Origin of the sequence: Acinetobacter sp. ANC 3832 (genome assembly GCF_002135415.1) — a bacterium.
Classification (GTDB): domain Bacteria; phylum Pseudomonadota; class Gammaproteobacteria; order Pseudomonadales; family Moraxellaceae; genus Acinetobacter.
The window spans coordinates 1-230,686 of the sequence record NZ_NEGJ01000004.1 but is presented as its reverse complement, the minus strand read 5'-3'; the positions used below and the strand labels follow the sequence as shown (position 1 = coordinate 230,686).

At 37.6% G+C, this 230,686-nt stretch carries 228 protein-coding genes and 3 pseudogenes (1 of these 231 cut by a window edge); 131 read left to right on the top strand and 100 right to left on the bottom strand.

The window, feature by feature from the left end; translation table 11 throughout:
* The 3 genes in view from tatC to tatA are tightly spaced (at most 18 nt apart) and all read right to left on the bottom strand, a layout consistent with a single transcriptional unit that may run on beyond the window.
* A protein-coding gene (gene tatC / locus B9T35_RS07730) for a twin-arginine translocase subunit TatC (RefSeq protein WP_086190543.1) crosses the window boundary here: on the bottom strand, positions 1-763 show its 5' portion. The gene continues 20 nt to the left of window position 1, outside the view; 763 of the gene's 783 nt are visible here — the first part of the coding sequence; it begins with the start codon at positions 761-763; its stop codon lies off the left edge, out of view.
* Positions 760-1,224 carry a Sec-independent protein translocase protein TatB gene (gene tatB, locus B9T35_RS07725; protein WP_086190542.1) on the bottom strand — a complete coding sequence of 155 codons (465 nt, stop codon included), beginning with the start codon at positions 1,222-1,224 and terminating at the stop codon, positions 760-762. The genes tatC and tatB overlap by 4 nt, the downstream gene beginning before the upstream one ends.
* Before the next feature lie 18 nt (positions 1,225-1,242).
* Positions 1,243-1,470, bottom strand: coding sequence for a Sec-independent protein translocase subunit TatA (gene tatA, locus B9T35_RS07720; protein WP_086190541.1), 228 nt, complete (start codon positions 1,468-1,470; stop codon positions 1,243-1,245).
* Between the two features lie 161 nt (positions 1,471-1,631).
* Between tatA and B9T35_RS07715 the strand changes: the two genes are divergently transcribed.
* Entirely contained in the window at positions 1,632-2,513 is an 882-nt protein-coding gene (locus B9T35_RS07715) for a permease (protein ID WP_086190540.1), read from the top strand.
* Between the two features lie 75 nt (positions 2,514-2,588).
* On the opposite strand, the gene rdgB is transcribed toward B9T35_RS07715, so the two are convergent.
* The 9 genes from rdgB to B9T35_RS07670 form a co-directional block, all read right to left on the bottom strand.
* Positions 2,589-3,215 (bottom strand): RdgB/HAM1 family non-canonical purine NTP pyrophosphatase, encoded by a 627-nt coding sequence (rdgB, locus tag B9T35_RS07710; protein ID WP_086190539.1) that lies wholly within the window; start codon positions 3,213-3,215, stop codon positions 2,589-2,591.
* A gap of 118 nt (positions 3,216-3,333) precedes the next feature.
* Positions 3,334-3,927: a tetratricopeptide repeat protein gene (locus B9T35_RS07705; protein WP_086190538.1), complete on the bottom strand. Its 594-nt coding sequence runs from the start codon at positions 3,925-3,927 to the stop codon at positions 3,334-3,336.
* Positions 3,924-4,517 (bottom strand): methionine biosynthesis protein MetW, encoded by a 594-nt coding sequence (gene metW, locus B9T35_RS07700; RefSeq protein ID WP_086190537.1) that lies wholly within the window; start codon positions 4,515-4,517, stop codon positions 3,924-3,926. Before metW ends, B9T35_RS07705 begins: the two co-directional genes overlap by 4 nt.
* The gene (gene metX / locus B9T35_RS07695; RefSeq protein WP_086190536.1) at positions 4,517-5,677 is read right to left on the bottom strand and encodes a homoserine O-succinyltransferase MetX; all 1,161 of its coding nucleotides are present in this window, start codon (positions 5,675-5,677) and stop codon (positions 4,517-4,519) included. Before metX ends, metW begins: the two co-directional genes overlap by 1 nt.
* Before the next feature lie 104 nt (positions 5,678-5,781).
* A complete protein-coding gene (leuA, locus tag B9T35_RS07690) occupies positions 5,782-7,479 on the bottom strand; it encodes a 2-isopropylmalate synthase (protein WP_086190535.1) in 1,698 nt (565 codons plus the stop codon).
* A 319-nt stretch (positions 7,480-7,798) separates the two neighbouring features.
* Positions 7,799-8,902, bottom strand: coding sequence for an alpha-hydroxy acid oxidase (locus B9T35_RS07685; protein ID WP_086190534.1), 1,104 nt, complete (start codon positions 8,900-8,902; stop codon positions 7,799-7,801).
* Between the two features lie 86 nt (positions 8,903-8,988).
* Positions 8,989-9,672: a Fe2+-dependent dioxygenase gene (locus B9T35_RS07680; protein ID WP_086190533.1), complete on the bottom strand. Its 684-nt coding sequence runs from the start codon at positions 9,670-9,672 to the stop codon at positions 8,989-8,991.
* A gap of 116 nt (positions 9,673-9,788) precedes the next feature.
* A complete protein-coding gene (locus tag B9T35_RS07675) occupies positions 9,789-12,029 on the bottom strand; it encodes a TonB-dependent receptor (protein ID WP_086190532.1) in 2,241 nt (746 codons plus the stop codon).
* A 214-nt stretch (positions 12,030-12,243) separates the two neighbouring features.
* Positions 12,244-14,415, bottom strand: a complete 2,172-nt coding sequence (locus B9T35_RS07670) for a TonB-dependent receptor domain-containing protein (RefSeq protein ID WP_086190531.1) — start codon at positions 14,413-14,415, stop codon at positions 12,244-12,246.
* A gap of 278 nt (positions 14,416-14,693) precedes the next feature.
* Between B9T35_RS07670 and tig the strand changes: the two genes are divergently transcribed.
* From tig to B9T35_RS07650, 4 genes are all read left to right on the top strand, one after another.
* On the top strand, positions 14,694-16,028 hold the full coding sequence (gene tig / locus B9T35_RS07665) for a trigger factor (RefSeq protein ID WP_086190530.1): 1,335 nt from the start codon (positions 14,694-14,696) through the stop codon (positions 16,026-16,028).
* A 193-nt stretch (positions 16,029-16,221) separates the two neighbouring features.
* Positions 16,222-16,833 carry an ATP-dependent Clp endopeptidase proteolytic subunit ClpP gene (clpP, locus tag B9T35_RS07660; protein WP_086190529.1) on the top strand — a complete coding sequence of 204 codons (612 nt, stop codon included), beginning with the start codon at positions 16,222-16,224 and terminating at the stop codon, positions 16,831-16,833.
* Between the two features lie 48 nt (positions 16,834-16,881).
* Complete coding sequence (gene clpX, locus B9T35_RS07655) at positions 16,882-18,192, top strand: ATP-dependent protease ATP-binding subunit ClpX (protein WP_086190528.1); 1,311 nt, start codon at positions 16,882-16,884, stop codon at positions 18,190-18,192.
* A gap of 153 nt (positions 18,193-18,345) precedes the next feature.
* The gene (locus B9T35_RS07650; protein WP_086190527.1) at positions 18,346-19,095 is read left to right on the top strand and encodes a DUF2846 domain-containing protein; all 750 of its coding nucleotides are present in this window, start codon (positions 18,346-18,348) and stop codon (positions 19,093-19,095) included.
* Between the two features lie 63 nt (positions 19,096-19,158).
* Here the strand turns inward: B9T35_RS07650 and B9T35_RS07645 are convergent, their stop codons facing one another.
* Positions 19,159-19,701 carry a DUF2059 domain-containing protein gene (locus B9T35_RS07645; protein WP_086190526.1) on the bottom strand — a complete coding sequence of 181 codons (543 nt, stop codon included), beginning with the start codon at positions 19,699-19,701 and terminating at the stop codon, positions 19,159-19,161.
* 107 nt (positions 19,702-19,808) lie between these two features.
* Positions 19,809-21,335, bottom strand: coding sequence for a fumarate hydratase (locus B9T35_RS07640; RefSeq protein WP_086190525.1), 1,527 nt, complete (start codon positions 21,333-21,335; stop codon positions 19,809-19,811).
* A gap of 548 nt (positions 21,336-21,883) precedes the next feature.
* Between B9T35_RS07640 and B9T35_RS07635 the strand changes: the two genes are divergently transcribed.
* Positions 21,884-22,513: a class I SAM-dependent DNA methyltransferase gene (locus B9T35_RS07635; RefSeq protein WP_086190524.1), complete on the top strand. Its 630-nt coding sequence runs from the start codon at positions 21,884-21,886 to the stop codon at positions 22,511-22,513.
* Between the two features lie 126 nt (positions 22,514-22,639).
* Here the strand turns inward: B9T35_RS07635 and B9T35_RS07630 are convergent, their stop codons facing one another.
* Positions 22,640-23,248, bottom strand: coding sequence for a LysE family translocator (locus B9T35_RS07630; protein ID WP_086190523.1), 609 nt, complete (start codon positions 23,246-23,248; stop codon positions 22,640-22,642).
* Between the two features lie 207 nt (positions 23,249-23,455).
* Between B9T35_RS07630 and B9T35_RS07625 the strand changes: the two genes are divergently transcribed.
* From B9T35_RS07625 to B9T35_RS07620, 3 genes are all read left to right on the top strand, one after another.
* Entirely contained in the window at positions 23,456-24,334 is an 879-nt protein-coding gene (locus B9T35_RS07625) for a LysR family transcriptional regulator (RefSeq protein WP_086190522.1), read from the top strand.
* Positions 24,335-24,678: 344 nt separating this feature from the next.
* Positions 24,679-24,804, top strand: coding sequence for a hypothetical protein (locus tag B9T35_RS18765; RefSeq protein ID WP_265733437.1), 126 nt, complete (start codon positions 24,679-24,681; stop codon positions 24,802-24,804).
* Positions 24,805-24,810: 6 nt separating this feature from the next.
* Entirely contained in the window at positions 24,811-25,284 is a 474-nt protein-coding gene (locus B9T35_RS07620) for an SDR family oxidoreductase (protein WP_213033360.1), read from the top strand.
* Between the two features lie 112 nt (positions 25,285-25,396).
* Here the strand turns inward: B9T35_RS07620 and pta are convergent, their stop codons facing one another.
* The 3 genes from pta to B9T35_RS07605 all read right to left on the bottom strand — a co-directional run bounded on the left by pta (position 25,397) and on the right by B9T35_RS07605 (position 30,704).
* On the bottom strand, positions 25,397-27,547 hold the full coding sequence (gene pta / locus B9T35_RS07615; RefSeq protein WP_086190521.1) for a phosphate acetyltransferase: 2,151 nt from the start codon (positions 27,545-27,547) through the stop codon (positions 25,397-25,399).
* Between the two features lie 172 nt (positions 27,548-27,719).
* Positions 27,720-28,937 (bottom strand): acetate/propionate family kinase, encoded by a 1,218-nt coding sequence (locus B9T35_RS07610; protein WP_086190520.1) that lies wholly within the window; start codon positions 28,935-28,937, stop codon positions 27,720-27,722.
* Between the two features lie 501 nt (positions 28,938-29,438).
* Entirely contained in the window at positions 29,439-30,704 is a 1,266-nt protein-coding gene (locus B9T35_RS07605) for a glutamate-5-semialdehyde dehydrogenase (RefSeq protein WP_086190519.1), read from the bottom strand.
* A 307-nt stretch (positions 30,705-31,011) separates the two neighbouring features.
* On the opposite strand from B9T35_RS07605, the gene B9T35_RS07600 reads away from it, so the two are divergent.
* On the top strand, positions 31,012-32,349 hold the full coding sequence (locus tag B9T35_RS07600) for an alpha/beta fold hydrolase (protein ID WP_086190518.1): 1,338 nt from the start codon (positions 31,012-31,014) through the stop codon (positions 32,347-32,349).
* Positions 32,350-32,446: 97 nt separating this feature from the next.
* On the opposite strand, the gene B9T35_RS07595 is transcribed toward B9T35_RS07600, so the two are convergent.
* A complete protein-coding gene (locus B9T35_RS07595) occupies positions 32,447-33,301 on the bottom strand; it encodes a class I SAM-dependent methyltransferase (RefSeq protein ID WP_086190517.1) in 855 nt (284 codons plus the stop codon).
* Positions 33,302-33,419: 118 nt separating this feature from the next.
* Positions 33,420-34,439 (bottom strand): beta-N-acetylhexosaminidase, encoded by a 1,020-nt coding sequence (nagZ, locus tag B9T35_RS07590; RefSeq protein WP_086190516.1) that lies wholly within the window; start codon positions 34,437-34,439, stop codon positions 33,420-33,422.
* 193 nt (positions 34,440-34,632) lie between these two features.
* Between nagZ and B9T35_RS07585 the strand changes: the two genes are divergently transcribed.
* The 10 genes from B9T35_RS07585 (at position 34,633) to B9T35_RS07540 (ending at position 48,966) form a co-directional block, all read left to right on the top strand.
* A complete protein-coding gene (locus B9T35_RS07585; protein ID WP_086190515.1) occupies positions 34,633-36,819 on the top strand; it encodes a carboxy terminal-processing peptidase in 2,187 nt (728 codons plus the stop codon).
* 206 nt (positions 36,820-37,025) lie between these two features.
* Positions 37,026-39,092: an EAL domain-containing protein gene (locus B9T35_RS07580; RefSeq protein WP_086190514.1), complete on the top strand. Its 2,067-nt coding sequence runs from the start codon at positions 37,026-37,028 to the stop codon at positions 39,090-39,092.
* A gap of 196 nt (positions 39,093-39,288) precedes the next feature.
* Positions 39,289-40,881 (top strand): peptide chain release factor 3, encoded by a 1,593-nt coding sequence (locus B9T35_RS07575; RefSeq protein WP_086190513.1) that lies wholly within the window; start codon positions 39,289-39,291, stop codon positions 40,879-40,881.
* A 147-nt stretch (positions 40,882-41,028) separates the two neighbouring features.
* Positions 41,029-41,826, top strand: a complete 798-nt coding sequence (locus B9T35_RS07570) for a hypothetical protein (protein WP_086190621.1) — start codon at positions 41,029-41,031, stop codon at positions 41,824-41,826.
* A 91-nt stretch (positions 41,827-41,917) separates the two neighbouring features.
* Positions 41,918-42,922, top strand: coding sequence for an RsiV family protein (locus B9T35_RS07565; RefSeq protein WP_086190512.1), 1,005 nt, complete (start codon positions 41,918-41,920; stop codon positions 42,920-42,922).
* Positions 42,922-43,743 (top strand): TatD family hydrolase, encoded by an 822-nt coding sequence (locus B9T35_RS07560; protein ID WP_086190511.1) that lies wholly within the window; start codon positions 42,922-42,924, stop codon positions 43,741-43,743. Before B9T35_RS07565 ends, B9T35_RS07560 begins: the two co-directional genes overlap by 1 nt.
* A gap of 123 nt (positions 43,744-43,866) precedes the next feature.
* Positions 43,867-46,623, top strand: a complete 2,757-nt coding sequence (gene acnA / locus B9T35_RS07555) for an aconitate hydratase AcnA (RefSeq protein WP_086190510.1) — start codon at positions 43,867-43,869, stop codon at positions 46,621-46,623.
* Positions 46,624-46,726: 103 nt separating this feature from the next.
* Positions 46,727-47,494 carry a hypothetical protein gene (locus B9T35_RS07550; protein WP_086190509.1) on the top strand — a complete coding sequence of 256 codons (768 nt, stop codon included), beginning with the start codon at positions 46,727-46,729 and terminating at the stop codon, positions 47,492-47,494.
* Positions 47,495-47,566: 72 nt separating this feature from the next.
* On the top strand, positions 47,567-48,331 hold the full coding sequence (locus B9T35_RS07545) for a ThiF family adenylyltransferase (RefSeq protein WP_086190508.1): 765 nt from the start codon (positions 47,567-47,569) through the stop codon (positions 48,329-48,331).
* A gap of 125 nt (positions 48,332-48,456) precedes the next feature.
* Entirely contained in the window at positions 48,457-48,966 is a 510-nt protein-coding gene (locus B9T35_RS07540; protein ID WP_086190507.1) for a hypothetical protein, read from the top strand.
* An 80-nt stretch (positions 48,967-49,046) separates the two neighbouring features.
* Here the strand turns inward: B9T35_RS07540 and dusA are convergent, their stop codons facing one another.
* A complete protein-coding gene (gene dusA / locus B9T35_RS07535) occupies positions 49,047-50,072 on the bottom strand; it encodes a tRNA dihydrouridine(20/20a) synthase DusA (RefSeq protein ID WP_086190506.1) in 1,026 nt (341 codons plus the stop codon).
* A gap of 117 nt (positions 50,073-50,189) precedes the next feature.
* Here dusA and B9T35_RS07530 point away from each other — a divergent pair, with 117 nt between their 5' ends.
* Entirely contained in the window at positions 50,190-51,368 is a 1,179-nt protein-coding gene (locus tag B9T35_RS07530; RefSeq protein ID WP_086190505.1) for a tyrosine-type recombinase/integrase, read from the top strand.
* A gap of 12 nt (positions 51,369-51,380) precedes the next feature.
* On the opposite strand, the gene B9T35_RS07525 is transcribed toward B9T35_RS07530, so the two are convergent.
* The 7 genes from B9T35_RS07525 to B9T35_RS18240 form a co-directional block, all read right to left on the bottom strand.
* Positions 51,381-51,662 (bottom strand): pyocin activator PrtN family protein, encoded by a 282-nt coding sequence (locus B9T35_RS07525; RefSeq protein ID WP_086190504.1) that lies wholly within the window; start codon positions 51,660-51,662, stop codon positions 51,381-51,383.
* Positions 51,663-51,664: 2 nt separating this feature from the next.
* The gene (locus B9T35_RS07520; RefSeq protein ID WP_086190503.1) at positions 51,665-51,952 is read right to left on the bottom strand and encodes a hypothetical protein; all 288 of its coding nucleotides are present in this window, start codon (positions 51,950-51,952) and stop codon (positions 51,665-51,667) included.
* 2 nt (positions 51,953-51,954) lie between these two features.
* A complete protein-coding gene (locus B9T35_RS07515) occupies positions 51,955-52,209 on the bottom strand; it encodes a hypothetical protein (protein ID WP_086190502.1) in 255 nt (84 codons plus the stop codon).
* Between the two features lie 69 nt (positions 52,210-52,278).
* Entirely contained in the window at positions 52,279-55,002 is a 2,724-nt protein-coding gene (locus B9T35_RS07510) for a toprim domain-containing protein (protein WP_086190501.1), read from the bottom strand.
* Positions 55,003-55,010: 8 nt separating this feature from the next.
* Positions 55,011-55,406, bottom strand: coding sequence for an ogr/Delta-like zinc finger family protein (locus tag B9T35_RS07505; protein ID WP_086190500.1), 396 nt, complete (start codon positions 55,404-55,406; stop codon positions 55,011-55,013).
* 67 nt (positions 55,407-55,473) lie between these two features.
* On the bottom strand, positions 55,474-56,052 hold the full coding sequence (locus B9T35_RS07500) for a phage antirepressor N-terminal domain-containing protein (protein WP_086190499.1): 579 nt from the start codon (positions 56,050-56,052) through the stop codon (positions 55,474-55,476).
* A 92-nt stretch (positions 56,053-56,144) separates the two neighbouring features.
* On the bottom strand, positions 56,145-56,315 hold the full coding sequence (locus B9T35_RS18240) for a toxin-antitoxin system HicB family antitoxin (RefSeq protein ID WP_139842011.1): 171 nt from the start codon (positions 56,313-56,315) through the stop codon (positions 56,145-56,147).
* 119 nt (positions 56,316-56,434) lie between these two features.
* Between B9T35_RS18240 and B9T35_RS07495 the strand changes: the two genes are divergently transcribed.
* Positions 56,435-56,776, top strand: a complete 342-nt coding sequence (locus tag B9T35_RS07495) for a helix-turn-helix domain-containing protein (RefSeq protein ID WP_086190498.1) — start codon at positions 56,435-56,437, stop codon at positions 56,774-56,776.
* A 477-nt stretch (positions 56,777-57,253) separates the two neighbouring features.
* Complete coding sequence (locus B9T35_RS07490; protein ID WP_086190497.1) at positions 57,254-57,937, top strand: hypothetical protein; 684 nt, start codon at positions 57,254-57,256, stop codon at positions 57,935-57,937.
* Positions 57,938-57,950: 13 nt separating this feature from the next.
* Here B9T35_RS07490 and B9T35_RS18400 read toward each other — a convergent pair whose 3' ends face one another.
* On the bottom strand, positions 57,951-58,112 hold the full coding sequence (locus B9T35_RS18400; protein WP_171264237.1) for a hypothetical protein: 162 nt from the start codon (positions 58,110-58,112) through the stop codon (positions 57,951-57,953).
* A gap of 5 nt (positions 58,113-58,117) precedes the next feature.
* A complete protein-coding gene (locus tag B9T35_RS07485; protein ID WP_086190496.1) occupies positions 58,118-58,435 on the bottom strand; it encodes a hypothetical protein in 318 nt (105 codons plus the stop codon).
* A 734-nt stretch (positions 58,436-59,169) separates the two neighbouring features.
* On the opposite strand from B9T35_RS07485, the gene B9T35_RS07475 reads away from it, so the two are divergent.
* The 3 genes from B9T35_RS07475 to B9T35_RS07465 are packed head-to-tail and all read left to right on the top strand — an operon-like array spanning position 59,170 to position 61,355.
* Positions 59,170-60,249, top strand: a complete 1,080-nt coding sequence (locus B9T35_RS07475; protein WP_086190494.1) for a hypothetical protein — start codon at positions 59,170-59,172, stop codon at positions 60,247-60,249.
* A gap of 4 nt (positions 60,250-60,253) precedes the next feature.
* The gene (locus B9T35_RS07470) at positions 60,254-60,712 is read left to right on the top strand and encodes a hypothetical protein (RefSeq protein ID WP_086190493.1); all 459 of its coding nucleotides are present in this window, start codon (positions 60,254-60,256) and stop codon (positions 60,710-60,712) included.
* A complete protein-coding gene (locus tag B9T35_RS07465; protein WP_086190492.1) occupies positions 60,705-61,355 on the top strand; it encodes a hypothetical protein in 651 nt (216 codons plus the stop codon). Before B9T35_RS07470 ends, B9T35_RS07465 begins: the two co-directional genes overlap by 8 nt.
* A gap of 42 nt (positions 61,356-61,397) precedes the next feature.
* Here the strand turns inward: B9T35_RS07465 and B9T35_RS07460 are convergent, their stop codons facing one another.
* Together B9T35_RS07460 and B9T35_RS07455 are read right to left on the bottom strand one after the other, a co-directional pair.
* Positions 61,398-61,838, bottom strand: a complete 441-nt coding sequence (locus B9T35_RS07460; RefSeq protein WP_086190491.1) for a hypothetical protein — start codon at positions 61,836-61,838, stop codon at positions 61,398-61,400.
* 13 nt (positions 61,839-61,851) lie between these two features.
* Complete coding sequence (locus tag B9T35_RS07455; RefSeq protein ID WP_086190490.1) at positions 61,852-63,216, bottom strand: MvaI/BcnI family restriction endonuclease; 1,365 nt, start codon at positions 63,214-63,216, stop codon at positions 61,852-61,854.
* Positions 63,217-63,497: 281 nt separating this feature from the next.
* Between B9T35_RS07455 and B9T35_RS07450 the strand changes: the two genes are divergently transcribed.
* Positions 63,498-65,081 carry a DNA cytosine methyltransferase gene (locus B9T35_RS07450; protein WP_228147102.1) on the top strand — a complete coding sequence of 528 codons (1,584 nt, stop codon included), beginning with the start codon at positions 63,498-63,500 and terminating at the stop codon, positions 65,079-65,081.
* Here B9T35_RS07450 and B9T35_RS07445 read toward each other — a convergent pair.
* The 14 genes from B9T35_RS07445 to B9T35_RS07380 all read right to left on the bottom strand — a co-directional run bounded on the left by B9T35_RS07445 (position 65,071) and on the right by B9T35_RS07380 (position 76,029).
* Positions 65,071-66,057: a contractile injection system protein, VgrG/Pvc8 family gene (locus B9T35_RS07445; protein WP_086190489.1), complete on the bottom strand. Its 987-nt coding sequence runs from the start codon at positions 66,055-66,057 to the stop codon at positions 65,071-65,073. The two genes, B9T35_RS07450 and B9T35_RS07445, sit on opposite strands and share 11 nt — an antisense overlap.
* A complete protein-coding gene (locus B9T35_RS07440) occupies positions 66,054-66,482 on the bottom strand; it encodes a phage tail protein (RefSeq protein ID WP_086190488.1) in 429 nt (142 codons plus the stop codon). Before B9T35_RS07440 ends, B9T35_RS07445 begins: the two co-directional genes overlap by 4 nt.
* A gap of 12 nt (positions 66,483-66,494) precedes the next feature.
* On the bottom strand, positions 66,495-69,011 hold the full coding sequence (locus B9T35_RS07435; RefSeq protein WP_086190487.1) for a phage tail tape measure protein: 2,517 nt from the start codon (positions 69,009-69,011) through the stop codon (positions 66,495-66,497).
* 12 nt (positions 69,012-69,023) lie between these two features.
* Positions 69,024-69,125, bottom strand: coding sequence for a GpE family phage tail protein (locus B9T35_RS07430; protein ID WP_228147101.1), 102 nt, complete (start codon positions 69,123-69,125; stop codon positions 69,024-69,026).
* A gap of 11 nt (positions 69,126-69,136) precedes the next feature.
* On the bottom strand, positions 69,137-69,463 hold the full coding sequence (locus B9T35_RS07425; RefSeq protein WP_086190485.1) for a phage tail assembly protein: 327 nt from the start codon (positions 69,461-69,463) through the stop codon (positions 69,137-69,139).
* 36 nt (positions 69,464-69,499) lie between these two features.
* Positions 69,500-70,006, bottom strand: coding sequence for a phage major tail tube protein (locus tag B9T35_RS07420; protein ID WP_086190484.1), 507 nt, complete (start codon positions 70,004-70,006; stop codon positions 69,500-69,502).
* A gap of 2 nt (positions 70,007-70,008) precedes the next feature.
* Positions 70,009-70,635, bottom strand: a complete 627-nt coding sequence (locus tag B9T35_RS07415; RefSeq protein ID WP_086190483.1) for a phage tail sheath subtilisin-like domain-containing protein — start codon at positions 70,633-70,635, stop codon at positions 70,009-70,011.
* Positions 70,636-70,644: 9 nt separating this feature from the next.
* Positions 70,645-71,610, bottom strand: a complete 966-nt coding sequence (locus tag B9T35_RS18560) for a hypothetical protein (protein WP_213033359.1) — start codon at positions 71,608-71,610, stop codon at positions 70,645-70,647.
* Positions 71,611-71,742: 132 nt separating this feature from the next.
* A complete protein-coding gene (locus B9T35_RS07405) occupies positions 71,743-73,389 on the bottom strand; it encodes a phage tail protein (RefSeq protein WP_086190482.1) in 1,647 nt (548 codons plus the stop codon).
* Between the two features lie 6 nt (positions 73,390-73,395).
* Entirely contained in the window at positions 73,396-73,923 is a 528-nt protein-coding gene (locus tag B9T35_RS07400) for a phage tail protein I (protein WP_086190481.1), read from the bottom strand.
* Entirely contained in the window at positions 73,916-74,812 is an 897-nt protein-coding gene (locus B9T35_RS07395) for a baseplate assembly protein (protein ID WP_086190480.1), read from the bottom strand. The genes B9T35_RS07400 and B9T35_RS07395 overlap by 8 nt, the downstream gene beginning before the upstream one ends.
* The gene (locus B9T35_RS07390; RefSeq protein WP_416202427.1) at positions 74,809-75,168 is read right to left on the bottom strand and encodes a GPW/gp25 family protein; all 360 of its coding nucleotides are present in this window, start codon (positions 75,166-75,168) and stop codon (positions 74,809-74,811) included. The genes B9T35_RS07395 and B9T35_RS07390 overlap by 4 nt, the downstream gene beginning before the upstream one ends.
* Before the next feature lie 5 nt (positions 75,169-75,173).
* Positions 75,174-75,728 (bottom strand): phage baseplate assembly protein V, encoded by a 555-nt coding sequence (locus B9T35_RS07385; protein ID WP_228147100.1) that lies wholly within the window; start codon positions 75,726-75,728, stop codon positions 75,174-75,176.
* A gap of 97 nt (positions 75,729-75,825) precedes the next feature.
* Positions 75,826-76,029, bottom strand: a complete 204-nt coding sequence (locus B9T35_RS07380) for a hypothetical protein (protein WP_086190477.1) — start codon at positions 76,027-76,029, stop codon at positions 75,826-75,828.
* A gap of 510 nt (positions 76,030-76,539) precedes the next feature.
* Here B9T35_RS07380 and B9T35_RS07375 point away from each other — a divergent pair.
* Positions 76,540-76,803: a hypothetical protein gene (locus B9T35_RS07375; RefSeq protein ID WP_086190476.1), complete on the top strand. Its 264-nt coding sequence runs from the start codon at positions 76,540-76,542 to the stop codon at positions 76,801-76,803.
* A gap of 58 nt (positions 76,804-76,861) precedes the next feature.
* On the opposite strand, the gene B9T35_RS07370 is transcribed toward B9T35_RS07375, so the two are convergent.
* From B9T35_RS07370 to B9T35_RS07325, 10 genes are all read right to left on the bottom strand, one after another.
* Positions 76,862-77,884, bottom strand: coding sequence for a DUF4917 family protein (locus B9T35_RS07370; RefSeq protein WP_086190475.1), 1,023 nt, complete (start codon positions 77,882-77,884; stop codon positions 76,862-76,864).
* A gap of 150 nt (positions 77,885-78,034) precedes the next feature.
* Positions 78,035-78,475 carry a phage virion morphogenesis protein gene (locus B9T35_RS07365; RefSeq protein ID WP_086190474.1) on the bottom strand — a complete coding sequence of 147 codons (441 nt, stop codon included), beginning with the start codon at positions 78,473-78,475 and terminating at the stop codon, positions 78,035-78,037.
* Positions 78,475-78,870, bottom strand: coding sequence for a phage tail protein (locus B9T35_RS07360; RefSeq protein WP_086190473.1), 396 nt, complete (start codon positions 78,868-78,870; stop codon positions 78,475-78,477). Before B9T35_RS07360 ends, B9T35_RS07365 begins: the two co-directional genes overlap by 1 nt.
* A gap of 3 nt (positions 78,871-78,873) precedes the next feature.
* A complete protein-coding gene (locus B9T35_RS07355) occupies positions 78,874-79,395 on the bottom strand; it encodes a glycoside hydrolase family 108 protein (RefSeq protein ID WP_086190472.1) in 522 nt (173 codons plus the stop codon).
* Between the two features lie 11 nt (positions 79,396-79,406).
* Positions 79,407-79,781, bottom strand: a complete 375-nt coding sequence (locus B9T35_RS07350) for a hypothetical protein (RefSeq protein WP_086190471.1) — start codon at positions 79,779-79,781, stop codon at positions 79,407-79,409.
* A gap of 39 nt (positions 79,782-79,820) precedes the next feature.
* Positions 79,821-80,024 carry a tail protein X gene (locus B9T35_RS07345; RefSeq protein WP_086190470.1) on the bottom strand — a complete coding sequence of 68 codons (204 nt, stop codon included), beginning with the start codon at positions 80,022-80,024 and terminating at the stop codon, positions 79,821-79,823.
* Complete coding sequence (locus tag B9T35_RS07340) at positions 80,021-80,428, bottom strand: head completion/stabilization protein (protein WP_086190469.1); 408 nt, start codon at positions 80,426-80,428, stop codon at positions 80,021-80,023. Before B9T35_RS07340 ends, B9T35_RS07345 begins: the two co-directional genes overlap by 4 nt.
* A 3-nt stretch (positions 80,429-80,431) precedes the next feature.
* Positions 80,432-81,301, bottom strand: coding sequence for a phage terminase small subunit (gene gpM, locus B9T35_RS07335; protein WP_086190468.1), 870 nt, complete (start codon positions 81,299-81,301; stop codon positions 80,432-80,434).
* Positions 81,301-82,329: a phage major capsid protein, P2 family gene (locus tag B9T35_RS07330; protein WP_086190467.1), complete on the bottom strand. Its 1,029-nt coding sequence runs from the start codon at positions 82,327-82,329 to the stop codon at positions 81,301-81,303. The genes gpM and B9T35_RS07330 overlap by 1 nt, the downstream gene beginning before the upstream one ends.
* 18 nt (positions 82,330-82,347) lie before the next feature.
* Positions 82,348-83,232 (bottom strand): GPO family capsid scaffolding protein, encoded by an 885-nt coding sequence (locus B9T35_RS07325; protein ID WP_086190466.1) that lies wholly within the window; start codon positions 83,230-83,232, stop codon positions 82,348-82,350.
* Positions 83,233-83,370: 138 nt separating this feature from the next.
* Here B9T35_RS07325 and B9T35_RS07320 point away from each other — a divergent pair, with 138 nt between their 5' ends.
* Together B9T35_RS07320 and B9T35_RS07315 are read left to right on the top strand one after the other, a co-directional pair.
* Complete coding sequence (locus B9T35_RS07320) at positions 83,371-85,152, top strand: terminase large subunit domain-containing protein (protein WP_086190465.1); 1,782 nt, start codon at positions 83,371-83,373, stop codon at positions 85,150-85,152.
* Complete coding sequence (locus tag B9T35_RS07315) at positions 85,149-86,204, top strand: phage portal protein (RefSeq protein ID WP_086190464.1); 1,056 nt, start codon at positions 85,149-85,151, stop codon at positions 86,202-86,204. Before B9T35_RS07320 ends, B9T35_RS07315 begins: the two co-directional genes overlap by 4 nt.
* Before the next feature lie 218 nt (positions 86,205-86,422).
* Here the strand turns inward: B9T35_RS07315 and arsC are convergent, their stop codons facing one another.
* On the bottom strand, positions 86,423-86,851 hold the full coding sequence (gene arsC, locus B9T35_RS07310) for an arsenate reductase (glutaredoxin) (RefSeq protein WP_086190463.1): 429 nt from the start codon (positions 86,849-86,851) through the stop codon (positions 86,423-86,425).
* An 82-nt stretch (positions 86,852-86,933) separates the two neighbouring features.
* Here arsC and B9T35_RS07305 point away from each other — a divergent pair, with 82 nt between their 5' ends.
* The 3 genes from B9T35_RS07305 to arsH are packed head-to-tail and all read left to right on the top strand — an operon-like array spanning position 86,934 to position 89,013.
* Positions 86,934-87,257 carry an ArsR/SmtB family transcription factor gene (locus B9T35_RS07305; protein WP_086190462.1) on the top strand — a complete coding sequence of 108 codons (324 nt, stop codon included), beginning with the start codon at positions 86,934-86,936 and terminating at the stop codon, positions 87,255-87,257.
* Positions 87,258-87,261: 4 nt separating this feature from the next.
* A complete protein-coding gene (gene arsB / locus B9T35_RS07300; protein WP_086190461.1) occupies positions 87,262-88,302 on the top strand; it encodes an ACR3 family arsenite efflux transporter in 1,041 nt (346 codons plus the stop codon).
* A gap of 6 nt (positions 88,303-88,308) precedes the next feature.
* Positions 88,309-89,013, top strand: a complete 705-nt coding sequence (gene arsH, locus B9T35_RS07295; RefSeq protein ID WP_086190460.1) for an arsenical resistance protein ArsH — start codon at positions 88,309-88,311, stop codon at positions 89,011-89,013.
* Between the two features lie 101 nt (positions 89,014-89,114).
* On the opposite strand, the gene B9T35_RS07290 is transcribed toward arsH, so the two are convergent.
* The 3 genes from B9T35_RS07290 to B9T35_RS07280 all read right to left on the bottom strand — a co-directional run bounded on the left by B9T35_RS07290 (position 89,115) and on the right by B9T35_RS07280 (position 90,714).
* Positions 89,115-89,747 carry a glutathione S-transferase family protein gene (locus tag B9T35_RS07290; RefSeq protein ID WP_086190459.1) on the bottom strand — a complete coding sequence of 211 codons (633 nt, stop codon included), beginning with the start codon at positions 89,745-89,747 and terminating at the stop codon, positions 89,115-89,117.
* Positions 89,748-89,846: 99 nt separating this feature from the next.
* On the bottom strand, positions 89,847-90,278 hold the full coding sequence (locus B9T35_RS07285) for a MarR family winged helix-turn-helix transcriptional regulator (RefSeq protein WP_086190458.1): 432 nt from the start codon (positions 90,276-90,278) through the stop codon (positions 89,847-89,849).
* Positions 90,279-90,288: 10 nt separating this feature from the next.
* Positions 90,289-90,714, bottom strand: a complete 426-nt coding sequence (locus B9T35_RS07280) for an organic hydroperoxide resistance protein (protein ID WP_086190457.1) — start codon at positions 90,712-90,714, stop codon at positions 90,289-90,291.
* A gap of 1,364 nt (positions 90,715-92,078) precedes the next feature.
* Between B9T35_RS07280 and B9T35_RS07275 the strand changes: the two genes are divergently transcribed.
* Positions 92,079-92,723 carry a HEPN domain-containing protein gene (locus B9T35_RS07275; protein ID WP_086190456.1) on the top strand — a complete coding sequence of 215 codons (645 nt, stop codon included), beginning with the start codon at positions 92,079-92,081 and terminating at the stop codon, positions 92,721-92,723.
* A 65-nt stretch (positions 92,724-92,788) separates the two neighbouring features.
* On the opposite strand, the gene B9T35_RS07270 is transcribed toward B9T35_RS07275, so the two are convergent.
* Positions 92,789-93,979: an MFS transporter gene (locus B9T35_RS07270; RefSeq protein WP_086190455.1), complete on the bottom strand. Its 1,191-nt coding sequence runs from the start codon at positions 93,977-93,979 to the stop codon at positions 92,789-92,791.
* Between the two features lie 21 nt (positions 93,980-94,000).
* Complete coding sequence (locus B9T35_RS07265) at positions 94,001-94,429, bottom strand: RidA family protein (RefSeq protein ID WP_086190619.1); 429 nt, start codon at positions 94,427-94,429, stop codon at positions 94,001-94,003.
* A gap of 71 nt (positions 94,430-94,500) precedes the next feature.
* Between B9T35_RS07265 and soxR the strand changes: the two genes are divergently transcribed.
* The gene (soxR, locus tag B9T35_RS07260) at positions 94,501-95,022 is read left to right on the top strand and encodes a redox-sensitive transcriptional activator SoxR (protein WP_086190454.1); all 522 of its coding nucleotides are present in this window, start codon (positions 94,501-94,503) and stop codon (positions 95,020-95,022) included.
* On the opposite strand, the gene B9T35_RS07255 is transcribed toward soxR, so the two are convergent.
* The gene (locus tag B9T35_RS07255; RefSeq protein WP_086190453.1) at positions 95,005-95,877 is read right to left on the bottom strand and encodes an LD-carboxypeptidase; all 873 of its coding nucleotides are present in this window, start codon (positions 95,875-95,877) and stop codon (positions 95,005-95,007) included. The genes soxR and B9T35_RS07255 overlap by 18 nt on opposite strands.
* A 12-nt stretch (positions 95,878-95,889) precedes the next feature.
* Positions 95,890-96,816, bottom strand: a complete 927-nt coding sequence (locus tag B9T35_RS07250) for a DMT family transporter (protein WP_086190618.1) — start codon at positions 96,814-96,816, stop codon at positions 95,890-95,892.
* A gap of 953 nt (positions 96,817-97,769) precedes the next feature.
* Here B9T35_RS07250 and B9T35_RS07235 point away from each other — a divergent pair.
* The 4 genes from B9T35_RS07235 to B9T35_RS07220 all read left to right on the top strand — a co-directional run bounded on the left by B9T35_RS07235 (position 97,770) and on the right by B9T35_RS07220 (position 101,493).
* On the top strand, positions 97,770-98,897 hold the full coding sequence (locus B9T35_RS07235) for a Re/Si-specific NAD(P)(+) transhydrogenase subunit alpha (RefSeq protein WP_086190451.1): 1,128 nt from the start codon (positions 97,770-97,772) through the stop codon (positions 98,895-98,897).
* An 11-nt stretch (positions 98,898-98,908) separates the two neighbouring features.
* Entirely contained in the window at positions 98,909-99,223 is a 315-nt protein-coding gene (locus B9T35_RS07230; RefSeq protein ID WP_086190450.1) for a proton-translocating transhydrogenase family protein, read from the top strand.
* An 11-nt stretch (positions 99,224-99,234) separates the two neighbouring features.
* Positions 99,235-100,689, top strand: coding sequence for an NAD(P)(+) transhydrogenase (Re/Si-specific) subunit beta (locus tag B9T35_RS07225; RefSeq protein WP_086190449.1), 1,455 nt, complete (start codon positions 99,235-99,237; stop codon positions 100,687-100,689).
* Positions 100,690-100,875: 186 nt separating this feature from the next.
* Positions 100,876-101,493: an XAC2610-related protein gene (locus B9T35_RS07220; protein ID WP_228147105.1), complete on the top strand. Its 618-nt coding sequence runs from the start codon at positions 100,876-100,878 to the stop codon at positions 101,491-101,493.
* A gap of 156 nt (positions 101,494-101,649) precedes the next feature.
* On the opposite strand, the gene B9T35_RS07215 is transcribed toward B9T35_RS07220, so the two are convergent.
* On the bottom strand, positions 101,650-102,267 hold the full coding sequence (locus tag B9T35_RS07215) for a hypothetical protein (protein WP_086190448.1): 618 nt from the start codon (positions 102,265-102,267) through the stop codon (positions 101,650-101,652).
* Positions 102,268-102,533: 266 nt separating this feature from the next.
* On the opposite strand from B9T35_RS07215, the gene B9T35_RS07210 reads away from it, so the two are divergent.
* Positions 102,534-103,778: an ammonium transporter gene (locus tag B9T35_RS07210; RefSeq protein WP_228147099.1), complete on the top strand. Its 1,245-nt coding sequence runs from the start codon at positions 102,534-102,536 to the stop codon at positions 103,776-103,778.
* 71 nt (positions 103,779-103,849) lie between these two features.
* Here B9T35_RS07210 and rsfS read toward each other — a convergent pair whose 3' ends face one another.
* The 5 genes from rsfS to B9T35_RS07185 all read right to left on the bottom strand — a co-directional run bounded on the left by rsfS (position 103,850) and on the right by B9T35_RS07185 (position 109,928).
* Positions 103,850-104,251: a ribosome silencing factor gene (rsfS, locus tag B9T35_RS07205; protein WP_086190447.1), complete on the bottom strand. Its 402-nt coding sequence runs from the start codon at positions 104,249-104,251 to the stop codon at positions 103,850-103,852.
* A gap of 87 nt (positions 104,252-104,338) precedes the next feature.
* Positions 104,339-105,136: a hydroxypyruvate isomerase family protein gene (locus B9T35_RS07200; protein ID WP_086190446.1), complete on the bottom strand. Its 798-nt coding sequence runs from the start codon at positions 105,134-105,136 to the stop codon at positions 104,339-104,341.
* Positions 105,137-105,169: 33 nt separating this feature from the next.
* Complete coding sequence (locus B9T35_RS07195) at positions 105,170-106,039, bottom strand: NAD(P)-dependent oxidoreductase (protein ID WP_086190445.1); 870 nt, start codon at positions 106,037-106,039, stop codon at positions 105,170-105,172.
* Positions 106,040-106,081: 42 nt separating this feature from the next.
* Positions 106,082-106,870 (bottom strand): crotonase/enoyl-CoA hydratase family protein, encoded by a 789-nt coding sequence (locus tag B9T35_RS07190; protein WP_086190444.1) that lies wholly within the window; start codon positions 106,868-106,870, stop codon positions 106,082-106,084.
* A 241-nt stretch (positions 106,871-107,111) separates the two neighbouring features.
* On the bottom strand, positions 107,112-109,928 hold the full coding sequence (locus tag B9T35_RS07185; protein ID WP_086190443.1) for an ATP-binding protein: 2,817 nt from the start codon (positions 109,926-109,928) through the stop codon (positions 107,112-107,114).
* Between the two features lie 220 nt (positions 109,929-110,148).
* Between B9T35_RS07185 and cysM the strand changes: the two genes are divergently transcribed.
* Genes cysM through B9T35_RS07165 form a run of 4 tightly spaced genes read left to right on the top strand, consistent with a single transcriptional unit; the run spans position 110,149 to position 115,668 of the window.
* On the top strand, positions 110,149-111,078 hold the full coding sequence (gene cysM / locus B9T35_RS07180; RefSeq protein ID WP_086190442.1) for a cysteine synthase CysM: 930 nt from the start codon (positions 110,149-110,151) through the stop codon (positions 111,076-111,078).
* Between the two features lie 30 nt (positions 111,079-111,108).
* Positions 111,109-111,930: a 3'-5' exonuclease gene (locus B9T35_RS07175; RefSeq protein WP_086190441.1), complete on the top strand. Its 822-nt coding sequence runs from the start codon at positions 111,109-111,111 to the stop codon at positions 111,928-111,930.
* Between the two features lie 9 nt (positions 111,931-111,939).
* A complete protein-coding gene (gene rlmD / locus B9T35_RS07170) occupies positions 111,940-113,331 on the top strand; it encodes a 23S rRNA (uracil(1939)-C(5))-methyltransferase RlmD (RefSeq protein ID WP_086190440.1) in 1,392 nt (463 codons plus the stop codon).
* A gap of 30 nt (positions 113,332-113,361) precedes the next feature.
* Positions 113,362-115,668: a RelA/SpoT family protein gene (locus tag B9T35_RS07165; protein ID WP_086190439.1), complete on the top strand. Its 2,307-nt coding sequence runs from the start codon at positions 113,362-113,364 to the stop codon at positions 115,666-115,668.
* A 49-nt stretch (positions 115,669-115,717) separates the two neighbouring features.
* On the opposite strand, the gene B9T35_RS07160 is transcribed toward B9T35_RS07165, so the two are convergent.
* Positions 115,718-116,494 carry an SDR family oxidoreductase gene (locus tag B9T35_RS07160; protein WP_086190438.1) on the bottom strand — a complete coding sequence of 259 codons (777 nt, stop codon included), beginning with the start codon at positions 116,492-116,494 and terminating at the stop codon, positions 115,718-115,720.
* A gap of 118 nt (positions 116,495-116,612) precedes the next feature.
* Between B9T35_RS07160 and mazG the strand changes: the two genes are divergently transcribed.
* The 10 genes from mazG to B9T35_RS07110 all read left to right on the top strand — a co-directional run bounded on the left by mazG (position 116,613) and on the right by B9T35_RS07110 (position 124,059).
* Entirely contained in the window at positions 116,613-117,425 is an 813-nt protein-coding gene (gene mazG, locus B9T35_RS07155; RefSeq protein ID WP_086190437.1) for a nucleoside triphosphate pyrophosphohydrolase, read from the top strand.
* Positions 117,403-117,834 carry a ComEA family DNA-binding protein gene (locus tag B9T35_RS07150; protein WP_086190436.1) on the top strand — a complete coding sequence of 144 codons (432 nt, stop codon included), beginning with the start codon at positions 117,403-117,405 and terminating at the stop codon, positions 117,832-117,834. The genes mazG and B9T35_RS07150 overlap by 23 nt, the downstream gene beginning before the upstream one ends.
* 152 nt (positions 117,835-117,986) lie before the next feature.
* Positions 117,987-119,462 carry a polynucleotide adenylyltransferase PcnB gene (gene pcnB, locus B9T35_RS07145; protein WP_086190435.1) on the top strand — a complete coding sequence of 492 codons (1,476 nt, stop codon included), beginning with the start codon at positions 117,987-117,989 and terminating at the stop codon, positions 119,460-119,462.
* On the top strand, positions 119,459-119,950 hold the full coding sequence (gene folK / locus B9T35_RS07140; RefSeq protein WP_086190434.1) for a 2-amino-4-hydroxy-6-hydroxymethyldihydropteridine diphosphokinase: 492 nt from the start codon (positions 119,459-119,461) through the stop codon (positions 119,948-119,950). The genes pcnB and folK overlap by 4 nt, the downstream gene beginning before the upstream one ends.
* A 38-nt stretch (positions 119,951-119,988) precedes the next feature.
* The gene (gene panB, locus B9T35_RS07135) at positions 119,989-120,798 is read left to right on the top strand and encodes a 3-methyl-2-oxobutanoate hydroxymethyltransferase (RefSeq protein ID WP_086190433.1); all 810 of its coding nucleotides are present in this window, start codon (positions 119,989-119,991) and stop codon (positions 120,796-120,798) included.
* A gap of 2 nt (positions 120,799-120,800) precedes the next feature.
* Entirely contained in the window at positions 120,801-121,649 is an 849-nt protein-coding gene (gene panC, locus B9T35_RS07130; RefSeq protein WP_086190432.1) for a pantoate--beta-alanine ligase, read from the top strand.
* A 27-nt stretch (positions 121,650-121,676) separates the two neighbouring features.
* Complete coding sequence (gene rapZ / locus B9T35_RS07125) at positions 121,677-122,528, top strand: RNase adapter RapZ (RefSeq protein WP_086190431.1); 852 nt, start codon at positions 121,677-121,679, stop codon at positions 122,526-122,528.
* A complete protein-coding gene (locus tag B9T35_RS07120) occupies positions 122,525-122,794 on the top strand; it encodes an HPr family phosphocarrier protein (RefSeq protein ID WP_086190430.1) in 270 nt (89 codons plus the stop codon). The genes rapZ and B9T35_RS07120 overlap by 4 nt, the downstream gene beginning before the upstream one ends.
* 2 nt (positions 122,795-122,796) lie before the next feature.
* A complete protein-coding gene (gene yjgA / locus B9T35_RS07115) occupies positions 122,797-123,333 on the top strand; it encodes a ribosome biogenesis factor YjgA (protein WP_086190429.1) in 537 nt (178 codons plus the stop codon).
* 261 nt (positions 123,334-123,594) lie between these two features.
* Positions 123,595-124,059, top strand: coding sequence for an OmpA family protein (locus B9T35_RS07110; protein WP_228147098.1), 465 nt, complete (start codon positions 123,595-123,597; stop codon positions 124,057-124,059).
* A gap of 271 nt (positions 124,060-124,330) precedes the next feature.
* Here the strand turns inward: B9T35_RS07110 and B9T35_RS07105 are convergent, their stop codons facing one another.
* The 4 genes from B9T35_RS07105 to B9T35_RS07090 form a co-directional block, all read right to left on the bottom strand.
* Positions 124,331-125,536, bottom strand: a complete 1,206-nt coding sequence (locus B9T35_RS07105) for an RtcB family protein (RefSeq protein ID WP_086190428.1) — start codon at positions 125,534-125,536, stop codon at positions 124,331-124,333.
* Between the two features lie 360 nt (positions 125,537-125,896).
* On the bottom strand, positions 125,897-127,366 hold the full coding sequence (locus tag B9T35_RS07100) for an amino acid permease (protein WP_086190427.1): 1,470 nt from the start codon (positions 127,364-127,366) through the stop codon (positions 125,897-125,899).
* A gap of 2 nt (positions 127,367-127,368) precedes the next feature.
* Complete coding sequence (locus B9T35_RS07095; RefSeq protein WP_086190426.1) at positions 127,369-128,400, bottom strand: methyltransferase; 1,032 nt, start codon at positions 128,398-128,400, stop codon at positions 127,369-127,371.
* A 72-nt stretch (positions 128,401-128,472) separates the two neighbouring features.
* Positions 128,473-129,843: a uracil-xanthine permease family protein gene (locus B9T35_RS07090; RefSeq protein WP_086190425.1), complete on the bottom strand. Its 1,371-nt coding sequence runs from the start codon at positions 129,841-129,843 to the stop codon at positions 128,473-128,475.
* A gap of 173 nt (positions 129,844-130,016) precedes the next feature.
* On the opposite strand from B9T35_RS07090, the gene typA reads away from it, so the two are divergent.
* The 3 genes from typA to B9T35_RS07075 all read left to right on the top strand — a co-directional run bounded on the left by typA (position 130,017) and on the right by B9T35_RS07075 (position 133,206).
* Positions 130,017-131,852, top strand: a complete 1,836-nt coding sequence (typA, locus tag B9T35_RS07085) for a translational GTPase TypA (protein WP_086190424.1) — start codon at positions 130,017-130,019, stop codon at positions 131,850-131,852.
* Positions 131,853-132,059: 207 nt separating this feature from the next.
* Positions 132,060-132,488 carry a large conductance mechanosensitive channel protein MscL gene (gene mscL / locus B9T35_RS07080; RefSeq protein ID WP_086190423.1) on the top strand — a complete coding sequence of 143 codons (429 nt, stop codon included), beginning with the start codon at positions 132,060-132,062 and terminating at the stop codon, positions 132,486-132,488.
* A gap of 103 nt (positions 132,489-132,591) precedes the next feature.
* A complete protein-coding gene (locus B9T35_RS07075; RefSeq protein ID WP_086190422.1) occupies positions 132,592-133,206 on the top strand; it encodes a hypothetical protein in 615 nt (204 codons plus the stop codon).
* Between the two features lie 12 nt (positions 133,207-133,218).
* Here B9T35_RS07075 and B9T35_RS07070 read toward each other — a convergent pair whose 3' ends face one another.
* Positions 133,219-133,503 (bottom strand): peptidylprolyl isomerase, encoded by a 285-nt coding sequence (locus B9T35_RS07070; protein WP_086190421.1) that lies wholly within the window; start codon positions 133,501-133,503, stop codon positions 133,219-133,221.
* Entirely contained in the window at positions 133,500-134,360 is an 861-nt protein-coding gene (mutM, locus tag B9T35_RS07065; RefSeq protein WP_086190420.1) for a bifunctional DNA-formamidopyrimidine glycosylase/DNA-(apurinic or apyrimidinic site) lyase, read from the bottom strand. Before mutM ends, B9T35_RS07070 begins: the two co-directional genes overlap by 4 nt.
* Before the next feature lie 473 nt (positions 134,361-134,833).
* Here mutM and B9T35_RS07060 point away from each other — a divergent pair, with 473 nt between their 5' ends.
* The 4 genes from B9T35_RS07060 to B9T35_RS07045 all read left to right on the top strand — a co-directional run bounded on the left by B9T35_RS07060 (position 134,834) and on the right by B9T35_RS07045 (position 140,465).
* Positions 134,834-136,105, top strand: a complete 1,272-nt coding sequence (locus B9T35_RS07060; RefSeq protein ID WP_086190419.1) for a carbohydrate porin — start codon at positions 134,834-134,836, stop codon at positions 136,103-136,105.
* Positions 136,106-136,162: 57 nt separating this feature from the next.
* Positions 136,163-138,322: a TonB-dependent receptor gene (locus B9T35_RS07055; RefSeq protein ID WP_086190418.1), complete on the top strand. Its 2,160-nt coding sequence runs from the start codon at positions 136,163-136,165 to the stop codon at positions 138,320-138,322.
* 13 nt (positions 138,323-138,335) lie between these two features.
* On the top strand, positions 138,336-139,448 hold the full coding sequence (locus B9T35_RS07050; RefSeq protein ID WP_086190417.1) for an NADH:flavin oxidoreductase/NADH oxidase: 1,113 nt from the start codon (positions 138,336-138,338) through the stop codon (positions 139,446-139,448).
* A gap of 93 nt (positions 139,449-139,541) precedes the next feature.
* Positions 139,542-140,465 (top strand): AEC family transporter, encoded by a 924-nt coding sequence (locus B9T35_RS07045; protein ID WP_086190416.1) that lies wholly within the window; start codon positions 139,542-139,544, stop codon positions 140,463-140,465.
* Positions 140,466-140,505: 40 nt separating this feature from the next.
* Here the strand turns inward: B9T35_RS07045 and B9T35_RS07040 are convergent, their stop codons facing one another.
* Together B9T35_RS07040 and B9T35_RS07035 are read right to left on the bottom strand one after the other, a co-directional pair.
* The gene (locus B9T35_RS07040) at positions 140,506-141,303 is read right to left on the bottom strand and encodes a tetratricopeptide repeat protein (protein ID WP_086190415.1); all 798 of its coding nucleotides are present in this window, start codon (positions 141,301-141,303) and stop codon (positions 140,506-140,508) included.
* Positions 141,304-141,621: 318 nt separating this feature from the next.
* Positions 141,622-142,329 (bottom strand): DsbC family protein, encoded by a 708-nt coding sequence (locus B9T35_RS07035; protein ID WP_086190414.1) that lies wholly within the window; start codon positions 142,327-142,329, stop codon positions 141,622-141,624.
* Positions 142,330-142,714: 385 nt separating this feature from the next.
* Between B9T35_RS07035 and B9T35_RS07030 the strand changes: the two genes are divergently transcribed.
* A complete protein-coding gene (locus B9T35_RS07030) occupies positions 142,715-142,960 on the top strand; it encodes a hypothetical protein (RefSeq protein ID WP_086190413.1) in 246 nt (81 codons plus the stop codon).
* A 58-nt stretch (positions 142,961-143,018) separates the two neighbouring features.
* Here B9T35_RS07030 and B9T35_RS07025 read toward each other — a convergent pair.
* Positions 143,019-143,355, bottom strand: a pseudogene (locus tag B9T35_RS07025) (low molecular weight protein tyrosine phosphatase family protein).
* 164 nt (positions 143,356-143,519) lie between these two features.
* Here B9T35_RS07025 and B9T35_RS07020 point away from each other — a divergent pair.
* On the top strand, positions 143,520-144,704 hold the full coding sequence (locus B9T35_RS07020) for a PQQ-dependent sugar dehydrogenase (RefSeq protein ID WP_086190412.1): 1,185 nt from the start codon (positions 143,520-143,522) through the stop codon (positions 144,702-144,704).
* Positions 144,705-144,912: 208 nt separating this feature from the next.
* Here B9T35_RS07020 and B9T35_RS07015 read toward each other — a convergent pair whose 3' ends face one another.
* Complete coding sequence (locus B9T35_RS07015) at positions 144,913-145,635, bottom strand: DsbC family protein (RefSeq protein ID WP_086190411.1); 723 nt, start codon at positions 145,633-145,635, stop codon at positions 144,913-144,915.
* A 131-nt stretch (positions 145,636-145,766) separates the two neighbouring features.
* On the bottom strand, positions 145,767-146,489 hold the full coding sequence (locus B9T35_RS07010) for a YgfZ/GcvT domain-containing protein (protein WP_086190410.1): 723 nt from the start codon (positions 146,487-146,489) through the stop codon (positions 145,767-145,769).
* A gap of 238 nt (positions 146,490-146,727) precedes the next feature.
* Here B9T35_RS07010 and acnD point away from each other — a divergent pair, with 238 nt between their 5' ends.
* The 27 genes and pseudogenes from acnD to B9T35_RS06880 all read left to right on the top strand — a co-directional run bounded on the left by acnD (position 146,728) and on the right by B9T35_RS06880 (position 169,084).
* A complete protein-coding gene (gene acnD / locus B9T35_RS07005; RefSeq protein WP_086190409.1) occupies positions 146,728-149,334 on the top strand; it encodes a Fe/S-dependent 2-methylisocitrate dehydratase AcnD in 2,607 nt (868 codons plus the stop codon).
* 80 nt (positions 149,335-149,414) lie between these two features.
* Positions 149,415-149,930, top strand: coding sequence for a hypothetical protein (locus B9T35_RS07000; RefSeq protein WP_086190408.1), 516 nt, complete (start codon positions 149,415-149,417; stop codon positions 149,928-149,930).
* Between the two features lie 59 nt (positions 149,931-149,989).
* On the top strand, positions 149,990-150,472 hold the full coding sequence (locus tag B9T35_RS06995; RefSeq protein WP_086190407.1) for a hypothetical protein: 483 nt from the start codon (positions 149,990-149,992) through the stop codon (positions 150,470-150,472).
* Positions 150,473-150,540: 68 nt separating this feature from the next.
* Positions 150,541-150,702 carry a hypothetical protein gene (locus B9T35_RS18395; RefSeq protein ID WP_171264234.1) on the top strand — a complete coding sequence of 54 codons (162 nt, stop codon included), beginning with the start codon at positions 150,541-150,543 and terminating at the stop codon, positions 150,700-150,702.
* 33 nt (positions 150,703-150,735) lie between these two features.
* Positions 150,736-151,095, top strand: a complete 360-nt coding sequence (locus tag B9T35_RS06990) for a hypothetical protein (protein WP_086190406.1) — start codon at positions 150,736-150,738, stop codon at positions 151,093-151,095.
* Positions 151,096-151,163: 68 nt separating this feature from the next.
* A complete protein-coding gene (locus B9T35_RS06985) occupies positions 151,164-151,301 on the top strand; it encodes an antitoxin (protein ID WP_228147097.1) in 138 nt (45 codons plus the stop codon).
* A gap of 193 nt (positions 151,302-151,494) precedes the next feature.
* A complete protein-coding gene (locus B9T35_RS06980; RefSeq protein WP_086190405.1) occupies positions 151,495-152,685 on the top strand; it encodes an MFS transporter in 1,191 nt (396 codons plus the stop codon).
* A 160-nt stretch (positions 152,686-152,845) separates the two neighbouring features.
* Positions 152,846-152,980 carry a zinc ribbon-containing protein gene (locus B9T35_RS18555; protein WP_086190404.1) on the top strand — a complete coding sequence of 45 codons (135 nt, stop codon included), beginning with the start codon at positions 152,846-152,848 and terminating at the stop codon, positions 152,978-152,980.
* A 129-nt stretch (positions 152,981-153,109) separates the two neighbouring features.
* On the top strand, positions 153,110-153,688 hold the full coding sequence (locus B9T35_RS06970; protein ID WP_086190403.1) for a DUF4126 domain-containing protein: 579 nt from the start codon (positions 153,110-153,112) through the stop codon (positions 153,686-153,688).
* Between the two features lie 385 nt (positions 153,689-154,073).
* Positions 154,074-154,535: a hypothetical protein gene (locus B9T35_RS06965; protein ID WP_086190402.1), complete on the top strand. Its 462-nt coding sequence runs from the start codon at positions 154,074-154,076 to the stop codon at positions 154,533-154,535.
* Positions 154,536-155,279: 744 nt separating this feature from the next.
* A complete protein-coding gene (locus tag B9T35_RS06960; protein ID WP_086190401.1) occupies positions 155,280-155,981 on the top strand; it encodes a DUF1003 domain-containing protein in 702 nt (233 codons plus the stop codon).
* Between the two features lie 863 nt (positions 155,982-156,844).
* Positions 156,845-157,168 (top strand): hypothetical protein, encoded by a 324-nt coding sequence (locus B9T35_RS06955; RefSeq protein ID WP_086190400.1) that lies wholly within the window; start codon positions 156,845-156,847, stop codon positions 157,166-157,168.
* A 284-nt stretch (positions 157,169-157,452) separates the two neighbouring features.
* Positions 157,453-158,118, top strand: coding sequence for a pseudouridine synthase (locus B9T35_RS06950; RefSeq protein WP_086190399.1), 666 nt, complete (start codon positions 157,453-157,455; stop codon positions 158,116-158,118).
* 72 nt (positions 158,119-158,190) lie between these two features.
* The gene (locus B9T35_RS06945; RefSeq protein ID WP_086190398.1) at positions 158,191-158,475 is read left to right on the top strand and encodes a hypothetical protein; all 285 of its coding nucleotides are present in this window, start codon (positions 158,191-158,193) and stop codon (positions 158,473-158,475) included.
* Positions 158,476-158,655: 180 nt separating this feature from the next.
* Positions 158,656-159,033 (top strand): ribonuclease E inhibitor RraB, encoded by a 378-nt coding sequence (locus B9T35_RS06940; RefSeq protein WP_086190397.1) that lies wholly within the window; start codon positions 158,656-158,658, stop codon positions 159,031-159,033.
* Positions 159,034-159,212: 179 nt separating this feature from the next.
* Entirely contained in the window at positions 159,213-159,659 is a 447-nt protein-coding gene (locus tag B9T35_RS06935) for an SRPBCC family protein (protein WP_086190396.1), read from the top strand.
* A 9-nt stretch (positions 159,660-159,668) separates the two neighbouring features.
* Positions 159,669-160,018 (top strand): annotated as a pseudogene (locus B9T35_RS06930) (DUF488 domain-containing protein).
* 118 nt (positions 160,019-160,136) lie between these two features.
* Positions 160,137-160,478 carry a zinc ribbon domain-containing protein YjdM gene (locus B9T35_RS06925; RefSeq protein ID WP_086190395.1) on the top strand — a complete coding sequence of 114 codons (342 nt, stop codon included), beginning with the start codon at positions 160,137-160,139 and terminating at the stop codon, positions 160,476-160,478.
* Between the two features lie 413 nt (positions 160,479-160,891).
* Positions 160,892-161,347 carry a hypothetical protein gene (locus B9T35_RS06920; protein WP_086190394.1) on the top strand — a complete coding sequence of 152 codons (456 nt, stop codon included), beginning with the start codon at positions 160,892-160,894 and terminating at the stop codon, positions 161,345-161,347.
* A 203-nt stretch (positions 161,348-161,550) separates the two neighbouring features.
* On the top strand, positions 161,551-161,892 hold the full coding sequence (locus B9T35_RS06915; protein ID WP_086190393.1) for a YegP family protein: 342 nt from the start codon (positions 161,551-161,553) through the stop codon (positions 161,890-161,892).
* A gap of 176 nt (positions 161,893-162,068) precedes the next feature.
* Entirely contained in the window at positions 162,069-162,656 is a 588-nt protein-coding gene (locus tag B9T35_RS06910) for a class I SAM-dependent methyltransferase (protein ID WP_086190392.1), read from the top strand.
* A gap of 122 nt (positions 162,657-162,778) precedes the next feature.
* Positions 162,779-163,417 (top strand): DUF2939 domain-containing protein, encoded by a 639-nt coding sequence (locus tag B9T35_RS06905; RefSeq protein ID WP_086190391.1) that lies wholly within the window; start codon positions 162,779-162,781, stop codon positions 163,415-163,417.
* A gap of 165 nt (positions 163,418-163,582) precedes the next feature.
* The gene (locus B9T35_RS06900) at positions 163,583-164,047 is read left to right on the top strand and encodes a YybH family protein (RefSeq protein WP_086190390.1); all 465 of its coding nucleotides are present in this window, start codon (positions 163,583-163,585) and stop codon (positions 164,045-164,047) included.
* 183 nt (positions 164,048-164,230) lie between these two features.
* A complete protein-coding gene (locus B9T35_RS06895; RefSeq protein WP_228147096.1) occupies positions 164,231-166,729 on the top strand; it encodes an AI-2E family transporter in 2,499 nt (832 codons plus the stop codon).
* Between the two features lie 184 nt (positions 166,730-166,913).
* A complete protein-coding gene (locus B9T35_RS06890) occupies positions 166,914-168,083 on the top strand; it encodes a low temperature requirement protein A (RefSeq protein WP_086190389.1) in 1,170 nt (389 codons plus the stop codon).
* Between the two features lie 116 nt (positions 168,084-168,199).
* Entirely contained in the window at positions 168,200-168,604 is a 405-nt protein-coding gene (locus tag B9T35_RS06885) for an NUDIX hydrolase (protein ID WP_086190388.1), read from the top strand.
* Positions 168,605-168,730: 126 nt separating this feature from the next.
* Positions 168,731-169,084, top strand: a complete 354-nt coding sequence (locus B9T35_RS06880; RefSeq protein WP_086190387.1) for an SseB family protein — start codon at positions 168,731-168,733, stop codon at positions 169,082-169,084.
* Between the two features lie 132 nt (positions 169,085-169,216).
* Here the strand turns inward: B9T35_RS06880 and B9T35_RS06875 are convergent, their stop codons facing one another.
* The 3 genes from B9T35_RS06875 to B9T35_RS06865 form a co-directional block, all read right to left on the bottom strand.
* Positions 169,217-170,158 (bottom strand): tRNA dihydrouridine synthase, encoded by a 942-nt coding sequence (locus B9T35_RS06875; RefSeq protein WP_213033358.1) that lies wholly within the window; start codon positions 170,156-170,158, stop codon positions 169,217-169,219.
* Positions 170,159-170,217: 59 nt separating this feature from the next.
* Positions 170,218-171,804: an ATP-binding cassette domain-containing protein gene (locus B9T35_RS06870; protein ID WP_086190385.1), complete on the bottom strand. Its 1,587-nt coding sequence runs from the start codon at positions 171,802-171,804 to the stop codon at positions 170,218-170,220.
* Between the two features lie 253 nt (positions 171,805-172,057).
* Entirely contained in the window at positions 172,058-172,867 is an 810-nt protein-coding gene (locus B9T35_RS06865) for a cytochrome C assembly family protein (protein WP_086190384.1), read from the bottom strand.
* Between the two features lie 143 nt (positions 172,868-173,010).
* Here B9T35_RS06865 and ffh point away from each other — a divergent pair, with 143 nt between their 5' ends.
* Positions 173,011-174,423 carry a signal recognition particle protein gene (gene ffh / locus B9T35_RS06860; protein WP_086190383.1) on the top strand — a complete coding sequence of 471 codons (1,413 nt, stop codon included), beginning with the start codon at positions 173,011-173,013 and terminating at the stop codon, positions 174,421-174,423.
* Between the two features lie 146 nt (positions 174,424-174,569).
* Positions 174,570-175,148, top strand: a complete 579-nt coding sequence (locus B9T35_RS06855) for an RBBP9/YdeN family alpha/beta hydrolase (RefSeq protein WP_086190382.1) — start codon at positions 174,570-174,572, stop codon at positions 175,146-175,148.
* Positions 175,149-175,284: 136 nt separating this feature from the next.
* Here B9T35_RS06855 and B9T35_RS06850 read toward each other — a convergent pair whose 3' ends face one another.
* The 3 genes from B9T35_RS06850 to B9T35_RS06840 form a co-directional block, all read right to left on the bottom strand.
* Positions 175,285-175,977: a toxin-antitoxin system YwqK family antitoxin gene (locus tag B9T35_RS06850; protein ID WP_086190381.1), complete on the bottom strand. Its 693-nt coding sequence runs from the start codon at positions 175,975-175,977 to the stop codon at positions 175,285-175,287.
* Between the two features lie 177 nt (positions 175,978-176,154).
* Complete coding sequence (locus B9T35_RS06845; RefSeq protein WP_086190380.1) at positions 176,155-176,886, bottom strand: type III pantothenate kinase; 732 nt, start codon at positions 176,884-176,886, stop codon at positions 176,155-176,157.
* Positions 176,887-176,922: 36 nt separating this feature from the next.
* Positions 176,923-177,675 (bottom strand): biotin--[acetyl-CoA-carboxylase] ligase, encoded by a 753-nt coding sequence (locus tag B9T35_RS06840; RefSeq protein WP_086190379.1) that lies wholly within the window; start codon positions 177,673-177,675, stop codon positions 176,923-176,925.
* A gap of 30 nt (positions 177,676-177,705) precedes the next feature.
* Between B9T35_RS06840 and B9T35_RS06835 the strand changes: the two genes are divergently transcribed.
* From B9T35_RS06835 to ligA, 5 genes are all read left to right on the top strand, one after another.
* Positions 177,706-178,509: a sulfite exporter TauE/SafE family protein gene (locus tag B9T35_RS06835; RefSeq protein ID WP_086190378.1), complete on the top strand. Its 804-nt coding sequence runs from the start codon at positions 177,706-177,708 to the stop codon at positions 178,507-178,509.
* Between the two features lie 154 nt (positions 178,510-178,663).
* Positions 178,664-179,362 (top strand): GntR family transcriptional regulator, encoded by a 699-nt coding sequence (locus B9T35_RS06830; protein ID WP_086190377.1) that lies wholly within the window; start codon positions 178,664-178,666, stop codon positions 179,360-179,362.
* 10 nt (positions 179,363-179,372) lie between these two features.
* On the top strand, positions 179,373-182,825 hold the full coding sequence (smc, locus tag B9T35_RS06825) for a chromosome segregation protein SMC (protein ID WP_086190376.1): 3,453 nt from the start codon (positions 179,373-179,375) through the stop codon (positions 182,823-182,825).
* A gap of 1 nt (position 182,826) precedes the next feature.
* A complete protein-coding gene (locus B9T35_RS06820) occupies positions 182,827-183,855 on the top strand; it encodes a cell division protein ZipA C-terminal FtsZ-binding domain-containing protein (protein ID WP_086190375.1) in 1,029 nt (342 codons plus the stop codon).
* Between the two features lie 93 nt (positions 183,856-183,948).
* A complete protein-coding gene (gene ligA, locus B9T35_RS06815; protein ID WP_086190374.1) occupies positions 183,949-185,979 on the top strand; it encodes an NAD-dependent DNA ligase LigA in 2,031 nt (676 codons plus the stop codon).
* Positions 185,980-186,038: 59 nt separating this feature from the next.
* On the opposite strand, the gene B9T35_RS06810 is transcribed toward ligA, so the two are convergent.
* Positions 186,039-187,106 carry an SDR family oxidoreductase gene (locus B9T35_RS06810; RefSeq protein ID WP_086190373.1) on the bottom strand — a complete coding sequence of 356 codons (1,068 nt, stop codon included), beginning with the start codon at positions 187,104-187,106 and terminating at the stop codon, positions 186,039-186,041.
* A 383-nt stretch (positions 187,107-187,489) separates the two neighbouring features.
* Here B9T35_RS06810 and ftn point away from each other — a divergent pair, with 383 nt between their 5' ends.
* Positions 187,490-187,954, top strand: a complete 465-nt coding sequence (ftn, locus tag B9T35_RS06805) for a heteropolymeric bacterioferritin subunit Ftn (RefSeq protein WP_086190372.1) — start codon at positions 187,490-187,492, stop codon at positions 187,952-187,954.
* 124 nt (positions 187,955-188,078) lie between these two features.
* On the opposite strand, the gene B9T35_RS06800 is transcribed toward ftn, so the two are convergent.
* Positions 188,079-188,651 carry a peroxiredoxin gene (locus tag B9T35_RS06800; RefSeq protein WP_086190371.1) on the bottom strand — a complete coding sequence of 191 codons (573 nt, stop codon included), beginning with the start codon at positions 188,649-188,651 and terminating at the stop codon, positions 188,079-188,081.
* A gap of 136 nt (positions 188,652-188,787) precedes the next feature.
* On the opposite strand from B9T35_RS06800, the gene B9T35_RS06795 reads away from it, so the two are divergent.
* From B9T35_RS06795 to B9T35_RS06760, 8 genes are all read left to right on the top strand, one after another.
* The gene (locus B9T35_RS06795) at positions 188,788-189,123 is read left to right on the top strand and encodes a DUF6176 family protein (RefSeq protein WP_086190370.1); all 336 of its coding nucleotides are present in this window, start codon (positions 188,788-188,790) and stop codon (positions 189,121-189,123) included.
* 68 nt (positions 189,124-189,191) lie between these two features.
* On the top strand, positions 189,192-189,914 hold the full coding sequence (locus B9T35_RS06790; protein WP_086190369.1) for a hydrolase: 723 nt from the start codon (positions 189,192-189,194) through the stop codon (positions 189,912-189,914).
* Between the two features lie 150 nt (positions 189,915-190,064).
* Entirely contained in the window at positions 190,065-191,357 is a 1,293-nt protein-coding gene (gene bioA, locus B9T35_RS06785; RefSeq protein WP_086190368.1) for an adenosylmethionine--8-amino-7-oxononanoate transaminase, read from the top strand.
* A complete protein-coding gene (locus tag B9T35_RS06780) occupies positions 191,354-192,601 on the top strand; it encodes an 8-amino-7-oxononanoate synthase (RefSeq protein ID WP_086190367.1) in 1,248 nt (415 codons plus the stop codon). Before bioA ends, B9T35_RS06780 begins: the two co-directional genes overlap by 4 nt.
* Before the next feature lie 72 nt (positions 192,602-192,673).
* Entirely contained in the window at positions 192,674-193,501 is an 828-nt protein-coding gene (gene bioC, locus B9T35_RS06775; RefSeq protein ID WP_086190366.1) for a malonyl-ACP O-methyltransferase BioC, read from the top strand.
* Positions 193,498-194,142: a dethiobiotin synthase gene (gene bioD, locus B9T35_RS06770; RefSeq protein ID WP_086190365.1), complete on the top strand. Its 645-nt coding sequence runs from the start codon at positions 193,498-193,500 to the stop codon at positions 194,140-194,142. Before bioC ends, bioD begins: the two co-directional genes overlap by 4 nt.
* A gap of 215 nt (positions 194,143-194,357) precedes the next feature.
* Positions 194,358-194,597, top strand: coding sequence for a hypothetical protein (locus tag B9T35_RS06765; RefSeq protein ID WP_086190364.1), 240 nt, complete (start codon positions 194,358-194,360; stop codon positions 194,595-194,597).
* A 144-nt stretch (positions 194,598-194,741) separates the two neighbouring features.
* A complete protein-coding gene (locus B9T35_RS06760) occupies positions 194,742-195,149 on the top strand; it encodes a hypothetical protein (RefSeq protein ID WP_213033357.1) in 408 nt (135 codons plus the stop codon).
* 30 nt (positions 195,150-195,179) lie between these two features.
* On the opposite strand, the gene B9T35_RS06755 is transcribed toward B9T35_RS06760, so the two are convergent.
* The 4 genes from B9T35_RS06755 to B9T35_RS06740 form a co-directional block, all read right to left on the bottom strand.
* A complete protein-coding gene (locus tag B9T35_RS06755) occupies positions 195,180-195,590 on the bottom strand; it encodes a hypothetical protein (protein ID WP_213033356.1) in 411 nt (136 codons plus the stop codon).
* A 112-nt stretch (positions 195,591-195,702) separates the two neighbouring features.
* On the bottom strand, positions 195,703-196,878 hold the full coding sequence (gene rluB, locus B9T35_RS06750; protein ID WP_086190361.1) for a 23S rRNA pseudouridine(2605) synthase RluB: 1,176 nt from the start codon (positions 196,876-196,878) through the stop codon (positions 195,703-195,705).
* A gap of 41 nt (positions 196,879-196,919) precedes the next feature.
* Complete coding sequence (gene scpB / locus B9T35_RS06745) at positions 196,920-197,510, bottom strand: SMC-Scp complex subunit ScpB (protein ID WP_086190360.1); 591 nt, start codon at positions 197,508-197,510, stop codon at positions 196,920-196,922.
* Positions 197,507-198,298: a segregation and condensation protein A gene (locus B9T35_RS06740; RefSeq protein ID WP_086190359.1), complete on the bottom strand. Its 792-nt coding sequence runs from the start codon at positions 198,296-198,298 to the stop codon at positions 197,507-197,509. Before B9T35_RS06740 ends, scpB begins: the two co-directional genes overlap by 4 nt.
* A gap of 304 nt (positions 198,299-198,602) precedes the next feature.
* Between B9T35_RS06740 and B9T35_RS06735 the strand changes: the two genes are divergently transcribed.
* Entirely contained in the window at positions 198,603-199,382 is a 780-nt protein-coding gene (locus tag B9T35_RS06735; RefSeq protein ID WP_086190358.1) for a GNAT family N-acetyltransferase, read from the top strand.
* Between the two features lie 53 nt (positions 199,383-199,435).
* On the opposite strand, the gene B9T35_RS06730 is transcribed toward B9T35_RS06735, so the two are convergent.
* On the bottom strand, positions 199,436-200,053 hold the full coding sequence (locus tag B9T35_RS06730; protein WP_086190357.1) for an L-threonylcarbamoyladenylate synthase: 618 nt from the start codon (positions 200,051-200,053) through the stop codon (positions 199,436-199,438).
* An 84-nt stretch (positions 200,054-200,137) separates the two neighbouring features.
* Positions 200,138-200,800 carry an elongation factor P hydroxylase gene (locus B9T35_RS06725; RefSeq protein WP_086190356.1) on the bottom strand — a complete coding sequence of 221 codons (663 nt, stop codon included), beginning with the start codon at positions 200,798-200,800 and terminating at the stop codon, positions 200,138-200,140.
* Between the two features lie 96 nt (positions 200,801-200,896).
* Here B9T35_RS06725 and B9T35_RS06720 point away from each other — a divergent pair, with 96 nt between their 5' ends.
* From B9T35_RS06720 to lysM, 6 genes are all read left to right on the top strand, one after another.
* Positions 200,897-201,454 (top strand): YceD family protein, encoded by a 558-nt coding sequence (locus tag B9T35_RS06720; protein ID WP_086190355.1) that lies wholly within the window; start codon positions 200,897-200,899, stop codon positions 201,452-201,454.
* A gap of 77 nt (positions 201,455-201,531) precedes the next feature.
* Entirely contained in the window at positions 201,532-201,717 is a 186-nt protein-coding gene (gene rpmF / locus B9T35_RS06715; RefSeq protein WP_000290730.1) for a 50S ribosomal protein L32, read from the top strand.
* 158 nt (positions 201,718-201,875) lie between these two features.
* Positions 201,876-202,862, top strand: a complete 987-nt coding sequence (gene fabD / locus B9T35_RS06710; protein WP_086190354.1) for an ACP S-malonyltransferase — start codon at positions 201,876-201,878, stop codon at positions 202,860-202,862.
* Positions 202,859-203,593 (top strand): 3-oxoacyl-ACP reductase FabG, encoded by a 735-nt coding sequence (gene fabG, locus B9T35_RS06705; protein WP_086190353.1) that lies wholly within the window; start codon positions 202,859-202,861, stop codon positions 203,591-203,593. Before fabD ends, fabG begins: the two co-directional genes overlap by 4 nt.
* A gap of 84 nt (positions 203,594-203,677) precedes the next feature.
* Positions 203,678-203,914 (top strand): acyl carrier protein, encoded by a 237-nt coding sequence (gene acpP, locus B9T35_RS06700; RefSeq protein WP_086190352.1) that lies wholly within the window; start codon positions 203,678-203,680, stop codon positions 203,912-203,914.
* 228 nt (positions 203,915-204,142) lie between these two features.
* Complete coding sequence (lysM, locus tag B9T35_RS06695) at positions 204,143-204,616, top strand: peptidoglycan-binding protein LysM (protein ID WP_086190351.1); 474 nt, start codon at positions 204,143-204,145, stop codon at positions 204,614-204,616.
* 178 nt (positions 204,617-204,794) lie between these two features.
* Here lysM and B9T35_RS06690 read toward each other — a convergent pair whose 3' ends face one another.
* The 3 genes from B9T35_RS06690 to B9T35_RS06680 form a co-directional block, all read right to left on the bottom strand.
* A complete protein-coding gene (locus tag B9T35_RS06690; RefSeq protein WP_086190350.1) occupies positions 204,795-206,078 on the bottom strand; it encodes a ribonucleotide-diphosphate reductase subunit beta in 1,284 nt (427 codons plus the stop codon).
* 139 nt (positions 206,079-206,217) lie between these two features.
* The gene (locus tag B9T35_RS18630) at positions 206,218-206,349 is read right to left on the bottom strand and encodes a preprotein translocase subunit YajC (protein ID WP_086190614.1); all 132 of its coding nucleotides are present in this window, start codon (positions 206,347-206,349) and stop codon (positions 206,218-206,220) included.
* A 124-nt stretch (positions 206,350-206,473) separates the two neighbouring features.
* Complete coding sequence (locus tag B9T35_RS06680) at positions 206,474-209,353, bottom strand: ribonucleoside-diphosphate reductase subunit alpha (protein ID WP_265733438.1); 2,880 nt, start codon at positions 209,351-209,353, stop codon at positions 206,474-206,476.
* Between the two features lie 535 nt (positions 209,354-209,888).
* Here B9T35_RS06680 and bfmR point away from each other — a divergent pair.
* Positions 209,889-210,605, top strand: coding sequence for a response regulator transcription factor BfmR (bfmR, locus tag B9T35_RS06675; RefSeq protein WP_086190348.1), 717 nt, complete (start codon positions 209,889-209,891; stop codon positions 210,603-210,605).
* 124 nt (positions 210,606-210,729) lie between these two features.
* Positions 210,730-212,367, top strand: a complete 1,638-nt coding sequence (bfmS, locus tag B9T35_RS06670) for a sensor histidine kinase BfmS (protein ID WP_086190347.1) — start codon at positions 210,730-210,732, stop codon at positions 212,365-212,367.
* 196 nt (positions 212,368-212,563) lie between these two features.
* Here bfmS and B9T35_RS06665 read toward each other — a convergent pair whose 3' ends face one another.
* Positions 212,564-212,920 (bottom strand): hypothetical protein, encoded by a 357-nt coding sequence (locus tag B9T35_RS06665; protein ID WP_086190346.1) that lies wholly within the window; start codon positions 212,918-212,920, stop codon positions 212,564-212,566.
* A gap of 800 nt (positions 212,921-213,720) precedes the next feature.
* Between B9T35_RS06665 and ndhC the strand changes: the two genes are divergently transcribed.
* The 16 genes and pseudogenes from ndhC to B9T35_RS18390 all read left to right on the top strand — a co-directional run.
* Entirely contained in the window at positions 213,721-214,269 is a 549-nt protein-coding gene (gene ndhC / locus B9T35_RS06660; protein WP_086190345.1) for an NADH-quinone oxidoreductase subunit A, read from the top strand.
* A 7-nt stretch (positions 214,270-214,276) separates the two neighbouring features.
* Complete coding sequence (locus B9T35_RS06655; protein WP_086190344.1) at positions 214,277-214,954, top strand: NuoB/complex I 20 kDa subunit family protein; 678 nt, start codon at positions 214,277-214,279, stop codon at positions 214,952-214,954.
* Positions 214,955-215,041: 87 nt separating this feature from the next.
* Positions 215,042-216,829 carry an NADH-quinone oxidoreductase subunit C/D gene (gene nuoC, locus B9T35_RS06650; RefSeq protein WP_086190343.1) on the top strand — a complete coding sequence of 596 codons (1,788 nt, stop codon included), beginning with the start codon at positions 215,042-215,044 and terminating at the stop codon, positions 216,827-216,829.
* Positions 216,830-216,841: 12 nt separating this feature from the next.
* Complete coding sequence (gene nuoE, locus B9T35_RS06645; RefSeq protein ID WP_086190342.1) at positions 216,842-217,351, top strand: NADH-quinone oxidoreductase subunit NuoE; 510 nt, start codon at positions 216,842-216,844, stop codon at positions 217,349-217,351.
* The gene (gene nuoF / locus B9T35_RS06640) at positions 217,348-218,679 is read left to right on the top strand and encodes an NADH-quinone oxidoreductase subunit NuoF (protein WP_086190341.1); all 1,332 of its coding nucleotides are present in this window, start codon (positions 217,348-217,350) and stop codon (positions 218,677-218,679) included. The genes nuoE and nuoF overlap by 4 nt, the downstream gene beginning before the upstream one ends.
* An 11-nt stretch (positions 218,680-218,690) precedes the next feature.
* A complete protein-coding gene (gene nuoG, locus B9T35_RS06635) occupies positions 218,691-221,375 on the top strand; it encodes an NADH-quinone oxidoreductase subunit NuoG (protein ID WP_086190340.1) in 2,685 nt (894 codons plus the stop codon).
* A 2-nt stretch (positions 221,376-221,377) separates the two neighbouring features.
* Positions 221,378-222,394, top strand: a complete 1,017-nt coding sequence (gene nuoH / locus B9T35_RS06630; protein WP_086190339.1) for an NADH-quinone oxidoreductase subunit NuoH — start codon at positions 221,378-221,380, stop codon at positions 222,392-222,394.
* 18 nt (positions 222,395-222,412) lie between these two features.
* Positions 222,413-222,955 (top strand): NADH-quinone oxidoreductase subunit NuoI, encoded by a 543-nt coding sequence (nuoI, locus tag B9T35_RS06625; protein WP_086190338.1) that lies wholly within the window; start codon positions 222,413-222,415, stop codon positions 222,953-222,955.
* Positions 222,955-223,473 (top strand): NADH-quinone oxidoreductase subunit J, encoded by a 519-nt coding sequence (gene nuoJ, locus B9T35_RS06620; protein ID WP_171264238.1) that lies wholly within the window; start codon positions 222,955-222,957, stop codon positions 223,471-223,473. The genes nuoI and nuoJ overlap by 1 nt, the downstream gene beginning before the upstream one ends.
* Entirely contained in the window at positions 223,473-223,781 is a 309-nt protein-coding gene (gene nuoK, locus B9T35_RS06615) for an NADH-quinone oxidoreductase subunit NuoK (RefSeq protein WP_086190336.1), read from the top strand. Before nuoJ ends, nuoK begins: the two co-directional genes overlap by 1 nt.
* Entirely contained in the window at positions 223,778-225,667 is a 1,890-nt protein-coding gene (gene nuoL / locus B9T35_RS06610) for an NADH-quinone oxidoreductase subunit L (protein WP_086190335.1), read from the top strand. The genes nuoK and nuoL overlap by 4 nt, the downstream gene beginning before the upstream one ends.
* A 1-nt stretch (position 225,668) precedes the next feature.
* Complete coding sequence (gene nuoM / locus B9T35_RS06605) at positions 225,669-227,285, top strand: NADH-quinone oxidoreductase subunit M (protein ID WP_086190334.1); 1,617 nt, start codon at positions 225,669-225,671, stop codon at positions 227,283-227,285.
* Between the two features lie 2 nt (positions 227,286-227,287).
* Positions 227,288-228,784: an NADH-quinone oxidoreductase subunit NuoN gene (gene nuoN / locus B9T35_RS06600; RefSeq protein WP_086190333.1), complete on the top strand. Its 1,497-nt coding sequence runs from the start codon at positions 227,288-227,290 to the stop codon at positions 228,782-228,784.
* Between the two features lie 121 nt (positions 228,785-228,905).
* Positions 228,906-229,541 (top strand): uracil phosphoribosyltransferase, encoded by a 636-nt coding sequence (upp, locus tag B9T35_RS06595; protein ID WP_086190332.1) that lies wholly within the window; start codon positions 228,906-228,908, stop codon positions 229,539-229,541.
* An 87-nt stretch (positions 229,542-229,628) separates the two neighbouring features.
* Positions 229,629-229,925 carry a cold shock domain-containing protein gene (locus B9T35_RS06590; protein ID WP_086190331.1) on the top strand — a complete coding sequence of 99 codons (297 nt, stop codon included), beginning with the start codon at positions 229,629-229,631 and terminating at the stop codon, positions 229,923-229,925.
* A gap of 212 nt (positions 229,926-230,137) precedes the next feature.
* Positions 230,138-230,686, top strand: a pseudogene (locus tag B9T35_RS18390) (hypothetical protein); the annotation flags it as partial.

The following is a 230,686-nucleotide window of genomic DNA, read 5'->3' as shown; positions in this document are numbered from 1 at the left end:
TTTTCTCAATGATTTTGCCAAATAACAAACCAATTTCAAAAAGCATCCACATTGGGACAGCCAACATGATCATAGAAATAGCATCAGGTGGTGTCATAAACATGGCAACGAAAAAACATCCGACAATAATAAAGCGTCTTTTTTCTGCGAGGGTTTTAGTGGTCACTAAGCCGACTAAAATCAAAACCAAGGTAATAATCGGAATTTCAAAGGTTACCCCAAACACTAAAAACAGTTTTAAACAAAAAGCCAAGTAACTGTTGATATCCGTCATAGGCGCAACAGTGTCAGGTGAAACGCTAATGAAGAAATGCAAAATAGACGGCAAAGCTACAAAATAAGCGAAGGCAATGCCTGAGTAAAAGAGAAAGATACTGCCAAATAATAATGGGAAGGCTAGATTTTTTTCTTTTTCATAAAGTGCAGGGCGAATAAATGTCCAGACTTGATAAATAATAAAAGGCATAGCCAGCATCAGAGCAATAAAAAAATTCAACTTAAATGGTGCCATAAATGTTGCAGTAACATCCGTTGCAATCATGGTGGAATTTACAGGCAGTTGAGCACGTAAAGGTTCAGACAGTGTTGAATAGGTTTTATTAGCAAAGGGCAATAAGCAAAAAAATATGGTAATGATGATCGCAACAATTTTAAATAAATGCTTTCTTAAAACCACTAAATGCTGAGTAATCGGCATCTCTGGCAATGCTGTTTTTGTTTCACTACTTTCTGAGTGAATTTGAGGTGTGAGCGATGTTGTCATACAGCAACCTTTAATTCAGGCATGATTCTGGATTCAGATGGAACAATATGCAGTTGCTCATAAGAGCAATTATGCTTTTTCATCCAAATCTTAGAAAAGTATAAAGAGGGAACCGTGCTATGCATAAAATTATAAATGACAGGAGAATTTTTATTTTGCGATGATGCTGTATGTTGTTCTTTTTCTACAGCCAGTAATGATTGTTGTTGTAATGCTTGCATTTGGCTCTGCATTTTTTGTTCAAGTTCTTGAATGCGGAGCATCTCTTGTTGCATTTCTTCACGGAATTCTGACAGACGTAATTCACGATCGATATCATTTTGAACACTGCTAATAGCACGCTTGAATTTGCTATACCATTTTGCAGCAAAGCGAGCAGCTTCGGGTAACTTCTCTGGTCCTAACACCAGTAAAGCAATAATCCCAAAAACCAATAACTCTGAAAATCCGATATCTAACATGACTGATGGTCTCCCAGCTTAGTGTTTTACTGTAGAGTTCACATCAGTATTGGTGGTTTGATGCTCTAAAGTACGTGCTTCACCTAATGATGCAGCTGCAGCCGCTTCTTCATCTTTTATCGATTTTTTGAAATCTTTAACAGCACCACCGACATCTTTACCTAAGTTTTTAAGCTTAGACGTGCCGAACAATAAAATCACGACAATTGCAAAAATAAGAACATGCCAAATTGATAAGCCAGCCATAGTTTTAACTCCAATTATTTAACAGCTATCTCAACAGTTATGTATGACAAATGAGTGACATCGAGATTTCAATTTAAAGACAATCGACTTAGACTTTTTTAAAGAAAAGCTTAGCGAGGCGTGATAGCATTCAAAATCAATACCATTTTGGACGTGAGCTTGTGGCTTTGCTATTACCACTGTTGTCTTTTATCTGTGGGCTAATACTTGCTTCTACATCATTCTCAAATCAGCTAAAAACCTTGTTTTCCGCTTTGCTCGCGCGCTTATTTATTCCAGTCGTTATTATCTACAACATGGTGTTTTACCGCGAAGGTAGCTTGAGCTTGATGCTATTTAGCTTTTGCTCTGCATTCATTTTGTTCTTTATTTATTTAACGATGTTTAAAGATCGCTTGAGATCATTGTGTTTTAGTTATACCAATATGGCATGGTTAGGCTTTCCGATTGCTATTGCTTTATTCGGCTCAGAGATTAGTTCCGCGATTATTGCTTTATATATTGGTGGTTCAATTTTTGGCAACAGTTGGGCAGTAACATCCGTCAGTTCAGAACCACAATCACTGCTTGATATTTGCAAGAAAATGCTTCAATCCCCACCTATTATTGCACTGTTCTTCTCTGTTATTTTTCGATATTTTGATCTACAAAATCTTGAAAACCATCATTGGATTGATCAGATTTATGACGCTGCAAAATGGGGCATGAGCTTTACAGGCATGTGCGTATTGGGAATGTGGCTACGTAAAACTCGGGTACATTGGGATGATCTCATTGAAAGTACTCAAGTTGCATTATTAAAAATAATCTGTGGCATCGTATTGTGTGGTGTGGCTTATCAATTTTTACCTATTCCACATATCCATGAATATATTGGAGTGATGTTTTTATTATTTTGTTTACCGCCCGCAGCCAATATTGTGGCATTGGAAACGTATTATCAAGGAACTGGAATTTCAGCTAAATATATCGCATCAGGTACGATTGTGAGTTGCGTGATATGTATCATATATGGGCTAATCATTAAGCTGATTATCTTTTAATTTTTTAAGTCAATCATTTGAAAGTTTTCTAGATGTGCATTACCTCTCTTTGTTAGAAGAGGTAATGCTTGATGATTATTTTTCTAAGCTTTGTTTAAAAAGTTTCATCGCTTGTCCACGATGGCTGATTTTATTTTTGTCTTCTTTTGATATTTCTGCACTCGATATATTCAGTTCAGGTAACCAAAAGAGCGGATCATAGCCAAAGCCATTTTCACCACGTGCTTGCTCTAAGACTTCACCCTTCCAAATGCCTTGAAAAATTTGTGGAAGTGGGTCTTCTGCATGTTGAACCAATGCTAAGACACATACAAACATGCCTTCGATCGTTTCACCATTTTTGCGTAATGGTTTTAAGTTTTCTAAAAGTTTTGCATTATTTGCTGAGTCATCACCATGCTCACCTGCATAGCGTGCAGAATAGATACCAGGTGTACCTCCTAATATTGGGACACAAATCCCTGAATCATCTGCAATTGCAGGCTTACCAGATATTTTTGAAGCATGGCGAGCTTTGATAATCGCATTCTCTATAAAGCTTAAACCATCTTCAATCGCATCTTCGATATTCAATTGACCTTGAGGAACGACTTCTACAGGTAAATTCAGTTCAGCGAACATTTTTTCAAATTCTGCAATTTTACCTTTGTTGTTACTTGCGAGAACAAGAGTTCCTTGAGATAACCAATCTTGTGCAGACATTGTAAAAGCCTTGACCTTGAATAATAGTCGGTATTTTAGCTGATTTCATGACAGAAATGACGTTAATAAAAAAGCACCCGAAGGTGCTTTTAGAATTTATTTAAGATGATGCTCAAGCTTATTGTGCTTGAATCCATTTGTCAGCACGATCACGTGCAGTGCGAATTTGTTCAGGGGTTAAGTTGGCAGCCAAAGCTGTTTTCTTGGTTTCAGACATATTAATGACTTTATTGTCTAACATGCCATCACGGGTAGAAAGTTCATACCATTGGTATGCACCCATATAATTTTTCTTTTGTTCTTCCATCACAGCTAAGTTAAAGCTAGCACGATTATCACCATGGCTGGCTGCTTTTTCAAAGTATTGACGTGCAGAGCTTTCATTTTTCGATATGCCAATACCATCAGCATACATGCGTCCAACATTGAGTTGAGCAGATGAAATACCTTGATCAGCAGCCGCTTTAAACCAAGTAAAAGCTTGTTTCATATCTTTAGACACATCTGTACCAGATTGATAACGAGTCGCAAGATAGAATTGAGCCGCAGCTTGACCTGATTTAGCCGCTTTTTGCAAATCTGCAACATTCATATGTGCATATTGTGCTGCTAAAGCTGATGTCGATTGTTGCTGTTGCGGAATATAATCCGCGTGGGCTTGAAAACTAAACAGCCCAAAAAATAATGTACTGCCTAATAGTATTTTTCTCATAGAGCACTCACTCGATAAATAGCGACTTCGCCGAACAAATTTGGGATGGTCTTACTCAGTAAGCTCCCTTGTTGGTTCCCATTTACAGCAAGTCGATTAATAATTTGAATATGATTTTCTGCACACAATGCTTCGAAATCACGAAAGGTGCATAAGTGGATGTTTGGCGTATTGTACCACATATACGGTAAAGCATCTGAAACAGGCATTCTCCCTTTAAGTGCAAGAAAAGAACGAGTCTTCCAATGCGCAAAATTTGGGAAGGTAATAATTGCCTGTTTCCCCACACGCACCATATCGCGCAAAAGCACGTCAGGCGCATCTACAGCTTGCAAAGCTTGTGCCATAACCACATAGTCAAAAGACTGGTCAGCAAAGCGTCCCAAACCGAGATTTAAGTCTTGTTGGATAATATTTAACCCTCGACTGACCGCAATTGCAATCTTTTCTTGATCAATTTCTAAACCATATGCACGAATTTGCTGTTTTTTGCTCATTTGTGACAATAATTCACCATCGCCACAGCCTAAATCCAGCACGCTTGCACCCGCTGTAATCCACTTTTCAGCGAGTTGTTGATCGATTCGCATTACACTGCCTCCTTAGGTGTTGCTTCTAGGTGTTCACGACCACCTAAAAATGCACGTAATGTTTTTACATATAGCGGAATAGGGAACAAAAATGAGTCATGTCCTTGTTCTGCATCAATATCGATATAGCTTACAGGCTTGTGACTGGTAATTAGTGAATCTACAATTTCTTGCGAACGAGCAGGGGTAAATCGCCAGTCTGTAGTAAAAGACACCACTAAGAAGCGACATTTTGTATTCGACATAGCTTTGGTTAATGACAAATCATATTCACGAGAAGGATCAAAATAGTCCAAAGCTTTGGTCATAATTAAATAGGTATTGGCATCAAAGTTACGACTGAATTGTTCACCTTGATAGCGCAAATAACTTTCAACTTGGAATTCCACATCAAAACCATACATAAATTTGCCTGATTTTAAATCCCGACCAAATTTTTGCTTCATCGCTTCTTCAGACAGATAGGTGATATGACCGACCATGCGTGCCAAAATCAGTCCTCGTTTAGGGTAGCTGTCCTGTTCTAAATAGCGACCATTGTGGAAGTCTGGATCGGAAAGAATCGATTGACGAGCAACCTCATTAAAGGCGATATTTTGCGCTGAAAGTTTTGGTGCGCTGGCAATAATCACGCAGTTTTTTAAACGATCAGGATAATCGACAGACCATTGTAAAGCCTGCATTCCACCAAGCGAACCACCAATCACTGAATACCAAATATCAATACCCAAACGATCAGATAACATTGCTTGGGTTTTTACCCAGTCACGAACAGTCACTAAAGGGAAGTCTGGACCATAAGGGCGATTTTCATTTTCTGGATTCGGTGATGTAGGACCCGTAGAACCACTACAGCCACCAATGTTATTGATTGCAACGACAAAGAATTTAGACGTATCAATGGCTTTTCCAGGACCAATACAAGCATCCCACCAACCTGGTTTTTTATCATCTTCATGATGATAACCTGCTGCATGGTGATGCCCTGAAAGCGCATGACAAATCAAAATAGCATTGGATTGATCTGCATTGAGTTCACCATAAGTTTCCATCATGATTTCGAATCGTGGTAATACGCGACCACATTCAAGCTCTAAAGGTTCTTCAAATTGAAGCTTTTGTGGGGTAACGACACCCACTGAGTCAGCTGGAAAAGACACAGGAATAATTCGCCTTAAAATCTTTTGGAACAATGAATAAAAGGATACCACCGAGGGTATCCTTTCTAAAGTCTTTTTACTGCTAAAGTCTGTAGAATCAGCCTTTAAACAGCAGCAGCAACCACTTGCTCAGTGCTTAAAACACCTTGCTCAATCAAGCGATTTGTACATGCAATAATGGCTTCAATTGAAGAGGTGACGATATTGTCATGAATCCCTGCGCCGTACGCAGATTTCCCTGTACCTTTCACTTGAAGTTCAACCAATGCCAATGCTTTGGCACTTGCGCCTGAACTGATACTACGTTCTTCATAGTTCAAGACATCAATTGGCAATTGAAGTGCATTCAAAATGGCAGAAATTGGACCATTTCCTTCACCACGTAAGTGCTGAGTTTCACCATTTACCACAATATCAAGCTCAATGACTTGGTTGCCATTTTCATCTGATAATTTGTAATTTTTGGTTGAGTAGTGTGCATCTTTAACTGCAACATAAGTATCTTGGAATAAATTCCAGATTTGTTTTGCAGTGACTTCTACACCCTCATCATCAGCGACTTGCTGTACCACTTGCGAGAATTCAACTTGTAAACGACGTGGCAATACGACGTTATAATTTGACTCAAGAAGATAAGAAATACCACCTTTACCAGACTGTGAATTAACACGAATCACAGCATCATAATCACGACCTAAATCTTTAGGATCGATTGGTAAATAAGGCATATCCCAAATTTCTTCGTTCTTTTGGAACTCAAAACCTTTCTTAATCGCATCCTGATGTGAACCTGAGAATGCTGTGAAGACCAAATCACCTGCATAAGGATGACGTGGATGAACAGGCAAACCTGTGCATTCTTCGACGGTTGCAATAATTTCATTGATATTTGAAAAGTCTAATTCAGGTGCAACACCTTGGGTATACATATTCAAAGCAATTGCAGCAACGTCTACGTTACCTGTACGTTCACCATTACCAAATACACAACCTTCAACACGGTCAGCACCCGCCATGATCGCTAATTCAGAGGCTGCGATACCACAACCACGGTCATTGTGGCAATGTACTGAAATAATCACACCATCACGACGTTGTAAGTTGCGATGCATCCATTCAATTTGGTCTGCATAGACATGTGGACCAGAAACTTCAACCGTTGCAGGTAAGTTCAAAATCACTTTATTGGTTGGCGATGCTTCCCAGATTTCAGTCACAGCATCACAGACATCTTTAGCCACGTCTAATTCTGTTGCAGTAAAACATTCAGGGCTGTATTGGAAGATAAAGTCAGTTTCAGGATATTGCGCTGCATATTCTTTCACTTTTTCAGCCGCATTCATGGCTAATTTTTTTGCACCAGCAGCATCAACATTCAAAACTTTTTTACGGAAAGTCGGAGAGTTTGAATTATAGATATGTACGATGGCACGTTTCGCGCCTTGTAAAGATTCAAAAGTACGTTGAATTAAATGATCACGTGCCTGAACCAATACTTCAATATAAACATCTTCAGGAATATGACCTTCTTCGATGAGTTTACGAGTAAAGTCGAAGTCAATTTGTGATGCTGACGGGAAGCCAATTTCAATATGTTTAAAACCAATTTTGACCAACATTTGGAACATTTTAAATTTTTGTTCAATGTTCATTGGCTCGAAGATTGCCTGATTACCATCACGTAGGTCGGTACTCATCCAGATTGGCGCTTTATTGATTTCGTTATTTGGCCATTGACGGTCTGGTAAGTCCACACGTTGGTACATGCGACGATATTTTTTACTTGGATCTGCCAACATCATGTGAAACTCCTTGTGTAGTGTCGGTCGCTCTGGTCTTGGGTAAAGGCAACTTACTACAAATATAGATTGTGTCTATTCTAGCTGTTTACAAGTATTTTGAACCATATTGTCTAAAATATCAGCCTAAAGTCGCAGAAGGTGATTGTTGATCATCACGGATGTTTCAGCTCATGCAACTTCTACCAACGCTTGATTTAGACGGTTCATTCAACCTGTAAATGGTTTATCTTAAGGATAATTTTAAAACAATGATGACGGGAATATTTTCCTTAATTTGCATCATATAGAATGTTTGAGAGAAAAATTTTCTTAGAAAGTCTTAATCTTGGGAAATATATTCTGAATTAATTTCTTTTAACGTAGATGTTCCCATTAACGCCATCGTAATCTCAAATTCTTCTTTTAAAATTTTAGTCACATGCGCAACGCCTAAAGCACCTGCGACAGCTAGTCCATAAATATAAGGGCGGCCAATCAGCACAGCAGAAGCACCTAAAGCCAAGGCTTTAAATACATCCGTTCCTCGGCGAATTCCACCATCAAGTAACAGTGGGAAATCTTTAGGCACAACCTGCTTAATTTTTTGCAAAGCTTTTAACGGTGAAATTGCTGTATCTAAAACTCGCCCGCCATGATTGGAAATAATCAAAGCCTGAACACCAAGTTGCACAGCTTTTTCAGCATCTTTAGGATGCAATACACCTTTTAAAATCACGGGTAAATGTGTGTTGGCAATGATCCATTCGATGTCTGCCCATTTCGGCGCAATTTGCATTAAACCGTTAAACACAGGATGTTGATCCGCCGTGATTTCAGGTAAGGGGATATGTGTAGGAGTATGCGGATGTTGCATGCCTTCAGGGAGTTGGAAAAACACCCGACGCTCGCGATCACGAATACCTGTATGTGGTGAATCGACCGTAATCACAATTGCTTTAAAGTTTTGCTGTTCTGCGAGTTTGACTAAAGCTAACGATTTTTCACGATCACCTTGCCAATATAGTTGAAACCATTTGTATGGGCTTTCTTTTTTAATGCTTCTTAAATCTGTATTGGTAAACGTGCTGATCACAATATTACTGCCGAGCACTTCTGCAGCCAATGCAGATGCAGCCTCACCATTTTCATGGAAAAGTTGTTGATGACCAATCGGAGCTAAAAAAATAGGATGCGGAAAAGTTTGCCCTAAAATTTCACATTCAGTATGACCTTGGGTTAAGTCATTCAGCAGTCTTGGTATGAGTTGAATTTTTTGAAATTGATCTAAATTTTTCTGGACACTGATTTCATCCATGGCACCACCTTGTAAGTAGTGCCATGTATTTTCAGCTAAATGCTTTTGAGCCTGTTGTTCATAGTCTGCAATGGTTTGTAGATATGGGGGAATTTGTATAAGAGGTGGAAGTACAGTGTGTGAGTTCATACATTTCCCCAAAATTGAAATAAAATGTTGGTACTAAAATAACGGAATAAGGTATTTGTCGATATAAGGATAGAATCAAATCTGAATTAAAGCTCAGCCCATTTACGAATGAGGTTGTGGTACATACTGGTTAATTTAACGACTTCAGCATGTGTATCACCTAATTGAGTACGTAAATTTTGAATGGTCTGATCGAGGTTAAACAACATATGACGATTGGCATCATCACGAATCATACTTTGTACCCAAAAGAAGGATGCAATACGACAACCTTGGGTCACAGCAGTCACTTCATGCACACTTGTTGAAGGGTAGAGAATAAGATCGCCAGCAGGTAATTTTACTTCGTGATAACCATAAGTATCTTCAACGACAAGATCCCCACCTTCGTACTCTTCAGGTTCACTGAGGAAAACAGTACAGGATAAATCTGTTCTTAAGCGTTGCTGAGTTCCACGAATATTCCGAATTGAATTATCCACATGAAAACCAAAGGACTCATTGTTTTCGTAGCGATTGAAAAAGGGAGGAAGAATATCCAAAGGTAAAGCAGCAGACAAAAATAAAGGATGCTGTCCTAATGCTTCTAAAATAATGTTGCCTAAATGTTGGGTAAGGGGATGCGCTTCAGCGAGTTGTTGATTTTGTTTTACGGTTGCTGACAGTGTTCCTGTAGTTACTTTGCCATTGACCCATTCCACTTTACTCATTTCTTCGCGAAAATATTGAACTTGGGCTTTGCTCAGTACATTTGGAATATGATGAATCATGGCAACCTCAATTAAAATATTTAACTCATTATCTATAAAAATAGCCTCTATCTCAGAGGCTATTTTACATTAAATCCATAAGTTAATTATGGATTTTAAAGTTTGTTTGGAACGATTTAGTATTTAAAGTTTACCGACAATACAGCACTACGACCTTCAGCTTCTGTTGCATAGTGAGATGCATAAGCTTTAGTGAAATAACGTTTATCAGAAAGGTTGTTTACGTTCAATTGTAAATCAACATTTTTGTTTACGTTATAACGCGCCATTGCATCGTAACGTACATAGCCTGGAACAAACTTAGTATTTGCAGCATCACCATAGACTTTGTCCATTGCAATTGCACCTACACCTAAGTTGAGCTGTGGAAGTACTTGATACGTTGTCCAAAGTGTTGCACTGTTTTTTGGTACATTAGGTAGTTGTTTACCCTTTGCTGGATTATCAGCAGTACACACACCTGCACGTGAGCATGATGGACCAGGATCAGTTTGTTCACTATCTAAATAAGTATAACCTGCTGATACAGCCCATTTATTAGTAATGTTCCCGTTTAAGCCCAGTTCAAGTCCATCAACTTTACTTTCACCACCATTGGTATAAGTCGTTGAATCAAGTTGAATACGAGTATTCTGTTTTTCAGTACGGAAAATTGCTGCAGTAAGATTTAAACGGTCTTGAAGAAGATCCCATTTTGTACCAATTTCATAAGTACGCGCTTTTTCAGGATCAAGATCTTTAATGTTCGCATTTAAGGCTGTTTCTGAACCATCACCTGCATCTATCCCTACAGGGTTAGCAGAGGTTGAAAAACTTACATAAATTGAGCCATTTTCAACAGGTTTAAATGTTAAGCCTGCTTGATATGAGAAAAAGTCTGTGTTGTTCTCAATAGTAGCACCAGTTGCATTGGTCTTAAGCTCAGTATCGAACTTGTCCCACCGAGCACCAAGATCTAATAACCATTTAGGTGTAAATTCAATACTATCTAATAGATAAATTGATGTGGTTTCAGCCGTTGTTGTTGTGACAGCTTTATTTGCAGCGTAACTACCTAACCAAGGATCTTTTGAGTTTGGATTGTAAGCTGAAGTACACCAGTAATCAGATGCAGCCCCAATACCTAAAGAACATGCACCTGTTGTAGGTGAACCAGTAATGACTTTTCCTGAATTTGAAGTAACAGTATATGATCCTTTATCAGATTCTAATTTACTGTATTCAGCACCTACATTGAAACTGTGCTTAATTGCACCAGTATTAAATTTACCAGTTAACGAAAGTTGATCATTAAAACCAGTTGTATCTGTGATACGAGAATTCACACGACGCCAAACTTCGCCATTCGCGATATTTTTTTGGCTATCATCTGGTTGAGTCCAAATATAATCATTGGTCGATTTGGTATAAGAAGCAACATTACTGATGGTTAGATTTTCATTAATGTCATGTTCTAATTTAAATGTACCAATTTGATTTTCTTGTTTTTGGAAATCACGATCTAACCAACCATAGTAAATACCTTGTTTCGCATCTAAAGGTTTGCCTGTTGCAGTTTTGTCTGATGGATTCCAATAAGGAACGCCTGAATCTGGAGTGTCATCAGATTTTAAGTAGTAATAACTTAAAGTTGCACGAGTGGGGGTATCTAAACCAAAAGTAATACTAGGTGCAATCCCTGCGCGTTTGTATTCAGCACCGTCAGATTGACCTGCTTTGTCATTATGGTGTCCCATAACAGCAACACGCGCAGCAATCCCATTACCAAAATCTTTATTACCATCTAAAGTAATACGTTGGTAATCATCTGTACCACCTGCAACTGAACCTTCTAAAAAGTCACCTTTTTTAGCAACTTTAGAGATCATGTTGATGCTACCACCAACAGAACCTGCACCACCCATAGCAGAAGCAGAACCTTTAGTCACTTCAACTTGTTCAATGGCAAACATTTCACGATTTTGTGAGGTTGCACTACGGATACCATCTACATACATTGAGCTTTCAGAGTTATAACCACGAATAAATGGACGATCTCCATTTGGGTTACCACCTTCACCAGCACCTAATGTAATACCAGGTACAGTGCGTAAAGCATCACTTAACGTCGTAACTTGAGTATCTTGTATTAATTGTTTAGAAATAACGGAAACAGATTTTGGAGTATCTAGAAGGGGAGCAACAAATTTAGTGTTTGCAGATTTATCTACTTTTAAACTTTGTTCTGCACTTGCCAGTGCATGAATTGTTGGAAGCTGAGTTGCGTCATCTTGAGCAATCGCTGTAGTTGCAATTACAGATAAAGAAGATGCAATTGCAGTTGAGATAATCTTTTTACGTGTTTTGATGAATGACATTAAAAAACTCACTAAGAGTAGTGCAAATTTGTATGCGAATAATAATGATTCTTATTTTATATAACCATTATGTAACATTGGATTTCTCGATTCTCATTAGATGATAAAGAGGCATATTGAATGCAATAATGTAACATTTAATGTTTAAGTAGTTGATTTTATATATGTATAGAAAAACCCTGCATTTGCAGGGTTTTTTATTGTTATTCTAGATTTAGAAATCGTAAGATAGTGATAACCATAAATTACGCCCTGGAAGATAAGTACCAGACATTCCTGAGCCAATCACCATATAATCGTAATAATTTGCAGGATCACCATTTGCATCAATATAGCGGCCATTTTCAGTAAAGTCTTTATCTAACAAATTGTTGATTGCACCATTGATACGAATATTATCATTCACGATATAACTCGCACCTAAATTAAAGAGGTTATAACCTTTTAATTTGTTGCCTGTAGCAGCATAGATAATACCCGCATCACCTGTTGTTTGTTCTGTACTATAACGTTTGCGATCAGATTTATATTCGTGTTGTAACCAAAGATCAAATGCACCATTAATATGCCATGTTGAGGTCATATTGAAGGCATTTTTAGGTACATTACTTAAATATGAACCTTTATTTTCACCTTTAGTGATTTCAGATTCCATATAGGTGTATGCCGCTTTAATATCCCATTCAGGAATAATTTGATACTTTAAGCTGAGTTCAATACCTTTGGTTTCAGCTTCATCCGCATTAATGCTTTGTGAGAATGTATCTTGGGTAATATGAGAACCATAGTTCACACAACCTGGTCTATTTGGATTTGCTGTAAATGCGCAGTTTAAGAGTTCTGGTCCATCTGTAATAAGGTTGTCAATTTTATTGAAGAAGGCCGTGGTGGTGAGGTCTAAATTACCGTTGTTATAATTAAAACCCAGTTCATAGTTCAATGACTCTTCAGGTTTTAAGTCTGGTGAACCAATTTGGAAATTTGCACCCTGACCACTGACACCAATCACACCATTATGCAAGGCTTTTGGCGATGGTGCTTTATAACCCGTGCTAACACCACCTTTAAATGTCCATGCATCAGAAGCATTCCAAACCAAGTAACCGCGTGGGCTAAATTGACCACCAAAGCCTGAATGGTCTTCATAACGACCACCAAAAGTGAATGCTAAATTATCATGTAAACGCCATTCATCTTCTGCATAAAAAGAGTAAGAGTCTTTATCAAATTTAGCACCAATGCCTGCTAAATCATCAGCAACTTCCGCTTTTTTATATTCAGCACCTACAGTTAATACATGGTTGGCAATAGGAGCAATAATATGAGTGTCGGCAACAAGATCAGTATTTTTTAAATTACGATCAGTACCTGCATGAGCATTTTGTGCAAATGTACCTGTTGGAATCGTTCGGCCTTTGGTTTCTGTTTCTGTTTGACTCACATAAGTTGACCATTTACCAAAACTATAATCACCATCATGGCCTAAAGCGTATTGTTCACGATTAAATTCTAACTCATCTTTATAACCACGTGCGCGACTTGAGGTATCTTGAGTTCCTAGGCGATCATCATCGTTGCTATAGGTTTGACTTGATTGAAAAGCATCAACCCAAAAGTTATTTTGGTCATTGAGTTTAAAGCTTAACTTTCCACCTAGATCATAGTTATCTGCTTCAGAAGGGCGAGGATCACGACCTGATGTACCGGGAATACGTTCAGATTTTTGACGGTCTAAATAGCTACCTCGAATTTGTACACCTAAGCGGTCATTAATAATTGGTCCATTGAGTAAAAAACTGGTTTTCCATGAATCTGCTTCTGCATTATTTTCCATGATATTGCCACTTACCGTGACATTTCCATTCCATTCATTGGATATTTTTTTCGTAATGATGTTAATCACCCCGCCCATAGCCTCAGAGCCATAACGAGTGGCCATTGGACCACGAATCACTTCAATTCGCTCAATTGCTGCTAAAGGTGGAATAAAACCATTTGCTGATTCACCAAAACCATTGGGTGTCACATCTGCTGAAGTAGTTTGACGACGACCATCAATCAGAATGAGGCTATATTCGTTGCCTAGACCACGCATTTTAATATTTAGACCTGATGTTTTACCAATACCGTCACGGATATCGATGCCTGGTATATCTGAAAGAAGATCGGCAATGCTAGTCGCATTTTTTTTCTCAATATCTTCTTTACTAATAACACTAATGCTTGCAGGCGCATTTTTAATCGATTGCTCGAAACCAGATGCAGAAACGACCATTGTTGAAAGTTGTTGAATTGCGGCAGATTCCGAATTGGTATTGGCAAATGCGGAAGTTGTTGTAATCCCAAAAATTGCGATTGAAAGAGGGCGAAGGTTAAACATACTCATAAAAGAATTCCGAAGTGGACGAGATAAATATATGAAAATAAATCAAATAATAAAAAGCAAAGTAATGCTAACGATAAAACTTATCATTTACAAATAAAAACATGCAAAAATTAGTGTATTTATACTAAAAATGAATAGAAATAATAAAAACATTGATTTTATGGAAGATGTACAAAAAAATTCATGGTTAATCCATTGTGTTTTGTATATCTTTAAATGTTGTCATATAATGTGGCACTTTTAAAAAACTGTAATTACTAAATTCTATCGAGGAAGCCATGCAAGTAACTTCTGAAGCGGTTTCGGGCGTTGCCCGTCGTTTAAATGTATCTGTACCGACGAGCCGTGTGAACGAGCAATTTGAAGCTCGTTTGAAACGTACTGCCAAAACTGTAAAGATCAACGGCTTCCGTCCAGGTAAAGTGCCATTGGACGTTGTTCGTCGTGAATATGGCGCGGGTATCTATCAAGAAGTTGTTAACGATGTAATTCGTGACACCGTTTTTGAAGCAATTCAACAAGAAAAAATCAATGCTGTTGGCATGCCAAACATTGATAAAGTTGAAAACAAAGATGATGCTTTAGTGTATCAAGCTACTGTTGAAGTTTACCCAGAAGTTGACGTTAAGTTTGAAGGCTTAGACGTTGAACGTAAAGTAACGGACATCAATGATAAAGATGTTGATGCAATGCTTGAAAACCTACAAAAGCAACGTGCTGAATGGGTTGAAACTAAAGGTATGTCTAAAAAAGACATGCAAGTAACTTTCGATTTTGAAGGTTCTATTGATGGTGAAAAATTCGAAGGCGGTTCTGCTGAAGATTTTAAACTTGTTTTAGGATCTGGTCGTATGATCCCTGGCTTCGAAGATGGCATCATCGGAATGAAGAAAGGCGAAGAGAAAGTAATTGATGTTACTTTCCCAGAAGACTATCAAGCTGAAAACCTTGCAGGTAAACAAGCTCAATTTAAAATCACAGTTAAACTTGTTGAAAAACAAAAACTTCCTGAAATTGATGCTGAATTCCTTAAAATCTTCGGTTTGACTGAAGAAGAAGGCGTTGAAAAACTTAAAGCTGACGTTCGTAAAAACATGGAACGTGAAGTGAAAAATGGTCTTCGCAACCAAGTTAAGAGCGCAACTTTTGATGCGCTTGTTGTTGCGAATGAAGTTGAAGTTCCTGAGTCTATGTTGACTCAAGAAATTGAACGTCAACGTCAACAAATGATTCAACAGTTCACTCAGCAGTTTGGTGCTCAAGGTGCGAAAGCATTTGACAGCAGCATGCTTCCAGATGATTTGTTTAAAGAACAAGCTGAAAAGTCTGTTAAGTTAGGTATTTTAGTGAGCAAAGTATTGGCTGATGCTAAACTTGAAGTTGATCCAGCTCGTGTTGAAGCTTACATCAATGATATGGCTTCTTCTTATGAAGATCCAACTGAAGTCATCGAATACTTCAAAAATGATCCACAGCAACGTGCTCAAATTGAAGGCGTAGTATTGGAAGATCAAGTAGTTGATCACATCCTTGCTTCTGCTAAAGTGACAGACAAAGCAGTAAGTTATGAAGAATTGTTGAAAGAGCAACAAGCTGCTCGTCAACAAGGCTAATAGCTTTAAAGTTGTAAAAAAGGCGCTTCAAGCGCCTTTTTTTATGATGTAGCGATTTTGTAATCTGTCCTTTATTCACAATGCTTATTCAAAAAATATCTGATATTTAGTTGGGAATATTTTGCATTTTCAACAATTATCCCTCATATTGTAAATATGGGTTGAGTAACAAAAATTCAGGAATAATTAACGTATGTATGTTCCAATGATTGATAACGCTTTAGTACCAATGGTAGTAGAACAATCTTCACGTGGTGAGCGTTCTTTTGATATTTTTTCACGTCTTTTACGTGAACGTGTGATTTTTTTAACAGGTGAAGTTGAAGACAACATGGCAAACTTAATTGTTGCGCAAATGTTGTTTTTAGAAGCTGAAAATCCAGAAAAAGATATTCACCTTTATATTAACTCACCTGGCGGTTCTGTGACTGCGGGTATGGCAATTTACGATACTATGCAATTTATTAAGCCAGATGTGGTGACATATTGTATGGGGCAAGCAGCATCAATGGGTGCATTCTTATTGAATGCGGGTGCTAAAGGTAAACGTTATTGCTTAGAAAATGCACGTGTGATGATTCACCAACCACTCGGTGGTTTCCGTGGTCAGGCATCTGATATTGAAATTCATGCGCGTGAAATTTTATTTATTAAAGAACGTTTAAATCGTTTGATGGCTGAACACAGCGGTCAAGATTATGAGCGTTTAGCACAAGATACTGATCGTGATAACTTTATGACAGCTCAAGCTGCTAAAGAATATGGTCTTGTGGATGAAGTACTTTCAAAACGTCCACAAAACTAAGCGGTTATCAGTGTCATAACAAACAAAGATTCAAAATTTGGAGTGAAAATGTCCGAACATCCTCAAGGACAAAAGCATTGTTCATTTTGTGGTAAAACACAGTCTGAAGTGGGTAAACTCATTGCAGGCGAGGACGCTTACATTTGTAATGAATGCGTGGACGTGTGCTTAGATTTAGTTCAAACCAGTCAGCAAGTTGAAACAGGTGATTGGGCAACACGACCTTTACCAAAACCACATGAAATTCGTGCGGCTTTAGATCAGTACGTGATTGGGCAAGATACTGCGAAAAAAACCTTATCGGTTGCAGTATATAACCATTACAAACGCCTAAAAGTAACTTTGGCTGAGCGTAAATCTGATGATGTGGTTGAGCTTGCGAAAAGTAATATTCTACTGATTGGACCTACAGGTTCAGGTAAGACTTTACTTGCACAAACTTTAGCACGTCTTTTAGATGTTCCTTTTGCGATGGCTGACGCAACAACCTTAACCGAAGCTGGTTATGTTGGTGAAGATGTTGAAAACATTGTACAAAAGCTTTTGCAAAAAGCGGATTACGATGTAGAAAAAGCACAAAAAGGGATTATCTATATCGATGAAATCGACAAGATTACTCGTAAGTCTGAAAACCCGTCTATCACGCGTGATGTGTCTGGTGAAGGTGTCCAACAAGCATTGTTAAAAATGATTGAAGGTACTGTTGCTTCAATTCCACCACAAGGTGGTCGTAAGCATCCACAACAAGAATTCATTCAGATTGATACTTCAAATATTTTGTTTATTTGTGGTGGTGCATTCTCTGGATTGGAGCGTGTTGTACAGCAACGTCAAGAAAAAGGCGGTATTGGTTTTACTGCTGATGTGAAAAGCAAAGATGATACGAAAAAAATCTCTGAACTTTTCCGCCAAGTTGAAGCTGCCGATTTAGTGAAATTTGGTTTAATTCCAGAGTTTATTGGTCGTTTGCCAGTAATTGCAACGCTTGAAGAGCTTGATGAAGAAGCATTAATGCAAATTTTGACAGAGCCAAAAAATGCATTGATTCGTCAATATCAATATCTTTTTGAAATGGAAGATGTGGATCTTGTATTTGAAGATACCGCTTTACGTGCGATTGCGAAGAAAGCATTAGAGCGTAATACAGGTGCACGTGGTCTGCGTTCAATTCTAGAAAATGTATTGCTTGAAACGATGTACGATTTACCAAGTCGTTCTGATGTAGGTACGGTTGTCATTAATGACGCGGTTATTAATGATAAAGCTGAACCTGCTTATCAAAAAGAACGTCAACCTAAAGTAAATAAAGACGTTGAAGAAAAAGTGGATTTGAAGGTACTTGATAGTAAGTCTGCTTAATAGATTTTCTACTTTTACATTGCAATTCATCTGAAACGTGTAAGAAGCTTGGCTTTTTACACGTTTTTTATGTTTAAAATGACATTGAAATGTTAAGCTCAATATGCAAAATAGTCATAACGAAAAATAAAAAATACGCGGTGAGGGATGATCATGCGTTACTTAGGTTTAGTTCTTTTAGCCAGTTGTGGATTAGCCGCTTGTCAAAGTCATCAGACTGTTGCGCAAAAGCAAGCTAATCAGGCAGTTTCAACGTTAACTTCTGTTGATTTTGATAAAGAGAATTCATTAGTTCATGAAAAGTTAGATCAATATAAAGTTGGCAAGTTTTCTGTGGGGTCTTGGGTCAATCAAGAACCAGGTCAATATTTTAAATTGGTAAAACCACAAAATCCACATGCTTCGATTGTTTACTTTTATCGTCCAGATAGTAAGTGGAATCGCCAAGAGATTGTGGCTCAAAGCTTTTACTTAAATGGTAAACGAATTCCAAGTTTAATCAGTAATCATTATTATTGGGTTGAACTTGCGGAAGGTGATTATAAGCTGAGTTTAAGTCGTCCATTGGCAGTGATGCATTTTCAGAAACCCAAAGTTGCTTATTTTAGCGTTAAAGCAGGTGAGCAATACTTTGTGAAGTATGAAGAAGAAAAATTCCGTGGTGGTCCAAATGGTGGTGGTGACTTATTAAAAGTAGGTCCACTCGTGCAAATGCCAACGGGACAAGCTTTAAAAGAAATTGGCATGACACAACTGAAGTCACCGGGTCTAAACTTTGTCGGAGAAGTGACTGCTGATGGTCGTGTGATTAAACCAAAAGAAAAAATTAGCAGTACTTATCAAGCGAGTGATGATGTACATACCACTCAGCCTTTCAAAATTTGGAATCCTTTGACTTGGTAATCTAATATTCTGAAAAAAAGAGGATAAATCCCTCTTTTTTTATTTATGATGATGTGAATACTGTTATTTAGCTGAAGCCTCTTGAGCCGCTTTTTGAAGTTGCTCGAGTTGAGTATTAATCTCCTTAAAATCACTTTCAGTTGCTTGTATGCTACTGGCTAGGCTTGCATTCATAATCTTCATTGATTCCTGTGCAACCAATGGTGCTTTTTTTAGAATGGACTGACCCACTGGGCTTGAATAGAAATCAATCTGTGCTTGGACTTCATCTGCGCTATAAACATCTTTATAAATTTTTTGATAACTTGGCTGTAATTTTTCCCAAGACACGGTTTTTTTACTTTGCTCAAACATTTTATCAGAGAGCTGGTTCGCAACAATTTGTTCTTGTGGGCTTAATTGTTCATGTTTTACCGTATTTTGCACAATGGCATAAGCTTGTTGATCTAACTGTGGGCGAATCTGCAATATAGTTTGTTGCAGAAGTTGATCAATGTTCATAATTTTCATTAATTTTTGTACTTGTTGATCTGTTGGTTGTGCTGCAAAAGATCCAAATGAAACAAGGCCCATACTGCAAGCAAACATCCACTGTTTAAATTTCATTATTCATCTCATAAAGTAAAAAAGCACCCTAATCATAGAGTGCTTTTTCATCAGCTTTCAAGTTTTAATCATTAATCTAGGACTAATCATTACACCTGATGGCTAAATTAGTTTGCAGCAGCATCAACCACTGGAATTTTACCAATCTTCGCTTGCCAAATTTTAGGTGCAATTGCGTGGATTGAAGTACCATTCACATCAACGGCTACAGAAACAGGCATATCTTCAACCACAAATTTGTAGATTGCTTCCATACCTAAATCAGCAAAAGCAACCACTTCAGCTTGACGAACTGCTTTAGACACTAAATAAGCAGCGCCACCAACAGCCATTAAATAAGTTGCTTTATGGTCTTTGATTGCGGCAATTGCAGTTGGACCACGGTCAGCCTTACCAATCATGCCGAATAGACCTGTATGTTCTAAAACTTGACGTGTGAACTTGTCCATACGTGTTGCAGTCGTTGGACCAGCAGGACCAACAACTTCATCACCAACAGGGTCTACAGGGCCAACGTAGTAAATGAATTTACCTTTAAGATCTACAGGTAGTTCTTCACCTTTATCGATCATTTCACACATACGTTTATGTGCAGCATCACGACCTGTATAGATTGTACCGTTCAGAAGTAAAGTGTCGCCTGGTTGCCAAGCGTCCATTTCTTCTTGCGTGATATTGTCTAAATCTACACGTTTAGATTTTGAAGAATCCCAAGTCACTTCAGGATAATCAGAAAGTTTAGGTGCTTGAATATGCGCAATACCTGAACCATCTAATTGGAAATGTGCATGACGTGTTGCAGCACAGTTTGGAATCATACCGACTGGTTTACCTGCAGCATGGCAAGGATAGTCTTTGATTTTAATATCAAGAACTGTAGTTAAACCACCTAGACCTTGTGCACCAATACCTAAAGCATTTACTTTTTCGAAGATTTCCATACGGAGTTCTTCAATTTTATTTTCAGGTCCACGACGAAGTAATTCGTCCATGTTGATTTCTTCCATGAGCGATTCTTTCGCAAGCATCATGGCTTTTTCAGCAGTACCACCAATCCCGATACCGAGCATACCTGGAGGACACCAACCTGCACCCATTGTTGGAACAGTTTTAAGTACCCAATCCACAATTGAATCAGATGGATTCAACATAGCCAATTTAGATTTATTCTCTGAACCGCCACCCTTAGCAGCCACAGTGATATCTACTTTATTACCCGGAACGAGTTTGTAGTGAATAACAGCAGGCGTATTATCTTTGGTATTTTTACGACCAAAAGCAGGATCAGCTAAAACAGATGCACGAAGTACATTTGAATTTTCTAAGTAACCTTGGCGTACACCTTCATTGATTGCGTCATCTAAGCTTAAGGTTAAATCAAATTTAACATCTAAGCCCACATCAACAAATACGTTAACAATACCAGTATCTTGACAGATTGGACGATGACCTTCTGCACACATACGAGAGTTAATTAGAATTTGTGCGATTGCATCTTTTGCGGCTTGGTTTTCTTCGCGGTCATAGGCACGACTCATTGCTTGAATGAAGTCTTGCGGATGGTAATACGAAATAAACTGAAGTGCGTCCTTGACCGATGTGATCAAGTCATCTTGTTTGATAATAGTTGTCATACCAAAAATCTCTTGAGCGGGCTGTTAGCTAGCGGGCTAAATTATACGGTATAAAGCAAGTTTTGTGGGTGATTCGATTAAGTTTTGGGCTAAAGTTTAATAAATTAAATTGTGTATTTAATTGGCATTCAACGAAGATATGAATATGATTTTTTTGCTATGATACAAATATGTTTGACCATATTTTAAAAAATATTTTCATATAAGTGTTTGATTTTTAGTTTTAATATAATGAGTGGCATCGATTGTTTTGCAATATGACGGTTTTGTCATAAAGTTGTCATAAAACTTTTACATAATGCTGTCATCAAAGAGTAGGACATGAAATATGACGATTACAAGTGTATTGATGGTGGTTGGATTTAGTCTTTATATTGCAGCAACTTGGTTATATGGTCAGAAAGAAGGTTAAGCTCAACGCTTTATCTTCTTTTTTTGAATTTGGCTTTCTTATAATTTTTTAAAATTTATCGATTACAACAATACTTCTTCTTCTCTTCTAAACTTTGCTACTATTTTAAAATCATTCTAAAAACCAATAAGCTTGCATGTCAGAGCCACAGCCTAAAGCAGAGCAATCTTTTCTTGCTGACAATATTATTGAAATTTATAAAAAACATGCACGTGCATGGACAGAATTACGTGGTCATTTTCTTTACGAAAAAGTATGGCTAGATCGTTTCCTTTCTTTTATTCCCAAACACTCTCACCTGCTTGATTTAGGGTGTGGTTCAGGTAAGCCGATTGCGCAGTATTTTATTGAACAAGGATATTCCGTGACAGGTGTGGATAGCTCTGATGTCATGATTGAAATGGCACAACAGAATTTTCCTGAGCAAAGGTGGTTACAAGCAGATATGCGTCAGCTTCATTTAGCGCAAAAGTTTCAGGGGGTTTTAGCTTGGGACAGTTTTTTCCACTTAACTCAAGATGATCAACGCAAGATGTTTGCATGCTTTGCTCAGCATGCAATGCTAGGAACAGTCCTAATGTTTAGCAGTGGTCCTGCGGATGGTGAAGCGGTTGGAGATCTGTTTGGCGATGCTTTGTATCATGCGAGTTTAGCGCCTGAAGAATATAAAGCTTTATTACATGAGTATGGTTTTGAGCTAATAAAAATGGTTGCTGAAGATGTGGAATGTGTAGGGCATACAGTGTGGTTAGCGAAAAAGATTTAAAGATTATTTTGAGTTCATATAATACATTTCTGATGGAAAATTGTAATATCCAGTTTTTACTCGATCTGAATGGTAGTTAATACAATATCATTAGCATAAGAGCCAAATAAAAAGCCATTTATAGATTTAGCTAAATTTTGCAAAAAGTAATATTAGCCCTAATAAACCGAGTATTAAACCAATGATTCGGTTAATGAATACCTGCTTGGCTAACATTTTCTTTCTCAGAATCGTAGAGGAAAAAAGGATAGCAACAATAGCGAACCATATAAAATGAGCGAAGGACATAAAGAAACCATAACTTATAAGAATTATATTTGGGGTCTTTATATTCACGATTTGAGTATAAGTGCTGATCACAAATAAAGTTGTTTTAGGATTTAAAGCATTGGTAAAAAAACCATATTTAAAAGCTTGAAAGTGATTTATTGATATTGTTGTTGCTATATCAATAACGGGTTTTTGTGTAAAAGTTTTATAACCCATATAAATTAAATAAATTGCTCCCGCATATTTCACAATGGTTAAAATATAAGGTGTATAGACTATCACAAAAGCGATTGCAATTAAGGTATAAGCGACATGAACGAATACGCCAAGTGCAATGCCAAATGCTGTGAAAATTCCAGTTTTACGCCCATATAAGTAACTGTTTTTAGTGACGATAGCAAAATCAGCACCAGGACTGATCACAGCAAGTATAGTAATAAGCATGACAGCAATAATTTCTTCCATTAGGCTTCAGCCTTATTGAGCGGATATAAGCCTTTGAAACCGATATGAAGCTGTAGATCTGAATGGTATTTTTTAGATATCTGTGAAAAAATTATAATTTTTTCCATGGCTTAAATACAGTTGTGTAGTTTGGAGTGATTTTTATTTTGCATATAAAGTTAAAAAGTATAAATTGATTTATTCTCCATGCTTATATGAGTTTTTGGAATGATCGAAAGAGTCTCGTTGAATTCACTTAAATTTTTTTATTATGTTGCTACCTTTGAGAGTGTCACAATTGCGTCGCAAAAACTCTTTGTGACGCAAAGTGCGGTGAGTAAGCAACTTAAAAACTTGGAAGAAAATATTGATGTTGAACTTTTTGATCGAACAAATAAGACACTGAAACTGACCGAAAATGGGAAAGTCCTGTTTCAATGCTGTCAAAAAATATTTAATCAACTTGATTCGTGTCTTGTTGGAATAAAGCAAAAAGATATAGAAAAGAAGCAACTCACTTTATCTTGTGAGCCTACATTTGCGATGAAATGGCTTATTCCTCGTTTGTCAAAATTTAAAGAATTGAATCATGGCTTTGATATTGTCTTGCTAACTGGCGGTGGTGTGGTCAATTTCAAGGAAAATCCAATTGATCTGGCATTAAGACGAGATGATTTTCTGTGGGAAGAAAATATCTTTAGTGAAAAAATTGCGAAAGAATATGTTGTGATGGTGCAAAAATTTGAAATGCCTTTAAATAAAATACTTTTAATATCATCATCACGTCCAAATTTATTGAATCATTTACGTAAAAATAGTCAAATAAAGCAAATGATTAAAGATTACAGTATCAGTGAATTTGAACATTTTTATCTTTGTTTGGAAGCTTGTCTTGCTGGTTTAGGTTCAACAATTATTTCTGCTTATATGATTGAAAAAGAAATTGAATATCAGTTATTAGATACAGTTATTCCAGCATTTTCTGATCACTCAGCTTATTATCTTTTATCGAGTACTTCTTTTGAGGAAGATCATCGGAAAATGATTTTTATGGAATGGTTAAAACAAGAAATGCAAGGTAGTCAGCGTAAATTTTTCTCATATTAATGAATTGCAACATCAAACTTTTAGGCTTTTAAGCAGATTACTTATATTATTTTAATGCTCAAAGAGTTGCGCTCATTGGTCATATTTATTATGAAATTTAATATATATAAATATTAGTAACTTTTTTCATTATTTCTTCGAATATGGGTTGAAAGGTGTTCTATTCAGAAGCTTGATCAATATTGAAAAAATAAGTTCGTTTTAGTAAGAAAAAATTAATAAAATTTAGAATGATAGGAAATAATCAATGCAAATAGAACCTATACAAAAAAGTTACTTCTCATTGGTGCATCACGTGGTCTTGGTTATGCAATTGCTGAGGAGTTTCTAAAAAAGGATGGAATGTGGTGGGGACTGTTCGTAAAAGCTCACCTAGAACATTACTACATGACTTGGCTGATGAATATCAAGGGCGAGTTGAAATCGAGATTTTAGACATTTGTGATATCGATCAGATTCAAGTTCTATGACATAAGTTGTCAGATCAAAGATTCGATATTTTATTTGTAAATGCTGGAACAACCAACTCCGATCCCACGCAAACTATTGGTGAGGTCTCTACGGATGATTTTACACAAGTTATGATTACCAATGCTTTAAGTCCAATGCGCGTGATTGAAAGTATGGAGTCTCTCATCGCAAAGAATGGAGTAATTGGTGTGATGTCATCTGGGCAAGGGAGTATCGCCAATAATGAGAGAGGGCAACGAGAGGTTTATCGTGGTAGTAAAGCTGCCTTAAATATGTTTATGCGTAGTTTTGCTGCACGTCATGTTGATCATGCAATGTTGGTTATGGCACCAGGTTGGATCCGTACAGAATTAGGTGACCCAGAAGCACCACTTAGTATTGAGGAAACAATTCCTAAATTGGTGAATGTCGTTTTAGCGAAGCAAGGAAAAATAGGATTAGAATATCTTGATTATCAAGGTCAAATAGTACCTTGGTAAAATGATGAATCAATAATTATTATTTAATTGATATTTAAGCCACTATGAGATAATGATTCTATAAAACAAGCCACACAAATTTTTAATTGGGTGGCTTCCTTTTTATTCAATATTAAGCTTTTACTTTTGCCGCATCTTGCTCTGCTTGAATCGCAGTCAGGGCAATCGTAAACACAATATCATCCACCAAAGCACCACGAGATAAGTCATTCACAGGTTTATTCAAACCTTGCAACATCGGTCCAACACTCACTACATTTGCAGAGCGTTGTACTGCTTTATAAGTGGTATTACCTGTGTTCAAGTCTGGAAAAATAAAGACATTGGCACGACCTGCAACAGGTGAGTCAGGTGCTTTAGATTTACCGACACTTTCAACAGATGCTGCATCATATTGCAATGGACCATCAATCAGTAAATCTGGACGGCGTTGCTTGGCAATTTCAGTTGCTTTCGCCACTTTTTCAACTTCTGCACCAGCACCTGAAGTACCTGTAGAGTAGGAAATCATCGCAATACGTGGGTCAATACCAAAAGCTTTTGCAGAGTCAGCAGATTGAATCGCAATTTCTGCCAACTGTTCAGCATCAGGATCTGGATTAATCGCACAGTCACCATACACATAGACTTCATCAGGTAATAACATAAAGAAGACCGATGAAACCAATGAATAATCAGGTGCGGTTTTGATTAATTGAAACGCAGGTCGAACAGTATTTGCGGTGGTATGTACTGCACCAGAAACCAAACCATCAACTTGCTCAAGCGCCAACATCATCGTGCCAAGTACAACTGTATCTTGAAGCTGTTCACGCGCTTGTAATTCGTTGATTTTACCTTTACGAAGTTCAACCATTTTCGTAACATAGTTTTCACGAATCAGATCAGGATCAATAATTTCTAAATCAAAAGGTAATTCGATATTACGCGCCCTAGCAACCTCTAAAACAGCTTCAGGTTTTGCAAGTAAAATACATTGTGCAATACCACGAGACTGACAGATTGCAGCCGCTTGAATCGTACGTGGTTCATCACCTTCAGGTAGAACAATACGTTTTTTTGCCACAATTGATTTTTGCACCAATTCATGGCGGAAAGCAGAGGGTGAAAGGCGAGGTGTATAACTGCCATTCATGATCTGTTTTAACCAATCAGGATCGATATGGCTAGAGACAAAACGAGTCACTTGATCCGCACGCTCAGTATCATCCACTGGAATTTCATTGCTTAAATTCAAAAGCTGTTGTGCTGTTTCAAAAGTGCTCAGTGAGGTGTGTAAAATAGGTAAGCCATTTTTAATTGCAGTTTGGCAAAACTCAAGAACACGCGTATTGGGTTCATGATGTTCAGTTAAGACTAAACCTGCAAGTGGAATACCATTACTGCTCGCCAAGCTACTTGCCAAAAGTACATCAATACGATCAGACGCACTGATGATCAACTCACCTGCCACAAATTTATGTAATTCATGCTCAATATTTGAAGCAATTAAACTGCTGTGTAAGACACGACGATGTTGTGCTTTACCTTCATTGATCCAGACGGCTTGAATTTGTGCAGCAAGGTCTGAAATACGTGGCACACTTAACGTATCACTGAACGGAACCATGCCAATCACAGGAAATTGTTCAGTACCAATATGCGCATAGGTTTGTTGAATATCAGTTGTGAATTTTTTGATATCACTGATTAAACGTAAATCCGTATCCATGGTGACAGGAATTTGTGCAGAATCGGCAGGTAAGCCACGAGTACGCATGAACAGTACACCTGCTGTACGTGTACTACTTGCACCACCAAAGTTGCGCAATTGAGCTTCAACTTTTTCAGCTGTTTGCGCAGGTCTGTGAATATCTGCATTGCTGACAAAAATAACTTTTGCATCTAAAGCTTGTGCAAGTAAGGCATTAATTTCTGTTGCAAAGGTATCTCGTGCTGTTGGTACTAAACCTTCAACAATAATGAAATCATGATTTTTCGCCACTTGACGCTGTAGACTGACGGCTTCTTCAAGTAACTCATCTGTTTCACCAATATTCAACTGATGGGTAAGTTGTGTATACGGAATAGGCTCTACAGAATCTAGTTTAGAAATATGACGGTAAAGGGCAGTGGTACGATCTGGTTCAGCTTTTAATTCTTGTGAAAAGGGTTTGAAAAAGCCTGCTTTAATACCTTGGCATTCCAAAGCATAGACTAAACCCAGACACGCCGATGTTAAGCCGACGCCTTCCCCTGTAGGTACTAATAAAATTGTTTTCATATTCAGGACTTAATCAATAGTTTTAAAATAATTTATAATCGATGACTTACATCAAGCTTTTTATATTTCACGCTTATTGAAGAGAAATATAAAAAGCTGAGCGCTATAAAACGAAATGTAAATGATAGCTATCTATGCAAGATATTGAAAAAAGAAGCATAACAACAACGGTTTAAGCTGTTGTCATCTCAGATTCAGACTTTTTTATAGCCTGTTGTACCTCAGTTTCCACAACGTGTTCAGTTTCTAGTGCAATACGACCTTCTTCATCAGTTGGAATAACCCAAATTTGCGGTCCTGTACCTGCATCAATACGACCTTCAGTACCACGTTTTAAACCATCATTTTGTTCTTTGCTGAGGTTGAAACCAAAGTGTGGTAAATAAGCGACTGTTTTTTCACGGATATAAGCAGAGTTTTCACCAATACCACCAGTAAAGAACAAACCATCAATTCGTGGTAAGCCACAGCTTAAAGCAGCTAATGATTTTGCTAAACGGTAGCAGAAGACTTCAATTGCAAGTGTTGCATCATCATTGCCTTGCTCAGACGCTTCAATCAATGTACGCATATCATTGGAAAGGTCAGATAAACCCAATAAACCACTTTGGCTATTGAGCATTTTATCAATTTTATAAATGTCCCAACCTAAGTTGCTAGCAAGGAAGCTATGAATACTTGGATCAACATCACCACTACGTGTACCCATCACTACACCTTCAAGCGGTGTTAAGCCCATAGAGGTATCTACACTTTGACCATTCCAAATTGCACAAGTCGAGCTACCATTACCTAAGTGGGCCGTTAACCAACCGCCTTTTTTGTAGCTACCTGCTAATTCAGAACCACGTTCTGATACATAAGCATGGCTTGTACCGTGGAAACCATAACGGCGCACATTATGTTCAGTATATAAAAATTTTGGTAAGGCATAGCGATATGCATGTGCAGGCATCGTTTGATGAAATGCAGTATCAAACACAGCCACTTGGGGTAATTCTGGGAATAGGCGCATCGTTGCACCAATACCCACTAAGTGAGCAGGATTGTGCAAGGGTGCAAGCGGTGTTGCTTCACGAATGCGTTCTACAATTTCAGGTGTTAATAGTTCAGCTTTAGTGAGCGTACCACCATGAACGACACGGTGACCAATTGCTTTCGGTTTGTACTGAGATAAACGGCCTAAAATTGTTTCCAATGCTTTTTCATGGTCAGCATGTGGAATTGACAGTTCAAGTGGTTGCCCACCTGCGGTAATACCTTTAATACGCGCATCAGCAGAACCTAAGTTTTCTGCTAAACCAAAAATTCGATCTTCACGGTGCTCTGAAACAAGCGCATATTTAATGGATGAAGATCCGCAGTTAATCACTAATACTGATGTAGACACGTTTTATTACCCGCATTGTAATTTGAAGTAGTCGTTCTATTTGATCTAATCGTGCTTTTTTATGGATGCAATTTAGATCAGTGTGTATGTTGTACCATGTGTTGTTTTTCTGTCCTAGATAGACTTTAGGTGATTAGACTTAAGCACTATCGACCAACAATTGATTAATATTTAATATTTATCAGTTGATTGCTTTAACTTATCATAGCTGATTCATCACAAACGTATTCTATTTGCTGAAAAAAGCAGAATTTTGTAAGTTTATTCAGCCGCTTTTTACTGTGGCTATTTTCAATTTTTTATTTATAAAATCTAAGAACAATTACTTCCAAAAATATTTTTATTTAAATTCAATGTTTCATTATTCTTGAAAATTTCACTTTATATTTTTATTTAAAGCATGCTCAGTTTTATTGAACCTTTTACATAAAAAATTTAACGTGTAAATAATCATGTAAGTAAGCCATTCAAACTGAACATGCTGTTTAAAATTAAATGAAATTATTGGCGAATTTGACCATCACCTAACACAATCCATTTTTGTGAGGTTAAACCCTCTAAGCCCACTGGGCCACGTGCATGAATTTTATCGGTTGAAATACCAATTTCAGCACCTAAGCCATATTCAAAACCATCGGCAAAACGTGTTGATGCATTGACCATCACTGAACTTGAATCAACACGTGTTAGGAATTGGCGTGCCAGACTAAAGTTTTCAGTAATGATTGCATCGGTATGATGAGAACCATATTTGTTAATGTGTTGAATGGCTTCTTCAATACCAGTCACAACTTTCACCGCAAGAATTGGACCTAAGTATTCTTCATACCAATCTTCTTCACTTGCAGGTTTAACTGAGCTTCCTAAAATACGTTGCGTTGCTAAACATCCACGAAGTTCAACCTGTTTTTCAGCATAAAGTTCAGCAACACGTGGTAAAAATTCTTCCGCGACTTTTTCATCAACCAGTAAGGTTTCCATTGCATTACATACGCCATAACGATGTGTTTTTGCATTCAATGCAATTGGCAAAGCTTTATGTAAGTCTGCTTGCGCTTCAACAAATACATGGCAGTTGCCATCTAAGTGTTTAATCACTGGAATCGTTGCTTCATTGGTGATGCGTTCAATGAGTCCTTTACCACCACGCGGTACAATCACATCAACATATTCAGACATGGTAATTAATTGACCAACCGCAGCACGATCTGTGGTGTTAATCACTTGCACGCAATGTTCGGGTAAGCCAGAAGCTTTTAAACCATGTTGAATCGCCTCAGCAATTGCTTGGTTGGAATTTAAGGCTTCAGAACCACCACGTAAAATAATGGCATTTCCTGATTTTAGCGCAAGAGAAGCCGCTTCAAGTGTGACGTTCGGGCGTGATTCGTAGATCATGCCAACGACACCTAAAGGCACACGCATTTTGCCAATTTGGATGCCAGATGGGCGATATGCCAAGTCCGTAATTTCTCCAATCGGATCAATTAGACTAATCACATCTTTTAAGCCATGTAGCATTGCTTTAAAACGTAGGGGGTTGAGTTCTAAACGATCAAGTAGCGCACTATCTAAATTATTGTTACGACCTTGAGTCATATCAACAAGATTGGCAGCTAAAATTTGGGGTTCACTATTTTCTAACGCCGTATAAATTGCAGATAAGGCATTATTTTTAACAAGAGTAGATGCAGCAGCCAAAGTACTTGATGCTAGGCGTGCTTGTTGTCCTACAGTTTGCATATACTGTTCAATTGAATCTTGCATAGTGTTCTATTTGATCGCTAAAAAACTCTCTTTGATAGTAGCAGTCAGTATTGGAACAATCTATGTCTATCTCTAGAAAAATTGAGCTTATGTTAAAGCTTGTAACTATTTTTTGGCATTTTTAGCACTTTAAACTGGATAAGTGGTCAAATAAGCGATTGCGTATAAATCCCACATCTGTATAGAATGAAAGCATAAGGACATTGAATTGATACAAATGTTTATTTTTGTATCATGATTTGAGCAAATAATGCGAGTAAGAAATATCTTGCAAAATAAAAGAATAAAGCAAGGATGGAGGAAGGAAATGAATTCCATTATCCAAATGGACTCAGAACTAAACCAAACCAACTCAGGTTTTGGTTTTTTTGACATTTACACAAAAAATAGCTTTAAACAACCTGCACGTATGACGTGGATTGATGGTTGGAAAATTGAATATATGGCTATCGCCGATCCAAGAACAATGCATAACACGCCAATTGTGATTGTAGGTGGAGCTTTTCAAAATTTTAATTCATATAAATACTGTGTAGAACAATTCTTTGAAAGTGGTCCAGTGATTCTCATCGATTTACCATCCATGGGCTCAAACCAACAAATTTCAAATGTCGATACTGGGCTTTCAGCAGGCAGTTTAGAGTTACCAGATTTGTCCCTTATGTTAGGACAATGGTTGGATATCGTTGGTATTCAAAAGGTTGATGTTGTTGGTATTTCACTCGGTTCAGTGATTGCTTCATTTTTTGCAGAGCAACGTCCTGAATTGGCTGAAAAAATGATTCTGATGGGAGTAATGCAAAAAACCCGCAAAAGCTGGCGCATGCTTCTTGAAGAATCTTTAATGCTGATGAAAGAACAGCGTATGGATGAGTTTGGTCAGGCGGTTATTTTATATTTGGTGAATCATGCCAAGTTAAAAGAAACACGAATGTCACCGACAGCGAAACGTTTATTCTTTAAACAGATGGCTGAGTTTTCAAATACCGAACAAGAGCGTTATGAAATCAATTGTAATCGTCTTTTAAGGCTGTCAAATGTGCCTGTGCCACAGGTCAATACACTAGTTGCATGTGGTCAATTTGATAGTTTCACCTTGCCTCATGAAAATGCTAATTTTGCTTTGCAATGTCCAAATATGCAGTTTGCAATGATTGCCAATGCAGATCATGTACCGCAATTGCAACGCCGTAAAGAAACCATGCATTTATTCACGACTTATTTAAAAGGTGAGTCGATTCAAGGTTTAGATGGCATTATTAATTTAAACCGTGGGCAAATGAAAAATATTGAACGTCGTGGTGAAGAGCGTATTCAAGTTTTAGAACCTGAGCGTAAATTGACCCATCGTCATTCAGATCAAATTGCCAATGTACGTATAGTAGATTTGAATTATTTCGGTTTGTGGATGATTTTAGAACAGGTTTCAGATTTAGATTTTGTCGCTGCACATCCGCGTGATCTTGCTTTGAATCTTTGTGATGATGAAGGTGCGTTTGCGATTGAGTGTCTAATTTTTGAAACATCGGAACAGGGTATTCGTGCTCTATTTAAGCATGGCAGTTTTGAAAATGCAGATCGCTTACTTCGTTTTATTACACGTCAAACTCAAGATCAGAATGTGGTTGAAACAGCAGAAGTTTAATGTATCAAATTTATATATTCTGTCTTTAAGTTAAATAGTATTCAAAAAACCAGTCAAATTTGACTGGTTTTTTGTGCTTAAATTTAAACTATCAATATTATTTTAGTGTTGCTTGAATCATCCAGACCAAGTCACCTAAATGCTCTTCAGGGTTAAGTCTAGGCGTATCTGTTGTTTCATTAAAGTAGATTTTAGGTTGAATCACTTCAACGTGATTAAATCCTGAATTTTGAAAAAATTCACGTACTTCAGCAGGGCTGGTAAAGTGAAAACTGAAGGCACTGCGTGACATGACTTTCAATAGTTTACTGCTGTTCCAAATAACTTTAGCGAGTTTATTTTTCACTGGTTCAGGATATAAATCAGTCAAATAGTGTAAGGCTTTAAATTCTTTGCCGTAGAGTGCAATAGATTGGATCAATTGCTGTAGCAAGGCTTTATCAAAATAATTAATTAAACCTTCGCTGATGATCACCAATGGTAGATTTGGGTCAAATTCATCAAATGCTTTTTTAAAATCCTCTGTAAATAAATCGACTGAAAGGACATTAGGGCTATTGGGATCAATTTTTTTTAAGGCATCTTGTTTGGTTTGTGCCATATCAGGTAAATCTAGTTCGCGATAATCAATATCAGGATATTGCTGTCTAAACCACCATCCACGTGGTGATAAACCTGCCGCAATTTCCAAGACTTGTAAATTGGGATATTGTTCAATCAGTTGTTTAAGATGATCATCCAACATGGTATGCCGTGCTTTTAACGTAGTACGCATACTGCCACCCACATATTTTTCAGCCCAGCTTTCGATAGGGTGAGCAATATAAGCTAAGGACTTACCCTTAGCCGTAGCCAGTAAAGGGTGTGAAATCCCCATCTGATACCAAATATAGCCTGTGTAATGCGCTGTAAATGAAATATGGCGATGTTTTGACAGCTGTTGCTCAGTCATGGTTATCCTTAACTTTTGTTTTTCTATAATGTTTATTGAATTTGATACGATTTTACAATGGCTTTCAATATTTGATTCAAAAATCAAAAAAGGAACATCTCAGATGTTCCTTCATGTTTTAACGAGTATTTTTAAACTCTTCAATGGCTTTTTTGACAGATTGCCATTCTTTTCCTAAATCCAGTTGTTCAGCAATGTGAATATTTGGAATTTTGCCACGCATACGCTCCAAACGTTCTTGATTAGGAAGGGCGAAGTTTTTGATCCCTTCCAATGCTGTGCATGCAGACTCACGGTGGTTGCACACAAGCCCCATATCACAACCTGCATCTAGTGCTGCACGAATACGCGCATCTGCGCCACCTGCAACGCATGCCGCTTGCATAGTTAAATCATCGGAGAAGAGTACGCCATCATATTTTAATTGCTGACGGAGTACATTTTGAATCCAAAAAGGTGAGAATCCAGCAGGATTTGGGTCAACATTTTCATAAATCACATGTGCAGGCATCAGTGCATCGAGTTGAGGCTGAAGTTTGATAAAACTTTGCATATCATTGTTATAAATTTCTTCATAACTTCTTAGGTCAATCGCTGCTGCAACATGGGAATCTACTTTTACTGAGCCATGACCGGGGAAGTGTTTACCTGTGGTTGCCATACCTGCACGTTGCATGCCTTTCATAAATGCACTTGCGAGTGGAACAATATCAGCAACATTTTGAGCAAAGGCACGGTCACCAATCACGTCACTGACATCATTAATGTCTAAAACAGGTGCAAAGCTAAAATCAATCCCGACAGCAAGAACTTCTGTTGCCATCAACCAACCAGATTGTTCTGCTAAGTCGAGTGCTTTTTCAGGTTGGGTTAAGTAAAGTTCACCAAAATGTCCCATAGCAGGTAGTAAGGTAAACCCTTTTTTAAGGCGTTGAACCCGACCACCCTCTTGATCGACCGCAATGAGAATATCAGGACGGATTTGACGCATATGATCGGTTAAAGCACGAACTTGAGCAGGAGATTCGATATTTCGTGCAAATAAAATCATGCCACCGACTTGCGGAGCTTGTAATAGTTCAATATCTTCTTGAGTAAGTTCTGTACTTGCGATGTCTAGCATCAATGCGCCGATCATAAAAAATCCGTGGTTGTATTTTTAAAAAAGAAACAATACTCGAATTTTGCAATGATTTGCTACATTTTGTCAGTACAGATTATGATAAAACTACACGACATAAACAGATAAAGTTGTTTAAGATTTTGAATCTGTTGACTTCATATTGAAAAACAACGTAGAAATTGGAAATCCAAGGAAGTACAAAGAATTTATGAAACTTCAAACACTCGCTTGCGCCGTTGCTATTGCGACTGGTGGTTTATTTTTTACCCATACCATCAATCAAGCTATGGCCGAAACTAATCCAACTGCTGTTTCTCAATCGATTCAACCGACTCAAGAACAAGCCCTTGTCACTCGTCAGTTAGCGACTTTAGTTGATCGTCAGCATTATTTGAATATGCGTTTAGATGCCAATACCTCTAATCGTATTTTAGATATGTACATCGATAGTTTAGATCCAGAGCATTCATTATTTTTAGCTTCAGAAGTTGAACAATATAAAAAACAATATGGTGCAACGTTAGGCGCTTCGTTGAAGGCAGGTAATTTATCGGGTCCTTATGCCATTCATGCCCAGTATCGTGAGCGTTTAAAAAACTTCTATGAGTTCATGTTGGCAGAGTTGAAAAAACCGCAAAATTTGAATCAACCGAATGAGTTTATTGACACAGATCGAGAGAAAGCACCATTTTTTAGCTCTAAAACTGAGTTAGATAATTATTGGCGCAAGATGTTGGTCTCTCAACTCATCAACTTAAATATTTCTAAACAAGAAGAACAAGCGAAGCAAAAAGCTTTAAAAGATGATCCATCACTTGCCAATGGGCAGGACTTAACGGCTTCAGAAGATTTAACACCTGTGCAAACCTTAACAAAGCGTTATACACGTCAGTTAGAGCGTATTGGTCGTGTTAAGAGTGATGATGTCTTAGAGAAAATTTTAAACTCGATGACATTGACTTACGACCCACACAGTAACTATTTCCCACCATTAGATGCAATGGAGTTAAATCGTCAAACGACGTTGCAACTTGAAGGGATTGGTGTTTCGATTCGTCCAGATCGTGGTAATGAAGATTATACCAAGATCGAAACCATTGTTGATGGTGGTCCTGCAAGTAAATCAGGGCAAGTAAAATCGGGTGATCGCATCATTGGTGTGGCGCAAGATGGCGACAAAATGGTGGATGTGATTGGTTGGCCAAGTTCTGAAATTGTCGGGTTGATTCGTGGTAAGCGCGGTACGAAGGTTGCTGTAAAATTATTAGGTGCAGGTGCATCTATGAATCAAGCACGTGTGGTGACGTTGACACGTGATGTAATTCAAGAAGAAGATGCAGGTGTAAAAAGCCGTACAGTAGAAGTAACACGTGATGGTCAAAAGCATAAATTTGGTGTACTTGAAATTCCTTCATTCTATTTGAACTACCGTGCACGCCGTGCAGGTGCAGATTATCGTTCAGTGGCTGAAGATACCAATAAAGCATTGAAGTCGTTGTCTGATCAAAAAGTTGAAGGGATTATTATTGATTTACGTAATAACCCTGGTGGTTCACTTGAAGAAGTGGCGAAGATGATTGGACAGGTGATTAAAGAAGGTCCAGTGGTTCAAATTCGTGATGGTAATGGTAATGTCAGCGTATTTGAAGACACAGATGGTGGCGCACAGACGTATGCAGGTCCGTTGGCTGTATTGATTAATTTGGCTTCTGCTTCTGCAAGTGAAATTTATTCTGCCGCAATTCAAGATTATGACCGTGGTGTCATCATTGGAAGTACCACGACAGGTAAGGGAACAGCGCAAGTTCAGTTGGATAGTTTGGCTTATGGTCAAGCAACCTTAACGCAGCGTAAATTTTACCGTGTAACGGGTGGAAGTACGCAAAATAAAGGCGTTATTCCAGATGTAAAACTGGTTGATATTTACGATGAAGAGTTTGGTGAGCGTAAAGCGAAGAATGCGTTGAAATGGGATACCATTCCAACTGCTCCATTCAAGCGTGATGGCGAAATTCAAAAATATGTACCGCAATTGGATGGCTTATCGCAAAAACGTGTTGCTCAAGATCCTCAATTTGAATATTTACAAACACGTAAAGCCATTGCACAACAGACCAAAGATCAGAAAAAAATCGTTCTGGATATTGATCAACGTAAAGCTGAATTGAATGCTTTGGAATTAAAAACACTGCAAGCTGAAAATAAACGTCGTGCTGAAACAGGTCAAAAACCTTATTCAAATTGGGAAAGCTATCAGGCTTCTTTAGATGCTTTGGCTGAATCTAGAGCGAAGATGAAAGCTAATCAGCGACTTCCTTTACCAGAAGAGGAGACTTTTGTGACTGAAGCCTCAAATGTTTTATTGGATTTAGCAAAGCTAAAAAACAATAATTAATTTCACTGTTTAGTTATATTAAAAAGAGCATATCAAGATATGCTCTTTTTTTATTCAGATCATTAGAAATAACTTGACCTTCAATGAGATAGTGATATTTTAAGATGATTTAGAGTTCTTTGAAAAAGTGAACTTTATCGCAGTTATGCGTTATATTTTTGGGGTTTCGAATAACAATAACGGATTCCATTTGGAAGTGTTTTTTTATGATTCATATGAGTTATGACAGTAATCTAGTAATAGGCTCTGCTTTTGTTGCAGTGATCATCTGTTACTTGGCTATTTCGTTAGAGCAACTCATTTTTAAGCAAAATAATGCAAAGCTTCAAAAAGTTATACTCTGTGCTTGTGGTATGGTCTTTGGTTTTGCAATTTGGGCGATGCATTTTGTTGGTATGCTTGCTTGCCATTTACCTGAAGGTTATTCCTTTGATCCTGGGTTAACGTTTTTTTCTTATGTGATCGCTGCAGTCGCTTCTACTTTCGCTATTTGGTTAACCACACGAGATACTTTACCTATACTCCGTTTACTTTTAGGTGCTTTGCTTTTAGGGCTAGGTATTTCTGGCATGCATTATGTTGGAATGATGGGTCTCAGACTTCCAATGCATGAAATTTACTATGATCCATTTTTGGTTGTTTTCTCTATTTTAATCGGGATTAGTGGTTCAGGGCTTTCATTCTGGTTAACCTTTAAGTATAAAAAAGCTGTACAACATAAACAGTTTTTAAAAATTGCTGTGTCATTCATGATTGCACTCAGTATTGTCGGTATGCATTACACAGGAATGGCCGCAGCATCTTTCTACCCGATCCATGAGAGTGAGCATTTACTCAATCATTTCCATGAGGGGCAGGGTTTAATTTTATTTGCGATGATTTTTATCAGCAGTTTAATTTTGGTTGCTGCATTTGCTGTTGCTATTTTAGAGTTACGCTTAGAAGAACGAAATTTACAGTTACTTTCTGCAAATAAAGAATTAGAAAATTTGGCTTTACAAGATAATTTAACCAAATTACCAAATCGATTATTTTTACTTGATTATACAAACTCACTTTTTACCACCTATAGAGATGGTGAAAGTAAAATCACTTTTATTTATATCGATTTAGATCGCTTTAAGTCAGTGAATGATGCATTTGGACATCATATTGGTGATGAGTTATTGGTTAAATTAGCACAGAGACTGCATGTCTTATTAAATGATCATCAAAAGCTGATTCGTTTGGGTGGGGATGAATTTCTATTAATTTTGGAACAGTCAACCCAACAACAAGCTGAAGAAATTGCCAATTTACTGTTGCAAAACATTCAAGAAAGTTTCCATGTTTCAGGTCGAGAAATTAATATTTCCGCCAGTATTGGTATCGTATTTTATCCTGAGCATGGACATAATTTACAAGATTTGTTGATTAATGCTGATACAGCAATGATGCTCTCGAAAGAGCAAGGGCGGAATACTTATAGTATTTTTAACCATTCACTTGCGCAACAACAAACCAGTCGTAGCCAGTCAAAATTGATTAATGACTTGTATAAAGCGGTTGAGGAACAACAATTTATTTTGTTCTATCAACCAAAATTTACAGCTGATTATAAAATTTGTGGTGTTGAAGCTTTAATTCGTTGGAAACACCCAAGCCTAGGTTTATTAGCCCCGAGTATGTTTATCGAAGGTGCTGAGCAAACAGGTTTAATCATTCGTATGGGCTATTGGGCTTTAGAACAAGCGGGAATGCAGATTCAGTCGTGGAAAAAGAAAGGTTATGAGCTAGGTCCGATTGCAGTCAACTTATCAGCTGTACAGTTTGAACATAAGCATTTGATTGAGACTTTAAAAAATTTGATTCAAAAGTATCAGTTAAGCTCAGGTAGTTTGATTATTGAAATCACTGAATCTACAGCAATGCATCATATTGACACCAGCATTTCAACATTTGAAAAACTGCGTGATTTAGGTATTAAATTAGCCATTGATGACTTTGGTACAGGGCATTCTAGCTTTTTGTATTTAAAAGATCTTCCTGTCGATGAACTTAAAATTGATCGTGAATTCATTCGGGATTTAACTTCAGGTTCAAAAGAAGAAATTATTTTAGAAAGTATTATTCAACTTGCGATTCGTCTTGGTTTAGTGGTTACTGCTGAAGGCGTTGAAACAGAACAGCAGGCAGAAATTTTAAAACGCTTGGGTTGTCAGCAATTACAAGGCTATCTTTTGGGAATGCCGTTACCTGTAGATCGCTTAGAAGAAAACTATAAAAATTTGTAGTCGATATCAATAACGTGCATTAGCTATCTAAATTCAATATTTCTCTCATATCGCATTTTAAATGCGCATGAAAGAACTCCTTTCTATTGCACATCGCATTTCATCCACATTGCTGGATGATCTGCTACAATATCGCCAATTTTTAATATTGATCAACTTTGATCTTAGTGCTGCAAATGTGCAGTAGGTATTTTCCATGAGCTTTAAAGATGAACTAGCGACTCAAGTCGCTCAACGCCGCACTTTTGCGATTATTTCGCATCCCGATGCTGGTAAAACCACTATGACAGAAAAACTACTGTTATGGGGTAAGGCGATTCAGGTTGCAGGTATGGTGAAAAGCCGTAAGTCTGATCGTGCTGCGACATCTGACTGGATGGAAATGGAAAAAGAACGTGGTATTTCAATCACGACCTCTGTAATGCAATTTCCTTTTAAAAAGCATGTAATTAATCTTCTTGATACACCTGGACATGAAGACTTTTCGGAAGATACATACCGTACATTAACAGCTGTTGACTCAGCATTGATGGTAATTGATGGTGCAAAAGGTGTCGAAGAACGTACCATTAAATTGATGGAAGTGTGTCGTATGCGTGATACACCGATTATTTCATTCGTCAACAAAATGGACCGTGAAATTCGTGAGCCATTAGAATTATTAAATGAAATTGAAAATGTACTTAAAATCAGTTGTGTCCCATTAACATGGCCAATGGGTACAGGGCGTGATTTTGCAGGCGTGTATAACCTGTTAGAAGAAAAATTTTATCTGTATAAAGCTGGTTTTGGTTCAACCATTACAGAAATTGAAATTCGTGATGGTTATGATTATCCAGATTTACGTGAAAAAGTAGGTGAGCTAGCGTTCGCTGCATTTGAAGAATCACTTGAATTGGTGCAAATGGCAAATGATCCACTTGATCATGCAGAGTTCTTAGCAGGGCGTCAGACCCCTGTATTGTTTGGTACAGCATTGGGTAACTTTGCTGTGGATCATGTTTTGGATGCCTTCATTAAATGGGCGCCTGAACCAAAAGCACATCCGACACAAGAACGTACTGTTGAAGCAGTTGAAGAAGGTTTTTCAGGCTTTGTATTTAAAATTCAAGCCAATATGGATCCGAAACATCGTGACCGTATTGCATTCATGCGGATCTGTTCAGGTAAGTATGAGAAAGGTTTGAAAATGAATCATGTTCGTCTCGGTAAAGATATCCGTATTAGTGATGCCTTAACGTTCCTAGCCGGTGAGCGTGAACAGCTTGAAGAAGCATGGCCGGGTGATATTATTGGTTTACATAACCACGGTACGATTCAAATTGGTGATACTTTTACTTCGGGTGAAAATCTACATTTCACAGGTATTCCACACTTTGCACCTGAAATGTTCCGTCGTGTTCGTTTAAAAGATCCTTTGAAATCTAAACAACTACAAAAGGGTTTAAAAGAGCTTTCAGAAGAAGGTGCAACACAGGTCTTCATGCCACAAATCAGCAATGATCTGATTGTCGGTGCTGTCGGTGTACTTCAGTTTGATGTTGTAGCGTATCGTTTGAAAGAAGAATACAAAGTTGATTGTATGTATGAGCCCGTCAACATTAATACAGTGCGTTGGGTTTCTTGTGCTGATGAAAAGAAATTCAATGAATTTAAGAAAAAGGCACATGACCAATTGTCTGTAGATGGTGGTGGTCACTTGACGTATCTTGCACCAAGTCGTGTAAATTTACAGATTATGCAAGAGCGTTATCCTGATATTGAATTCCGTGCGACACGTGAGCATTGATGCCTTATTGTTTGAATTAGCAAATTAAAATGTAAAAGCAGCTTCCTAGAGAAGCTGTTTTTGTATCAAAATAACCTATCTAAAAGATGAAGGGAATCTGGTATGTTCAAGGCTCAAGTACAAAACACGGCACAGCACAATACTAAAATGAAGATATTGCTACTTTGTTTCAGTGCTTTGGTTTTGAGTGCATGCGATTCTAAAAAAGAAAAAACTGAGCCAGATACAACTCAGGCAAAACTACAAGAAAAGGCTGAAGTATTACCTTACTTGAATATGCAAGAAGCGAAAGCGGTTTATGCTTTACCATTTTGTGAAAAGAAAAATTGTATTGAAGTCAATATTCAGACCATCAAAACACAAGACTCATGGTTGAACCAATGGATTGCCAATAACCAATCTACGGTCATTCAAAATCAAATTGGCTCAAAGCAAAGCATGACCTTACAACAGGCGATTAATGCTTATGTGAAGAAGTCTGATGTTTGGCAACAAGAATTTAATAAAAATAAAGCTTATGAATTGCATATGACAACGCGTATTGCTTCACAGCGTAATCAATTCGTTTTACTACAGCTTTCTGTAGATACCAAGCAAGAAGATATTTCAGTCAAAGAACGTCAGTATTTTTTTGTTGCTGATCGTAAGTTAAAGAAAAATTTAAGTGTACTTGATGTCATTCAAGCCAATAAACAAAATAAAATGAATGAATTAGTACAAGAAAAATATCAAGAATGGTTGAATCAACAAGATAAGGTTGTGAAAAAAGCAGCACCTAAAAAATTATATTGGGGGCAAGCCGATTGGTTCTTTGATGGTGAAGGGATCGGTTTACATTACCGTGCCAGTGAAATTGTGGCAGATGGTAAGCAACTGGATATTTATTTTTCAAAAGAACACACTCAAAATATTTTAAAGCCTGAAGTCTTTCATAAAATGTTTTAATTTTAGATACAAAACTGAATTGAGCATTTAAGTTTTAAGCGCTAGGCTGTTGAACAGTAATTGATTTTAAATCTTGTGTAAGGTTTGTGAAATGTTTAAAAATAAAAGTACTTTGGTTGGGGCTGTACTTATTTCAGCGTTGGCATTGTCTGCATGTCAGCCCAAGCTGGAGCAAAAAAAACAGGATCAAGAGGTTGATCAAACCAGTGCCTCAGAAACACAAGACCTAAAATTAAGCTTGGAAGGTAATACTGAAAAATTGGTTTTAGAGATGCCAGATTGTGATGGCAATCGTTGCCCTGATTTTTCTGTAGATCGCTTGCATACCAATCAGTTTGTTGTTGATAATATTATTGATCAAGCTATTTTGAAAAATTTGGATCATATTTTAGATATCAGTAATCAAAGTAAGAAGATTCAAGCTGAAAAAGAAAAAAATAAATCAGATCAGAAAGATCCTGATCAAGTCGCAAGTAGTACGGCGGCGATGGCCAATAAAATCGCCAATACGCCTGCACAAGAACTCAGTTTAAAAGTACAACCGTATCTCACGGCATTTTTAGCTTTAGATAAAGAGCTTAAAACTTTAGGTGCAAGTGGTAAAATTAATGTGATGGTCAGTCCTAAAATTTTAAATTCAGAAGGTCCTTTGGCGACCGTTGTATTGAACAGCAGTAGCTATTTGGGTGGTGCACATGGTTCATCATCCCAAACTTATTTTAACTTTGATTTAAAACACCAAAAGCAAGTGGAGTTAGATGGTATTCTTCAGCCGAATCAAAAAGCCAATCTGAACAAAATTGCGTATGAAGCATTTAAAGTTTGGGTGATGGAATCTAAGCTGGCAGACAATATGGCTGAGTATGAGCAAGTTTGGAAATTTAAACTGTCAGATAACTTTTATTTGGGTAAACAAGGTTTGATTTTACAATATGGCGAATATGAAATTGGCCCTTATGTGGTTGGTTTACCCCGTTTGGTCATTCCTTATGATCAACTCAAAACCATTATAAAAACAGAATATTTACCTGCTGATGTTCAAGTTGATCAGCCAACTTCTTCAGTTATCGCTACTGAGGCAAAGGCTAAATCATAATGCCTGATTATGCTTTGTTTGATACGCATACACATTTTGATGTACCTGATTTTGATCAAGATCGGGAGCAATTGGCGTATCAAGCAAAAGCAGTAGGTGTGGAAAAACTGATTTTGATTGGGTTTTTACAAGAACGGTTTCATGATTTAATTGATATTCATCACGAGTTGAATCACTTGGATCAAGCCCCGAAAAGTTATTTAGCACCTGGTTTACATCCTTTTTATATTGAACAACATCAAACTCAACATTTAGTCGATTTGGAAAATATTTTAAAAATGGAGGATTGTGTTGCGATTGGTGAAATTGGTTTAGATACTTTTTTTGCTCAACATAAGCAAATAAAAATTTTCCAAAAGCAAAAATATTTTTTCTCAGCACAGATTGAGCTTGCTCAACAATTTGATAAACCGATTCTTTTACATATCCGTAAATCTCATGCGGATGTTTTATCTATTCTCAAACAGCATCATTTTAAAAATGGTGGTATTGCACATGCCTTTAGTGGTGGTGTGGAAGAGGCGAAAGCATTGATCAAATTGGGTTTTAAAATGGGTGTGACAGGGCAAATTACCAATCCCAATGCAAAAAAATTACATGCTGTAGTTCAAGCCGTTGGTCTTGAACATTTGGTTTTGGAAACTGATTGTCCAGATATGACACCGCTTTGTTGTCAAACCTCACATGAGCTTCGAACACGGAATACCCCAGTAAATTTGCCTTATGTTTTAGAAGGTTTAGCTGAGAGTTTGGCGGTATCAAAAGAAAAGTTAGCGCAACAATTATGGCTTAATTCACATATCGCACTTGGTTTAAGCTAAGTTCAGCTTTCATTCTCAAATCTTAACCAATCAATAACATTCAAACTTTAAATTAAGCATAAATTAGAACAAGTACTTAACAACAGCTTAATAAAAATTTCATGCCAAGCCGGAGGATTACCTATGGCAAAGTACAGTCATATCAATGGCTTTAAAGCCTTAAAACAGTTAACTGTTGGATCAAAAAACTATCAAATATTCAGTTTGAAAGCAGCGCAACAACAGCTTGCTGAATTTTCTCAATTACCGAAGTCTTTGAAAGTCTTGCTCGAAAATCTACTCAGATTTGAAGATGATCTCACGGTCAAAAAAGAAGATATTCAAGCCATTGTTGATTGGCAGAAATCCAAAAAGTCAGATCAGGAAATTCAATATCGCCCAGCACGTGTATTGATGCAGGACTTTACAGGTGTGCCTGCAGTTGTAGATTTGGCTGCAATGCGTGCTGCGGTAGAAAAGGCAGGTGCTGATCCTGAAAAAATTAATCCACTTTCACCTGTAGATTTGGTCATCGACCATTCTGTGATGGTCGATTATTTTGGAACAGATCAGGCTTTTGAAGAAAATGTTGAGATTGAAATGCAACGTAATGGTGAGCGTTATCAATTTCTACGTTGGGGACAATCAGCATTTGATAACTTTAGTGTCGTACCACCGGGAACAGGTATTTGTCACCAAGTAAATCTGGAATATTTGGCGCAAGCAGTATGGTTGGGTGAAAGCGATGGAAAGACCTATGCTTTTCCAGATACGTTGGTTGGAACAGATTCACATACGACCATGATTAATGGCTTGGGTGTTTTAGGATGGGGCGTTGGTGGTATTGAAGCCGAAGCAGCCATGTTGGGACAACCAATTTCCATGCTGATTCCTGAAGTGATTGGTTTTAAGCTGATAGGAAAATTAAAAGAAGGAATTACCGCAACAGATTTGGTTTTAACGATTACTCAGATGTTACGTAAAAAAGGTGTTGTTGGAAAATTTGTTGAATTCTATGGTGATGGTCTTGCTGATTTACCCCTTGCGGACAGAGCAACCATTGCCAATATGGCACCTGAATATGGTGCAACCTGTGGATTCTTCCCTGTGGATGATGTTACCTTAGGATATATGCGTTTAACTGGACGTAAGGATGATCGAATTGCCTTGGTTGAAGCCTATAGCAAAGAACAAGGTTTATGGCGTTATGCAGGGGATGAACCTCTATTTACTGATACGTTAACACTAGATATGGCAACTGTGGTTGCGAGCGTTGCAGGGCCAAAACGTCCGCAAGATCGTGTGATTTTACAAGATATTCCAAGTACTTTTGATGCGGTGATGGAGTTGGATTTAAAACCTGCCAAAGTTGAGAAAGAACGTCTAGTCAATGAAGGTGGTGCAGGTGCAGCGATTGATGCAAAACAATCGTCTATACAAAATGAAGATCCGCATTGCGTGATTGATGGAAAACGGTATCCATTGGTGCATGGTGATGTGGTGATTTCAGCGATTACGTCATGTACCAATACCTCTAATCCAAGTGTGATGCTTGCCGCAGGGTTGTTGGCGAAGAAAGCGGTAGAGAAAGGATTACAACGGAAACCGTGGGTGAAAAGCTCACTGGCTCCCGGTTCTAAAGTGGTGACGGATTATTTAGAAGCCTCAGGTTTAATGTCTTATCTTGATCAGTTGGGCTATAACCTTGTCGGTTATGGTTGTACAACTTGTATTGGTAATTCGGGTCCTTTACCAAAACCAATTGAAGATGCAATTCAATGTTATGACTTAAATGTGGCTTCCGTACTTTCAGGGAATCGTAATTTTGAAGGTCGTGTACATCCATTGGTAAAAACCAATTGGTTAGCGTCACCGCCTTTGGTGGTTGCTTTTGGTTTGCTAGGTACGATTCGTAAAGATATTACAACAGAAGCTTTGGGTGAAGATCAGAATGGAAAAGCGATTTATCTGAAAGATATTTGGCCAAGTCAGGCTGAAATTGATCAGGTCTTACAAAAAGTAAATACAGAGATGTTCCATAAAGAATATGCCGCTGTATTTGATGGCGATGCGCAATGGCAATCTATACAGATTCCACAAAGCCAGACCTATGAATGGGCAGAGGATTCAACTTATATTCGTCATCCACCATTCTTTGATGGCATAGATAAACCTGCAAAACCGATTAAAAATATTGAGAATGCTCGAATCCTTGCTGTATTAGGCGATTCAGTGACCACCGACCATATTTCTCCTGCAGGTAATATTAAGCAAGACAGTCCAGCAGGTCGCTATTTACAAGAGCAAGGTGTCGCACCGAAAGATTTTAATTCCTATGGTTCACGCCGTGGTAATCATGAAGTGATGATGCGTGGTACATTCGCGAATATTCGAATTAAAAATGAAATGCTTGGCGGTGAAGAGGGTGGTAATACGCTTTATGTACCCACTGAAGAGAAAATGGCGATTTATGATGCTGCAATGAAATATCAGCAAGATGGAACGCCATTAGTCATCATTGCAGGTAAAGAATATGGCACAGGTTCATCCCGAGATTGGGCAGCAAAAGGAACCAATCTTCTTGGCGTAAAAGCGGTGATTGCAGAAAGTTTTGAGCGGATCCATCGTTCAAATTTAGTCGGTATGGGGGTTTTACCACTGCAGTTTGTTGATGGTCAAACTAGATTCTCATTAAACTTAACAGGGCAGGAGCAAATCTCGATTCATGGCTTGTCGAATTATATTCAGCCTCATCAAAGCTTGGAAGTGGAGATTAAACGTGCAGACGGTTCAATAGATCGTTTCAAAGTGTTATGTCGTATTGATACTTTGAACGAAGTGGAATACTTTAAGGCAGGTGGCATCTTACATTATGTATTACGTAATTTGATTGCTTCTTAAAAGATTGAATATGTGGTTCTCCAAGCCCTGCGTATAATGCAGGGCTTTTTTTATGAGGGAAATTACGTCATATTGAATTAATGTATTTAATGACTGAATTCGTATGATCAGAAATCAAAGTATCATTTTAATCGTATCGATATTACCTAGTTTGAGTTTTGCTCAGATTGAAACTCTAAATTTTCAAAAACAACAAATAACAAATCAGTTGAGCCAACAACTGTGTCAGCAACTACCTAAAGAATGTGGGAATAAAAATGATTGGAAATTTTATAAGGTTAAGCAAAAAACCAATCAAAACTATCTCATTTCAAATTTAAAACTGTTCCAAATTGAACAGAATAAGCAAATGTTTACAGTGCTCAATCAATGGGATTTTTCTAATTATCAACCTAAAACACAGCGTCCACGTTGGGCATCATACGATGAAGGTGATGAGATTAATCATGTATCTATTTTTCCAAAATTATTTAAAATCACTGATAAAGCATATGCTGTAGGTATTGTGCAAGAGTGGAATGAGGGATATTCAGGTGGTGGAATGAATGAAGAAGTCGCTGATTTTTTACAGCTCAAAGCAAATGGGCAATATCAACAGGTTTTCCAAAATGTTCCTTTGTCGATGTATCGAATGATTAGGGCTTGTTTTTCTGAGGAAGATTATAAAAAAGCAGGGGAGCAGTGCCATGATGAGTATACATTGAATACCCAAATAGAATATTCCACGCCTTATGAGTGGAAAGTGAAATATGAATATCAAAATTTTATTTCTAAAGTATCTGACTCAGAAATAAAATTGATTCATCAACGTAAAACCTATACGCTAAATTCAAATAAAGCCAATGCGATCCAATTTCCAAAAGCATGGTGATTTTAAGTGTTCTTCAATTATGTCGAATTTGCTAAAATATATTCGACTGTTTTTGCTTTTGATAGATAGAGAATGAACGAACTTCCCCAAGATGATGAATATGACCGCCGTTTTGCAGGTGTTGCCAAAATTTATGGTGATGATACATTTGCACATTATGAAAAAAGTCATGTCATGATTATTGGTATCGGTGGTGTCGGTTCTTGGGCTGTAGAGGCTTTAGCAAGAACAGGCATTGCTGAATTGACTTTAGTTGATATGGATTCAATTGCAGCATCGAATATTAATCGTCAATTGCCTGCAATTACTTCAACTTTAGGGTATGAAAAAATTGAAGTAATGGCAGAGCGCTGTCGTCAAATTAATTCTCGAATTAAAATCAATTTGATCGATGATTATTTGACACCTGAAAATGTTAAAGACATTTTGGCGAATATGCCAGATGTCGTTTTAGATTGCATTGATGATGTCAAAGCGAAATTAGCGCTGATGTTGCATTGCCGTTTTAACAAAATTCCGTTGATTGTATCGGGTGGAGCTGGTGGAAAATTAGATCCTCTAAAAATCCGAGTTGCTGATTTATCTAAAACTGAGCAAGATCCGATGTTGGCAAAACTGCGTACACAATTGCGTGGTCTAGGTATCTGTAAAAAAGCAAAAGAAAAATTTGGCATTACCTGTGTGTATTCAATTGATAATCCTTTTTCCAGTGCTGATGTCTGTGCAAATGCAGGATTACGCTGTGGTGGATATGGTTCAGCTGTTGTAGTGACTTCTAGTTTTGCGATGATTGCTGTGGCTGAAGTATTGAAAAAGTTAGATAAAATTAAATCTTAAAAATCGAATAGACATCTTGCATAAGATTTTTATTTTTCTGAATAGGGGAAATAAAAAAGCTTTATGTAAGAAGTCTAATCTCCTGAATTGGCTTTGAAACTCTAAAGATAAATACAAGGCTAAAAATGATAACAATAAATCCAGATGATCGACATAAAGTAGATTTTACAAGAATTGCTGTGATGATTTTGCTTGCTATAGGTATTGGTTATTATATTTATTCAACTGCTCAGTACTTTAAAGCAATGAAACAAGTTAATGAAGCGAATGATATGATTCATAATACTCATTCTTTATTTGGCTGGGCGATGTATCAGTATAAAAAGGATGTCTTAAAAGCATGTAATTTTGATAATATTCAACGTGTTCCTGAATCTGAAGATTTTCAGAATATGAATCGTGTTTTAGAACTCAATACAGACTTAAAAGTTGATGGAAAGTACGTCGAAAGAATACTCCTAACGCCTGATCAACAAGGATGTACAGTCACTGCATATTTTAAAAACAATCAAAGTATGAGTAAGGACGTTGCAGGTAAATATATATCCAGTCGTTATGATGTCAAAACAGAAAAAAGGCATTGCACAACAAATATTCAAAAACGTAGACTGGTGAAAGGTTGCCATCAGATATAAAAGCGAGCTAAATTGCTCGCTTTTTGGGTTCAAGTGTTTAGAAAAAAGATACTAAGAATGAATATATTTCATTTAACAGACTATTCAACTATCGACTTTTCGAGTAAGTAATCTTCTGTACGTTTAATCGCTTCTTTGATACCCATGATGGCATTTTCAACATCAGCAAAAGTTTTAGCATTACCACCGCTTAAAGCCTGACGCCATTTACGTGCGCCCGGTAAGTTTTGGAATAAACCCAGAATATGACGCGTAATAATGGAAAGCGGAGCGCCTTCTTCCATGCGTTTAGCAATATATGGCAGCATTTGATCCATAATGTCGAAACGATCAGGTGCTGCTAAACTCCATAATTGCCCAAGCTCAGCCAATAAATATGGATTGTGATACGCCTCACGACCAATCATTACACCATCAACATGTTTTAAATGTTCTTGAGTTTCAGCGAAGGTTTTAATTCCGCCATTAATCTCAATCAGTAAAATTGGACGATCTTTTTTTAAACGGTAGACATCTTCATAGCGTAAAGGTGGAACATCACGATTTTCTTTTGGTGATAAACCTTGAAGCAGGGCAATGCGTGCATGCACGATAAAATTATCACAGCCTGTTTTTGCAACTGTATCGACAAAATGCAACATCTCTTCATAAGACTGCATATTATCAATCCCAATACGGTGCTTTACCGTGACTGGAATATCAACCGCATTACGCATTTCAGCAATGCATTCAGCTACTAAGTCTGGCTCAGCCATTAAACATGCGCCAATTTTATTGTTTTGCACACGGTCACTTGGGCAACCGACATTCAGGTTAACTTCGTCATAGCCCCAATCTTGTGCCATCTTTGTACATACTGCTAGATCTTTCGGATTTGACCCACCAAGCTGTAACACAATAGGATGCTCTTCATTATTGTAATCTAAATGACGGTTTGCTCCGCCAAAGAGGATTGCACCTGTCGTCACCATTTCAGTGTACATAATCACGTTTGGATTAAACAAACGAGCAAAAAAACGATAGTCTTTGGTCGTCCAATCCATCATAGGCGCAACCGAAATACGTGGAAGCTTTGGTACATCTACGTTTTGTTGTAAATCAGTCATTTAGGCACCTATTGATTACTGCAATTTTCATGCGTATTTACAAACTTTCCAGTATTTTATGTATGTAATTGCAACTATACTGCTACTAAATTATTTCATTTAAAAAATAGTAGCAAAATGGGTTATATCACAGAGCTAAAGTCGAAGACTAAAGGTACCCGCTATAAAGCAGTAATAAAAATTCGGAAGAAAGAAATTGAGTTTTTCGAGACTGAAACTTTCAGCACTCGTACGCTTGCGAAAAGCTGGATTAGAAAAATTGAAGACAAATTAGAAAAGAATCCTGAGCTTTTGTCAAATAATAAACCATCTTTGTCGATGTCTTTGGCGAATGCGATTTCTAAATATATGTCTGAAGTCACTGATTATGGCAGAACAAAGAAGTTTACGCTTTTGCAAATCCAAAAATTTGATATTGCAGATTTACAACTGGATAGCTTGAAACGTTCAAATTTTGGTGAGCATGCTCAACGTCGGGCTCAGGGCTACAGTAATCATAGTTTCGAGTTAGCACCTGTAGTGGGTGCAACAATCAATTTTGAATTTCAATGTATTAAATCAGTTTTGGATCATGCTGATTTAGTTTGGGGAGTTGAAATTGATATTTTGGAATATGAAAAAGCAGTAAAGGGTTTACGCAAAGCTCGAATTATTGGTGATTCGGAAGAGCGAAATAGGCTGCCTACTACAAATGAACTTCAAGAGCTGACGACCACCAGTTTTTATGAGTTTAATTATGGTAGTCATTATGTCGGTGCACCTATGTATTTGCTTATTTGGTTGTGCATTTACACTGGGCGTCGGTTAAATGAATTAGTCCGTTTAAAAATCAAAGATTACGATAGAGATCATCAAAAATGGTTTATAGAAGGAATAAAACATCCGAATGGTTCTAAAGGCAATGATAAGTGGTTTGTCGTATCTGAATCTGCGGAATTAATTATTAAAGAGTTGCTTAAACCCAAAGTTAGAAAGCGAATGCTTCAGCGTGGTGGAGATGGTCAGTATTTAGTGCCATTTAGAACAGAAGCAATTGATAAAAATTGGCGAAGGTTGCGTAATGCCCTTGGTATTGATGGTTTACATTTTCATGATCTTCGGCATGAAGCTGCTACACGTTTAGCAGAGCAAGGGAAAACTATTCCTCAGATTCAACAATACACTTTGCATGATGATTGGAATAGCTTAAAGCGTTATGTGAATTTAGATATTATTAGAAGGGAAGTATTGGATTACCCTGAAGCAATAGAAAATGCAGCAAATACACCCATTAGAAAAATTAAAGCCTCTAAATAGAGGCTTATGAATTTAATTGTTATGCATCGCTTTATGATCTTGTTGTGCAATAGCGGTTTGTTTATCGATATACACGGCTAAATCTGAAAGATTAACGACCCAACTGGCTTTACCTTTTTCACCAAGACGAGCAACAGGAAAGGGTAATTCTTGTCTGCTGCCTAGTCGTTTTGCATGTTCAATGGACATATGCACTAGGTAGTCTTTTACTACTGTTTCCAGTGAAATAACAGGAGACATATAGCGAATGAATAGCATTTGATATGTATTCATTGTTGGTGCAAATTTAGCCATTGTTATGCGACTCCTTGATATGTTTTTTCAATTTGGAAATTTGTTTCAATTAATGCACCCGATATATTAGACCGATTTAAAAATTTATCTTCAATTGTAATGCCTTTTCTTTTTCCTTCTTGGCGTTGCATGACTGCAATTTTTGCATGCACTCCCATTCTTTCACGATTTAGCACTTCTGCAATAAATTTCACTGGATAATGATCTTGTAACATTGAAATCAGCACTTGTTCTTCACATGGCCACCAACCGCCACGAGTTTGTCTAAAAGGTTTAATTTTCTTTGACATTCTTATGCTCCCAATACGGCATTGCTTGGATTTGTTGCTAATGTCAAAAGCTGACGAGCAATCCATTTTTGGCGCTGTTCAATTTCTCTTTTAGAGAGTGGTAAGGCATCTTCGAATTTTGGTTGAATAATAGGATTGACTCTTTGGCGGTATTTTACAACTTTAAAAAAGTTTGGATGAATTTGATGGGGTGTAAGCACAGCATTTGAAACAGAAGTTTCAGGTTGTATTCTTTTTACGTTAGAATCATTTTGCATTGTTTAGTCCTCAGACTTAGTGATGTAGCACATGCAGAAGTGACCGCTTCTGTATGTGCGCTTTAAAAATTATTTGGATGTAGTATTGGGTTGATAATAAGGATTGGTAAATAGCCAACATTTCACAACACGTTCACGGATATCAGACGTGGCATTTTTAACTTCATCTGCAGGGAAGTTTTTGGACTTCACTGGTTTATTCATTTCTAAAAATTTATAGCGTCGACTTGAGCGTAGTAAGGTTCTCATTTCATTGATGTCGGGCAGTGATTGATAGTTTCGAGCTGCAACTTTGTAGACTTCATTGAGATTGATTGCGATGCATTGGGCATCATGATCATGATGGTTTAAATTAAATGATGCGCTACGGCTGACATTCATATATTCAAAGGCATCCCAGAACTGTTGTACCATCGGATGATCACTCCCCAGTTGTTCTACACGTTCCCGTGCCATTGTTTCTAGTATTCGTTTTGCGTCGCAGATTTCTTCTAGATTTATCACATCTTTTAAAACGTGTTGCTCAAGTGCATCGAGCATTGCTGATACTTGTGCGTGACACAAAGCGATACGGGTATGGGTAATGCCTTTTTGATGAAACTCTTCTTCGAGTGCCTGGATATTTTCTGTATATGTTTGCATAATTTTGGCTTCACTTTTTAAGCAATGCGTCATGTAGGTACATGCGTCTTCTAGTGAAATTCGGGATAGACGATCGGCAATTCGTTTCTTTTCTAAATTATGTCCTTTGGTGGTCACTGTAATGTGCAAGGTACGGGAAAGTATTGCTTCAGAGGCCTGAATGGGCGTGTTTTGGCTAATCATGATTGCACCACGGAATGGTGGCTCATACGTTTCATTACCTGCGGTTTTTAAGCCTTTAGAACGGATTGCTCGACCGTTAAATGCATCTTTGAGTTCATCCCAACTAAACTTGGCTTTTTGGGCATTACCATTTTGATCGTTGCGATCTCCTTCAATGAGAACTATGGGCATATTGGATGCTTGAGCGAAGTTTCGATAGATTGCGACACTGGTGGATTTATTTGGGTCAAAACCTTCATAGGCTTCACGCCCACTGAATTTCCAAAGTAATTCGAGTAGGGTTGATTTACCTGCACCGGCTTGACCGACAAACTCAAAGAATGGGTATGAGGAGTTGAGTGCTCGAATTTGTTCGGCAAAATATGTGCCTGTCCACCATGCAAGAATGACTAAACCATTTGCGCCATTTAATGAGTAGAAGTCTTTCCACCATGTGGCTTGAAATTCTTTCTTTGGATTGAGGTGAATGACAGGGGAATTGGCTAAGGATTTAAGCTCTTTTTTTCCTGTTTTATAAAAATCATGTTCATTTTTGTGGATAACTTGCCCTTTATGCACAGCGTATTGATCAAAGATGTAGGCTTGATAATCTTTGCTATAACCAATGAAGTCGATGGTTTTTACTTCACGTAATTTTTCAGTTTTACGTTTAATAAATGTTTCGAGTTGTTGGTCACTACCTGTCCACATTGCACCTGAAAGCACTGACATGACACGGGGTTTAAATTTGCTTCGTGATGCCATGTGTTCTGCTGTAAAGGTCGTTTTAGTTTCGCCCCACGGGCTTTGTAGGTGGAAGTAGTACCATGATTCATCTGTGATTTCATTGCGTTGGAAATATAGTGGTTCTAGTTGTGCATTGCAGATCTCTTTGGCTGATGAACAGGTTTTTAATGCCTTAATACGAATTTCTTCTTCTGAGAGCATTTGTTCTTGTTGGCTTTCTTCCACGTATTGAATGGCTTTGTTGTATTTTTCATAATCGAGTTCCCACCAGTAGGTGCGGAAGCGATGATTAAAAAAGAATTTACTGAGGTTACTTCCATAAAAATTGTAGATGAGTAGTCCTGCTTCCTCAGGTGTTTCTACAATTTGAAGCTTGCCGTAATGGAGGTATTTATCCTGGTCTTTTTCGTTTAGTTGTTCTCGTTGGAAAAGGTCATTCCAATCTAATGATTTGCCATTGATCGGTACAGGAGGGAGCGCAGCTGTTGAGATCCAACCTGTATCTATTGCTTGTTTGTGGTGTTTGGTGAGGAACTTTTTACCTGCATGATCATTGTCTAAAGCCCAAACTAAACGAGGTTTATCTTTATTGAGTTCATGACAGCGTTTATTAATGGCATCCAACATTTGCGTTGGATAATTTCCACTGTTCATATTACTGATGCTAATGATTTCAGACTGTGACAGGGCAATGCTGTTGAAGATGCCTTCTGTGATCCAGATACTACCTGCATGGCAGAGTTGGTCCAACTCATGGATTGTCCATGCTAAGCCTGTCCATTTGCCAATGAAATTGGCTTTCTGACGACCAAAACGATCTGGTCTGTCTATGATGCGTTCCCAATAAATACCTTCAGCTAGTTGGAAGCGTACTGTGGCACTGACCAGACTTTTATTTTTTGGAGATTGGTATAGTTCTTGGCTGTAACGTCCTTTTAGGTTTTTAAGGTCGAAGCCACGTCCATCTTTTAAATATGCATCTGCTGCAGCATTTGGATTTTCTGCAGTTCTTGGATGGTACTCTGACCAATCTTTAAAAAACTCTTCGCAGATGTCTTTAACGTATTCTTCATAGCCACATTTGTTGATGCGTCCACACTTCACCATGCGTGGTGTTTCTGCATGGGTGTAGAGTTCTTTTTCATTACAGTTTGGACACCGACCTTGGCGATACCATTCACCGACTCTTTTAAAGTTAAAAAGTTGGTTGAGTCTGTCATCGATACGACGTTGAAGATCCATTTAAAAACCTATAAGAGTTTAATTTGTTGAAGGCGGTTGCGATATGTCGATGCTCTGGTCAAGTCAATTGTTGATGAGTGAAATAGGGCAGAGATAAAGCCTTCAACATAATTTTTTTGATGTTCATCAATTTCGGTTTGTATTTCTAAACTTTTTAAATGATGTTCGAGTTCGTGTTCCCATTGGCGTTTGTGCTGAGGGAGTCCTGTTTCTATTTCAGGATTTGGATTGATGCTGTTTTGTATTGGTCGCACCATTTCTAGACTTGCTGCAAAACTTGCAAGGCATTGGTCATTGCGACAAGACACAATGAGTTCGTGTAGAAGTGGTGATGGTCTTTTACGACTTGATACATGCATACGAATGCCACAGTGGGGGCAATAAAAGCCAATTGATTTACTCATGGAGTACCTCTAGACATTCAATAAAGAAATTGTTGCTCCCGACGACAATCATCTTTTTGAAGCTTTTTTATTGATTTAATAAATCTTGCTGTTGATTTGAAATGGGTAAACCGAGTTCTGTCATTTTTTGATGAAGCAGGTGAGTAAACGCAATTTTTTCAGTTGGATTTGCCATTTGACGAAGTTTCATGAGGTTCATGAGTTCGGCAGTATCTGTTTTATTTTTATCTTTGATAGCTACACCTTTAGTTTCGTAGTCGTGTAGTACTTGTGCCCATTCAATTTGAAGATTTAAAAGTTTTTCTGCTGCTGTCGCTTTACCCATTGCTTTCATAATTTTGGTGTTGATACGTGCAAGATAAAAATATGCACGATTAAGTTGAATATGAATTACATCGTTTGGGGTGGTAGGGCTACCTGATTGAGCAGCAATAACAGGGCTTTTGAACAGTTTTACTGCATATAAAAGTATATTTTCTTCATCTAAAAGACTCCTTTTTGCTGTACGCCAGTCAAGTCCTGCTAGATCTACAAGGTTTCTTGCTGTTACGTATTTTATGCCTTCATAAGTAATGACCTGTAATGTCATACCATGAAAATAAATAATGTCTGTAATACGTGCGGTGTTTTGTACTGAAGTTTGCATAGCGTTCTCTTTTAATTCATGCAATTTATTTTGTGTACTTTTGTTTCTAAACTCTGCATTACTGTGAATGGGTAAAATACTGAGCTTTATGATTATTCTGAATTTTGAGAAGAAGCCTTGGAAAGATTTTTTTCAACAAGGTGCTTAATCCATTCGTTTAAAGTTTTGTCTTCTTTCGCTGCCTCTATACGTGCAAGTCGTTTGATATCTGGAGTGGTACGAAAGCTAACTTGGATTTCTTTTTGAGATTCTTGAGTCGCCATGTTTTTTTCCTTGTTAAAGACAGTTTTAAACTGTGGTTGAGGGGGAACTTTGTTAAAATGGTGTGTGTTCAACAAGATTGTATATCAAATGGTATACTTTCTAAATAGGTGTATATCAAATGGTATATGAAAATGCCGATCAAAAAGGGGATCGCATTCGTATTGAGCGATCAAGACTGGGATTGTCGCAAAGTGAATTTGCATCCTTGATAAACAAACAAAAAATGGCAGTGTTTCGTTATGAAAAAGGCGAGCGTGTCATGGGGCAAGATGATCTAGAGGCTTTAAATAAAGCAGGCGTAGATGTTTGGTATTTATTGACAGGTGAACGTAGCCGACCTGATTTACTTTCTGATGAGGCAAAGGAGTTGCTTAAACTTTGGGATACGGTAGAGCCTAGTCAGAGAGAAGTTCTTATGACTTTAGTAAGAAATTTTGCTGAGAGTTTTTCTAAAAAGTGAATAAATGAGTAAATGGGTAAAATCTCATTTACTCTAAGCTGTTATAAGAAAAAGAAAAATGCTATAAATTGAGCAATTTTAAATTGTTAAGTTTATAAGAGTTTTATATGTATATTAATGAAGTCGTTAGTTATTTAGGGGCTTGGGAAACTTTTAAAAATAATCATCCAGATTTATTAGACGAATTATAGCAATTTTTTGAAACTGTCTCACATCAGCTCTACAAAAAGTATAAAGAAGAGAATTCAGATTTCAGATTTTTTGCATCGATTAGAGACTCTTTGATCCATGAATTAGAAGTTCTAAATTGGGATGATAACGGTTATTTCAACATCGCTATAGGATCATTAGTTAATCAGAGTTAAGGGTGGCAAAGCTCTGGTTCTAATTAAAAGTTTAGGAAGACGATATAACAGTATAGCTGAGTGGTGTGGGATGCCTGTTATTCCGAGTTTATTTGTGAAGGAATAATGTTAGATGGAAATCGATTGGAAAATTGTTGCACCAATAGTTGGTGCCTTTGTAGCAATTCTTACTTTATTTTTTAAACGACATGAAGTGACGAGTTTGAAACATAAGAAAATTTCAGACAGGCTTGCTTCAAGTATTCAATATTTTGAAAAGTACTATGAGAAGGGTCAGACCAATCAGCTGGTATTAGACAGAGCTGCTCAAGATCTTGCTAAAAGCCCAAACGTGGATCATAATTTAGTTAATCAACTTATTGAATTTCATCAAAATTATTTAGTCGATTTTGACCAAATGATTTTATTATTTGATGAAGGGAGTCGTTATATATCATATCAAAAAGGACAAACATTAAATATTTCCAAAGATCTTTCAATTAAGCCATTTATATTTCTTAAACTGAATTGGAGACGCTATATATTTATAACTGGATATTTTATTTTTGCATTTTTGGGTTTATTACTTTTTGTAGTACTAGTTAACATAAAAGAAGTTCAAATAATTGTACTTTTGGTATTGATTATTTGGTCTGTAGTTTTTATTGCATTTGCACTTTTATTTTTGATGTTAGAAGATAGTCTTAAACAAGCAGAAAATTTTATCAAACAATTAGATATAGCAAATAAAAAATACACGACTATTGAAAAGCCTAAAACTATCATACTTTTAGACAGAAATGGTAAGCCCTCTTAAAGAGGGCTTTTTATTACTCTATATTTACTGCCTTTTGAATTTGGCGAACCTGTTCTTGAATAATAAATAAAGTTGCAGCAACAGATTCACCAGTAAGTGAGTTACAGCTTTCAGTCGATTCAATTAGTAAAGCTAAATGCTGATCTAATAATGACAATCTAGTTTGAATGTCCATAATCTTTACCCTTTCTCATTTATGGTTGAAAAACCAATGTTTATAAGATCGGATAACTCATTAAAAAGTGACCAACTTTTTTCCGTATTCTCAAGTATTAGAATGGCTTGAACTGCGCTTATGCTTAAGTTGTAGCAGTCAAATGATTGATTATAATGATAATCAATTTCTACTCTTAATTTTGACCAGATAATATTGGTTTCAATAAAGGTTTTATAAGAGACATCTGGGTTGATGAGATTATAAAGTTTTTTTGAAGAAACAAAGAACTGACGTTTATTGGTCTGTGGGTTTTTGACCCTGAATATAATTTTTTTGATCATATGTCATACCCCGTACGATAGGACTGCATATAACACGCTTTGCAACGAGCAGCCCACTTTTGAAGACCGTTTTTCATGCCATTTTTAAAATAAAATTCTTCGTCAAAAGGGAAGTAGTCGTTACACATAGGGCAACATTTTTCAGTGCCTAATTCGGTTTGTATATAAATTTTAGGCATGACTTAACCTCGTTTGTGTGAACGAAGAAAATTTAAAAATTGGATACTAAGTTTTTGAGGTTGGGCAAAGTCAGACGCATGTAAGCGTTGAATGCAGAGAGTGTCTAGGTTTAGACATACAGGTGCTGAAGGCACACTTTTGTTTTGAGTGTTCATAGTCAAGTCGCTTTTGGATAAGTTTTTATACCTACCAACATCCTTCCTACGGGATGGTGGCAGACTAAACAGGGTGTAGGAATACCGTTCCAAAAGCATACGGCCAGCACAAGGCTGCCCTGTCTAGCCTGCCATAACGACTGCTAAACAGTAGACAAAAAAAATGCCGCATAAGCGACTTTGATTTTGCGCTTTTGGATTATAAAACAGGTTCCTACGCCCGTTCACAGTTTCGCTGTGATATTTGCAATATAACGATGATTTTTTTTTAATGCAAGTGTTTTGTTGATTCCTTATAAGGTCTACTTATGTCGTAGTAAGTGAACAATGTTATTTAAATAACATTGTTAAGATGATATTATTTTTTTAAAGAATTTATTTGTATTATATAGGAAAACAATGGGCGACTCTTCACAACCGTTAGATGATTTACCGAATTCTATTGTAAAAAAATCAACAGAGTTAATGCGCAGAAAAGCAATTACCTATACGAAACTTGAAGAAATTTATGTTAAACATGGATTCTCTGAGTCAAATGGCGCTCAAAACTTAATTAATAAAGTTAAAAAAAATGATGGGTTGGTTTCTGTTGATTTAAAGGGACTTGATAAAGACTTAACTAATATATTACTAACACATTTAAAGTTTAATGATAAAATTTTTAACATTTATCATATTAAAGATGTTAATTATTTAAATGAAATTTACGATAAATTAAGAGAAAATAGTCTTGATGAGTCTGAATTTGATTTGGAGATGGGAGATGAAAATACAACTTATCATGGCCCTTTAATTGAGATTGATGATTTTTCTATTTTCTACTTTCAAACATCTCGATACTACTATCATAAAGATGAGATAAAAACTGCTGATCAAAATAAAAAAACCTATGATGATAATTTTCATGGTGAATTAGTTGACTTATATGGGAAGTGGAAAATTAGATTAAACTGTTATGACTTTATTGCCTTAGATTTCAAGAATAATTATTTAGTAATTGGCTTTGATCTAGGTTCTTTATTTAAAAAACCTGAAATTGCTTTAACAAAGGAAAAGTTAGAAAAAATAATAGGTAAAAAAAATAATTTGTCTATCATGACCGAAGTTAATTTTTATCCTTGTTTGAAAAAGATGCATGATGAAGTTGATAGTGCAGGAAATCTAATTGGATCTATTTTAGGTCATAGAATGTTAACTTTTGAAGGAGAAAATGTAAGTGCATTTTCTCCTTCAACTAAAACCGATTTAAGATTGGGAGGCTATCATGCTGCTGGTAGTAAAGCTGTTAGAAGTTTAGATTTTCACGTTATTCAAAAGATGTATTCTCTTGGTTCCTCAGACCCTGTAATAATGATAAAGGAAGATCTAAGGGTGTTAAGAAAATTATCAACTAAAGCTATTTATTATGCATTGGTAACTGATTTAAAAAATATTCAAGATCTAAGGTTTTGTTTTAATAAACTATTAGAATTAAGTTAAGGTTATGAGAGATATAAATGTTATTGAGTTGTACATAAAGAGGTTGCAAAAATCTGATCATTTAAAAAATAAGTTAAATGATCAGATTCTGTATGGCTATAAAAATATAATTGATTATCTAAAAGAATTTGTCTTTTTAAAAGATTATTACACTTATGAAAATTTAATGGAGGCTTCAAAATTAGAATTATCAAAAAGAGAGTTATTGTTGGAGATAGTATATATATTAACAGTGAAAGAAATCGATGTACTGAAATATAAGTTTGAAGTTTATGATGAAGAAAATGACAGAATGATTGATGTTAATGCTGAGCGTGTTTTTCGAGCATATCTTAAGAATGAGTTCTTTCATCCGCTTAATGGTAAAACTATATCTATTCAAGAATTTAACCATGAAATTATTCCATTTTTTAGTACTACTAATAGTTTTAAAATGAAAGTGAAGCAGGATAGTAATGTTTAATTTTAGTGATCCTAAGGCTCTATATAATTTTATGCTTAATGGTGTAGTCGAGTACGGCACATATGAGGATTTTGTAAAAATCTTATATACTCAAATTGATGAAATAGTTTCTGACATGATTTCTACTTCTGAAGACTTTGTTGATGCAAGTGAAGATTATATTTCTAATAAAATTTGTTCATCATTAGTCGATAGAAAATTTAATGCGGTACGTGAGGCAAATGAAAATGGGAATGCAGATATAAGAATAAAATTGGGATCATATAAGTGGATTGCTGAAGCAAAAAGAGCGACTGCAGTTACTAACGTTAGAGAAGGTTTACTTCAACTTTTAACACGTTATGCAAAAGGTGAGGGTAATGCTACTTCAGGAGGGCTGTTTATATATATACAGGGTGATGATGAGAGAGAAGGAGTTTTTATGAAAAAATGGATAGATACTGAATTACCTAAAATAAAGGAGAGTAAAGTTATTGAAATAATTTCTACTTCCCCTTGCGATTTAAAGCCTACCTGTTATATATCAAAGCTGATACATCCAGATTCTAAAAATGGCTATAGTTTAAGACATATCCCAATAGGTTTTTTTCATAATCCTAAAGATAAAAGTGCTCGAAATTCAAAAAAACATACGACGAATTAAAATAAGTACACAACCTTTTGATATTATTTAATGAGGTTGTGTTCATCTCCTATATTTTAAAAGCTTTTCAGAAAAATCTCTTTTTATTAGATATAAAAATTCAAATATATAAACGGGTAATCCCCCTATTATTGCTAGAATATTATAAGTAAATTGATCTTGTACTATATAACGTCTAAAATCTTCAGAAAGAATAGTTAAGCTCAAGATAAACCAAAAATAAATCATGATACTTAGCCAAAAAATACTCTGGTATGCATGACATTTTATGATCTCTCTATTAATTAGAATATCATCTTTACGGATAGCTTTAATTTTTCGTAACTCTTTAATTCCAGAATTACGAATAAACTTACCTATAATTCCTTTTTTACTTAGATGATGTTTAATATTGACTAAGAATTTTAAAATATGTGGTATAGCTAAAACAATTAGTCCAGTTGAAATACCAACGACCCAATTATTATCAAGAAAATTGCTCATTTTTTTTTATCTCTTATAAATGATATTCTTTTTGTTCTGGGAAAAGACGTTTTAAATCATTTGGATGGATTTTAAAGAGTGGTCCTCTTTCTTTTAATTTTCCATCAGAATATCTATGGCTAGCATGATCCATAGTAATAATTCCATCAAAAAGTAACTGCATGAATTGGTTTATTAATGGATTTTTGGTATGAATAATTGATTTAAGAATAAAGTGTTCTATACCGTTGATAAAAATGGGTTCTGCATTAATCCAAAATGTTTCCTTATGTTTTTCTGATAATCGGCTTCTTAATTTATGCCCAGTCCAGTAAAGAATATCACCATTAACATTATGGATTTCGGCTAATAAATCTTCATTTAATCGACATTCAAATCGTAAACCTTGTGAATTAAAGGTTTTAGTACTTACTGTACAATTTAATTTGGAATCACTTCCACGACTGTAACCGTATGCATTTATAACATCTGCACTACTTTTTAACGGGCTAATAGCCCAATCAGCTACTTGTGTAAAAAGAGTATAACGGGTTCTGCCTGGTTTCTCTCGTTTACGAGCAGATTTTAATTCAATGCCTTTATAATCAGGATTTTTAGATGAATTTGCTGAAATACCAAGCGCATGTTCAATAGTCATGCCAATGCCAGTATCGCCAGACTTGATCGATTTTAAAGGACCGAGTTTTGCTATTGCTCTTAACTTATCTAATAACTCAATAGCGATCGCATCTGACTGAGCAGAGAACTTTTGTAGTAAAGCAAGTTGTTGACTTAAATCGATTTGAGAAATATTAAAAACATAAAGCAAGCCATTAACCAGAATCAAAGCAAGAGTGTCATTTGCTTGTACATGCGGCTTAAGTTTATAAACCCAAATGCGTGGGTCACCTTGTTTTGTTTTTGGTCTATACAAACTGACTTGCGTATCGATAACTTCACTGGCGGTTACTAGCTTTGCAGGATTTTTCTCAATGTCACCTTGAGTTTGAGTTGCATAATCGTGATAGTGATTGAACTTGAAAAAATCTCGTAGAGGAGCAACAGCATCCATAATAGATTTATCAATACCAGTTGCGGTAATAATTAACTCACTGTGATCTAAACCAAGTTTTGCTAATAGCTCACGGTTATGACGAATTAAATCTTCATTGATCAGTGGGTAAGTGACAATAGGTGGAGATACTAAAATAGGAATAGGATTTAAAGATTCTTGATCTTTAGATGCATTGTTGAGAGCAATCCAACTTTTATAACCATACTGTTGAGCAATTTTATTTAATGCCAAAGTATGAGAAATTTTTAATGCATCTTTTAATTTTTTGGCATCATTTTTTAAACGCTCAATTTGGCGTTTTGGAAATAGTGGTATTTGTTCCATTGAAATCACCTTTTAGTTCATACTTGGAAATGCTCGACCCGTAACAAAGCTTTCCTGTACAAACAAAAAGACAGAAGTGTTTTCAATGAGATAACCAAAAGGGGTTTTTACAGTTACGGGCTGTAGGCTTACTCAGGGAGGCCTAAGCTAATATTTCCACAACTTAACAAAAATAGCAACTTAACAATGCTATAAAGCGACATTTTGCGTCGTTTGAGCCTGGTTTTTTATTTGATTTATTATTAAAATGCACTGGTTGTTAAATTATCTTGTTTTAAGGAATGTCTCATTTGAACCATATTGAATTATTTGCAGGCTGTGGCGGTTTGTCGCTTGGGCTAGAGTCTGTTGGTTTTGAATTAGTCATGGCAAATGAACTTTCTCCTATGGCAGCCGAGACGTTCGCTTATAATTTTTTTAATGAAGAATTGGACAAGCAGACTCAAGAAAGCCAAGTTGTTTGGCTCAGTAGTAAATTTAGCAAAGATAGAATAAAAGAACGTCTAAGAGAGGATCCGAGAACTTATCCAGAGTTAGGGGAAGGGAGTACAGATCTGGGCGAAAATACGACACTGAATAAAAAATTAGTGGTTGGTAATATCGTTCAACTGAATCAATGGTTAGAGCAAAATCCAAGCCATGCAAGCGAATTAAAAAATGCTTATGGTGAAAAGGGTGGATTAGATTTAGTTTCAGGAGGCCCACCTTGCCAAAGTTTTAGCATGGCAGGCTTAAGACAGTTTGATAATAAACGTAATGTTCTACCGTGGGAATTTGCTAAATTTGTGCAAATGACTCAGCCTAAAGTTGCTTTACTAGAAAATGTGACAGGAATTTTAAGAGCTTTTGATGTAGAGGATAAGAAATTCTATGCTTGGTTTGAGGTAGCTAAAGCCTTTGCATTAATAAACTATATTCCGTTATGTCTACACATCAATGCAAAATATGCAGGTGTTGCTCAAAACCGTCCACGCTTTATTTTTCTTGGAATTCGTCATGATATATTTGAAAATATTTATCCTAAACTTAGTGGAAATGAACAAAAATTATTTAAAAAGTCTTTGAGCTTTGTTGAGCAGCTTAAACAAAGTGGAAGCGTTGAGTATGGTGCTCTAAATTATTTTGATGTCAGCCATGATGACCAAGTTAGTACATTCAATGATACATTTTTACATCCACTGATTAAATATAAAAATAATGTGTTTTCAGTTCAAGATGCAATTGATGACTTACGTACCCAAGGCTCACAGAAATCTAAATATATTGATTTGATAAATAGCACTTTGATGCCGAATCTTGAACCGCTAGAGAAACTCAAAAATCATGACCTAAGAAATAATGGTATTCATGTACAACGTCGTTTTAGGATTTATCAAATTCTTCAAACACTGGATACCTCGATAAAGAAAGAAGCATTAGATCTATTGAAGGGCAAGATTAGTCTTGTTTCAGAAAAAACAGCTCAGACATTACTTAGTTATGATTATTTAGTAAATTTAAATCAGTACGCTAAATTTTCTGGTATTGATGAACTGATCCAATACTTTAATGAACATCAAACCAAAAAGCAGACTCAAAAGGCTTTAATTGCGAATCAGCCTGCACCTGCTGCTTTATCTATTCCAGATGATGCATGCCATTATCATCATGATGAATTAAGAACTTTAACGGTTCGTGAAATGGCTCGAATACAGTCTTTTCCTGATCATTTTGAGTTTAGATCTAAAGTAACTACGGGAGGGCAAATGCGTCAGTTTGAAGTCCCACAATACACTCAGGTTGGTAATGCGGTACCACCGTTATTGGGTCAGGCTCTAGGGAATGTTGTTAAGTCTTTGTTAGATCTTCATGATGTTAAAGACTAGCTTCCAACTCTAATTGACTAGTTAGACCGCCATTTTTGGCAAAGCTATGTGTCGCTTTTTCCACAATCCAGTTCAGTTGATCAATTTTATTTTTAAAGCCATCTAGTTTGACAGGAGACTCTGTACTGATTTGAGGCATACCCAAAGCAAGGTTGATACTAAACTTTGCCATTTGCCTTTTAATTTCTGCCATTTTTGCATGAGCTGCACGTTCAGCTTCGGCTTGATTGGCAAAGGTGCCTTTGATTCTTTTAATTTTTCCTTTCTCGCCTGAATGGGCGATTTCACGTTTTGCCTTTCCTGTATTTTGATAACCTGCAGTGACACCTGTGTAATCAGATTCACGATCTTGTTCGCTATATCTGAACTGGTCACCATCGTTCCTGGTCAATGTGATTGTAGGTAGATCTTTACCTGAAGCAGATTTGGCTGAGCCTGCTTTGAAGATGAGCAAGCGATCTTTTTTCACTGCCATTTCTGCACCATTAAGCTTTGCCAAACGAGCCAATAGATTGAGATCCGACTCATTGGTTTGGTCAATATGATGAAGATCGATAGTTTTTAATTGGTTGGTCATGATCAATTGCAAAGTATGCTTTTGAGCAATTTCAGTGGCTACTTCACCAAAGGTTTTACGATGATATGACTTAGATTGAGCGACTTTAATCTTGCTTTTAAAATTAGCACTGGATGCTTTGACAATGATTTTATCTGGGGTGCCTGACCATTCCGATTCATCGACAATAAAGTCACCTTTATCATGCAAATTTTCACCGCTAAACCCCATTTTACAGTTGAGTTTGACACCACGTTTAGGGAGTTCAAGTGCACCATCACTGTCATCTAATTCGATGCTGAGTTCATCTGCTTCGTTGGCTCGATTGTCGGTCACAGTAACATTAATAATTCGACTGAGAATTAAGGCATTGAATGGTTTGTTATCTGCTGTTAAAAGGCAAATAGGGGTCTTAATCATGCGGTTACCTGTTTTACATCAGGTGCAGTTTGCTCCTCGATCCTTTCATCATCGGTACGAGAAAGTTTTAAGGTGTAATCCACTTTACGTGGTACGCCATTGTCTAGAAGAATGGATTTGGTTTCGTCAATATTGTCGATGACATAGACACCATATAAATAGCCACTGCCATCCATGAGTACGAAACCTTGTCCTGTACTAGCCATTGCAGCCAGTTCATCAATAGCAAAGCGATTGCCAAAACCGTACTCCTGATAAATAAGACCGGGTAAAGTTATGGTGTCTGTGCCCACACCCGTAAATTGCTTTTTTGCTCTGCCTGAAGCCACTGCATTTTCAGCATAAGTCCACGTTCGTTGGCGTTGAATTTCATGGAAACTGAGCGTGTCAGTTTGAAATATAAATTGTCCTAGACTCATTAACATTGAGGGCTGTCCTTAATCTATATCGTTGTAACTGCGGTTTTGTGCTGCAACGACAGATTGTTGCCATTTATTCATTTTCTGTTCCATCAATGCGCCCACGGCATGTGTATCTGATACACCCGAAATATGGATTTGAGCAGGGGCAAAGTGATTGACTGAGGTTTTCGCTTGCGGTAGTCGTAACGGTACAATCGGTTGGGTTTGAATGGTTTTCGTGGGGACAGGGATTCCAGTCGCTGCTGTATTACTAAACTGTGGAATTTGAGGAATCTTTGGAATATTTACAAAAGGGATTTTATTCAATCCAGAAATGAGCATATTGACAGCACCAATCACCAATTGAATCGGTGAAAGTAAATGATCAAGAATATTGGCTCCAACGGTCATCACACTATTTTTAAAGTTTTCCCAAGCGACCATAGCATCACCGACAAAGATCACAATTTTAGCAGCGGTTTCACCAAGCCATCGACCAATGGTCATAAACGCTTCAGCAAATATTCCGACCAAAACTCCAATGAATTGACCTAAGACTTGACCATAACTGGTAGCGTTTTGAAGTTCTTGATTGGTGGCTTGCATAGGAGTCAGTATTTCACCTAATACACCTTTGAAAATAGTCCATGCACTCACCAGTGTGTCCCATACAGGTTGTAAGGGTGCTAGGGTAGCTTTAAGGTTGTTAAAGGCCGAACGAAGGCTGTCCATGACTGGAGCAAGTCCAATTTTTAGACCGTCCCAAAAGCCTTTAAAAAAAGCTTTTATTGGTTGCCAGTAGCGATAAATTGCGAGTGCAACCAGTCCAATAAGAGCAATGATCCACGTGAGTGGGTTGGTGAGTAGGGCAATGCTGAGTGTGCGAATGCCTGCTAAAACCAATGGAATTGCCCGACTGGCAAGAAAGGTGAATGCACGACTTAGCAGTAGAATAGATTTTGTAATTAAGTTGAACCGACTGGGTAAACCAATGCCCAATTTGCCTGCGATTGTTCTAATTATAAACATCACTATTGCAAGTTTGGTCACCCCTGCAATTAACCCAACGATTGCACCAAAGAATAGATTGGTGGTGTATTTGACCCCAAGCATTGCAACTTTAAACAGAATTAATTGCATGGCAATTTTGGCTAATGTACGGACAAGTTCTGGATTTTCATCGACCCATGTTTTAATGCGATCTATGATTTCAGTTATTTGTTGAATAAATTTACGTAGATCATTGCCGAGCACTTTTTGTATTGAAATACTAAAATCCTGCCAAGCACCCCCCATGTTTTCGATATCGCCTGCAAGGTTATCTTTTAAGATGGCAGCTGCCCGTGCAGCAGCTCCTTCTGAGTTTTCCAGTTCACTGGTGAGTTGTTTGATCTTATTGACAGTTTTACCTGTATTTTCATCTAGTACAGATGTTTGGTCGACTAGAACTGCCATTGCAGAAGCTGCTTCAACACCTGAAATATCTGAAATAAGCTCTAGGCGTTTTTGTGAACCCATTCCTGCGGTTGATTTGCGAATATCATCTAAAATATCTGCCATATCTCGTAGATTGCCTTTGGCATCAACGGTAGTGACATTGAGTGATTGAAGTGCTGCTTTGGCTGCCTTGGGAGGTGAGGCTAAACGCAACATAATGCCACGGAGTGAAGTGCCTGCTTGGGTATCTAAAATATTGTTATTCCCCAATAAGCCTGCCATTGCGGTGGTTTCTTCAATACTTGCACCATATTGCTTAGCAACAGGTGCAACATATTTCATGGTCTCACCTAAGCCTTGTACACTGGTTGCTGTGGCATTGGTGGACTGCAAGAAAATATCATTGACGCGATTAATATCTTTAGCAGCCAAGCCGAATCCATTGAGTGTACCAATTGCAATTTGGGCTGCTTCAGCCAGTTCAACTTTGCCTGCTTCTGCTAACTGTAATGTTCCACCTAAAGCTTCATGAATCTGACTTGGATTAAAGCCTCCTGAGCCTAAATTGAACTGTGCCTCGGCTGCTTCTTTAGGACTAAATGATGATGCTGCACCCCATTTTCGAGCATCTGCTTCAAGCATTTTCATCGCATCACTATGCTTTTTTAGGTCTAGAACAGCCTGTACGCCACTCATTTGTTTTTCAAACTCTATAGCAGGTTGAAAAAATTGATAGAGTCCTGCACCTGCGACGACACCACCCATTGCCATTGCTTTAAATTCTTGATGCATGGATGCGCGACTTTGCTTTAGTTTTTCATTCCATTGGTCAGTTTTATGCAAAAGAGCGGTGAGAGCATGATCAACATGACCATACTCAGTCACCATCATTCGTGTTGCTGAACGAACAGCATGAGAGGTTTTTTCAGTTTGTTTTAATGATTGGTTATAGCGTTGTGCATCTGAACCGCCTAAGGTTCTGTTTAGTTGCTCGATAGTTCGAGTGAGATCCTCAATTGCATTTTCAGTATGATCGGAATGTTGACGAATCAATTTAAGCGGTCGAGTAGCTTCATCTACGATGGTTAAAATTGCACTTAGACTTAGACTACTCATATATTGACCTGTTTATTGATTCACTTCTGATCGTGCTCGAGCACGTTCGTTCCACTGCATGAGTTCTTCAATTTCCCAATGTTCACATTCTTTGGGTGTCCAATGGAAAATCACAGCGAGATTGGCTATGACGTCATCAACGCTGCTTGGGATTTCGCTTTCGCACTGACTAAAAAACTCGTCAGTTCCACAGTTAGAGTGGTGTAATCTGATACGTCCATGGCATTTAATTCGGCAACATTAAGCGCAGGTTGCGTGACTCGAGTCAGTACCGTATTGACTGCGTTAATGTCCCATTTGAGAACGTCTTGTAAACTTAAATTGCGTAGGGTGCCAACGTTCGGTTTGCGGATTTGAACTTCAAGAATTGAAAGTTCACCACGGATGATTGGGTTTTCCAAAGTGGCTGTTTTTACATTTGTATCTGTGATGATATCTGTGCTTTTGCTCATGTTGTATGCTCTTTAAAAAGAAAGGACTTGGTCGAATTAGAGACCAAGTAATTGTTTAATATCTGCGACTAGATCACTGCTACCAAAGCGTTCTACACCATTGATAAAGTCAAGCTCGAACTCGACTACACCATCGACTTCCATTCGGAAATAGGTGTAGTTATAAGTCATTTTAATTTCAGTTTTATCGCCATTTTTTGATGTACCAGGATCTAATTCGAGGGCTTGGCCACGCATATAAATTTCGACAGTTTGTTTTTTGCAAGTGTCTTGGTTTTCATAGATACCGACATAGCGTACAGGTAGGTCAGATGTGCCACATACACTGAGTTGACGATATTGTTTTACGTCAAAACCTGCATAGGTGACTTCACCTTCAAGCTTTTCATAACCCATTGCCAAAGCAATATCACCAATCATGCCTGCACCACGAAAGTCTTCTGTTTTCTTGGAAATTTTGGGAATGTTGAAGCTTTCTGCAACACCTGCCCAAGAATGCATATTGACGAAGACATTAAAGTTTTTAAGTGTTCTAGGTAGCATGATTAGACCCCTTCAGTGGTTGAGTTAGCACCATTGATCATCTGTGCAAAGTCCATAAGATAGCGACCTGTAATTCGCTGATTCAGTCCGAGATTTTCGAGGGGTGGAACAGGTGTGTAGTCATAGTCGATCCACATTTGTCCTTGCTGTAAGTTGGTGACTGAGTTTTCATTTGCGTCATACCAAACTGAAGCACCAAGTAAGCGTTTTGCAGTGACATGCTCTTGTAACTCAAAGTTGATTGAGTCAATGATGTCTTTGGCTAGAAAAGGGGTGAGGGGCTCATCTACAAAAGGAAAACAGCCATTGATAATGGTGTCGAGAAGAAAATGGGCAGTACGTGTTGCCACTTCAAAGGCAAAGTCAGGATCTGCAGAGCAGGTACGATTGCCCCAAAAGCGGAAACCTTGATGTTGAATCATTGTGGTGATGTCTTGGCTATTTAAATAACCTGCATCGGTATCTGGATCTTCTAAATCCCATGTGATAGGTCGGCTGATTCCTGTTGGACCCGTCACTGGAATATTTGAAAGTGATTTATGCCAACCAACTTTTTTGTCAGTTTCAGCACGAAGTGCAGCTGCTGCTACCACGGCAGATAGGATGCCTGGTCCGTAGAGTAGAGTCATTTTTATTTCCTATGGATTATTTGAAAACTCGATAACCATTTGATTGGACAGTACGGTAAAGAATTGCATCAATGTTGTAATTCCCGTCATATCGACCCAATAATTTGGATTTTCATCTGTATTAAAAACAATGGTGACTCCACCATTGGAAGATGGGTAATTCACATCCTCAAATGAAAGTGCTCTTGACCATGTAGTTACACCATTAAAAGTTTCGGTTGTATCAAATAGGTTGGCTAGATTGACCACCTTTTCGCCATTTGTACCTACCGACTCAGGGTTATAGGTATGTAACAGTGGCGATTTAGAAATATTTTTTGTAAGTCGAATTCTAAAACCACTGCCTGCAATGTCAGAAGGTAAGGATGGAGACTTTCCCAAGAATATATTTCCACTGGTAAATTCAGGCCAAATGAGCATGATTTCACGATGAGAAAGTGTGTCTCGATAGGCTGTCACTTCTTGCATGGTCTCAAGCATGACGCCATTTACATCACGAGGGGTCACATAAGAAAATGCCCGTAATTTCTTATTGATAGCTGCAAGTTCTTGAACTACATCAGGGGTTTCAACATCAGGTGCAATCGTGATTTTAGGTGTAATTCCTAAAATAGATTTTGCTGTAAGTAGGGCTTGAATACCTGTACGTTGACCGTTATCGAGTGTTGTACCAATCACTAGACTTTGATTTAAAACTTCACCTTTAAACGGATCGGCGATACGCACAACCACTAAAGTGGGTGAAGTAATTGCAGACATTGCTTCTAATGTTGTACGAAGATTACCTTCAGTACCTGAAGCTGCAAGTGCTCGATTGATGGATGTCACTAAAGTCGGTGTATCAAGTGCAAAAAAATCTTCATCTGCATCATCTGAAAAGGCGATGAGTCCGATGACATTAGTGTCTGCATCTCGCATTGGGATGATGCCTGACGTGGGTTCTTTTTTAGATATCCCATGATGGAACTCAGCCATGATTACTCCAAATATGTTGTTTTGACAGATTTGAAATCATCATGCTGTGTCAGCTTTTTTTATTCTATAAACTGAATCCTGTTTAAGTCTTAAACAGGATTCTGCAGTTTTTAAATGTGATCTAATATAATTTTAAGTTGTAGTGACCAGAGCAAAGCCGATACCTGAATCATCACCATAATTACCACTGTTTTTCCAACCGAGCCCACGTCCACCAATCACAAGATTTAAATCAATTGCTTCTTCACTGCTATTGGTAAATTGAACTTTGAGACGTGCTCCTGAACCGCCACCTCCGCCATACGACCATTTTTCATCCCCAATACCCCAAGCACCTGCACCGCCATTGTTCAACATTCCGATACTGGAAGGTAGTGCGACTGCGCCTTCTTGGCGATTCCATCTTGAGCCAATTACAGCAGTGTTCCCTGCAGTATTTTCTAAAATAATAAAGCTCTCATCGGCATTGAGTGTATTGACTCCTCCAATACCTGCTTTACCATTTGTATAGGATGAGCCATTGCCCCAAACGCCACCTGTTCCTGCTTTACCACCCCCTGTAATGAGTGTATTGGTTAAATAACTGAGAATAATATTTGCACCATTGGTTCCATGATCTTCATGAGTACCACCAGAATAAACAGAACCACCTCCGCCACCGCCTGCTGCAAACATATCAATACTCATGGTTTGATTCGCTGCAACGGAAAGGGTATGTGTACCTTCATAATAAGTTTGCTGACCTTCAGGGTATTTACTGGTGTCCATAATCATTACAGAAACTTGTTGCCCTTGAATAAAAGTCAGTGCAAAGGCAAGGGTCTGATTACCTTCCGTTTTATTGTCGGCAATAATATTGAACGTTTGGAAGGCTTTGCCTGTTGCATCAATAATGAATTGCCCATTCATTATTGATGGAGAAATATCGTCTGATTGAATACCTGTAATTGACCAATCTACGGGTGTTCCTGTGGCTAGACCTGTCGTTTGTAAGGTAAATGTGATTTGACCACCTTCATCAACCACTGTTTTATTGGTGCTTAATTGATAGGTTGGACCTGTTGCTCCATCCTCTAAGCGTTGCCAAATTCGAGTGGATGCTGCTTGAAATGAAGCTCCTGTATTGATTCCTGAAATCGCACCAATTGCATCTCCCATTGAAGCAACACCTTTGGGAACATAAGGCCACAGTACCCATGTGGTTTCATAACCAAAAAATAATTTTAAGGCGGTGGCAGGGTGATAATTATAGTTGTTAGAACCATGCCAAGAACCCACATGATAAATATGCAAAAATGCTTGTTTTATTGATTCAGTCAAAGTGGCCAATACCCAATCTTTATTTGCAGTGACGTTATTGGGTGAAACGGTGATGAGTACATTACTGCCTGCTTCAGCTTGGATATCAATCACGAGTGCAAGTTCACCACCTGCACCATCACTTAAAACAGGTTTATAGCCACCATGATAGTTTCCGATATAAACCAATTGCCCCGTGGCGTCAGTTAATCCCAATTCATGCACATTAAAGCCACCAATATGACTTTCAATGGTTGCGGTAATTCGTGCAATATTGCCAATAATTTCGATGGATTGAATTGGAACTGAAGCACGTTTATTGACTAAATTGGTTCGGTTTTTTTTACTGATTGGACTATAGGGTAGTCCATTGGCATCACCCAAATGTAAGTCTATGAGTTGAATGGTTTGTATGTTATGTGCATTGGCGATCAGGCTTGAACCGTAATCTGTGAGCGTAAAATAATAAGTGGCTGACATAATTGATTAGATCCTGGTTGTCATATTAATTTTTTCACCAAAGTAAGCCACACCACTGAGATTGAAATGACATTCTGTTCGTACTTTGGCGTGAATTGCATAGAGATCTCGCTGTGACTTAGTTGCATCAACAGCGGTATGCATTTGTTGGAGTTGTTCGATGCTGATCATGATGTGATCTGGCACGATGACGTAAAATGTAAACGGAGATAGGGGCGGTTCAAAGCTATGCCATGCCTTGAGTTGATATTCTGTAATGACCGTATTTAATAAACTTTGTAGCGATGAACGAGTCCCTCTTTGGGCATTAAAGTCTTTACTTTCTGTAATGGCGTGACGTTTTTCTTGTTCTAACCAATCAGGACGCCAATATTCAACTCGGTATTCCCAAGCAAGCCACGGTAGATGAGCAATAGGACAATAATCAATGCGGTGTAAATGAATAAAAGGGATGGGGAGCTCCGTCATTTTTTCACCCAGTTGTTCTATGTTTTTTTCTAATTTTGTGGCATTGGGAGGGAGGAGTTTAGACATCTCTGAACTCCGTCACCAAGATTGATGTTGCTGTACATTGTGCATAACGATTTTTTGCTAGGACAATATCTGAAGCAGGCTCATTGATAATGACGTTCTGTACACCACCTTGATGTAAAGCTCTGAAAATTCCGCTACGTGTAACGTCATAGCCAAGGGCATTGACCAAAATAATATATTCATTGAGGGCTTCTATAGCTGAAGTTTTTACAACTTCAGAGTCTGGGCCAGGGAATAAAACCAATACTGCATTAAGTGACCAATTTTGAGGTGTTGCTGCGCGAACAGTAACTTTGTCTGTAAAGGGACGACGTGTGTCAGGATTTAAAGCTTGATCTACAGTATTGAGTAAGTCTTGAGTTGCAATTGGATTGACATGGCTCTGTACCCAAATATCGACCTCACCTTGTCGTGGTGTTTCAACTGCAATGTCTTTGACATGACCATGTGCACCTAAGCCCCAAAATTGATAGGCACCTGTTGAGCCTGCTGCCTTACTTTCAGGTTCTAATTGTACTCGTCGACGTAGGTCTTCATTCGACTCCATGACCGCTTCGGTAGGAGGGTTTGTATTTGGATTTTCAGCAATAATGGTTTTTCGGAATACATTGCGATTGGCAGCCAAATGATCTAAGTCCGCACCTTTGGCGTAGGCGAGCATTAATGCTTTAGCTTTGGCATTAATTTCAGAGCTTTTGAGCAATAAACGATATGCAAAAGTTTGAAGTAGTTTGAGTAAAGGTTCACTTTCAAATTCTAATGCTGATGCAAGCTCTGGATCACGAGCAATTAAATCTTGTTTGCACTCGAGTAGTTCAGCTTCAAAATCTAACTGTTTAAGTACATCTGGAAAGGGGAGCGATGATAGGTCAATGCGGTTGCTACTCATGCTGCTGCTCCAATAAGGTGTTCTTGTCTAAAGGATTGTTCACCACTTAAGGTATTTTGATTACCTAAAATGGTAATGAGCCAATAGCCTGGTCGAATTGAAGTTTGGTTGACTAAAACTTGATTGACCTTAATACGTGGTTCAAAACGAATAAGTGAAGTTGCTGAGGCATTCATAATTTTTAGTTTGGTGATTTCATTACAAGGCTGATCAATTAAATGTGGAATGAGTGATCCATAATTACGACGGCATAAACGAGTACCGATTAAGGTAGTTAAAATGTCATGGATGGATTGATAAAGGTGTTCAAATAATTCGGCATCATCTGTGATGCTCATTCCCGTTGTACGGTTCATACCTTTCATGGTGTTGGAACTCCTGAAGTATCTGAGCCACCTTTGACACCTAATGTTTTATGTTTGGTTAAACTAATGCCTTTAGCGATGATATCTGTGTCCGAGGTGATCTCTTGCTTGGCATGAATGCCTTGGGTTACAGCCAAGTTTTGGAGAACATTGACCTGTCCTGTAAATTCAGTTTCAGGAACATCAAAGGTGCATTTATTGAGTTTAAAAATAGCCTCACCTGAAGTGATATTGACCATAAAAAAATGTTCACCTAACTGGATATAGACCTCGTTAGGATTGGTGCTTGGGGGAGGGAATTCTTCTGAAAATAGACTGATCTGTGGGACGGCATTTGTAAGTTCACCGCCTTGTGCAGATACAGAAAATTGTTCTCCTAACGATGGGCATCGCCAAATTTTGACGACCCCTGCAGCCATTGTTGGAATGGGTAACCAATCCGTTTCATTTTCATCAATCTTTAAGCGAATTTTCCACGCTGAAGCATCGACTGCGATGACAGTACCGATACTCGATAGGTTTTGAAATTGGCGTAAAAGTTGATTGCTCATGATGATTTAAACGTAAAAAATGCCCATGCTTGAAAGCATGGGCATTTTGTTTTTAAAGTGCGAGAAGTTGAATCCTGTTTAGGGCTTAATCAGGATTCTAAATTAGCGTCGTTTCATTCAACACTTGTTTGAGTCGTTGTTCTGCTTGTACAAGTACATTGACTAAGTCGTCTTTTGAAAGGTCGTTACAACTGTCATTGGTATCTGAAAGTCCCATACTTGCCATCATGTTGAGTGTGGCACGGACTTCGTTAATAACACGATAGTTGTCTTCGCTAAGTTTAAAGCTGATGTCTCTCATTTCGCACCTCCAAAGCTTTTAAGAAGGGCAATGAGTTTGATTTTTAGAGTTGGGTAAGCAAAGTCAGGGGATTGGATTCGTTGATAGCAAATTTTGTCGAGAGGGTTTTGTGAGGTTAAATTTTTATTCATGATGATGTACCTGTTTTTAAATCAGTTTAATCGCCACCCCACGCCAATGAGGTGGCAGACCGAACGAAGTTGGCGTACCGTAAAAAACAGAAAACGGTGGACACGAATGTCCCATCGTCCGATCTACCATAAAGCGGGCACACCGAACTTTCAGACATAAAAATACCGCTTAAGCAGCGGTTTGTCTGCTGATTTTTGAACGAGACGCCAATCTCGACCACTATATGTGGGTGGTCTTATCAAGTTAACTTTGTTGAGTTGGTTTGTCAATTATTTTGTTAAATTGCTATCGAGAGCGACAAGGTGTGTCTCTAATGTGAGGATTTTTTAATTATTAAGTGTTAAATTTTAATGATTAATTTTTATTAGAGATATTTTTATGAGCTTTAATGTATTACTCACAGTTGATTTAAATTCAGTTAATACTAAACAAAGACAGAGATTTTATCAGGAAATGGAAGAAAGAAAGTTTTTAAAAATTTCATTAACTACTACTTGGAAAGCGCAGTTTAATGAAGATGTATCTTATGAGAATGCTGTCTTGATATGTAAAAATGATTTAAAAAATTGTGCTAGATTAGCTAACGTTGTAGACTATGAATTCGCAATGCTGATTTCAAAAAATAAAGTAATTACTAGTTAGATATTCTTAAACTTGTAAAACATGAGCAAGAATTTTCCATGTTTTACATTTAGATTTTTTAGATGCACTTATTCCAGCATCCTGAACTTGCAGCATCAAAGAAAATAACTGTCGGTCTCTTATCTTGTGCAATTAGTCTATTAATTTTCCCTATAAACTCTATACATCTTTCTTGGTTGTGATTATTAATTGATATTGCTAGTTTTGTGTCTGCTTGACAATATTTGAAGACTTGTTTAAGAATATGCGCATCGTTATCATCTAGTGACCAACCATAAATAACAATATTTCCACTTCCTGTATCAATTAAGCTAGGAAGAACCTCATTATAAACTGTACTCAAATAGGGATTTGATTGAATTGTTCTAAGCTTTTCACTCGAGTCCCCTTCACTTACAAAAAGTGGATTTTTATAACCTCTAGCCCAAGTACTTGTAATTGAACTTATTAAACTTTGACCTTCTCCACCCGATATTTTGTATGTTTCATTATTAATATTTGTGACTAATGATAAGTTTCCATGTGGGAAAAAACATAGGCTCACTTCTCTTTGATTATAGATGGGAGCTCTGTATGATTCCCAATCATCTACAAAAGTTGTGTTATTAAAACAATCCTTAAAAGCATGCGTATTTCGCAAGGAGTTACCATACATCATAATCCAATAAAGAATCAGGTCATAATTCAAAGTAATAATTGTATGGAATTGTTTGATAAAATTATAACTTTTTAAAGGGATGCTTTCTTCGTACTGTGGATGTAGATCCTTGACTGCATTTATCAAAGCATTTTGCAAGTCTTCATAAACAGTTTTTGTGAGCGTATCTTCAATGCCTAATTTATTATTAACAAAATTGCTATGCCAAAGTAATTTTAAAACGAACTCAAAATCGGTTGTTTTGAATTTTTTAAATACTTCTACTAAATTTTCAGTTATATAATCTTTTTCAACACAATAATCATATAAATTAGAATATTTGAAGTCGCTATCAATAGCGATGCTTGCACCATTTCCCAATATTAGTGAGCTATCGCTAAAATCTGTTTTTATTTCTTCCCAAGTAAAAATCTGATAATTCATTTTACCCTCTGTTATAAATAAGTTTTTGAAAAATATTTATTATATATGAAGTATTAAATTGTAAAAGTTAAAAATTTAACAAAGTTTGATTGGGTGTTATTTTAAAAAACTTGTATAGGGGGAATAAGCATAATAATTTGATAAATATAGTTATTTATATTTTAGAAAATCTTTTGTTGTTTTTGTAATCCATTTTTCATCATCTTGACTAAAACCCACCAATTCTCGAATAGGGTATTTGGTGGGTTTTGCATTTTGGCTTGGTCGGATTGTTTTACCTTCTTGATGTACTTTTGCAATTTGTGCTGAACGTCCACCAAAACCTACTGAAGCTTTATCGGCTGAATATTCTATTTTTAATTGTTGGCCAATCTTTTTGAACATGGCATCTTTACGTTTAATACTTCCAATTTGATCCCTTTTTCTTGGCGTAAAACGATTACCGTTTGGATCTCTTTGCTGACTAATTCTGTCTTTAGATCGTATTCTTAATCCTTGTCCCAAACGTCGCATAAGCTCTCGACGTTGAGATGGTTCAAGATGCTGAAGGAATTGATCAAACCAACGATCTAAAGCAGCAAAGGAATTCATTATTCGGACCCTTTAGGAATGAAGCCACCTTTTGAATCGCTCCATACTAATTCTGGGCAAATATGATAGCTGTCCTCATCCATAACGATTTTATCTCGTTGTGGAAAATCAACTTCAAGATCAAAAGTATCGGTATCAATAATTTCAGAACTAAATGAAATTTGTAGATCATTGCCCGTGGTATCTAAGTGCAAATGTTGAGATTTAAGCCAACTCCGAATGAGCATGATGACTTCAATTGGATCTGAGCGATAATCCAGAAATAAAAGCCGAACGGTATAATCCATATAACCTTTTGCTTGAGTGCCATTCACAATGAATAAATGGCATTTGTCTGCAGTCATATTAGGCAGTTTATCTTGCAAAAATGTTTTTAAACCGATCAAGGCGATCATGATTTAATTATCCACAGCAGCATAATTGAGTTGACCTGCGACACGTAAAGTCCAACCTTTACCGTAGCGTGGCCAAGTGCTTAAACTGGTGTAGTATTTCAATCGTTCGGCATTAAATTTCAATAAAATATCATTCAAATCAGCTTTGTTGATGGCTTGGATGGTGAGGTTACCGATGATGCCATCATCCAATACACCGACAGCCAATTGTAGTTTTCGTTTAGCCGTTCCCATGCCTGCATTAATGGCAAAATCCCATACCTGAAAAACAAGCGCAGGATTGATTTGATCGGCATTGATCTTGTCCCACCAATCACGTTTATAGATCTGTTTGGCTTGAGCAAGGCTTAAGTTTTTAATATCTAAATCAGGGTAAGTCATGGCAGAAATACCATACTTTGTGCCTTTGAGTTCCCCTTTTCCAATGACACCCGTCGTCCAGTTACCACGGTCTTGTCGATCGTTGGTAAATTTACCTTCATGGCCGATAAGACGTTCAAATGCTTGATCAAATGTAAGTGACATGATGAAGCCTCTTATTTATTAAACATTGCAGCAAAAGCAGCTTTCACTTCAATAATAATTTCACTGAAAGTTTTACCTTTAAGTAACTGCATAGACTGGTACCAAATACCAATGAGTAACATGCCAAATACAGCAAATAGCAGCATTACAAAACCTTGTGTCATGTGTGAATATTGCTGTAATTGATAGTATTCAATACATGCAGCACCGCCATATAAGGAAATGCTGACACTAATTGCAAATTTTAAAATCACGCCAATAGTGATTTTGATACGACCTTGAGTATCAATATCGCCACTTAAAATTAGGGCTAAAATTGCGCCCATGATTGCTGCAATAATTTTTAAAATCCAAGGTAATCCCTTTATCGAAAGCGGATCATTCATCGGTTTCCCCTTTTGGGGTGTTATGCGCTTTAACATAACTTAGTCCCATAATTTAAGTGTTTGAGTACGTTGGGCCTGAGTAAGCTCAGGTAAATTTATGATTTGATGTTCTTGTAAAATCACATTTTGACGTAGTGAGTTTTCCTCAAGTAAGGCAGCTAACATCACGATAGATTGTTGACCGTAGTAGCGATAAGCAATTGAATCGAAAGTATCATTTTGTAAAGCTTTGACAGTATTCATATCAGCTTCACTCGATTACGTTTAGGGCTGCCTTTACTGATTAATTTACCGATACTGTAATTAACAGTACGACGTAAGGCTTGGGTTTTAACTTGTTGATTTTCACCACGGCTTTGACCTGTTGTTGTGGTATCAAAATCTAAATTATCTTCACAGATAAGTGCAGCAGCTTCATAGCACACTGCACGTTTGTAGTATCGAATTTGAGTTTCAGTTTCGATATTTAGGCCAATGGTTTGATCATTGATGTTATCCATTGCAAGGATAATTTTTTCAGTGAGAAAAAGTTCACCCTTGGATTGATCTAAACGTACCTGCGCCAATAAATCTGTAATGCTGATATTGGGTCGTTCATTATCAGGATTCTGTACTTCGCTATCGGTTACAGGAGCATTTAGTAACATGGCTTATTCCGTAGACACTGTGCTGTCAATTGCTGTAGTAGATTGATCTGCAATGACATTAGAGTCGGTGGACGCAGGAACTGAAGCATCAACAGTTTGTGCTGTAGATGTGTCAGCCTGCGAGCCGACAGTGGCGTCGGGAGACGACTCGGTTGTTTGCTTCATCAATAGTTTTTCAAGGGCTATGAGATCTTTTTTACAGCCAACTTTACTATCAAGTCGCAAGGCATTTTTATACGCATTTTGTGCTTCTATCGGCTGAGCATCTTTTAATGCATCACCCAAGGCTCTGAAAATTTTTGCACGGGCTTGGTCTACCATTTGCTCACCGACACCCAGCTCAATAATTTTTTTAATCAGTTCAGCATGAGCCGTTGCAAGGTCAGTATCATCACAAAAATCAATAGCGCATTGTTCTGTGACAAATTCAGCAATACCACGGGCATGTCCTTCAGGCATGACCATGTCATTGAGAATGGCGTATTCAGCAATACGAACTGCAAGTTCATATTCACCTGCATCAACAGCCCAAACCATTAAGGTGACAAGCGTTGTATTTTGAGCAGAAGGGGAAACTGCTAAACAGCCATCGATATAACCTAGATATTCAGGAAGCCATTCTTTTTTCTTGGCAATTTTTTCCTGAGTTGACTTAGTTTCTTTCAATTGGTTCATGTGATTGAACAAGCGTAGTTCAATATTTGCAGTTGGTGAAGATAGGGTGCTTGCAATAGTTTGATCACCCTCTAGTGCACCAGGATCAATACCCATAATTACTGCTTTTTTTCGTAAGCGTGGATCTGGGCTTTGTGCTTGCTTTTGTGCTTTGATTGCGAGCATTTTTTCACGATGCTCACGCATTGAATTTGCCATTAGCCTTGTACCTCAATATTTTCGATGAGCACACACTTGGTATAGTCTTCAACGACAAAGTCTTCATTTACAGACTGAAAGTCGACTGCACGATCCCACTCTGGCTGTTCCGCAATAGAACGGACTAAAGTGCCTGATTGAAGGTATATTGAAAGGTTTTTGGGATGAGTAATTAGAATCGTTTTTGCAGGGAAATTGGGTACATGTAGAGCACGTAAAGTACCCAATTGCTTATTTGCATAAATAGTACGTGCTGCTAATTGTTCTGTTGGGTCTTGAATGGTGTTGAGCAAAGGCAAATATTTGTCACTCAGTACGCCACGGCCACAAATTGCAACTAAGCCACTTTCACGGTGCTGGACGGCAATATATTCTTCAATTGCATATTCAACTAAGCCATCCAGTGTTTTGAATTCATTGCCTGCGCCAATTTTGGTGACCAATTTACCTGTGCCGTCATCAATCCCTTCGTAATGTTGTTCTGGAGCGGTATCACGAATTTTTTGCAACCATCCCTTTTTAACATCTTGTAAAAGGGGATTCGCTACTCGATCTGAAGTCGGCGCACGATATACACCATTCCAACCAATACAAAGCTTATCTAGTGCAACAGCATTGATGACCATTGCTTGCAGCTTAGCTTTGAATTCTGGATGGTGCTTCCATGCATTGAGTAATGACCAATAATAAGCAACATCATAGTTGGTTTGGGTGCAGTTATATTCATCCAGTAAATCTAATACACCCACTGCGGTTGGGGTACGTGGTTTGACACGAGTATCTGTCGTACCTGCAATTGTGGTACCGATGAGCATACCGATTTTTTGACCTATTGCATTATCAACAGGGAAAACATTAATTTGCTTTAAAAAGTCCGCAGACTCTTGATAAGCAGCAATAATTTTTTGTTCTGGAACAGGTTGCACAGCAAAACTATGTCGAACATCTTCTACCTGATTGGCACGGGCAATATCTGCCATATAAGCGGATAATTTTGTGCGTGCGATGGAACTAAGAACGACTGCCATAATTGATAAATTCCTTGATTAATAATCAACACGGTCAACATCACCACCTGCAGCAGCAGGTGGATTATTGACTGGAGTCGTTGAAAGTTGTGTGAATTGCGTTTGTAAGCCTTGAAGAGATTGCAAAATGGGTGCGAGTGCTTGGCTAAGCTGATCTGGCGGTGTTGCCTGCTGCTCAGTATTTTGGGTCATAGGTATGGGTAGTTCTATTGGTTTTGCCACCACTACAGGAGTTGTATTTAAAGTATTAAATTTTTCATTTAAGTCCTTAATTCCATTCAAAGCTGCCACTAAACCTTGGGTCATAACTGCTTTAAAATCGTCTTCAACTTCAGGTAGTTTCGCTGTTGGTGTCAGTAAGGTTTTTAATTGTTCTAAGAATCCTTTTTGATCTGTTGGAACTGAATGGTTTTGTTCAGTTGGAGCTGTCAGTGACATATAAATCTCCGAGTTAGGTTGAGTTCGTAATGCAAATTGACTGGTTGAAAATTTAATGGCTTGAGTACCTAAAGAGGCAGGTTGATCGGTCATGCCTAGACCCACTTGATAAGCTTTATTGGTCCCTGCGAAATTGCGATAGAACTCAATTGACGGATAAATTTTTTGTCCATTTTTGTTCATGGCCAAAAAATTTGGCAGGGCAGAAATAGTGTTGTATAGGCAGAGCTTTCCACTTTCTTCAAGTGCTTCAACTTTGACAATGTCGCCATAAGCATTGAAGGGTGGTTCTGGTGACCAACCTGAAAAATGTTCAATGTTGATTCGTCCTGCATAATGCTCAGGATTATATGTATCAGCCATGTCTTGAACTTCTTGGCGAGTCAGTTCTCGACCATCCACTGTTTGACCTTCACGGGCAACACGAAAGCGTTTTTCTACACGTCCTTCTCCTGCTAGTCCCATTTAAATTTCCATCTATGTTTCTGATGTATGCAGTCTGCTTGTGAGGGTAGGGAGGTCGCAACGATTTGAATCCTGTTTAAAGCTTAAACAGGATTTTTCTATTCGTTGAAAATGAATACCTAGCGCTACATTAGGCGCATGAATACATCGCATCCGATTACGTTTGAAAATATCAATCCACGGCAACATGGCAGAATTTTGTTTGCGATGGGGATGGCTGTATCTGAAATTGCAAAACAATTAACGGAGAATCGTGCGACTGTTGAAAGTTGGAAACAGCGTGATGGATGGGAAAAATCTGATTTATTTGATGATGTAACACTGGGACTTAAAGTCCGATATTTAGCACTAACTTTTATGGAAAATAAGAGTAATGCCACTTATAAAGAAATAGATTTTATTGGTGTTCAATTTGAAAGATGGGCAAAAATAGAAAGATACCGTCAAGGTGGTACGCAGGCAGATCTGAATCCGAAGCTTGAAAATCGTAATCATAAGCCGAAAAAACGGAAACTTAAAAACCAAATTACCGAAGAAGATTTAGTTCTACTTGAACAAGCATTTAATGAATTTTTATTCTTATATCAACAAGAATGGATGGATGCTCTTTCATGGTCACGAATTTTTATTCTGTTGAAATCTCGCCAGATTGGGGCAACTTATATTATTGCACTATGGGCTTTTATTGACTTACTTAAAACAGGTAAGAATAAAATTTTTATGTCTGCTTCAAGAGCACAAGCTTTTCAATTTATTGAATATATCAAAGCATTTTGTTTAGAAGTGATTGGTGTTGAACTGACTGGAGATCCTATTGTTGTTAACGGACCAAATGGCCAAGCGAGTTTATATTATTTAGGTACAAATGCTTTAACAGCTCAAGGCCGTCATGGCGATGTCATCATGGATGAGTTTTTTTGGATTCGTAGTTTCTTAAAGTTTAAAAAAGTTGCTTCTGCGATGGCATCGCAAAAAATGTATAAGCAAATTTATATGTCTACACCTTCCAGTATTTTGCATGAAGCCTATGCATTTTGGACGGGGACAGATAGTAAGCGTAAATTACCGATTGAAATTGATGTCAGCAAAATCGCATTAAAAATGCCAGTCAAATGTGCGGATAGAAAGACTCGTCAAATTGTGACTTTGGATGCAGCCGAAGCGAAAGGTTGTGATTTATTTGATCGAGATGACTTGCTTGCTGAATATGGCGATGAAGAGTTTGCAAATTTATTTGATTGTGATTTTATTGATGATTCAGGTTCTTATTTTCCACTGAAAGATATCATTCCGAATATGGTAGATTCATGGGAAATATGGAATGATTTTAATCCGAATGAAACACCACATTATCAAGGTGAAGTATGGATTGGTTATGATCCGTCATTTACAGGTGATAATGCTGCACTTGCGGTAATTGCTCCACCTCCAACACCTTTGTCTCCCTATCGAATACTTGAAGTAAAACAATTCAAAGGACAAACAGCTCAAGAGCAATCTTTATATATTAAAAAAGTTTGTGGGCGTTATAAAGTCACTTTTATTGGAATTGATAATACAGGTAATGGCCTTGCTGTTTCTGAGTATGTATCTAAGTTTTTCCCTGCATTAACTAGGCTTAACTATAACCCTGAATTAAAAATTCGTATGGGGCTTAGAGCTAAAGAATTATTTCAAAAAAGACGACTCAATTTCGATGCAGGTCTAACCACTGTTGCTAAAGCCTTTCTTTCTATTAAAAAAGCCATGACTAGTGGCGGTGGTAATAAAACGTTAGTTACCAGTCGTTCTGCTGAAAATGGGCATGGAGATTTGGCTTGGGCAATTATGAATGGTTTAGAAAAAGCCCCTATTGTCGACATCACAGATCCCTCTCAACATGGCGCAACACTCAGCCGAATCAGAGTATTTAATTCATGAATATAAAATCAATGCTCCATCAGCAATTGGATCGGTTCGGTTTGTCGCAAAAGCAAGAACTGCCTGTTTCTACAAGCAAAGTTATTTGCAAAAATTTTGGGGAGGCAGAACCTGTATTAGATGGTCATGCTTTATTTGAATATGGTTATTGTCCGAAATGGTTAGATTGGTATGAATTACCATACGATATGTTGGCCACGGCAAAATTGTTCAGAGCAACGAGTCATCACACCAGTGCTTTAATTGTAAAACGTAATATTCTAACCAGTGATTACATCCCTCATCCGTTATTAAGCCGCCATGAATTTAATGCATTGGCTTTAAATCTTTTAACTTTTGCCAACTGTTATGTGCATGTAAAGCGAAATCGTTTTGGTGGAATCGTTGGGCTTGGTTCTAGACCTGCACTTAATATGCGAAGAGGCTTAGATTTAGTCAGTTATTATCAACTGGGCTATGACCAGATCAATAATTTTAAATTTGAATCTCAAGATATGATCCATATTTTTGAAACGGATATTGGGCAGGAAATTTATGGCATACCCAATTATCTGAGTAGTGTAAATGCAATATTGCTCAATGAAGCTGCGACATTATTCCGTCGTCGTTATTATAAAAATGGGGCTCATGCAGGTTTTATTTTACACATGACCGATGCATTACAAACTCAGCAAGATGTCGATGATTTAGAAGATTCACTCGAAAATTCAAAAGGAGCAGGCAATTTTAAGAATTTACTAATTTATACACCAGGGGGAACTAAAGATGGGGTGAAAGTCATCCCACTGGCTGAGGTTGCTGCTAAAGATGAATTTTATAATATTAAGATAGCCAGTCGAGACGATCAACTTGCAGGGCATCGCATACCACCTCAATTGATTGGTGTAGTACCGCAAAATGCAGGTGGGTTTGGAGATATTGAAAAAGCTGCAAAAGTTTTTTATTACAATGAAATAGTTTTTTATCAAAACTTACTTAAACAAATCAATGAGTGTTTAGGTATTGAAGTGATTCGATTCAAGAATTATGAGCTTTTACCTACACAAGAATAGTTAAAATTAATAATCTTCTTATAAAAAAAAGCCCAACATCCTGTTGGGCTTTTTCCGTACCTGTACCTGACACTCCGTGTACTTTATCTTATTATCTTTGTCGGAACATCATGTTCCTGATTTACGTATTATAGAAAGTTCTTTTATTCTACATATTGGCAAAATTCTTAAATTATTGTGAGCTTAAGCGCACATAATGTAATAGAGGATAAAAAAACTTACTTAATTCTGTTGCCATCTTGGTTAATGATTTGCTCACCATCTTCTTTACTAAAGGCTTGCAATTGTGGAGCTGAAAGAATATCTAAAATGACCTCAGAAGGTCTGCATAGTCTTGTACCAAGTTCTGTAACGACAAAGGGTCTATTGATTAAAATAGGATGATCTAGCATTGCAGAAATAAGTGCTTCATCGGTCCAATGGTGGTCGTCTAGTTTTAAATTTTCATAAGGCTCTACATTCTTTCGTAAAGCTTCACGCACAGATAATCCTGATTCTTGAATCAATTTGATGAGTTCCTCTTTTGATGGAGGTGTTTTTAAATATTCGATGATTAAAGGCTCTTGTCCTGTATTTTGAATAAGAGCGAGCGTATTTCTAGAAGTTCCACAAGCAGGATTGTGATAAATCGTTATAAGGTGGGGCATAGTTTTCTCTATGAATATATCTTATTGCCTTTATATATGGATATGCGTATATTCGCAATAGTAAATATGATGGCTTATAAATATGAATCAAACAGATTTCTTTAAATGTCTTTCAGATCCAACCCGTTTAGATATTTTGCAGTTAGTCATTGCCAAAAATAACGTCTGTGTTTGTGAGTTCTCGGAGCAACTGGATCTTAGTCAGCCTAAAATTTCTCGTCATTTAGCATTATTAAGAAATTTAGGCATCCTTTTAGATCAAAGAAAGGGGCAATGGGTGTATTACAGTTTAAATCCTGATTTACCAATATGGGCAAAAAACATCATAAATATTATTGCGGATCAGAGTGATACTAAAAAATTAAGTTCTACTGTTTCAGTCACTTGTGAATCATTTAAAGAGTAATAGAATGACTACTTCTAAAATTTCATTTTTGGATAAAAATCTAACATTATGGATTTTTATTGCTATGGCATTTGGTGTTGGAATTGGTGTGTTTTTCCCTCAAGCATCTAGTGTTTTAAATAGCATGAGTATTGATTCAGTTAATATCCCTATTGCGATAGGTTTGATCTTGATGATGTATCCACCATTGGCAAAAGTAGACTATGCGACATTGCCACAGGTGTTTAAAGACAAACGTACATTGGCTTTATCATTAGTACAAAATTGGGTAATTGCACCATGCTTGATGTTTGCTTTAGCCCTGATATTCCTTCAATCCTATCCTGAATATATGACTGGCTTAATCCTTATTGGTTTAGCTCGATGTATTGCAATGGTATTGGTATGGAATGGTCTAGCCTGTGGTGATAACCAATATGTGGCTGCTTTAGTTGCGTTTAATAGTATTTTTCAAATTCTCTTTTTTAGTACTTATGCTTGGTTATTTTTAACCTTTTTACCGCCATTTTTTGGTGTAGAAGCTCAGATTATTACTGTGAGCTTTTGGACGATTACACATGCAGTTTTAGTTTATTTAGGAATTCCATTTTTACTTGGCTTCTTAACCCGTCAGATTCTAGTGAAACGTAAAGGTTTAAACTGGTATCAAAACAGGTTTATTCCAAAGATCAGTCCAATTAGCCTTATTGCGCTTTTATTTACGATTGTTGCTATGTTTAGCCTTAAAGGTGGTGAAGTCGTCAGCCTGCCTTTAGATGTTGTCAGAATCGCTATTCCTTTGATTATTTACTTTGTTTTGATGTTCTTCATTAGCTTTTTTATGAGCAAATGGATGGGGAATGATTATCCGAAGACTACAGCCATTTCTTTTACCGCAGCAGGTAATAATTTTGAATTAGCTCTTGCTGTAGCCATTGCCACCTTTGGGTTAGCATCACCTGTAGCATTTACTACAGTTATTGGTCCTTTAGTTGAAGTACCCGTTTTAATTGGATTAGTCAGTGTTTCTCTATGGTTGAGAAACAAATATTTTAAAGAGGTCTAATATCTAATGAATCTCCCAAATGTAGATTTAAATCTTCTTGAGCACCCGACATTAGAACAAGTTCAAGCAAAACTGCTTGAACATCCCCCTCGTATTTTGCTTCTTTATGGCTCTAATCGTGAAAAATCATTTAGCCGATTAGCTGTGCAAGAAGCAGGTCGGATTTTGGAACATTTTGGCGCAGAGGTAAAAATCTTCCATCCAAAAGGTTTGCCTTTACCCGAAGATGCCGATACAGATCATCCAAAAGTAAAAGAACTACATGAGCTATTAGTTTGGTCTGAGGGCATGGTTTGGTGTTCACCTGAACGACACGGCTCTATGAGTTCTATTTTTAAGGCTCAAATTGACTGGATTCCATTAGCAGCAGGTGCAATCCGAGCTACGCAAGGAAAAACGCTTGCTGTGATGCAGGTATGTGGTGGCTCTCAGTCCTTTAATACAGTTAATCAATTACGTATTTTAGGTCGTTGGATGCGTATGATTACCATACCTAATCAGTCTTCTATTCCAAAAGCATTTATGGAATTTGATGAAAATGATCGTATGAAATCATCTTCTTATTACACTCGTATTGTTGATGTAATGGAGGAGTTATTTAAGTTCACACTACTTACTAGGGGGCAATCTGCATATTTAACAGATCGTTATTCTGAACGTATAGAAAGTGCTGAAGAATTATCAAACCGTGTAAATCAAAAAAGTATTTAGCTTTTCTAAAATTAACATAATACACCTTATGCGAAGTCAAAAATGGGAGCTTTAAGCTCCCTTTTTTATCAAATTTTAAACTTTAAGCATGTTTAATTTTCTCACTTTAAACTTAAAGAGTTTTCAATTTCAATAGCATTTTTCCAACTATCTAGCTTTGTTAAACCATCCACATAACTTTTAATATGAGGATAATTTTCCGCTTGATTTAATGTATAAATTAGACTATTTAATGCAAAGCCCATCATAAAATCTGCACCAGTTAAGCGATTGGAAACAAAGTATTGTTTATTTTCTAAATAGTTATTTAAAAAACTAAAAACTTTGTCAAATTCTACTTGAGCATAATTCTCTAAAAATACTAAATTAGTGCCATGTTGACTCTCAATAGAATTAAATATTTTTAACAAGTAAGGCACCATTGCCGAACTTTCAGAAAAATGAATCCATTGTAAATAATCCGCATAATCTGATTCATCAAGAGCAGGAGCTAACTGAGGCGCTAGTTTTTGAATTAATAATTCAACAATTGCACCAGATTCAATAATTACTTTTCCATTCCATTCAATCACTGGAGATTTACCCAATGCATGGATGTCTTTTAAAGATTCTGGAGCTAAATGAGTGATTGAGTCTCGATAATATTTTTTTAGCTCATATGGTTGTTTAATTTCTTCCAATAACCAAAGTATACGAAAAGAACGTGATTGGTCTAAATGGTGCAATGTAATCAAAACAATTTCTGCCTTTTAAAATTGAATGGTTTAATTATCTAGATTACTTTTATAAGTCGATCCCTTATTTATAAAAGTATTATTATATCTAATAAAGATTTATACGGCTTTTGCCAGTGATTGGACTAATGACTGTATTTCACTTCTTAATTCGCCAATATCAGATATATTTAACTGTTCGGAAAGTTTATTGGGAATATCTACAGCAAGTTCCTTTATCTCTGACCCTTTAGTCGTAAGCGATACTAAAACTCTTCGTTCATCATTAGAGTCTCTTCGGCGGTTAATAAAACCAGAGCTTTCCATACGCTTAAGTAATGGCGTCAAAGTACCACTATCTAAATACAAGCAATGTCCAAGATCACCTACACTTACAGAATCACGTTCCCATAACACAAGCATTACTAAATATTGGGAATAAGTAAGACCTAAAGGTTCCAGTAAAGGCCTATATACTTTTACTAGTAAGTTTGATGCAGCATACAAAGGAAAACATAACTGCTTATCTAGCTTTAGATGATCATTAGACATATAGAAATCTTTATCGAGTTTTTACAGTGAGCGATACGTCTATATTACCTCGAATTGCATTCGAGTAAGGGCAAACCTTATCTGCTTCACTGACAATTAATTCAGCAGTTTTTTGATCTAGATCTGCAATCGTTACATCAAGTGCTACTGTTAAAGCGAAACCGCCCTGATCATTTGATTTCATCCCAACTGTAGCAATTACTTCAATATCATTATCGCGAACTTTATTATTTTTATTTCTTGATACATGGATGACAGCATTACCAAAACAAGATGCATAACCAGCTGCAAATAATTGTTCAGGGTTTGTTGCATTACCTTTACCACCTAATTCTTTTGGTAAAGAAAGATTAAGATTTAATAAATCATCCTGGCTATGTACATTTCCGTTACGACCGCCAACTGCTTTAACTTGTGTTGAATATAGAGTGCTCATCATAGTGCCTATTTGTTTAGCTAGCAATTAAATTGATAGCAATATAATTACTCAATAATTTATATATGTCAAATTTTAAAAATTCAGCGTTATAAGTTTTTCTTAAATTTGACACTTGTAGTAGAGAAAATAATTACGAATAAAAAAGCCCAACATCCTGTGGGCTTATCCGTATCTTTTGCAAATTTAGATAAATATCAAATGCATTGAAGATAGCCATCTATTGCTGTAATGATTTTTGAATTTAGGAGCCAAACGCAGTCTCCTCTCCCACCTGCACACTTACTAAATGTCTCGTTTTTGATGCAATGATAAATTTCGTAAGAAGCCTATGTCTAATAGGGATTAGCTCAATTATTGTTTGTTATTTTTGATGCAAATAGATGCAGTTTGATGCGATTTAAAAAAATAGAATAAAGAGAACTAATTACTTATTTTATTAACTCTAAAAATAAAAGTTCAATTTAGGTTACCAAGGCTTTAAGTAATACTTAAATTGTTAATTTATATAATAAAAAGTGGTAACTTTTATTAGGTTACCACGGGTTACCAGAGCACTTTTAAAATTAATAAATATAGTAAAAACAAATATTTAATAGGTTACTATTGGTAACCTGAAAAACGGGTTACTGGTAACCTCAAAGTAACCTAAAAGTAACTTTTATAAAATAGATATAATATTAATAAATACATATAGATAGCTACTATTTTAATTGTTGGTAACCAAAGTAACCTGTTTTTTTTATGATGTGAAATTTTAGCCTAATGCATTTTATTTCAAAAATATCTACTCAACCTTTTAAATTAATTACGCATATCAATACAGATCATTGCTATATTCATATCAATTGTTATAAGTAATTTAGATGAAATAAATGATGCTTTTTGAGTGATAGTATTAAGATAAAATCTCTTAAATACAATGCTTAGGCTTAGTGTTTTTTTATTTAAAATTCAGATATTTAGTAATTAATTGATATGTATTTAATTTAGCTATTTAGTTGGTTTTTTAGTGGTTTTTGCAACTACGTTGCTACTATTTTACGTTTTGTCGTTATAAGTTATTAATTAATATTATTTTTGTTTAGTTTTTAGTCCAGTCCATCATAGGCGCAACCGAAATACGTGGTTGTAAAGAGTGGATTGAAGACATAAATGAGACCTAAAACGTAAAAAATCGAGAGCGCAGAATTATACGTGGTTTATGCTAAAAGCGACAGTCAACTGAATGGGTAGTATTATTAGATGACTTTAACCATATGATTCATATCCTTAAAAATTAAAAATATTCACCTTGGTCGCATTGTGAGCAAAGTAAAAACTGGATATGTTGAAGATGAAAAGAATAATGATTGGGGAAAATCATGTTGGTTTTAGAAGAAATATTCAAAAGTAAAAAGTGTGAACAATCAGATCAATTCAATTTAAGGATTCATCGTGGATTAAGTTGGTTAAAAAAATCCGTTGAACTCGATAATGATCTTGATCTAAAGTTTATTGGTCTTTGGGTATCGTTTAATGCCATCTATGCTCAAGATTTAGGTGTAATTCAAGATCGACAATCTTTTCGACAGTTTTTAACGGTGATCTGTCGTGCTGACGATGAACATAAAATTTATAATATTATTTGGGAAAAATTTAGTCAGCCAATTCGACTTTTATTAGATAACCCTTATGTTTTTCAATCGTTCTGGGATTATCAAAATAAAAAAGTCAGCGAATTGGCATGGAAAGAAGATTTTAATAAAGAGAAGAATAAGGTCAGTCGAGCACTGCAAGAAAAAGATACAGTAGATATTTTATTTGTAATTTTCAATCGTCTTTATACTTTACGAAATCAGATCATGCATGGCGGAGCAACATATAATAGCTCTGTAAATCGTAAACAGTTGCAAGATGCATGTAATATTTTATCTGCCTTGTTGCCTGTCTTTATTTATGTACTTTTAGAAAATGCCAAAACCTTAGATTTAGGTATGCCATTTTATCCAGTGGTACAAGTTTCTTAATTCAAAAAACCTCCCGTTTAAAAGGGAGGTCTAGTATTTATCTTAAATAGAACTTAGACGTGGTACTAAGCGATTTGAGTTTTTGAATGATAAAGCATATCCAATAGCGCAAAGAAAGCTGAACCAATCACTAAACAAAGCCCGACCAGACAAGTCATCGACCATCCACCATGATGCCATGCGTAAACGCCAAGCGCAGATCCACATGCGCCACCAATAAAGTAGAAAGTCATATAAATCGAGTTAATACGTGATTTAGCATCAGGTCGTAAGCGAAAGATAATATTTTGATTACTACTATGCACTGTTGCTAAACCAAAGTTAATCACACCATAACCAATAATATAGCTGATGAGAGATTGACCACCGAAATAAAGGAAGATCCAACTGATGGCAAGTGTAGCTATACCTGCCCATGTTAGTGTCTTAGTATATCCACGGTCTGCAATTTTCCCAATTTTTGTCGTAGATAAAGCGCCAAATACACCAATTAAAGTGGCTACACCGACGAGAACATCGGGCAGATTGAAAGGTTCGGAAGTGAGTAACACAGCAATGGTTGAAAATAAGATGCTCATCGCTGCAAAAGCAAAGCCACCAATTAAAGAACGATAGAGCAAACGACGTTCTTCTTTCATTAAACTTCCCATAGATTGGAAAATTTTGGCATAACTCATTTTCATGATCGGTACTTGGGGCAATTTTGCTTTAAGTAAAAATGCGATAATCAGCATGAGTACAGCACTGACGATATAAATTAGTTTCCAATTAAATAAATTAGAAAGTAATCCCGCCAAACTGGTTGAAAGTAATAGACCGACCAATAAACCACTCATGAGGAAGCCAACAACTTCTCCTGTTTTTTCAGGTTTGACTGCCATAGTTGCCAATGGAATCAACACTTGAGCTGCAACCGAAAATAATCCGGCAATAATGGTTCCGACCCAAAGCATGGGTAAATTCACCGCAAAAGCACAAATTAATAAGCCAATAGCAGCAAAAAACATGAGTAGAGGAATGAATTTGGTTTTATTGACAATGTCGCCCATTGGAACAATAAATAAAAGTCCAAGGGCATAGGAGACTTGAGCAAAAGTCACGGTTAACGCAACTTGTGATTCAGGAACATTGAAATATAGTTGAATGGAATGTACTAAAGGTTGGCAATAGTAGTTTGCACCTGCGCATAAACCGCAAGCAATTGCCATCAACCATAATAAGGGTTTATTTTGGCTGATATCGAGAGAAGGATTCATAAAATTCCCGAACTTGTTCTGTTAAATACAATATGCAGTAGCTTCAATTTCAATGAGCATACTGGGTAGAGCAAGACACGGAACAGGAATAAGGGTACAAGCAGGGAAAGTTTGATCTTTCCAAAGTTGTTGCATTTCCTGAATTAAAAACTGGTGCTTTTTAGGGCTGTGATCGACCACTAAAATTCTTAATACTGCAATATCTAAAAGTGATGCATCTGCTGCTTCCAACGCACTTTTTAAATTTAAAAAAGTTTGTTGGGTTTGTTCTGCAAAACTTTGAGATAATTGTCCTCGTTGGTTTTCACCACCTTGTCCTGAGATGTGAAGTATACGTAAAAAGTGTTTTACTTCAGCGATGTGACTATACGCAAATGGTCGTGGATTATAAAGTGTATTTGGGTTAATCAATTCAAATGACTTGAGTGGGAATCCATGCTTTGAGTTCATCATATTGTGCATCATTAGTTTAAGAATTTTGTTAGTATCAAAGCTCAAGTTAACTTGAGGTCAAGAAGAAATTGATAGGAAAAAATGATGATTCTAAATCGTTAAGCCAATGGCTGAGTATTGGAGAACTTGCTGAACGTAGTGATGTGAGTGTGCCTGCAATTCGCTTTTATGAAGAAAAAGAGTTGATTTGGAGTACACGAACTGTTGGTAATCAGCGCCGTTATCAACGGGCAATGTTAAGGCGAATCGCCATTATTAAAGTTGCGCAACAAGTCGGAATCAGCCTGCAACAAGTGAAAGATGCATTTTCAGTATTGCCTAAGCATGATGTTGCCACAAAGCAAGATTGGCAAAAGATGTCGCAGAAGTGGCAAGCTCAATTAGATCAGCATATTATTCGCTTATTACAACTAAGACAGCAGTTAGATAAATGTATTGGTTGTGGATGTCTTTCTTTGAAGCAATGCCCATTACGTAATCCAGAAGATCAATTTGCACAGGAATCTGCAGGGGCACATTTCCAAGATGTTCTGACCACATTATTAAATCAAGATGCCATAGAGGCTAAGACTTTAGATGATGAGTTGTGAATCTTGAATGGATGCAGATGCTCCAATCCAAAATGGACGATTGTACTCACCATGACCAAACCAATCACATTGATAAAGTGGAATATCTAAGGACTGAAGATGTTCCGAAAAAATCTCAGCAATTGAATGGGGAACATTTTTTTGTGGGCATTGATAGAAATCACCCAAGACCACAGCTTTGAGTTGTGTCGTATCAATACTTTGTAGGAGCTGTACAAAGCAACGCTCTAAGCGGTAGTAAGGTTCACCTACATCCTCAAGCAGTAAAATACTTGGCTGTGTAAGTTGTAAAGCATTTGAAGTGCCTTGCAATGTGGAAAGGACTGTTAAATTTCCACCAACAGTTTTTAGGTTAGCTAAATCATGATGTTGAGTGAAAACATTAAATCCACAAAGCGGATAATGATTGATTTTATTGGAATCTGTTGCAACTAAGCTAATGACCTTTAATGCATCATATGAAAGCGGTTCATTGTCCAAGTTTTTCACTGCAATTTCTTGAAAGACTGGACCATGCAAAGCTTGCCCGCCATGCATTGCAACATAATTTAATAAAACGGTACTGTCTGAATAGCCAACTACTGGCTTATTCAAAATCCAATCAGCTAAATAAGGCACTAATTCAGCAGCGCCTGTGCCACCGCGAGCGCACCAAATTGCATCTACATTTGGGTCTAAACATGCTTTTTTGAGATCAGCAATACGTTGTTCTACTGTTCCTGCCAAATAACGATATTGAGCAAAAACATGTTCTGCTAATGAAACTTGGTGACCTAAACGTTCCAGTAAGTTTTGTGCGAGTTCTATTTTTTCAATATCAACACAAGCGCTAGGTGAAACAATTCGAAAATGCATGTCTAATCCAGATTAATGGGCGAGTTTCTTTTTAGATAAGGTAATCATCATGACACCGATGATATTGAGTAAGCAACCAAACCATTGTATCGCATTCATATGTTCACCTAAAAATGCAACAGCTAAGATAATCGTTAAAATTGGACCAATTGATCCGATCATTGCGGATTGTGCCGCACCCAGACGGGAAATACTTTGTGCAATTAAAATAGTCGGTAGAACGGTCACCAATAAACCGAGTGCAATACCATACCAAATGACTTCTTGAGGAAGTTGGCTGAGTAAGCCAATTGGATTTGGTGTCGCAATGACATAATGTGTAAGCGTGCCAATACAAGCGATACTCAAAGCTAAGCCAGTATAGTTCCATGAACCAAAGCGCTGGATTAAACGTGGTGTAAGCAATAAGTAAGATGCAAAGCTTATCGCACTGGCAAAAACCAGACTTACACCTAACCAAAACTTGCCTTCATGCAGCATGCTGCTTTGTTCTTGTAACATCACAATCACTGTACCGCCATAACTTAAAGCGATTGCAAAGATGCTTTTAATACTTAAACCTTGCTTATAAATGATGCTTGATGCAATCACGGTTAGGGTTGGGTATAAGAATAAAATAATACGTTCTAAAGATGCGCTGATATACATCAAGCCTGCAAAATCGAGCCAACTTGAAAGGTAATAGCCAATTAGTCCTGCAAATATCAGCAGTATCCAATCTTTTGTTGGAATATTCCTGTTATGCCCACGATTGATCCAACAAATTAATAGAAAAAAGGGCAGTGCACTTGCCATGCGGAGCGCCATTAACACAGTGCCATCCACTAATGGTGACAGTGCATAGGTCTGCTTAATAAAAATTGCTTTGGTACTAAACAGAAAAGCAGCGCAGAGTGCAAATAAAGAACCGAGTTGCACACTTGATAGTTTGAATTTCATAACTTCAACTTTGTTGGACTTGCTTTGGCTTAGGAGTGAAGCAAAAGACATCTTGAACAATCAGTATAATGTTTTTAAATTTTCAGGTGAAATGCAAAAAAAGAATCAATCTGATCAAAAAATGGAATGTAAATATGCAGATTTTATGCACCATTGCAATATTTGGGTTCATTCTAAGTGGGAAGTAAGTGATTTTTATAAGTTCATTTCAATTTTTTGTCATTTTAAAACGATACGATTAGATATTCAGTGATTTATGAAGATTAAAATTGCATCAAAATGGTGCATTTTTATACATTGCATATCTATGTAGGACAGCCATTATCATCTGGCAAAATGGCGAATGGAAAAAAATTAAATATTTTTGGACTGAGTTTAGACTTAAGCCGTATAAATTTTTAGGCGCTATTATAAGTACTTTTTTTTATTAGTGAAATTAAAAAAAGGAATAAAAAGATGACTCACAAAACTGACAGGGATTTGTGAAAAAACAGCCAATACTTGTTTTAAAATTATTCAGATATGATGTCAGAAAGGCGAGTTTTACTTTGAATAAAAGGACGAATATCTTGTTTTATCTGCAGTTTGTCGACTTGCAAGAAAAGCTAAAATTTGTTCAAAGCAGATGTTTTAGACACAGTGCCTTATTCACTTCATAAGATAGATATGAAAAATGAGCACGCTAAAAATAGAAAGATGAGGTGAAAGTTCAAAATGGAAGACAAAATAAGCAGAATGTGCCATTCAAAAGCACAGGCAAAACCGATATATACTATATCGTACAATTATATTTATGAATCATGAGTTCAAAATATGGGTATTTATTAAATAAATATTGGGTAGTATTTTAAAATAGTTCAATTAGAATCCAAAAATTCAGAAGAACGCATCCTAGGGGGAAGCATCGTTATTAACGATGTTTACTTTAAGAAAAATTAGCTTGAGGAATGCTCATGCAGATCGGAATTCCAACCGAAACTGTCGTCGGTGAAAAACGTGTAGCTGCTACGCCAGAGACAGTAAAAAAGTTGATCAGTGCTGGTCATAATGTTGTTATTGAACGTGGAGCAGGTGTAAAAGCTGCTTTCATTGATAGCGCTTATGAACAAGTTGGTGCCAAAATTACAGATGATGCCTACACTGGTAGCCAAATCATTTTGAAAGTTCGCGCACCACATGGTAGTGAAATTCAAAAGCTCACAGCGAATACAACTGTTGTGGCAATGTTTGACCCATACCGCAATACTGAACTTGACCAATTCGCATCACAGCAAGTGTCTGCATTTGCGTTAGAGCTTTTGCCACGGACGTTATCTCGTGCGCAAAACATGGATGTATTGTCTTCTCAGGCTAATGTATCGGGTTATAAATCTGTACTTTTAGCTGCTGCAGAATATCAACGTATGTTCCCAATGTTAATGACTGCAGCAGGTACTGTAAAACCTGCACGTATCGTCATCATGGGTGTTGGTGTTGCTGGTTTACAAGCGATTGCAACTGCAAAACGTTTGGGTGCAGTAGTTGAAGCAACTGATTTACGCCCTACGGCTCGCGATCAAGTTGAGTCTTTAGGTGGTAAGTGGTTAGATGTTCCAATGTCTGACGAAGAAAAACAAAAAGCTGCTGATGCTGCAAAAAATGGTTATGGATGGATGCCGGGTGAGCAATACATTCAAGATCAAGCCGTGATTGTAGATAAAGCTGTTTCAAATGCAGATATTGTGATTACAACAGCACTTTTACCGGGTCGTGATGCGCCGCGTTTAATTAAAGCTGAAACTGTTGCCAAAATGAAACCGGGTTCAGTCATTTTAGATATGGCTGTTGAAACAGGCGGTAACGTTGAAGGTTCAGTTAGTGGCGAAAATGTTGTGACGAGCAATGGTGTGACGATTTTGGGTATTCCGAATCTTCCATCTACAGTATCGACTGAAGCTTCGTCGTTGTATGCGCGTAACGTATTTAATTTTGTAGAAACACTATTCGATAAAGAGAAAAACTTTACAGTCAATCTAGAAGATGAAATTCAAAAAGCATTACTTGTAACGCATGGCGGTCAAGTACTGCTCAAACGTGGTTAAGGAGAAATTTCATGGTTGAAACTATTACAATTTTCGTCTTAGCCATCTTTGTTGGTTACTACGTGGTTTGGGGTGTAACACCTGCGCTACATACGCCGTTAATGGCGGTAACAAATGCTTTATCTTCGATTATTATCGTGGGAGCAATGTTACAAACTGTCGGTATGCCTGTTTTGGGTGTAGATGCAAATGTTGCATTTCAGACTGTGAATGTCGTGAGTGTATTGGGTGCCATTGCTGTATTTTTGGCGAGTATTAATATTTTCGGTGGTTTCGCAGTAACTGCGCGCATGCTGGAAATGTTTAAACCTAAGCAAAAGAAATAAGGGGCATTTAGATGGAATTTATTCAAGAGAATGCAAATTGGTTGTACCTTGTAGGTGCCATCCTCTTTATCTTAACGCTTCGTGGTTTGTCTGGTCCTAAAACAGCGATTCAAGGTAACCGTTACGGTATGATTGCAATGGGTATTGCAGTTGTTACCACATTTTTTGTTGCCAATGGTCCAGTCATTTGGATGATCGTGGGTGCAATGGTGTTGGGTGCGGTTGTCGGTATTGCACGCGCGCGTACTGTACCAATGACACAAATGCCTGAAACAGTGGCACTGATGCACTCTTTAGTCGGGTTGGCTGCAGTATTGATTGCGATTGCTGCAATTCTGCATAACAACCAATTGACTGCATTGTTTGCTCAAAATGAAACTGCTCTCACAAATGCAGGTGTTCAACACACGCATATGAGTAAAGTTCATTTATTTGAATTATTTGTAGGTTGTTTTGTTGGTGCAATTACCTTTACAGCATCTGTATTTGCTTACGGTAAATTGGCTGCAAAAAACTGGGCAAAAACAATTTCTGGTGCATGGGTTAAACCTGTACAAGCAATTATCTTCATTGCAATGGTTGCGTGTGGAATCTGTTTCTTCACCACAGGTAATATGCAAGCATTCTGGGCAATGACTGCACTTGCACTTGCTTTTGGTTGGGTTTGGATTGCCCCTGTTGGTGGTGGTGATATGCCAGTTGTGGTATCACTTCTCAATTCATTCTCTGGTTGGGCAGCGGCAGGTATTGGTTTCACACTTGAAAACAATATGTTAATCGTTGCTGGTTCACTTGTAGGTTCTTCAGGCGCAATTTTGTCTTACATCATGTGTAAAGCAATGAATCGTTCAATCATCAACGTATTGTTTGGTGGTGCGATGGGGGGTGCTGCGGTTGCTTCAGCGGACAAAGGCGAACAAGTTCAACGTAACTATCGTTCAGGTTCAGCAGATGATGCAGGCTTCCTCATGTCAAATGCGGACAGCGTTGTGATTGTACCAGGTTATGGTATGGCGCAAGGTCGTGCACAAAATGCTGTTAAAGAGCTATGTGAAATTTTGAAAGAACAAGGTGTAACAGTACGCTTTGCAATTCACCCAGTTGCGGGTCGTATGCCTGGTCATATGAATGTATTGCTTGCAGAAGCTGATGTTGCGTATGAAGATATTCTCGAAATGGATGAAATCAACTCAGATTTCCCTGCAACAGATGTGGTTCTTGTAATTGGCGCAAATGACGTTGTAAACCCTGCTGCTAAAGATGATCCGACATCACCAATTTATGGTATGCCGATTCTTGAAGCACATAAAGCGCGTACCATTATGGTGATCAAACGCTCTATGGCAACAGGTTATGCAGGTTTGGATAATGATTTGTTCTATAACGAAAAAACGATGATGATTTTCGGTGATGCGAAAAAAGTTGTAGAGGAAATGACTAAAGCGATTAATGGTAACGGACACTAAGTTCCATACATTTAAGCTTTAGAAACCACCTTCGGGTGGTTTTTTTATGAAGGGGTTTTTCTGCTAAAATTATTTAATACATGTAATGAAATAAGAAAAATGAACAGAATATTAAGATTGTCTCTAGTTACTTTAGCTTTGATTGTCGCACTGTGTAACCCGTTGGTGAATGCGTAGGTTTTTGAAATCAAAAAAGGTTCAAAAAACTATGATGCAAGCATTGATGTACATTGTGAAAACGATGAGTGTGGTGGTCAAGCAAAAATCATTTTATATAAAAAAGCGATGAACACTCTTGTTCAAGTTTTTAAATCTGATGATTTGACGATGTATCTGGATGAAAAACAGAAACCATCTGTGAATGTTATTCAATTATATGATGAACAAAGTGCATTAATTTTTGATGATTTTAATTTTGATGGTACAGAAGATCTTGCTATTCGTAATGGAAATAAAGGTTCGTATGGTGGGCCGACTTATGATGTATATGTCTTTAATCAAACGAGAAAGAAATTTGTGTTGAGTGAAGAACTATCCACATTAACCCGAGAAAACTTGGGAATGTTTCAGAATGATCCGCAGCGTAAAAGAATCATTACTTTTAATAAAAGTGGTTGTTGTTATCATATTACTTCGGAATATGCAGTTGTCCCTCAGAAAGGTTTGGTCCCAGTTTATGAGTTGATTGAAGATGCGAGATCCATATCAGGTGATAAAGTTAAAGTGACTGAACGCTATTTGCTAAAAGGAAAATGGAGAGAGAAAACGAAATACTATCCTATAGATCAATATTATAAAAACTAGAATTGGACATCTGATATACAAACTTTCAACTTACTTTTAGAGCAGAACCTTTTGAACAGAAGAATAGACTCGTGAACATGGATGTCTGATGTTTATCCAATATGTGATCTAGATTTTTTAAGCGGTATTTCAAAGTATTGCTACATCTTTATACACTTATAAGGGTCCAGTGCTGATATAAAAATCGACAGTATATTGTCCATTTGCTTGTTTTTTTATTTGAGAAAACTCGATGGTTTGAGGCATATCTTCAGAACCTGCCAATACATAAGGCTGATGGATTTTAAATGTTTGTTTCTTTTTTAATTGTTGCTCTAAAGCTTTTATGCCATCAAAATAAAAATCTTGATCATCCTTTTTAAAATAGAGCGCTAAACTTTTCAATTGCTGAGCTAAGCAAGACTGACAAAGTTTCTGATTTTTCTCAAGCATATCAGCATTTAATGTTAGCTTGATTTGAAATGTATAAAATTCACAACCTGAATTTTCTAGTTGTATATTTTGATGGTTGGGCAAAGAGGCTTTTTCTTCTCCATAAAGGATAGGGAAGTCTCCAGTACTATTTTTGATTTTAAAACTGTGGTTAAACACTTTATTTTGAACTAAGACAGGGGTTGCCAAGCCTCGAACACACTGAGTTTCAAAATTGTTTTTTGCTAAAGAATAGGGAGTTGGAGCAGCATAAACAGTTGTAATTGAACTGATACTCAATAAAAATATTGTTAAGGAACCATTTATATTAATTACTTTTAGAAAATTCATATTTTTCATCATGTTAATATTTTCATTAAATTTAAGACAACTCACTTTTAAAATATAGCTTAAGTTGAGATGTTAGTTGGATATTGTTATTAATTCATGTTATTGATCACATAAATTAAAAAGATTGTTGTTAAAGGTTTTTTGTCATCGAATGAAACTATATACTGACGCATCACGTTATTTTTGTGATTTGATTAACAATTATATCAATATTTAACATTAAATATATGAAAATGATTTGAATGAAGATTCAATTTTATATCCATTGAGGGGATTTTATGATGACAATGCGAAGACAATTGATCTGTCTTGTATTTGCTTTAACCTCAATGCAAATTTTCGCAGAAGTGAATAGTTTTACTGATGATATTGAAAAATTCAATTTTGCTCTAGATTATAAAATTTTATTTTTGGGTGGCTTTTTTGTCATCCTAATGCAAGCGGGTTTCGCTGTAGTCGAGGGTGGATACGAAAAAAACTCTAAGTCACTGCAAAATCTATGTATTAACTATTTGTCTGCACTTTTGGGTGGCGCTTTTTTTGGCGCAATGAGTATGTTGATTGGGTATTTAGGTTGGGTTGAAACGGATAAACCAATTTTTTCTATCCTTCAGGGCTGGCATTGGAATTTAATCTTTTTTTACAGCTTAATGGCAACAACAATTACCACTGTGGTTGGGCGAATTATTCCCAGTAGTTCATCTTTAATGGTATTTTTACTGGTTGGATTTTTTATTTCAGGCGTTATTTTTCCTGTTTACAGTAGTTGGGTTTGGGGGAGTTTACTGTTTGATGGTGGTTGGTTAAAACAAATTGGATTTATTGATTTTGCAGGTTCAACAGTGGTGCATTCAACTGCTGCATGGATTGTTTTAGCAGGTTATTTCATTTTAAGAAGTGAACAAAAACAACAAATTCAAAAGCGTGACATTATCTTTGATGATTATAAAGTTCTTTCAATGGCATTGGCAGGCTTTGTGTTGTGGTTAGCATGGTCAGGTTTAAATGTAATCTATATTTCAGCGATTCATGTTGATGTTGCCACGATTGTCGTTAACTCAGTGGCCGCATTGCTTGGGGCTGCCATTTCAGCACTTTGTCTATCATTACTTTTCTATAAGCAGCTATCATGGGAAGCATTAATCAAAGCTGCCTTAGGTGGCTTGGTTGCGATTACGGCCAGTTGTGGTTTTGTGAGTTTATCTGCATCTGTCATTATTGGGATTATTTCAGGTGCTTTAACGCTATTTGTTCCAACGTTACTCAATCGATGGATTCATGCAAAGAATATTCGTGAAGTGGTTGTGATTCATGGCTTATGCGGTGTATGGGGGACATTGGCTATCCCATTTACGAATAATGTCGTCGTTGAACAAATGGGGCAGGCAACATTGGTGAGTCAAATCATTGGTGTAAGTATTGCTTTTATTTGGAGTTTTGGTTTGGCTTATTTGTTGTTTAAAACGATTTATATGGTCAAGTTAAAATTAGGTAAATATGACAATGAAAATAAGGTTGTATAAATTATAAATAAAAATATGTTCTGAATGATTTTTAAGACAATAAAAAAGCGACCTTTAGTCGCTTTTTTTACTTACGATGCTGATTCGGGAGTGCCACGCCATAAACTTTCTAAGTCGTAGAATTTACGCGCTGTAGGAAGCATAACATGTACAACAACAAATCCTAAATCAACGAGGATCCATTCTGCATCACGCTCACCTTCAACACCAATTGGGCGAAACCCTGCTTTACGTGCTTCTTCAGCAACGTTATCAGCAAGCGCTTTAACATGACGCGTAGACGTTCCGCTCGCAATCACCATTGCATCTGCAACGTTACTGATTAAGCTCACATCTATTTCTAAAATATCTTTAGCTTTTACATCAAGTAGTGCTTCACGTACAACTTTTAAGCAAGCCTGTACGTCTTGATTTTGAGAATTCATTGAGAGTTCGAGAGAATTAGAAGCGCTGGGCGATGGTTCTAAATTCATGTGAAGTATATTTTCCTGACTATAACTCATCGTCTAATATAACGCCTTTGCTATAGAATTTCAAATACTAGAACGTACTTGTTTAAATCATTCGATAGAATGATTGTTGGTAAAGTATTTATCTTTCCAAGCAAAGGATTGATTTGAATGTGATTGTGGCTTGTATTCGGCAGCAATAAAGCCTGAATATGCGCTTTGATCTAAATAGTCAAAAATTGTTTTGAAAGCAATTTGCGCTGTATCGGGTTCATGTCGACCTGGACAATCTGCAAATTGAATATGCCCAATCCAATCAATATTCTCTTTGAGTGTATCCAATACATTTTCACCCATCATTGCCATGTGATAGCAGTCATATTGCATTTTTAAAGCAGGGTGTTTGACTGCCTCTAACATTTCTTGTGCTTGAGCAATATTTTGAACCAAAAAGCGTGGCATATCTGTGCCATTAATCATTTCAAATACAGGCTGAATATGATGATGAGTAAGCTTGTGACAAGCGAGTTTTAAGTTTTCAGCTAAAGTGTTTAAGCAAGGAAGTAAGTCTGCATCAAGCGGTTGTTTGCCTGCCAAAATATTAACACGAGGAATGTTTAAAGCCGTTGCATACTCAATCGCAAGTTCAAGAGCTTGGTTGAACTGCATTTCACGACCTGGAATACCTGCTAAACCATTTCCACCCTGCATTAAATCACCTGCAGGGACATTAATCAGGCAGATCTCTAGGTCATATAGTTCCATTTGAGTTCGAATATCTGCAATGCTCAGTTCATAAGGAAATTGGATTTCTACATGTTTGAACCCTTGAGCATGTGCTAAAGCAAAACGCTCAATGAATGGTACTTCAGTAAAAATCATTGAAATATTTACTGCAAGTTTAGTCATATGATTGCGCTCCATGCTCTGGGATAAAAGAGTTTACTTCGATTCCACTTGCTGAATGATCGTGGCTAAATCACTTTCAGCAAAGCCGTGATCTTGATGTTGTGTCAATTGGCTTAATGCTTTTTTGGCAACGGGAATATCCAGCTTAAATTGTTCTGCTAAAACTATAGCATTATTAAGATCTTTGGAAAGCGTTTTCACTTTCCATTGTACAGGTTCAAATTGATGTGCTGCCATGCGCGGTGTCAGAATCTGAAAAGGTTTTGAATCTGCGAAACCACCTGCCAGTGCAGGAGCGAGCAAAGTAGTATCCACACCTGCGAGATCTGCCAACGCAACAGCTTCAGCAATTAAAGTGCTATTGGCTGCTACAATCAGTTGATTGCAAATTTTGGTGGCTTGACCTGTACCAGTATCACCCATTCGCGTGACACGTTGTGAAAGTACATTGTAAATGAGGCTTAAATCTTGAATGGTTTCTGCATTACCACCTGCAAAAATTACCAAAGTTCCAAGTTCAGCACCTGCGGTACCACCTGATACAGGGGAATCAATCCATGTCACTCCAACTTGCTGAGCATCTTCTGCAAATTGCTTGGTCTTATCCACCGAGAGACTGGAGAAGTCGACAATGACTTGTCCTGCTTTTAAATTTGGACGGATTTGCTCAAAGACACTATGTACAGCCTGATCGTCAGCAAGGCAGGTGAGTATGATCGGGTATTGATAAATATCTTCCAGTTGAAGGGCAGTCGCTCCCATATCAATCAAAACATCACAGGCACTCTGGGTTCTATTCCAAATAGCAACATCAAAGCCAGCTTGAATTAAACGGGTTGCCATACGGCTGCCCATCAGTCCCATACCTAAAAAAGCTACTTTACTATTACGATCAAAACTCATCACTTTAGTCTCAATAATTCAAAAGTTTGGTTGTTTATTCAGCTATTTGTACTGACGCGGTAGAAATTGCACGTCAGGATTTTTATCCTTTTTACGAGCAATTTGGCTATTTTTACCTAACAGTAATTTTAATTGCCAAATTTTTTCTAAACGTAAAGATTTCTTTGGTTCGTGTTCCATAGCATCTAAAACCCGCTTTGCAGCCATCAGTGCATCTGGCGAACGCTGTAGCATTTCAAGTGCAATCAGCTGCGCTTTAGCGAGTGGATCTTCTGCAAGATGGGTAACCAAGCCAATATCTTTAGCATATTGACCATCAAAAATTCGTGCTGTTAACGTTAATTCTTTGGCTAAGTCTAAGCCGATGATTCCTTTAATTGAACGTGTTAAGCCCATGTCAGGAACGAGCCCCCAACGACTTTCCATAATTGACATTTGAGTATCAGGATGAGCAATACGAATATCAGCAGCTAAAGCCAATTGCATACCTGCACCAAAACAGAAACCTTCCAAAGCAGCAATCACGGGAACTGGGAGTTCTTGCCAAATTAAAAAAGCTTTTTGGAACAGACTTTGTCCCGGTTTAATCAATTCCCATGCTGCAAATACAGTGTTTTTAGGGCTATTTAAATCAGCTAAATCAATTCCTGCACTAAAGACATTGGCTTCACCAGTTAAAATGACACAACGAATACTGCGATCTTTTTTAATTTTTTTCGCCATTGCGACCAATTCGCCTAACAATGCAAAACTCATCGCATTGCGTTTTTCGGGGCGGTTTAAATAAACCGTTGCAATGCCATCTTTCTTTTCTAAACGTAATAGTGCCATGAAGTTAACTCTTATTTTTCCTTGTTTCTGAGCATAACATGAGCGCTATTTGGTTTCATGACAGTACAGTCACATTCAAAGGTTAGTAGCGTTAGTCTCAGTTTGAGGTGCTTGATCCTTAATATGAATCATCTCGCATCAATATTTATCAGTTTTCGGTTAAACATTTTGAATAAGGGTTAACAGCCACTTTATTTTTCTCAGTTATCGATAAATTAAAAGAATTTATACACGAAGCAGCTTATTCATTTTTTAAATCATGAACCAAGACTTGTTGAGCGGCTGACTCTACTTCATGAATGACCAACTGTAGCTCATCTAAACGCTGATGTACTTCTTGAATAAATGGTTCATCTGCCTTGCGACGTTCTTTTCTTAAGGTTGAAACGAATTGCTCAAAAGTCCCCGTGGCTTTTTGTAATTTAGGTGTTCCGACATAACGTGTTGCACCATATAAGCGATGTAAGACGTGTTCAAGTTGTGGGAAATCTTCCATTTCAATCAATTGCTCAATTTCGGTCAATTCTGCTGGGAAGCTATCGACTAACATTTTTAATAAATCTTGTGCGAGATCTTCTTTATTGGCTGCCAATTGTAGACTTTGTTTCCAATCTAGAATATTGGTGTCTAGAGCTTCGATAAAAACTGTCTTTTCAATAGTTTGAATATGCTGTATGAATTTATCACTGGTCCAATTGGTTAGGATTTGGATGATCTGATCAATTTGAATTGGTTTCGTCACATAGTCATCCATGCCGACTTTAAGCAATTTTTGTTTTTCATCAGCGAGGGCATGCGCGGTTAAAGCAATGATTGGCATGCGCATGCCATCAAGTGTTGATTCTAAAGATCGAATCGCACGTGTGGTATCAATACCTGACATGACAGGCATTTGAATATCCATAAATACCAAATCAAACGGTTTTAGACCTTGTTCGATATGTTGCTGTAAAATGTTGAGAGCTTCCTGTCCACTAAGAGCTTTCGTGGTTTTTACGTTTAGTTCGCCTAACAGTGCTTCTAGAACAATCAGGTTGGGTAAATGATCATCTACAGCCAAAACATGTAAGTCTCGTCCTTTAAAATCTTCGTGCTGTTCATGTTCAAAAATAGGTTTGTTGTTGAGTAAATGAATTAAAGCAGTACGACTTAAAGGTTGATATAAAGGACGTGCTTTATATTCTGAAAGCATATTCGGATCTAAAGTCATTTGGTAACCATAAACGGCTAAATGACCTTGATAACGTCCTCGAATTTCTTTCAGCAATGCCTCAGTATCACCACTATGGTCAACAATAAGCCATGTATTTTCAAGCTGGTCTGAAAGACTATTTAAACGACTGAATAAATCTAAAATTGACTGACATTCAGTATGCTGGACTTGATAGTTTTCTAAATAATGACGCAGAACATTGGCTGTTGCAGGGTGTGCTAAATAAGACACGACATGCATATTGGAGAAATTCGGATGTTCAAGGTTTTCTTCATCTGCACCAAACTTAGCTGTAAACCAAAAAGTTGAGCCTTTTTCAGTAGGAGCACGTTCTTGGTTGTCTTCAAAACCGATTTGCCCATGCATTAAACTGACAAGCTGTTTGGAAATGGCTAGACCTAAGCCTGTGCCCCCAAATTGGCGTGTCACAGAAGCATCACCTTGTGAGAAAGATTCAAATAAACGTTTACGATCTGTACCACTTAAACCAATTCCACTGTCTTGAACACTAAAATGTAATAAGCACTGACCAATATCATCATGTTCCATGCGGGCACGGACAATGATTTCACCATCAGGGGTAAATTTGATGGCGTTTGAAATAAGATTGGTGAGAATTTGCTTAACCCGTAATGCATCACCAATCACATGCTTCGGTACATTGTCAGCATAATAAAATGCCATATCAATTTGTTTTTGTGCAGCTAAAGGCGAAAGCATATCCATGACATCAAAAATAGCTTCTTCTAAGTCAAAGGGTGCTGTTTCTAATTCTAGTTTGCCTGCATCAATTTTAGAGAAATCCAAGACATCATTAATTAATGCCAATAAATGTGCGGATGATTTTCGAATGGTTTGCAAGTATAAACTTTGATCATTGCTTAAATTTCCTTGACGCAATAATAAGTGAATAAAGCCATCAATGCTGTTTAGTGGTGTTCGTAATTCATGACTGATATTGGCAAGGAAAACAGACTTGGCTTGGTTTGATGAAATCGCTTGGTCACGGGCTTGTTTATAGGTGATGTTTTGAACTTCTAAGGTATCTAATGTACGGCGTAAATCATCTTCAGTTTGTTCAGTATGTTCTTTGAGTTCTAAAAAGCTAAAGTGTAGTCGTTTCACAACATTGGCAATGTCGCGCTGAAGTAAACGAAGTTCACCCGTACTATTAATCACCATGTGCTGATCAAGCGTATCTGCATTTAAACGTTGTAACTGCATGCGAATTTCATACATCGGTGCAATCCAGCGACGTGAGTAGAAATTGAGACATAACAATAACAGTAATAATGTGAGCAATCCCGTCGTGATCAAAACGATCAAAACACGATAATGCGAAATTTCTAAAGGCTGATTGTCTAACTCAATCACTAACCACATATCTTTATGAGTGTCGGTTTGATTAAGGCGCATGCCATAAATATTATTGTCTTTATAGGTGATGGGACCAAAAAACATTTGTTGAGCAGGAATTGGAGGCCACATCCGTTTATTTTGATAACCGATGCTTAATAGATTTTTATTGTTGTGATCTAAAATGGCTGCACTGAGTAAATACTTTTCATTGAACATATTTTGCAAAATATTTTCTGCTTTAGCATGTTCATTTGGTGCTTTTTCTAAAAGTTCGACCAGTTCTTCTGCCGTATATTGGTAGCGACTGAGAATCGCAATGGCTGCAAAACGTTGTTGAGCTTTGGCTGAGTTTGACGTTTCAGACAATACTAAAACAGTGCCAACACAGGATAAAATCATGATGGGAACAAAAATTAAAGCTATCAGCTGTCCGTAGGCATGATTGAGCTTTAAGCGTTTAAAGAGTTTTTTATTAAAATTCGACATGGATCCAACCACATATTCCCCATGCTTGGCATATTAACATGCTTTATCAAAAATGATGGAAATTTGGGGAGCTTCATCTCCATTCATAGAGCGGTTTTGAGTCGTGTAATGTTTGTTTTATAAACGTGTTTGAACTTTACGTGCATAAAAAAGCTGTGAAAAGTGTGCAGGCTAGATCATTTTTTCATACAATAGCCGCACCTCGATATAGGTACACATCATGAGTAACACACAACCTGATTTCTTAGCAGACGAATTTTTACTAGATCATTATGTGGGAAAAACCCCTTTAGTGCGTTTACAACGTCTTGCAAGTCATACTCAAGCAATCGTATTGGCAAAACTTGAAGGGAATAATCCCGCAGGTTCTGTAAAAGATCGTCCCGCATACAACATGATTATGCAAGCTGAAAAACGTGGACAGATTAAGCCAGGCGATACCTTAATTGAAGCGACGAGTGGAAATACAGGAATTGCATTGGCCATGGTGGCTGCAATGCGTGGTTATAAAATGAAGCTGATCATGCCTGATAACATGAGCCAAGAACGTAAAGATGCAATGCGTGCTTATGGTGCAGAGCTGATTGAAGTGACCAAAGCTCAAGGGATGGAAGGTGCGCGTGATCTTGCTGAAAAAATGCAACAAGAAGGCAAAGGTTATGTCCTAAATCAGTTTGGGAATCCTGATAATGTTGAAGCACATTACTTAACTACAGGTCCTGAAATTTGGGCACAAACGGGCGGCAAGATCACTCATTTTGTCAGTTCAATGGGTACGACAGGTACCATTATGGGTGTATCTAAGTATTTAAAAGAACAAAACCCAGAGATTCAAATTGTCGGCTTGCAACCTGAAGATGGTGCAAGTATTGCGGGAATCCGTCGTTGGCCTGAAGAGTATTTACCTACCATTTTTGATCGTAGTCGTATCGACCGTATTATGGATATTCCACAAATTGAAGCTGAAAAAACCATGCGTAAATTAGCGCAAGTTGAAGGCATTAGTGCAGGAACATCTTCAGGTGGTGCAGCTTGGGCTTCCATTCAGTTGGCAGTCGAAAATCCTGAAGCAGTCATTGTATGTATTATTTGTGACCGTGGTGATCGTTATCTTTCAACAGGTTTATTTTCTGTTGTTGATGCGCAGTAATTGATTTAAAAATCTAAGAGAAATATATACATGCGTCTTCCTGTTTTAGTGTTCGATATAGAAACCCTAACCGATCTTAAAGCGGGAGCACATTTGTATGGTTTAGATCTTCCGCAAGAAGATTTAGAGCAAGCCTTAAGTAAATTACGCCGTCAAGAATCAGGCATGGACTTTCAGCGCTTGGCTTTACATGAAATTGTCTGTATTTCAGGTTTATGGATCGATGAAAAAGGCGCAATGAAATTGTTTTCATTTAGCCGAGAACAAGACTCTGAGTCCGAAATTTTAAAAAAATTCTTATCAATCTTTGATAAACGGAATCCGACGCTAGTCAGTTGGAATGGTTCACAATTTGATTTGCCTGTGATCTTATTCCGTGCCATGTATCATGGTCTATCTGCACCAAGTTTGTTCGATCAAGGTGAGATTGACACACAAAAACGTTATAATAACTATCAGAACCGTTATCACCATCGTCATGTTGATTTAATGGATGTCATGGCAATGTTTAATGGACGTCATTTTCAAAAGTTAGATGATGTTGCACATTTACTGGGTTATCCCGGAAAGCGTGGTATTTCAGGGTATTACATTCCTGAATATGTCAAAAATCAGCAATGGCTTAAACTTACAAGCTATTGTGAAGGTGATGTCTTAAATACGTGGTTGATTTATTTACGTTGGTCATTATTGAAAGGTCAAATTTTGGCTGAAGATTATCGTTTATGGATTCAAGCCAGTATTCATTATTTACAAGGTCAGCCTCAACAGGCTGAATTCTTACAAGTATGGCGTGAAACGTCACAACATACTGAATTTACGATTTCAGATTTTCCACCCACTTTAGATTAGGTTATTCCTTTGAAACATAGAGCTAAACCTCGACCATCTCAACTTCCCCAATATATTTTTAAAGTTGAGACACTTTCACATGAAGGGCGAGGGATAGCGCACTACGGAACGGAAACCAATCATCCCAGTGAAAAACAAGGTAAGAAGGTTTTTATTCGTTATGCCTTACCTGGTGAAACAGTTAAAGCTCAAATTACCCATCAGGCAAAAAAATTAGAAGAAGCAGATAATATTCAACTATTGAGTGATCCAAGTCCTTATCGTGTTGAACCGATTTGTCCTCATTTTGGCGTTTGTGGTGGCTGTAATATGCAACACATCCATCCAGATGAACAAATTCGCTTAAAACATAATGTGCTTAAATCACACTTAGAACATTTTGCAGGTCTACAGCCTGAACAATGGTTAACGCCTTTACGTTCTACACGAACGGATTATCGTCATAAGGCACGTATTGGTGTACGTTATTTACCTAAACAAAATCAATTGTTGATGGGTTTTCGTGAAGCACAAAGTAATCATTTGATTGAAATCAAAACCTGTAAAATTTTAGATCAACAATTGGATTCAGCTTTACCTGAATTAAAAGTGTTACTCGAAAGTCTAACAGGCAAAGCGGCGATAGGTCATATAGAATTGGCAAAAGGCGATAGTGAAATTGCTTTATTGATACGTCATACGGAAAAATTAAAAGACGTTGATGTCAACCGATTACGAGAATATGCGTTACAGAAACAGTGGCAATTGTATTTGCAACCTGCAGGTGTAGACAGCTTACATCGTGTAGATGATCCGCAAGCATCAATGCAACTCCATTATCGGTTGAATGACTTTGATATTGAATTTGGATTTAATCCCACAGATTTTACTCAAGTCAATCCAACAGTTAATCCTCAGATGGTGAAGATGGCATGTGATTTGCTTGATTTGCAACACGGAGATTCTGTCCTTGATCTATTTTGTGGATTAGGTAACTTTTCTCTTCCACTTGCGCGCCAAGTGGGTGCAAATGGAAACGTGGTTGCAGTTGAAGGCAGTGAAGAGATGGTGAAACGTGGTACAGAAAATGCACTGAATAACGGCATCACCAATGTTACATTTTATGCACAAGATTTAACAAAAGACTTTTCACAGTTTTCTTGGGCAAAGCAAGGATTTGATGCATTATTAATAGATCCTCCACGAGCAGGCGCGGAGCAAGTAATGCATTATGTGCCTAATTTTGGTGCGAAAAAAATCGTTTATGTGTCATGTAACCCTGCGACTTTGGCAAGAGATGCAGGAATATTGTCACAGTATGGTTATCAGCTAAGAAAAGCAGGTGTGATGGATATGTTTACGCATACTGGACATGTCGAATCCATTGCTTTATTTGAAAAGAAACAAGAGATAAACCATTAAAAATGAGTAATACGGTCAGAGGAGAATGGTATGGTCACAGTGCGTGAACAGTTACCTGGGCAACTCACAGAGTTATCTGAGGAAACGACTGTAGAACATGCCGAAGAAGCACAGCAAGGTCTGGCAACTTGGCTGAATCGTGTAAGTGAAATTTTAGACGGTGTTGAACTAAAGCAACTTACGGAAGTTGCTCAATTAGTATTACAAAAAGAGTTAGAGTCGGCACAAAACCATAGAACCAACACCTTTGCGATAGGTTTGGGGATAGCTGATATTCTGGCGCATTTGCATGTGGATGAAGATACTTTGTCTGCAGCAATGCTCTATCGTAGTGTGCGTGAAGGAATTACCACACTCGAAGAAGTACAGCGTAATTTTGGTGAGCATGTTTACAATCTTGTCAAAGGCACTTTGGCAATGGGTAAACTTTCAGAGCTGATTGAAAAAAATAAACGTTTAGAAGATCATTTTAATAATAATCAACGTGAACATTTATCTGGCATTTATAAAATGCTGATCTCGGTTACCGAAGATGTTCGCGTTGTACTGATTAAATTGGCTGAGCGTACTTATGCTTTGCGTGAGTTGGCACATTCTTCGAAAGAGCGTCAGGAACGTGTTGCGCGAGAAATTTTAACGATTTATTCGCCGTTGGCGCACCGCTTAGGCATTGCTCAGCTGAAATGGGAGCTTGAAGATCTCGCATTCCGTTATTTAGCACCTGAACGTTATAAAGAAATTGCATCGTTATTAAATGAAAAGCGTCTTGAACGTGAACATTACATTCAATTTGTCGTGGACAAGCTGAAAGGTGAGCTAGCTGAGCATGGCATTCATGCTGAAATTTCAGGTCGGGTAAAACATATTTATTCGATTTATCGAAAAATGAAAAGTAAAAATCTGAGTTTTGATCAGCTTTATGATATTCGAGCTTTACGTGTTTTGGTCAAAAGTGTACCTGAGTGTTATCACGCACTGGGTTTGGTTCATCAGATTTGGCGACATATTCCGCATCAATTTGATGACTATATTACCAATCCGAAAGCCAATGGTTATCGTTCGTTACATACTGCCGTCATTGCTGAAAATAAATCTCTAGAAATACAAATTCGTACCACAGAGATGCATGAAGAAGCTGAACTAGGGGTATGTTCACACTTTAACTATAAAGAAGGTTCAAAAAATACAGATTATTCATTTAATCATCGTTTGCATTCTTTACGTGCAGTGCTTGAACATTACCAAGAGCGTAATGAAACAGGTGCGCATCCAAATGAAGATGAAACAGAAGATTTTGAACAAATCCAAGATTTTGAAGGCTTTGAAAAAATCTATGTCTTTAGCCGTGATGGTGATATTAAAGAATTGCCACGCGGTTCGACCGTTTTAGATTTTGCTTATCATGTGCATACAGAAGTTGGGAATAAGTGCTATGCAGCACGTGTCAATCAACGTTATGTGCCTTTAACCTATACGTTAAAAACAGGTGAGCAGGTTGAAATTTTAACCAAGAAAGATCGTGAACCAAACCGTGATTGGTTGGTGAATTCTCTGGGTTATATTAAGACAGCACGCGCACGAGATAAATTACGTCATTGGTTTAGACAGCAAGATCGCAGTAAAAATCTTGAAGTGGGTCGTGAGCTATTAAATAAAGAACTTTCTAGATTAGCGATTCATCCTAAAAGTATTGATTTGAGTGATTATTGCAGTCATTTCAATGTCAAATCAGGTGATGATATTCTCGTATCATTGGTAAGTGGCGACATTAGCTTGCACGCACTGATGAATCAAGTAAATCGTCATATGCATTTAGATCAGGATGAACCTGAACTGGTGTTAAAGCCAACACTGAATCCACGTGCCAGTCATACTTTATCTGCACATGGTATTTTGATTGATGGTTTAGATAATGTTGAGCTTCATGTGGCGCAATGTTGCCAACCTGTACATGGTGAATCAATTGCAGGTTATATCACTTTAAATCGTGGTGTGAGTATTCATAAAGTTGTATGTCCTGATTATATTCGTATGATTGGTTTAGAGCCTGATCGAGCTGTAGAAGCAGATTGGGAGATGCAACCGACACGTGGTCAAAGTGTACAAATTGTAGTTGAAGCCTATGATCGTCGTGGTTTATTGAAAGATTTAACGCAAGTAATTTTCTCCGATCAAATCAATATTCGTCAGGTCAATACCATTTCTGAAGCAGATGGTATTGCCAATATGAAATTGTTGATTGAGGTCAAAGGTTTGGCACAATTATCTCGTTTGTTGGCTCGCTTAGAACAACAACCTGGCATTATTAGTGCAAGACGTTTGGTTCAAGGCAGTTAAGTTCTATTGAGCTTGAGTATGGAAAAAGCCCACTATTTGCGGGCTTTTTTTAATGTTTTTTTGTGAGATATAAATTGGTTAATCGATTGAGTATCTGTGGACTCATACTTGATAATTTAAACATGATCTTGGTTTTAAAGCCTACAGGAGTATGTGTGGCCGTTAATATTGTACCTTTTGCTTGAGCAAGATTTAAAACCTGTTCAGCGACATCTTGAGGCGTTAAGTCCACGCCCATGTTTTGAATGCTGACTGCATTCATATCTTTAACCATAGCCGTTTGTACAAATAAAGGCATGACATCTAAAACACGGATTCCATATTTTTGCCACTCGATATCTAAACCTTCAGTGATACCACGAACTGCAAATTTACTGGCAGAATATGAGACTAAATCTGCTTGACCATAAATTGCAGAGGCTGATGATAAGTTAATGATTCGTGCAAATTTGGAGGCTTTTAAGAGGGGCAGTGCAGCATGGCAACCATTGAGCACACCTTTTACATTAATGTCGATAGTACGATAATGTGAAAGAATATCAGTTTTTTCAAATTCGCCTGAATAAAGAATACCTGCATTATTCACGAGAATATTGAGTTCACCCGCCCACTGAGAGAAGTCATCTAAAGCATGTTGCCATTGATCATATTGAGAAACATCTAATAAGCCTGCTTTGGCATTACTTCCTAATTGCTGAGCTAAGGTTTGAGCTTGAACTTCATTAATGTCATAGATGCCAACTTTATAGCCGTGCTGGTAAAATAAGCGTGCAATTGCAGCACCAATTCCTTGAGCAGCACCACTAATGAAAATACTTCGGCTCATTATTTCATCCTTTTTGTTTTGATATTTTTCGTGTTGATGAGGGGCAGTTGAACATAATTCTCATATATCATGCAAGATACACATGGGTCATTTTTAATTTTAAGTTTGGGACATTCTTATGGAAAATTTATTAAATATAATGAAAGTATTAAGAGAAAAATGTCCATGGGATAAAGCTCAAACACCTGAAACTTTAACTCAATATGCAATTGAAGAAGCTTATGAAGTTGAAGAGGCAGTGCGTTCAGGAGATCTTAACCATATTCGTGATGAATTAGGTGATTTGCTTTTACAGGTAGTCTTTCAGTCACAAATGTATAGTGAACAAGGTGCTTTTGATTTTAATGATGTCGTTGAGGCAATTTCAGAGAAGTTAATTCGTCGCCATCCCCATGTATTTCAAGCAGAGCAATTTGATGATTTAACACCTGAACAAGTGTCCCAGTTATGGAAAGAAATTAAGCAACAAGAAAAACAAGGAAAGCCCAAATCTCGTTTAGATGAGGTTAAAAATGGTCCTGCAATTATACAAGCAGAACAGATTCAGAAGAATGCCGCAAAAATTGGTTTTGATTTTGCCAATTTAACAGATGCATATGAAAAGCTACAAGAAGAACTTGATGAATTTAAACAAGCTTTAGTCAATCAAAATTCCGATGAAATTTTGGATGAATTTGGTGATTGTTTGTTTTCTTTTATCAATGTAGGACGTAAACTTGGGTTATCTAGTGAAATGGCACTATTAAGTACAATTTATAAATTTAAAACGCGTTTTGCTTATATTGAAGATCAAGCATTTCAACAACAAAAAAATATAGAAGAGATGAGCTTAGAAGAAATGGATCAGTTGTGGGAACAAGCAAAGCAAGTATTACGACAACAACATAACGCAAAAAAACAGGCAAATTATGAAAGACCAAACAATCTTTAAGGCATTTTTTTATGTCATTTTATCTTTTTTAAGTATGACTCAGTTAAGCTATGCTGAACATTTTGATCAAAATTATTTAAAGTGGAAGGCAGAGCAACAAACTCAAGATGCTAAACTGAAACAAAATACTGACCCCAATTATTATTTGTCTAAACCTAGTTTAAGTCATACGACTAAAAGTAAGAGTAATTCAGGTCAAGCAGTTGCTTCTACGGGTTCAAAAATTAGTTTGAATTCCGCAAGCCTTGAGCAATTACAGCAGTTAAATGGTGTCGGGCTAAAAAAAGCACAAGCGATTCTGGATTATCGGAATCAAAATGGAAAGTTTAACAGTATCGATGACTTACAAAAAGTGAAAGGTATTGGTCCAAAATTATTGGAAAAGAATAAAGCAATATTAAGTTTATGAGGTGTTTTATGTGGTTTAAAAGTCAGATAAATGTGAAATAAGACTTAAGATTTAGAGTTAGATTGAGATAATCAAATTGCCCTTTGATTGTGTTAGATATATGATTAGCACAATTATTATTTTTTACGTCCTGACGTAGGAGACAACGTCTTTTGCAAACTTTGCATGCGTCAAAGTGTGGATTATCCACCGCTCAATTACCTTCTTCCATTTTAGATGTTATTGATTCTTTAACCAAAGCTGGCTATGAAGCATATATCGTCGGTGGAGGTGTACGTGATCTTATGCTTGGGTTAAGTCCTAAGGATTATGATGCTGTTACTGATGCGACACCTGCTCAAATTAAAGAGGTTTTTGGTCGTCGCTGCCGAATTATTGGTCGTCGTTTTGAGTTAGCTCATGTGTATTCTGGGCGAGAATTGATTGAAGTTGCGACTTTTCGTGCTCCGCCTAAAAAAGCAGTCACTTCTGCGGCAGGTATGATTCTACGTGATAATAATTGGGGAACCATCGAGCAAGATTTTGCGCGTCGAGATTTTTCAATTAATGCGATGTACTATCAACCACGTAAGGGGGAAGTACTCGATTTTTGTAATGCGGTTGATGATATAAAAAATAAAACATTACGTTTATTGGGTGATCCTGCATTACGTTTTGAAGAAGATCCAGTACGAATGTTACGTACTTTGCGTTTTGCAGCCAAACTTAATTTTAGTATTGATCCAGACATTTTAGAAATATTTACACCAGAGATGACGCAGTTATTGCGTGATGTTTCTCCGCACCGTTTATACGATGAGTCTCAAAAATTATTCACCATGGGGCATTTACATCGCGTAATGCCCATGTTGATTGATTTTGGAATCTGGAATCAATTATTTGCAGATCTTCCAACGGATATCACAGCATTTATTGAGCATGCGGCTAAAAATACGGATCAACGTATTCAAATGGGTAAGACCATCAATCCTGCATTTTTCTACGCAGTATTGTTATGGAAACCATTCTTAGAACGTTGTGAAGCTCATTTGGCAAAAGGTGTAGCACCTGCTGAAGCACGTGCACAAGCAGGTTTAGACGTCTTGAAACGCCAAGCGACACGCACCATTATTCCTCGTTTTGCAGAAACATTTATTCGTGAAGTATGGGAAATGCAAACGCGTTTGCTGAATCCTAAAGCACAGCAAATTGAAGCGTTATCTAACCATGCACGTTTCCGTGCAGGATTTGACTTTTTACTGCTGCGTGAAAAATCAGGTGACAGTTCTACATTAGGTATGGGCGTCTGGTGGGAAGCTTATCAAACCATGTCTGGTGACGAAAAAGAGCGAGCGATTAGCCAGTATAATCGTCAACGTGCGAAAAACCGCCGTAAAACGGTTACTACAGATGTTGTTGAAGAGCTTAAAGGGAATACAGCAACGATTGAGCCTTTGGTTAAAGAATCAGAGTCTCGTAGCCGTCGCCCTCGTAAATCGCAATCTTCATCAGGCTCCTCACAAGACTTTAGAGGTCGTGAGCAACGTGTTAAATCAAACTCAGGTGAGATTGATGCAGATCATCCAATTATGAAACGCAAACGTGTGCAACGTGATTTGACCAAGGTTGTTTTCGGACCAACAAAATGAGTGTAATCACTTATATTGGGTTGGGAAGTAATTTAGGGGATTCAGCGCAGATTTTAAGGGAAGCCGTTGAGAAGTTGTCTACATTAGGGCGGGTTCAAGTATCTCGGCTATATCATAGTCCTCCAATGGGTCCTCAAGATCAGCCTCACTATCATAATGCAGTAGCGCGTTTGGTCACTGAGCTGGAACCTTTGAGTCTCTTGGATGCGCTACAAGATTTTGAGCAAGAATCAGGTCGTGTTCGTTTTCGTCGTTGGGGCGAACGAACTTTAGATTTAGATCTTTTGCTTTATGGTGAAAAAAACATTATAAATGAGCGACTCACTGTGCCGCATATCGGTATTGTTGAGCGTGATTTTGTGGTCATACCATTGTTAGATTTGGATCAAAATATTCAAATTGATGGTCAAGCACTACGAAATTTAGAATTTGTACAGCATTCAACTTTAACTGTTTTAGCCGATTCAAATTGGGCAAACATTAAGTAAAAGTGCTTCGTATCTCTCAAGAACAGAGGAATATCGTCATGATTAGTTTAAGTCATTTAAGAAAATTTAAAGAGCAGGGACGTAAAATCTCATGTTTGACTTGCTACGATGCAAGTATGGCAAAAGCAATGGAACTTGCTGAAATTGACAGTATTTTAATTGGCGATTCACTGGGAATGACGATTCAAGGGCATGATTCAACTTTGCCTGTAACGGTTGCAGATATGGCTTATCATACCAGTGCAGTGCGCCGTGCCAATCAGCATTCATTTATTATGACTGACCTGCCATTTATGAGTTATGCAACTTTAAATGATGCTTTGAGCAATGCGAGAACAGTGATGCAAGCTGGTGCTCAAATGGTGAAAATGGAAGGCGGAGAATGGTTGTCTGAAATTGTACAAGTTTTGACTCGTAATGGTATTCCTGTATGTATTCATTTGGGTTTAACGCCTCAATCTGTACATGTGTTTGGTGGTTATAAATTACAAGCAAAAACACGTGAAGCAGCAGATCAATTGATTGCTGACTGTAAAGCTGTGGTTGAAGCAGGTGCTGCTTTATTATTACTTGAATGTGTTCCTGCACAATTGGGTAAAGAGATCGCTGAATTATTCCCGAATGTGCCTGTTATTGGTATTGGTGCTGGGGTAGAAACGGATGGTCAAGTACTTGTGGTACAAGATATGCTCGGTTTAACTTTTGGCAAAGTGGCACGTTTTGTGCGTAACTTTATGAAAGAACAGGCGGGTGAAACTGCAATCATGGATGCATTTAAAGCCTATCACGTGGCAGTACAAGATCAATCTTTTCCTGCACCAGAACATTCTTTTCAAGTTGAGCTGTAAGCATGAAAACTGAAACGAGCATCCAAGGATTATCCGCATCATTAAATCCAGCACGTTCAACACGTAAGATTATTGGTTTTGTACCGACCATGGGGAATCTACACGAAGGTCATCTCAATTTAGTACGTGAAGCACGTCAATTGTGTGATGTCGTTGTAGTCAGTATTTTTGTGAATCCAATTCAATTTGGACCGAATGAAGATTTTGATAATTATCCAAGAACTTTAGAACATGACAGTAATTTATTGGCTGAAGTGGGATGTGATATTGTATTTGCGCCATCTGTTGAGCAAATGTATGGTAAACACCCTCGATTGACCAATATTAGTGTTGGTGAAATCACCAATGATTTATGTGGTTTGCAACGTCCTGGTCATTTTGACGGTGTAGCAGTTGTCGTCGCCAAACTATTTAATATCGTACAACCAAACTATGCTTTTTTTGGTCAAAAAGATTACCAACAGTTGGCTGTAATCAAACAATTGGTACGTGATTTAAATATGCCAATTGAAGTGATTGGTGTACCAATTACACGTGCTGAAGATGGTTTGGCGTTAAGCTCGCGGAATGGCTATTTATCTGTTGAAAACCGTCAGATTGCCCCAATGATTTATAAAAGCTTAAAAATAGCAGAACAGCATTTACATGAAGGGCAGAGTTTGAGTGAGACATTAACTCAAATTCGAGCAGATTTGAGTCGTACTGGTTTTGAAGTAGATTATGTGGAAGCACGTACACCGATGTTGCAAAAGGTAGATCAGTTTAATCAGGATGTTGTATTATTCGTTGCTGCTAAGCTAGGTAAAACACGTTTAATTGACAACCTACAAGTGAAATATACATCTACATAAAATATTCTATTTAAGGGTCGCCATGCCATGAAGCGCATACTTATCGTGACGGGACAATCTGGATCAGGGAAATCATCTGCTTTGCAGGTGCTTGAAGATTTAGGCTATTACTGCATTGATAATTTGCCATTGGCATTGCTCCCTGAAATAGTTGAAAAGTTAGATAAAGAAAATAATTTAGAACAATTGGCACTGGGTGTTGATGTTCGTAGCACACGTGCAGATTTAAAAGAGTTCGATCAGGTTTTTGAACTTTTGCAAAAGCATGGTGTGGTGGATGTGATCTATTTGACAACTCAAGATCAGGGGTTGATTGCACGATTTAGTTCGTCAAGACGCCCACATCCATTGGCAAATCGCTTTAAAAGTTTGAATGAATGTATACAAGAAGAAAAACAACTTTTACTGCCAATTCAATTACGTGCAACTGTACATCTTGATACCACTGACAAAAGTGTGCATGATTTAAAAGATACCTTATTGTCGAAACTCGGACAGTCCGATAAACTCATCCTAATTCTACAATCTTTTGGTTATAAACATGGCATTCCTTTAGATGCCGATTTTGTCTTTGATGTCCGTCATTTACCAAATCCTCATTGGGATTTAGAACTACGCAAATATTCAGGTTTAGATGAACCTGTGCGTCGGTTTTTAGAAGACAGCGAACAAGCCAAAGAAATGTTTCAAGACATTTATGAATTTTTAAATAAGTGGTTGCCTGCTTTTGCAGAAGGTCATCGTCATTATATTACGGTGTCAATCGGCTGTACTGGAGGTCAACATCGTTCCGTTTATATCGTGGATAGACTGAAAAAGGCTTTAGAGTCAAAATGGTCTGTTCAAGTTTTACACAGAGAAATGAAGCACTGGTCATGATTGACACAACTGTTGACGTAATTAATAAATTAGGGTTACATGCACGCGCATCTGGAAAACTAATAGAAGTCACTACTAAATTTCGATCATCGATTCAAATTGGTAAGGGCGACAAGTTAGTCGATGCCAAGAATATTCTTTCTTTACTCATGCTTGGAGCTGGTAAAGGAACCACTTTGCGTCTAGTGATTGATGGTCCAGATGAAGAAAAAGCTTTGTCTGAAGTTCAAGCATTATTCGCCGCAAAATTTTACGAGGCAGATTAATCGTGGCACGTCGTACGCAACGTTTTACTGAAGATGATTATGATTCTTTAGATGGACGTGCAAGTAAAACCGAACAGAAGAAAGCCGTACAACGTATGGCTGCTCTTGGTGCGCAACTCGCTGAGTTGCCAAAAAAGAAAATTGAGAAACTGCCTGTTGAAGAGCGTTTAATTGATGCATTGTTAGATGTTCAATTAATTACAGCGCATGAAGCACGCCGTCGTCAATTTTTAAGGATTGGTAAATTGTTAAGAAATGAAGATGAAAGCATTATTTTATCTTATTTAACACCGCAGCAAGGTTTAAAGAAAACTGCACAATTGCAACGTTGGGTTGATCGAATGATCGCTCAAGGTGATCCTGCAATTAAGGAGTTCATTAAAATGTATAATGCTGCGGAGCATCATCCGATTCGCCAACATTGCTTACGTGTGCAACGTGATATTAAACAAGAGTTGGGTGAAGAGGCGATTGCTGCATCTCGATTAAATATGTTTAATTACATACAGCAAGTGGCTTTGATTTCAGATAATAGTTAATTTATTTGGGTTCGCTATAAAAAACGATCCGGTTGTGGTCGTTTTTTTATGTGTGATGATTTTTATCAGAATGAGTTTTTAAATATTAGGTATATTTGTTAAATTTAAATATAACTAATTGAAAAATATTAATTAAAAATTAAGATTAATGAGTAAAGGTGATTTTTCATTCAATTTTTTGTGATTGGTTACATCGTTTATTTAATTTTTGTGATAATATTTAAGCATATATTAAATAAAAACCTAAATAAGAGAAAGCCAATGAAAATTATTTTTTCAATACTTATAAGCAGTGTATTTTTAGTTGCATGTACTTCAACTAAGCAAGTTACACAACCCGCACAGGCAACTGTTGTAAATAAAAATCAAAAATTTATTGATGAATTAAAGAAAGGTGCTTCTTTATACTTTAATAAAAGTTCTGCAGAAATTGATCCTAAATATAATATTTATCTATCGACTGCAGCAGAAGTGTTAAAAGGAAATCCACATTTTGTATTGGCTTTACAAGGTAATACAGACAGTAGTGGCAAAGCAGCGACCAATAACCGTGTTTCTGCTGCTCGTGCAAATAGTGTTCGTAGCCAATTGGTGACTCAATATGGCGTATCGCCAGATCAAGTGACGGCAGAAGGTGTGGGTTCAGCGAATCCGATTGCTTCGAATGACACAGCAGATGGTCGTGCTTTAAATAGACGTGTTACAGCGACTTTGAAAATTAGATAATCGGTGTGCAATCATTATAATAAATTTCATTTGAAGATGAAGTTATTGTGATTTTAGAGTGTTAGATAGAAACGATCTTTCGATAAAATTACAATATATCTGTCGTAAAAAGGCTTTTTCTAAGAGGTCTAATTTATAAAAATTGACTATTTTTATGTGTATTTAGGATTTGAAAGACGAAGATTCATCTGAGTAAAACCAATTTTACTCAGATGAAATTGGGTCCAATGAGCAAATCATTGAACCCAATTTATAGAAAAAGCTTTCTTGATTAGCCTTTGATACACAATACTTGTTTTAAAGTATGTACAACTTCAATCAGGTCAGTTTGATTAGCCATAACTTCGTGAATATCTTTATAAGCACTTGGAATTTCATCAACCACGCCTTTGTCCTTCCGACATTCAACACCTTGAGTCTGAGTAATTAGATCCTGTTGATCAAACAAGTTTTTTGCTTTACTTCGGCTCATTTTCCGTCCTGCACCATGTGAGCATGAGCAGAATGAATCAGGGTTGCCCTTACCCTTAACAATGAATGATTGTGCTCCCATTGAACCTGGGATAATGCCGTATTCATCAAGACCTGCTCGAATTGCTCCTTTTCGTGTGACAAAAACCTCTTCACCAAAATGGAACTCTTTTTGCACGTAATTGTGATGGCAGTTAATCGCTTCTTTGGTCATTTGAAAGCTAGGTAATAGAGGTCGAATCGCTTCCAAAATTAAACGCATCATTTCACGTCTATTCTCATAAGCATATTCTTGTGCCCATTCCACAGCTTCAAAGTAGTCATTAAAGCTTTCTGAACCTTCCGCAAAGTAAGACAAGTCTTTATCGGGAACATGTCCAAAGCGATGTTGAGCTTCTTTCTTAGCGCGTTCAATAAAATATGTGCCAATCACATTGCCTAAACCTCGACTTCCAGAATGTAGCATCACCCAGACATTTTGATTTTCATCAAGACAAAGCTCTATAAAGTGGTTTCCTCCACCCAATGTACCGAGCTGTTTTTGCCAAGTGATATCAAAATTTCGCAACATACGTTTCAATGCAGGGTGCTTGTCTGTAATTAGCTTCAGCCTTTTTTCTAAAGGCGTTAATGTGGAAGCTTTGGCTTTAAGCTGTTTATGCATTTCGAAGCCAACAGGAACTTTACGTTCAATTGCATTGCGTAAAGCGCTCAATTGATCAGGCAATTGAGTTGCTGTTAAGCTTAAGCGTATTGCATTCATACCACAGCCAATATCAACGCCAACTGCAGCAGGGATAATGGCATTTTTGGTTGGAATGACACTGCCAACGGTTGCTCCTTTACCCACATGCACATCAGGCATAACCGCAATATGTGAGTGAATAAATTGAAGTTGAGCCATTTTTGAAAGTTGATTTAGACTTTCTTCATCCACGTCAGTGGTATAAATTTTCACAGGAACGCCATATTCTGCTTTAGCGTTCAATATTTTTTGTATGCCCATGATTTTTTCTCTAAGCAAATTTTTGTTGTTGTCCGAATAATGCCTAAAATGAGGCACAAAAAAACCTAGCGAATGCTAGGCTAGAAAGTGCATTCGGACAGTTGCAGATTGAGCAAAAGTCCGTGAGTTGACATCTGCTAAACCTAAGTTAAATTTTTCTCCAGTAACAGCATGATGCACTCCTTAATTAATAAAATGGGGGGACTGGATCAGATCCAATTGAAAGGCTATTGTAGGAATAAAAAATTAATTGTCAAATGAATTTAAAATCCTAGTAAAGGAATAGCATGAATGATCACTCAAAAGTGAGATGAAAAAAAGCAGCCCGAAAGCTGCTTGATCTATATTGAAAAAGTAAAATTATTCTTTATCAACGTTAACGGGTTGTACATCCATGTCTTTATAAGCAATGAGTTTAGTTTTATATTTCCACTTATAACCTAACCAAATAATGAGGAAAAGTGGGATGCTGATATAGGTCGAAAGTAAGCCGAGCCAATCAATTTTTCCACCTGTTAATGCTTGGTAATTCTGTCCTAAAATAATAATCGAACACAAAATGAAAGCAAACCAAGGGGCAAATGGGAAAAATTTAGCTTTATAAGCGAGGTCTTCGACTTTATAGCCTTGTGCAACATAACCCTTACGGAAGCGATAGTGTGAAATAGCAATACCAAGCCAAACGATGAAACCACACATCCCAGACATATTCAGTAACCAGCTAAAAACTTGCTGTTCGCCAATAAAGGTGGTTAAGAAACAAAGTGCAGCTACAGCTGTCGTTGCATACAGCGCATGCATCGGCACACCGCGTGGATCTAATATGGCAAACCATTTTGGTGCACGTCCTTCACGCGCCATACCAAACAGCATACGTGTAGAAGAATACATGCCTGAGTTACCCGCAGACAAAATTGCAGTCAGAATCACAGCATTCATCAAGCCTGCAGCAAATGCCAAACCTGCTTTTTCATACAAAAGCGTGAAAGGAGAGAGCATGATATTCCCGTCACCAACTGCTGCTAATGCTAAATTCGGGTCTGTATAAGCCACTAATGTTCCGATGATGAAGATACACAACACATAGAACAACAAAATACGCCAAAAAATTTGTTTAATCGCAAGTGGAATCGTCTTCTTCGGATCTTTTGATTCCCCTGCGGCAACGCCGACCATCTCAGTTCCTTGGAATGAGAATCCGGCAATCATGGCAACACCAATCAGCGCTTGGAAACCGCCAACAAATGGTGCTTCACCAATTTTCCAATTCTTTAAAACACTTTGAGTTGGATCAAGCATGATTTTGCCAATCATGAATAAGCCAATGATAATAAAGAAGATGATTGCAATAACTTTGACCAGTGAAAATAAGAACTCACTTTCGCCAAAACCTTTTACAGTTAAGGCATTAATGGCAAAAATAATCGCAAGGAAGATGGCACTCCACCAGAATCCGGGGATATCTGGAAACCAAAACTTCATAATAAACTGTACAGCAACCAGTTCGAATGCAACTGTAATTGCCCAGTTATACCAATAGTTCCAACCCAATGCGAAACCGAAACCTTCTTCTACGTATTTGTTTCCGTAAGTGAAGAATGCGCCTGAGGTTGGATTGTGTGTAGCAAGTTCGCCTAGACTGGTCATGAGGAAGTAAATCATGATGCCAATGAGGACATAAGCAAGTAATGCCCCTCCTGGACCAGCACTTGCAATGGTTTGTCCTGAGGCAAGGAACAGACCTGTACCAATAGAACCACCAATGGCAATCATATTTAAATGTCGGGCTCCAAGCTTACGCTTGAGTTCCGGATGACCTGTTTCGCTCATCGTTATTCCTTTAATTTTTTCTGTGTATTGGCGAAGAGCACTTTAAAGCCTTGTTGATCTGCTTTAGTCGTACAGCGACCAAAATTTTGTTCAATGAGTTGTGGGTAATTCAAAAAGCGATTCGCCACAATCCACAATTCACCACCCGATTTTAAATGACGACGCGCAGTTTTACATAAGGTTTCACTGGCATTGTAATCTGTCTGGATACCTAGGTGAAAAGGAGGATTACTCACGATAGCATGCAAAAATAATGGTGCATCTTCAATTCCCTTGACCGCTTTAATTTCGAGTTGTTCTAGCGGCAGATTATTTTTTTCAAAAGTCATCTGAGTGGATGCTAAAGCAAAAGCATCGACATCTAAAGCAAAAATACGATTTTGGGGATTAAGTTTTGAAAGGTAAGCACTAATCACACCTGCACCACAACCAAAATCTGCAATTTTACCAGCAGTTACTTGCTGTAAATATGGGAGTAAAACAGCGGTTCCATTGTCTAAATGGTTTTGGCTAAATACACCTGGAAGGGAACAAATGGTTAAGTCACCTTTAGGTGTGCTTACTGTATATTCTTGCGCCCAACTTACCAAAGGTTTCGCAGTGATTGAAGCTTCAGTTGTCATTTGCCACATTTGACAATGTCGTGCGCTGTCTAATTTAAGTGCAGTTCCAAAGGGTTGGAGTTGCTTCGCTGCACGCTCAACGCCCGCTTTCTTTTCACCAACTAAAAAGATAGATGCACCTTGAGGTAAACGACTCACAACATTGTGCAGAATATAATTGAGGAGTTCTTTAGATTTCGGTACAAAAATGACCGCTTGGTCAAAGTCATTTTCAGGAACATCAACACCAAAATGCACATCTGCTTGTAGATTTTGGAAATAGAGAAACTCATTATAGTTCCATGTCCAAAATGCAGGTTTGATGTCTTGCGCTAAATTCGAAAGCAAGTCATCTGTCGGTGCATTAATCAATAATACACGTCCAGCAAGATAGTCATGTTGTCGAATGACCACTTCACTTCTTGGTTCCATATTTACCACCCATCATAAAATTAAGAGCAATAATGCCCAGACTAAGCTGGGCATTATAAAAGAATTGGTGCATTATTTTTTAGTTGCAGGTAACACAATATTTAAAATTAATGCTGAAATACCACCTGTTGCAACACCAGAGCTAAAGATGTTACGGACTAATTCAGGTAAATGTTCAAGAATTTGAGGAACTTGAGCAACACCTAAACCCAGTGCAAGTGAAATTGCAATAATCAGCAATGCACGACGATCTAAATGAATACCCGATAAAATGTTAATCCCAGAGGCTGCAACTGCGCCAAACATCACCATAACTGCACCACCAAGCACAGCTTGAGGTACGGCTTGAATGACACCTGCAACAGCAGGGAACAGACCTAAGACGACCAACATCGCTGCAATCCAGATCCCAATATAGCGACTCGCTACACCGGTGAGTTGAATCACACCATTATTTTGTGCAAAAACAGAACTAGGGAAAGTATTGAAAATACCTGCTAAAAAAGAGTTAGCACCATTCACTAATACACCACCTTTAATGCGTTCCATCCAGACTGGACCATCAACAGGTTGGTTGGAAATTTTAGATGTTGCTGTGACATCACCAATTGCTTCTAAAGAAGTAACTAAGTAAATAAAAGCCATTGGGATAAATAAACCCCAATCAAAACTGATACCAAAATGCATTGGCGTTGGAATTTGAATCAGTGGTGCATCTTTCAAACCTGAGAAATCGAGATATCCCATAAAGCCAGCAAGAATGTAACCAATTACTAGAGCAATCAGAATAGCCGAACTTTTCACCCAAACGATACGAACACGGTTAAGTAAAATAATAATGGCAAGTACTGTACACGACATAATCAGATTGTCTGTACTGGCAAAAGTTTTGGCTTCCATGGCTTGGTAACCGCCACCCATACTGATTAAACCTTCTTTAATTAAGGTTAAACCAATCATCAGAACCACAATACCCGTTACTAAAGGTGTGATGAGCTTTTTAACCCAAGGTAAAATGCGAGATACACCCATTTCAATAAATGAGCCTGCAATCACCACACCAAAAATAGCCGCCATCACTTGGTTAACAGGCACACCTGAAGCAACCATGGCAGAACCAATACCAATCATTGGACCAATAAAGTTAAAACTGGTTCCTTGAACAATCAATAAACCTGCACCAAACGGTCCAACTTTTTTACATTGTAAAAAAGTTGCGACACCCGAGATCACCAATGACATCGAAAGAATCATATTGGTGTCTTCTTTTGATACACCTAAAGCTAAACAAATCAGTAAGCCTGGTGTGACAATTGGGACAATAATGGCGAGCAAATGTTGTAAAGCAGCAAAAAAAGCGATAAGTGGTTTAGGACGATCGTTCAAACCGTAGACAAGGTCGCTATGATCTTTTTGATCGGGAGAGGTATTGAAATCAGACATGAGAGATAGGTACAGCAGCAATTTGGCGCTATTCTAATCGAGTTACAGGACTTTACAAAACAAAAAGCAGGCGATTCAGTAAAAAAAGTTGTAACTGTCAATAAACTGTCACTACTAAAAGTTAGTATTTTTCTGTATAATTTGCCCTCAAATTTAAAGCGTATCGAATTTACATGTCAGATATTAAAACTCTCCGTAACATTGCCATTATTGCGCACGTCGATCATGGTAAAACGACTTTGGTCGACAAACTTTTGCAACAGTCAGGTGCTCTCGGTGATCGCGCGGGTGAGATCGAGCGTGTCATGGATTCTAACGCGCTAGAGTCTGAGCGTGGTATTACCATCCTTGCAAAAAACACTGCAATTAAGTGGTTAGATAAACGTACTGATACTGAGTATCGTATTAACATCGTCGACACCCCAGGACATGCTGACTTCGGTGGTGAAGTTGAACGTGTTATGTCTATGGTTGACTGTGTACTTCTACTTGTTGACTCACAAGATGGCCCAATGCCACAAACTCGCTTTGTAACTTCTAAAGCGTTTGCACGTGGTTTGAAGCCAATCGTTGTATTGAACAAAGTTGACCGTCCAGGCGCTCGTCCTGATTGGGTAATGGATCAAGTATTTGATTTATTTGATAATCTTGGCGCTACTGACGAACAGTTAGACTTCCCAGTTGTTTATGCTTCAGGCTTAAACGGTATTGCGGGTCGTGCTGTTGACGAACTTGCTCCAGATATGACACCTTTGTTTGAAACAATCGTAGATATCGTTGAACCACCAGCAGTTGATGTTGATGGTCCATTCCAAATGCAAATTTCTTCTCTTGACTATAATAGTTTCGTAGGCGTAATTGGTATTGGCCGTATCCAACGTGGTTCAGTAAAAACAAATACTCAAGTAACAGTCATTGATAAAGATGGCAAAACACGTAACGGCCGTATTTTAAAAATTATGGGTTACCATGGTCTTGATCGTGTAGACGTTGAAGATGCTTCTGCTGGTGATATCGTATGTATTACTGGTCTTGATGCGCTTCATATTTCTGATACGATTTGTGATCCTAAAAATGTTGAAGCAATGGAAGCATTGTCTGTAGATGAACCTACAGTTTCGATGACATTCCAAGTAAATAACTCTCCATTTGCTGGTCGTGAAGGTAAATTTGTAACATCACGTAACATTCGTGAGCGTTTAGACCGCGAATTAATTCACAACGTAGCATTACGTGTTGAAGATACTGATTCTCCAGATCGTTTCAAAGTTTCTGGTCGTGGTGAGCTTCATTTGTCTGTTCTTATTGAGAACATGCGTCGTGAAGGCTTCGAGATGGGTGTATCTCGTCCAGAAGTAATCATGAAAGAAATTGATGGCGAAACTCAAGAACCATTTGAAAATGTAACTTTTGACGTTGAAGAACAACATCAAGGTTCAATCATGGAGCAAATGGGCTTCCGTAAAGGCGAAATGACCAATATGGAACTTGACGGCAAAGGCCGTATCCGTATTGAAGCAACTGTTCCTTCACGTGGCTTAATCGGTTTCCGTTCTGAATTCTTAACCATTACTTCTGGTACTGGTATTATGACTTCAAGCTTCTCTCATTACGGTAAAGCGAAAGCGGGTACTGTAGCGAAGCGTCAAAACGGTGTACTTGTTTCAATGGTTAACGGTACTTGCTTAGCGTTTGCATTGTTCACATTACAAGACCGTGGTCGTCTATTTGCTGAACCACAGTTAGAAGTTTATGAAGGTATGATTGTTGGTATGAACTCACGTTCTGACGACATGACTGTTAACCCGACTAAAGCGAAGCAGTTAACCAACATGCGTGCATCAGGTACTGATGAAGCATTAACATTAACGCCAGCGATTCGTTTCACACTTGAACAAGCACTTGAGTTTGTTGAAGATGACGAATTAGTTGAAGTAACACCTAAGTCAATTCGTATCCGTAAACGTTGGTTGACTGAAAACGAACGTAAACGTAACCGTGGTAAATAATTTTTAAATGAGTGGGTTTTAACGACTATGTTTGTTAAAACCCAGTTGTTAAAAAACCGCAATCTTGATAAAGATTGCGGTTTTTTTGTCATTTACAAAAATATATTGGAAAATTTTTAAAACCGAGTAAATTAAGCGGAAATGTGTATGTAAATAATAATGTATACTTAGTCACAAAAATAGAGAAACAAAATTCTGGAGATTTAGATGAGTATTATTCAAGAGTTTCGCGAGTTTGCTGTAAAAGGCAATATGATGGATATGGCAATCGGTGTGATCATCGGTGGTGCTTTCGGTAAAATTATTGATTCATTAGTTAAAGATATTATCATGCCGTTGATTTCAGTGATCACGGGCGGTGGTGTAGATTTTACACAGAAATTTATTGTATTAGGTGCAAACCCAAATAATTTAACTGCTTTAGATGCTTTGCAAAAAGCGGGTGTGAATGTATTAACTTACGGTAACTTTATTACAATCCTCTTAAACTTCCTAATTTTGGCATGGGTTGTTTTCTTAATGGTTAAAATGATTAATAAATTACGTAAACCAGAAGAAGTGGCAGCAGCTGCAACACCTGAAGATGTTACCTTACTTCGTGAAATTCGTGATGAATTGAAGCGACGCCCTCAATAATAAGATAAATAAGCAAAAATTTTAAAACGGTACTTTTGAGTACCGTTTTTTATGTGTAGGATGATTATGGGGTACGACCAATAATATGAAAAGGATAAGAGGAATGAACAAAAACATTATTTTACTTTGTGTGGTGATGGGTTTGTTGGCATGTTCAGAACCTCAAAAAATGGATCAAAAAAATGAGCCATTAGAAAAAAAAGAACTCACATTTGGTGATATGCCAAATGAACAAACAAAATATGAAACGATTAGTACACAACCTTTAGCAGGTAATGATGCGCCATTAGTTGCCTTGCAGACCCAACTGATTAAAGATCATTTTGAATTTATTGAAAAAGAAAGCGGTAATTCTTGGTCGGTGCATGATTGTCAAAACAATATCATTATTGATGTCAAAGGCGAAGGCATTAGTACCTATACAGCTAAAAGTAAAGTGGGTGTCGGTGAGGGCGGTAAACAATTTCCAGATTTTCTTTTACTGACATTTGAATTTCCAACAGTTGAGGAAACAACTGCAAAATTCAAAATACTAGATGATGCCGTACATTCTGGTGGTGGCTTTTGTAATGGTAAAGCACCTGCAACTGTTGTGATGAGTGGAAATATGGTGTTTTATTTTACGACCAGTTCAGAAGAATTTAGATCGTATATTCAGAGCTATGCTGACTTTGTTAAAAGTATAAAAACGGTAACAGTACCAGCAAGCCCCAATTAAACCGTGATGTGTCTAAAAATCCATACGGAATTTAATTTCCAATAAGTGCCAACCAAATTGACTTTTGATTGGCCCATGTAATTCTTTCTCTTTTAAAGTAAAAACGGCTTTATCAATAGGGCCAACCAATTGTCCTTTTTTAATTTCACCCAGTTCACCCCCTTTTTTTGCAGAAGGACACGTAGAGTGTTGCTTTGCAATTTTTGCAAAATCTATACCTGACAGTATTTTCTTCTTGAGTTGTTCTGCTAAATCTTTATCTTTAACAAGAATATGGCGCACGATCGCAGTTTTCATTTGGTTTTACCTTGAACGAATTTTACAGTATTAGAGGTCGGTTTTACTTTTTTAAGGGCTTGGCATTGTGGGCAAAATACACTTGCACGTTGTCCAAGTTTTAAATTTTCCAAAGTTGTTTCACAGTTCACGCACATTTCGCCTGCACGTCCATACGCTAAAAGTGTTTGTTGGAAATAACCATTTTCACCCATAGCATTACTGTAGTCGCGTAAAGTTGACCCCCCTAAATCAATCGCTTGTTTTAAGATGCGTTTGATCTCGATCACCAATTTTTCAATTTGGCTTTTGCTTAAGCTAGATGCAGGTTGTGCAGGATGAATACCTAAATTAAATAAGCTTTCAGTGGCATAGATATTGCCTACACCAACAACAATATGGTTGTCCATCATGGCAACTTTGATGCCAACATTTTTCGATTTTAATTTACTGGTTAAATATTCAGCATTAAATACATCACTTAAGGGTTCAGGTCCAAGCGTATCAATCAGTTTAGTTTGTGAATTTTGGTCTAACCATAAGATGCAACCGAAGCGACGTGGGTCATGATAACGTAATTCAAAATCTTCAAATTGAAGAATAAAATGATCATGTTTACGAAGTTCAGTATTGGCTTCACAAAGACGGAAACTGCCCGACATGCCTAAATGCCAAAGCATTGTGTCTTGTTCAAATTCAGCCAAAATATATTTGGATCTACGTGTGAGTTGAATTAAGCGTTGACCTCTGAGTTTGGAAATATCTTCAGGAATTGCCCAGCGCAGTCTAGATTCACGCACTTGTACAGCAACAACCTTTTGATCAATTAAAGGCATTAAACTGGCTTTTGTGGTTTCAACTTCTGGTAATTCAGGCATAGCTCGCTCAAAAAGATCGATTTGACCTATATTGTAGGGGAGTTAGAATATTCAATAAAGCAGATCAACTATATTGTTTGTTTGCATCTTTCCTACAGAAAGCTGTATGTGGCAAAGATCGATATATATTTCAAAATATACCTATAATATTTAAGGCTTTTTGGCTTAATATTTTGTTATGTTATCCGTCATTTTTGCATGCTATATCTCTATAAATAATGAATTATCAATATGATAGTTTAATCATAACTTTTTATTTTGTTGTTGATAAAAAAAAGACAATAGTTGGAATGAATAAAATGTGTAATTTTCACATTAATTATAGGTATCGCTACGGTTTATACCCTCGCCATTATCAATGTTATTACATGATTTAAATAAGATGTTTCAATCAATTCATGAATAAATATCCCCTGTTTTAAATTGTGTAAATCAATGAATTCGCAACATCTCTTTCCTAAATTAGGTTTCCCATGAAAAAAATTGCTCTTTCAATATTAGCAATCTCTATTGCAACTTCACTGTCCTATGCTCATGCTGAGAAAGCATTTGATTTAAATGGACAAACACTGACAGGCGATTGGAACGGTACACGTACCCAATTGGCCAATGATGGGGTTAAATTTGATGGAACCATTGCCGTAGATGGCTCTTATCTTGCAGATGGTGGCTATAATCCACATCAAGCTCCAACTTTTGGAACACAATTTGGTGTGGGTACTACACTAGATATGAATAAGTTGGCGGGTTGGGAAGGCACAACAATTCGTGCATTGATTACAGCAAGACAAGGGCAAAGTACCAGTATTGATGGCATCCAAGATCCAACAGCACCGCAGTGGGCAAATTCACAAGCCAATTGGGGAAGAGGCAATTCAGGTAGTCGTTTGAGTGAATTGTATATTGAAAAGAATTTTAAGGATCAAGGAATTAGTGTGCGACTAGGTCGTATGGGGCTAGGGACTGAATTCAATACCATGGCATGTGATTTCCAAGGCAATGCATTTTGTGCAGCACAAATGGGCAAATGGCAAGGCAAGCTTTGGTATAACACACCTGTTTCACAATGGGGTGGGCGAGTGAAATACCAGTTGAATCCTGAACTATTTGCACAAATTGGCGTGTTTGAATATAACCCTGAGAATGCTTTGGAACGTCATGGTTGGAACTTAGATACAAAAAATGCAGATGGTGTAAATATCCTCAGTGAAGTGGTTTGGTCGCCAAAAAAAGGCCTGAATGACTTAGCAGGCAGTTATCGCTTTGGTGCATTATATAACACGGCTGATGATGCAAAGAATCAATACGATATTGCACATGCAAAAGGTGCTGTTGAAGAAGACCGTACTTATGGTGGTTGGATTGCTTTTGAGCAGCAGTTGACATCAAGTGGTAAAGGCCGACGTGGTTTACATAGCTTTGGTAATTTTACCTTTCATGACCGAATCACCACTGCAGTGGATAACTCACAGCAGTTGGGTTTGAAATATATTGGCTTATTTGAAGCACATCCGAATGATATTTTAGGCTTAGCAGTGAATCGTGTACATATCAATGACCGCTACCGTGATACAAAAGCAGTCTTGAATCAGGATGCCGAATATAATATTGAATTAAATTATTCATATTATCCTGCTAAATGGTTCATGCTTCGCCCGCTCATGCAATATGTGGTTAATCCGGGTGCAACTGATAAAGTTGATAATGCATTGGTGATTGGCTTAGGATCTAAAGTGATTTTCTAATTTTAGACTTTTATACGATGTCTAATAAAATAATTTATTCAAAATAGGGATATGTTTATGCAAAGTATTGGTCGATTAAATTCTATTCATCTCCCATTACTTTGCTTAAGTGCATGTATTACTCAAAACTTATATGCTGAAACGGAGGCAACTAAATCCGTTCAGCAACTTGCCCCCATTACATTGGAAGCAACACGTAGTGACACAGATTGGTTACAAACACCCGCATCTGTCTATCGAATAGAACAAGACAAAAATCAAAATAATATTGGTGTGAACCTCACAGAAACCTTAAAAGGCATTCCGGGGCTACAACTGAATAATCGAGAGAACTACGCGCAAGATTTGCAATTGTCTATGCGAGGTTTTGGTGCACGCTCAACCTTTGGTGTACGTGGTATTCGTTTATATGTAGATGGCATTCCTGCAACAATGCCCGATGGTCAAGGTCAAACTTCAAATATTGATTTAAGCAGTTTAGATCATATAGAAGTCTTAGGCGGTCCATTTTCATCGCTTTATGGAAACTCTTCAGGTGGCACGATTTTAACCACGACCAAAGAAGGACAAGGGCGAGATTCTATTGAAGTTGGCTACTCAGGTGGGAGTCACAATAAAGGACGTGCAGATATTGTTTTACAAGGCGGCTCGGACAAAGCCAATGAGCCGAGTTATGTCATTAGTTCTTCTTATTTTGATACAGATGGATATCGTGAACATAGCGATGCTCAAAAAGTATTAAGTAATGCCAAATTGACATGGAATTTGGCAGATGGTTCTAAAGTCAATTGGGTGATTAATCATGTGGATATTAATGCAGATGATCCACAGGGCTTAACTCGTCAGCAATGGAAAGATAACCCCAAGCAAGTCAATGATGCTAAGAATACTTATGATGTGCGCAAAGAGATTCAACAAACTCAAACAGGTTTGACTTGGACGAAGCCATTGAACGATCAGAATGAATTGTATGCAATGGCGTATGCAGGGCAGCGATCCGTTACACAATATCAGTCAATTCCAAATACCGCACAAATGAACCCACGTCATGCGGGTGGTGTGATTGATTTTTCCCGAAATTTTTATGGAACAGACCTACGTTGGACGGGTAAAGATTTATTGCCAAATACGCGTTTGAGTGCAGGATTTGCATTTGATGCGATGGATGAGGATCGTCAAGGTTATGAGAATTTTATTCTTAAAAATAATCAGCCATACTACGGCGTAAAAGGTAATTTACGCCGTGATGAAAATAATACTTTATGGAATTTAGATCCTTATTTACAAGCATCTTGGCAGTTTTTACTGACTTGGCGTATCGACACAGGTTTACGTTATAGCAATGTGCATTATGAATCTAAAGATCATTATATTCAGCTGAATAGCGACCCAACAAAAAACAATGGCGATGATAGCGGTAAAACGGACTATTCAAAGCTTCTCCCTTCCGCTGCTTTAACGTGGGAAATAAACCCGCAATTGAGTACGTATGTCAGCTATTCCAAAGGATTTGAAACGCCAACTTTTACAGAGATGGCTTATCCAAACACTGGAAGTGGCGCATCTGGAATTAACTTTAGTTTAAAACCTTCAACAAGTGATAATTATGAGTTGGGTCTGAAGTCTGAAAATATTTTGGGTCAATTCACCGCTGCTCTTTTTCAGAGTAAGACACAAGATGACATAGTCTCAGCAGGAACATTGGATGGTCGAGCAACCTTTCAAAATGCAGATAAAACCTTACGTCAGGGCGTAGAATTGTCTTGGAATAAAAAGCTTTGGCGTGATTTAACTGCTGAAGCCAGTTATAGCTATTTAGATGCAACTTTTGATGCGGATATTCCAAATAGTGATCCTAAAAAAGTAGTACATCGTGGCAATAATATTCCAGGTGTTGCAAAGAATCAGGCTTATATCGCATTCGGCTGGCAACCTGAAGCTGGATTTAATGCAGGTGTTGATGTGCGCTATATGGACAAAATTTATGTTGATGATCTTAATTCAGATTCAGCACCGAGTTATACCGTGACTTCGGTAAATATTGGTTATATTTGGAAAAATCAGGATTGGAAAGTACGTACTTATGCACGTATCGATAATTTGTTTGATGAGAATTATGTGGGTTCTGTGATTGTCAATGATGGTAATAGTCGCTTCTTTGAACCTGCTGATGGTTTGAATTGGAGCGCAGGTTTGAGCTTAAGCAAAGCATTCTAGCAGGGAGAGTAAAGTGTCATTATTATTTCAACCGATTCAGTTTGGTTCTTTAACATTAAATAATAAAATTGTGATTGCACCGATGTGTCAATATTCAGCAACTGAGGTTGGTGAAGTAACCTATTGGCATGAACAACAATGGGCGAATTATGCATTATCAGGTGCAGGGCTTTGTATTGTTGAAGCAACGGCTGTGCAGGCTCAAGGGCGAATTAGCTATACAGATGTTGGGTTATGGAATGATACGCAAAGAGATCAAATTAAAGCATTATTGGCGAAAGTAAGAACGCTTTCACCGATGCCTTTTGCTGTGCAATTGGCACATGCAGGGCGTAAAGCTTCAACCGATAAACCGTGGGAAGGTAAGGGGCAAATTGCACCAAATGAAGCCTTGGGTTGGCAGACGGTATCAGCCAGTGAAATTGCTTTTAACCCAACAGACCATGTACCACATGCATTGAGTAAAGCTGAAATTCAAAAGGTGATTGCAGACTTCGCAAGCGCTGCAAAACGTGCAGTGGATGCAGGTTTTCAGTTAATCGAAATTCATGGTGCGCATGGTTATTTGTTGCATCAATTTATGTCGCCATTATCGAATCATCGTGAAGATGAATATGGTGGTAGTTTTGAAAACCGTATTCGATTAACGCTAGAAGTTTTTCAAGCCATCAAGCATGCTGTTCCTGAAGATTATCCAGTGGGGATTCGAATTTCTGCAACGGATTGGATGGATCATCAAGATGCATGGAATCTAGAATCCAGTGTGGGTTTAGCAAAAGCTTTAGAACAGTTAGGTGCTGTCTATATTCATGTATCTTCAGGTGGATTGCATGTTCAACAAGACATTAAAATTGGTGCTAACTACCAAGTGCCTTTTGCAAAAGTGATTAAAGAAAATGTGAATGTTCCTGTGATTACCGTGGGATTAATTACTGAGGTAGAACAAGCAGAACAGATTCTGCAAGAGGGTGAAGCAGATGCTATTGGGTTAGCCCGAGCAATGTTATATGACCCACGCTGGCCTTGGCATGCTGCTGCTCAATTAGGTGAAAACATTGCAATTGCACCGCAATATCTCCGTTGCCAACCGCATGGGCTAAAAGCACTTTTTAAAGCTTATACATAAGACTATTCATTTAAAGTATTTAAGTTTCGCAGAAATACACATTAGGATGTATTTCTGTACAACTCATTTTGCCCAAACGAAGGGAAGCGAAGCATGCTATTTGCGGTAATATTACCCATTTTTATGTTGTTGTTTTTAGGTTACTTGAGTGTCAAAATTCATTTAATCACAAAAGAACAAATTCATGCGCTCAGTGCTTTTATTATCAAAATTGCTTTACCCGCTTTAATCTTTTATGCATTGGCTTCGAAAGATTTACATGAAATTTGGTATCCCGAATACTTCGTGGTCTATGCAGGAATCACCATCACTTTATTTACTTTAGCTTATTTTATCGCTTTAAAAGTATTTAAAAATACTGCAACAGAATCATCCGTATTGTCGATGGGTGCTTCAATGTCGAATACAGGGTTGATTGGTACAGCAGTATTAACATTATTAATGGGGCATCAAGCAACCATTTATATTTCATTGGTCTTGATTATTGAAAGCGTACTTGTTGTTCCTGCTGTTTTAGTTTTGGCTGAATTGAGCTTACAAAAGAATTTAAATATCAGCGCAGTCATCCAAAAAACCATCAAGACATTGTTGAAGAACCCGTTATTTTTAGCTGTGGTTTTTGGGATTAGTTGTGCAATTTTTGAAATTCATTTACCCGAACAATTGAATCAAGTTTTGGCTTTATTGGGACAAACAGCATCACCTTTAGCTCTGTTTGCGATTGGTGGGGGAGTTGTCGGATTAAGCATTCAATATATTAATTTACAAACCTTGTACTTGGTTTTTTCTAAAAACTTATTGATGCCTTTATGTGTGTTCTTTGGTTTATCGACCTTTACTCAGGTCAGCCAAGAAATGCTCTACGCAGGAACACTTATTGCAGCTTTACCAATGCCTTCTATCTTTGGGATTTTTGGACAAATGTATGGGTTAAATGAGAAAGCACTGACGCCGTTATTATTAAGTACGATTGTTGGTTTTATTGTGATTAGTTGCTTAATTACGGTTTGGTGGTAAAAAAATACTCTCCGAAGAGAGTATTTAAAAAAGAATAGAATTATTTTTTAGCTGGCGTTTTTGCTTTTTCTGTAATGAGTTTATTCACAGCATCTAAAGACTCTTTCGCACGAGGGATATTATCTTTTGCAAGAGCTGTATAGATTTTTTTAGCTTCAGGTAGATTTTGTTGCACGATATTGCCATTAACCATCATGTTTGCGACAGCCATTAATGCAGGAATATAACCTTTCTTGGCTAAGTCTTGAATGGCATTCAAACCTTGTTTGATGGATGCTTCATTTTTGGTTTTGAAGCCAACCGTAATATCGTAAAGTGCTTTAGCATGAATGGCTGGGAAACTGCCTTTTTTCACTAAAGGATCTAATTTCTGTAAGCCTTTTTTATCAGATTCAGGTTTATTTTCTGAGAATAATAAAACAGCCAACTCTACTGTTGCATCATCAAAACCTTGAGCAGAGGCTTTTTCTAGATATTCACGAGATTTTTTTTCATCTTTAGCCAGACCTAATTGTCCAGTTGCATAACTTTGCGCAAGGACATAGCTCGCAACAGGATAGCCCTTACTTGCTGAATCTTGATAATACTGCAACGCTTTTTTATCATCTTTTGCAGTTCCTTGTCCCATTTGAGTTAAGAAACCAAGATTATAAAGCGCTTGGGCATTACCCGCTTTTCCCATTTTATCCAGTTCTTGATATGCCGCTGTGAAGTTCTTGGCTTTGATTAAGTCTTGAACCTGAGCAAATGCAGGATCCATATTCGCTTGTGGTGCATCAGCCGCAAAAACAGTTGCACAAGAAAGAGAAAGAAGTGCAGCAACGAGAAGTTTTTTCATATTGTTTGAGTACCTTGTTTTAACTTCAACATAATTCCATTTATGTAAGAGAAAAATGTTATTTGACTGGTTTTATCATAATTTGATTTTTGTGAATGTAAACATATCAATTGTATAAGATGATGTATTTATGTCGTATTCTCTTAAAAAATGTGAGTCATTAAGAACATTTTAGTCTATTAGATGTTTCTCGTACCCATCAACAATATTCGGCTTTTTGCATAAGTCTTGATAACTTTAAAAATTTTCCTCTAACCAAGAAATAAAAGGCTTTATATAAAAAGCCTTTTAATGTGAACAAAGTTTTGAGTGATAGTTTTATGGAACGGCTTTAAGCAGTAACTCTATTTCACCTGCGCTTCGTGCACCAGAAACTCGACTGCCATCTTTTAAGAAGAAGGTCGGTGTGCCATCAACGTCTAAAGTCTTGGCAAGTTGAATATTTTTTTCAATCGGTGTTGTACAACTGGTCACTTTTGCAGGTGTTTTTTTCTTTAAAAGATAATCTTGCCAAGTTTGATATTGATTTTTAGCACACCAAATTTGCTCTGCGACAGTCGCCGCATTGGGATGCAAACGAGTAATTGGATATAAAAAGAGATAAATCGTGACATTATTGACTTGAGTCAGCTCTTTTTCTAATTGATGGCAATAAGGGCAGTCAGGGTCACTAAAAATATAAAGAACACGTTCTCCATTGCCTTTAACATGCTTAATGGCTTGGTCTAAAGGTAGTTTTTTTACATCAATCGCTGTTAAAGCACGTTCACGTTCTTCTGTTAGGTTTTTTTGTTCTTTAAGATCAATGAGATTTCCAACAAAGAAATACTTTGCATCCTCATTGGTATAGACAATACGTCCGCCCATGTAAACTTCATAAATATCTTTAACAGGAGAGTTGGTAACAGATTTCACAGGAATGCTCGGAAAGTTCTTTTTTAGATTCTGTTCCACTGTTTGAATATTTGCATGTGCAGTCGTCAAAGTGAATAAGCTGAAGGATAGGGCTGTGAACCAAGTTTTCATAATGAAACTCTAAATTTGATCTTTATTATATTGAATAAATGTGGCTTAAAAATATATGCAAATGATGTAATTCATGCCCATTATTTACCAACTTCCAGATGCTCTACCACCAGAGCTAGAGTCGCCCACTACTAGAAAAAGAGCTACGACTAGATGATGAGCTTGAGCCGTTAATGATAATCTTTATATTATATTTTCCGTAATTTGGATAATTCAACCATTTTAAACATTCAAGTGGGTAACACTTTTTTACAGCATGTAAAATGGTGAAAAGAAACAGATCACTTGAACTGAATTAATGTCTTAAAAATTTATCACAGACTTTGCTTTGCTTTCATCGCAATATTTGTTTAAATCCTTTTTGATTTTCATCGTGAGTAGAACCATGTTCGTTAAAGGCATTAAACGTAATTATTTGAAAGTTCTTGAGGATGAATCAATTGCCGATGAAGATAAAATTGATGCTTTGCTGATGAAGCTTGGTGCTGAGTTTTTAGTCAGTAAAGATGACCGTGTTTATATTTTTGAAAAAGATGGTCAAACTGCAAAATTTGATGCAAAACATGCACGTGCTTACCATTTTAAAGATTATCTTGTCAAAGACATGAACAAGTTGTTTCATGGGTTTTGATTTAAATTTATTTTAAATTAAGTCAATGAATATGATGATTTAACATAAGGTTATAGAATTAATCGAGATGATTTTGCATGGATTGTTTGAGTATCTCGATTAAATCTTCATCCATATATTGATAGTCATCTGAAATATCTAAAACAATAATTTTCTTATGTAACAGTTCTTTATGGAATTTTTCTTTCATCCATATTTTATATTTTTGTTCCATCACACAAATACAATCCGCCCATGCAATATCTTTCACCGTTAAGGTATGTTTTGCATGGCGACTTGTACCCGCAGAACGGGTGTGAATGCCATAACCCACTGAAAAGTAATTATTCCCTTGCGTGGCAGTGCCACTCAGGACTGCGCCATTGATTACGGCTACAGATAAATAAGTAGTTAATACGAATTCCTTAAAATTTTATTGTTGATTAAGATTATTGATTGAGAGTTTTGATATATCTGAATATTTTTAGATTCAACGCATTTGACTATGTACTATTAATTTAAATTATATAACATAAAACTAAGTTGTTTTTCATAAGATGAGTCGACAAGGATCCTAAAGATGATAAAAGCACTGTCAATTTTATTCATAAGTTTAGTGTGTTCAACGGCTATTTTAGCAGGGCAACCAAATCTTGTGCCTCATCAAATAAACTTGAAAAATGGAAAGAAATTTTCATTAAATCTTCCTGAAAATTACGAAATCATTCCTGCGGTTGAAGGTTTAAAACGCGTACGGTTTTTCGCTAAAGCACCTGATGGCAGAATGTTTGTTACAGATATGCATGATTTATCGGATAACGTAAAAGGCACTGTTTATATTTTAGATGAATGGAATCCTGAAACGGGGAAATTCGGAAAAACAATTCCTTATATGACGGGCTTGAAGAATCCTAATTCAGTGCAATTTTATACAGATTCTTCAGGGCAAGATTGGTTATATATAGCTGAAACGCATCAACTTACTCGACGAAAATTTACCCAAGGTGAAGTTAAGTCAACGAGTAAAGCTGAAGTTTTAACGACTTTTCCTGATTATGGTTTAAGTTATAAATATGGGGGGTGGCATCTGACACGGACAATCGCAGTCGGTGGAAATGGAAAAATTTATATTTCAGTTGGCTCAAGTTGCAATGCTTGTATCGAGAAAGAAAAAGTTCGAGCGACAGTGTTAGAAATGAATCCTGATGGCTCGGAACAAAAGATTTTCGCTACAGGTTTACGCAATGCCGTGGGTTTGAAATGGGTGGGTAAATTTTTATTTACCACCAATCAAGGTGCAGACCATTTAGGAAAGAACAAGCCAGATGAAACTTTTTATGCGCTGAAACGTGATACAGATTATGGCTGGCCGTCGTGTTATTCGTCGAATGGAAAAGTTTTTGCAGATCCAAAATTCAAACGTCCGTCAGGCTGTAAAAATGTAGCATCGCCTTATGCTTATTTTCCATCACATTCATCTGCACTTGGTTTTGATTATTTTGATGATCCAAACACAGATGATGTGATTAAAAATTCTTTTTTAGTGGCTTTACATGGTTCAACCGATGAAGCGATTGGGCATGGTTATAAAATCGCGATTATGCGTAAAGGACAAAAGCTACAGACATTTATGGATGGGTTTTTAGTCGGTAAAACGGTAAATGGGCGACCAGCAGATATTTACCGTATTGATGCAAATTCGTTTTATTTTTCAGATGATCGGGCAGGTGTAATTTATTATGTGAGGCAGAAGAAACCTTCCTAAATTTTGAGTCTTTATAAAAATTTAGGAGAAATTAAAAATATAAATTATTGATAGGTTGGTTTGTTGAGCAGATGTATTTTATGTTTATTCGACTATGAATTTAGATGAGTGGTTATTGATAAAAAAGCATAAATAAAATTAAGGATTTATGTTCTCATAATTTATAGGGTATTTTTATTTAAAAATACCCTATAAATTATGTATTAAGTTAATCGTACTTTTTTGTATTAATAAATTCTTCTAATTGATTGAGATCAGGAACACCTGAAATTCGGTGACCTAATGAGTTGAAAATAGTTGGAGTCAAAGCAATTTTATGTAGTTTTGCTAATTCCATATTTTTATCAATTGGATTTATACAAGACATTGAATTATTCTGAGGTTTTTGTTGTTCAATAAGATAGCTTTTCCATACTTTTAATGGTTCTTTTGAACACCAAATTTTCTTTGCGGTTTCGACAGCTGTTGGATGAAGATGGGTTAATGCAAAAGGAAAAGTATAAATTGTAATATCATCTACATCTTCTAATTCAGATTGAAGTAATTGGCAAGCAGGGCAATCTGGATCTGAAAATACATATAGAAGACGTTTACCATTTCCTTTAATTTCTTTAAAAGCTTGAGCAACAGGTAGTTGTTTAGGATTAATTGAATAATGGCTTTGATAAACAGCCTCAGTGATATTTAAATCCGTTTTTAAGTCGATAATATCTCCTTGAATTAAATAGCGACTAGATGCATCGATTAAAAATGATCCACGTGGATTTGATAAAATATATATATTATCAATAGGAGTTTTGTCGATAAACTCAGGTTTCATTTTTAGGGGAAATGATTGAGCCATATTTTTGATGCTTTCTGTATTTGCCAAGCTCATTTGATTGCAGAGTAATGATACAAAAATTGATATTAGTATTTGTGATTTCTTCATTTTCAGTTTCAAGATATTTTTATTAATTATTAACTAAATTAGCGGTGCAAAACAATAAAATATTTTTTCATTCATAAAAAAGCCCCTAAACTTAGAGGCTAATGTATCACAACATTTTAAAAATTATAGTGTTACTGCTGTCTCGCCACATCACCATTCAAATATTCAGGCAAATCTAAGACCGTTAAACTGAGCTCTTCAAGCGCTGCAGGTTTCGCCACAACCAACGCTTTATACGTATCATCCAAAGTAATACTATTCACGACTTGTACACTATTGTTCAATTGCGTTGCAGGTGCAGGAACATCGCCACCTCCAAGCACCAAATGCAACCATGCTTTCGGTTTTGCCTTAAACCAAAGACGAGCAATAATTTCCTGACCGATATAACAACCCTTATCGTAATGTACGCCTTCACGCTGATGCAAACGTAATTCCTGAGGTTGGAATAACTCCGCAGTACTTGCAGAAATCCAAGCTTGACCTGCATCAATCGCTTGCAGTTGCCACGCAGTTACATCTGTTTCAGCAGTAGCAAAATCAGTTGTATCCCCATTGATGGTTGGGAAAACCTGAGCATCCTGTTCCAGTTTCATCTTAGAAAATGCACCAAATTTTTTAATATGCTTGGCAAATTCTTCTGCTTGGTCTTCAGTGGTGACAATCACGAAATGTTCAGGATTAAGTTTTTTTATCCATAAACCAAACTGAATACGACCTTTTAAACTACAAATAGCCGTGTAGCGCGTGATATTTTCAGGCAAAGCCTCAGCGTTTAAGGTCACTTGCCCTTGTAAAAATTTTTGTGCATCCACACCAATTAAAGTGAATGAGGAGAAAGCTAGACCGCTCATAAGATACTCACTTGTTTCAAATCTAATACTAAAGAATGAATCCGATTTTCCACTATTTTTCAAAAAAAATCAGTTTTAGTGCAAATAATTCAAAGAAGTTGTTACTGAATGTTTCTAAAACCCCTGTTTTTATATCTAAGTATATGAAATATAAACGATTTGGGAAATGGCTTTTCAGCAGTGTACTATGCCAATCATTAGACCCGCAGTAATAAATGATGCAAGAGGCACGAACCCAATGAATAACAATTACCGCAAAGCACTGCAAAACACCCAGCTCGAATATTTTGATGTGCGTCAAGCCATTGAAGATATCCAGCCAGGCGCTTATGCAAAACTTCCATATACTTCAAAAGTACTTGCAGAACAATTGGTTCGCCGTTGCGACCCTGCAATTTTAGAACAATCTTTAAAAGAACTGATTAACCGTAAACAAGACCACGACTTCCCTTGGTATCCTGCACGTGTAGTGTGTCATGACATCCTTGGTCAAACAGCATTGGTTGACCTTGCAGGTCTGCGTGATGCAATTGCAGAGCAAGGCGGTGACCCATCTAAAGTCAATCCTGTCGTTCCAACACAGCTGATCGTAGACCATTCTTTAGCAGTGGAGTTTGGTGGTTCTGATCCTGACGCTTTTGAGAAAAATCGTGCGATTGAAGACCGTCGTAATGAAGACCGTTTCCACTTTATCGAATGGACGAAAACAGCCTTTGAAAATGTGGATGTTATTCCTGCGGGCAACGGCATCATGCATCAAATTAACTTGGAAAAAATGTCACCTGTGATTCAAAACCGTGGTGGTATTGCGTATCCAGATACCTGTGTCGGTACAGATTCACATACGCCACATACGGATGCACTCGGTGTCATTTCGATTGGTGTCGGTGGTTTAGAAGCTGAAAATGTAATGTTAGGTCGTGCGTCTTGGATGCGTCTGCCTGATATTATTGGCGTGGAATTTGTCGGTCAGCGTCAAGCAGGCATTACTGCGACAGACATTGTATTGGCTTTAACTGAATTTTTGCGTAAAGAGCGTGTTGTTGGTGCGTATCTTGAGTTCTTTGGTGAAGGTGCCGACAGCATGTCAGTCGGTGATCGTGCAACGATTTCCAACATGACCCCTGAATATGGCGCAACTGCTGCGATGTTCTATATCGACCAAAACACCATTGATTATTTAACACTGACAGGTCGTGAAGCAGATCAAATTAGACTTGTAGAAACTTATGCCAAAGAAATTGGTCTTTGGGCAAGTGATATGACACAAGCTGAATATCCACGTGTGTTACGTTTCGATTTATCAACGGTGACCCGTAACATTGCAGGGCCATCAAACCCACATGCACGTGTATCTACAAGCGATTTAAAAGCCAAAGGCATTGCAGGTGTCGTTGAACATCGTACCGATGGTTTAATGCCTGATGGTGCGGTGATTATCGCTGCAATTACCTCATGTACCAATACGTCTAATCCACGGAATACCGTTGCGGCAGGCTTGCTTGCACGTAAAGCAAATGAGTTGGGCTTAGAGCGTAAACCTTGGGTGAAATCATCTTTTGCACCGGGTTCTAAAGCGGCGGCTTTGTATTTGGAAGAAGCAGGTGTACTCACTGATTTAGAAAAACTCGGTTTTGGTATTGTTGCTTATGCATGTACCACCTGTAACGGTATGTCGGGTGCGTTAGATCCTAAAATTCAGCAAGAAATTATTGACCGTGATTTGTATGCGACTGCGGTACTTTCGGGTAACCGTAATTTTGATGGTCGTATCCATCCTTATGCAAAACAAGCATTCTTGGCTTCTCCGCCACTTGTCGTTGCCTATGCGATTGCGGGAACGATTCGTTTTGACATTGAAACGGATTCATTGGGGAATGATAAAGATGGCAATCCAATTTACTTAAAAGATATTTGGCCGTCTGATGAAGAAATTGATGCTTTGGTGAAAGTTGCTGTAAAACCTGAGCAATTCAAAAAAATCTACATTCCAATGTTTGATTTGGGCGTGAATGCGAAATCTGAAAGCCCGCTGTATGCTTGGCGTCCGCAAAGTACTTATATCCGTCGTCCGCCATATTGGGAAGGCGCTTTGGCTGCTCCACGTACATTGGCAAATATGCGTCCATTGGCAATTTTGGGTGACAACATCACCACAGATCATTTATCACCATCGAATGCGATTGTCTTAGACAGTGCTTCAGGTGAATATTTGAAAAAAATGGGTGTGCCTGAGGAAGACTTTAATTCATACGCAACGCATCGTGGTGATCACTTAACTACGCAACGCGCGACTTTTGCTAACCCGAAATTGTTTAATGAAATGGTGACACGTACTGATGGTACAGTGAAGCAAGGTTCAAAAGCACGTGTTGAGCCTGAAGGCGAAGTGATGCGTATGTGGGAAGCGATTGAAACCTATATGAATCGTAAGCAACCGTTGATCATTATTGCAGGTAAGGATTATGGTCAGGGTTCGAGCCGTGACTGGGCTGCCAAAGGTGTGCGTCTTGCAGGTGTAGAAGTAATTGTTGCGGAAGGTTTTGAGCGTATTCATCGTACTAACTTAGTCGGTATGGGCGTGTTACCGCTTGAGTTTAAGTCTGGTATTGACCGTAAAACCTTGAAGTTGGATGGTACTGAGTTGTATAGCGTGATTGGTAATATTGCGCCACGTTCTGATTTAACTTTGGTGATTGAACGTGCCACTGAAGACGGTAAAAATGAAGTGGTTGAAGTTGCTGTGACGTGTCGTTTGGATACGGAAGAAGAGGTTCATGTGTATGAAGCAGGCGGTGTGTTGCAACGCTTTGCACAGGATTTTTTGGAAGGGAATGTGGCTTAAGATTTTAAGCTAAAAGTAATTGATTTTGTTGTAAAAAAGCCCTACTGTTAAGTGGGGTTTTTATCCAAGTGAAAATATTTATGAATAATAGAACTATACAAAAAGATCGAGAATTTATTTTAAAAATCAGTGAAGAGTTTTTTTTACAAGACTATATTGTTGGTAAGTTAAATGATTTTGAACGATTTGATATTAAAGGTTGGGAAATTTGGTTACAGGTAGAATTTTACATTTTTTTAAAAAATCATTTAGATATAAAGTCAGTGGATAGAGAGGTTCGTTGTTCAGTTGATGGCAGAAAAAAGACTAAACAAAAATTAGCCATTTTAGATTTTATGATTCATCAAAAACGAAAAACATCATCTATACCTTTAGAGATTAAACAAGATATTAGTTCTACCACTTGTTTGAGACATATGATAAAAGACATAAAAAAATTTGGAAATATCAAATATTCAGGAATTAATACTACACGTACGTTATGGTGCTTAGGTGTGCATGTTGGAGAAGTTAGAGGTGATATAGTTGAAAAATCTGATTATCTCGTTACTACAGAACCAGTATTAGGTACAAATTTTTTTTACACTTTAATATAATACTTATTAAGTCCAGGAGATTTTTTAAGTAGTAATTATAAAAGTCAAGGAATTCTAAAATGATTTTACGTTTATCTTATCGTAATTATGATAATGGAGCATATGGAACAGTTTTTTTTAATAAAACTAATAATAAAGCTATAAAGGTATTTAAGCGAAAAGAATCTAATAGAGATGAGCAAATTAAAAGTACCTTTAAAAGTGAAGTATCAGCATATAATATTGCAATGGAAAATAATAACTTAAAAACTTTCGTTCCTGAATTTTATGGGGAAATTAATGATATAGAGAAAATTTTAGATGAGTATGGAAGCGATATTTCAAAAGAATATTTCCTTAATTTAGCATATGCTATGAAATATATACCTAAAAAATTTGTGAAAAATAATGACTATCGTGTTGATGTAAACCATAAGAATGAGGTTTTTAAATTATTTGATGATGCTGGTATAACGTATGTGAAAGACTCCTCTGTTTCTGTAAAGGAAAATGGGGAAATTGTTTATATAATAGATTTTGCAGTAAATGATCATTCCCCTTAAGTTAAAAATTACTTGGTTTTATTGACTAGATTATGGAACTAAAAATATTACAAAATTAGGAGTAAAAAATGACTATAGAAAAACCAAAACTTCCTAAAATTGAAGGAAAAGTACTTCAAAATAAAACCATTAACATAGAAAAGTTGTTTAAATCATTTTCTGAAATGCCTACAGGTTTCTATTCCGAAGAAAGAATAGATGAACCACCACAAAAGCGTGAAGAGTTGTAAGATATTCAAAGTAAAAAAATATTCGAGGAATCAATGCCCAAAAAATCACCTGAACAAAAAGCCGAAGAAAAAAAACGCTACATTGTGGCAAGTGGTGCATCCAATACAGAAGAACTTGAACCATTTTTAACTGATCCAAATCAGGCGATTCGAGTTATAGCTGCCATGAACCCCGATGCAGATTCAAAAATACTTGATCGCTTTGCAAACGATAAATTTTGGGGTGTACGCATAGAAGTCGTGCATCATACCAATGTCAGCGAAGCAACATTACGCAGATTACTAGAAGCTAAAGTGAGTAAGCGAGGTGTCGTCCATCACGCAGCTTGTGAAAAGTTAGTGGAACGTGGTGTGCTATTTGGCACAGATGGTATGCCATTGGATGTTGATTGAAGATATTGTTTGAAAAATGCTCAATAAATACCTGTCATAAGATATATCAAAACGGATGGAGTAGCTTCATGCCTACCGCAAAAGTTTTTATGACAGGTCGTAGCCAAGCTTTTAATTTACATAAAGAGTTTCGTTTTGAAGCTGTAGAAGTCAAAATCTTTCGCTATGGTAGTCAAGTTATTCTCCAAAAAAACAATCATAATTGAACGATCTAATTTAAAAAAATTAACTTCGTACTTTTATACTAATTTGAGCAAATTTAAGCTTATTTAAATCATTTATTCCAATGATAAAGGGCTTGATCACTTTTATTTCTTCCAATCATACAACACAAATAACGTTTCTCAAGCTTATCTCTATTGCGTATATTACGACACAGTAAAATATTTGAAGTACCCAATGAGTTTTGAAACATCCGCTGAACAAGAACCTCGAGTGAACATAAAGGCGTGGCTCGCCGTGATTGCCGTCGCTTTAGCCATTTTTTCTGTGGTCAGTGCAGAAATGCTCCCAATTGGATTATTGACCCCTATTGCAGAAAGTATGCAGCAACCCTTAGGTCACACCAGTCTAATTATTTCTACGCCCTCCTTAGTCGCTGCCATTGTTGCACCGTGTGTTGTTTTGGTTTTTAACCGCATCAATCGCCGTCAATTACTGCTATTTTTTATGCTGTTATTGTTTATTTCAACACTCGTTTCAGCAATGACACACGCATTTCATTGGCTATTGCTCGCAAGGGTATTATTCGGTATTTCTATGGGCGGTATTTGGGCTTTAGCAGGCAGTCTTGCCGTTCGTTTAATGCCGCCTAAGAAAGTGGGACTTGCCACATCCATTATTTTTAGTGGGATTGCCGCAGCATCTGTATTGGGCATCCCCGCAGGTGTATATCTCGGTGATTTATTTGGATGGCGGATGGCTTTTGTCTGTGTCGCCATCTTAGTGGTTATTGTATTTATCATGCTCTTTTGGTCATTACCGACTTTACCTGTTCAACAAGTAACGACATGGCGCAGCAGTTTAATAGTACTCAAAAACCCCAATATTATCATTGGATTAAGCTTAACCTTATTTATCGTGACAGGGCATTTTGCGGCATATACCTTTATCCGCCCTTTATTACAAGAAATAGCGCATTTTTCTGATGCATCTATTGGGATCTTATTGTTGGTTTATGGGGTTCTAGGCATTCTAGGTAATTTTGTTTTAGGCTTTACAATTCAGAAATTTCTTTGGCAAACCTTATTTAGCATCGCTTTTTTATTAACGATGGTCTTGTTTCTATTTATATTTTTTGGTGATTCCTCCTTTGTAAATATCGGCTTATTTTTAATCTGGGGATTTGCGTATGGTGGTGTTTCAGTTTCCTTAATGACATGGATGATTCGTTCAGCACCTACACAGCTTGAATTAGCTTCTGCATTTAATGTTGCTGTATTTAACCTTTCAATCGGATTAGGCGCTTTTGCTGGTGGGTTAATTTATGACGGTTTAGGGCTTTGGTTGAATCTTGTTTGTGCAAGTGTGCTGACCTGTATCGCCACCACTTTAGTGTTTATAAATCGTAGTAAACAAACTGGAATTTAAAACTTCTTTTTGCTTCATCTAAAAATTAGGGTGGGTTTATATAATCCATTCTTGATAGTCGCTTGCCCAAACGCCATCATCACTTGTCGAAATGGACAATCAATAATCATCATAACCAAGATATACTGCCTAAAAATATCGATAAGATAGAGGCAAAATCATGGTTACAGCTGGCGAAAAACCCGGAACAGGCTTTTATTTCTGTACTCAATGTGGACAACGTGTATTTTTAGAAATTAATACGGATCGTTTACCGCCTTGCCTAAAATGCAATGGGACTGAGTTTAAAAAATAAAATTGCTCAAACAAAATACATCAAACAGACGATTCTGTTTAAACAAAAGCCCTATCACTTGATGGGGCTTTTTGTTAATTTATAAATCATCTAAAAATATAAAAAGCCAGTTAAGGTAAGGAAAGAATTATGGAAACAATATTAGGTTTATGTATAGGCATTGGACTCAGTGCTGCCTGTGGTTTCCGAGTTTTTGTACCTTTACTGGTGATGAGTGTCGCATCACTGATGGGATTATTCGAACCTATGAAAGGCTTTGAATGGTTAGCTATGCCAGCAGTTTGCTTCGGTTTAGCAGTCGCAACACTCTGCGAGATTGGCGCTTATTATATTCCGTGGGTAGACAATGCTTTGGATACTGTGGCAACACCTGCAGCCATGGTTGCAGGAACATTAGCAACCATGGCGGTGAGCAGTGGAGAAATGTCGCAGTTTGCTAGTTGGGCATCCGCGATTATTGTGGGTGGTGGTACAGCAGGTGCTGTACAAATGGGGACAGTTGCGGTTCGTGGTGTATCGACAGCAACAACAGGTGGTATTGCCAATCCTTTAGTCTCTACAGGGGAATGGATCGGGGCAATCATACTTTCCGTTTTGTCTTTTATCGTACCTGTGCTTGTGGTTATTTTTATCGTGTTATTGGTTGTTGTGGTTATCCGTTGGATCAGACGCAAGAAACAAGAGAGTTTAAACCATTCGACTGTCTAAGAAACGAGAAGCATGTACAAGTTGTTGGATCGATAGACGAGCGCCATCATTAATTGAATTTTCAATGTTTAAACTCAGCTCTTGGGCTGAATTTTTTATACGATTAGAGAGTACTTTATTGAAAATTGATGAAATAAAACTCATCTATGGAAAAGACATAAAATTTTAATTGCTTCGATGTATTTCCATCTAAAAGATGGATTAAAAAGCTGAGGAAAATGGAAAGCTAAGACTAAAGATGTATGAAAAATAAGCATGCTTTTGTGGATTAAGTCATGAAAATGGTTTTATGTTTTAAATATTATGCAAATTAAGTTATTTTTAAACAATAGGATAAGTGTTAATAATAAACAACAATATTTAAAACACATGGATCGATGAAACAATGAAAAATTTCGAGATAGAAATTAATTTGCCTGAAGGAAATGGGGCGGAGCAAACAGAAAACTTTGAATCAGAAGATACAAATTTGATTTTACGTAAATTTTTTAATATCAATTGGCGACGTCAGTTATTGAAACAATTACAACAAGCGCAAAGTGAAAGTGCATTTAGTGTCATGAATATTGATACCGAACAATATATCAGTATCAAGCTGAATGCACATAGTACCCAAACTGAACCGCAATTTCACATCGACAGTAATATCGAATTTAGTGTGGTGAATAAAGAGCTTTTAGGATTATGGAAGCGTACTAAAAATTATACGATCATTTATAAAAATTTAAATCAAAGCCAAGTGGTTGAACAGCTTTCACTTTTCTTAGATGGGCACGTCGATTCGATGATTGAGCACTACAAACAACTGCTACATAAAAAGTCGATGCAGGAATATCGTATCGCTTAATTTAAACAATGCATAAGATGCTCTGCATGGATTGGGAGTATCTTATATATTCAATCGTATCATTTCCCAAAAAATAACAATAAATGAGATTAATCATTTTGAAAAATAAAATCACTTTGATGGATACTCATGATAAAAAATCATGATTCTTGGCAGATAAAATAAAAAATCCTCTCATTCTTAGTTTTTACGGAAAAATTTCCTAAAAAAGCTAAAAAATAGACAATCATCGGAAATTAATCCCGCAGGCTTTTCGCTAATATTTACTTCAAGGGTGAAGGGATCGAAAAGAGCAGATTGCTACCAGTTGCGTACAACGTGAGTGTAGTACTTACCCAAAAGGTCTCGATTCGGCTTAGGACGCTATAGATTACCAATTTATAGGCAAAGGGTTAAAACTTACAAAGTTTTAACGGTTGAAGTAAACCAAGTTGTTTTCCCACTCACCCTAAAAAATTTAAAAGAATAATTTAAAAGAATAATTTAAAGTACTTTCTAATAAAAATAAGATTGATATAAATCAAAAAACTGAAATCTAATCCTTACACTTAAACGGATCATTTCCTTAGACCCAAATAACAATAGAGATCAAGTATCTTGCATAAGTGTGGGTAAGTTTTGTATAAAACGCTCTAAGAAAAAATAAAAAGCCATGAGATAAAAGGCTTCATATAAATCAGTGAAAACATGGTGTATCGTGAAAATAGAACTTAAACGTTTATAAGCGATAAGAAAGAGAATGCCATGAACGGAAAAACTGAATGCCATGCATGTGCTGTATGCGGAAAAAGCTTCTCAAATAAAAATTTGATTCCAGCAGATGCAATCCGAGAAGTTGTTAGCCAAGAAATTTTACATGATTATCCAAATTGGTCAGTGCAAGATTATATTTGCCATGCAGACTTAACCAAATATCGTATTCAATATGTGCAGTCCCTATTAAAATCTGAAAAAGGTGAGGTGACAGACCTTGAATATGAAGTGATTAATAGTATGCAACAACATGAACTGATCACTAAAAATGTAGAAACAGAACTTGATCAAAACTGGTCATTTGGGGAAAGATTAGCAGACAAAATTGCAACTTTTGGTGGGAGTTGGGCATTCTTAATTTGCTTTGCCGTATTCTTGGCCATTTGGATTATTGTGAATACTGTGGTGATGGTATCGCGCCCAGCAGATCCCTATCCATTTATCTTATTAAATTTAATTCTCTCATGTTTGGCTGCGATTCAAGCTCCTGTGATTATGATGAGCCAAAACCGCCAAGAAGCCAAAGATCGTTTGCGTTCACAAAATGATTATCAAATTAACTTAAAAGCAGAGCTAGAGATTCGACATTTACATGAAAAGCTAGATCATTTGCTTTCACACCAGTGGGACAGATTGGCGCAAATTCAAGAAATCCAAATTGATCTTCTTGCTGAAATGAGTAAAAAGCATTAGACCTCTTGCAACAGTTCGTAAGTGCATTAGCTTCTCTTGTCATGAAACATCAAAAAACTGTATCAAATAGATTGAATCTGAATTTGCCATATTTTTTCTATATTACATGGATTAAAATCTCAATAAATATGCTTTATTTGAAATAAAAAACCGTAAATTTTGCATAATTGGGAAATAATTCTTTAATTTTTATCTTTATAGAAAATATTTTCTAAAAATGAATGAAATGAGCTTTTCTTAGGGAAATAATTCCGAACAACTTTGGGTAAAGTATATCTCAAGGGTGTGAAAGGGATCGAAAAGAGCAGATGCTACCAGTTGCGTACAACGTGAGTGTAGTACTTACCCAAAAGGTCTCAATTCGGCTTAGGACGCTATAGATTACCAATTTATAGGCTATAAGATTAAAACTTACAAAGTTTTAATAGTTGAAGTAAACCAAGTTGTTTTCCCAAATCACCCTCAAAAAATTGTATATTTAATAAAAGCCTACATATAGAAAATCTTCTAAGAAATTTAAAAATAAATTTTTTTTAATTCAAATCATTAAACATCTTGTATAAGTCAGCTTGTAATCAATATTTGTTTCACAATGGATTCCTCCTCTTTTCTAAAGATGGGACTAGAAAGTTATCTTGAGGTTAACTATCATTCTAAGTTTCGCTTAAAAGTAGAAGGAACATTCAATATTAATCAAATATTATTTCCATGAGAAAGTTTTGTTCGTTTTTGATTTTTTAAGAGAACTATTCAACCTCCTTTCACCGATTAAAATGATGAGATAAGTCACATAATTTTTTTCTTTAGCTAAACTTTAGTATAGAATGGCTAAAAATTAAGCTGATAATAAAAAGGTATGAACAATGCAGTTTCTATTTAATCGTAAAGGGCAACATATTGCTAATCTGATCAATCAGCAACTTCATGCTCCCAATGGGCAAGGCATTGGATATTTTTTAGAAAATGAAGGGATCTTTATCGATTCAAATGGCTACTACTTAGGTGAAGTAGTGTATGAGAACCGTTTGTTATTTAATACGACTTCTGCACTCAAAAATTCTAATTTTGGTGGTCGTGCTATGCATGGCAGTATCGGGAGTTATGGCAATCCCGGTACTTATGGAAATATTGGCGTATCTCCTCATTATCAAGATATTAAAATGCCGTGGATGAAAGCTAAAGTCTGAGTTATTGAGAACATAGATATATTGTGTTCTCAATTTGATAATGCAAAGCCAAAGCCCAAAAATAGGCCTATTTCAATGTAAGAGCTATTCAATTTCTTGCATTGAGCTTTTTACTGTTTCTTCAAATTGAATAGGATTAAAAATATAAACAGAATTGATCTTTTAGAGAGAGAGCCTTCTGACTCAACTGAACAAATAAAGAATTAATCCAGATAAAGCTGGTACAGGTTTTTGATTAAATTTAAAATCAGTCTGTAAACTTTTCTTATCTAATTTAAATTTTTATGTCACGCCAAAATAATTTTGTCTATGCACCACCGCAAGAAGCACTTTTCATTCTTTATGAAGATGATGATCTGGTCGTGATTGAAAAGCCTGCGGGTTTATTGTCTGTACCGGGGCGTTTACCTGAACATCACGACAGTGCTTATTTTCGCGTATTAGAAAAATATCCACATGCAAAAATCACCCATCGTTTAGATATGGCGACATCAGGTATTCTCATGTTTGCCAAGCATCGAAATGCTGAAGTAGCTGTAAGCAAAATGTTTCAAGCTCGAACTGTGAAGAAAAATTATATTGCTTTGGTGCAAGGGAAATTAGAAGGCGAAGGACGTGTCGATGTCCCTTTAATCACAGATTGGGAAAACCGACCGCGTCAAATTGTACATTTTGAATTGGGTAAGCCTGCACAAACCTTATATCAAGCAGTGTCTTATGTTGAGGAAGAAGATATTAGTCGTGTGTTATTAACCCCAATTACGGGGCGTTCACATCAGCTTCGTGTGCATATGCAATATATTGGTCATCCAATTACGGGAGATCAGTTTTATCATTCTGATTATAAAAATACGCCTTTAAAACGTATGGCATTGCATGCAAGTTATTTGGCATTTAAGCAACCCTTGAGTGGGGCTGATGTTGAAATTAAGGGGAATGTACCTTTTTAACTCAACCTAAAACAGCGGACTAGGTTAATATACTGACTGTATTTATGAATAGCACTGCTTTGGAATAATGATATGAATTCACCGATTAAACGTTTATATACTGTAGGCACCAAAGGTAAGGCGAAAGGTGTAACCTTTGAAGCTAAAAAAAACTCATTAGAAAAATTTGTATTAAATATAAAAAAAGTAGCTGATTCAGAGAGCGCAGAAGTAAAACCTAGCAATAAAATCATGGTCGATACTTTAGAGGAAGCTTATGCATTGCTAAAGCAAGAAGGGTATTCATTAAATATGGCAAGTAAAGATGGGCAACGTACTTTATGCGAGTTAAGTAAAATAAAAGTCGAATATTTTTAATCGAACCAAAAGACTCTTGCATAGCGCTTTTCTATTTCTCGTTAAAAGGGAAATATAAAACAGTCGCTCATACGGGTGTAAGATGACTAATGTATACGGAACAGATCTCCAAACTGAAACAAAACTCAGCTAAGCTGTCATATATGCTATAAAGCAACAAAGATAACAAGGAAATTTCCCATGACTCGCAATTTTGAACAATTCCCAGATGACGACAACGGTAACGTACTTTGGCAAATGGCTGAAGATGGTGATGACCTGACTGAACCGCATGAAATTGAATTTTCAATGGCATTCCAAAGTGAAGAGCTTGCAGATAAATGTGCGCTTTATTTACTGAAAGAAGAGCAGAAAATTAGTCTGTTTGAAGATGAAGAGTCTGATACGACTGAATGGATCATTACCGTTTATGTTTATATGGAACCTGAATATTCTGACATCGTAGACTTGGAAGAATGGTTCACTAAAATTGCAGAACAGCATGGCGGTGAATACGATGGTTGGGGTTGCATGGCATATGTTTATGACGACGAAGATGAAGAAGAAGCCGCTGAATAATTTCATCGACTGAAATCTAAAAAAGCATGCTTAAACCGCATGCTTTTTTTATTGAGGTTTTGAGCGAAGTATCTTATTGAGTTCTATAATTTAAGTTTCAATATACTAAAAAAAACAAAAAATGATGGATGACAGCGGTAGACTCAAGATTCGAAAACAATAATGCTTATGGATAAGTTATGAGTAATATAGTCAAAATACATCGTGTGTTTAGTGCTCCCCCTGAACGTGTATATAAAGCCTTTTTAGATCCTGATGCCTTGGTTAAATGGATGGCACCACATGGATTTACTGCAAAAGTACATCATTTAGATGCCAAGGTCGGTGGCACTTATAAAATGTCATTTACCAATTTTTCTACAAGTTCAACGCATGCTTTTGGGGGGACATATGTTGAATTAATTCCGCATCAACTGATTCGTTATACCGACATTTTTGACGATCCGAATTTAACAGGTCAAATTGAAATGACCATTGAGTTGAAAGCGGTTTTAGTTGGTACAGAAGTAAATATCACGCAGTCAGGTTTACCCGATGTTATTCCTGTTGAAGCTTGTTATCTGGGTTGGCAAGAGTCTTTGCAGTTATTGGCTTTATTGGTCAATCCGAGTATTCCTGATCAGTAATAGAATGACATGAAAATTGCCACTAAAAGAATTTATGATGAAGTGTCAGAATTAGATGGAAAGCGGATTTTAGTTGATCGACTTTGGCCTCGTGGAATCAAAAAAGAAAATGCCAAAATCGATCTTTGGCCCAAAGAAATTACGCCTTCCAATGAATTGAGAAAATGGTATCACGAAGATATCGATTCACGTTGGGATGAGTTTCAACAGCGCTATCGTGCTGAATTGAATCAACAGATTGATAAGATCATTGAACTTCGAGATATGGCAAAACAGGAGCAAATTACATTCATGACTTCGGCAAAAATGCAGATCGGAATCATGTGGTTGTACTTAAGCAGTTGATAGAGGAAATCTAATTCTCATCATTTTAGATATCTTATGATTATTCCATACTAATAATATGGTTTTATAGGATATGTAAAATATAAAACTGCTATAGTGTTGTCTTTGCTTTATTTATTTTGAGGGTTTCTTATGTCTTTGCCAAATTGCCCAAAATGCAATTCTGAATATGCGTATGAAGATGGGGAATTATTGATTTGTCCTGAATGTTCACATGAGTGGAAAGACGGTGAGCAAGTCAGTGATGAGCAAATTATTATAAAAGATTCAGTGGGTAATGTTCTGACAGATGGCGATACTGTCACTGTAATTAAAGATCTAAAAATTAAAGGTTCATCTTCAGTGGTCAAAGTTGGAACAAAAGCGAAAAATATTCGCTTACTGACTGATGCCAGTGATGGTCATGATATTGATTGTAAAGTCGATGGTTTTGGCGCAATGAAGCTAAAATCAGAGTTTGTTAAAAAAGCTTAATAAGATTATTTTTAATATTAAAAAAGGTTTTAGATGGAATGATCTAAAGCCTTTTTATTTGCTTATTCGAATAAAATTTTCGATGTAAAATATTAGATTTCTGGCACTAGTCAAAAAGCGAACAAAATTTTAGAAGTGGAAATAATATTTGATTCATATTGAATGTTTCTTCTCCCTCACGGAGAAGGTTAGGATGAGGGTAAATGCTGAACTAAAGACAGTCCTCTCCCTAACTCTTTCTTTAAAAAGCAGAGAGGAAATCCATTGTGAATGAATGTTGATTAAAAGCTGACTTATACAAGAGGCTCATTGATTAAGGAATTTTAGTTGATTATTTTTAAATAAAATTCATACATTTTAATTGAATAAGATGATGATAATTTAAGGCATCGCAGAATGGAAATAAAAATAAGATGAGCTATAAAATCAGCATCGAGCTTTTTCAAGCATTAGACATGATCAAACGTGAATTTGAGTCAAATTCAACTCAACAGATTTTACAGTCTTTTGATCAAATTGATTGGCAGCAACAAATTGCATGGGGTTGTACTGAAGATCAAAATGGTAATTTTCCCTTTTTCCAAATTGAGCAACAACAAACGGGTCGTACGTTTGGTGGTCTATTTGTTGTTTATAGCCATCAAGAATTTAACTTTATGGCACATGCTGAGCTTTATCAGAAGCAACAAAAATCGAGTTTCTTTGGCTTGTTTAAATCGGAAGAATTGCCCAGTTTTGATCATAAAGATCTACCTTTTGATGTATTTAAAACCTGTCTTGAAAACTTTTTACGTGGCAATGATGTAGAAGTTGAGCATTTGATGAAAGGGGAATATCCATCTTATGCTTTTACAGGGGATTTTGATTAATAATAAATATTGACTTACTTTAGAATCACCTTCAAATGGGAAGAGAAATATCAATATCTCTATGAGCTTTATATACAAAAGAATTAACAAAATAAGCTTTAGTAATGGTCAGAAGTGATTTATATTTGACATGGATAGCGTAATTTTTATTCAATAAGGCGCTGAAAATTCATAAAAAACGCAAAACAAATAAGGGGTTAGTTATGTCAGGATGGTATGAAATTAGCAAAGCAAAAGATGGTCAATATCACTTTGTTTTAAAAGCAGGGAATGGCGAAGTTATTCTGACCAGTGAACTTTATAAAGCCAAAGCTTCTGCTCACAATGGCATTGAATCTGTACAAAAAAATAGTCCAGATGATGCTCGCTATGATCGTTTAGAAGCAAAAAATGGTAAACCTTACTTTAATTTAAAAGCAGCAAACCATCAAATCATTGGTACCAGTCAATTCTATGCAAGCGAAAGTGCTCGAGATAATGGAATTGAGTCAGTAAAGAAAAATGGCCCATCAGATAAGATTAAAGATTTAACTGTAGATGCTTAATTTAATATCTAAAATTTAGAACTCAAGCACGTGAATACGTGCTTTTTCTTTTTATAAATTAGGTATCTTAAATAAAGAGATTCTTAATTTTGAGATAAGGTCTTTATTGCTATATTTTTATTCACGAGTAATTTTAGTATTCAAACGATACATTAATTTAAAGAGTTGGAGTGCGTATGTGGGATGAGCGTTATGCTGAAGAGGAATATGCTTATGGGAAACAACCGAATGATTTTCTTGTTGAAAATTTCAAAGTAATTCCAAAAGGAAAAGTACTGAGTCTAGCTGAGGGAGAGGGGCGCAATGCCGTCTTTTTAGCACAGCAAGGTTATGATGTAACGGCTGTTGATGGTTCAAGTGTTGGATTGGAAAAAGCACAAAAATTGGCGCAAGAAAAAGGTGTCAAAATTACAACGATTCAAGCAGATTTAGACAGTTATGAAATTGAAGCCAATACGTGGGATGGTATTATTTCTATTTTCTGTCCATTAACTGAATCTCAACGCCAACGGATTCATCAACAAGTGGTGGCGGGTTTAAAAGAAAATGGCGTGTATTTAATTGAAGCATATACGCCAGAGCAAGTTGAATTAGGCACAGGTGGTGGCAAATCAATAGAAACCATGACCACGAAACAGTCTTTAGAACAAGATCTATCAGCACTTAAATTTTTAAAGTTACATCAAACCATTCGTGAAATTATTGAAGGTAAATATCACACAGGAATAGGTTCAGTGGTTCAAGGTATTGCTGTTAAAATATAAGTTAAATCGACAATATAGATCTTGCATAGCGTTTTGAAACTTTGTCTTTAGGAAAAACCAGATTTAATATCATCCATTAATCTATTTGAAACAAAATGAATTTTTAGATAAGGGTATTTGATATGGAAAAAATTAAAATCACTTTTGGATTATTAATTACCCTTTTTATTATTTGTTGGTTTGCATCTCCGTATTGGATGTTATATCAAATCAATCAAGCGATTAAGAATAATCAAGCAGGAAAAATTTCACAATATATTAATTATCCAGCGGTAAAAAGTAGTTTAAAACCTCAAATTCATCAGCAATTGAATCATAAGTTGGGTTTAGAAAATAGTAAAAACCCATTGGCTGTATATGCTACGAAATTGACTGAAAAGCTAAGTAATCAAGTTGTTGATGTTGCTGTGACACCACAAGCTATTGCCCTTTTATTGCAGGGGAAACAGTTAAAAGAATCCATTGAGATTCCTCAGTTGGATCAAATTCAGATGATCAGGCAGTATTTTCAGCAAGATAATCCATTAATAGCCCCTCAAGCCAGTACGGTACAAAAGAATGTCGTAGAAAACAGTACGCTAGAAAAGAGCACAATAGAGAAGAAGATTCAGAGCAAAGAACATGATTCAAAAATGACAGCACAATATGTCAGTATGAATAGCTTTTCTGTGACAGTACCTGTTGGATCTTTTCAAAAAACACGCTTTATTTTCCAACGCCATCTATTTCACTGGAAAATGGTCGAAATAATTTTAGAATAGATAAATTAAGTTTTAAATATTTTTATAAAACAAAGAATTGAAAACGATGAAATACATATTGTTTCAGATGAAATACAAAAAATAATAATTAATTTAATTAACACTTTGGTTAAAAAGTGTTAAATTCATCACAAATAAATAAGAATAAGTAGAGGCTAAAACGATATGCGTATTGAAATTGAAGGCGATAGTCATATTGCCCAAGAAGTGATACAACAAATTCAATTGTGGGATAAAGCTGTCGTTGGTAAGCAGATTGATGATTTAGTACATCAATGTGCTAACGATGTCAGTATGTTTGATGTCAGTTCTCAGCTCAATGGTATTCATCAGTATAAAACTGAATGGGAAAAATTTAGCCCATATTTTAATGAGAATATGCATATTTCACGACGTGACGTTAAACTTTATGCTTCAGAAGAACTTGCTATTTTACATTGCCATTCAAAAGTAGAAAATACCGCTTTAAAAGGTAAGTTACAAATGCCGTGGTGTAGAACGACGTTATGTTTACAGAAGAAAGAAGGACATTGGCTTGTCGTACATCAACATATTTCAATGCCGATTGATATGGAAACGGGAAAGGGTGTGATATTGAAAGATGAGTCTAAATTAAGGTTGGTTGTTTAGTATTTGAATTTATAAAGCAAAAGAGTTGAAAAAAAGCCTTGTTCAATAACAAGGCTTTTTTATGCGAAAAGAAAAGGACAATATAAAAAATTTCAATTTAGTTACAGGAATACCTTTGTAAGACACAAAAATTTGCCAAAGAATAAAATTAAATAATTAAACAGTTTGCTCAGGACGAATGAGATGGAAAAACAAGAAAATAATCATGATCGTCCAGAAAAACGTTCAGTCTTAAAGCAAGAGAATTCCATGTTGAATCCCGAAAGTAGGAAAGATGGATCTCAAGACTCGACGCCTATTCTTCTCTCTAAATTACAACAGATAACTGAAGTTTCAACAGTCGTTAAAGTGATGTCAGGTTTTGTCATCGCTGCAATTATTGTAATCGCGCTTTATGTCGGGAAAGAGATTTTAATTCCGCTTGCACTTGCGATTTTATTTGGATTTTTGCTTGATCCATTAGTGTCTCGTTTAAAAAGAATGGGTTTACCTAAATTGCCTTCTATTGCACTGGTGGTGCTCTGTACTTTGGGGATTTTAGGTGGTGCAGCGACCTATTTAGTTTCTCAATTAGGTGATTTAAGTCAGGAGCTTCCTCAATATCAATCTACAATCAGTCAAAAATTAAACTCAATTAAAAGTTATGCCAAAGGACCAAGTATTTGGGACGGAGCCATCACAACCATTGAAACAGTTGAACATTCAGTCACAACAGCCAATCAAAAAAAACAAGATAATCCGAACATACAACAAGTAGAGGTGGTTGATCAAAATCATTCGATGGCTGAATCCGTGGTTGCATGGGGCGAAAAAGTTTTAAGCCCACTGACGACTGCGGGGATTGTTTTTGTCTTTGTTGTATTAATTTTATTGGATCGAAAAGATTTACATGATCGTTTACTGCGGTTATTTGGAGCGAACCTCAATGTCGGTACAGATGCTTTAGATGAGGCGGCCAACCGAATTGGAAAATATTTACGCATGCAGTTAATCGTCAATATGACTTACGGTGTGCCAATGGCAATTGGGCTGTGGTTTATTGGTGTACCTGCTGCGATTATGTGGGGCATGGTTGCCGTGGTCATGAGATTTGTGCCTTATGTAGGGCCCCTGATTTCAGCTGTTTTCCCCATTACCTTAGCCTTTGCTGTTGATCCAGGTTGGAGCATGGTGTTATGGGCTTTGACCTTAGTTCTTGTACTTGAATTAATTACTAATAATATTATTGAGCCATGGCTTTACGGTGAAAGTACAGGGTTATCAACTTTAGCGATTATGGTTGCTGCAACATTTTGGACAACCATTTGGGGCCCGATTGGTTTAATTCTTTCAACACCTTTAACCGCTTGTATTCTAGTGTTATCAAATTATGTACCTGCATTAGCTTTTGTAAAAGTTTTGATTGGCAACACCCCCGCATTAAAACCACCTGAACGCTTTTATCAACGCTTGGTTGCTGATGATGTGGATGCTGCCATGGATGTTGCAATTGAGTCAGTTGAGCAAGAGCTTCCTAAAAAACCAAGTAAGATTATTGTTATCCGTAAAATTATTGATTTTTATGAGGAGGTTGCAATACCTGCAATCGTACTTTTTTCAACGAGTCATAATCAAGCAGCCACTGCGGAACATCGCTTAAGAATGAATCAAGGATTAAAATTATTTAATCGAGATTTTCAAAAAAAATATACACCTGAGATTGTTTTTAATACGGCTAAAGTCTTTTGTATTGGAGCTCGTTGGGAAATTGATGTGCAAGTTTCAGCAATGATGGCACATGCATTACAGTTAAAAAATATTGCCGCAGCGAGCATTCCTCAAGCCATGATTCAATCACAATTGAATGCTTTAGATGAGATTCCTCATGATGCTGATATGATTTGTATTTCAATCTTTCATGAAAATCCGTTGCCACAAATTCGATTAATTCATCAACGGGTGAGAGAAAAATTTGCAAATGCTAAATTGATTTTTGCAACATGGAATTCTGATGTTAATAATATTCAAGATGAAGTTAAAAAACGCTTTGATGTGGATGCGATTGTCGATGATGTAAATGAGTTAATTCTCACAGTTGAAGCCTTTTTAATTCAGGATGGGCAGAATCCTATTCCACAATTGCTTCGTGACGATGAGCCACAACGTTTGGAGGCTTTACATCAAGTTGATCTTTTGAATGAGAAAAATTTACCGATTTATGAGCAATATATTGAAGAAACAGCCCAAGCATTTGATGTGAGTTTCGCTCAAATTTCATGGGTTGATCAAGATTGGGTGAATATTCCAGCGAGTCCTTTTGTCTATCCACGGCAAAATTTAATGAATGCAAAAATCCCGCGTATAGAATCTGTGTGTACACATCTCATTTATCAAGATGAAGACTTAATTATTGAGGATATCAAGCGTGATCCACGTTTTGAAGATAATACTGAGCTACGTAAAAATCACATTCGTTTTTATGCAGGTGTCCCATTAAGAAATAAAAAAGGGATTGTTTTAGGTAGTTTATCTATTTTGGATAAACAACCCCGCATTTTAGATAGCGATGATGTAAGTCTTTTACATGAACTTGCTTCAGATTTAATGCAAACATTGGGTGATGAAAAGAAACGAGATGCGAAGCTGCAGGAAATTAAAAATTTAGAGCATGAACCATTCACGAGTCTTGATGATGTGGTTTAGGAAGAAAATAATGTAACGCCATACAGATCAGTTTAAATTTATGAGAAATTTTGGATAGAGTACTTATTGATCCCTCTATAAGATGCCTACTGATCTGTATGTGATATCTAAAAAGAGCTTGTGTATTTCATCAGAATTTGAAAAAATTTAATCCAATATTGAAAAATAAAAAAGTAGAAATTCCATGCCTCATCCGTTTTTATCTCCACATGAATGGCTTAAACCACTCAAGCCACGTAACCCCCATGAAAAGCATCGTGCTGCAACCTCTTTAGAACTGCTTTTTGATTTAATTTTTGTGATTGCGATTGCAACCGCAGGGCAACAGTTACATCACACAATGATTGAAAATCATTTGGAATTTGGTTTCACCAACTATCTAATGGTGTTCTTTGCATTGTGGTGGGCATGGATGAATTTCACATGGTTTGCATCAGCCTATGATAATGACGATGCTGCTTATCGAATCATGACGTTTATCCAAATCGTTGGTTCTTTGGTCATTGCTGCGGGAATACCTGCTGTATTTAAACACCAGAATTTTGATGTCATTATTATTGGCTATGTGATTATGCGCTTAGGCTCAGTCGCACAATGGATACGTGTTGCCAAGAATGATCTTCCAAGACGAAAAACAGCGATTCGGTATGCAATAGGTATTATTCTCGTGCAAATTGGATGGATGTTATTTCACTTTGCACCGATTAATTTTTCAATTTTGATTTTTATTCTTTTGGTGATTGCTGAATTAAGTGTTCCGATTATTGCGGAATCATCCAATATGACGCCGTGGCATCCCCATCATATTACAGAACGTTATTCACTCCTCACGATTATCGTCCTTGGTGAGTCGATTGTTGGTAGTTATGCTGCGATTGCAGATGCTTTGGACCATCAACTCATCAGCACTGAATTGGTTTTTCTCATGATTGGCGGGTTAATCATGGTGTTTACCATGTGGTGGGCGTATTTCGATCATGAAGTAGCAGAACGTTTAAATAGCCGAAAAAGGGCATTTACTTGGGGATATGGACATTTCTTTATTTTTATTAGTATTGCCATTATTGGTGCAAGTTTAGCGGCATCGGTTGATGTCGCTGTGGGACATGCTGAAATTTCAAATCGATTGGCGGGTTATCTTGTTGCTGTTCCATTGGTAATCTATACAGCGAGTTTATGGATTTTGCATGAAGTACATCATTTACAAGGCATCAAAAAATGGTTGTATCCTTTAACGACAATCGTGGTGCTATGCATTCCAATATTTGTTCCAGCGATTGGTTATAGCATTTTTGCAATGTCGATTGTTTATGCTTTGCGCTTAATGTTTTCGAAATGTTATTTGGCTCGTTAGATTAAACAAGGTAAATAGACTTCTTGTTTTAAACCTCTTGATTTTTCCTTAAAGGAGAAAGATAAAGAGGTTCTGAATATTGATACAGAATGCCTAATATATGGATAGGATCAGTGATGGGATTCCATGATTTTTATCGTTTAAGCTCGCATGCTGTTATTTTAAATGAACAGCATCAAGTTTTATTGTTAAAAGCCACCTATGCAGATTGTACTTGGGGTTTGCCTGGTGGTGGCTTAGATATGGGTGAAACCATTCACGATGCTTTAATCCGTGAATGTTGGGAGGAGTTAGGGTGTGAAATCAAGATTGATTATTTATCAGGAATTTACTTTCACTCATCCGTAACGTCTCATACTTTTATTTTTCGTTGCCATTTAGCTGAACACGCTCAGATTCAATTAAGTACAGAGCATTCTGAGCATTGTTGGTTTAATTTGGATGAGCTGTCCAAAGTACAAAGAGTGCGTGTAGAAGATTGTTTAAATTTTAATGGAACAGTGCTAAGTTATAGTTTTTAAAAAATTGAGGAAACTCATGTTTATTATCTAAAATATATTTAATACAATAATCCCCGATGAATCAGGTCAGTTCCATATTTACCGCGAATAATGTATATTTAAAAAAATTAAACTTAAAGATAATAAATGCAAAACTTACAACAAATTTTTACTCAAACTCAAGAAAATTATGAGCTCATTCCAGAATTTATAGAACAACTTTTACAATCAAATGTTTATTGTTTGGGTACACAAGATGCTGCTCAAAACATTCAATTTAGAGTGCTAGAAACGCCTGAAGGGGATCAAGCGATTCCATTTTTCTTAAGCTTAGAAATGATTCAGACTGATTTAGGTGAAGACACAGAGTATGTCATTTTAAATACAAAAAAACTCTTTGAAATGACCAAAGGAGCAACTTTAGTGTTGAATCCAACATCCGAAATTTCAAAAGAATTTTTACTTGATGAAATCCTATCTATTCTTGAAAGCTTTGACTAAAGAAATCTTTGAACAGATGTCTTACATAGTTTTTATTTCGCTTTAAAAAGGAAATAAAATGTGGTTAATCGTTATGTAAGATGTCTATTCAATCTCATGTTAAATGCTATTCATTGTAGGCTTTGTTTGAAATTAAACGATTGAATTTTGCAGTTTTAATTTTTCAATAATTTCATCTAACTTTTTTAGACGCTTAATTTCATCCCATAAGCCTTTCGCTTCAGGGTAATGCTTAGACATCATCCCAATCCATTGCTTATAACGACCGACCATATTAATTTCTTTTTTATATGGACCATTTAAAAAACGAACTTGTAGTTCTAATAACTCAGTCCATGTAATGAGTGGCTCATCTGTGTTTTGACGAATGCATTGGGTTAAGTCAGGTGTCGTTACCGCACCACGACCAATCATTAAATCATTACAACCTGATTCTATGCGACATTGCTTAGCATCGGCATTGGTCCAAATTTCACCATTGGCAATGACATTGATTTTCAAAGTTTCTTTGATCGGTTGTAACACATCCCAAAATGCAGGTGGCGTATAGCCATCGGCTTTTGTTCGAGCATGTACAGTGACCCAAGCCGCACCAGCATCCTCAATGGCATGTGCATTTTCTAAAGTGAAATTTCTATCCATATAACCTAAACGCATTTTTGCCGAAACAGGAATATGGCTAGGTACCGCATCACGTACGGCTTTCACTAATTCATGAACGACTTCAGGTTCATCTAAAAGTACCGATCCACCACGATGTCGATTCACTGTTTTTGCAGGACAACCGAAATTCATATCAATTGCAGGTGCACCCAACTCGACAGCTCTAAGTGCATTGGCTGCCAACATTTCTGGGTCATTTCCTAGAAATTGCACATGTACAGGTGTGCCAGCAGCAGTTTTTCCACCATTGAGTAATTCAGGGCAGTAGTGATGATAAACATGATCAGGTAAAACAGAGTTAGTTACACGGATAAACTCAGTCACACACCAGTCAAAACTTCCCACAGACGTGAGGACATCACGCATGATTGGATCGGTTAAGCCTTCCATCGGTGCAAGGATGAGTTTCAATGTTCTGACCTCAGAATAGAAAAAAGGTGTTATACGCAAATAGTATCAAGCTGTCTAGTCTATCTGGATTGGGTTAAATCGAAATGCATCTGTATATGGGAATCTTCTACAAATTGCTCATCATGTGAAACCAGAATGGCAGCTCCCTTAAAATCAAGGATCGCTTGTGCGAATAGTAGTTTAGATTCAATATCTAAATGATTTTCGGGTTCATCGAGTAAGAGTAAATCAACAGGCTGTGTAGAGAGACTAATGCAAAGTAAAGCAACTTTAAGTTGTTCACCCCCACTGAGTGCAGAGACAGGAAGGAGTGATTTGTCTCTACGTATTCGAAGTTGCCCCAATTGATTACGACATTCTTCATCAGACAAAGTAGCATTAAATAATTGTATGTTACTTATCGCATTCAGCTCCGCTTGAAGTAAGCTAAAATTTTGATCTAAATATAAAGATGATGCACGTTTTAATATTTCCCCTGACTGAGCAAAATGATCTCCGTTGATGATGCGAAGCAAAGTGGATTTACCCGAACCATTTCGACCTCGTAACTGAATTTTATCCCCACTAGACAATGCAAGAGAGATCGGTGTAGCAGAGGAATAAGGTAAAACCACATCTTTCAGGCGAAGAATTTCACCTGTTTGTTTTTGTGGAAAATTAAAAATAAACCTTTGTGATTTGATGTGTTCTAGTTGTTGCTGTTTATATTTAAGCTCCTGTTGAGCTTGTTGCTTTTGACGCAATTGTTGCTGTGCCATTCCAGATTGTGTTTGGCTGGCGCGTTCTTTTTTAAAATCGAGCAAAATTTTGGCTTGTGAACCTGAATCACGTAATTTTTGTCCAGTTTTTTGCCTTTTTTGAGCTTTCATCAATTGTTGATGTTGTTGTACTTGTCGCTGTTTAAGTTCACGTTTTTCTTGCGTGACGTCACGCTGTAAAGCTTGGGTTTGTTGCTCCACCTGCATTTGATATTCGTCATAATGACAATGAAAGTAATGTAATCCGAAATTATTTAAAACAAAGGTGTTGGAAATTTGATTTAACAATTTTCGATCATGACTAATCACTAAACAACCCGAAGGATGCTGAAGTATTTTATGACTCAACCACTCACGACTTTCACTGTCTAAGTGATTACTCGGTTCATCAAGAAGCAAATAATCATCGGTACGTAAGAATAAACGACACAGCGCTAATTTGGTTTTTTGACCTTCACTCAGTTGCTTGACTGACGTTGATAGATCAGTGGGTAAATTTGCACTTTCCAGTAATTGTTGCCATTCGATCGGCTGATGCCATGCATGTTCTACATGATCATAATCGTCAAAGCTTGCCGTCGTCTGTTCAATACGTTGAAAACAAGCATACAGTTCAGCCACATCAAGTGCTTCGGCAATACTGCCTTTACTCAGACGTTCAAATTGTGTCAAATAAGAAAAATTGGTCTGCCAATTCACTTCACCGCTGGCATAGCTCGGTTGCTGAATTTGATTGAGCAAGGACATGAGTACTGACTTTCCTTGACCATTACGTCCAATAAGCGCTGAACATTGAGCATATGGAAGTTGAAAGTTTAATTGTTGAAAAAGAGCTTCATGTGTAAATTGTACACTGAGATTTTTTACGATACACGCCTGTTGGGTCATTCAAGACTCCTAAATACAGGACATACAAAATAAATTTTTTATAGTACAGATAAAGCAAAAAATAAGTTTATTTTGCACGTCAGAAAAAATAAATTCGATTTGACGGAGAAAATAAGACTTACTTCATTGGCGTTACTCTTAAGAGGGGAAGAATTTTAAAAAGTATAACAGATGTCTGATGGGTGATCTATTTTTGATCGTTATCAGAAAAATTATAGATTTTAAATGCTTTGATAAATGATGAAATGAATTTTTATTTATTTAAAATCATTTCTAATACAAATTTTGAACCGATAAATCCTACTGCTAATAAGAAGAAACCAATAATGGTAAAGCGAATGGCTTTTTGTCCACGCCAACCGAATTTATAATGACCAATCAACAACGAGCCATACACAAACCAAGACACAATACTGAAAGCAGTTTTATGTGCAAGATGCTGAGCGAAGAAATTATCAATGGTGAAAAAGCCAAAGCCGAGAGCCAATGTTAATAAAAAAAAGCCTGTGACCAACATATCAAATAATAAGGATTCCATGGCTTGGAATGAAGGAAGTAGGGTCACTAAAATACGGCGTTTTTGTTTATTTTTTAATTCTCGATCTTGGAACCATAGCAAAATGGCATGTAATGTTGCCATCAGTAAAACAGCATAGGCAGATAGGGATAGAATAATATGGATATCTAAGCCCAAAGAATGCAGTTCAATAAATTGGCGAGGTTGACTAAATGAAAAACCGAGAATTAAACCTAAGGCCGCGACAGGAATACCAATTAGATTGAGTGCAATAACAGGACGATACGTACTATAAAGTATACTTAATAACAACATTAAAGCGGAGGTAAAAGACATTAAATTAAATACATCATAATTAATGCCAAAAGGTGTAACCATATCGCTATAGAGTACACCAGCATGGAGCAACAACCCTAAACCGAGCACGATGCCAATGAACCAATGGTTTGGAGCGCGTTTAGACATTAAGTGCATAAACAAATACCAAAATGAAGAGGTATAGGCAATTAGTGCTAAAATCGTATAAACCAAGGGGAGGCTAATCATGTCAAACCTATTTCGGGATGCTGAATTTCATGTTATGAGATATAAATTCTACGCGAACTACAGTATCCTATAGCATCTTATGCATAAATTTTCTATTTTAAGAAAGATTTTTTTGCAACCAGTCATTTTAAGCGGATTTTGCAATGTTTGATACCTTAACAGAACGACTCACGCAGAGTTTAAGAAATGTTACTGGCTCAGGGCAGCTGACAGAAGATAATATTAAAGATACGTTACGTGAAGTACGTATGGCACTGCTTGAAGCCGATGTTGCCCTACCTGTAACTCGTGAGTTTATCGCGAAAGTTAAGGAAGAGGCATTGGGTCAAGAAGTGATGACTCAGCTTTCCCCAGGGCAAGCTTTCGTTAAAATTGTGTATGACGAACTCACCAAAATGATGGGTGCGGCGAATGAAACACTTGATTTAGCGGCTAAGCCACCTGTGGTCATTTTACTTGCGGGTTTACAGGGTGCGGGTAAAACCACCACTGCTGCAAAACTTGCACGCTTCTTAAAAGAACGCCAAAAGAAAAAAGTCGCAATGGTGTCTGCCGACGTATATCGTCCAGCAGCAATTAAACAATTACAAACTGTTGCGGCCGAAGTCGGTGTTGATTTTATTGAATCTGATGCTTCTGAAGATCCAATTAAAATTGCACAACGTGCCATTGGTCAGGCAAAAATTAATTTTAATGATGTTTTGATTGTCGATACTGCAGGTCGTTTGCATATCGATGCTGACATGATGGATGAAATTAAAGCATTACATGCTGCTATTAATCCAACTGAAACATTATTCGTGGTTGATGCCATGACAGGGCAAGATGCTGCAAATACAGCAAAAGCCTTTAATGATGCTTTACCGTTAACAGGTGTTATTCTCACTAAAACCGATGGTGATGCACGCGGTGGTGCTGCACTTTCAGTTCGTGCGATTACGGGTAAGCCGATTAAATTCTTAGGTATGGGTGAAAAACTTGATGCCTTAGAGCCATTCCATCCTGAGCGTGTTGCACAACGTATCTTGGGCATGGGTGATGTCCTTTCTTTAGTCGAAGAAGTTGAACGTAAAATCGACAAAGAAAAAGCTGAAAAAATGGCGAAAAAATTGCAGAAAGGCGGAAGCTTCAATTTTGAAGATATGCTGATGCAATTTGAACAAATGAATAATATGGGCGGCATGATGGGCTTCTTAGATAAGTTGCCTGGCATGAGTAATTCAGGCATTCAAGATGCAATTGCACAAGCGAACCCTGAAAAACAAGTGAAAAAAATGGAAGCGATTATTCAATCGATGACCATTAAAGAACGCCGTAACCCAGATTTGATGAATCCAAGCCGTAAAAAGCGTATTGCAGCAGGCTGTGGGATGGATGTGGCTGAGGTGAATAAACTCATCAAACAGCACAGCCAAATGGCGAAAATGATGAAGAAATTTGCTAATCCCTCTGGTATGGCAAAAATGATGCGTTCACTCAGTGGAATGCAGAAACAATTCGGTGGCGGTGGTGCTGGCGGAATGGGTCCATTGTTCGGTGGTAATGATAAAAAATAATTGAAATCTGAGATTTCGATTGTTTTTCTAAAAAAGATGCGCATTGCGCATCTTTTTTTTGTTTATAAAAATAATACATAAAACAAGTAATTATTAAGTTAATCTATACGCTAAATTTATAATAATTGATAACAAGAACTCTACTTATGAACGTTTTTATCGTACATGGCTATCAAGCCTCTCCCGAAAAACATTGGTTTCCGTGGCTAGCAAAAAAAGTTCAAGACACAGGTTCATCTTGTGAGATTGTTCATTTAGAAGATGCGAACCAACCGCAGTATGCAGAGTGGAAGCAAGGTTTAGAAATACAGATTTCACCATTGAATGAGCAAAGCATTGTGATTGCACATAGTTTAGGTTGCTTGAGTGTTCTCGATTTTTTATCTCAGGCCTTAAATGGTCGAAGTTTAAAAGCAATTTTTTTAATTGCACCTTTCAATGAAAGAATTGCATCTTTACCTGAGTTGAATCTTTTTATTGACCAAGCCAATATTCAAGATGGAATGATTCGCTCGCATATCCAACAGCGTTATTTGTTTTTATCGAATGATGATCCATTTGTTCCAGCACCGATGAGTATTCGTTTAGGGCATTTATTAAATGCACAAATGGTCGAAGTGAAGGGAGCAAAGCATTTTATGGCTGAGGATGGTGTAAAAGAGTTTCCACAACTTTGGGAAAGATTACAGCCATTATTATCTGGTGATGTCGTAAAGAATCATTAAATATTTTATAGATAGATGATAGTTTGCAGAATGTTCTTCTTTTAAGGCGGAAATAAAGACGCTTTAGTAATAAGCCTATTTCGAAATACATAAAAAAGATGCCATAGGCATCTTTTTATTGACCACTTAAAATGATTTATTCAGTCTGTTCTATTTTTTTATAAATATTGCTTATAATTTCAGACTTTTGCTCATCATTATCAACCAATTGTCCTTTGTCATCCCATACCTTACCCTCATGCAGCGTATGTTCATTTTCATAGTCTGAAATCACATCAGCAGCAGGTTGACCATTTACATACCAGAGCTTTTGTACATAGGTTTGTTGATTAGTCAGTTCATATTCTGCGCCCAGTTGTCCATTTTCATAATAGCTTTGAGCTTTTCCGACTTGTTCTCCTTGGCGATAAGTTGCCGAAAATGAAGGTTTACCATTTTCATGATAAGCAGTAATTAAACCATCGGTGTATAGAATATCAAAACTGTTTAAGCCTTTAGGATCAATAACCCAAAAAGGATCAGTTTGTGGCTTCTGGCTGTCTTGATAAAAATCTTGCAATAAGAAACGTCCTTGTATATCTCTTCCCAGTAGTTTACGGTAATAGCCATGTTCAACAGGAACAAAAGAATAACCTTTATCTATTGTCGAGCCACATGAACAGGCTTCCTCGCCTGCATCTTTTGAAAAATAGGCAACGATCGCTTCAGAAGTACTGAGTTGTTGTTTAACTTCAGTTGATAGGTTGGAATGTGTTGTTTGTAAACTGGTACATCCAGTCATCAAAAGGCTAAATATGCCTGCTGTAAAGAGGGTTGGAATATATTTCATTATAGAGTTCACTTATTTTAATGTTTGTTATTAGAAAATAAAGATTAGAAATTTTGTATAAGTACTTATAAGTTTTTCTGAATGGAAAATAAACCAAGCTTTATACAAAAAATCTAATCAGTCGCTCGATGAAAAGGCACGAAGAGTACTAAATATTCTCTTAGTGTATAGTTTGCCTTAAATGATTTGTTTTTCAATATAAAACTGTAAGCCTTTGAGTAATAAATCAGGCTCGATGTGTGGTTCAAACTCAGTTAAATGATGTGCAAAAAGTGCAGCATCACCCCCTGTCAGGATGAGTTTACGTGGTGCTTGTTGCATGACTTGTCGAATTGTACTGAGTAAACCAAGAAAAATCCCGTGATGTACTGCATCAATGGTATTGCGCCCTGGGCTTAGCTCAGCGAAGGCAACATCAGGAATTTTAATGCCTTTGGTATTTTGAATGAGTGAATCTCTTTGTAAATATAAATTGGGAACGATATAGCCCCCCAAATGTTGCAAGCCTTGGGTTAAATCAATGGTTAGAGCTGTCCCACAACTAATCACACAAAGGTCTTGTTCAGCTTTGGCAACGGCTAAAACTTGTAACCAACGATCGATACCTAACTGTTCGATCTGGTCATAACCACAAATTAAACCTGCATATTCAGCATGAACTTGAGCAAAGCTGATTGGAATATCTAATAATTGCAGAATTTGAATAATTCGCTCATTGTTCTTTTGATCCTGAACTGAAGAAATGCCAACGCAATCTAAATCTAGGCTTTTAAAATGTTGAATTAAGCCAAGGAGCAAATCAGCAGGAGATTGCAGATGCATTTCTGCAACCTGCTCAAGGATTTGATGATTTTCTGTAATCCAATATTTTAGACGTGTATTTCCCACATCAAGCCATAAGTTTTTCATTGTTTTAGCCTTAACGATTCTACTGGTTATTCACGATTAGCCTTGAAGTCTTAATCGTCCTTGATAATAATTTGAGATGCCTTGTTCGCTTTCAATATTGATTGAGCCATCATCAGAAATACCTTTAAATTTTCCTGTAATAGTTTGATTGATTTGCTCAAACTCAATTGCTTGATCTATAAAGGCTGCATAGTTATTAAAACGCGCAGCAAGATTATAGCAACCATGATCAAACCATTGTCCCGCTTGCTGAATGGCTAAATACAATTCACTAATGATCTTGATTCGATTAGGATAAGTCAGCCCCAATTGAATTAGAGATGTGGTTTGTTGATCTAATAATTCTTGCGGTAAAGGCATTAAATTGATACCTACACCAACAATGGCTTGATGCGTATTGATCGGTTCAACCAAAATACCGCCCCATTTATCTTGCTTACTATACAGGTCATTTGGCCATTTAATTTGCAGTTGTTCAATCGGCTTTAAGCTTGGCATTTGTAAGATATTTAACGCAATTTCTAAAGCTAAACGACCATCTAAGGGTGTTCTCGTTTCGAGCAATGTGCTTAAATAAATATTACCAACAGGGGAAACCCATTGACGTTGGTGTTGTCCACGTCCTTGCGTCTGCATTTCACTACAGACCAAAATTGTATTTACACCTTTTTGTGCAATTTCACGCACATCATCATTGGTTGAAGTTGTACTTTGTTTGAGCAATAGAACTTCTGGAAGTTGCTGTGCATCGGTCAGGAGTTGTCTAAGATGACGAGTCTCTAAATCCATGGTGAATCTGAGATAAATGGAAGAACATGTATGGAGTTAATCATATATTTGGCTATCGGCGCAATTGCTGGTTTTGCTGCGGGGCTATTTGGGGTTGGCGGCGGCTTAATTATTGTACCAATTTTATATGTAGTCTTTACTCAAATGGGCTATGACCCTTCAGTGATTATGCATCTTGCTTTAGGTACATCATTGGCGACAATTATGGTGACTTCCATTAGTTCGATGATGGCACATAACAAAAATGGCGCAGTACTTTGGCCTGTATTTAAAAACTTAGCTCCAGGATTGGTTATTGGCTCTTTTATCGGGGCGGGTATAGCAGGTTTACTTTCTGGAGCAAATCTACAACTGATCATTGGTTTATTTGCAGTCTGGGTTGCTTACAAGATGTTTAAAGGCGCAAATGTAATGGTTGATCAGACCAAGCAATTGCCTTCAGCACCTATGCAAACTGTTGCAGGTGGTGTGATTGGAATTGCATCGGCTATCTTTGGGATTGGTGGCGGAAGTTTAACGGTGCCGTATCTCAATCGTAATGGCGTGGTTATGCAAAAAGCAGTTGGAACATCTGCGGCATGTGGATTACCGATCGCAATTGCAGGTGCGATTGGTTTTATGTTTTTTGGGGCAAAAGAACAGATCAATATTCCAAATACCATTGGCTATGTACATGTTTATGCCTTTATTGGTATCAGCGTGATGAGTTTTATTACTGCAAAATTTGGGGCAAAAGTTGCACATGCCTTATCCCCAGCAATGTTAAAAAAATGTTTTTCAGGTCTACTTGTTACAATCGGTCTTTATTTTATTTATCAGGGGATTATGCGTTAATTTTTAGACGAGTAACGCTTTTATAAAGGCATTAATTGACTTAAAATCATAAAAATTGTCCGACAATGATATAGAAACCTGTGCCTGAATCAGTTAAAAACATAAAACAATGATCAGGCATTGGTCGATATAAAAAACATAAGACAGGATATTTATGCATTTGGAAGAAGAAGTAGAGAGCCTTTCAGAGCAAATCGCCCGACATATTAGTGAACAAATAATTAGTGGTGAGTTGGTTGAAGGTGAAAGAATTCAAGAATTGCGTATTGCTAAAGAACTCGACGTCAGTCGAGGTTCAGTGCGTGAAGCACTTTTATTATTAGAACGAACGCATTTAATTGAAATTTATCCACGTCGTGGAGCCATTGTTTCAGAGATGTCTGCACAACAAGTACGGGCATTATTTGATACCAGTGCATTATTGCTTGGGCAAATTGTACAGCGCATGAGTGAGACATGGCGTAACCATGAAGCAGAAGCCCTACAACAGCTTATGAATCATCTGGTGGAGCAGGTCAAACAGGGCAATACCGAAAAATTTTACGATGGAATTTTTCAATTTTTATCTGAACAACAAGATATGGTGGCGAATCCCTATCTCATCAAATTTTATAAAGAATTGTTGCCCTCAATCCGTCGCAGTTACTTTTTAACCTTAAATACTTCACGACGTGAGCTTCAAGAGGCATTAGATCTATTAAAATTGGTGATTGATGCAATTTTGATCCGAAAATCACAACAAGCCACTTTATTTATGGAAGATTTTTGTCGACACTTACGCAATCTCGTGTTGGAATCTTTGACACGGATGAAACAAATCGAACTCGCTTGGGCGCGGAGATCGCGTCGGTAATTAGGAAACTATGCGTTTAAGCAGCTTAAAACTTTCTGGCTTTAAATCTTTTGCCGATAGTACAACATTACAATTTAAAGATAACCGTACTGCGGTAGTGGGTCCAAATGGTTGTGGTAAATCCAATGTGATTGACGCTATTCGTTGGGTTATGGGTGAATCAAGTGCACGCCAATTACGTGGCGGAAGCATGCAAGATGTTATTTTTACAGGAACCGTCAAGCGTAAACCTGTGGGTATGGCAAGTGTGGAACTACGCTTTGAAAATACCTATGGCAAGTTAGGCGGTGCATATAATGCCTATTCGGAATTAGCAGTCCGTCGTCAGGTCACTCGAGATGGTAAATCTGAATATTTTCTGAATGGTACCAAATGCCGTCGTCGTGATATTACTGATATTTTCTTAGGCACAGGTCTAGGTCCTCGTTCATACGCAATTATTGAACAAGGCATGATTAATCGTTTGGTCGATGCGAAACCTGAGGAAATGCGAGTTTTTATTGAGGAAGCCGCAGGAGTTTCACGTTATCAAGCACGTCGTCGTGAAACACTACAGCACCTTGAGCATACCACTCAAAATTTAGATCGGTTAGAAGACATTGCTTTAGAATTAAAATCACAACTTAAAACGCTAAAACGCCAATCTGAAACAGCAGTTCAATATAAAACTTTAGAAACAGAAGTCCGCACTTTAAAAATTGAAATTCTATCTTTCCAATGTGAGCACAGTAGTCGCATACAAGAAGAATATACAATTCAAATGAATGAGTTGAGTGAGCATTTTAAATTGGTTCGCTCAGATATGACGACATTGGAGCATGATTTAGCATCAACCAGTGAATTGTTCCAACGCTTAATTCAACAATCGACCCCTTTGCAAAATGAATGGCAACAGGCAGAGAAAAAATTAGCTGAATTGAAGATGACTTTGGAACAGAAGCAATCTTTATTCCAGCAAAATACAGAAACCTTGGGACAGCTTGAACAGCAAAAAGCGCAAACCAAAGAAAGAATTCAACTGATTGAACTGCAATTAGAAACCTTGTATCAACAAATGGAAGCGCAGACAGAATCATTACAAAGTTCAGAGTCTGATACACAACAACGTAGCCAAAGCTTTACAGATTTAAAATTGCAACAGCAACATGCGATACAACAGTTTGAGCAAGTTAAAGCCCAAGTTGAAAAGCAGCAACAGCAACAAGCACAGATGCAGGCTCAGCTTGAACAATTGAGCAAAAATATTGCCCGAATTGAACAGCAAAAAGAAACCTTAAAGTCTCAAACAGCGCAAATACAAAATCAATTTCAGCAAGATGATCTAGCTCAACTTGAACAAAATAAGCATCAAGCTCAAGAACAAATAATTGAACTTGAACAAAAATCTCTAACGACAAAAACTGCATTAGATCACGTTCAGGAGCAGGTAGTACAACAGAAATCGCATATTTCTACATTTAAAGCTGAAGTACATGTTTTAACCTCGGAGCAGAAAAACTTAAATCAATTGATGGCGAAAAGCACTGTGAAAACAAATGCTCATGCTATGCAGTTGATGCAGATTTTAAAGTTGAATGATCAAGGTAAAGCACAGGCAAATTTGGTCGAAAAGTTTTTAGCAAAATGGCTGTCCGCACATTTGGTAGATGAAACATCCGATTTCCAAGCAAGTATTGCACGACAATTAAAAGCTTCTTCACACACTGAGAAAGTCCAAATTGCTGGAATGGTTTGTTTAGCCGATTGGATTGAGTCTCCGCAACATTCTTTGTGGCATAACGTCGCAATTGCTGAAACTTTACAGCAAGCACTTGCAATGCAAACCCAACTGAAAGCAGGACAATCTATTCTCAGTTTAGATGGCTATCATGTAGGTGCTGATTGGGTGATTGGTCTGTTTTTTGATGAATCAAGTCAAGCAGCGCAGGGTGCTTTAAGCCATCGTATCCGTTTAGAAGAAATTGAAGCTTTATTATCAGAGCTGCATCCTCAATTGGCGGAAGCAGAAGCATTATTACCCAGTTTGTTATCGCAAATTTCAGATTTACAAAAAACCAGTAATGCTGACTTAGAGACCTTAAAACTGCAACAAAAACAGTTACAGCAATTTGATCTACAGATTGCGAAACAACAAAGTACGGCACAGGCATTTGAATTACAAAAGTTGCAATTGAAAGACCAATTACAGCAATTGGATCTGCAACTTGAAGAAGATGCAATGCAAAAAGACGATTTGGATATTGATCTACATGCACTCATTTTAAAGCTTGAACATCATTTACCTGAATATAAGACTTTCCAATTTCAGGTGGATGAGCTGAATGATCAAGTTGAAGAGCAACAACAGCAGTTGTTGGTAAAGCAAAAAAATTTAGAAACAACACGTCGATTGGTGGTTCAAAATCAACAACAAATTGAGCTGTTGGAAAAAGATTACACATTCTTAAAAGCACAATATCAGCAGATTTTGGTGCAAATGGATCAGGCGAAGAAGTTTGTTGATCCTATTCTGTTAGAGTTACCAAGCTTAGAGTCGCAATTTACTGAACAATCACAACATACTGAAAAGTTGCAGAAAACTTGGACTGAATGGCAGGTTGAACTGAACAATGTTCAAGCTAAGCAACAACAACTCACTGATATGCGTCATTTGCATCAACAAAATGATGAACAACTTCGCACGCAACTAGAAGAAAAACGTTTGTCTTGGCAAGCAGCAAAGTCAGACTTACAGCATTATTCAGATCAACTTAAGGAAATGAATAGTGAGGTGCAACAAGGCATCTTGATTGATTTACCTGAGCATCAACAGAAATTAGAAAAAGCACAACGTCAATTTGAAAAATTGGGTGCTGTGAATCTTGCTGCTTCAGAAGAATATGAAGAGCTTTCTAAGCGATTTGATGAGTTAACGCATCAAATGCAAGATTTAGAAAATACAGTCGGTCAGTTGAAAGATGCAATGAAAAGCATCGATCAAGAGACTAAAAAGTTATTTATGGGAACCTTTGAGCAAGTTAATGCAGAGTTGCAGAATTTGTTTCCTAAAGTATTTGAAGGTGGTGAAGCCAGTTTAAGTCTTGAAGGTGACTGGCAGTCTGGTGTTAAACTAATGGCTCGCCCACCAGGGAAACGCAACAGCTCATTGGCATTACTTTCAGGTGGTGAAAAAGCATTAACGGCATTGGCTTTAGTGTTTGCAATCTTCCGTTTAAATCCTGCACCATTTTGTGTGTTGGATGAGGTGGATGCACCATTGGATGATGCAAATGTGGGAAGGTTTTGTAATCTGGTTAAAGAACTATCTGAACATGTTCAATTTATTTACATTACCCACAATAAAGTTGCAATGACGATGGCAACCGATCTTTTAGGTGTTACCATGCCTGAACCGGGAACATCAAAACTCGTCACTGTAAATTTGGAAGAGGCAAGAGAGTACGGTTTAGCCGCGGAGTCTTAGTATGGAAGTCACTACAATTATTGGAATTGTTGTTGCAGTCTTGATCATTCTGGTTGGATTAAGAATGGTGATGCGAAAATCGGATGATGCTGCGCCTTCATTGGAGTCAGAATTACATATTAATTCTGATAGTCAGCTACCTGTGATTCCTCGTCATGTGCGAAATCAATTGGGTTCTGAATCTGAAGAAAAAAGTATGACTCAACGTATAGAGCCGGAATTAAATACGGTTAACGCTGTTGATTTGGTCGATGATAAAAAAGAACTTGCTATCGAGCCTTCTTCTACATCAGCGACTTTAACATCGACTGAGCCGTCTTCTGTGGATGCAGAAACGAAAGCATCTAATGCTCCTAAAGCAAGTGTAGAAGTTCAGACAGAAACTGAAGAGAATAAAGCCACAGATCTTCTAGTGGCAACAGAGACATCTACAGTTGTTGTTGAGAATCAAAAGCCAAAAGCTGATTCAGTTGAACATGATCAATTGAATTTGAATCCAAATGTTGAAGCTGTAGCAATTCAAGATTTTGATGAAGAAAGCGGTATTTTAGATGCGCATTTACATGAGCAACGCCGTAGCGATGATGATAGTGATTTAGCCAATGCAGAATCCTATATTGTTCTAAATGTTTATCCTAATCCACGTAAAGCTTTATCAGGCGATAAAACCTTAAAAGTATTATTGAAATATGGTCTGCGTTTTGGTGAAATGAACTGTTTCCATCGTTATGAAAACCCTGAAGAAGAAAGTCAGTTAATGTTCTCTGTTCTTCGAATTACTGAAGAAGGCCCTGTCGGTTTTGATTTAGAGTCTTTATCTGGAGAACAAGTACAAGGTTTGGCGTTCTTCCTTGCATTACCTCATCCAGATGTACAAAAAGGCTTTGATACAATGGTGAGTATTGCTGGTCTGGTTGCTCGTGAGACGGATGGTACGGTTTATGATGAAAACAATCTTGAATTTACACCCCAGTTAAAAGAGCATTGGCGTCATAAAGCCATTGATTATCGTTCTGGGCAAGAAGTCTAAAAGCTTTTATAAAATTGCTTTATAATAGCGAAAAGTTAAATTTAGGGCGGATGCAAAAAGTGCTTTCCGCCTTTTTATATGGTGAAAGAGTATATGGATAAAACAGCTGTTGTAGCGCAAATGCGTCAACTGATTCAACTGATTCAAAAGCATAATCATGCCTATTATGTGATGGATCAACCGAGCATTGAAGACAGCGAATATGATCAACTCTTTCATCAGCTTAAAGCTTTAGAAGAACAATATCCAGATCTCACCCAGCCAGATACGCCAACCAATAAAGTCGGTGCCAAGCCTTTAGCCAAGTTTGAAAGTATTACTCATACTGTGCCGATGCTTTCTTTGGGTAATGTCTTTAATCAGGAAGATTTATTTGCTTTTGCGCGCCGTATTGAAGAGCGTTTACCCAATCAAAAAGTTCAATATGATGTTGAACTTAAATTTGATGGCCTGGCGATTTCATTGTGGTATGAAAATGGCGTTTTAGTTCGTGGTGTGACTCGTGGAGATGGTGAAACAGGCGAGTTGATTACTCAAAATGTCGCAACCATTCGTAACTTACCAAAAGTCCTTGCATCCGACAAAGTTCAAGTGCCGAGACTATTGGAAGTACGTGGCGAAGTATTGATGCCTAAAGCAGGCTTTGAAAAATTGAATGCAGAGAATGAAGCCAAAGGTGAAAAAACGTTTGCCAATCCACGTAATGCTGCAGCAGGTAGTTTACGTCAACTAGATCCGAGTGTTGCCGCTTCTCGGCCATTGGCTTTCTATGCCTATGGGATTGCACAATGTGAACCGAATCATGGTATCACCTCAATGTCAGCAAGTTTGGAATGGTTGACGAATTTTGGTTTTGCCGTTGGTGAGCTTCATTTTGTTTGTGACAGTATTCAAGAAGTGCAAGAGAAATACGAGCAGATCAATCAAGAGCGTCCAAATTTATCCGTCGAAATTGATGGCATGGTCATTAAAGTTGATGACTTAAAACAACAACAACAATTGGGTTTTTTAAGCAGAGAACCACGTTGGGCGACTGCCTATAAGTTCCCTGCGGTTGCTGCTTTAACCACCGTTGAAAATATTGATTGGCAAGTTGGACGTACAGGAACATTAACCCCTGTGGCTCGCTTGAATCCAGTATCAGTTGGTGGCGTGACGGTTTCCAATGTGACCTTACATAACATTGGTGAAATTCATCGCTTAGATGTACGCATCGGCGACACGGTGAGTGTTTACCGTAGTGGTGATGTGATTCCAAAGGTTGAAAAAGTTTGGCCTGAATTTCGCCCTGTAGATACTGTTGAGGTTTATCTTCCAGAAAACTGTCCTGTCTGTGCGTCACCTGTAGTGATGCCAGAAGGTGAGGCTTTGGCGCGTTGCTCAGGTGGTTTGTATTGTGCAGCACAGCGTATTGAGGCAATTCGTCATTTCGTTTCACGTAAAGCGATGGATATTGAAGGTTTGGGTGATCGTTGGGCTGAATCGCTTTTACATTTAGATTTATTGAAAGATGTCGCGGATATTTATCATTTACATGAACATCGTGACAAATTACTCACCATTGAAAAAATGGGTGAAAAGTCAGTACAAAATCTGATTGATTCTATTGAAAATAGTAAGAAAACAACACTCGCTAGTTTCATCTATGCACTCGGAATTCGGGGTGTAGGTGAAACGACGGCACGTATGCTTGCCAATAATTTCCAAACTTTAGATGCATTACGCCATGCAGATATTGAGACTTTAAAGAAAACACCAGATGTGGGTGATATTACCGCTGAATGGATTATTGATTTCTTCCAAGCACCACATAATTTAGAAGTGGTCGATCGATTATTGGCAGCAGGCATTCATTGGGATGCACCCGTTGCACCAACGCGTCAGCCTTTGAATGGTGAAAGTTGGGTGATTACTGGAACATTAAGCCAAATGGGACGTGATGAAGCGACGCAAATGTTACAAGCTTTAGGTGCACGTGTCAGTGGTAGTGTTTCGAGTAAAACCAAGTGTGTGGTTGCGGGTGAAAAAGCAGGTTCTAAACTTGAAAAAGCTGAAAAGTTAGGTGTTCAAGTGATGACTGAACAGGAATTCTTAGATCTCATGAAAGAATATGGACAGTCTTAAATTTACTTGAATACACCGAATAACTAAAAAAAAGCCGTTTAATTAAACGGCTTTTTTTATCATTTAAGGTATTTCTTCACCACACCATCATCCAACAATTGTTGGAAATGTTCGACTAAACTGGTTTCAATATTACGGTAGGTCATATCTAATTCCCGTTTACTTTTATCTGCATTAAAAAAGATGGGATAACCCATATTCTTTTCAATAAAATCACGTGAATAACCAAATGCTGGCCCCAGTAATTTAAACATCTTTTTAGGGACTGGATTACGTGGGAAAGGAAATTTTTGACCAAAATGCTGGCGTAAAATTTTACCCATTTCCAGTAAGCTCAGAGAACCACCACTAATAATATAGCGACCAGAAGCCTTCTCATTGAAGGCTGCAAAAATATGTGCATCCGCAACATCACGGACATCGACAATACCATTCCACATTGGAGGTGCGCCAAATAAAGTCATACCATTCGCAAATTGCTCTAAAACTTCAACACTGCCTGATTGTGTATTTGCAGTTAGAGACGGACCCAAAACTAAAGCAGGATTCACACAGATCAGTTTCCAGCGATCTTGTGCCTCTGCCATATCCCAAGCTTTACGTTCTGCCATGACTTTTGAATAAGAATAAGGCTGATGAGTTGTCGAACTTGTCGTATTCCAATGCGATTCATCGAATTGATTATTTTGAGTATCTAAAATATCAATAGCATCACCATAAGTTGAAGCAATGCTTGAAGTCACAATCACTCGTTTTACTGAATCTGCTTTATTGACACTATTTAAGACATTTTCTGTTCCTAATATGGCAGGTTCGATAATATCTTTAACCGCATCTTTATAGTTGGTGACGACAAATGGTGATGCCATGTGCAATACAATTTCACAGCCTTGCATTGCTTCATCAAAAGAACCATTTTCCAACAGATTGGCTTTAAATAGTTTTAAAGTTCCAGATGTTTCTTGTGCAATTTTTTCTAAATGCGTAAAGCTGTGCTTTTTATTCAGATCGCGTACTGTGGCATGTACAGTATGACCTTGCTCAAGCAATTTTCGGATGACCCAACTTGCAATGTAACCTGTTGCACCTGTTACAAGAATTGGAGCTGATGTATTTCCCTGAGACATCATTTTTTTCCTTCTCATTTTAATATTCAATATCATAAATATTAAGGTTGTGATTGTCTTAGAATATTATCATCAAAAAATTATAATAAATGACTGAGCGTATTACGTTATTGATAAAGCTCTAGTAAATCGTATTGATAAATAAGAAGCATTAGTAAGCGTTACAAAAATTAAAAAATGTAATTTCCACTTAAAAATACCTTTGCAGATCGTCATAAAACGTGCAAGGGGTTATTTTTTATATGGAAATTATACTAATTCGTACTGTAAATGCGTATGTTTATCATTTTAATTTTATAAAAATCATAAACTTACACATATTAACTTTTGCATTCTTTAAGAAATTTGTCCATAATCTTTGCAAAGAGAATGGAGTAATTGAAATGCGTGGCAATCCAGAAGTTATAGATTATCTAAACATGTTGATCGGTGGTGAACTGGCTGCTCGTGATCAATATTTGATTCACTCTCGTATGTATGAAGATTGGGGTTTAAACAAGATTTTTGAACGTATTGATCATGAAAGTCAGGAAGAGGCTTCTCATGCTGATGCTTTGATCCGCCGTGTTTTGTTCCTTGAGGGGACGCCAAACATGGATCGTGATGATATTGTAACAGGCACAGACGTTGTAACATGTTTAAAAGCTGATTTAGCCCTTGAGTATCATGTACGTGAAAAATTGGCGAAAGGTGTGAAGCTCGCTGAAGAACATGGCGACTATGTCACTCGTGATATGCTTCGTCAGCAAATGTCTGATACAGAAGAAGATCATACCTATTGGCTTGAAAAACAAATGCGTTTAATCGAGTTGATTGGTTTGCAAAACTATATTCAATCGCAAATGTAAAATTGATCGTTATTAAAATCAAAAGCGCAGTATTTACTGCGCTTTTTAATTTTGATATTTGGACGTATTTATATGTCTGAGTAGATAGCATGTAAAACTCAGCAATGATGAATCCCTTTAATGTTTACTTTTTAGAAAACTTCTGAATATCAGCCAATACCTGATTAGCATGAGTCTGTGTATTGACACTGCTATAGTGATAGACAATATTGCCTTGAGGATCAACTAAAAAAGTTTCTCGCTTGGCAATTTTGGCAATGCCCAAATTACGCACAATACCGAATTGATCAGCTAATTGATGATTACTGTCTGCCAAAATTGGGAAAGGTAAACCTAACTTTTCAGAGAACTTTTGATGTGATTGCACATCATCCAAACTGACACCCAAAACTACAGCATTACTTTTTATAAATTGTGGGTAAAGTGCTTTGAATTGATTGGCTTCCTGAGTACAACCCGGTGAGTTATCTTTTGGATAGAAATACAACACCATCCATTTGCCTTTATATTGGCTTGCTTCGTGCCATTTGCCATTTTGATCTTGTAGTTTAAATGCAGGTGCAGGTTTGCCGACCCATTGTTTTTGTTGATCATTAGATTGAGATAAAAGTGTATTTTCGGCATGGCTCAGCATTGAAAACCCAATCGTGGTGGAGATACAAACCATGCTGATACTAAAAATTTTTGAGTAGTTCATATCATTCACTTTTATTGGAAATTCTGCTCAGTTTAGCAGAGTTCTATATTTTATAATGATGCGAATTGTTCTTGTTTATTGCTTAAAGCGTAGATGCTATAAAGATGGATCAAAATTATAAAATAAGAGTAATACGATGGATGTCAGTGCAGTATTGATTCAGTTAAAACCTGATGTTTTAGAGAATGTTGAAGCATGGAAAGAGGAATTGAATGCACGCAAAGATGAAGCGATTGAAACATTACGAGTAGAAGGTGTGCATGTCGAATCGTGGTTTCATCTTGAGCTTGAAGGAAATGATTATTTGATTGCTTATATGCGAGCAGATGATATTGCTAAAGCGGAACAGATTGGTAAGGCGAGTAATTTTTCGATTGATCAGGTACATAAACAATTTAAAAGTAATTGGATGAAGGTTTTTCCTGCAACTTTATTGGTGGATTTGGAAAATAAGAGCGATGAGGTAGAATGAACTGAAAGATTCATACCTTTTAGCAAGTAAGGTATGCGTGATTGATCTTCAATAGTCGGAATAAGTGTGTGAGAATTTTACTGATTACAGGTTGGGGCGGTGGCACAAAGCTATTACATCCATTACAACAAGCTTTGCAGAAACACGGTCATGATGTTGAGCTGATCAATATTTTTAATGCTTTTGATCAGAATGTTTTACAACAACACGTCGAGTTAGCACAGCAATTTGATGCGGTCATCGGCTGGTCTTTGGGTGGGCAACTTGCGACTTTATTGGTCGATCAAATATTTAAGCAATATAGTCAACAAAAAATTCTGATCACTTTGGCATCTAATCCTTGTTTTGTTGCTAATGATGCATGGCAAACAGCAATGCATCAAAGTACTTTTGAAACTTTCAAACAATCTTTTGAAAAGGATGCGATTGCGACGCTTAAAAAATTTGGTTATATGGTCTGTCAGGGTGTAGAAACCACGAAAGCGGATTTTGTAGTTTTACAAAGTTTAATACAGCCACAAAAAATAGAGCTGTTACAAAAAGGTTTAATTTTACTTGAACAGTTAAATGCTGCAGATATCCTTAAAAAAAATCAAGGACAGCAGTATCATATTTTTGCAGAGCAAGATGCTTTGGTTGATTGCAAAGTTATTCAAAATTTCAGTAAATTCAACGCAAAGTTTTTAGAATATGATTTAATTCAAGGCTCACATGGTTGTCCTATTTTTAAAGCGGATGAAATAACTGACAAAATCTGCCAATATTTACAGAAAATAAAACAAACATATTAAGAATTGGCTGATCTCGCAATTTATTTTTATTCCGTGCAGGTTTAAGATCAGAACCTGAATGAATCGCTTAATCGAAGCTTTTATTCATTCAATGATTTTTCTATGCAATAAATGAGTTTGTGAATAAACACTTCACCAATGGAGTAATGGATGACCCATTTAACTGATCTTGAATTTGATCTTCAACATATTTGGCATCCTTATACCTCTATGACCAAGCCTTTGCCGACGTTTAAAGTTAAAAAGGCATTTGGAGCAACCATTGAATTGGAAGATGGTCGTCAATTGATTGATGGTATGTCGTCTTGGTGGTGTGCGATTCATGGTTATAACCATCCTGAACTGAATCAAGCAGTGACTGATCAATTACAGAATATGTCACATATCATGTTTGGGGGTTTTACCCATGAACCTGCCATTGAACTGGGAAAGCTTCTGCTACAAATTACACCCCCGAGTTTAGATAAAATTTTCTATGCCGATTCAGGCTCAGTGGCTGTAGAAGTTGCTTTAAAGATGGCAGTGCAATTTTGGTCAGCTCAGGGAAATCTGCAAAAAACCAATTTTGTAACGCCTCGCTCGGGCTATCACGGGGATACGTGGAATGCCATGTCGGTCTGTGATCCTGTGACGGGAATGCATCAAATTTTTGGTTCAAGCTTACCCAATCGAATTTTTGTTCCTGCACCGCAAGTTGGTTTTTATGATGAATGGAATCAGGCTGATATTACTGAATTAGCGCAAACTTTGGCGGAGCATCATCAAACAATTGCAGGGCTAATCCTTGAACCGATTGTACAAGGTGCAGGGGGAATGCGCTTTTATCACCCTGAATATTTACGTCAAGCCAAATTACTGTGTAAAAAATATAAGATTTTGCTCATTTTTGATGAAATTGCGACAGGTTTTGGACGTACAGGCAAACTCTTTGCATGGGAACATGCGCAAGTTGAGCCTGATATTATGTGTATCGGGAAAGGTTTAACGGGCGGTTATATGACGCTGTCTGCGACATTAACCACGAAAGAAGTCGCTGAAATGATTAGTCAGGGAGAAGCAGGCGTATTTATGCATGGCCCAACTTTCATGGCGAATCCTTTGGCATGTGCTGTGGCATTAAAAAGTACACAATTGTTGGTTTCTCAGGATTGGCAAGCTAATATTCAACGGATTGAACAACAATTATCAGCATACTTACAGGCGTTATCATCGCTTGAATATGTAAATGATGTTCGTATTCTTGGTGCGATTGGTGTGGTGGAATTGAACTTTAATGTCGATATGAAAAGCTTACAACAGGAATTTGTACGCCGTGGAATTTGGATTCGCCCATTTGGAAAATTGGTGTATGTGATGCCGCCGTACATTATTACTGAAAATGAACTGAACTTTTTACTGCAACAATTGGTTGAAGTGGTTGAGCAAATGGAGCTAGTAGCATGAGCCAATTTGAACAAGCTTACAATCAAGATTCTAAGCAAAATGATCAACATTCAAAACAGAACGATCAACATCTCAATCGCTATGCCGAACAATTAGAACAGTTAAAACAGCAAGGTAATTTAAGACAATTTACTGCCAATACACAACAAGGTTCGAGCATTCAACTTTATGATCGAACAAATAGGCAAATCAATAGCCACAAGATGTTGAATCTCAGTTCAAATGATTATTTAGGTTTGGCTTCTGACTTGAGTTTACGTGAACAATTCTTTGATGAAACCCCGAATGATTTACGCATCATGAGTTCATCATCCTCACGTTTACTGACAGGAAATTTTCCTGAATATGAGCAGTTTGAAACGAGTTTAAGCCAAGCTTTTCACGGGCGTTCAGCACTGCTGTTTAACAGTGGTTATCACATGAATATTGGTATTTTACCTGCGCTGAGTGATGCAAAAACCTTAATTCTTGCCGATAAATTAGTCCATGCAAGTATGATTGACGGTATTCGTTTATCGACTGCGAAATATGTGCGTTATCGTCATAATGATCTCAACCATCTTAGTCAACTTTTACAGAAATATCATGTGGATGAAAACTTTGATCGCATTATTGTAGTGACTGAATCCATTTTTAGTATGGATGGTGATGAAACTGATTTAGCTGAATTGGTACGAATTAAACAGCAATTTTCTAAAGTGATGTTATATGTCGATGAAGCCCATGCGATTGGTGTACGGGGTGAGCAAGGTTTAGGTTGTGCTGAACAATATGGCGTGATGGATGAGATTGATTTATTGGTGGGTACTTTTGGTAAAGCATTAGCATCGGTGGGTGGTTATTTGATTTGCCATGCCATCATCCGTGATTATTTAATTAATTCGATGCGCCCATTAATTTTTAGTACAGCGCAACCGCCAATCTGCATGGCTTGGACAAATTTTATCTTTCAAAAAGTTTTAGGGCTCAATCAACAACGTCAGCATTTACAAATAATTAGTCAAAATTTACAGCAGGCTGTATTGGCTAAAGGTTTTGATTGCCCATCCACATCGCATATTGTGCCTATTATTATGGGTGAATCGCAAAAAACCGTAGAGAAAGCCAAATTTTTGCAAGAGGCAGGTTTTTATATCATGCCTGTACGCCCACCGACTGTGCCGCAGTATGGCTCACGTTTGCGTATTTGTCTCACTTCACGGGTTAATCAAACTGATTTAGATCAGTTGGTTGCGTTGTTGTAAGTTTGAATGATTATAAGGTAGGGTGGTCATAAAGTTGAGTGCTTGTAAGAATGTTGCGATGATAAATATAGCGTGAAAAATTTGAATATAGATAAAGTGCAAGTTGCACAACGCTTTGCCAAAGCAGGGCAGAGTTATGCAGAACAGGCGATTGTACAAAAGAAAATTTGTCAGCATTTAATCGCATTGATGCAAAATTATCTTGAACAAACAGATTTTGAACAAGCAGATTTAGAGCAAACTACTTTTGAACGTGGTTTTGAAATAGGTTGTGGTTCAGGTAATTTAACGCAACTACTTTTACAAAACTTTAAGATTAAAAACCTGATTTTAAATGATCTATATCCTGAAGTTCAGCAACATTTCCTTGATCAGAAAATCTATTTAGATCAAAAAAAATTAGAATGGTTGATTGGTGATATTGAACAATTGAACTTTCCACAAAATTTAGATGTGATTGCTTCAAGTTCTGCATTGCAATGGATGGTCGATTTAGACGCAATTTTAAAAAAATCGTCAGACGCATTAAATTCAAACGGATGGTTATGTTTTTCAACTTTTGGGCAGCAAAATTTTAAAGAAGTTAAAGCATTAACAGGACAGGGTTTAGATTATCTTGATCTTGAATCGATTCGTGAAAAATTAGAAGCACAGGGTTTCGATGTTCTACATCTTTCAGAAAGCATAGAAACTCTAAGCTTTGATCATCCCAAACAAGTTTTACAGCATCTGAAAGCTACGGGTGTGACGGCTACAGCCACTCAACATCGTTGGACAAAACAATCGTTACAGCAGTTCTATTCAGATTATCAACAATTTTCAAATCGTGATGAACGTGGGCAAATAACTTACTCCCTGACATATCATCCTATTTATTGTATTGCACGGAGAAAGCCATGAGCGCACCTGTCTATTTTATTAGTGGCATTGATACAGGCATTGGCAAAACCTACACAACTGGTTATTTGGCAAAGTTGTGGAATGAGCAAGGCAAAAAAACCATCACGCAGAAATTGATCCAAACAGGCAATACAGATATTTCAGAAGATATTGAACAGCACCGTGAAATTATGGGTATGGGATGGTTCCCAGAAGATGAAACAAAGCTGACCATGCCTGAAATTTTTACTTATCCTGCATCACCACATTTAGCCACTCAAATTGATGGTCGTGAAATTGATTTTGATAAAATAGCCAAAGCCACTCAACAATTAACTGAAAAATATGAGGTTGTATTATTAGAGGGTGCAGGTGGTTTAATGGTGCCTTTAACCACAGAGTTACTTACGATTGACTATTTAATAGAGAAAAAATATCCTGTAATTTTAGTCAGTTCAGGGCGTTTGGGTAGTATTAACCATACTTTGCTCAGTTTGGAAGCATTGAAAAACCGTGGTTTAGAACTCTATGCTTTGGCTTATAACTTAAATGATGAATCTCAGGATGTGTTGATTTCGAAAGATACCTCTGAATATCTTCAAGCATATCTGGCGAAACATTTTCCAAACGCATTGTGGATGGATATTCCTGTAATGTCATGAAAACTTGATTCAAATCGCGAAAATATTGCCATGCCATGAGTTTGTTATAAATAAAAATTTGTGGGTAGTACTTTAGCAATGTCTTAATAAACATAGAATTTTTAAATTTTCTTTGCATATAGGGATGCATATTTGTTTGAATTTGATCAGTCTGCTCAAGATAGGGCTGCTTAAAAATATTTGAACAGGCTAAGACTGTATTTAAATATGCGCAATTGTCCAAAGATAGCATTCCGTATAACACGACTGAAGGTAGTTTTTATTTACCAATAGCCATTATTTTCTATGATGTGGATGATGCTAATTTTCCAAGTGAATTTTATTTTATTGCCAAAATTGGACAGCAATTAGAATTACGGCAATGTGATGCAGGTATGGGCGTAAAATGGTTTCAAATTCCTGATTTACATCATGCTGTGACAGATTCGAAAGTGATTCAAAAAATTGGAGATTAATTTACCCAATTAAAAGAAAAAGTCATACAGCAATTTAAAGATAGACCAATACCTACACCCATTCAGACGGCTCAAGACGATAAAGAATCATCTGATTTGAATGAGGAACAAAAATAGGCTTATCGTGAATTGGCTGAAATTTGTTTGAAAAATCATCCGCGTAAAAACATTGCACTTGCTCAGATTGAGCAGTTAAAACAGGAAGATGATGATTTCTTTAGCACTATTGGACAATTGAGGGATGATTTATTCAAAGAAAATATTCGCCTGTTTGTGTCAATGGACTGGAAACAGGAAGCTTCTGATTTAGAGTGGCATCTCAGTAAGATATTAAAAGACAATTGGCAATTGGACATTGAACTACCCAATGCGATGCAGTTTGGTGAAAATGCGATAGTATCTGATGATGAGGTTTTTACGACTTATGATACCGCTTTACATTCACATGGTTTAAAAATTGGATATCTAGATATGGATTCAGATTCTTATGTCTTTATGGTGCATCCAATTCAGGCGACAGACACCGTAAAGAAAAATATTGAAATAATATAGGCTATCAGTATCAATAGCAAAGCTCAAAATCTAATACTGTCGTGATGATCTATTTGTTTCACGACGTAGATAGATATATTTACGGTGCAGAGGTAGCAGAAAAGGTAGTAACAGAAAGTGTAGAAAAAAAGTGAATAACATAACGATGATTAAAGCATCCCAATAACTTGATGCATGCATTGCGCCAAGAAATGAAATACAGGTGAATGAAACTGGAATAATGCTAAACAATAAGAAACTAATGAAAGGATGGCGAATACTAAAAGGTGAGAGAAGCAAAAAAGCATAATTTAATATAACAATTGCATAGGCAGTAATGCAGAAAAGTACACCATCAAGAGGGTAAGCATATTCTTCTTGCAACATTCCTCTAGATTTGAGATAGCTTGAAATAAATTGCCCTTGATAGGCAATGAATGCACTGGCAGTCAGCCAAATCATTAATAAAATAAGAGTTGTAGGAATATATTTTTTCATTGTTTTAATTATACATTGAGATTGGCAATAAAAAGCCACTATAGAAATAGTGGCTTTTGGAATCAAGCTTTAAAGATTAAAACTTTTTAAAACCTTTGTTAATGCCAAAAGGTTTGCGTTGAGCAAACTTATTTTCATTACGGTTTGGATTATCCATGGTGTTGCCATTACGGTCGCCGTTGCGATCATTGCTAAAACTACTACCTGTACGTTCAGTACCACGGTTGTTGTTCGAGCGATTTTCACCACGTTGTTCTGGGCGATCAGTACGGTTATTAAAACGGTTTTCACCTTGCTGTTCTGTACGGTTAACGCGAGGATAGCGATTTTCCGTACGACCTGCTTCAGGGCTTGCTTGACGATGGTCACGACGTGGTGCTTCTGGAGATGCATTTTCACCATCAGTATCACGACGTTGTTGACGTAAGAAGCCACCACGACGTGCATTTAATGGTTTCTCTTGCATACGTTCAGTACGGCGTTTTGCCATACCATATAAACCAGTCCCTTGACGTGGTTTAAGTTCGACAGCTTTGGTTAAGTTGTCGATATCATTTTTATCTAGTTCCATCCAACGACCTGTACGTAGTTCACGTGGGAGAATTACAGTACCGTAACGGGTACGTAATAGGCGACTTACTTTTAAGCCTTGAGATTCAAAGATACGACGAACCTCGCGGTTACGTCCTTCTTTTACAACAACTTGGTACCAACGATTGATCCCTTCACCACCAATTTCAGAGAAGGATTCAAATTTCGCAGGACCATCATCAAGAACAACACCTTTCATCATGGTGTTCTTAATTTGGGGTGTAACTTCACCCATCACACGAACTGCGTATTCGCGTTCGATTTCATTCGATGGGTGCATCAAACGATTGGCCAATTCGCCATCATTTGTGAACAATAAAAGCCCAGTCGAGTTGATGTCTAAACGACCAACCATCACCCAACGATCACCTGGAATTGTTGGTAAATGCTCAAATACCGTTGGGCGTGATTCTGGATCATTGCGTGAACAAATTTCGCCTTCTGGTTTGTAATAAATTAAAACACGGCGACGAATTTCGTCTTCAATTTGGAATTGAACTTTACGACCATCGATGCGAAGCTCATCAGTTGGTTCAATGCGTTCACCCACTTGAGCAACTTGACCGTTGACACTCACGCGACCAGCAGCAATGACTTCCTCCATATAACGGCGAGAGCCTAGTCCTACTCGTGCGAGTACCTTTTGCAATTTTTCACTCATGACAACATAACCTTAGAGATAATAATCAACAGTGCACCTATTTATGATTTTGGAGCTTGCGCATCCAAGGCCATAAAAGCTTCCTTGGCATCCTGAAGGGGAGGCAATTGACCCAATGAAACGAGACCAAAAGCATTTAAAAATTGTGGCGTTGTAACTAACAACGCAGGTCTTCCCGGAAGTTCTCGGAATCCAGACTCTTTAATCCAGTTCCATTCAAATAACGTCCTTAGTATTTGGCTGTTATTTGTCACTCCACGAATTTGCTCAATATCAGCACGGGTTACGGGCTGATGGTAAGCAACCACTGCTACTGTTTCGAGCAATGATGGTGATAATTTGGTTGGGCGTTCAGGATACACTTGTGCAATAAAATTTCGATATTTTGCACGAACTTGAAAACGATATCCTTGAGCTGTTTCAATCAACTCAATTGAACGACCATGTTGTAAAACTGATAACTGTTGTAAATATTGGCGTAATTGCTGTTTAGAATATTGGTCTTGAAATGCTTCTTTCAGTCGTGCAATGGAAACAGGTGCATCACTTGCGAAAATAATCGCTTCAAGTTGCATCAAGACTTCATGGTGTAGCTCATCAATATTAAAACTATTACTCTGATCAATGGTCATGATTGCATTCCTTGAATCATCAAAGGTGCTTCAATTCCAGTTGAAAGAATATTAATTTTTTGTTGACGAGTCAGTTCTAAAACAGCCATAAAGGTTACAACCATACCCATACGACCTTGACTTGGTTTTAGTAAATCTTCAAAACTTAAGACCTTACCTGAGTTGAGCATATATTGAATATAAGCAATACGTTCTTCTAGAAGCACAGGCTCTTGTTCAATTTTATGGGTAACAGGTTCTGGTCTGTTAAAAATACAGTATAAAGCATCACGTAGTATTTCAGCTTCATAGCCATCATACACTGTTGCAACTTGACCCAAACTGACATTGGTCGCAAATGTATCACGATCTAATACAGGCATTTGACCTAAATGCTCTGCGGCTTTTTTAACACGTAAATAGGTTTCTAAACGATCAATCAGTTCTTGTTTCGGATCTTTTTCAATATGGATGGTTTTAGGTTTTGGCAATAATAATCGAGATTTTAAATCTGCCAATAATGCCGCCATCACCATATAGTCAGCAGTTAGCTCAATATTCAAAGACTTCATACTGTCCATATAAGACAAATATTGTGATGCAATCGGTGCGATATCAACTTGTAATAAGTCAAAACCATTTTTTTGAATCAAATAAATTAAAAAGTCGAGTGGTCCTTCGAAATGTTCTAGCAGAATTTCGAAAGCAGCAGGAGGTATATATAAATCCTCTGGAATTGAATCTTGCCACTCATCTAAAACACGGATGTGTGGAATCTGTTCCATAACGTCTTGGATAGGTTGGGTCATTACCGTTATTAGCCACGCGAATTTTCAAAAGCATGTTAGGGCGATTCGGAGATCACTTGTCGAAATTGTATAGAAGGGAAAGTGATGGTCGAAAAGCGTGTAGAAAGTTTGCCTATTCTAAAGGAAAAATGAAATTGAATAAATTGCTAAAACGGAGAAAACGATAAAAAACCTGAAAATAAATAGGGAATATTTATTTTGGTGATACTTATTCATCATTTTGTTAATATTTTTGCAATAACACTAGCAATAATCTTAAAAATCTGCAAAATTGTGATATTCATCAAATTATTTAAGAAAAAAGATGTTTGATTATCAAAAAACACAAATAAATACATTGGATCAAAATACTGGGGTTGAAGTAGATACTTCTGACTTTGAAGATTTGAATCCACAGCAATTAAATGGGCGATGGGTTAAATTAATCCCAATACAAGACATAGAGCCTGAATCGAACAGTTTTCGAAGCATTTGGCGCACGGTAGAAAGAGAAAGCAATAAGGGGGCATGGACTTATTTGCCCTATCCAGAATTTGCTTTTCAAGTTCAACTCGAAACAGCGCTAAAGTCTAATTTTGGTTTTTATCATGCACAACATTATCTCATTCAAGTCGGACATCAGTTTTTAGGATGGATTGCACTTTTAAATATCCGTCAAGATGATCGTGTTGCTGAGATTGGTAATATTTATTTTTCAGACCAAATGAAACAAACTACAGCAGCGACTGAAGCCGTTTATTTGTTGTTGCAGGAATGTTTTGAACAAAATTTTCGAAAAGTCGAATGGCGCTGTGATGATTTGAACGAAGCATCGGTTAATGCCGCTGTCCGTTTGGGCTTTTTGTATGAAGGCACGTTGCGTCAAGATCGAATTGTAAAAGGTCATAATCGTAATACTGCTTGTTTTTCGATACTCGATGAAGAGTGGATTAAGTTACAGCAAGCTTTTACGGATTGGTTAAAACAAGATAACTTTAATATAGAGCGTCAACAAAAAATACGTTTAGAAGAGTTTATGAAGTTGTATCCGATTATTGGTCGAAATGATCCTGAAAATGCTGACCAGAAAAAAGATGCAACCTAATTTAAGATTTACGTAATTAAAAATTCATTATATCGATCATTCAATGTAAGCGCTTATTCAAAAGCGCTTACATCTCCCACACCATGACGTACAACTATAGGATTTAAACCTGAAAGATCAACAATACTGGTGGTGCTTAACATACCCAAACCACTGTCAATAAAAACATCAATACGTTTTTCAAGTTGTTGTTCAATATCATAGGGATCATCTAAAGGTTCATTTTGACCAGGCAAAATCAGTGTACTGGTGAGTAACGGCTCACCTAGTTCCCGCAGTAACATCTGGCATACCGCATTACTTGGAACACGCAAACCAATGGTTTTCTTTTTGGGATGCATTAAGCGGCGTGGCACTTCACTGGTTGCAGGCAAAATAAACGTGGTAACAGCAGGGGTGTTGGCTTTGAGTAACCGATACATTGCATTGTCTACTTTGGCATAGGTCGCAATGTCAGATAAATCGGCACAGATAATCGCATATTGGTGTTTTGCCCCTAAACCTCGGATTTGACTAATTCGTTCCATGGCATTTTTATTGCCAATTTGGCAACCAATCGCATAGGCTGCATCAGTCGGGTAGACCACGACATCACCCGCACGAATTCTTTCTACAGCTTGACTAATGAGGCGTGGCTGCGGGTTGTCAGGATGTATTCTTAAATGAAGCATATTATTGTTCTCCTGATGTCTTTTAAGCTTATTATCACTTGAATATATAAAGTGTTTCAATGTGACTCTGTTGAATTATGTAATTTAATCAAGCATTTCTCTATGAAACTCATCACTTTGTAATGTTTTGCCACTTCTGGTGCATATACAGAGGCAATCGATGAAGCGTTTTGCATCACGAGGAAGCTTTGCTTCAGCATTAAAATAAGCATGTACCTGAGCATAAACATGATCTTTAAAGCTTGAGCCATTACCACCATCTCCCGTTAAATTGTCCAAAGACACACGGAATTTACGACCTAAGGCTTGGGAATATAACCATTCAATGGCTTGGGGTTTAACTTCAACTTGTTCAAATAGCGCTTGTTGTTCAGCACTTCTTCCATCTGGTGCATACCAATAGCCTAAATCAGCCAATAAACGACGTTGATCACCTGCAATACTCCAATGGCTGATCTCATGGAGAGCGCTATTTAAAAAACCATGGGCGAATTGAATGCTCGCAGGTGCTTGTTCTGATGCTGGAAAATATTCGGGTTCAAAATCTCCACGAACAAGTCGCACATTTAGGTGGGAAAACCAATGATTAAAGTGTAAGATAAGCCAATCCACTTGCTGGACTTCTGTTTGTAAAGTGACCCACGACGTGAGTTGTATCGGGTCTAAATTCAAGGCAGAATTAGAGCTTGGAAGGGACTTAATAAGTGATGAAGTTGTTATTTCAGGTTGCGGCTGCAACAGGTACATGACTTATTTCCCAAATTGATCTGTCTAAATAAGTACAAAATTGTATCTTAATCTTTGACAGAGTACCCATGAATTTGTAGAATTGCCGCCTTAATTATGTCAGCAAATACCTTTCCGGCACAGATTGAGCCGTTTAAATGGGCTGAACAAGGCTTTACGTGGTCAGGTAAACTGCCACTGTCTCGCTTTGTTCGTATTTCCCGTGAAGCTGTTGGATCAATTGATCTTCAATTGATTACTATAGACTGTAAGCTATCAATGGATGCGTATCATCGTATCGTGTGGTTAAGTGGTCATGTTGAAACGAATGTTCCAATGGAGTGCCAGCGTTGTCTGGAACACGTTGAAATTTCTCTCGTTTCAGACTTTCATTTAGCGCTAGTAGATGATGAGTCACTGATAGAGCGCTTGGATGAGGAAGCTGATTTCATCGTCTTAGGTGAGAGTGAAGCAACGACAAAAGGTAGCTTTGATGCGCCTGCGTCGGCTGATTTATTGTCATTGATAGAAGATGAATTGTTATTGTTGATGCCTTTATCTCCTAGACATAATGTTTGTGAGCATAAACATCAACCCGCCGAAGAAGACCTTGTTGAAGAAAAACGGGATAATCCGTTTGATGTTTTGGCAGGTTTGAAGGGTAAACTTAACTAATTTTTGTGTTATACTGTAAAGTATAAGACAACTAAATTTGTTCTGATCCATTTTTTCGATCTTTGTAAGGAGCCATCATGGCCGTTCAGCAAAACCGTAAAAGTCGCTCTCGCCGTGACATGCGCCGTTCACATGACGCTTTAACCGAGAATGCATTAACTGTAGACCAAGCTACTGGTGAGACTCATCGTCGCCACCACGTAACTAAAGATGGTTTCTACCGTGGTCGTCAATTATTCGCTAAAGCAGCTGATGCTGAATAATTGGTGATGTATTAAGCGTCAAGCTTAGTAGAAAAAATGGGAGCGTAAGCTCCCTTTTTTTGTTTTTCTTTTTTGTTGCATTTCGCAATTAAAAATAAATTTATTTAGTGTTAAATTGCCGCATCGGAAACGAGTTAAAACGAAGAAAGGACTTTTATATGTCTGCTAAGCGACTCGAGCAAGCAGCTCAAGCTACAAAAACTGCATTTTTGTTCCCAGGTCAAGGTTCACAAAAAGTAGGCATGCTGGCTGAACTTGCGGAACAATTTAGCGGTGTGCGAGACACTTTTGCCGAAGCTTCAGAAGCAATTGGTTATGACTTGTGGCACATCGCACAAAGTGGTGAAGGTTTAGATCAAACCGAAAACACTCAGCCTGTATTACTCACAGCAAGTATTGCCTTATGGCGTGTTTGGTTAGACTTTGGTGGTGTAGCACCAAAATATCTAGCAGGGCATTCTTTAGGTGAATACAGTGCTTTGGTTGCGGCAAATGCAATGACTTTGGCAGATGCAGTAAAATTAGTACATCTACGAGGTAAACTCATGCAATCCGCTGTTCCTCAAGGACAGGGGGCTATGGCTGCGATTTTAGGCTTAGATGATGCGAAAGTACTTGAACTTTGTGAACAAGCCAATGTGCTTGGTGGTGGTTCGGTAGAAGCTGCAAATTATAATGCCCAAGGTCAAGTGGTTGTTGCAGGCGCTAAGTTACTGGTTGAAGCTGTGATGAGTGCTGCAAAAGAAAATGGTGGTAAAGCCATTGCACTTCCTGTTTCTGTTCCTTCACATTGCTCGTTAATGAAACCTGCTGCAGTACAATTTGCAGAAGCGTTGGAACAAACTGCCATTGAGCTGCCAAGTATTCCTGTAATACAAAACATTAATGCGGAAATTGCCACGGATCTAACCCAATTACGTCAAGCGTTAACAGCGCAGTTGTACCAATCGGTGCAATGGACAAAAACAATGCAATATTTACAAGATCAAGGTATTCAGTATGTTGTTGAGTGTGGCCCAGGTAATGTACTGGCTAACCTTGCAAAACGATTACCGAATATTGAGAAAGCATTTCCAATAGATACGCAAAGTCGTATGGAAGATGCACTCAATGCTATTTTAGTGGCAGAAGGGAAAATTGCATGACACAAGAACGCAAAGTTGCATTGGTGACAGGTGCGAGTAGAGGGATTGGTGCAGCCATCGCTCAACAACTGATTCAAGATGGATATTTTGTTGTTGGTACAGCAACCTCAACATCTGGCGCGGATAAATTAACAGCACAATTTGCTGAACAAGGTGCTGGAGCGGTTTTAGATGTACGTGATGGTGCTGCAATCGATGCATTGGTTTCAGACATTGAACAAAAATATGGTTCAGTGATGATTCTTGTGAATAATGCAGGGATTACCAAAGATAATTTGTTACTGCGTATGTCTGAAGATGATTGGGATGATATTCTCAATATCCATCTTAAAGCGGTTTTCCGTTTATCTAAACGTGTGTTAAAAGGCATGACTAAAGCACGCTTTGGACGAATTATTAATATTAGTTCTGTGGTTGCACACTTTGCAAACCCAGGACAAGCCAACTATTCAGCTGCGAAAGCGGGCATTGAAGCATTTAGCCGTAGTTTAGCGAAAGAGATGGGAAGTCGTAAGATTACTGTCAATTGTATCGCACCAGGCTTTATTGCAACAGAAATGACTGAACAGTTGAATGAAGAAATTCGTAAAAAAATGAGTGATCAAGTGGCTTTAAATCGCTTTGGCGAACCACAAGATATTGCGAATGCAGTAAGTTTCTTGGCTTCGGATCAGGCAAGTTACATCACTGGTACAGTGTTACATGTAAATGGTGGCTTATACATGGCTTAATTGCGATGTATAAACTTTGAAAAATTTCTAGATTCAATTAAACTAGTGGCAATTATAACGCCACAAGCAATGAGGAGAATTCCTGTGAGCGATATCGAACTACGCATTAAACAAGCGGTTGCAGAGCAACTTGGTATGAAAGCTGAAGAGATCAAAAACGAAGCATCTTTTATGGATGACTTAGGTGCTGACTCTCTTGACTTAGTTGAGCTTGTTATGTCTTTCGAAAACGACTTTGACATCACTATTCCAGATGAAGATTCTAACGAAATCACAACTGTTCAATCTGCTATTGACTATGTTTCTAAGAAACTAGGTTAATCTGCCGATCTAGTAGCTTTGCTACTAATCAAAGCCACTCTTTTAAGGGTGGCTTTTTTATTACGTATTGATTTGAAGCATTGATGATAAATAACTTAAAAAACAAAATATTAGTTACATATAGTTACGTTTGATTCACCAAAGACAACGCATTTTTGGTTAAATTTTAGGTATAAAAATAGAGTTAAAATTTTTATAACACTTTAATAATGAAGATGGAGAATTAGAATGGGTCTTTTTGATTTTGTAAAAGGTATTGGTAAGAAGAATACAGCTGCTGCTGAGCCACAAGCAGCGCCTGCTACACCTGCTGAGCCATCTGCTCAAGAAGTTGCAAATAAATTACTGGGTCACATTAAAGCATTGGGTCTACCGATTACAGGTTTGTCTGTAAGCTATAACGGTGCTTCTGACCTTGCAACCATTAATGGGCAAGTACAAAGCCAAGCAGACCGTGAAAAAATTGTTTTAGCTGTGGGTAATATTGATCATGTTGCAAAAGTAGATGATCAAATGACAGTCGCAACACCTGAGCCAGAAAGTAAATTTTACACTGTAAAATCGGGTGATAATCTTTCTAAAATTTCTAAAGAATATTATGGTGATGCAAACCAATACAACAAAATTTTTGAAGCGAATCGTCCTTTGTTGAAAAATGCAGATGACATTTTCCCGGGTCAGGTTCTTCGTATTCCTGCGTAATATTGAAATAAGTGAAAAGGCGCGTAATGCGCCTTTTTTATTATTGGTGAGAGAGGGAAATTAAATACTCAGTGTTAATTTTTTATACTGAAATAAAAAAACCACCATTAATGGCGGTTTTTCAATGACATTTTATGCGTTGCAAATGACAGCTTATGTGTCGCGTGACGCGAAAAACTTACCAGCTTAATGCACCACCAGTTTGATAGTCTGTTACGCGCGTTTCAAAGAAATTCTTCTCTTTACGCAAGTCCATCATTTCAGACATCCACTGGAATGGATTATTCACACCAGCAAATTGTTCAGGTAAACCAAGTTGCGCTAAACGACGGTTTGCAATGAACTTCAAGTATTCTTCCATCATTGCAGCATTCATACCCAATACACCACGTGGCATCGTGTCACGTGCATATTCAATTTCAAGCATTGTCCCTTCAAGAATCATTTGCACGATTTCTTCTTGGAATTCAGTCGTCCAAAGAGAAGGGTTTTCAATTTTGATTTGGTTAATCATGTCGATACCAAAATTCAAATGCATTGATTCATCACGTAAAATGTATTGGAATTGTTCAGCAACACCATTCATTTTATTACGACGACCCATACTTAAAATTTGGCTGAAACCACAATAGAAGAAGATCCCTTCAAGTACACAATAGAACGCGATCAAGTTGCGAAGCAAAATTTGATCGTTTTCAGGTGTCCCTGTTTGGAATGTTTGGTCACATAATGATTGCGTATATTTCAAGCCCCATGCTGCTTTACGTGCAACTGATGGAACTTCGCGATACATGTTGAAGACTTCGCCTTCATCCATACCTAAAGATTCGATACAGTATTGGTAAGCATGCGTGTGAATCGCTTCTTCAAATGCTTGACGTAAAATGTATTGACGGCATTCAGGGTTGGTAATATGACGGTAAATCGCCAAAACCAAATTGTTTGCAACCAATGAGTCAGCAGTAGAGAAGAAACCTAAAGAACGCATAACAATAGTACGCTCATCTTCAGTTAAGCCATTTTCAGACTTCCAAAGCGCGATGTCATTGTTCATGTTCACTTCTTGTGGCATCCAGTGGTTTGCGCAACCGTCTAGATATTTCTGCCAAGCCCATTCGTATTTGAACGGTACAAGTTGGTTCAAGTCAGCACGACAGTTAATCATGGCTTTGTCATCAACTTGAACACGCTGAGCGCCCATTTCAAGCTCTTCTAAGCCAGGTGCGACATCAAGCGTTTCTAAGGCTGCAGATGCTCTTGCCAAGGAATCGGTTGAATGTTTTGCGGTTCTTTGATTGGCTCTAGCGGGTTGTGCAGTTGCCACATCCGGCGATGACTGCTTTGTATCAGGTACCACTTGCGAATCAGCCTTTTTTTGCGGTTCGATGGTCGCAGGCTGGTCAGCTTGTGTAGCTTGTTTCTGTTCATCATCTTCAAAATCGTCCCAACTTAGGATAGACATCTTTGTTCTCTCTTCGTTGATAATCTGTTGTCGACATCTCACAATCGAAGATGTCAGTACTATACGCTTATTCTGTGTAAGCAAAATTAAGTTTTGCCGATCAAAGCTCTAAAATTGTTCAAAAGAGCAAATGCCCACACTACTTATTTTGCTTGCTCTTATGTTGTTTCCGAATGGCGATAAAAGCATAAGCCATTGGGATGTAAAAAATAAGAAAGGCTAAGATCAGTGCAAAAATGCCTAACTCGTAGTTATGACTTAAATGGAACATGTTCTTAGCCTTTTTTACAATCCTATCCCTAACCCTCTTCTTTGAAAAAGAGAAGGAGTACACCTTTTGAATGTTTGATCCCCCTCCTTTTAGGAGGGGTTAGGGGAGGTTGTTGATTAAAAAATTACTGACACGCTTCGCAATCAGGATTGTCAATTGAGCATGCCAATGGTACTGGTGCCGCTTGAGAAAAAGCATCATCTTCTTGAGCAGCTTCAGGTGCAGTTTGTACAACTGGAGCAGCAACGACAGGAGCAGCAGCAGAAGTGTTTTTCACTGCGTTTAATGTACCCGTATTAATCGTCGATTTCTCAGCAGAAGTCGCACCTAATGCTCGAAGGTAATACGTCGTTTTAAGACCACGTAACCAAGCCATCTTATAAGTGATGTCAAGTTTCTTACCATTTGCACCGGCGATGTAAAGGTTAAGAGACTGTGCTTGATCAATCCATTTTTGACGACGTGATGCAGCATCTACAATCCAACGTGTATCCACTTCAAATGCAGTTGCAAAAATTGCTTTTAATTCTTCAGGAATACGCGCAATTTTCTGAACTGAACCTTCAAAGTGTTTCAGGTCATTAACCATCACTGAATCCCAAAGACCACGATCTTTTAACGCACGTACAAGATACGGGTTAATCACTGTGAATTCACCAGAAAGGTTAGATTTCACATACAGGTTTTGGAATGTAGGTTCAATTGACTGAGACACACCACAAATATTTGAAATTGTCGCAGTTGGAGCAATCGCCATCACGTTTGAGTTACGCATACCATCTTTTTGAACTTTGTTACGTAAAGTATCCCAGTCCAAACGTTGTGTACGGTCTACTTCAAACATACGCTCTGGACGTGTTTTTGCAACCAAGTCTAAAGAGTCGATTGGTAAGATACCTTGATCCCACAATGAACCTTTGAATGTTTCATAAGCACCACGTTCAATTGCAAGGTCACTTGACGTTGAAATTGCGTAGTAGCTAATCACTTCCATTGATTCATCGGCAAAATCAACCGCAGCATCAGAACCATAAGCAAGGTTCATTTCATACAACGCATCTTGAAAGCCCATGATCCCCATACCCACTGGGCGGTGTTTCATGTTTGAAGTACGTGCTTGAGGAACTGCGTAATAGTTGATGTCGATGACGTTATCTAACATACGAACAGCAGTCTTTACTGTGCGAGCCAGTTTTTCACGATCTAACTCACCACCTTGAACGTGTTGTACAAGGTTGATTGAACCCAAGTTACATACTGCAATTTCGTCTTTATTTGTATTTAAAGTAATTTCAGTACATAAGTTTGATGAGTGAACGACACCAACATGTTGTTGTGGTGAACGTAAGTTACATACATCTTTGAACGTGATCCACGGGTGACCTGTTTCAAATAACATAGACAACATTTTACGCCATAAGTCTTTTGCACGGATTTTCTTATGCAGCATGTTGCTTTCTTTCGCAATGCCTTCGTAGTAAGCATAACGTTCAGCAAACTCTAAACCTGTTAAATCATGAAGATCAGGTGTTTCTGATGGTGTAAAGAGTGTCCAATCGCCATCTTCAAATACACGTTGCATGAACAAATCTGGAACCCAGTTTGCTGTATTCATGTCATGTGTACGACGACGGTCATCACCTGTATTTTTACGAAGCTCTAGGAATTCTTCAATATCCAAGTGCCAAGTTTCAAGGTATGCACAAACAGCACCTTTACGTTTACCACCTTGGTTGACCGCAACAGCAGTATCGTTGGCAACTTTAAGGAATGGAACAACACCTTGAGATTTACCATTGGTGCCTTTGATGTATGAGTTTAAAGCACGAACGGGTGTCCAGTCATTGCCTAAACCGCCTGCCCATTTAGACAACAAAGCGTTATCACGCATTGCGCCATAAATATCATACAAGTCATCATCAATAGTTGTTAAATAACAGCTCGATAGTTGTGGGCGTAAAGTCCCTGCATTGAATAATGTTGGCGTAGAAGCCATGTAGTCAAAGCTAGACAATAAGTTATAGAACTCAATTGCACGATCTTCACGGTTTCCTTCATTTAAAGAAAGACCCATACACACGCGCATGAAGAACAATTGCGGAAGTTCAAAACGAACATCATTTGAATGGATGAAGTATCGATCAAATAAAGTCTGTAGACCTAAATAGGTAAATTGATTAGAGCGTTCTGGTTTAATCGCTGCTGCCAATTTTACAAGGTCAAAATTTAAAAGCTCAGGTGAAACAAGTTCAAGCTCGATCCCTTTTTTCAGGAATGTTTCAAGTGCATCGCCTTCAGTTGTATCTGTCGGTAAGCCTAAGAATTTTAAACCTGTTGATACAAGATCATCACGTAACAAACGAGCAGTCACATAAGTGTAGTTTGGTTCTTGTTCAATACGTGTACGAGTCGCCATCATCATTGTAGTAGAGATGTCTGACTCTTTTACGCCGTTATAAAGGTTCTTAACCGTTTCATCGATAATCGCTTGAACGTTAATCCCTTCAAGACCTTCACTTGCTTTTTCAATTGTCGCTTGAAGTTGACTTAAATCCAGAGGTTGAAGCTGACCATTCGCATCTGTAATTTGTAAAGTCGGGTGGTGGTGAGCACCTGTCTCTTGACGTGCAGAAGCACGTTGGTCACGGTAAATAACGTAAGCACGTGCAACTTTTTGCTCGCCTGTACGCATGAGTGCCAATTCAACTTGATCTTGAATTTCTTCAATATGAATCGTTCCGCCTGAAGGTAAGCGACGATCGAAGGTATTCATAACCATTTCTGTTAATTGGGTAATACGGTCGTGGATACGGCTTGAATCGATACTTTGTTGACCTTCAACGGCCAAAAAAGCTTTACCAATTGCTACAGAAATTTTGTCTGCATCAAAAGCGGCAACATCGCCAGTGCGTTTAATCACTTGAAGTTGACCAGGGGTTGTAATTGCGCTCATTGTCAGCGTAGCTCCATTGTCATCATTATTATGTTTATGGACCGTTTGAATCGGCTTTTTACATTGCACGATATTTGAGGACTAAACACAAGACTTAGTGGTTTAATATAAGTTAAGGCACAAGATACGGGAATTTTTAGCTTAGATCAATATTGACATTTTGATAATTTTTTTTCTCTCATCAATCAAAAAAAGAATGCTTATTTAACGATCTTGAATCATTTTTGTTGTATGTCTTATTTGACAAGGAGATAGCATAACAAAGTCGCTTTAAAGTGCTTATAGATAACTTTGTGGATAAGTAAAAATAAATATATAAACACTCAGAATATGAACAATGAAACATTTTGTATAAAAAATAATCCAATCTTAATAAGCTGAGTTATTCAATAAACAATCTCTGTAATTACTTTAAAAAGTCATGCTAATTCAACAATTAATAAAAATATAACAAATTGCTACTGTCATGTATCAGTTTGGTGAATGAGGTCTTGTTTACAATGTAAACGTGTGTATATTGCAAAGCATAGTGTGTTGAATCTGCGAGTTTTGTAGCAGACACCTCATCAAATACAGGGGCATATATATGAGCCAAGAAGAAAAGTTACCAAAAATTTTAATCGTTGAAGATGACGAACGCCTTGCTCGTTTAACTCAAGAGTATTTGATTCGTAACGGTTTAGAAGTTGGGGTAGAGCCAGATGGTAATCGTGCCATCCGTCGCATCATTAGTGAACAACCAGATATGGTAGTTCTTGATGTCATGCTCCCAGGTGCAGATGGTTTAACCGTTTGTCGCGAAGTTCGTCCACATTATCATCAACCGATTTTGATGTTAACAGCACGTACTGAAGATATGGATCAAGTGCTTGGCTTGGAGATGGGTGCGGATGACTATGTCGCTAAGCCTGTCCAACCACGTGTATTACTTGCACGTATCCGCGCATTATTACGCCGTACAGATAAAGCACCAGAAGACGAAGTTGCTCAACGCATCGAGTTTGATGATCTTGTGATCGATAATGGTGGACGTTCAGTGACTTTACATGGTGAGTTGGTTGATTTCACCAGTGCTGAATATGATCTGCTTTGGTTATTGGCTTCAAATGCTGGTCGCATTTTATCTCGTGAAGATATTTTTGAACGTCTACGCGGTATTGAGTACGATGGTCAAGATCGTTCAATTGATGTGCGTATTTCACGTATTCGTCCAAAAATTGGCGATGATCCTGAAAATCCAAAACGTATTAAAACCGTACGTAGTAAAGGTTACTTGTTTGTTAAAGAAACCAACGGTTTATAATTGCGATCTTGCATAAAATTTTATGACCTTTGTTTTTCCTTTAGAGAGAAAGACAAAGGTGTTATGCATCCAGTTCAATATAAACTTCGGTAATTTAAAACTTTCCTTTTAAAGGATCAGTTGCGTGTCAAAGCACAGTATATTCTTGCGTATTTACGCAGGTCTTATCATTCTTGTTTTTTTGGTGGCGATATTTGGATATTTACTTGTTCAAATCATTAACTATCAACGTGTGCAAGAATATCGTGAATCACTGACCGATGGCTTGTCATTTGTCTTAAGTGAAAGTGTAGAGCGACAACCGACCTTACAGCAGAAAAAAGATTGGGTTTCGGATGCTTCAACATGGTTGGGGCTTCCGATGTTTTATGTGGATGCTAAAAAAGTCGATCTGTCTCGAACAGAAGAAAAACGTATTGAAAGGCAGCAAGCTGTCGTTCGCTACAATGCAGAGCAGAATGTGGCTTATGTTTTTATTGCTTTAAAAAGCGATCCAAAGCATTTTTTAGCCATTAAAGTAGAAAGCGGCGCATTTGGTGAACGCCAAATGAAAGCACTCCCAATTTTTGTACTGGATTATTTGGTTTATTATCCTGGACAAGAACAAGAATATTTGAAGAAAATACAACAACACTTTGCTTATCCTGTCGGTATTCAAAAAATTTCACAATTAAAACTGGATACAGAGCAAATTGGTCGATTACGTTCAGATCAAAGTGTGATTTTGTATCGAGATAGTGCTTCTGAAAGTGGCACCAATATCTCAATTGTCACTCCAATGTTAAATGCACCTGACTCGGTTTTGGTCATGGGACCTGTGCCGATGTTTAATTGGATGCCATTTAAACTGGCAGCTGGCATTACATTACTGAGCATGTTTTTGCTGAGTCTCGGTGTTTATGGTTTGATTGTGCCTATTCAACGCAAGGTTCGTCAGGTCAATAAAGCTTTAGATGTGATGAAAACAGGGGATATGTCTGTTCGTGTTCCTGTGGAAGGGCATGATGAAATGGCAAGTTTGGCTTCAAGCTATAACAATATGTCAGATCATATCCAACGCTTAATCGAAGCTCAGCGAGAGTTGATGCGCGCGGTTTCACATGAGTTGCGTACGCCTGTGGCGCGGATCCGTTTCGGTATGGAAATGCTCGCAGATGAAGATGAATACGAATATCGTATGCAACAAGTGGAAATGATTGATAAAGATATTGAGGCTTTAAATACCCTAATTGATGAAATCATGACTTATGCAAAATTAGAGCAGGGCACACCATCCTTAGATTTTGAAAAAATTGAGCTTGAGGATGTATTGAAGCAAGTTGCTGTAGAAACAGAAGCCCTTAAAACTCAAAAAATAATTCATTTAAATCCCTTAGCTGATGGCGTGATTGTTGATGCAGAGCGACGCTACCTACATCGTGTTGTACAAAACTTGGTTGGAAATGCGGTGAGGTATTGTGATCATCAAGTGAATATTTCTGGTGGAATTAACGCAGAAACAGGTATGGCATATGTCTGTGTTGAAGATGATGGGCCAGGTATTCCAGAAGAAGATCGCAAACGAGTTTTTGAAGCCTTTGCACGTTTAGATGATAGTCGAACTCGAGCTTCAGGCGGTTATGGTTTGGGCTTGTCTATTGTGAGTCGTATCGCTTATTGGTTTGGCGGAACAATTGAGGCGGATGCAAGTCCCACTTTAGGGGGGGCTCGATTTACCATGTCTTGGCCTGCGAAGCGATTTAAAAAGAAAAAAGTAGCGTAGTTCTATTTTTATATTCAAAATGACATTTTAAAAAGATGGATTTTGATGAATTGAATCATCAGTTCTTTGAATGCCAATCTTTTAACTCTCCTTAACAATAGAGAGAAGTAATCAAATTGGATTGTTGGGTTATACAAAATCTTGAGTAAAAATAAAGCGCCGATTGGCGCTTTATTGATTTTCTAAAACTTACTTATTATTGGTAAGAGGTTGCATCAGGTTCAATGAAAGGTTTGCCTTCTCTTACAGATTGCAAAGCATCCGAATTAAAATCAATCAATAAACTGTTTTGTTCAGCATCAATTTTATAAGCGCTAATGATTTTTTGATCACCATTGATGGTGTCAACTAAATATTCATCAGCAATATTTAAAATACCTTCAAGATTGGTCGTGGTCGATGCTAAATCTTGGCGAAATACTTCGTAAATATCACGTAAGTCAAAAATCGCATTATTTGCATCTGGATGTTTTTTAACGTACCCCTCGATATGACGTATTAATAATTGAGCGTATAGAAAATAATTTGGTTTATGTGCGTAATTTAGATTCATCTTTTTTTTACTCCTTCTTATGGCTTTAAGCATACACATCAAATTGATATGAATTGTATAAAGTTAATTAATGCTTGTTATTAAATTGAAAATTTAACCTAAATGCCATTAAAGATGAATTGTTTTTTGCGCATGAATTTGCATTTTGAAGGGTATGGGGTTGAATAAGAATAGAGTGTTTTAAAAGGTTGGTGAAAAGTAGGCATGGAAGTAACAAAAGATTAAAAAAGTGATTATGTGATAAGTGTTGAAAATAAGAGGGTTGGTGTTTTTTAAGTATTTACTGATAAATTTAAATCATAAAGTTTAAAAATGAATGTATTTTTTATATTTAATTATCATATTGAGATATTTGTTTGATTATTTCTATATTTTAATAAAAATTATTTCTATACGGTGTAACAAAATATTTCAACTATGTGGAATGCTAAAATATCACTCAATTTTATGGTTTTAAGCAAAATTAATCTCAAAAAACAGATAAAACCACTTCAAAGATAGAGATTAAGTGACTGATTTGTGATTGTAAATTGAACTTATTGTAACTGTGTTCGGAAAAAATAATCGTTAAAATAGTTTTTATTTTGTAAAACGATTAAGAGGTGCTGTAATGACTCTAATTCGTCCGAATTATAAATTTTGCTTAAAAAATCATCCGAAAGACTTATACCTATAAACTAGCAAGAGATGACATCAATCAGGTACAATTGACCAGATTTATTTTGTGTTTGGTGTATTTACTAGGCCAATACATACATTCTTTCTTTGTTAATAATAGGCCTGCCAGGAGTTATCCCCGCATGAGTGCCATTACTCCATACGAATGGGCAGTTATTGCCTTCGTGATCGGTGTTACATTTCTATGTGTCTTTATGCTCACTGTTCCTTTACTCCTTGGGGGTAAGTCATGGGGACGTGCGAAGCAAGAGCAATTTGAATCAGGTGTGGTGGGTGCTGGTGGTGCACGTATCCGCTTGTCTGCAAAGTTTTACTTGGTTGCAATTTTCTTTGTGGTGTTCGATTTGGAAGCACTTTACCTTTACGCATGGGCGAACTCAGTTCGTGAAGTGGGTTGGGTAGGATTTGTAACAGCTGCTGTATTTATTTTAGTTTTGCTCGTTGGCTTGATTTACGAACTTTCAACAGGTGCGTTGAATTGGTCACCTTCAGATCGTCGTAAAGCAGCAGGGATTAAACCTAAAATAGGTTCACCAAATATGGACCTTGCAGAAATTACACGCTTCAATTCTATTGAAGAGTTGGTGATGGACCCTACAGGGACTATTCCAGCTCAATCGTCTGGTCGTGTGAAATCGAAAACACCGACTATGTCACTGAACAAGGAGTAACTCGGGAATGAAATATACGTTAACCCGTGCGAATCCAGATGCTGACCAATATCCACTTCAAGAGCGTCAAAATGTTGTTGATCCGCTTGAAGAAGAAGTGAATAAAAATGTGTTCATGACTCGTTTAGAGGATGTGGCACATACAGCTGTAAACTGGGGCCGTAAAAATTCATTATGGCCTTTTAACTTTGGTACATCATGCTGCTACGTAGAGTATGCAACCACCTTAACGGGTGTGCATGACTTATCACGTTTCGGTGCCGAAGTTATTCGTGCTTCACCACGTCAAGCAGACTTGATGATTATTGCGGGTACATGCTTTGTGAAGATGGCACCTGTAATTCAACGTCTGTATGAGCAAATGCTTGAGCCTAAATGGGTTATTTCCATGGGTGCTTGTGCAAACTCTGGTGGTATGTACGATATTTATTCAGTTGTACAAGGTGTGGACAAAATTATTCCTGTGGATGTGTACGTTCCAGGTTGCCCACCGCGTCCTGAAGCATTAATTCAAGCATTAATGTTGTTACAAGACCAAATTCAATTAGAGCGCCGTCCACTTTCAGCGGTAATTGGTGATGATCTTAAGCCTGTTTATAAGCCAAAGATGATGCCAGAACGTGATCGTAAAAATGCTGAACGTATTGCCGTGAAAAACTTACGCTCTATGGATGAAATTGAGTAATTTTTTGAGATGAATTTTTGACATATCTGACGGATATGATCATCGAAAAAAATTGACAGAATTTGTATTAAATAGGAAGCCAAGCCAATGGCTGAAACTGAAATTGCTATGCCAGAGTCAACCCCTGTTGATTCACGCCCAGCATTTGCGATTGTAGAAGATCTCAAAGCCAAATTTGGTGAGAACTTCTATGTGCAACCGACGTTTGAAGACTTTCCAACGGTCTGGGTCGAACGCGCTCGCGTACAAGACGTTCTTATGTTCTTGCGCAAAGTGTCACGTCCGTACGTGATGCTATTTGACTTATCTGCGGTTGATGAGCGTTTACGCCAAAACCGAGAGGGTTTACCTGCGTCAGACTTCACAGTGTTTTATCACTTGCTTTCATTAGAACGCAATAGTGATATTCGTATTAAAGTTGCTTTAAGTGATAGTGATAGTACTATTCCAACAGCAACCAACATTTGGCCGAATGCCAACTGGTACGAGCGTGAAGCTTACGATATGTTTGGGATCAATTTCGAAGGGCATCCAATGCTCCGTCGTATTTTGTTGCCAACCTATTGGGAAGGTCATCCATTACGTAAAGAATATTCTGCACGTGCGACTGAATATACACCGTATATGCAGAACCAAGCGAAACAGGATTTTGAACAAGAACACTTACGTTTTGTTCCAGAAGACTGGGGCTTAACACGTGGTAATGAAGACGAAGACTTCATGTTCTTGAACTTAGGTCCGAACCATCCATCTGCTCACGGTGCTTTCCGTATCATTTTGCAGTTAGATGGCGAAGAAGTAAAAGACTGTGTGCCTGATATCGGTTATCACCACCGTGGTGTGGAAAAGATGGCTGAACGTCAAACTTGGCATTCATTCATTCCTTATACCGACCGTGTTGACTACTTAGGTGGTTGTGCGCAAAACATGCCTTATGTGATGGGTGTTGAGCAATTGGCAGGAATTACTGTTCCTGACCGTGCACAATGTATCCGTGTCATGATGTCTGAATTATTCCGTATTAATAACCACTTATTGTTTATTGGTACAGCCATTCAGGATGCGGGTGGTATGACCCCTGTATTCTATATGTTTGCCGATCGTCAAAAAATCTATGATGCAATTGAAGCCATTACAGGTTTCCGTATGCATCCAGCATGGTTCCGTATTGGCGGTACTGCGCACGATCTTCCAAACAACTGGCAAAAACTCATTCGTGACATCCTTGAATGGATGCCAAAGCGTATGAATGAATACTACACAGCTGCGTTACGCAACTCTGTATTCATTGGTCGTACCCGTAATGTTGCTCAATACGATGCAAAATCTGCATTGGCATGGGGTGTGACAGGTACGGGCTTACGTGCGACAGGTATTGATTTTGATGTGCGTAAGTATCGACCATATAGTGGTTACGAGAATTACGACTTTGAAGTGCCTTTAGAATACGAAGGTGATGCATACGCTCGTGTCATGGTGCATTTCCATGAAATTAACGAATCATTAAAGATCGTTAAGCAGTGCTTGGATAATATGCCTTCTGGTCCATATAAAGCGGATCATCCATTGGCTGTCCCACCACCGAAAGATAAAACATTACAAGATATTGAAACTTTGATTACGCATTTCTTAAGCGTATCTTGGGGTCCTGTAATGCCAGCGGGTGAAGCATCTGTCATGGCAGAAGTGGTAAAAGGCGCAAGTAACTATTATTTGACTTCAGATAAGTCAACGATGAGTTACCGTACCCGTATTCGTACACCAACTTTCACGCACTTACAGCAAATGCCTTCTGTGATTAACGGCAGCTTAATGTCTGACTTAATCATTTATTTAGCGACAATTGACGTCGTAATGGCTGACGTGGATCGCTAAGGGGAACGCATTATGATGATTTTGACTGATAAAAAGCCACGTGTGAATGTTGAAGGGATTTTGACTGCGGACGAAATTCACGACATTGAACATCACATGGGTCACTATCCATACCCACGCGCAGCATCTTTAGATGCATTAAAGAGCGTGCAGAACCGTAATGGTTGGGTAGATGACGCACAGATGAATGCAATTGCTCAACTTTTAACGATTAGCCTTGCAGATTTAGAAGGTGTTGCAACGTTCTATAACCGTATTTATCGCCAACCTGTGGGTCGTCATGTAATTTTATTATGTGATTCGATTGCGTGTTTCTTAATGGGTGCTGAAACTTTAGCTGAAGCATTCCAACGCGAACTCGGTATTCAATTTGGTCAAACGACAGCTGATGATCGTTTTACCTTACTTCCGATTTGCTGTTTAGGGAACTGTGATAAAGGCCCAACATTAATGATTGATGGCGATACGCATGGTTTGGTTGAGGTGAGCTCAGTGAAACAGCTGTTGGAGAAGTATGTATGAATACTGAACCAAAACCAATTTATGGCGACGGTAATCCCGAAACCCATCCATTGACTTGGCGTTTAAGCAAACAAGAAAATGTTCGTAGTGCTGATGACTATGAAGCATTAGAAGGTTATGCAGGTTTTAAAAAGTCGCTTGAACTTAAACCTGCTGAAGTGCTTGATGTAATTAAAGCTGCAACCGTAAAAGGTCGTGGTGGTGCAGGTTTCCCAGCAGGGATTAAATGGTCGTTGATGGCACCGAATGATGGTGGTCCACGCTATTTAATCTGTAATGCTGATGAAATGGAACCAGGTACATTCAAAGACCGTTTGTTGATGGAAAAACTTCCTCATCAATTGATCGAAGGGATGTTGATTGCAGGTTATACCCTTGAAGCAACGCAAGGTTATATCTTCATTCGTGGCGAATACATCGAAGCTGCACAATACTTAAATGAAGCGTTAGAGCAAATTCGTGCAAAAGGTTACTTGGGTGAAAACATCCTAGGAACAGGCTGGAATTTTGATCTACACGTCCATACAGGTGCAGGTCGTTATATTTGTGGTGAAGAAACTGCATTGATTAACTCGCTTGAAGGTCGTCGTGCTAACCCACGGACTAAACCACCATTCCCACAAGTTGCAGGTGCTTGGGGTCGTCCTACGATTGTGAATAACGTAGAGACTTTCAATAACTTGCCAGCCATTATTTTACGTGGTCCTGAGTGGTATGTTGGTTTATCTGAAGGTAAGTCGAAAGATCCAGGCACAAAAATTTATGGTGCATCAGGTAAAGTGAAATTCCCAGGTTTATGGGAACTTCCATTTGGTACAACTGCACGTGAAGTCATTGAAGACTATGCGGGCGGTATGCGTGATGGCTTGAAACTGAAAGCATGGTTACCAGGTGGCGCATCAACTGACTTCTTGGCAGCTGAGCATATTGATCTCCCTATGGATGCGGAAAGCATCATGAAAGCAGGTTCACGTTTAGGCACGTGCTTGTTGATGGTGGTCGATGAAACTCAATGTATGGTTTCAGCAACACGTAACTTAGAAGAATTCTTTGCACGTGAATCATGTGGTTTCTGTACGCCGTGCCGTGATGGTTTACCTTGGGCTGTGAAAGCACTTATCGCAATTGAGAAAGGTGAAGGGAAGATGGAAGATATTCAACATCTTCAAGAACTCACCAAAAAATTGTGGATAGGGAAGACTTTCTGTGCTCACGCACCAGGTGCGATGGAACCACTGATGGGTGCACTCAAATATTTCCGTAGCGAGTTTGAAGCAAAAGTGACAGATCGTCCTGCTGCTCAAGCCAGCCTCGTAGAACAAGCTTAAGGAATTCGACTATGGCTACAATTCATGTCGATGGCAAATCGTACGAAGTCAATGGTTCAGAAAACCTGCTACAAGCATGTTTAAGTCTGGGTCTTGATATTCCGTACTTTTGTTGGCATCCGTCCTTAGGTTCTGTCGGTTCATGCCGTCAATGTGCTGTTACTCAATATGCGAACCCTGAAGATACACGTGGTCGCTTAGTAATGTCATGTATGACGCCCGCGTCTGACAATTCCTATATTTCGATTGAAGACAAAGAAGCAAAAGATTTCCGCGAATCGATCGTTGAATTCTTAATGACTAACCATCCACACGATTGTCCGGTATGTGAAGAGGGTGGTCATTGTCATTTACAAGATATGACAGTAATGACGGGTCATGATCGCCGTCGTTATCGCTTCACAAAACGTACGCATTACAACCAAGAATTAGGTTCGTTCATTTCACATGAAATGAACCGTTGTATCGCATGTTACCGTTGTGTTCGTTACTATAACGACTATGCGGGCGGTACAGATTTTGGTGTCTATGCGAATGCTTCACGTGTTTACTTTGGTCGCCCAGAATCAGGGACTTTAGAGTCTGAATTCTCGGGTAACTTAACTGAAGTATGCCCAACTGGTGTATTCACAGATAAGACGCATTCTGCACGTTATAACCGTAAATGGGACATGCAATATGCGCCAAGCGTATGCCAAGGCTGTGCTTCAGGTTGTAATATTTCACCGGGTGAACGTTATGGCGAAATCCGTCGTGTCGAAAACCGTTTCAATGGTGAAGTCAACCAATACTTCCTTTGTGATAAAGGTCGTTTCGGTACAGGTTATGTGAACCGTGAAGATCGTCCACGTCAGCCTCAGTTCCGTAATGTTGCGGGTGTGACGAACATTTCTGTTGATCGTGCATTAGATTCAGTGATTGCATATACGAAAGGCAAAAAAGTTTTAGGTATTGGTTCACCACGTGCATCATTAGAATCTAACTTTGCACTTCGTGAATTGGTTGGGCAAGAAAATTTCTCAACGGGTTTATCGCAAAAAGAGCAAAGTCTAGCTGAGCTTGCAGCTTCAATTATGCAAACGGAGGGTATTTATAACCCTGGCATGCGTGAAGTTGAAAGCTATGATGCAGTATTGATTTTAGGTGAAGACTTAACTCAAACTGCACCACGTATGGCATTGTCTGTTCGCCAAGCTGCGAAAAATAAAGCCAAGCAAATGGCTGCAGATCGTCGTACGCAAGAATGGTTAGCAGAACCTGTTAAACGTATTGGGCAAGATGCCAATTCACCAATTTACATTTTAGCTGCAACGCAAACACGTTTAGCGGATGTTGCTGAAGGTGAAGTTGTTGCATCTCCAAATGATATTGCACGCTTAGGTTTTGCTGTTGCAGCATCTTTAACGGGTGAAGCAGTTAATGGTTTAGATGATGATGCGAAAGTATTTGCTCAAACCATTGCAGACACTTTAAAAGCAGCGAAAAAACCATTAATCATTGCGGGTACAAGCTTACAAGATGCTTCTATTATGGAAGCAGCAGCGCAAGTTGTACAAAATTTAGGTGCACATGCTGGCTTATCTTTGGTTGTTCCTGAAGTGAACTCTATGGGTATGGCATTGTTTGGTGGTTTAAGCCTAGAACAAGCATTTGCTCAAGATTATGATTCAATCATTGTTGTTGAAAATGATTTATTCCGTCGTCTACCTGAAGCTCAAGTTAAATCTGCCTTGGCGAAAGCACAAAGTGTCATCGTATTAGATCATTCTGAAACTGAAACTGTAAAAGCTGCGGATGTTGTATTGTCTGCTGCAAGTTTTGCTGAAGGTGATGGTACGGTTGTAAGCCAAGAAGGTCGTGCTCAGCGTTTCTATCAAGTATATGACCCAAGTTATTACAAACCAGAATATGCGGTTAAAGAATCTTGGCGCTGGTTACATGCCATTGAAACAGGCGTGAAAGATAAAGCCATTTCTTGGACAATCTTGGATGATGTTATTGAATCAGTGGCACGTAATGTACCTGTATTTGAAGCGATTCTCGATGTTGCACCAGATGCTGGCTATCGTGTTCATGGTTTGAAAATCGCACGTGAACCACGTCGTTATTCTGGTCGTACGGCAATGCGTGCGCCATTAAACGTACATGAGCCAATGCAACCTGTCGATGTAGACTCAGCATTAACATTCTCTATGGAAGGTTATGTTGGTACACAAACTAAAGCGGCATTGGTACCATTTGCATGGGCACCAGGTTGGAACTCTCCACAATCTTGGAATAAATACCAAGACGAAGTGGGCGGTCATTTAAAAGGTGGTGACTCAGGCATTCGTTTATTCGATCGTTTAGCGAAGCTTCCTGCACGTACTTATGTTGCACCGACAACAGTTGTAGCAAATCCTGACAGTTTCCGTCTTGTACCTATGCATCATATTTTTGCATCGGGTGAGTTCCTTGCGAAAACACCTGCGATGGAATCACGTATTCCAACTGCTGCATTTGCAGTAGGCGAGCAAGATGCAACACGCTTGAATGTACAAGATGGTCAAAAAATCACAGTTCAATCAGGCGAGACGACCATTAGTCTTCCTGTACAAGTGATTGATTATTTACCGACAGGTTATATTGGTTATCCAGTAGGTCAGGCGCCAACTATTTCTCTTGCTGAACCTATTTCTATAGCGGTAGGAGTGTAATCATGAATGAATCTTTACGCGCCTTACCGACTTGGGCACAAGATTGGCCAGTTGCATATTCAGTGGTACAAGCCATTGTTATTCTTTTGGTGGTGGTACTTTTAGCTGCATTGATGTCGTTTATTGAACGTCGTTTATTGGCACTATGGCAAGACCGTTACGGTCCAAACCGTGTCGGTCCTGGCGGGATGTTCCAAATCGTTGCTGACATGCTCAAAATCATGTTCAAGGAAGATTGGACACCAAAATTTGCGGATAAATTAACATTCCGTTTAGCACCAGCAGTTGCGATGGCAACTGCGGTACTTTCATTTATGGTTATTCCTGTTAGTCCGACGATGGGTGTAGCCGATATGAGTATCGGTCTATTGTTCTTTATGGCAATGGCGGGTATTGCGGTTTATGCAGTATTGTTTGGTGGTTGGTCTTCAAATAATAAATATGCATTACTTGGTGGTCTACGTTCTGCGGCTCAAACCATTTCGTATGAAGTGTTCTTGGGTATTTCGTTGATGGGTGTTGTTGCAATTGCAGGTTCGTTTAACTTGCGTGACATCGTAGAAGCACAACGTGATGTATGGTTTATTATTCCTCAGTTCCTTGGGTTCATGATTTTTGTGGTTGCGGGTGTTGCGGTAACGCATCGTCATCCATTTGACCAACCAGAAGCTGAACAAGAATTGGCTGAAGGTTATCACGTAGAATATGGTGGTATGAAGTGGGGGATGTTCTTCGTAGCTGAATACGTCAACATCATTTTAATCTCTGCTTTAATCGTGACTTTATTCTTCGGTGGTTGGTTAGCACCATTTAATTTAGAAATTTCATTTATACCACCAGCTTTCTGGTTCATTGTGAAAACAGCATTCTTTGTCATGATGTTTGTTTTAGCACGTGGTGCATTAATGCGTCCACGTTATGACCAAGTTATGAACTTTGGTTGGAAGGTATGTTTGCCACTGGCGTTGGTTAACCTTTTGGTAACTGGTGCTGTGATTCTTATGAATCAAGCGGCCTAGGACAGCAGGGAGTACAAAATGTATAAAATTCTAGCTGGCGTTGGGTCAATCGTACGGTCATTGTGGATGGTTTTCTCACATGTGACACGTAAACGTGACACCATTTTATATCCAGAAGTGCCAGGTGAGCAGATCGCACCTCCACGCTATCGTGGTCGTATTGTATTAACACGTGATCCAGATGGCGAAGAACGTTGTGTGGCATGTAATCTGTGTGCAGTTGCTTGCCCAGTGGGTTGTATTTCTTTACAAAAAGCTGAAAAAGATGATGGTCGTTGGTATCCGGAGTTTTTCCGTATCAACTTCTCACGTTGTATTTTCTGCGGTATGTGTGAAGAGGCTTGCCCAACTACAGCCATCCAATTAACACCAGATTTCGAAATGGGTGAGTATGTTCGTCAAGACTTAGTGTATGAGAAAGAAAACTTACTCATTTCTGGTCCTGGTAAATACCCAGACTATAACTTCTACCGTGTTACTGGTATGGCGATTGATGGTAAAGAAAAAGGTCAAGCGCAAAAAGAAAGTAAACCTGTAGACGTACGGAGCTTATTACCATGATGTGGCCATTTTATTTGATGGCACTTGTGGCCATCATCTCTACGGTTCGTGTTGTAACAAACACGAATCCAGTCCATGCACTGTTGAGCTTGATTGTTTCTTTGCTCGCAGTTGCAGGTATTTTTATGATTATTGGTGCACCATTTGCAGCAGCACTTGAAATTATTGTCTATGCGGGTGCCATTATGGTGCTGTTCGTATTTGTGGTGATGATGCTGAATCTCGGTCAACATACGGTTGATCAAGAACGCAAATGGCTGACTTCAGATGCATGGGCCTTTCCTGCATTAATGAGTTTCCTACTCGGCTTAATTCTTGTATGGATGCTGGGTTCGAACTACACCACACACGGTGCAGTTTTAGGAACACAAATTGTAGGACCTAAAGCTGTTGGTCAAGCACTCTTTACTCAGTACTTATTATTGGTTGAAGTTGCCGCGATGTTATTGCTTGCAGCCCTTGTTGCAGCATTTCACTTAGGCAAACGTGAATCAAGTGCAGAAGAGGAAAAAGAATAATGGGCAACATCCCTTTAGAACATGGTTTGATCGTTGCGACCATTCTTTTCGCACTCGGTTTTTACGGTGTAATGGTACGACGTAATATTTTATTTATGTTAATGAGCCTTGAAATCATGATGAATGCAGCAGCGCTTGCATTCGTTGTGGCGGGTAGCGCATGGGTACAACCAGATGGACAAATCATGTTTATCTTGATTTTGACACTTGCTGCTGCAGAGGCTTGTATTGGTCTTGCGATCGTCCTTCAGTTTTATCATCGCTTCCATCACTTGGATGTGGATGCTGCTAGTGAGATGCGCGGATGAGTTATTTATTTTTAACGATTTTATTCCCGCTCATTGGTTTCATCCTTTTAGCGGCAGGGCGTAACAAACTTCCTGAAAATATGTCTGCAATTATTGGCGCAGGTTCAGTGGGTTTGTCTGCATTATTTGCATTGATCGCGGGTATTGCCTTTACAAATAGTGGTGAAGCATTTTACGTTCAGCATTTATGGACTTGGTTTAATGTGGGTGGTTTTGCACCTGGCATTAATTTACACCTAGACGGCTTATCGCTCTTGATGATGGGTATGATCACAGGTGTCGGCTTCCTGATCCATGTTTTTGCAACGTGGTATATGCGTGGTGAAGAAGACTTTGCACGTTTCTTCTCTTACTTCAACTTATTCGTAGCAAGCATGTTGATCCTCGTATTAGGTGACAACTTAGCTTTACTATTCTTAGGTTGGGAAGGCGTAGGTCTGTGTTCATACTTATTGATTGGTTTTTATTATAAAAACCCGTCAAATGGTTTCGCTGCAATTAAAGCATTTACCGTAACACGTGTTGGTGACGTATTCTTACTCATCGCATTGTTCTTGCTTTATCAACAGTTTGGCACTTTGCACATTGGTACCATTGTAGAAAATGCACCACATGTAATGACGTTAAGTTCATCTTTAACCATTTGGACAGCATTGATGTTGTTCTTGGGTGCAGCAGGTAAATCAGCTCAAATTCCATTACAAACATGGTTGGCTGATGCAATGGCTGGTCCTACACCAGTATCTGCATTAATCCATGCTGCAACGATGGTTACAGCCGGTGTTTATTTATGTTGTCGTATGTTTTCTGTGTTTGAAATGGCACCAGAAGTACTACAATTTATCTCAATTACAGGTGCGGTAACATTACTTGTTGCTGGTTTTGCTGCCTTGGTTCAAACAGACATCAAACGTATTTTGGCTTACTCAACCATGAGTCAGCTGGGTTATATGTTTATGGCTGTAGGTGCTGAAGCGTACCAAGCAGGTTTATTCCACATGTTGGCGCATGCATTCTTCAAGGCATTATTATTCTTGTCTTCAGGTGCTGTGATTCTTGCTTACCATCACGAACAAAACATCTTCAAAATGGGTGGCTTGTTCAAGCATAACAAATTCTTATTTGCTTGTTTCGCGATTGGTGGTGGTGCACTTGCTGCAATCCCATTCTTAACCATTGGTTTCTTCTCGAAAGACGCAATTTTGGGTGCAGTTTGGGTTCAAGGTCAATCGGTTGCAATGTACGGTTGGTTATATTGGGTGGGTGTTGCTGGTGCATTCTTAACGTCTATTTATACATTCCGTTTAATTTGGGTTGTATTCTTTGGCAAAGAAAATACGCCGTATCATGCGATCAAAGGTGCGACTTACTGGCTGCCTTTAGGTATTTTAGCTGTTCTTTCAACTGGTTTAGCTTACTTCTTAAAAGCACCAGTAATGAACGCTTTAAATGCTGCAAAAGTTCCAGCATTTAATGTTCCTGAAGTCTTAGAGCATGGTATGCATTCTGCAGAATATACTGCGGTCGGTATTGCACTTGTTGGCTTAGTGGTTGGCGTGGTGTTATTTGTATTTGCTTATAATGCTGTGAAAAACTTTGCTGCTACATCTTTTGGTGCGGGTCTTGTCTCTATTTGTCGTAATGCATTTGGTTTCGACTCACTCTATAACATCGTATTTGTTCAACCATATTTACTTATCGCGAAAATTCTTGGTCGTGATCCTATTGATGGCTTGTGGCTTGTATTACCTGCAATTGTTAAAGGTGGTAATAAGTTTACGAGTTCACGTCAAACAGGTTTATTACGTGAATATGCATCAAGTATGTCACTCGGTGTAGTGGTGTTATTGATGATCTTGATCGTAATTCAGGTCGTGGGGAAATAAGATGGAAAGTTCAAATAATTTGATTTTACCTGCGTTGATCCTCGTACCGTTCATTGCTGGTTTTCTGTGTTGGATTGTAGATCGACTCGATCAACACTTACCGCGTTACATCGCGCTAGTTGGTATGCTGATTACATTAGGCTTAACCATTGCGCTTTGGAACCAAGGTGATTTTACTTACCAGTTGGGGCAAAAAGCGCCAACTTGGGCTGCTGAGTTTCATTTACCATGGATTCAGTCTTTAGGGATTAGTATTCATTTAGCAATGGATGGTTTATCTTTATTGATGGTCGGCTTAACTGCATTACTGGGTGTACTTGCAGTGGGCTGTTCATGGGGCGAGATCCAAAAGAATGTAGGCTTCTTCCACTTAAACCTTTTATGGTCTTTGGGTGGTGTGATTGGTGTATTCCTTGCGATTGATATGTTCTTGTTCTTCTTCTTCTGGGAGATGATGCTTGTACCTATCTATTTCTTGATCGCACTTTGGGGTCATAAAGGTGCAGATGGTAAATCTCGTGTTTATGCTGCAACTAAATTCTTTATCTATACTCAAGTAGCAGGTTTGATCATGCTCATCGGTATTCTAGGCCTTGTGGTTTATGGATACATGATGACAGGTATGGTTGGCTTCGATTACAACTACTTACTTGCAGTGGCAAATACATTAGATCAGCAAGCACCTCATATTGCTTATGCGTTAATGATTTGTATGTTTATTGGTTTTGCGGTGAAACTTCCAGTTTTCCCATTACACGGTTGGTTACCAGATGCACATGCTCAAGCACCTACAGCAGGTTCTGTAGACTTAGCAGGTATCTTAATTAAAACTGCGGCTTATGGTTTATTACGTTTCGTAATTCCATTCTTCCCAGCTGCATCTGCACAATTTGCAGATATTGCCATTATTTTGGGTCTTATTGGTGTGTTCTACGGCGCTTGGTGTGCTTTCCAACAAACTGATATGAAACGTTTACTTGCGTATACCTCAATTTCACACATGGGCTTTGTTTTACTTGCGCTTTACGCAGGTAATGTTCTGACATTCCAAGGCTTAATGATCATGATGTTGGCACATGGTTTATCCTCTGCTGCATTGTTCATTATGTGTGGTCAAGTGTATGAGCGTTTACATACACGTGATTTACGTTTGATGGGTGGTATTCGTGGTCAATTCCAATACTTACCATTCTTCTTAATGTTCTTCGTTTCTGCGCTTGTGGGTATTCCTGGTCTAGGAAACTTTATTGGTGAATTCCTGATTCTTATGGGTTCATTCGGTAAATTCCCAATGTTTACCATTCTTGCTGCAGTGAGCTTGGTATTTGCAGGGCTTTACGGTTTAATCTTGATCCATAAAGCATTGTTTGGTACACCAAACGAAGAGCAAAAACAGCATTATACAAGTCCATTAAAAGACTTGAATACGCGTGAAGTTGTGATTTTGCTGATTTGTGCGTTTGGTCTAATTTGGCTCGGTATCTATCCACAATCTTTCCTTGATATTTCAAACTCAAGTATGGCTTGGATAGCGAATAGCTATATTCCTGTTCCAGTCCAAGAAATCGTTGATACTACTCAACAAGTAGTTTCACAACAAAATGTGGAGATCCAATAATCATGAACTTCACAATTTCATTCTCTGAACTTATGCCATTGGCTCCTGTAATGATCGTGGCTTTGACCGCGGTTGTTGTGATGATTCTCACTGCAATTAAACGTAATCATAATTTAATTGCAACAGCGTCAGTTGTGGGTTTAAACCTTGCAGCAATTAATATTTTATTCATGATGTTTGGTGGTGCTTTTGCACCATCCAACGTGATGGGCATGTTTATGGTTGATCCATTTACATTGTTCTATCAATTGATGACGATTATTGCAGCGCTTGCATGTTGCACTTTGTCACATGCTTATATTGAAAGTTATAAAGATAAGCGTGAAGAACTGTATATCTTGATGATGATCTCGGTTGCTGGTGCGATGTTAATGGTGAGTAGCTCTCACTATGCATCATTCTTTATTAGCTTAGAGTTAATGTCGATTCCAATTTATGGTCTATTGGCATATACGCATCAACGTTCAAAATCATTGGAAGCAGGGATTAAGTACCTCGTACTTTCTGCAACTGCATCTGCAATGTTGTTGATGGGTATGGCTTATCTATATGCATACACAGGTTCATTGTCATTCTATGATTCTGTACAAGCATTGTTTGAAGCAATCAAACAACCAATGGTGGTTTTAGGTTTAGGTTTAATCATCTTTGCGATTGGTTTCAAACTTTCTCTTGCACCATTCCATAAATGGACACCTGATGTTTATCAAGGTGCGCCTGCTCCAATTGCAACGTTCTTAGCAACCGTTGCTAAGGTTGCAACCATTGGTTTAATGGTACGTTTTGTTCTTACTTCAGGTGCGATTTTAATCCCATCTGTTGTGACGATTATTACCATTATTGCGGTACTTTCGATTGTTGTGGGTAACTTATTGGCTGTTCGTCAAGTCAACTTAAAACGTATTTTAGGTTACTCATCGATTGCTCATTTTGGTTACTTACTGATTGCACTTGTGAGCATGACGTATGCAAGCTTGGGCAGTGTCAGTGTTTATGTGGTGGCTTATACATTAACAACCATCGGTGCATTCGGTGCAGTTGCTTTAATGTCTAGCCCATATAACAACGTAGATGAAGCAGAATCACTGGCTGACTATCGTGGTTTGTTCTGGCGTCGTCCAGTGTTAACAGCGACATTGACTGTGATGATGTTGTCTTTAGCAGGTATTCCATTAACAGCAGGCTTCATTGGTAAGTTCATGGTGGTTATGGCTGCTGTGACAACTCAACATTGGTTCTTGGCTGCAATGGTGATCGTGGGTAGTGGTATTGGTTTATATTATTACTTACGTGTCATGGTTGTGATGTACATGACGCCACCTGAAAATCCACGTATTGATGCCGTTGATCATTGGGGGCAAAAAGTGGGTGGTATTATGGTATTAGGTGCTGCATTGTTAGTGCTTCTTATTGGTGTATATCCAGACCCAATCATTAGCTTTGCGTTGAAATCTGAGATTTTATCGCCATTGCATATGATGTTGACCCAACAGCACTAATCGATAAAAACGATTGTTGTTAACAAAAAAGCCTTCATTGATTGAGGGCTTTTTTTATTTTTAATATAAAAAACATTTATAATAGATCAAATTATGTTTTATGTTTTTAGGTATTCTCCCCATGCCCATTCAAGAAATCCGTCACCCACTCATTCGTCATAAACTTGGTTTATTACGTCGTTCAGACATTAGCACCAAAAATTTCCGTGAGCTTGCTCAGGAAGTGACCATGCTGTTAACGTATGAAGCTACTAAAGATTTACCAATGTGTGATCAAGAAGTAAATGGTTGGGCGGGTAAAGTTACCGTCGATCGTATCGCTGGTAAAAAAATTACAGTTGTTCCTATTTTACGTGCAGGTATTGGCATGTTGGAAGGTTTCCTAAACCTGATTCCAAGTGCTAAAGTTTCTGTATTGGGTTTAGAGCGTGATGAAGAAACCTTAGAAGCGCGCACTTACTATAAAAAATTGGTTCCAGATGTACAAAATCGTATTGCGATGATTATTGATCCAATGTTAGCGACGGGTAGTTCTTTGGTTGCTGCGATTGATGTGTTAAAAGCAAGTGGCTGTAAAGATATACGTGTGATGGTACTGGTTGCTGCACCTGAAGGGATTAAACGTGTTGAAGCAGTTCATCCCGATGTGACGATTTTCACTGCATCGGTGGATGAAGGCTTAAATGAACAGGGTTACATCGTGCCAGGTCTGGGTGATGCTGGCGATAAAATCTTTGGTTCAGTGCAAAAAGATTAAGTTCTCCGACTGAGTCAATAAGAGGGGCAATATTGCCTCTTTTTTAATATACTGTGATTATAGCGTTTATAGAATAGGGTGAAGCTCATGAAATTAGAGTTACAGCAAGGAAAAATTAAACAGTACAATCCTGAAAAAGGATTTGGTTTTATTTCTATCCATGAACAAGACGATATTTTCTTTCATATTTCAGATTTTCCTGCAGCGGAAGGTGAGCCAAAACGAAATGAAAGAGTGAAATTTGCTATCGCTGAAAATGGTAATGCATTTAAAGCTATTAAGATTGAGCGAGTAGAAGATAATTCTGCAAAAGCGAAGAAATCAAAAGTATCTACGCACAATAAATCAATCACGACATCATTGTTGTCTAATTTTAGACGTTGATTGTTAAATGCTGAAATTTAAATGATATTACAGCATCTGTTTAGCTCGATTTGGATAAAAAGGTTATATCATTTCAGGCTTTATCTTTCTGTGATACAGTTTACAAAATTTTGGTAGTGTACAAGAAGATTAAAAATCGAGTATTATGAAGGGGAGGTTATTAACCTCCTTTTTTTATTGCTTAGATATTATAATAAGATAGAGAAATTACTATGTTTTACAGAGGTATAGTAAAAAATTACAACACAGAAGAACATAAGGGCTGTATTGTTTTACTTCATAATAATCGAGTTTTAGACTTTGCCTTAAGTGACTTCCCAAATACAAATCTTGTTCCTCAAATTGGAGAACGAGTTAAATGTACGATTGTCGAAAATAATGGGGCCGAGAAAATACATCTAGTTGTACGTTTGGATCATAAAAATGCATTTTATTTCAATAATAAGAAAGATATAAAAGCATTACGAAAAATATCTGAAAAAGAGCACCAGCCTGAAACAGAAGATGAAGCAGATGCTGAGTTTTATCATCAGAAATTAAAAGATTTCCTGTTGCTTCATGGTCAAGGGCATGAAATTCCTTCTGTGGAATCTGTGGAATCTGTGGAATCTGTGGAATCTGTGGAATCTGTGGAATCTGTGGAATCTGTGGAATCTGTGGAATCTGTGGAATCTGTGGAATCTGTGGAATCTGTGGAATCTGTGGAATCTGTGGAATCTGTGGAATCTGTGGAATCTGTGGAATCTGTGGAATCTGTGGAA

Coding starts and splice junctions, on each gene's coding strand:
- tatB (WP_086190542.1), bottom strand. CDS start 1,224: ATGTTAGATATCGGATTTTCAGAGTTATTGGTTTTTGGGATTATTGCT.
- tatA (WP_086190541.1), bottom strand. CDS start 1,470: ATGGCTGGCTTATCAATTTGGCATGTTCTTATTTTTGCAATTGTCGTG.
- rdgB (WP_086190539.1), bottom strand. CDS start 3,215: ATGTCTGCACAAGATTGGTTATCTCAAGGAACTCTTGTTCTCGCAAGT.
- B9T35_RS07705 (WP_086190538.1), bottom strand. CDS start 3,927: ATGAGAAAAATACTATTAGGCAGTACATTATTTTTTGGGCTGTTTAGT.
- metW (WP_086190537.1), bottom strand. CDS start 4,517: ATGCGAATCGATCAACAACTCGCTGAAAAGTGGATTACAGCGGGTGCA.
- leuA (WP_086190535.1), bottom strand. CDS start 7,479: ATGATGTTGGCAGATCCAAGTAAAAAATATCGTCGCATGTACCAACGT.
- B9T35_RS07685 (WP_086190534.1), bottom strand. CDS start 8,902: ATGAACTCACACACTGTACTTCCACCTCTTATACAAATTCCCCCATAT.
- B9T35_RS07680 (WP_086190533.1), bottom strand. CDS start 9,672: ATGATTCATCATATTCCAAATGTACTGAGCAAAGCCCAAGTTCAATAT.
- B9T35_RS07675 (WP_086190532.1), bottom strand. CDS start 12,029: ATGTCATTCATCAAAACACGTAAAAAGATTATCTCAACTGCAATTGCA.
- B9T35_RS07670 (WP_086190531.1), bottom strand. CDS start 14,415: ATGAGTATGTTTAACCTTCGCCCTCTTTCAATCGCAATTTTTGGGATT.
- tig (WP_086190530.1), top strand. CDS start 14,694: ATGCAAGTAACTTCTGAAGCGGTTTCGGGCGTTGCCCGTCGTTTAAAT.
- clpP (WP_086190529.1), top strand. CDS start 16,222: ATGTATGTTCCAATGATTGATAACGCTTTAGTACCAATGGTAGTAGAA.
- clpX (WP_086190528.1), top strand. CDS start 16,882: ATGTCCGAACATCCTCAAGGACAAAAGCATTGTTCATTTTGTGGTAAA.
- B9T35_RS07650 (WP_086190527.1), top strand. CDS start 18,346: ATGCGTTACTTAGGTTTAGTTCTTTTAGCCAGTTGTGGATTAGCCGCT.
- B9T35_RS07645 (WP_086190526.1), bottom strand. CDS start 19,701: ATGAAATTTAAACAGTGGATGTTTGCTTGCAGTATGGGCCTTGTTTCA.
- B9T35_RS07640 (WP_086190525.1), bottom strand. CDS start 21,335: ATGACAACTATTATCAAACAAGATGACTTGATCACATCGGTCAAGGAC.
- B9T35_RS07635 (WP_086190524.1), top strand. CDS start 21,884: ATGTCAGAGCCACAGCCTAAAGCAGAGCAATCTTTTCTTGCTGACAAT.
- B9T35_RS07630 (WP_086190523.1), bottom strand. CDS start 23,248: ATGGAAGAAATTATTGCTGTCATGCTTATTACTATACTTGCTGTGATC.
- B9T35_RS07625 (WP_086190522.1), top strand. CDS start 23,456: ATGATCGAAAGAGTCTCGTTGAATTCACTTAAATTTTTTTATTATGTT.
- pta (WP_086190521.1), bottom strand. CDS start 27,547: ATGAAAACAATTTTATTAGTACCTACAGGGGAAGGCGTCGGCTTAACA.
- B9T35_RS07605 (WP_086190519.1), bottom strand. CDS start 30,704: ATGCAAGATTCAATTGAACAGTATATGCAAACTGTAGGACAACAAGCA.
- B9T35_RS07600 (WP_086190518.1), top strand. CDS start 31,012: ATGAATTCCATTATCCAAATGGACTCAGAACTAAACCAAACCAACTCA.
- B9T35_RS07595 (WP_086190517.1), bottom strand. CDS start 33,301: ATGACTGAGCAACAGCTGTCAAAACATCGCCATATTTCATTTACAGCG.
- nagZ (WP_086190516.1), bottom strand. CDS start 34,439: ATGATCGGCGCATTGATGCTAGACATCGCAAGTACAGAACTTACTCAA.
- B9T35_RS07585 (WP_086190515.1), top strand. CDS start 34,633: ATGAAACTTCAAACACTCGCTTGCGCCGTTGCTATTGCGACTGGTGGT.
- B9T35_RS07580 (WP_086190514.1), top strand. CDS start 37,026: ATGATTCATATGAGTTATGACAGTAATCTAGTAATAGGCTCTGCTTTT.
- B9T35_RS07575 (WP_086190513.1), top strand. CDS start 39,289: ATGAGCTTTAAAGATGAACTAGCGACTCAAGTCGCTCAACGCCGCACT.
- B9T35_RS07570 (WP_086190621.1), top strand. CDS start 41,029: ATGAAGATATTGCTACTTTGTTTCAGTGCTTTGGTTTTGAGTGCATGC.
- B9T35_RS07565 (WP_086190512.1), top strand. CDS start 41,918: ATGTTTAAAAATAAAAGTACTTTGGTTGGGGCTGTACTTATTTCAGCG.
- B9T35_RS07560 (WP_086190511.1), top strand. CDS start 42,922: ATGCCTGATTATGCTTTGTTTGATACGCATACACATTTTGATGTACCT.
- acnA (WP_086190510.1), top strand. CDS start 43,867: ATGGCAAAGTACAGTCATATCAATGGCTTTAAAGCCTTAAAACAGTTA.
- B9T35_RS07550 (WP_086190509.1), top strand. CDS start 46,727: ATGATCAGAAATCAAAGTATCATTTTAATCGTATCGATATTACCTAGT.
- B9T35_RS07545 (WP_086190508.1), top strand. CDS start 47,567: ATGAACGAACTTCCCCAAGATGATGAATATGACCGCCGTTTTGCAGGT.
- B9T35_RS07540 (WP_086190507.1), top strand. CDS start 48,457: ATGATAACAATAAATCCAGATGATCGACATAAAGTAGATTTTACAAGA.
- dusA (WP_086190506.1), bottom strand. CDS start 50,072: ATGACTGATTTACAACAAAACGTAGATGTACCAAAGCTTCCACGTATT.
- B9T35_RS07530 (WP_086190505.1), top strand. CDS start 50,190: ATGGGTTATATCACAGAGCTAAAGTCGAAGACTAAAGGTACCCGCTAT.
- B9T35_RS07525 (WP_086190504.1), bottom strand. CDS start 51,662: ATGGCTAAATTTGCACCAACAATGAATACATATCAAATGCTATTCATT.
- B9T35_RS07520 (WP_086190503.1), bottom strand. CDS start 51,952: ATGTCAAAGAAAATTAAACCTTTTAGACAAACTCGTGGCGGTTGGTGG.
- B9T35_RS07515 (WP_086190502.1), bottom strand. CDS start 52,209: ATGCAAAATGATTCTAACGTAAAAAGAATACAACCTGAAACTTCTGTT.
- B9T35_RS07510 (WP_086190501.1), bottom strand. CDS start 55,002: ATGGATCTTCAACGTCGTATCGATGACAGACTCAACCAACTTTTTAAC.
- B9T35_RS07505 (WP_086190500.1), bottom strand. CDS start 55,406: ATGAGTAAATCAATTGGCTTTTATTGCCCCCACTGTGGCATTCGTATG.
- B9T35_RS07500 (WP_086190499.1), bottom strand. CDS start 56,052: ATGCAAACTTCAGTACAAAACACCGCACGTATTACAGACATTATTTAT.
- B9T35_RS18240 (WP_139842011.1), bottom strand. CDS start 56,315: ATGGCGACTCAAGAATCTCAAAAAGAAATCCAAGTTAGCTTTCGTACC.
- B9T35_RS07495 (WP_086190498.1), top strand. CDS start 56,435: ATGGTATATGAAAATGCCGATCAAAAAGGGGATCGCATTCGTATTGAG.
- B9T35_RS07490 (WP_086190497.1), top strand. CDS start 57,254: ATGGAAATCGATTGGAAAATTGTTGCACCAATAGTTGGTGCCTTTGTA.
- B9T35_RS18400 (WP_171264237.1), bottom strand. CDS start 58,112: ATGGACATTCAAACTAGATTGTCATTATTAGATCAGCATTTAGCTTTA.
- B9T35_RS07485 (WP_086190496.1), bottom strand. CDS start 58,435: ATGATCAAAAAAATTATATTCAGGGTCAAAAACCCACAGACCAATAAA.
- B9T35_RS07475 (WP_086190494.1), top strand. CDS start 59,170: ATGGGCGACTCTTCACAACCGTTAGATGATTTACCGAATTCTATTGTA.
- B9T35_RS07470 (WP_086190493.1), top strand. CDS start 60,254: ATGAGAGATATAAATGTTATTGAGTTGTACATAAAGAGGTTGCAAAAA.
- B9T35_RS07465 (WP_086190492.1), top strand. CDS start 60,705: ATGTTTAATTTTAGTGATCCTAAGGCTCTATATAATTTTATGCTTAAT.
- B9T35_RS07460 (WP_086190491.1), bottom strand. CDS start 61,838: ATGAGCAATTTTCTTGATAATAATTGGGTCGTTGGTATTTCAACTGGA.
- B9T35_RS07455 (WP_086190490.1), bottom strand. CDS start 63,216: ATGGAACAAATACCACTATTTCCAAAACGCCAAATTGAGCGTTTAAAA.
- B9T35_RS07450 (WP_228147102.1), top strand. CDS start 63,498: ATGTCTCATTTGAACCATATTGAATTATTTGCAGGCTGTGGCGGTTTG.
- B9T35_RS07445 (WP_086190489.1), bottom strand. CDS start 66,057: ATGATTAAGACCCCTATTTGCCTTTTAACAGCAGATAACAAACCATTC.
- B9T35_RS07440 (WP_086190488.1), bottom strand. CDS start 66,482: ATGTTAATGAGTCTAGGACAATTTATATTTCAAACTGACACGCTCAGT.
- B9T35_RS07435 (WP_086190487.1), bottom strand. CDS start 69,011: ATGAGTAGTCTAAGTCTAAGTGCAATTTTAACCATCGTAGATGAAGCT.
- B9T35_RS07425 (WP_086190485.1), bottom strand. CDS start 69,463: ATGAGCAAAAGCACAGATATCATCACAGATACAAATGTAAAAACAGCC.
- B9T35_RS07420 (WP_086190484.1), bottom strand. CDS start 70,006: ATGCTACCTAGAACACTTAAAAACTTTAATGTCTTCGTCAATATGCAT.
- B9T35_RS07415 (WP_086190483.1), bottom strand. CDS start 70,635: ATGACTCTACTCTACGGACCAGGCATCCTATCTGCCGTGGTAGCAGCA.
- B9T35_RS18560 (WP_213033359.1), bottom strand. CDS start 71,610: ATGGCTGAGTTCCATCATGGGATATCTAAAAAAGAACCCACGTCAGGC.
- B9T35_RS07405 (WP_086190482.1), bottom strand. CDS start 73,389: ATGTCAGCCACTTATTATTTTACGCTCACAGATTACGGTTCAAGCCTG.
- B9T35_RS07400 (WP_086190481.1), bottom strand. CDS start 73,923: ATGTCTAAACTCCTCCCTCCCAATGCCACAAAATTAGAAAAAAACATA.
- B9T35_RS07395 (WP_086190480.1), bottom strand. CDS start 74,812: ATGAGTAGCAACCGCATTGACCTATCATCGCTCCCCTTTCCAGATGTA.
- B9T35_RS07390 (WP_416202427.1), bottom strand. CDS start 75,168: ATGAACCGTACAACGGGAATGAGCATCACAGATGATGCCGAATTATTT.
- B9T35_RS07385 (WP_228147100.1), bottom strand. CDS start 75,728: ATGAGCAATCAACTTTTACGCCAATTTCAAAACCTATCGAGTATCGGT.
- B9T35_RS07380 (WP_086190477.1), bottom strand. CDS start 76,029: ATGAGAGACATCAGCTTTAAACTTAGCGAAGACAACTATCGTGTTATT.
- B9T35_RS07375 (WP_086190476.1), top strand. CDS start 76,540: ATGAGCTTTAATGTATTACTCACAGTTGATTTAAATTCAGTTAATACT.
- B9T35_RS07370 (WP_086190475.1), bottom strand. CDS start 77,884: ATGAATTATCAGATTTTTACTTGGGAAGAAATAAAAACAGATTTTAGC.
- B9T35_RS07365 (WP_086190474.1), bottom strand. CDS start 78,475: ATGAATTCCTTTGCTGCTTTAGATCGTTGGTTTGATCAATTCCTTCAG.
- B9T35_RS07360 (WP_086190473.1), bottom strand. CDS start 78,870: ATGATCGCCTTGATCGGTTTAAAAACATTTTTGCAAGATAAACTGCCT.
- B9T35_RS07355 (WP_086190472.1), bottom strand. CDS start 79,395: ATGTCACTTACATTTGATCAAGCATTTGAACGTCTTATCGGCCATGAA.
- B9T35_RS07350 (WP_086190471.1), bottom strand. CDS start 79,781: ATGAATGATCCGCTTTCGATAAAGGGATTACCTTGGATTTTAAAAATT.
- B9T35_RS07345 (WP_086190470.1), bottom strand. CDS start 80,024: ATGAATACTGTCAAAGCTTTACAAAATGATACTTTCGATTCAATTGCT.
- B9T35_RS07340 (WP_086190469.1), bottom strand. CDS start 80,428: ATGTTACTAAATGCTCCTGTAACCGATAGCGAAGTACAGAATCCTGAT.
- gpM (WP_086190468.1), bottom strand. CDS start 81,301: ATGGCAAATTCAATGCGTGAGCATCGTGAAAAAATGCTCGCAATCAAA.
- B9T35_RS07330 (WP_086190467.1), bottom strand. CDS start 82,329: ATGGCAGTCGTTCTTAGTTCCATCGCACGCACAAAATTATCCGCTTAT.
- B9T35_RS07325 (WP_086190466.1), bottom strand. CDS start 83,232: ATGGGACTAGCAGGAGAAGGACGTGTAGAAAAACGCTTTCGTGTTGCC.
- B9T35_RS07320 (WP_086190465.1), top strand. CDS start 83,371: ATGAATACATCGCATCCGATTACGTTTGAAAATATCAATCCACGGCAA.
- B9T35_RS07315 (WP_086190464.1), top strand. CDS start 85,149: ATGAATATAAAATCAATGCTCCATCAGCAATTGGATCGGTTCGGTTTG.
- arsC (WP_086190463.1), bottom strand. CDS start 86,851: ATGCCCCACCTTATAACGATTTATCACAATCCTGCTTGTGGAACTTCT.
- B9T35_RS07305 (WP_086190462.1), top strand. CDS start 86,934: ATGAATCAAACAGATTTCTTTAAATGTCTTTCAGATCCAACCCGTTTA.
- arsB (WP_086190461.1), top strand. CDS start 87,262: ATGACTACTTCTAAAATTTCATTTTTGGATAAAAATCTAACATTATGG.
- arsH (WP_086190460.1), top strand. CDS start 88,309: ATGAATCTCCCAAATGTAGATTTAAATCTTCTTGAGCACCCGACATTA.
- B9T35_RS07285 (WP_086190458.1), bottom strand. CDS start 90,278: ATGTCTAATGATCATCTAAAGCTAGATAAGCAGTTATGTTTTCCTTTG.
- B9T35_RS07280 (WP_086190457.1), bottom strand. CDS start 90,714: ATGAGCACTCTATATTCAACACAAGTTAAAGCAGTTGGCGGTCGTAAC.
- B9T35_RS07275 (WP_086190456.1), top strand. CDS start 92,079: ATGTTGGTTTTAGAAGAAATATTCAAAAGTAAAAAGTGTGAACAATCA.
- B9T35_RS07270 (WP_086190455.1), bottom strand. CDS start 93,979: ATGAATCCTTCTCTCGATATCAGCCAAAATAAACCCTTATTATGGTTG.
- B9T35_RS07265 (WP_086190619.1), bottom strand. CDS start 94,429: ATGAACTCAAAGCATGGATTCCCACTCAAGTCATTTGAATTGATTAAC.
- B9T35_RS07255 (WP_086190453.1), bottom strand. CDS start 95,877: ATGCATTTTCGAATTGTTTCACCTAGCGCTTGTGTTGATATTGAAAAA.
- B9T35_RS07250 (WP_086190618.1), bottom strand. CDS start 96,816: ATGAAATTCAAACTATCAAGTGTGCAACTCGGTTCTTTATTTGCACTC.
- B9T35_RS07235 (WP_086190451.1), top strand. CDS start 97,770: ATGCAGATCGGAATTCCAACCGAAACTGTCGTCGGTGAAAAACGTGTA.
- B9T35_RS07230 (WP_086190450.1), top strand. CDS start 98,909: ATGGTTGAAACTATTACAATTTTCGTCTTAGCCATCTTTGTTGGTTAC.
- B9T35_RS07225 (WP_086190449.1), top strand. CDS start 99,235: ATGGAATTTATTCAAGAGAATGCAAATTGGTTGTACCTTGTAGGTGCC.
- B9T35_RS07215 (WP_086190448.1), bottom strand. CDS start 102,267: ATGATGAAAAATATGAATTTTCTAAAAGTAATTAATATAAATGGTTCC.
- B9T35_RS07210 (WP_228147099.1), top strand. CDS start 102,534: ATGATGACAATGCGAAGACAATTGATCTGTCTTGTATTTGCTTTAACC.
- rsfS (WP_086190447.1), bottom strand. CDS start 104,251: ATGAATTTAGAACCATCGCCCAGCGCTTCTAATTCTCTCGAACTCTCA.
- B9T35_RS07200 (WP_086190446.1), bottom strand. CDS start 105,136: ATGACTAAACTTGCAGTAAATATTTCAATGATTTTTACTGAAGTACCA.
- B9T35_RS07195 (WP_086190445.1), bottom strand. CDS start 106,039: ATGAGTTTTGATCGTAATAGTAAAGTAGCTTTTTTAGGTATGGGACTG.
- B9T35_RS07190 (WP_086190444.1), bottom strand. CDS start 106,870: ATGGCACTATTACGTTTAGAAAAGAAAGATGGCATTGCAACGGTTTAT.
- B9T35_RS07185 (WP_086190443.1), bottom strand. CDS start 109,928: ATGTCGAATTTTAATAAAAAACTCTTTAAACGCTTAAAGCTCAATCAT.
- cysM (WP_086190442.1), top strand. CDS start 110,149: ATGAGTAACACACAACCTGATTTCTTAGCAGACGAATTTTTACTAGAT.
- B9T35_RS07175 (WP_086190441.1), top strand. CDS start 111,109: ATGCGTCTTCCTGTTTTAGTGTTCGATATAGAAACCCTAACCGATCTT.
- B9T35_RS07165 (WP_086190439.1), top strand. CDS start 113,362: ATGGTCACAGTGCGTGAACAGTTACCTGGGCAACTCACAGAGTTATCT.
- B9T35_RS07160 (WP_086190438.1), bottom strand. CDS start 116,494: ATGAGCCGAAGTATTTTCATTAGTGGTGCTGCTCAAGGAATTGGTGCT.
- mazG (WP_086190437.1), top strand. CDS start 116,613: ATGGAAAATTTATTAAATATAATGAAAGTATTAAGAGAAAAATGTCCA.
- B9T35_RS07150 (WP_086190436.1), top strand. CDS start 117,403: ATGAAAGACCAAACAATCTTTAAGGCATTTTTTTATGTCATTTTATCT.
- folK (WP_086190434.1), top strand. CDS start 119,459: ATGAGTGTAATCACTTATATTGGGTTGGGAAGTAATTTAGGGGATTCA.
- panB (WP_086190433.1), top strand. CDS start 119,989: ATGATTAGTTTAAGTCATTTAAGAAAATTTAAAGAGCAGGGACGTAAA.
- panC (WP_086190432.1), top strand. CDS start 120,801: ATGAAAACTGAAACGAGCATCCAAGGATTATCCGCATCATTAAATCCA.
- rapZ (WP_086190431.1), top strand. CDS start 121,677: ATGAAGCGCATACTTATCGTGACGGGACAATCTGGATCAGGGAAATCA.
- B9T35_RS07120 (WP_086190430.1), top strand. CDS start 122,525: ATGATTGACACAACTGTTGACGTAATTAATAAATTAGGGTTACATGCA.
- B9T35_RS07110 (WP_228147098.1), top strand. CDS start 123,595: ATGAAAATTATTTTTTCAATACTTATAAGCAGTGTATTTTTAGTTGCA.
- B9T35_RS07105 (WP_086190428.1), bottom strand. CDS start 125,536: ATGGGCATACAAAAAATATTGAACGCTAAAGCAGAATATGGCGTTCCT.
- B9T35_RS07100 (WP_086190427.1), bottom strand. CDS start 127,366: ATGAGCGAAACAGGTCATCCGGAACTCAAGCGTAAGCTTGGAGCCCGA.
- B9T35_RS07095 (WP_086190426.1), bottom strand. CDS start 128,400: ATGGAACCAAGAAGTGAAGTGGTCATTCGACAACATGACTATCTTGCT.
- B9T35_RS07090 (WP_086190425.1), bottom strand. CDS start 129,843: ATGTCTGATTTCAATACCTCTCCCGATCAAAAAGATCATAGCGACCTT.
- typA (WP_086190424.1), top strand. CDS start 130,017: ATGTCAGATATTAAAACTCTCCGTAACATTGCCATTATTGCGCACGTC.
- mscL (WP_086190423.1), top strand. CDS start 132,060: ATGAGTATTATTCAAGAGTTTCGCGAGTTTGCTGTAAAAGGCAATATG.
- B9T35_RS07075 (WP_086190422.1), top strand. CDS start 132,592: ATGAACAAAAACATTATTTTACTTTGTGTGGTGATGGGTTTGTTGGCA.
- B9T35_RS07070 (WP_086190421.1), bottom strand. CDS start 133,503: ATGAAAACTGCGATCGTGCGCCATATTCTTGTTAAAGATAAAGATTTA.
- mutM (WP_086190420.1), bottom strand. CDS start 134,360: ATGCCTGAATTACCAGAAGTTGAAACCACAAAAGCCAGTTTAATGCCT.
- B9T35_RS07060 (WP_086190419.1), top strand. CDS start 134,834: ATGAAAAAAATTGCTCTTTCAATATTAGCAATCTCTATTGCAACTTCA.
- B9T35_RS07055 (WP_086190418.1), top strand. CDS start 136,163: ATGCAAAGTATTGGTCGATTAAATTCTATTCATCTCCCATTACTTTGC.
- B9T35_RS07045 (WP_086190416.1), top strand. CDS start 139,542: ATGCTATTTGCGGTAATATTACCCATTTTTATGTTGTTGTTTTTAGGT.
- B9T35_RS07040 (WP_086190415.1), bottom strand. CDS start 141,303: ATGAAAAAACTTCTCGTTGCTGCACTTCTTTCTCTTTCTTGTGCAACT.
- B9T35_RS07035 (WP_086190414.1), bottom strand. CDS start 142,329: ATGAAAACTTGGTTCACAGCCCTATCCTTCAGCTTATTCACTTTGACG.
- B9T35_RS07030 (WP_086190413.1), top strand. CDS start 142,715: ATGTTCGTTAAAGGCATTAAACGTAATTATTTGAAAGTTCTTGAGGAT.
- B9T35_RS07020 (WP_086190412.1), top strand. CDS start 143,520: ATGATAAAAGCACTGTCAATTTTATTCATAAGTTTAGTGTGTTCAACG.
- B9T35_RS07015 (WP_086190411.1), bottom strand. CDS start 145,635: ATGAAGAAATCACAAATACTAATATCAATTTTTGTATCATTACTCTGC.
- B9T35_RS07010 (WP_086190410.1), bottom strand. CDS start 146,489: ATGAGCGGTCTAGCTTTCTCCTCATTCACTTTAATTGGTGTGGATGCA.
- acnD (WP_086190409.1), top strand. CDS start 146,728: ATGAATAACAATTACCGCAAAGCACTGCAAAACACCCAGCTCGAATAT.
- B9T35_RS07000 (WP_086190408.1), top strand. CDS start 149,415: ATGAATAATAGAACTATACAAAAAGATCGAGAATTTATTTTAAAAATC.
- B9T35_RS06995 (WP_086190407.1), top strand. CDS start 149,990: ATGATTTTACGTTTATCTTATCGTAATTATGATAATGGAGCATATGGA.
- B9T35_RS18395 (WP_171264234.1), top strand. CDS start 150,541: ATGACTATAGAAAAACCAAAACTTCCTAAAATTGAAGGAAAAGTACTT.
- B9T35_RS06990 (WP_086190406.1), top strand. CDS start 150,736: ATGCCCAAAAAATCACCTGAACAAAAAGCCGAAGAAAAAAAACGCTAC.
- B9T35_RS06985 (WP_228147097.1), top strand. CDS start 151,164: ATGCCTACCGCAAAAGTTTTTATGACAGGTCGTAGCCAAGCTTTTAAT.
- B9T35_RS06980 (WP_086190405.1), top strand. CDS start 151,495: ATGAGTTTTGAAACATCCGCTGAACAAGAACCTCGAGTGAACATAAAG.
- B9T35_RS18555 (WP_086190404.1), top strand. CDS start 152,846: ATGGTTACAGCTGGCGAAAAACCCGGAACAGGCTTTTATTTCTGTACT.
- B9T35_RS06970 (WP_086190403.1), top strand. CDS start 153,110: ATGGAAACAATATTAGGTTTATGTATAGGCATTGGACTCAGTGCTGCC.
- B9T35_RS06965 (WP_086190402.1), top strand. CDS start 154,074: ATGAAAAATTTCGAGATAGAAATTAATTTGCCTGAAGGAAATGGGGCG.
- B9T35_RS06960 (WP_086190401.1), top strand. CDS start 155,280: ATGAACGGAAAAACTGAATGCCATGCATGTGCTGTATGCGGAAAAAGC.
- B9T35_RS06955 (WP_086190400.1), top strand. CDS start 156,845: ATGCAGTTTCTATTTAATCGTAAAGGGCAACATATTGCTAATCTGATC.
- B9T35_RS06950 (WP_086190399.1), top strand. CDS start 157,453: ATGTCACGCCAAAATAATTTTGTCTATGCACCACCGCAAGAAGCACTT.
- B9T35_RS06945 (WP_086190398.1), top strand. CDS start 158,191: ATGAATTCACCGATTAAACGTTTATATACTGTAGGCACCAAAGGTAAG.
- B9T35_RS06940 (WP_086190397.1), top strand. CDS start 158,656: ATGACTCGCAATTTTGAACAATTCCCAGATGACGACAACGGTAACGTA.
- B9T35_RS06935 (WP_086190396.1), top strand. CDS start 159,213: ATGAGTAATATAGTCAAAATACATCGTGTGTTTAGTGCTCCCCCTGAA.
- B9T35_RS06925 (WP_086190395.1), top strand. CDS start 160,137: ATGTCTTTGCCAAATTGCCCAAAATGCAATTCTGAATATGCGTATGAA.
- B9T35_RS06920 (WP_086190394.1), top strand. CDS start 160,892: ATGAGCTATAAAATCAGCATCGAGCTTTTTCAAGCATTAGACATGATC.
- B9T35_RS06915 (WP_086190393.1), top strand. CDS start 161,551: ATGTCAGGATGGTATGAAATTAGCAAAGCAAAAGATGGTCAATATCAC.
- B9T35_RS06910 (WP_086190392.1), top strand. CDS start 162,069: ATGTGGGATGAGCGTTATGCTGAAGAGGAATATGCTTATGGGAAACAA.
- B9T35_RS06905 (WP_086190391.1), top strand. CDS start 162,779: ATGGAAAAAATTAAAATCACTTTTGGATTATTAATTACCCTTTTTATT.
- B9T35_RS06900 (WP_086190390.1), top strand. CDS start 163,583: ATGCGTATTGAAATTGAAGGCGATAGTCATATTGCCCAAGAAGTGATA.
- B9T35_RS06895 (WP_228147096.1), top strand. CDS start 164,231: ATGGAAAAACAAGAAAATAATCATGATCGTCCAGAAAAACGTTCAGTC.
- B9T35_RS06890 (WP_086190389.1), top strand. CDS start 166,914: ATGCCTCATCCGTTTTTATCTCCACATGAATGGCTTAAACCACTCAAG.
- B9T35_RS06885 (WP_086190388.1), top strand. CDS start 168,200: ATGGGATTCCATGATTTTTATCGTTTAAGCTCGCATGCTGTTATTTTA.
- B9T35_RS06880 (WP_086190387.1), top strand. CDS start 168,731: ATGCAAAACTTACAACAAATTTTTACTCAAACTCAAGAAAATTATGAG.
- B9T35_RS06870 (WP_086190385.1), bottom strand. CDS start 171,804: ATGACCCAACAGGCGTGTATCGTAAAAAATCTCAGTGTACAATTTACA.
- B9T35_RS06865 (WP_086190384.1), bottom strand. CDS start 172,867: ATGATTAGCCTCCCCTTGGTTTATACGATTTTAGCACTAATTGCCTAT.
- ffh (WP_086190383.1), top strand. CDS start 173,011: ATGTTTGATACCTTAACAGAACGACTCACGCAGAGTTTAAGAAATGTT.
- B9T35_RS06855 (WP_086190382.1), top strand. CDS start 174,570: ATGAACGTTTTTATCGTACATGGCTATCAAGCCTCTCCCGAAAAACAT.
- B9T35_RS06850 (WP_086190381.1), bottom strand. CDS start 175,977: ATGAAATATATTCCAACCCTCTTTACAGCAGGCATATTTAGCCTTTTG.
- B9T35_RS06845 (WP_086190380.1), bottom strand. CDS start 176,886: ATGAAAAACTTATGGCTTGATGTGGGAAATACACGTCTAAAATATTGG.
- B9T35_RS06840 (WP_086190379.1), bottom strand. CDS start 177,675: ATGGATTTAGAGACTCGTCATCTTAGACAACTCCTGACCGATGCACAG.
- B9T35_RS06835 (WP_086190378.1), top strand. CDS start 177,706: ATGGAGTTAATCATATATTTGGCTATCGGCGCAATTGCTGGTTTTGCT.
- B9T35_RS06830 (WP_086190377.1), top strand. CDS start 178,664: ATGCATTTGGAAGAAGAAGTAGAGAGCCTTTCAGAGCAAATCGCCCGA.
- smc (WP_086190376.1), top strand. CDS start 179,373: ATGCGTTTAAGCAGCTTAAAACTTTCTGGCTTTAAATCTTTTGCCGAT.
- B9T35_RS06820 (WP_086190375.1), top strand. CDS start 182,827: ATGGAAGTCACTACAATTATTGGAATTGTTGTTGCAGTCTTGATCATT.
- ligA (WP_086190374.1), top strand. CDS start 183,949: ATGGATAAAACAGCTGTTGTAGCGCAAATGCGTCAACTGATTCAACTG.
- B9T35_RS06810 (WP_086190373.1), bottom strand. CDS start 187,106: ATGTCTCAGGGAAATACATCAGCTCCAATTCTTGTAACAGGTGCAACA.
- ftn (WP_086190372.1), top strand. CDS start 187,490: ATGCGTGGCAATCCAGAAGTTATAGATTATCTAAACATGTTGATCGGT.
- B9T35_RS06800 (WP_086190371.1), bottom strand. CDS start 188,651: ATGAACTACTCAAAAATTTTTAGTATCAGCATGGTTTGTATCTCCACC.
- B9T35_RS06795 (WP_086190370.1), top strand. CDS start 188,788: ATGGATGTCAGTGCAGTATTGATTCAGTTAAAACCTGATGTTTTAGAG.
- bioA (WP_086190368.1), top strand. CDS start 190,065: ATGACCCATTTAACTGATCTTGAATTTGATCTTCAACATATTTGGCAT.
- B9T35_RS06780 (WP_086190367.1), top strand. CDS start 191,354: ATGAGCCAATTTGAACAAGCTTACAATCAAGATTCTAAGCAAAATGAT.
- bioD (WP_086190365.1), top strand. CDS start 193,498: ATGAGCGCACCTGTCTATTTTATTAGTGGCATTGATACAGGCATTGGC.
- B9T35_RS06755 (WP_213033356.1), bottom strand. CDS start 195,590: ATGATTTGGCTGACTGCCAGTGCATTCATTGCCTATCAAGGGCAATTT.
- rluB (WP_086190361.1), bottom strand. CDS start 196,878: ATGAGTGAAAAATTGCAAAAGGTACTCGCACGAGTAGGACTAGGCTCT.
- scpB (WP_086190360.1), bottom strand. CDS start 197,510: ATGACCATTGATCAGAGTAATAGTTTTAATATTGATGAGCTACACCAT.
- B9T35_RS06740 (WP_086190359.1), bottom strand. CDS start 198,298: ATGACCCAACCTATCCAAGACGTTATGGAACAGATTCCACACATCCGT.
- B9T35_RS06735 (WP_086190358.1), top strand. CDS start 198,603: ATGTTTGATTATCAAAAAACACAAATAAATACATTGGATCAAAATACT.
- B9T35_RS06730 (WP_086190357.1), bottom strand. CDS start 200,053: ATGCTTCATTTAAGAATACATCCTGACAACCCGCAGCCACGCCTCATT.
- B9T35_RS06725 (WP_086190356.1), bottom strand. CDS start 200,800: ATGTACCTGTTGCAGCCGCAACCTGAAATAACAACTTCATCACTTATT.
- B9T35_RS06720 (WP_086190355.1), top strand. CDS start 200,897: ATGTCAGCAAATACCTTTCCGGCACAGATTGAGCCGTTTAAATGGGCT.
- rpmF (WP_000290730.1), top strand. CDS start 201,532: ATGGCCGTTCAGCAAAACCGTAAAAGTCGCTCTCGCCGTGACATGCGC.
- fabD (WP_086190354.1), top strand. CDS start 201,876: ATGTCTGCTAAGCGACTCGAGCAAGCAGCTCAAGCTACAAAAACTGCA.
- fabG (WP_086190353.1), top strand. CDS start 202,859: ATGACACAAGAACGCAAAGTTGCATTGGTGACAGGTGCGAGTAGAGGG.
- lysM (WP_086190351.1), top strand. CDS start 204,143: ATGGGTCTTTTTGATTTTGTAAAAGGTATTGGTAAGAAGAATACAGCT.
- B9T35_RS06690 (WP_086190350.1), bottom strand. CDS start 206,078: ATGTCTATCCTAAGTTGGGACGATTTTGAAGATGATGAACAGAAACAA.
- B9T35_RS18630 (WP_086190614.1), bottom strand. CDS start 206,349: ATGTTCCATTTAAGTCATAACTACGAGTTAGGCATTTTTGCACTGATC.
- bfmR (WP_086190348.1), top strand. CDS start 209,889: ATGAGCCAAGAAGAAAAGTTACCAAAAATTTTAATCGTTGAAGATGAC.
- B9T35_RS06665 (WP_086190346.1), bottom strand. CDS start 212,920: ATGAATCTAAATTACGCACATAAACCAAATTATTTTCTATACGCTCAA.
- ndhC (WP_086190345.1), top strand. CDS start 213,721: ATGAGTGCCATTACTCCATACGAATGGGCAGTTATTGCCTTCGTGATC.
- B9T35_RS06655 (WP_086190344.1), top strand. CDS start 214,277: ATGAAATATACGTTAACCCGTGCGAATCCAGATGCTGACCAATATCCA.
- nuoC (WP_086190343.1), top strand. CDS start 215,042: ATGGCTGAAACTGAAATTGCTATGCCAGAGTCAACCCCTGTTGATTCA.
- nuoE (WP_086190342.1), top strand. CDS start 216,842: ATGATGATTTTGACTGATAAAAAGCCACGTGTGAATGTTGAAGGGATT.
- nuoF (WP_086190341.1), top strand. CDS start 217,348: ATGAATACTGAACCAAAACCAATTTATGGCGACGGTAATCCCGAAACC.
- nuoG (WP_086190340.1), top strand. CDS start 218,691: ATGGCTACAATTCATGTCGATGGCAAATCGTACGAAGTCAATGGTTCA.
- nuoH (WP_086190339.1), top strand. CDS start 221,378: ATGAATGAATCTTTACGCGCCTTACCGACTTGGGCACAAGATTGGCCA.
- nuoI (WP_086190338.1), top strand. CDS start 222,413: ATGTATAAAATTCTAGCTGGCGTTGGGTCAATCGTACGGTCATTGTGG.
- nuoJ (WP_171264238.1), top strand. CDS start 222,955: ATGTGGCCATTTTATTTGATGGCACTTGTGGCCATCATCTCTACGGTT.
- nuoK (WP_086190336.1), top strand. CDS start 223,473: ATGGGCAACATCCCTTTAGAACATGGTTTGATCGTTGCGACCATTCTT.
- nuoL (WP_086190335.1), top strand. CDS start 223,778: ATGAGTTATTTATTTTTAACGATTTTATTCCCGCTCATTGGTTTCATC.
- nuoM (WP_086190334.1), top strand. CDS start 225,669: ATGGAAAGTTCAAATAATTTGATTTTACCTGCGTTGATCCTCGTACCG.
- nuoN (WP_086190333.1), top strand. CDS start 227,288: ATGAACTTCACAATTTCATTCTCTGAACTTATGCCATTGGCTCCTGTA.
- upp (WP_086190332.1), top strand. CDS start 228,906: ATGCCCATTCAAGAAATCCGTCACCCACTCATTCGTCATAAACTTGGT.
- B9T35_RS06590 (WP_086190331.1), top strand. CDS start 229,629: ATGAAATTAGAGTTACAGCAAGGAAAAATTAAACAGTACAATCCTGAA.